150 protein-coding genes, 4 tRNA genes and 2 riboswitches (1 of these 156 cut by a window edge) are annotated in these 165,027 nt (G+C 60.0%); of the genes, 47 read left to right on the forward strand and 107 right to left on the reverse strand.

Annotated features, from left to right (window positions below; all coding sequences use genetic code 11):
* Nucleotides 1-1,161: the 5' portion of a methyl-accepting chemotaxis protein gene (locus MLD24_RS03660; RefSeq protein WP_248164165.1), read on the reverse strand. 450 nt of this gene lie to the left of the window's left edge; only the first 1,161 of its 1,611 coding nucleotides appear in the window; it begins with the start codon at nt 1,159-1,161; its stop codon lies off the left edge, out of view.
* 154 nt (nt 1,162-1,315) lie between these two features.
* Here MLD24_RS03660 and MLD24_RS03665 point away from each other — a divergent pair, with 154 nt between their 5' ends.
* The 4 genes from MLD24_RS03665 (at nt 1,316) to MLD24_RS03680 (ending at nt 2,893) form a co-directional block, all read left to right on the forward strand.
* On the forward strand, nt 1,316-2,020 hold the full coding sequence (locus MLD24_RS03665) for an AzlC family ABC transporter permease (RefSeq protein ID WP_227171335.1): 705 nt from the start codon (nt 1,316-1,318) through the stop codon (nt 2,018-2,020).
* Entirely contained in the window at nt 2,013-2,336 is a 324-nt protein-coding gene (locus tag MLD24_RS03670) for a branched-chain amino acid transporter permease (protein ID WP_248164168.1), read from the forward strand. The genes MLD24_RS03665 and MLD24_RS03670 overlap by 8 nt, the downstream gene beginning before the upstream one ends.
* A 74-nt stretch (nt 2,337-2,410) precedes the next feature.
* Nucleotides 2,411-2,689 carry an acylphosphatase gene (gene yccX, locus MLD24_RS03675; RefSeq protein WP_248164171.1) on the forward strand — a complete coding sequence of 93 codons (279 nt, stop codon included), beginning with the start codon at nt 2,411-2,413 and terminating at the stop codon, nt 2,687-2,689.
* Between the two features lie 113 nt (nt 2,690-2,802).
* Nucleotides 2,803-2,893: transfer RNA gene (locus tag MLD24_RS03680), tRNA-Ser, on the forward strand.
* A gap of 144 nt (nt 2,894-3,037) precedes the next feature.
* Here the strand turns inward: MLD24_RS03680 and MLD24_RS03685 are convergent.
* From MLD24_RS03685 to MLD24_RS03710, 6 genes are all read right to left on the reverse strand, one after another.
* Complete coding sequence (locus tag MLD24_RS03685; protein WP_248164174.1) at nt 3,038-3,547, reverse strand: hypothetical protein; 510 nt, start codon at nt 3,545-3,547, stop codon at nt 3,038-3,040.
* 377 nt (nt 3,548-3,924) lie between these two features.
* Entirely contained in the window at nt 3,925-4,692 is a 768-nt protein-coding gene (locus tag MLD24_RS03690; RefSeq protein ID WP_248164177.1) for a hypothetical protein, read from the reverse strand.
* Nucleotides 4,693-4,778: 86 nt separating this feature from the next.
* Nucleotides 4,779-4,997: a hypothetical protein gene (locus tag MLD24_RS03695; RefSeq protein WP_248164180.1), complete on the reverse strand. Its 219-nt coding sequence runs from the start codon at nt 4,995-4,997 to the stop codon at nt 4,779-4,781.
* 137 nt (nt 4,998-5,134) lie between these two features.
* Entirely contained in the window at nt 5,135-5,806 is a 672-nt protein-coding gene (locus tag MLD24_RS03700; protein ID WP_425562369.1) for an RES family NAD+ phosphorylase, read from the reverse strand.
* Nucleotides 5,807-5,829: 23 nt separating this feature from the next.
* A complete protein-coding gene (locus tag MLD24_RS03705; RefSeq protein WP_248164197.1) occupies nt 5,830-6,225 on the reverse strand; it encodes an antitoxin Xre-like helix-turn-helix domain-containing protein in 396 nt (131 codons plus the stop codon).
* 66 nt (nt 6,226-6,291) lie between these two features.
* A complete protein-coding gene (locus MLD24_RS03710) occupies nt 6,292-7,242 on the reverse strand; it encodes an ROK family protein (RefSeq protein ID WP_248164200.1) in 951 nt (316 codons plus the stop codon).
* An 85-nt stretch (nt 7,243-7,327) separates the two neighbouring features.
* On the opposite strand from MLD24_RS03710, the gene MLD24_RS03715 reads away from it, so the two are divergent.
* Nucleotides 7,328-8,275 carry an AEC family transporter gene (locus MLD24_RS03715; RefSeq protein WP_248164203.1) on the forward strand — a complete coding sequence of 316 codons (948 nt, stop codon included), beginning with the start codon at nt 7,328-7,330 and terminating at the stop codon, nt 8,273-8,275.
* Between the two features lie 3 nt (nt 8,276-8,278).
* Here MLD24_RS03715 and MLD24_RS03720 read toward each other — a convergent pair whose 3' ends face one another.
* The 3 genes from MLD24_RS03720 to MLD24_RS03730 all read right to left on the reverse strand — a co-directional run bounded on the left by MLD24_RS03720 (nt 8,279) and on the right by MLD24_RS03730 (nt 10,779).
* On the reverse strand, nt 8,279-8,893 hold the full coding sequence (locus MLD24_RS03720; protein ID WP_227171343.1) for a flavin reductase family protein: 615 nt from the start codon (nt 8,891-8,893) through the stop codon (nt 8,279-8,281).
* A 90-nt stretch (nt 8,894-8,983) separates the two neighbouring features.
* On the reverse strand, nt 8,984-9,811 hold the full coding sequence (locus tag MLD24_RS03725; protein WP_248164206.1) for a CheR family methyltransferase: 828 nt from the start codon (nt 9,809-9,811) through the stop codon (nt 8,984-8,986).
* Between the two features lie 38 nt (nt 9,812-9,849).
* Nucleotides 9,850-10,779 (reverse strand): chemotaxis protein CheV, encoded by a 930-nt coding sequence (locus MLD24_RS03730; RefSeq protein WP_227171345.1) that lies wholly within the window; start codon nt 10,777-10,779, stop codon nt 9,850-9,852.
* A gap of 187 nt (nt 10,780-10,966) precedes the next feature.
* Between MLD24_RS03730 and flgA the strand changes: the two genes are divergently transcribed.
* The 3 genes from flgA (at nt 10,967) to MLD24_RS03745 (ending at nt 12,714) form a co-directional block, all read left to right on the forward strand.
* Nucleotides 10,967-11,665 carry a flagellar basal body P-ring formation chaperone FlgA gene (gene flgA, locus MLD24_RS03735; RefSeq protein ID WP_248164209.1) on the forward strand — a complete coding sequence of 233 codons (699 nt, stop codon included), beginning with the start codon at nt 10,967-10,969 and terminating at the stop codon, nt 11,663-11,665.
* A 248-nt stretch (nt 11,666-11,913) separates the two neighbouring features.
* On the forward strand, nt 11,914-12,237 hold the full coding sequence (gene flgM / locus MLD24_RS03740) for a flagellar biosynthesis anti-sigma factor FlgM (protein ID WP_227171347.1): 324 nt from the start codon (nt 11,914-11,916) through the stop codon (nt 12,235-12,237).
* A 6-nt stretch (nt 12,238-12,243) separates the two neighbouring features.
* Nucleotides 12,244-12,714: a flagella synthesis protein FlgN gene (locus MLD24_RS03745; protein WP_248164212.1), complete on the forward strand. Its 471-nt coding sequence runs from the start codon at nt 12,244-12,246 to the stop codon at nt 12,712-12,714.
* A 76-nt stretch (nt 12,715-12,790) separates the two neighbouring features.
* On the opposite strand, the gene MLD24_RS03750 is transcribed toward MLD24_RS03745, so the two are convergent.
* Entirely contained in the window at nt 12,791-13,540 is a 750-nt protein-coding gene (locus tag MLD24_RS03750; RefSeq protein WP_248164214.1) for a cyclic di-GMP-binding domain-containing protein, MshE-related, read from the reverse strand.
* Between the two features lie 303 nt (nt 13,541-13,843).
* On the opposite strand from MLD24_RS03750, the gene MLD24_RS03755 reads away from it, so the two are divergent.
* From MLD24_RS03755 to MLD24_RS03765, 3 genes are all read left to right on the forward strand, one after another.
* Nucleotides 13,844-14,473, forward strand: coding sequence for a peptidylprolyl isomerase (locus MLD24_RS03755; protein WP_282450432.1), 630 nt, complete (start codon nt 13,844-13,846; stop codon nt 14,471-14,473).
* Entirely contained in the window at nt 14,470-16,365 is a 1,896-nt protein-coding gene (gene mnmC / locus MLD24_RS03760; RefSeq protein WP_248164225.1) for a bifunctional tRNA (5-methylaminomethyl-2-thiouridine)(34)-methyltransferase MnmC2/FAD-dependent 5-carboxymethylaminomethyl-2-thiouridine(34) oxidoreductase MnmC1, read from the forward strand. Before MLD24_RS03755 ends, mnmC begins: the two co-directional genes overlap by 4 nt.
* A gap of 133 nt (nt 16,366-16,498) precedes the next feature.
* Nucleotides 16,499-17,131: a CBS domain-containing protein gene (locus MLD24_RS03765; protein ID WP_248164228.1), complete on the forward strand. Its 633-nt coding sequence runs from the start codon at nt 16,499-16,501 to the stop codon at nt 17,129-17,131.
* 79 nt (nt 17,132-17,210) lie between these two features.
* On the opposite strand, the gene MLD24_RS03770 is transcribed toward MLD24_RS03765, so the two are convergent.
* From MLD24_RS03770 to MLD24_RS03790, 5 genes are all read right to left on the reverse strand, one after another.
* The gene (locus tag MLD24_RS03770; RefSeq protein ID WP_248164232.1) at nt 17,211-20,105 is read right to left on the reverse strand and encodes a hypothetical protein; all 2,895 of its coding nucleotides are present in this window, start codon (nt 20,103-20,105) and stop codon (nt 17,211-17,213) included.
* A 138-nt stretch (nt 20,106-20,243) separates the two neighbouring features.
* On the reverse strand, nt 20,244-22,283 hold the full coding sequence (gene ligA, locus MLD24_RS03775; protein ID WP_248164235.1) for an NAD-dependent DNA ligase LigA: 2,040 nt from the start codon (nt 22,281-22,283) through the stop codon (nt 20,244-20,246).
* Between the two features lie 65 nt (nt 22,284-22,348).
* Nucleotides 22,349-23,377: a cell division protein ZipA gene (gene zipA / locus MLD24_RS03780; RefSeq protein WP_248164249.1), complete on the reverse strand. Its 1,029-nt coding sequence runs from the start codon at nt 23,375-23,377 to the stop codon at nt 22,349-22,351.
* 114 nt (nt 23,378-23,491) lie between these two features.
* Entirely contained in the window at nt 23,492-26,986 is a 3,495-nt protein-coding gene (gene smc, locus MLD24_RS03785; RefSeq protein ID WP_248164252.1) for a chromosome segregation protein SMC, read from the reverse strand.
* Between the two features lie 62 nt (nt 26,987-27,048).
* Complete coding sequence (locus tag MLD24_RS03790; protein ID WP_248164256.1) at nt 27,049-27,735, reverse strand: GntR family transcriptional regulator; 687 nt, start codon at nt 27,733-27,735, stop codon at nt 27,049-27,051.
* A 344-nt stretch (nt 27,736-28,079) separates the two neighbouring features.
* Between MLD24_RS03790 and MLD24_RS03795 the strand changes: the two genes are divergently transcribed.
* On the forward strand, nt 28,080-29,012 hold the full coding sequence (locus MLD24_RS03795; protein WP_248164259.1) for a GGDEF domain-containing protein: 933 nt from the start codon (nt 28,080-28,082) through the stop codon (nt 29,010-29,012).
* A gap of 1 nt (nt 29,013) precedes the next feature.
* Here MLD24_RS03795 and rluB read toward each other — a convergent pair whose 3' ends face one another.
* From rluB to sdhC, 13 genes are all read right to left on the reverse strand, one after another.
* Nucleotides 29,014-29,976 carry a 23S rRNA pseudouridine(2605) synthase RluB gene (gene rluB, locus MLD24_RS03800; protein WP_248164270.1) on the reverse strand — a complete coding sequence of 321 codons (963 nt, stop codon included), beginning with the start codon at nt 29,974-29,976 and terminating at the stop codon, nt 29,014-29,016.
* A gap of 75 nt (nt 29,977-30,051) precedes the next feature.
* Entirely contained in the window at nt 30,052-30,720 is a 669-nt protein-coding gene (gene scpB / locus MLD24_RS03805) for an SMC-Scp complex subunit ScpB (protein WP_248164285.1), read from the reverse strand.
* A 25-nt stretch (nt 30,721-30,745) separates the two neighbouring features.
* Nucleotides 30,746-31,588, reverse strand: a complete 843-nt coding sequence (locus tag MLD24_RS03810; protein WP_248164287.1) for a segregation and condensation protein A — start codon at nt 31,586-31,588, stop codon at nt 30,746-30,748.
* A gap of 24 nt (nt 31,589-31,612) precedes the next feature.
* Nucleotides 31,613-32,827 (reverse strand): tryptophan--tRNA ligase, encoded by a 1,215-nt coding sequence (locus MLD24_RS03815; RefSeq protein WP_227171362.1) that lies wholly within the window; start codon nt 32,825-32,827, stop codon nt 31,613-31,615.
* A gap of 231 nt (nt 32,828-33,058) precedes the next feature.
* On the reverse strand, nt 33,059-33,931 hold the full coding sequence (gene sucD, locus MLD24_RS03820; RefSeq protein WP_227171363.1) for a succinate--CoA ligase subunit alpha: 873 nt from the start codon (nt 33,929-33,931) through the stop codon (nt 33,059-33,061).
* Nucleotides 33,931-35,097, reverse strand: coding sequence for an ADP-forming succinate--CoA ligase subunit beta (sucC, locus tag MLD24_RS03825; RefSeq protein ID WP_248164290.1), 1,167 nt, complete (start codon nt 35,095-35,097; stop codon nt 33,931-33,933). The genes sucD and sucC overlap by 1 nt, the downstream gene beginning before the upstream one ends.
* A gap of 219 nt (nt 35,098-35,316) precedes the next feature.
* Nucleotides 35,317-36,756, reverse strand: a complete 1,440-nt coding sequence (gene lpdA, locus MLD24_RS03830) for a dihydrolipoyl dehydrogenase (RefSeq protein WP_248164292.1) — start codon at nt 36,754-36,756, stop codon at nt 35,317-35,319.
* Nucleotides 36,757-36,811: 55 nt separating this feature from the next.
* A complete protein-coding gene (odhB, locus tag MLD24_RS03835) occupies nt 36,812-38,029 on the reverse strand; it encodes a 2-oxoglutarate dehydrogenase complex dihydrolipoyllysine-residue succinyltransferase (protein WP_227171366.1) in 1,218 nt (405 codons plus the stop codon).
* Nucleotides 38,030-38,054: 25 nt separating this feature from the next.
* Nucleotides 38,055-40,892, reverse strand: coding sequence for a 2-oxoglutarate dehydrogenase E1 component (locus MLD24_RS03840; RefSeq protein ID WP_248164295.1), 2,838 nt, complete (start codon nt 40,890-40,892; stop codon nt 38,055-38,057).
* 319 nt (nt 40,893-41,211) lie between these two features.
* Entirely contained in the window at nt 41,212-41,916 is a 705-nt protein-coding gene (locus MLD24_RS03845; RefSeq protein ID WP_227171368.1) for a succinate dehydrogenase iron-sulfur subunit, read from the reverse strand.
* Between the two features lie 14 nt (nt 41,917-41,930).
* Nucleotides 41,931-43,703, reverse strand: coding sequence for a succinate dehydrogenase flavoprotein subunit (gene sdhA, locus MLD24_RS03850; RefSeq protein ID WP_227171369.1), 1,773 nt, complete (start codon nt 43,701-43,703; stop codon nt 41,931-41,933).
* Nucleotides 43,704-43,706: 3 nt separating this feature from the next.
* Nucleotides 43,707-44,051 carry a succinate dehydrogenase, hydrophobic membrane anchor protein gene (gene sdhD / locus MLD24_RS03855; protein ID WP_248164297.1) on the reverse strand — a complete coding sequence of 115 codons (345 nt, stop codon included), beginning with the start codon at nt 44,049-44,051 and terminating at the stop codon, nt 43,707-43,709.
* Nucleotides 44,045-44,419 (reverse strand): succinate dehydrogenase, cytochrome b556 subunit, encoded by a 375-nt coding sequence (gene sdhC / locus MLD24_RS03860; RefSeq protein ID WP_227171371.1) that lies wholly within the window; start codon nt 44,417-44,419, stop codon nt 44,045-44,047. The genes sdhD and sdhC overlap by 7 nt, the downstream gene beginning before the upstream one ends.
* A gap of 474 nt (nt 44,420-44,893) precedes the next feature.
* Between sdhC and gltA the strand changes: the two genes are divergently transcribed.
* Nucleotides 44,894-46,168: a citrate synthase gene (gene gltA, locus MLD24_RS03865; RefSeq protein WP_227171372.1), complete on the forward strand. Its 1,275-nt coding sequence runs from the start codon at nt 44,894-44,896 to the stop codon at nt 46,166-46,168.
* A 113-nt stretch (nt 46,169-46,281) separates the two neighbouring features.
* Nucleotides 46,282-47,157, forward strand: coding sequence for an NAD(P)-dependent oxidoreductase (locus MLD24_RS03870; protein ID WP_248164299.1), 876 nt, complete (start codon nt 46,282-46,284; stop codon nt 47,155-47,157).
* A 123-nt stretch (nt 47,158-47,280) separates the two neighbouring features.
* Here MLD24_RS03870 and topA read toward each other — a convergent pair whose 3' ends face one another.
* The 3 genes from topA to fadB all read right to left on the reverse strand — a co-directional run bounded on the left by topA (nt 47,281) and on the right by fadB (nt 53,597).
* Nucleotides 47,281-49,917, reverse strand: a complete 2,637-nt coding sequence (gene topA / locus MLD24_RS03875) for a type I DNA topoisomerase (RefSeq protein WP_248164302.1) — start codon at nt 49,915-49,917, stop codon at nt 47,281-47,283.
* 323 nt (nt 49,918-50,240) lie between these two features.
* On the reverse strand, nt 50,241-51,416 hold the full coding sequence (fadA, locus tag MLD24_RS03880) for an acetyl-CoA C-acyltransferase FadA (RefSeq protein WP_227171375.1): 1,176 nt from the start codon (nt 51,414-51,416) through the stop codon (nt 50,241-50,243).
* Between the two features lie 33 nt (nt 51,417-51,449).
* Complete coding sequence (fadB, locus tag MLD24_RS03885; RefSeq protein WP_248164306.1) at nt 51,450-53,597, reverse strand: fatty acid oxidation complex subunit alpha FadB; 2,148 nt, start codon at nt 53,595-53,597, stop codon at nt 51,450-51,452.
* Between the two features lie 633 nt (nt 53,598-54,230).
* On the opposite strand from fadB, the gene MLD24_RS03890 reads away from it, so the two are divergent.
* Nucleotides 54,231-55,046 (forward strand): hypothetical protein, encoded by an 816-nt coding sequence (locus MLD24_RS03890; protein WP_227171377.1) that lies wholly within the window; start codon nt 54,231-54,233, stop codon nt 55,044-55,046.
* A gap of 137 nt (nt 55,047-55,183) precedes the next feature.
* Nucleotides 55,184-55,615: a universal stress protein gene (locus MLD24_RS03895; RefSeq protein ID WP_227171378.1), complete on the forward strand. Its 432-nt coding sequence runs from the start codon at nt 55,184-55,186 to the stop codon at nt 55,613-55,615.
* A gap of 49 nt (nt 55,616-55,664) precedes the next feature.
* Here MLD24_RS03895 and MLD24_RS03900 read toward each other — a convergent pair whose 3' ends face one another.
* The 15 genes from MLD24_RS03900 to MLD24_RS03970 all read right to left on the reverse strand — a co-directional run bounded on the left by MLD24_RS03900 (nt 55,665) and on the right by MLD24_RS03970 (nt 68,424).
* Entirely contained in the window at nt 55,665-56,339 is a 675-nt protein-coding gene (locus MLD24_RS03900) for a DUF6901 family protein (protein WP_227171379.1), read from the reverse strand.
* Nucleotides 56,336-58,246, reverse strand: coding sequence for an ATP-binding cassette domain-containing protein (locus MLD24_RS03905; RefSeq protein ID WP_227171380.1), 1,911 nt, complete (start codon nt 58,244-58,246; stop codon nt 56,336-56,338). Before MLD24_RS03905 ends, MLD24_RS03900 begins: the two co-directional genes overlap by 4 nt.
* A gap of 4 nt (nt 58,247-58,250) precedes the next feature.
* Nucleotides 58,251-59,051, reverse strand: coding sequence for an MOSC domain-containing protein (locus MLD24_RS03910; protein WP_248164309.1), 801 nt, complete (start codon nt 59,049-59,051; stop codon nt 58,251-58,253).
* A 171-nt stretch (nt 59,052-59,222) separates the two neighbouring features.
* Nucleotides 59,223-60,128 (reverse strand): metal ABC transporter solute-binding protein, Zn/Mn family, encoded by a 906-nt coding sequence (locus MLD24_RS03915; RefSeq protein ID WP_248164312.1) that lies wholly within the window; start codon nt 60,126-60,128, stop codon nt 59,223-59,225.
* Nucleotides 60,125-61,021, reverse strand: coding sequence for a metal ABC transporter permease (locus MLD24_RS03920; protein WP_248164482.1), 897 nt, complete (start codon nt 61,019-61,021; stop codon nt 60,125-60,127). The genes MLD24_RS03915 and MLD24_RS03920 overlap by 4 nt, the downstream gene beginning before the upstream one ends.
* 2 nt (nt 61,022-61,023) lie before the next feature.
* Nucleotides 61,024-61,779, reverse strand: coding sequence for a metal ABC transporter ATP-binding protein (locus MLD24_RS03925; protein WP_248164484.1), 756 nt, complete (start codon nt 61,777-61,779; stop codon nt 61,024-61,026).
* A 2-nt stretch (nt 61,780-61,781) separates the two neighbouring features.
* Nucleotides 61,782-62,666 (reverse strand): metal ABC transporter solute-binding protein, Zn/Mn family, encoded by an 885-nt coding sequence (locus MLD24_RS03930; protein WP_248164487.1) that lies wholly within the window; start codon nt 62,664-62,666, stop codon nt 61,782-61,784.
* A 64-nt stretch (nt 62,667-62,730) separates the two neighbouring features.
* Nucleotides 62,731-63,324 (reverse strand): DUF6162 family protein, encoded by a 594-nt coding sequence (locus tag MLD24_RS03935; protein ID WP_248164315.1) that lies wholly within the window; start codon nt 63,322-63,324, stop codon nt 62,731-62,733.
* A complete protein-coding gene (locus tag MLD24_RS03940; RefSeq protein ID WP_248164490.1) occupies nt 63,321-63,653 on the reverse strand; it encodes a hypothetical protein in 333 nt (110 codons plus the stop codon). Before MLD24_RS03940 ends, MLD24_RS03935 begins: the two co-directional genes overlap by 4 nt.
* A gap of 10 nt (nt 63,654-63,663) precedes the next feature.
* Nucleotides 63,664-64,476 carry a DUF3325 domain-containing protein gene (locus tag MLD24_RS03945; protein ID WP_248164317.1) on the reverse strand — a complete coding sequence of 271 codons (813 nt, stop codon included), beginning with the start codon at nt 64,474-64,476 and terminating at the stop codon, nt 63,664-63,666.
* Nucleotides 64,473-64,769: a DUF3649 domain-containing protein gene (locus MLD24_RS03950; protein WP_248164321.1), complete on the reverse strand. Its 297-nt coding sequence runs from the start codon at nt 64,767-64,769 to the stop codon at nt 64,473-64,475. Before MLD24_RS03950 ends, MLD24_RS03945 begins: the two co-directional genes overlap by 4 nt.
* Nucleotides 64,766-66,409 (reverse strand): PepSY-associated TM helix domain-containing protein, encoded by a 1,644-nt coding sequence (locus MLD24_RS03955; protein ID WP_248164323.1) that lies wholly within the window; start codon nt 66,407-66,409, stop codon nt 64,766-64,768. Before MLD24_RS03955 ends, MLD24_RS03950 begins: the two co-directional genes overlap by 4 nt.
* Before the next feature lie 353 nt (nt 66,410-66,762).
* Nucleotides 66,763-66,838 (reverse strand) — tRNA-Gly (locus tag MLD24_RS03960).
* Between the two features lie 108 nt (nt 66,839-66,946).
* Nucleotides 66,947-67,717, reverse strand: a complete 771-nt coding sequence (locus tag MLD24_RS03965; protein WP_248164326.1) for a TetR/AcrR family transcriptional regulator — start codon at nt 67,715-67,717, stop codon at nt 66,947-66,949.
* A 101-nt stretch (nt 67,718-67,818) separates the two neighbouring features.
* Complete coding sequence (locus tag MLD24_RS03970; protein WP_248164327.1) at nt 67,819-68,424, reverse strand: DUF924 family protein; 606 nt, start codon at nt 68,422-68,424, stop codon at nt 67,819-67,821.
* A 193-nt stretch (nt 68,425-68,617) separates the two neighbouring features.
* Between MLD24_RS03970 and MLD24_RS03975 the strand changes: the two genes are divergently transcribed.
* From MLD24_RS03975 to MLD24_RS03990, 4 genes are all read left to right on the forward strand, one after another.
* Complete coding sequence (locus MLD24_RS03975) at nt 68,618-68,995, forward strand: sirohydrochlorin chelatase (RefSeq protein ID WP_248164330.1); 378 nt, start codon at nt 68,618-68,620, stop codon at nt 68,993-68,995.
* Entirely contained in the window at nt 68,988-69,896 is a 909-nt protein-coding gene (locus MLD24_RS03980) for a TIGR01777 family oxidoreductase (RefSeq protein ID WP_227171393.1), read from the forward strand. Before MLD24_RS03975 ends, MLD24_RS03980 begins: the two co-directional genes overlap by 8 nt.
* A gap of 94 nt (nt 69,897-69,990) precedes the next feature.
* Nucleotides 69,991-70,566 carry a hypothetical protein gene (locus tag MLD24_RS03985; RefSeq protein ID WP_248164333.1) on the forward strand — a complete coding sequence of 192 codons (576 nt, stop codon included), beginning with the start codon at nt 69,991-69,993 and terminating at the stop codon, nt 70,564-70,566.
* 209 nt (nt 70,567-70,775) lie between these two features.
* A tRNA-Glu gene (locus MLD24_RS03990) sits at nt 70,776-70,851 on the forward strand.
* Nucleotides 70,852-70,867: 16 nt separating this feature from the next.
* Here MLD24_RS03990 and ccoM read toward each other — a convergent pair.
* Entirely contained in the window at nt 70,868-71,023 is a 156-nt protein-coding gene (gene ccoM, locus MLD24_RS21720) for a cytochrome c oxidase subunit CcoM (protein ID WP_227171395.1), read from the reverse strand.
* A 294-nt stretch (nt 71,024-71,317) separates the two neighbouring features.
* Between ccoM and MLD24_RS04000 the strand changes: the two genes are divergently transcribed.
* The 3 genes from MLD24_RS04000 to pta all read left to right on the forward strand — a co-directional run bounded on the left by MLD24_RS04000 (nt 71,318) and on the right by pta (nt 77,158).
* The gene (locus MLD24_RS04000) at nt 71,318-73,735 is read left to right on the forward strand and encodes a bifunctional diguanylate cyclase/phosphodiesterase (protein WP_248164336.1); all 2,418 of its coding nucleotides are present in this window, start codon (nt 71,318-71,320) and stop codon (nt 73,733-73,735) included.
* Between the two features lie 78 nt (nt 73,736-73,813).
* Entirely contained in the window at nt 73,814-74,998 is a 1,185-nt protein-coding gene (locus MLD24_RS04005; RefSeq protein ID WP_248164338.1) for an acetate/propionate family kinase, read from the forward strand.
* A gap of 9 nt (nt 74,999-75,007) precedes the next feature.
* Nucleotides 75,008-77,158 (forward strand): phosphate acetyltransferase, encoded by a 2,151-nt coding sequence (pta, locus tag MLD24_RS04010; protein WP_248164341.1) that lies wholly within the window; start codon nt 75,008-75,010, stop codon nt 77,156-77,158.
* Between the two features lie 63 nt (nt 77,159-77,221).
* Here pta and der read toward each other — a convergent pair whose 3' ends face one another.
* The 13 genes from der to trmJ form a co-directional block, all read right to left on the reverse strand.
* On the reverse strand, nt 77,222-78,643 hold the full coding sequence (der, locus tag MLD24_RS04015; protein WP_248164344.1) for a ribosome biogenesis GTPase Der: 1,422 nt from the start codon (nt 78,641-78,643) through the stop codon (nt 77,222-77,224).
* 52 nt (nt 78,644-78,695) lie between these two features.
* The gene (gene bamB, locus MLD24_RS04020; RefSeq protein ID WP_248164347.1) at nt 78,696-79,862 is read right to left on the reverse strand and encodes an outer membrane protein assembly factor BamB; all 1,167 of its coding nucleotides are present in this window, start codon (nt 79,860-79,862) and stop codon (nt 78,696-78,698) included.
* On the reverse strand, nt 79,862-80,518 hold the full coding sequence (locus MLD24_RS04025) for a YfgM family protein (protein WP_248164350.1): 657 nt from the start codon (nt 80,516-80,518) through the stop codon (nt 79,862-79,864). Before MLD24_RS04025 ends, bamB begins: the two co-directional genes overlap by 1 nt.
* Before the next feature lie 65 nt (nt 80,519-80,583).
* Nucleotides 80,584-81,861, reverse strand: coding sequence for a histidine--tRNA ligase (hisS, locus tag MLD24_RS04030; protein ID WP_248164352.1), 1,278 nt, complete (start codon nt 81,859-81,861; stop codon nt 80,584-80,586).
* A 56-nt stretch (nt 81,862-81,917) separates the two neighbouring features.
* The gene (gene ispG, locus MLD24_RS04035; RefSeq protein ID WP_248164355.1) at nt 81,918-83,036 is read right to left on the reverse strand and encodes a flavodoxin-dependent (E)-4-hydroxy-3-methylbut-2-enyl-diphosphate synthase; all 1,119 of its coding nucleotides are present in this window, start codon (nt 83,034-83,036) and stop codon (nt 81,918-81,920) included.
* A 44-nt stretch (nt 83,037-83,080) separates the two neighbouring features.
* Nucleotides 83,081-84,121: a RodZ domain-containing protein gene (locus MLD24_RS04040; RefSeq protein ID WP_248164359.1), complete on the reverse strand. Its 1,041-nt coding sequence runs from the start codon at nt 84,119-84,121 to the stop codon at nt 83,081-83,083.
* Nucleotides 84,111-84,914: a type IV pilus biogenesis/stability protein PilW gene (gene pilW, locus MLD24_RS04045; protein ID WP_227171405.1), complete on the reverse strand. Its 804-nt coding sequence runs from the start codon at nt 84,912-84,914 to the stop codon at nt 84,111-84,113. The genes MLD24_RS04040 and pilW overlap by 11 nt, the downstream gene beginning before the upstream one ends.
* Before the next feature lie 49 nt (nt 84,915-84,963).
* Complete coding sequence (gene rlmN, locus MLD24_RS04050) at nt 84,964-86,076, reverse strand: dual-specificity RNA methyltransferase RlmN (protein ID WP_248164361.1); 1,113 nt, start codon at nt 86,074-86,076, stop codon at nt 84,964-84,966.
* Nucleotides 86,077-86,137: 61 nt separating this feature from the next.
* Complete coding sequence (gene ndk / locus MLD24_RS04055; protein ID WP_227171407.1) at nt 86,138-86,566, reverse strand: nucleoside-diphosphate kinase; 429 nt, start codon at nt 86,564-86,566, stop codon at nt 86,138-86,140.
* Between the two features lie 72 nt (nt 86,567-86,638).
* Nucleotides 86,639-87,787 (reverse strand): IscS subfamily cysteine desulfurase, encoded by a 1,149-nt coding sequence (locus MLD24_RS04060; protein ID WP_248164363.1) that lies wholly within the window; start codon nt 87,785-87,787, stop codon nt 86,639-86,641.
* Between the two features lie 20 nt (nt 87,788-87,807).
* Nucleotides 87,808-88,302 (reverse strand): Fe-S cluster assembly transcriptional regulator IscR, encoded by a 495-nt coding sequence (gene iscR, locus MLD24_RS04065; protein WP_227171409.1) that lies wholly within the window; start codon nt 88,300-88,302, stop codon nt 87,808-87,810.
* A 91-nt stretch (nt 88,303-88,393) separates the two neighbouring features.
* A complete protein-coding gene (gene cysE, locus MLD24_RS04070; RefSeq protein WP_248164366.1) occupies nt 88,394-89,173 on the reverse strand; it encodes a serine O-acetyltransferase in 780 nt (259 codons plus the stop codon).
* Nucleotides 89,166-90,020: a tRNA (cytosine(32)/uridine(32)-2'-O)-methyltransferase TrmJ gene (gene trmJ, locus MLD24_RS04075; protein ID WP_248164368.1), complete on the reverse strand. Its 855-nt coding sequence runs from the start codon at nt 90,018-90,020 to the stop codon at nt 89,166-89,168. The genes cysE and trmJ overlap by 8 nt, the downstream gene beginning before the upstream one ends.
* 208 nt (nt 90,021-90,228) lie before the next feature.
* Here trmJ and MLD24_RS04080 point away from each other — a divergent pair, with 208 nt between their 5' ends.
* Nucleotides 90,229-91,029 (forward strand): inositol monophosphatase family protein, encoded by an 801-nt coding sequence (locus MLD24_RS04080; protein ID WP_282450433.1) that lies wholly within the window; start codon nt 90,229-90,231, stop codon nt 91,027-91,029.
* A gap of 108 nt (nt 91,030-91,137) precedes the next feature.
* On the opposite strand, the gene secF is transcribed toward MLD24_RS04080, so the two are convergent.
* From secF to MLD24_RS04170, 18 genes are all read right to left on the reverse strand, one after another.
* On the reverse strand, nt 91,138-92,091 hold the full coding sequence (gene secF / locus MLD24_RS04085) for a protein translocase subunit SecF (RefSeq protein ID WP_248164373.1): 954 nt from the start codon (nt 92,089-92,091) through the stop codon (nt 91,138-91,140).
* Nucleotides 92,084-93,958 (reverse strand): protein translocase subunit SecD, encoded by a 1,875-nt coding sequence (secD, locus tag MLD24_RS04090; protein ID WP_248164376.1) that lies wholly within the window; start codon nt 93,956-93,958, stop codon nt 92,084-92,086. The genes secF and secD overlap by 8 nt, the downstream gene beginning before the upstream one ends.
* A 52-nt stretch (nt 93,959-94,010) precedes the next feature.
* Nucleotides 94,011-94,373 carry a preprotein translocase subunit YajC gene (gene yajC / locus MLD24_RS04095; RefSeq protein ID WP_228752813.1) on the reverse strand — a complete coding sequence of 121 codons (363 nt, stop codon included), beginning with the start codon at nt 94,371-94,373 and terminating at the stop codon, nt 94,011-94,013.
* Between the two features lie 156 nt (nt 94,374-94,529).
* Entirely contained in the window at nt 94,530-95,651 is a 1,122-nt protein-coding gene (gene tgt / locus MLD24_RS04100) for a tRNA guanosine(34) transglycosylase Tgt (protein WP_227176113.1), read from the reverse strand.
* Nucleotides 95,652-95,665: 14 nt separating this feature from the next.
* Entirely contained in the window at nt 95,666-96,742 is a 1,077-nt protein-coding gene (gene queA / locus MLD24_RS04105; RefSeq protein WP_248164379.1) for a tRNA preQ1(34) S-adenosylmethionine ribosyltransferase-isomerase QueA, read from the reverse strand.
* A 114-nt stretch (nt 96,743-96,856) separates the two neighbouring features.
* Nucleotides 96,857-96,943, reverse strand: a tRNA-Leu gene (locus MLD24_RS04110).
* Nucleotides 96,944-97,016: 73 nt separating this feature from the next.
* Complete coding sequence (gene flgL / locus MLD24_RS04115; RefSeq protein WP_248164381.1) at nt 97,017-98,615, reverse strand: flagellar hook-associated protein FlgL; 1,599 nt, start codon at nt 98,613-98,615, stop codon at nt 97,017-97,019.
* A 19-nt stretch (nt 98,616-98,634) separates the two neighbouring features.
* Nucleotides 98,635-100,680 carry a flagellar hook-associated protein FlgK gene (gene flgK, locus MLD24_RS04120; protein WP_227171417.1) on the reverse strand — a complete coding sequence of 682 codons (2,046 nt, stop codon included), beginning with the start codon at nt 100,678-100,680 and terminating at the stop codon, nt 98,635-98,637.
* Nucleotides 100,681-100,699: 19 nt separating this feature from the next.
* Entirely contained in the window at nt 100,700-101,686 is a 987-nt protein-coding gene (flgJ, locus tag MLD24_RS04125) for a flagellar assembly peptidoglycan hydrolase FlgJ (protein WP_227171418.1), read from the reverse strand.
* 9 nt (nt 101,687-101,695) lie between these two features.
* Nucleotides 101,696-102,793, reverse strand: coding sequence for a flagellar basal body P-ring protein FlgI (locus MLD24_RS04130; protein ID WP_248164384.1), 1,098 nt, complete (start codon nt 102,791-102,793; stop codon nt 101,696-101,698).
* Nucleotides 102,790-103,494: a flagellar basal body L-ring protein FlgH gene (gene flgH / locus MLD24_RS04135; protein WP_248164386.1), complete on the reverse strand. Its 705-nt coding sequence runs from the start codon at nt 103,492-103,494 to the stop codon at nt 102,790-102,792. Before flgH ends, MLD24_RS04130 begins: the two co-directional genes overlap by 4 nt.
* Before the next feature lie 32 nt (nt 103,495-103,526).
* Entirely contained in the window at nt 103,527-104,315 is a 789-nt protein-coding gene (gene flgG / locus MLD24_RS04140) for a flagellar basal-body rod protein FlgG (RefSeq protein WP_227171420.1), read from the reverse strand.
* Nucleotides 104,316-104,392: 77 nt separating this feature from the next.
* A complete protein-coding gene (locus MLD24_RS04145; protein WP_227171421.1) occupies nt 104,393-105,145 on the reverse strand; it encodes a flagellar basal body rod protein FlgF in 753 nt (250 codons plus the stop codon).
* 174 nt (nt 105,146-105,319) lie between these two features.
* The gene (locus tag MLD24_RS04150; protein WP_248164388.1) at nt 105,320-107,224 is read right to left on the reverse strand and encodes a flagellar hook-basal body complex protein; all 1,905 of its coding nucleotides are present in this window, start codon (nt 107,222-107,224) and stop codon (nt 105,320-105,322) included.
* A gap of 27 nt (nt 107,225-107,251) precedes the next feature.
* Complete coding sequence (locus tag MLD24_RS04155; RefSeq protein ID WP_227171423.1) at nt 107,252-107,929, reverse strand: flagellar hook assembly protein FlgD; 678 nt, start codon at nt 107,927-107,929, stop codon at nt 107,252-107,254.
* A 17-nt stretch (nt 107,930-107,946) separates the two neighbouring features.
* Nucleotides 107,947-108,402 (reverse strand): flagellar basal body rod protein FlgC, encoded by a 456-nt coding sequence (gene flgC, locus MLD24_RS04160; RefSeq protein WP_227171424.1) that lies wholly within the window; start codon nt 108,400-108,402, stop codon nt 107,947-107,949.
* A gap of 33 nt (nt 108,403-108,435) precedes the next feature.
* On the reverse strand, nt 108,436-108,834 hold the full coding sequence (gene flgB, locus MLD24_RS04165) for a flagellar basal body rod protein FlgB (RefSeq protein ID WP_227171425.1): 399 nt from the start codon (nt 108,832-108,834) through the stop codon (nt 108,436-108,438).
* 204 nt (nt 108,835-109,038) lie between these two features.
* Nucleotides 109,039-109,590 carry a nitroreductase family protein gene (locus tag MLD24_RS04170; RefSeq protein WP_248164391.1) on the reverse strand — a complete coding sequence of 184 codons (552 nt, stop codon included), beginning with the start codon at nt 109,588-109,590 and terminating at the stop codon, nt 109,039-109,041.
* Between the two features lie 206 nt (nt 109,591-109,796).
* Between MLD24_RS04170 and MLD24_RS04175 the strand changes: the two genes are divergently transcribed.
* Nucleotides 109,797-110,108 (forward strand): Mpo1-like protein, encoded by a 312-nt coding sequence (locus MLD24_RS04175; protein ID WP_248164394.1) that lies wholly within the window; start codon nt 109,797-109,799, stop codon nt 110,106-110,108.
* 1 nt (nt 110,109) lies between these two features.
* The gene (locus MLD24_RS04180; RefSeq protein WP_248164396.1) at nt 110,110-111,522 is read left to right on the forward strand and encodes an adenylate/guanylate cyclase domain-containing protein; all 1,413 of its coding nucleotides are present in this window, start codon (nt 110,110-110,112) and stop codon (nt 111,520-111,522) included.
* A 47-nt stretch (nt 111,523-111,569) separates the two neighbouring features.
* Here the strand turns inward: MLD24_RS04180 and queF are convergent, their stop codons facing one another.
* Genes queF through MLD24_RS04195 form a run of 3 tightly spaced genes read right to left on the reverse strand, consistent with a single transcriptional unit; the run spans nt 111,570 to nt 114,122 of the window.
* A complete protein-coding gene (gene queF / locus MLD24_RS04185; protein ID WP_248164397.1) occupies nt 111,570-112,388 on the reverse strand; it encodes an NADPH-dependent 7-cyano-7-deazaguanine reductase QueF in 819 nt (272 codons plus the stop codon).
* Nucleotides 112,389-112,410: 22 nt separating this feature from the next.
* A complete protein-coding gene (locus MLD24_RS04190; RefSeq protein ID WP_227171430.1) occupies nt 112,411-113,184 on the reverse strand; it encodes an ABC transporter permease in 774 nt (257 codons plus the stop codon).
* Nucleotides 113,181-114,122, reverse strand: a complete 942-nt coding sequence (locus MLD24_RS04195) for an ABC transporter ATP-binding protein (RefSeq protein ID WP_227171431.1) — start codon at nt 114,120-114,122, stop codon at nt 113,181-113,183. The genes MLD24_RS04190 and MLD24_RS04195 overlap by 4 nt, the downstream gene beginning before the upstream one ends.
* Before the next feature lie 270 nt (nt 114,123-114,392).
* Here MLD24_RS04195 and MLD24_RS04200 point away from each other — a divergent pair, with 270 nt between their 5' ends.
* Complete coding sequence (locus MLD24_RS04200) at nt 114,393-115,511, forward strand: organic solvent ABC transporter permease (RefSeq protein ID WP_248164400.1); 1,119 nt, start codon at nt 114,393-114,395, stop codon at nt 115,509-115,511.
* Nucleotides 115,512-115,539: 28 nt separating this feature from the next.
* Here the strand turns inward: MLD24_RS04200 and MLD24_RS04205 are convergent, their stop codons facing one another.
* From MLD24_RS04205 to MLD24_RS04215, 3 genes are all read right to left on the reverse strand, one after another.
* Nucleotides 115,540-116,883: a cyclic di-GMP phosphodiesterase gene (locus MLD24_RS04205; RefSeq protein ID WP_282450434.1), complete on the reverse strand. Its 1,344-nt coding sequence runs from the start codon at nt 116,881-116,883 to the stop codon at nt 115,540-115,542.
* Nucleotides 116,884-117,048: 165 nt separating this feature from the next.
* On the reverse strand, nt 117,049-117,654 hold the full coding sequence (locus tag MLD24_RS04210; protein ID WP_248164405.1) for a hypothetical protein: 606 nt from the start codon (nt 117,652-117,654) through the stop codon (nt 117,049-117,051).
* Nucleotides 117,655-117,705: 51 nt separating this feature from the next.
* A complete protein-coding gene (locus tag MLD24_RS04215) occupies nt 117,706-117,975 on the reverse strand; it encodes a PilZ domain-containing protein (protein ID WP_282450448.1) in 270 nt (89 codons plus the stop codon).
* Nucleotides 117,976-118,245: 270 nt separating this feature from the next.
* On the opposite strand from MLD24_RS04215, the gene MLD24_RS04220 reads away from it, so the two are divergent.
* Both MLD24_RS04220 and MLD24_RS04225 read left to right on the forward strand, forming a co-directional pair.
* Entirely contained in the window at nt 118,246-119,259 is a 1,014-nt protein-coding gene (locus MLD24_RS04220) for a Fe(3+) ABC transporter substrate-binding protein (RefSeq protein ID WP_248164410.1), read from the forward strand.
* 135 nt (nt 119,260-119,394) lie between these two features.
* A complete protein-coding gene (locus MLD24_RS04225; RefSeq protein WP_248164413.1) occupies nt 119,395-121,083 on the forward strand; it encodes an ABC transporter permease in 1,689 nt (562 codons plus the stop codon).
* Nucleotides 121,084-121,137: 54 nt separating this feature from the next.
* Here the strand turns inward: MLD24_RS04225 and MLD24_RS04230 are convergent, their stop codons facing one another.
* The 12 genes from MLD24_RS04230 to purU form a co-directional block, all read right to left on the reverse strand.
* Entirely contained in the window at nt 121,138-121,620 is a 483-nt protein-coding gene (locus tag MLD24_RS04230) for a YiiD C-terminal domain-containing protein (protein ID WP_227171437.1), read from the reverse strand.
* Between the two features lie 69 nt (nt 121,621-121,689).
* Nucleotides 121,690-122,391: an orotidine-5'-phosphate decarboxylase gene (pyrF, locus tag MLD24_RS04235; protein WP_248164416.1), complete on the reverse strand. Its 702-nt coding sequence runs from the start codon at nt 122,389-122,391 to the stop codon at nt 121,690-121,692.
* Between the two features lie 60 nt (nt 122,392-122,451).
* Nucleotides 122,452-123,621, reverse strand: a complete 1,170-nt coding sequence (gene lapB / locus MLD24_RS04240) for a lipopolysaccharide assembly protein LapB (protein ID WP_248164420.1) — start codon at nt 123,619-123,621, stop codon at nt 122,452-122,454.
* Complete coding sequence (locus tag MLD24_RS04245; protein ID WP_227171440.1) at nt 123,621-123,923, reverse strand: LapA family protein; 303 nt, start codon at nt 123,921-123,923, stop codon at nt 123,621-123,623. The genes lapB and MLD24_RS04245 overlap by 1 nt, the downstream gene beginning before the upstream one ends.
* 60 nt (nt 123,924-123,983) lie before the next feature.
* Nucleotides 123,984-124,280: an integration host factor subunit beta gene (locus MLD24_RS04250; RefSeq protein ID WP_227171441.1), complete on the reverse strand. Its 297-nt coding sequence runs from the start codon at nt 124,278-124,280 to the stop codon at nt 123,984-123,986.
* A 130-nt stretch (nt 124,281-124,410) separates the two neighbouring features.
* A complete protein-coding gene (rpsA, locus tag MLD24_RS04255; protein WP_227171442.1) occupies nt 124,411-126,102 on the reverse strand; it encodes a 30S ribosomal protein S1 in 1,692 nt (563 codons plus the stop codon).
* A gap of 129 nt (nt 126,103-126,231) precedes the next feature.
* Nucleotides 126,232-126,912 carry a (d)CMP kinase gene (gene cmk / locus MLD24_RS04260; RefSeq protein WP_227171443.1) on the reverse strand — a complete coding sequence of 227 codons (681 nt, stop codon included), beginning with the start codon at nt 126,910-126,912 and terminating at the stop codon, nt 126,232-126,234.
* Nucleotides 126,913-126,915: 3 nt separating this feature from the next.
* Complete coding sequence (locus tag MLD24_RS04265) at nt 126,916-129,183, reverse strand: bifunctional prephenate dehydrogenase/3-phosphoshikimate 1-carboxyvinyltransferase (protein ID WP_425562368.1); 2,268 nt, start codon at nt 129,181-129,183, stop codon at nt 126,916-126,918.
* A gap of 26 nt (nt 129,184-129,209) precedes the next feature.
* A complete protein-coding gene (pheA, locus tag MLD24_RS04270) occupies nt 129,210-130,307 on the reverse strand; it encodes a prephenate dehydratase (protein ID WP_227171445.1) in 1,098 nt (365 codons plus the stop codon).
* Between the two features lies 1 nt (nt 130,308).
* Nucleotides 130,309-131,391 carry a 3-phosphoserine/phosphohydroxythreonine transaminase gene (serC, locus tag MLD24_RS04275; RefSeq protein ID WP_227171446.1) on the reverse strand — a complete coding sequence of 361 codons (1,083 nt, stop codon included), beginning with the start codon at nt 131,389-131,391 and terminating at the stop codon, nt 130,309-130,311.
* Between the two features lie 85 nt (nt 131,392-131,476).
* Nucleotides 131,477-134,119 carry a DNA gyrase subunit A gene (gene gyrA, locus MLD24_RS04280; protein ID WP_248164425.1) on the reverse strand — a complete coding sequence of 881 codons (2,643 nt, stop codon included), beginning with the start codon at nt 134,117-134,119 and terminating at the stop codon, nt 131,477-131,479.
* Between the two features lie 84 nt (nt 134,120-134,203).
* Nucleotides 134,204-135,058 carry a formyltetrahydrofolate deformylase gene (gene purU, locus MLD24_RS04285; RefSeq protein ID WP_227171448.1) on the reverse strand — a complete coding sequence of 285 codons (855 nt, stop codon included), beginning with the start codon at nt 135,056-135,058 and terminating at the stop codon, nt 134,204-134,206.
* Between the two features lie 290 nt (nt 135,059-135,348).
* On the opposite strand from purU, the gene ggt reads away from it, so the two are divergent.
* Nucleotides 135,349-137,040: a gamma-glutamyltransferase gene (gene ggt / locus MLD24_RS04290; protein WP_248164495.1), complete on the forward strand. Its 1,692-nt coding sequence runs from the start codon at nt 135,349-135,351 to the stop codon at nt 137,038-137,040.
* Between the two features lie 91 nt (nt 137,041-137,131).
* Here the strand turns inward: ggt and MLD24_RS04295 are convergent, their stop codons facing one another.
* Together MLD24_RS04295 and MLD24_RS04300 are read right to left on the reverse strand one after the other, a co-directional pair.
* Complete coding sequence (locus MLD24_RS04295; RefSeq protein ID WP_227171449.1) at nt 137,132-137,464, reverse strand: SMR family transporter; 333 nt, start codon at nt 137,462-137,464, stop codon at nt 137,132-137,134.
* Nucleotides 137,461-137,796, reverse strand: coding sequence for an antibiotic biosynthesis monooxygenase family protein (locus tag MLD24_RS04300; protein ID WP_248164427.1), 336 nt, complete (start codon nt 137,794-137,796; stop codon nt 137,461-137,463). The genes MLD24_RS04295 and MLD24_RS04300 overlap by 4 nt, the downstream gene beginning before the upstream one ends.
* Before the next feature lie 272 nt (nt 137,797-138,068).
* Between MLD24_RS04300 and MLD24_RS04305 the strand changes: the two genes are divergently transcribed.
* Nucleotides 138,069-139,748 carry an AMP-binding protein gene (locus MLD24_RS04305; RefSeq protein WP_248164430.1) on the forward strand — a complete coding sequence of 560 codons (1,680 nt, stop codon included), beginning with the start codon at nt 138,069-138,071 and terminating at the stop codon, nt 139,746-139,748.
* A gap of 105 nt (nt 139,749-139,853) precedes the next feature.
* Here the strand turns inward: MLD24_RS04305 and MLD24_RS04310 are convergent, their stop codons facing one another.
* The 3 genes from MLD24_RS04310 to edd form a co-directional block, all read right to left on the reverse strand.
* Nucleotides 139,854-140,474, reverse strand: coding sequence for a trimeric intracellular cation channel family protein (locus MLD24_RS04310; RefSeq protein ID WP_227171452.1), 621 nt, complete (start codon nt 140,472-140,474; stop codon nt 139,854-139,856).
* A 22-nt stretch (nt 140,475-140,496) separates the two neighbouring features.
* A riboswitch (glycine riboswitch) is annotated at nt 140,497-140,597 on the reverse strand.
* A gap of 1 nt (nt 140,598) precedes the next feature.
* Nucleotides 140,599-140,691: riboswitch (glycine riboswitch) on the reverse strand.
* Between the two features lie 41 nt (nt 140,692-140,732).
* Nucleotides 140,733-141,302 carry a GNAT family N-acetyltransferase gene (locus tag MLD24_RS04315; protein WP_248164432.1) on the reverse strand — a complete coding sequence of 190 codons (570 nt, stop codon included), beginning with the start codon at nt 141,300-141,302 and terminating at the stop codon, nt 140,733-140,735.
* Nucleotides 141,303-141,465: 163 nt separating this feature from the next.
* Nucleotides 141,466-143,301 (reverse strand): phosphogluconate dehydratase, encoded by a 1,836-nt coding sequence (gene edd, locus MLD24_RS04320; RefSeq protein ID WP_248164500.1) that lies wholly within the window; start codon nt 143,299-143,301, stop codon nt 141,466-141,468.
* Nucleotides 143,302-143,565: 264 nt separating this feature from the next.
* Here edd and gap point away from each other — a divergent pair, with 264 nt between their 5' ends.
* Together gap and pyk are read left to right on the forward strand one after the other, a co-directional pair.
* On the forward strand, nt 143,566-144,570 hold the full coding sequence (gap, locus tag MLD24_RS04325; protein ID WP_248164435.1) for a type I glyceraldehyde-3-phosphate dehydrogenase: 1,005 nt from the start codon (nt 143,566-143,568) through the stop codon (nt 144,568-144,570).
* Nucleotides 144,571-144,653: 83 nt separating this feature from the next.
* Nucleotides 144,654-146,102 (forward strand): pyruvate kinase, encoded by a 1,449-nt coding sequence (pyk, locus tag MLD24_RS04330; RefSeq protein ID WP_248164437.1) that lies wholly within the window; start codon nt 144,654-144,656, stop codon nt 146,100-146,102.
* A gap of 44 nt (nt 146,103-146,146) precedes the next feature.
* Here pyk and MLD24_RS04335 read toward each other — a convergent pair whose 3' ends face one another.
* The 3 genes from MLD24_RS04335 to zwf are packed head-to-tail and all read right to left on the reverse strand — an operon-like array spanning nt 146,147 to nt 149,003.
* Nucleotides 146,147-146,803 (reverse strand): bifunctional 4-hydroxy-2-oxoglutarate aldolase/2-dehydro-3-deoxy-phosphogluconate aldolase, encoded by a 657-nt coding sequence (locus MLD24_RS04335; protein WP_248164439.1) that lies wholly within the window; start codon nt 146,801-146,803, stop codon nt 146,147-146,149.
* Nucleotides 146,804-146,821: 18 nt separating this feature from the next.
* Nucleotides 146,822-147,541: a 6-phosphogluconolactonase gene (gene pgl, locus MLD24_RS04340; RefSeq protein WP_344817098.1), complete on the reverse strand. Its 720-nt coding sequence runs from the start codon at nt 147,539-147,541 to the stop codon at nt 146,822-146,824.
* The gene (gene zwf, locus MLD24_RS04345; protein WP_248164519.1) at nt 147,528-149,003 is read right to left on the reverse strand and encodes a glucose-6-phosphate dehydrogenase; all 1,476 of its coding nucleotides are present in this window, start codon (nt 149,001-149,003) and stop codon (nt 147,528-147,530) included. The genes pgl and zwf overlap by 14 nt, the downstream gene beginning before the upstream one ends.
* A gap of 237 nt (nt 149,004-149,240) precedes the next feature.
* Between zwf and hexR the strand changes: the two genes are divergently transcribed.
* On the forward strand, nt 149,241-150,107 hold the full coding sequence (gene hexR / locus MLD24_RS04350) for a transcriptional regulator HexR (protein ID WP_227171458.1): 867 nt from the start codon (nt 149,241-149,243) through the stop codon (nt 150,105-150,107).
* A gap of 54 nt (nt 150,108-150,161) precedes the next feature.
* On the opposite strand, the gene MLD24_RS04355 is transcribed toward hexR, so the two are convergent.
* Nucleotides 150,162-151,829 carry an AMP-binding protein gene (locus tag MLD24_RS04355; protein WP_248164442.1) on the reverse strand — a complete coding sequence of 556 codons (1,668 nt, stop codon included), beginning with the start codon at nt 151,827-151,829 and terminating at the stop codon, nt 150,162-150,164.
* A 433-nt stretch (nt 151,830-152,262) separates the two neighbouring features.
* Here MLD24_RS04355 and MLD24_RS04360 point away from each other — a divergent pair, with 433 nt between their 5' ends.
* The 13 genes from MLD24_RS04360 (at nt 152,263) to MLD24_RS04420 (ending at nt 164,699) form a co-directional block, all read left to right on the forward strand.
* On the forward strand, nt 152,263-153,237 hold the full coding sequence (locus MLD24_RS04360; RefSeq protein WP_227171460.1) for an ABC transporter substrate-binding protein: 975 nt from the start codon (nt 152,263-152,265) through the stop codon (nt 153,235-153,237).
* Nucleotides 153,238-153,311: 74 nt separating this feature from the next.
* Entirely contained in the window at nt 153,312-154,220 is a 909-nt protein-coding gene (locus MLD24_RS04365) for an ABC transporter permease (RefSeq protein WP_227171461.1), read from the forward strand.
* Between the two features lie 10 nt (nt 154,221-154,230).
* Nucleotides 154,231-155,025: an ABC transporter ATP-binding protein gene (locus MLD24_RS04370; RefSeq protein WP_227171462.1), complete on the forward strand. Its 795-nt coding sequence runs from the start codon at nt 154,231-154,233 to the stop codon at nt 155,023-155,025.
* A 560-nt stretch (nt 155,026-155,585) separates the two neighbouring features.
* Nucleotides 155,586-157,724: an adenosylcobalamin-dependent ribonucleoside-diphosphate reductase gene (locus MLD24_RS04375; RefSeq protein ID WP_248164444.1), complete on the forward strand. Its 2,139-nt coding sequence runs from the start codon at nt 155,586-155,588 to the stop codon at nt 157,722-157,724.
* 30 nt (nt 157,725-157,754) lie between these two features.
* Complete coding sequence (locus MLD24_RS04380) at nt 157,755-158,450, forward strand: TSCPD domain-containing protein (protein ID WP_227171464.1); 696 nt, start codon at nt 157,755-157,757, stop codon at nt 158,448-158,450.
* Between the two features lie 765 nt (nt 158,451-159,215).
* A complete protein-coding gene (locus tag MLD24_RS04385) occupies nt 159,216-159,755 on the forward strand; it encodes a Pycsar system effector family protein (protein ID WP_248164446.1) in 540 nt (179 codons plus the stop codon).
* Nucleotides 159,756-159,757: 2 nt separating this feature from the next.
* Nucleotides 159,758-161,110: an adenylate/guanylate cyclase domain-containing protein gene (locus MLD24_RS04390; RefSeq protein WP_248164450.1), complete on the forward strand. Its 1,353-nt coding sequence runs from the start codon at nt 159,758-159,760 to the stop codon at nt 161,108-161,110.
* Between the two features lie 94 nt (nt 161,111-161,204).
* Nucleotides 161,205-161,753: a hypothetical protein gene (locus MLD24_RS04395; RefSeq protein WP_248164452.1), complete on the forward strand. Its 549-nt coding sequence runs from the start codon at nt 161,205-161,207 to the stop codon at nt 161,751-161,753.
* A 105-nt stretch (nt 161,754-161,858) separates the two neighbouring features.
* Nucleotides 161,859-162,215, forward strand: coding sequence for a hypothetical protein (locus tag MLD24_RS04400; RefSeq protein ID WP_248164454.1), 357 nt, complete (start codon nt 161,859-161,861; stop codon nt 162,213-162,215).
* Nucleotides 162,216-162,257: 42 nt separating this feature from the next.
* Nucleotides 162,258-162,719: a hypothetical protein gene (locus MLD24_RS04405; RefSeq protein WP_248164457.1), complete on the forward strand. Its 462-nt coding sequence runs from the start codon at nt 162,258-162,260 to the stop codon at nt 162,717-162,719.
* 91 nt (nt 162,720-162,810) lie between these two features.
* Nucleotides 162,811-163,272 (forward strand): hypothetical protein, encoded by a 462-nt coding sequence (locus MLD24_RS04410; protein ID WP_248164460.1) that lies wholly within the window; start codon nt 162,811-162,813, stop codon nt 163,270-163,272.
* A 514-nt stretch (nt 163,273-163,786) separates the two neighbouring features.
* Nucleotides 163,787-164,200: a hypothetical protein gene (locus tag MLD24_RS04415; RefSeq protein ID WP_248164462.1), complete on the forward strand. Its 414-nt coding sequence runs from the start codon at nt 163,787-163,789 to the stop codon at nt 164,198-164,200.
* Between the two features lie 193 nt (nt 164,201-164,393).
* Nucleotides 164,394-164,699 (forward strand): NIPSNAP family protein, encoded by a 306-nt coding sequence (locus MLD24_RS04420; RefSeq protein WP_248164464.1) that lies wholly within the window; start codon nt 164,394-164,396, stop codon nt 164,697-164,699.
* Between the two features lie 90 nt (nt 164,700-164,789).
* Here MLD24_RS04420 and MLD24_RS04425 read toward each other — a convergent pair.
* Nucleotides 164,790-165,027: hypothetical protein (locus MLD24_RS04425; protein WP_248164467.1), on the reverse strand; the 238-nt coding region annotated here is incomplete at its 5' end.

Here is a 165,027-nt window from a genome sequence, read left to right on the forward strand (position 1 = left end):
AATGGCGGCATTCAGGGCCAGCAGGTTGGTTTGCTCGGCAATGTCGGCAATAACACCAATCACCTGCTCGATCTTACCGGAGGAGTCGTTCAACACTGAGATGGAGGTAGCGACCCGGTCGATCACCGTCATCGCATGTTCGGCGGCCTCCTCACTCTGGCGCAACCCGTCCTGCACTTCCCGGTTGCTCTCCACCGCGGTCCTGACGGTGGCGTCGGAAGCCTGGGTGGCCTGTTCGATGGCCGAAGCCTGATCGGCAATGGCAGCCATCGACTGGTTCACATCGCTGATTTGCTGACGGGTGCGGCCGGTCGAGGCCTGAACCTCTTCAGCCTGTGCCTCCAGGGTCTCGGATCGGTCACTGACGCTGAGGGCGGTGTGGCGGATATCGTGAATAAACTGTTCAAACCGGCCGACCAGCCCGGACAGGGCTGATCCAACGCCCGCCACCTCGTCGCGGCCTGAAACCACCGGCAGGCAGGTAAGGTCGGAACTGGCCTCCATGGCCCGCAAGTCCCTTTCCATCCGCTGCAGCCGGACGATCACCAGCGCCCGCAACCACAATGTCATCGCCACTATGGCAATCAGAAAGGCCACGGAACCCACCACCAGAATGCGCTGTTGTTGCACCAGGAACGCCAGCAGGTCCGAAGATTCCTGCTCAACATCGGCGCGACTGGCCGCTCGCCGCTCGGCAATGGCTTTAAGCATTGGGTCAAGCGACGGGAACAGCTGGAAGTCCACCACCTTGCCGGCCTGGTAGTAGCTGCGCTCCTCGATCCCCTCCTGCAACGCTGCCAGCAACGCCTCCACTTTCTGGTAAGCGCCTCGGTGTTCGTCAGCCCATTCCGCCAGCGAAGCCGAGCGCTGCACCCGCTGCCAATGCCGGGGAACCTCGGCCTGGATGCGCCCAAACTCGGTGTCAATCTCATCCCACAGCAGCAACTGGGCCTTGATCCGGTAGGCCAGGTCCTGCAGGTGGCGGTGTTCCGCTTCCAGATCACTGAGCGCCCAGGAATCCGTCAGGCTCTCCTGCACCAGCTTATGGGTGGCCTGCTCCGCGGTCGTCATGATTGTCCATGCCAGCGCCGCCAAAGCGGCCAGCGCCAAGATCGACAGACTGGAAAAGAACAGGATGCGGCTGCGGACGGTTCTGAGCATGGGATAACCCCAGGAAAACGACATGTAAACGCAGGGTATGACTTTTTTATGACGGTATAATTGCAGAACCAGCGCCCGGTTTCTGACAACGTGACCGCCGCCCTTGGCAGCTCAACTGGAATAATCTAATATCATTCGGTTTTAAGAGCCCTCCATGATCCCCAACATCTTTCGTCTGACCCTGCCGATCCTCTTCGGCTATGTGCCGCTGGGCACTGCTTTTGGCGTTCTGTTCGCCACCCAACTCGATTACGCCTGGTGGCTGGCGCCGCTGATGGGGGTGGTGATCTATGCCGGTGCGGGGCAAATTCTGGCCGTCAGCCTGCTGGCAGCCCACGCCGGGTTGCTGGAAGTGTTTGTCGCCATGCTCGTGCTCAATGCCCGCCATGTCTTCTATGGCCTGTCGCTGCTGCGGCAGTTCCGTGGTGCCGGCCTCAAGAAGCTCTATCTGATCTTCGGGCTCACCGATGAAACCTATTCCCTGCTGACCACCCGACCGCGCGGAGGCTCGCCTCAGGAAGAGCACCGTACTGACGTCGCCATCACCTTTGCCAACCAGATTTACTGGGTCCTTGGCTGCGCCATTGGCGCGCTGCTCGGCCGTTCGGTGGAGTTCGACAGCACCGGCATCGAGTTTGCGCTGGTTGCGCTGTTTATCGTGCTCGCCATTGAACAGTTCAAGGCCCTGGGCAGCCAGAAGCCCCTGTGGATGGGGGCGGCGGCGGCCGGTCTCGCCCTGGCGCTGCTGCCGCCGGCACAGCAGTTGATTGGCGCCATCGTGATGGTGACCGCCGCCCTGTTGCTGCAATACAACCTGCAGCGGAATACCACGTTGACCCGGGAGGCCAACCATGACTGAACCGATGTACCTGGCCGCCTTTATCGCCGTTACCGCCCTGGCCACCTTTCTGACCCGGGTTACGCCATTCGTGTTTCTGTCACGGCACAGCGAACACCCGCTGCTTCAGCATCTGGGCCAGTTTCTCCCCGCAGCGGTGATGACTCTGCTGGTGATCATCTTCCTGCACCGGTCCGCCCACTGGTCAGCCCCAACCTTCGGACTGGATGCCATTGGGCCGGCATTGGTGGTGGTTGTGCTGCATCTGTGGAAGCGACACGCCCTGCTCTCAATTGCGGCAGGTACGGTCTGTTATATGCTGGTACAGCAGTTCTAGGTACCTTCTCTAGACTAGAACCCTCTGCCCCACACCTAAGGAGCCTCTGATTAGCTCTAACAGGGAGAATCACCATGAACAACGAACGCTGGACACTTCTCATCCACGGCCGGGTCCAGGGCGTGTACTATCGCGCCAGCACGGTTGAAACCGCCGGCGAGCTTGGGCTCACCGGCTACGCCCGAAACCTGCCTGACGGCTCGGTGGAAGTGGTTGCCGAGGGCGACAGGGAAGCACTGGAGCAACTCCACCGCTGGTGCGAGCAGGGACCACCGGCAGCCCGGGTGGATCGAACCGAGGTGGCACGCTCGGAAGCCACCGGTGAGTTCGGCACTTTCGACGTCCGCCGGTAACCTGCAAATTTTTTTCATCAATTTCAGAATTCGGTGTTGCCAAATCCGGATAAAACCATTAAAGTTTGCGCCCTCAAATGAGCGAGGACATCGCTGATTTGAAACAGTTTATTGGAGAGGTGGCCGAGTGGCTGAAGGCGCACGCCTGGAAAGTGTGTATACGTTAATAGCGTATCGAGGGTTCGAATCCCTCCCTCTCCGCCAATTAAAAAGCCCAGCTAAACCGCTGGGCTTTTTTTATGCCTGAAATTCCGGATGACAACCAAGTCCGAACATAGCTGCCCAGCTGCACATCCCTGAACCACCAACCCTCAGCCTACTCCCAATGGCACTGGCCCGATCATGGCACTACCGCGCCAGCCGCAACATCGCGCGAGATATCGACCTGGCGCGAGAAAGCAGACCAAACGCCATCAACAGCTCAACCCCCGTCGAAACCATCGCCGCCTTGCTGTCAGCATCAAAGTGAAGCCGAGCGCCTGAATAAGACTCTCCGGCAGCCATCTGCCAATACGTAAGCCAGTACACCGCATCTGCAATCGCGAAATACAGCAGGTACAGACCAATTGCCAGCACCAGAACAACCAGAGAGCCCTGAACATCCAATGGCTTCAGCGACTGATCCATATCCTCGCGTATCACAAATGCAGTCACCGCCAGCGGGAAATACCAAAGCAGAACCGAGACCAGCAGCGGGCAAAGCACCAGCATGCCCGCAAACACAGCGGATACGTCATACCCACTAATCGCCCCGGTTGCCATCACCTCAAACAGCAGCAAAAGCTGCCTTACCGCATAGATTGCAAGCCCAATTGCAAAAAGCCGAACCAGAACCGCAAAAAAGTGGGAAATTTTCATTGCTAATACCTGTCGTCATCCTGACTTTGCTTACTCCACCACACGAACTTCTCATGAGCCGCAGCAGACACTACCACACTCCTTTCACGAACCCAGCCCGGAACTCTTTGCCGGCTCAAGATCGAGATCTTCAGCACCCCGCCACATTCAGAGCAACAAACGTCACCGGCCAAAGGCCTCACATCGCGACGCCATCGCTTCCCGTGAAAATGATAGGAAAGACCATTACGGGTCAGGCGGACCAACTCAATAGTGATACGGCCATCTTCCCAGCCCACATAGGCTAATCGCTCGCGATATAGGTGCATCCCCACCTCGAATCCCTGACCTTCCCGACAACCCGCCCCATCGACTGTCCCTATTGAATCCGGAGAAACTCAACACGGGCTCACGGAGATGGCAGATCCCAACCACTCAAGCACACTATTGATTATCTCGGCCGTAATCCTGGCTTTGTTCATTGCTATATCAATCAGGAAGGCAAAGATCACCAACACATAGACCAGATACCCCAAACCCATATAATCGTTGTACAAGATGGTAAAAAACCAATCCTGACCGAAAACATAGATAGCCGATGAAATCAGAGTGGCCACAAGCAAAAGAAGGCCCGGTATGCACAGATGTGCCGCCGCCTGCCGCTTGAGAACAGAAACCCCAAGCAAAATCGCGAACAAGGCAAGATTTGAACCCAGAAATACCCTCAAGTCGGCCTTCAGGCCGCTAACGATCTCCCTGTACTTACGCTTTACGAGATCGCCAACCGTATCTTCGGTAAGGCGGACAGCCTGGATACGATCCAGCAACTCAAGCGCCGCCGTTTGGGCAAACACTTTCTGCTTCTCGCAGCCAGAGCGACACATTTCGTCAATAACGCCGGCAATCTTCTCGGGCAGATCATTCGCCAATGCCTCTGTGAGCGGCGCGCTCTCAACCCCAAGATCTCCAGCGATTCTCAACGCCCGCCCCGTTAGCGTGGATTCGGCTACCGACTGGAGCTTCTCGCGAACCTCGACTTCAACACGATCTTTTACGAACTCGAGGGCGGCCTCTTCGACCGTCGCTGGCGACAGAAAGGTGACCGTAAACAGGGCGCCGAACAACAGCACCCCAAGCACTCCCATGACCCTTAATATGATAATCACTGCTTCCCTGCTCCTTGCTGCATCTACCCATCATCCCTGAGACCAGTCAGTCGTTACAATGCGATAAGAGCCCGGCGAGAGTCCGATCACCCATCATCACCGTCATCGCCCCCAAACAAATAGCCAATCCCAGCCGGCAGGTATTCCCGACCGACATACATAAAAAACACGCCCACAATCGTCAGCAGGATGGATTCAGGCACGTCGAGCAGATTGTCTTCCGGCGGTATCTGATCCTGAAGGCCAATAGACAGGACTCCCAAAACAGCGAAACAGATACCAAGCCAACCCAGAATCAACTTCATTGGCAGCCTCCCCCCAAAAAAATCAGACACTATCGCCAGAAACTCTGCATAGATCTTTGAATGATTGCCAATCAGAATCCGTTGAGATATTAAGCCTTACCCGGTCCGATTGGTCGCCGCTCTCTCGCACATCCACACTACGGCAAGGTAATCCGGTTGATGGAACCGATCGCCTCCCCCGTCCAGATAAATTCGTAATGGCAGCTCTGGTGTATTCGCCGCACCGACCTGGGCGTGAACAGACCCCAGCAATGCGCACCCGGTCGTCGGACGGCGTGGTATCGGAGGCCGTTTACATCGGACTGCTGCCGGAGGGATCGGCCTGCCGCCTGGGAGGCCTGGTAGCTGTCAGGGTCATAGATTGGGTCGTCCGGCGGCAGGCTGGTTGCGTCGCAGATGCCGGTGGTCTGGAAGGCACATACCAGGCCGCGAAACACCAGGCGGTCAAAGGCAAGGTTGTGCACGCCCTGCCAGTAACGCTGCTGGTGATAGGCCACTTCGGCGATGGCGGTCTCCATCGCATCGGCGATGTAGAGCACACCAAACTGGCCGTCGTTGAATCGACCGCCATCCGGATTGACGTGGGTAAACGGCGCCGTAGCATACGAGCAGCCATCGATACCGAACGGGATCTCATCCAGCCGCACCAGGTTGAGGTCGCCCACCTCGGCACGCAGGCGGGGGTTGGTCAGTGCCTGAAGCTGATAGAGCGCCTCAAAGTCGTCAGCATCGGCAACATCTTCAAACAGGTCGATGGGCGGGAACTTGGAGTTGACCAGGCGGTAGCCGCTGGCCTCTCCGTCCGCCATCCGTGGCAGCGTCGTGTAGTCCGTCACCATAGCCCTCCGCGCAAGGCGTCAATACGTTTGAAGGTCTCGTAGAGATCGGCGAACTGGCCGGAGCCGATCACCGCCAGCGGCGTGCGACCGTTGAAATAAGGGTTGTCATTGGGCAACGACATGAACCCGTAAACGTTCTTCGGGTTGTCAAACAGAGTCCGCAGGCTGGCGTGGATATTGAGCACATAGCTGAGCCGCTCAAGCTGATCCCGTGAAAGGCTGGCACTTTGGGGATTCTGGCGATAGCGGTAGAGGGCCGCCCGGGAGATACCGAGGATGTGCTGAACCTGAGTGGTGGAGCAGCCCCATTTATCCAGGATGTTGAAGACAACCTTCAGACCGGTGACAGCCTGGCTGTCCCGGGGTTGTTGATTGGCAGCGGAATGCATGGTTCACCTCACGAGGCATTTGTCTCATTATGGACATAATGATTACACAATGTCTATCTGAGACATCTATGATGTCGCCCCCAACCAGGCGGCACCACGGACACCAGACGAATCCCCGTGCGTCGCCACCACAACTGGAGTCTCACACTCTCCGCCAAAAACATACTGCGCCAGTTGCCCCGGCACAGCACGGACCACACCGGAGATGTTGGAGAGCCCACCTCCCAGCACAATCACATCGGGGTCCAACAGGTTGATGACGCCCGCCAGCCCCCGGGCCAGATGATCCACGTAGGTTGCCATGGTCGCCTGAGCGCGGGCATCGCCATCTGTCGCGGCGGAAACGATGGCGCGACTGTCACAAACTTCGCCGTGGACCAGGCGATGGCTTGCCGCCAGCCCGGGGCCAGAGAGGAAGGTTTCGGTGCAACCGAAGCGGCCACAGAAACAGGGGCGCTCCCGGAGGGTGCTCTCCGGCGTCCATGGCAGCGGGTTATGCCCCCACTCCCCCGCCACGCCGTTGGGGCCGGTCAGCACCCGGCCATCCACACTGACACCGGCACCACAACCGGTGCCCAGAATAGCCGCAAACACCACCGCAAAACCCCGCCCGGCACCGTCGGTGGCCTCAGACAGCGCCAGGCAGTTGGCGTCGTTGGTAACCGCGACAGGTCTCTTGAGCAGAGCCCGCAGGTCGTCCGCCAGAGGCTGGCCGTTGAGCCAGGTGGAGTTGCCGTTCTTCACCAGCCCCGTCAGGCGGGACACCGAACCGGGAATACCGACCCCCACCGGCAAACCGGAAACCCCCGCCTGCCGCTCGGCGTCCGCCACCAGTTCGGCAATCAACGACAGGGTAGCGCCGTAATCACCGGCAGGTGTCGGGCGACGATGGCGAAACCAGGTCTGACTGTGCTGATCCATCAGGATGACTTCGGTCTTGGTCCCACCCAGATCCACCCCCACCAGCCAGCCGGATTCGCGTTGCGGGTGAGCGCGTGCAGCCGAACGATTTGACACAGACATACTCTTAGACCTTGGTTTTCTTTCTAACTCTGCGGAAATTGGCGACAATTACCACCCAATATCTCACCACCGCCGCACTATGAACCTGACCAGCCTGTTCTTCCATACTCTGGAAACCACCCTGCCCGTCTTTGCCATGGTATTCATGGGTCTGGGACTACGCCGGGCCGGCTGGATCGACGCCGCCTTTATCAACACCGCCTCTGCCCTGGTGTTCAAGGCAACCCTGCCCACCCTGGTGTTCCTCAGCATTGTGCAGGCGGACCTCGAAAGCGCATTCAACCCGGCTCTGCTGGGCTATTACCTGGTGGCAACGCTGGGGTCGTTCCTGCTTGCCTGGCAGTGGGCCCGCTGGCGTGTCGCCCGGGAGGATCGGGGGGTCTACGTTCAGGGCGCCTTCCGCGGCAACTGCGGCATCGTCGGCCTGGCACTGGCAGCCAATCTCTACGGCGATTACGGGCTGTCGGCCGGTGGCATCCTGCTTGGGGCGGTGATCATTTCCTACAACGCCCTGTCGGTGGTGGTGCTGACCACCTATCAGCCAGGCAAACAGGCGAACTGGCGCAGCATCCTCCACGATATCCTGCGCAACCCGCTGATTCTGGCGGTGCTGGCAGCCATTCCGGTGGCCTGGTCCGGCGTTACCCTGCCGAACTGGATTGAAATCAGTGGCCAGTATTTCGCGTCGCTGACCATGCCACTGGCCCTGCTGTGCATTGGCGGCACGCTCTCCCTTCACGCCATCCGCAGTGACAGCCGGGTTGCCTTCAGCGCCAGCGTCATGAAAATGGCGGTGCTGCCCGCGCTGGCAACCACCGGCGCCTGGCTGGCCGGGTTTGAAGGTCAGGAACTGGGGCTGATGTTCCTGTTCTTTGCCAGCCCGACCGCCGCCGCCAGCTTTGTCATGGTCAAGGCACTTGGCGGCAACGACCGACTGGCCGCCAACATTGTTGCCCTCACCACACTGCTGGCCAGCATCACCGTCACCGCCGGCATCTTTATCCTCCGGGTGACGGTGGGCGCCTGAACGCTATTCCGGCCGCGGAATAGTCAACACCTCACCAAAGGTGACGTACTCGCTGCCGCCCAGCCGGCCAATGGGGTCCACCGTGGCGGCATCCACGGTAAAGCGGCCGTCTTCGGCGAGCTTGGCGGCGGTATCATCAACGTACAGCTGGCGAATGCGCCCGAACACCAGCGTCTGCGGCGCGGCGCCAATTTCCTGAATGTCATAGAGTTCGCAGGCCATGGCAATGCGGCAATCTGCCAGCCGGGGTACCGCAAAGCCGTCGAAGTCCACCAGCTCCAGACCAATTCGGTCCAGCTCCGACTCTCCGTGGGGCAGCCCGCGCGAGGTTTCCGTCATTGCCTGCGCCAGCTCCCGATGGGCAATGTGCACGGTGAACTGTTTGCGGGCCTCGATGTTGGTGCGGGTATCCTTGAACTCCCCTTCGGGCTTGCGTCCCACAGACAGCATCAGCAGTGGCGGATTGCTGGTAATGGCCGTGAAGAACGAAAATGGCGCCAGGTTATAGTCGCCATCCGGGTTTTCGCTGAGCACCCAGGCCACCGGGCGGGGAATGAGCGTCTGCGTGATGGCGTGATAGATCTGGCGGGAAGGCATGCCCTCAAAATCCATAATCATGGATACACTCCTCAGTACAGGTGAGGCAAGAGGGTAACAGGCGGCCGGGCGCCCTGTCCGCAGACACTCGCCCGGCGCCACTGGCAGGCACTATTTCTTGCGGTAGATGATACCGGGCTGGCACTGCACCATTTCGTACAGGTCCGGCAACCCGTTGAGGGACTCCGACGACCCCAGAATCAGGTAACCGCCAGGGTTCAGGGTGGCGTGGATACGGGTCAGAATGTCCCGCTTGAGCTCCGCCGAGAAGTAGATCAGAACGTTGCGACAGAACACCACATCAAACTTGCCAAACATGTAGCGCTCCAGCAGGTTGAGCTCCTTGAACTCCACCATGCTCTTGATCTGCGGTTTGATCTGCCAGCCACCGTTGGGCGAGGCTGCAAAAAACGCTTTCTGCCGCTCAGGGGACAGCCCGCGACCAATCGCCAGCATCTCGTACTCCCCCCGCCGGGCCACGTCCAGCACACTCTTGGAGATATCCGTTGCCGTAATGCGAACATCCCGCAACTTGCCTGGCCGCATGCGCCGGTACTCATCCACCACCATGGCAATGGAATAAGGCTCCTGGCCGGTGGAACAGGCCGCCGACCAGATCCGCAACGACCCCGCCGCTTTGCGTTCGGCAAACTCCGGCAGCAGCTTCTCATTGAGAATGCGGAATGGGTGGTTGTCGCGGAACCAGAGGGTTTCGTTGGTGGTCATCGCATCGATGACGGTTTCCCTCAGCGAGCTGCGCCCCGGCCTCTGCATGCGATTAAGCAGATCAGTAATACCAGAGACCTCATGTTCCTCCAGGATGCGACGCAGCCGGCTCTTCACCAGGTATTGCTTGTTGTCGCCCAGAAGGATGCCGCACGCGTCCTGCAGGAACTTCTTGAAGGCCTCATATTCCTGTGGCGTGATGTCTGCTTTCATTGGTTCTCTTTGCAGTTGGTTCGGTAAATTCACGGTCATCAAAGGTTATCGATGATGTGCATGACCCGCTCAGCAAGCTCGTCGGGGCTGAACTTCGCCATGAAGTCATCAGCACCCACCTTCTCTACCATGGCGCGATTGAACACGCCGCTTAGGGACGTATGGAGCATGATGTACAGGCCGCTCAGTGACGGATCGGCTTTGCAGTTGGTCACCAAGGTGTAGCCGTCCATCTCGGGCATTTCAACGTCAGATATCATCATCGCCAGGTGATCGGTGACGTTGGAGCCGTCCGCGGTGATCTCCTTGAGGAATTCCAGCGCTTTCTTGCCATCGTTCTTGGTGATGACTTCCAGACCTACCGCCGTCACGCATCGTTCGATCTGACGCCGGGCGACGGAGGAGTCATCCACCACCAGCACCGGGCGCAGGCCACCGCGGTCCCGCTCGTTCCGACTCAGGACGTCCTCGGTGACATCTTCTTCCATTGGAGAAACCTCTGAAAGTATCTTTTCTACATCGATGATTTCAATAAGCTTATCGTCGAGTTTTGTTACTGCTGTGAGGTAAACCTCGCGCCCTGCCCCTTTTGGCGGTGGCAGGATATCCTCCCAGTTCATGTTGATGATCCGATCCACGCCGGCCACCAGGAAGCCCTGGGTCTTGCGATTGTACTCGGTGATGATCACGAAACTGGTGGGCAGATTTTCTTCCGGTACGCCGGGCAGCCCGATGGACATGCCCAGGTCGATGATCGGGATGGTTTCACCGCGGATATGCGCCACCCCCCGAACCACACTGCGACTGTTGGGGATCGCCGTCATCCGGGGACACTGCAGCACCTCTTTTACCTTGAAGACGTTAATGCCATAGACCTGCCGACCCCGCAGACGGAACAGCAGCAACTCCAGCCTGTTCTGTCCAACCAGCTGGGTTCGTTGATTCACACTATCCAATACACCTGCCATTACCTAGATCTCCCGCGTCTGCTTACCAATCAACCGGCACGGATATTGCCTGATTACTGTTAACGCCATCATACCGCCAGGAATTTGACCTGGTCTCTGGAAATAACGGCCAAGGGCCGAAAAAGCTGAGCAGTTTCATCCGTAAAACCGGTAATCGCGCACGATACTTAGAGCATAGGACAATCTGATGCATATGCGCACCATCATTTTGCTGACCCTGGTTCTGGCTGCCACCCCAACGGTGGCGGCGACCACCGCCGAGCAGATCCGTCAGGCCGCCAACCGCTTTCTGGGCGAGTTCGCCGAAGAGCTGTCGGCATCGGGCTATGAGGTCCGCTCAGAGGTTGGCCGGCTCGACCCGCGCCTGGCGCTGGCGCCCTGTGCCGAGCCGCTGGCCGCCAGCTTTACCGGCGACCCCTGGGAGAGCAATCAGCCCACCCTGCAGATGCAGTGTGAGGGTCAGCGCCCCTGGCGCATGTTCCTGCCGGTGTCGGTGACCATTGAAGGTGAACTGTACAGCGCCACCCAGCCCATCGGCCGTGGCGAGCGTTTGACCGAATCGATGATCGAGCGCGTCAGCGGCGTGATGAACGCCAGTCGGCGACGCCCGATCACCCAGCTCGAGGATCTTCTCGGCAAAGAAATGACCCGCTCGATCAACCGTGGCACCGTGCTGACCCCCAATCTGGTGGTTGAGCCGGACGCGGTGCAGCGGGGCGACCATGTTATTATCACCGCCCGCTCCGGCAACTTCACGGTCAATTCCCGCGGCAAGGCTCTGGCCAATGGACGCCCGGGCGAGCAGGTCATGGTGGAAAATCTGTCTTCCTCCCGCCGAATTCGGGGACGGGTTGTCGCCCCGGGTCGGGTGGAAATTCCGATGTAGCGACGACCAGCCGAAGCGGCAAACAATCGCCGCCCGGCAAATAAGAAGCGGCACCCTGTTGCCCAGACTGAGAGCGATAAGGAGTACAGGCTGGCAGTCGCATTGGCACGTGGAACCTGCGAACATTGCGTGAGATCAAAACATGAAAAAGTTCGCTAAAGATTCATTCCACCCTGCCGATAGACGAGTAACAGGTAAATTCAGCAGGGCCACGCACTGTGGCCAGACACCGTTAAGCAGGTAACGCCATGTCAGTTGACTTCAATGGAATTGGCCCCGGCCAGGTCAACACCCAGAAAACCACGGCCGACAAGACCGGTTCCGCCCCCAAGCAGCCGGCAACTCCCACCGAGCAGGCGCAACAGACCCAGAATGCGCGCGGCGAGAGTGTGAAACTCAGCAGTCAGGCAAAAGACCTGAAGCAGGTAGAACAGCGCCTCAGTGACTATCCCGAGGTGGACGACGAACGCATCGAACAGATCCGTAACGCCCTGGCGGACGGCTCCTACAAAGTCGATGCTCAAAAGCTGGCCCAGAAAATGCTTGATATGGATAAAAGCATTTTCGGATGATGAATCATGGCCGCAGTCAACACGCTGAAGAACCTTCTGAACGATGATATCCGCCAGCTGAACGAACTGGCGGATCTCCTCAAAACCGAGAAAGAAAAGCTGGCGGAATCGGACATTGCCGCCCTCGAACCCCTGACCCAGCAAAAGAATGACCTGCTGGGACAGATCCGGGAACGGGCCAAACGCAAAATTCACGTACTGGTGGAAATGGGTTACCGCCCCAACAGCGGCAGCCCTTCCCGCTTTATCCAGAGCAGTGGCGTGGAAGACCTGATCAAGCCCTGGCAAGCCGCCGAGAATGCCATGACGGCCTGCCACGAACTGAACAGCGTCAATCATCGGGTGGTCACCCATGTGCAGAAGCGACTGGCGCGTCTCAGCGATATCTTCCGTGGCACCAGCGGCCAGCAGAAGCTGTATGGCGCCACCGGTGAACAGACCTCGATGAACCATCGCACCATTCTGGCCAGCGCCTGAGCGAGCCGTTCAGTCCACCTCAGGCAACCAAAAAAGCCTCCTGGATCAGGAGGCTTTTTTATGCCCATTCAACCGGTTAGCGTGGCGTGATGGTAATACTTGAATTGGCGCTGAAGCGGATGTCACTGATGATGATATTGCCCATCGAAGGCCCTGTGCCGCCGGCAACGCGAATATTGTCCATGCGAATCTGCTCGATACGCTCCGGCAAAGCCAACTGTAACGAGCCGTCGCTGCCCAGATGGAAGCGCGACTCGCCCTCACGATAGTGCACACCGGAAATCGACATATCGGAATCCAGGAAATGGGTAATTGGCACAAAGGCGCCGGCCACCATCTTCAACCCGTCAAGGGCATCTTCAGGCGCATCGCCGAGCGAGTCGCCACCGGTTTCCTGGGCGGTGACGGTGCGATCACGCAAGGTCTCAAGACGTTGCATGAAATCGTCCGCGGCGCGGCCAACCGACTCTGACATTTCAACATCAGTCAGCGGTTCAAACCCCGACTGATCGTAGAACTCCCCGGCTTCCTGGTTGCTGTACTGGCTGGAACCGTTATTGGAGGCAAAGCTGACCAGCGGCTGAAACGGCAGCACCACCATGGTGACAATCGCCGCAGCATTGCGATAACGGGACTGATGCTTGAGAACCCGGTGCAGCTCCTTCTCGGTGATCCAGCCAGACTGGACAAAGACTTCACCCAGGCGCTGACCGGTCTCGCGTTGGACTTTGAGGCCCGATTCCAGCTGGGCTTCGGTCAGGTATCCCCGGCCAACCAACAATCGTCCGAGTCGTGATTTTTCCTCATGACCGTGACTGATGTTCACAAGATCCTCCACTGAGTAACTGACGCGTACCGTACAGCCCGGCCCGGTTGTTGAGACAATGATGTTCGCAATGGCAACTGTGAGTACAGAAACGATTCACTCCGTTGTGTTACCGGAAGTTAATCGTTGCTCAGCGGTTACTTACCCGGCTGGCCGACATTGCTGTGACTGGTTCTGTAAGCGTAGCTGAAGGATGGCCCCGGGGCCTCCAAATGGCACGGATTCAGCGTATTTCTGATAGACTTCGGCCTCTTATAGGCTCTTTCTTGTTTTACACAACCCGAGTTAACCACGAGGTCTGGTATGGTGACGACAGTGAAAAGGCAAAATCTGGTAAAATCACGGACAAATGCCCTCAAATCCCTGACATTTTCCACCGTTTGCCTGTTTTTGGCCGCAACCGCGCCGTCGCTTGCGAGTGCGGACACCTTGCCCAAAGTAAGCATCCAGACATCCGAAGGTGCCATGCAGCTGACGCTGCGCCCTGACGTGGCGCCGGAAACCGTGGAGAACTTCCTCGCCTATGTCGACAGTGGCTTCTACGAAGGCACCATCTTCCATCGGGTGATTCCCGGCTTCATGATCCAGGGCGGCGGCTTTGACGCCTCCATGAACCGCAAACAGACTCGCGATCCGGTGCGCAACGAAGCGGTCGCCACGCTCAAGAACCTGCGGGGCACCATCGCCATGGCGCGCACCAACGATCCCGATTCCGCCACGTCCCAGTTCTTCATCAACGTGGTGGACAACCCCTTCCTCAATGCTGGTGTCCGTGGTGCCGGCTACACCGTGTTTGGCCGTGTAACCGAGGGCATGGGCGTTGTTGATGCCATCGCCGCCAAGCAGACCGGCCGTCGCAACGGCATGTCGGATGTACCGATGCAGGCGGTCACCATTGAGCGCATCAGCCGGGTCGACGCCGACCAGCAATGAACAATCCTTCCCTGTTGCCGCCGGCCATTGAGCCGGCGGATCTGGTCTGGCGTGACGGCGTCCCCGAATCGCAACAGTTTGGCGACGTCTATTTCAGTCGTGACGACGGCCTCGAAGAAACCCGCTACGTCTTCCTGCAACACAACCGACTGGCCGAGCGGTTCGCCAATGTCGAGCCTGGCCAGGCCTTCGTGGTGGCAGAGTCCGGATTCGGTACCGGGCTGAACTTCCTGGCCACCTGGCAGCAATGGCGCGCCAGCAATCCCCCCAGGGGGGCGGTGCTGCACTTTGTCTCGGTCGAACGCTTTCCGCTGACCGCCAGCGATCTGGTGAAAGCGCACCAGTTGTGGCCGGAACTGGCAGACCTGGCCAGCACTCTCCAGGCCCACTACCCGGCCCTGGTCCAGGGTTGTCACCGTCTGGTGCTGGACGGCGGCCAGGTGCGGCTGACGCTGTTCTTTGGTGATGCCCTGGACGGCTGGCAACAGCTGAACTTCCAGGCCGATGCCTGGTTCCTCGACGGTTTTGCCCCCGCTCTGAACCCCGATCTCTGGGTCGATGACGTAGTGGAAGCCGTACGTCGTCACAGCCGGCCCGGCACCACTGTGGCCACCTTTACCGCAGTGGGCCGGGTTCGGCGGGCGTTGATTGCGGCCGGTTTTGCCATGAAGAAGGTGCCGGGTTTCGGTCGCAAACGCGACATGCTCGCCGGCCACTTCCAGCCTGACTCAGCCAAATCGACGGCGCCTGACAGTCACCCGGCGGCGGTCACCATTATTGGTGCGGGCATTGCTGGCTGCCTGCTGGCCAGAAACCTCGCTGAACGCGGCATCAACGTCACGGTGGTCGACGCCGGCAACGGACCGGCATCGGCCGCTTCAGGTAATCGTCAGGGTGCGCTTTACGTCAAACTGGGCGTGGAGCACAACGATCAGACCCGGCTGGCGCTCAGCGCACTGCAGTTCGCCCAGCGCTGTTATCGACCCTACAAGGACCAGGGCTGGCACCCCTGTGGCGTGTTGCAACTGGCCGACAATGAGCGCGAGCAAGAGCGTCAGGCCAAGTTTCTGCAGCGTAACCACTACCCCGAAAGCCTCACCCGCCCGGTGAGCGCCGCGGAGGCCAGCCAGTTGGCCGGCATTCCACTGCAATCCCCGGGACTGTGGTTTCCGGCAAGCGGCTGGCTGTACCCGGCGGAGGTATGTCGCCAGGCCCTTGAGCATCCGGCGATCCAGTGTCGCTTTGACGTTGCGGTCAAACGCATAGAGCGCCAGGCCGACCAGTGGAGCCTGGTCACCGCCGAGGGCTGGCAACACCAGACCCAGGCGCTGGTGCTGTGTGGCGGCCATCTCAGCGGCCAGTTACTCCCGGAGGGCCTGCGCTCCCGCTTCAAGACCATTCGCGGTCAGGTCACGCTGCTGGAGGAAAACACGCTCAACGCCCCCAATACGGTGATCTGCGGCAGTCGCTATCTCAATCCGGCCTGCCAGGGACAGAGCCTGACCGGTGCGACCTTTGATCTGCACGACGACACCCCGTCGCTGTCGGCCAGCAGCCAACAGGAGAACCTGGAGGCCCTGGAAACCATGCTGCCCGGTGTCCTCAATCAACCGGTCGACCGCTTTGACGCATTGTCCGGGCGAGTAGGATTCCGCTGCACCACTCATGATTACCAGCCCGTCGCAGGCAAGGTGGTAACCGGCCAGGCGGCAACCGATGACACCGCCGGCGGGCTGTATCTGCTGACCGGCCTCGGCAGCAAGGGCCTTGCCTACGCACCGTTGCTGGCGGAGTATCTGGCGGATTGCCTTAGCAACCAGCCGCAGGCTCTGCCCGCACCATTACAGTTCCGTGTTCGGCCCGAACGCTGTGTGACTCCTGCTGACCACTGACAGCCCTTAGCCGCCCCGGGCACCACGGGCTGGCCCGGGGCTTCCCCACCCTCAACTTCCGTGTAAACTGGCCGTTAGAGTCAGTAAGGACGTCCGTCTCCCGGAGTGGAGGTTAATCGCGGGAGTCATTGCCATGTCGATACACGTCAGTGAACCGGGCCGCCCGGTGGGAACCCGGCTGCCAGAAGTTTTCCGAAACCGGCCGGTGGGCAACGTCACCGAACTGGAACCGGAACACGCCATCAATCCCCGGCGCAGCGATGCGACCGATGCCGAAGTCATCAATGCACAATGGTCCACCCGCCGACGGGCTCTGGAAGAGTACGGCCAGGTGACCGGTCAGGATACCGATACCGAGGGCAGCTACCTGCCGGCGTCGCGTCTGGCGTCCACCTCACTGATCTCCCTGCCGGCCTCAGCCAGCCTGGAAGAAGGGCTGGCCGCCATGAACCGTCACGACATTGATCACCTGGCCGTCACCGCGGACCAGAGTGTTGCCGGGCTGGTGGATCGCCAGTGGATTCTGAACTGGGGCCACGACCATCCGGATCAGGGGCTGGCAGAGAGCTTCAGCCATATTGAACTGCCGGCCTTCCTCACCGCCACACCGGAAACGGATGCCCATCAGCTCGCCCGCCTGATGCTGGCGCACCATCTGGATGCCGCCCTGCTGATTGATCGCGATGGCACGGCTATCGGCATCGTCACCGGCACGGATTTCCTTCGTCTCTATGCCGAGGCCAGCCGCCACGAGGGCAGCGTCTAGTGTCCCGTCTGGTTAATTCGTTGACTTACTGAGCACTGACAACCCGAAGAACTAGGCGTACTGGTGACGGTTTGGTGGCTCAGGGCCCCGCGTTGAGCTGCCGACCGTCGCCGCTGAACAACACCAGATGCCAGCGGCGATTGCCTGGGTTGCCGCTTTCCACCAGCGCAGTAATTTCCTCGTTGCGGTACTCGCCCAGACGCACAACGGTGGCATTATCGATGACTGCCTGACTGCGCCAGACCACCTCACCGATCTCTTCGTTCTGACCACCATCGCCATCGCCATCGCCGTTTCCGTCATCCCCGTCGCCGTCATCTCCGTCGTCACCATCATCCCCGTCACCGCTATCGTCATCCTGGGTACGGGAAAGGGTAATGCGGGCCAGCACTGGCTGAGGCTGTCCCTGAGGATTGCTGGCATCTTCGGCAAAAACGCCGTCGCTACTGCCGGCAACAATGACGTCGCCATCCAGCAGCGCCGCAACCCGGAACGCCTCCGTTGCAACATCGTCGGCATCGTTGAGGGCAATCGCGCCGTTGAGCAACCCGGAGGGCGAGTAGCGCAACAGGAAGCCGGCCTGGCTGTTGGTTGCCGTGCGCATCAGGGTCAACTCGCCGTTACCATTGCCGTCATCATCACCGGCCTCCTCCGCTGCATACAGTCCGCGGGAATTGCCTAATAGCCACAGCAGGTTGTCGTCCAGCACCATGGCCGTGCCGTTGTCATCCGCATCGGTGCCCACCTGAGTCACATCCAGCGGTTGACTGGCGTCGAGTACGTCGTAGAAATACAGGTCCTGACCGCCCAGCTGAGATTCACCGGCCACGGCGCCAGCGGAGCTGCCCGCCAGTAGCACACCGTTCTGGAACAGGCTGCCACCCACCACCTGGTCATCCAGACCGGAACCGCCCTGCTCGGTCCACGCCACCTCAGGAACCAGCGTGTCGCCTTCCAGGTTGCTGTCGATCCGCTGGGCAAAGCTGTCAACGCCACCCGCCGCACTCTGCTCCGGCCAGGCTCCGGTGGTCTCACCGGTAATCATCACGGTGTTCTCTTCGGTCAGCCCTACCCAGCGGGGAATATCGTCGCCGCCACTGCCACTCTGAATACGCCACGTCTCCACATACGCCGGTGGCTGCGCCGCCGTGTCGAAACGGAACAGCACGGTCACCAGGTCGATGCCACCAGCATTGGTTTGTCCCGCCAGGGCATCGCGGGTGCCCCAGGTCACCAGCAGTGAACGCAGGGAGTCCTCCCCCACCCGCTCTTCCTGATAGCTCAGCAGCGGGGGCGCTTCGGCTGCAACTGCCGCGTTCGGGAAAACGGTTTCGCCCAGGGAAGGCTGTCCCAGCCGGTCAAAGATCCGCACCATCGGAGCGCCATCACTGCGCCGATACCCTGCGACAAAGCTGCGGCCGTCGTGAGCAACCAGCAGGTCAGAAGCGACAAAGTCCGACTCCTCTGCCACCGGCGCTACCCCGGTCAGCTCATTCAGGGACACTCGCAGAGCGGTGTCCGGCGCGGCACCGGCAAAATTCTCCCGGCCGGCCTGGTAGACCTGATCGATCACCAGGTTGGCGAATTTGTCGTTCGCCAGCAGGTTGGTGTAGTTCGCCGGCACCACCAGGCGGAATCGGCGCTCCAGCTCCCCGGCGGGGAAATCCAGCCGGCGGCTGTTCTGCCACTGGCCGTTGCCGTCACGAACCTGGATGCGGTAGTCATTTTCAATCAGGGCAGTGGAAGCCTCGCCACCGTTGAGCTGAACAGAAAAGGTGGTGTCCCGCTTGCCGTCCAGTGTGACCCGGTACTCCGGGCTGACGAACTCAGCACCGCCTCCGGCATTGATCACGTCACGACTGTTGCCCTGCAGGGTCTCCAGGATCGCCCGTGGCTCATCGTCCTCGATACTCAGGCCAAGATCGAGATCGGTATCGTTGCCGAAGCTGGCCAGCCCCTCACGAACCTCGGTCATGCTGACCCGGAAAGTCTCATTCTGCTCTGCGACGGTGTCGTTGATCACCTCAAGACGGATGTAACACTCGGTGATTCCCGGCGCCAGGGTGATAAGCCCCTGAGTGTAGTGGCCGTCGTCATCGGTCAGATACTGCAGGTATTCCGGTACTGGCAGGTCATCCGCGCTGTTGCTGCCCCACAACACCACATCACGTCCGATGATGGCATGGTTGCGATTGTCCTGGCCGTATTCGCACTGCTGATGGGGGGCCGACACGCCGTTATCGCAGCGCTCGGGCTGGAACCCGCTGTCGAGTTCAAAGGCGATGGTCACCGGAATGACGGACGGCTGCTCCAGGGTCACCTTGACCGCCAGCGGTTCAGTGACTTCGGTCCGTTCTTCACTGCCAATCAGGCTGCCATCCTCGCCGTACAGGTTCCGGGTATAGGTATGACGGCCGGAAGCCATCACCGGCGGCTCGCAGTACGTGCTCGGGGTGTCGTCATCGCTGCTATCGGCGTCATCATCACTGTCAGCATCCGGATCGCCCAGATCGCTGCCATCCGCCGTGCCTTCCACCACACTGGCCGCAGTCATGGTGATCTCGTTCTCCCGCACCTCAACGGAGAACGGCTGCAGTCCGACCCGGTTGCCATCGGTCGTCAGCAGGGTGATGTTCTCGGTCTTGCCCAGATCCTCCGGGCCGCGTTCGCCACCGGTGATGCCCGGCACACCGCGCATGATGATGCCCTGACGCGCCTTGTTGCTGGTGTCTTCCAGCCCCAGCCAGGTGGGCGCATTGCTCAGCGAGTAATCCAGGATGCGATCACCACCATCGGCGCCAAAGTTGTAGGCGTATTCCACCCCGAGATAGGCCGTGGGTGGCGGCACACCAATCACCTTGGGATCATCGGAGGACTGTTCGGTCTTACACCCGGCGAGACTCGCCAGGGCGACGATGGTCAGAAGCGGGACCGCACGACGACGGCCAGGGCAGGAAGGGAAATCGGCACGCATGCATACATCCGTTTGGCAGATTATTGTTATCGGACGGCGTGTTACACACCGTTACAGATAGCCACCATGGTAATGAATAAACCCCGATGGCTATCTGCGCGAGTTCTCAGATTCTAATCAGCAGCACTGCTGGCCCGATCAGCCGTTCTGGCCGTGACTGGCCAGGAACGCAACAAAACCGGCCTCGTCAAGCACCTCAAGCCCCAGTGACTCGGCCTTGGTGAGCTTCGAGCCTGCCGCTTCACCGGCAACGACGCAAGCGGTTTTCTTGGACACGCTGCCAGCCACCTTGGCACCCAGTGCCTCCAGCTTTTCCTTGGCTTCACTGCGGGTCATCTCGGTCAGGGTGCCGGTCAGCACCCAGGTCTGTCCATCCAGCGGTCTTGCGTCGGCATCAGCGGCCACCTCTTCTTCCTGCCACTGCACACCGTTGGCCTCCAAGGCAGCGATGGTCTCCTGGTTATGAGGCTGATCAAAGAAGCTGCGTACATGTCCGGCCACGATGGGGCCAACATCAGGCACCGCCTGCAAAGCCTCTTCATCGGCCTCGGCCAGGGCCTCCAGGGTACCGAAGTGCCTGGCCAGCCCCTTGGCGGTGGCCTCACCCACTTCACGAATACCCAGTGCGTAGATGAACCGCCACAGCTCCGGCGTCTTGCTGGCATCGATGGCGGCGATCAGGTTGCTGGCGGACTTGTCCCCCATGCGCTCCAGCCCCAACAGGTCGGCCTTGCGCAGGGTGTAGATGTCCGCCACGGTCTTCAGCAACTCCCGATCCACCAGAATGTCGATCCACTTGTCGCCCAGCCCTTCGATGTCCAGCGCCTTGCGGGAGGCGTAATGGCGGATCGCCTCCTTGCGCTGGGCCGGACAGAACAGGCCACCGGAACAGCGGGCCACGGCCTCGCCCTCCACCTGGATCACGTCGGAGTCACACACCGGGCACTGGTCCGGCAGCTCAATCTCCGCGGCATTGTCAGGGCGCTTGTCGGCCACCACTTTAACCACCTGGGGAATGACATCACCCGCACGCCGAACGAACACCGTATCGCCGATGCGCACATCCAGACGGCGGATCTCGTCCATGTTGTGCAGGGTCGCATTGCTCACCGTTACACCGCCGACAAACACCGGCTTCAGGCGGGCAACCGGCGTCACCGCGCCGGTCCGCCCCACCTGGAACTCGACATCCTCGAGCACCGTCAGCGCCTCCTCGGCGGGAAACTTGTGGGCGATGGCCCAGCGTGGGGCACGGGAGACGAAACCAAGCCGACCCTGAAGGTCCAGGCGATTGACCTTGAACACAATGCCGTCGATTTCATAGCTCAGGTCCGCCCGCTTGGCGAGCAGGTCCTCATAGGCTTGCAGACAGGCTTCGACACCGTCGGCAAGCCGCATTTCCGGGTTGGTGCGAAAGCCCCACTCCCGCACCTGGTGCAGGCAATCCCATTGGGTCTCCGGCAACACCCCGTCATCCGGCACCGCCACACTGTAGGCGCACATCTCCAGTGGCCGGCGGGCAGTAACCTTAGGGTTCTTCTGGCGCAGACTGCCTGCGGCGGCGTTGCGGGGGTTCACGAAGGTCTTCTCGCCCTGCTCCGCCAGACTCTTGTTGAGCCGCTCGAAGCCGGCCTTGGGCATGTACACCTCACCACGCACTTCAAGCTGGTCCGGCACCTGCTCCCCTCTCAGTTTCAGCGGCACCGAGGGGATGGTACGCACATTGCCGGTGATGTCCTCGCCAACGTAGCCGTCGCCCCGGGTGGCCGCCCGGGTCAACACGCCATTCTGGTAGTGCAGGCTGACCGCCAGACCATCCAGCTTGGGCTCACACACGTACTCGACCGCCTCGTCCGTCTCCAGGCGATCGTGGATGCGGCGATCAAACTCGCGCATTTCGTCTTCATCAAAGGCGTTGTCCAGCGACAGCATGGGGATGCGGTGGGTGACCGACTCAAACGTGGTGTCACCGCCGGCACCAACCCGCTGGGTGGGAGAATCGGAGGTAACAAGTTCGGGATGCTCCGCCTCCAGTGCCTGCAACTGACGGAACAGCCGGTCGTACTCCACGTCGGGTATGCCGGGATCATCCAGCACGTAGTAGCGGTAGTTGTGATCATCAATCTGCCGTCGCAGTTCATCCATCTGCTCGGCTACGCTGGGTTCGCCTTGGGTCATGGTGTATTCCTGAAACTGAATCAAAAACGCCCGGGGGTCCCGGGCGTTGTTTGGCCATCGCGCGCTCAGTGCGGTCGCGACCGCCGCTTGCGTTCGTATTCGCGGATGCGCTGCCGACAGTGTTCGATGGTCTGGCCGGTCATGACGCTGCGACGTTCATCCTTGAGCTCCCCGCCCAGATTGTGCACCACACACTGGGCGGTCTCCAGCATGAAATCGAACGCCTGCAGGGCATTGGATGGTCCAGGCAGACTCATGAAGAAGCTGATGCCCGGCGTGGACTGTTGCGCCATGTCCGCCGGGCTGAAGGTGCCGGGTTCCACGGCGTTGGCGACACTGAACTGCACCGGGCTGCGGGTATCCGAAGACTCATGACGATGGTAGATCCCCATATCGCCGTGCAACAGGCCGCAGGCATCAAACAGCTTGCGCAGTGCGCCACCCTGAAAATCGCTGTCGGCCTTGGCCAGCACATTGATCACAATGACTTCCTGAGCCTCGGGACGGTTGGCGCCGGCCGGCGGCTGGTCCGGATCGGCCGCCGGCCGGCGGGCGGTATCCTCCTCCACATCGCTCAGCTCCCCGGCTGCGGGTGCCGTCTGTGGCTCTGGCTGCACGTCGTCCGTCTGCATCGGCTCGGGTTCGGACTCAGGCTGGGGTTCGGCTGTCGACTCATCGTCGAGCGCGCTCCAGCCGCTCTCCAGTGCCTCGTGCTCTTCTTCCCGGGGCCAGGGCTCCTGCGGAATCTCCTGCTCCTGCTCCGGCTCGCTGGCTGGCGGGGCTTGGGAGTCACTCTCTGCGGTATAAACCGGGCGAGTCGGCTTTGGCGTGGGTTTGCCGAACCGGCTCTTCGTCGATTTCTTGACGTAGCCACGCTCTTCCAGGGTATCCCGGGAGATGGTTCTGGCCCCACCGTTGGGCAGCTCCGGATTGAACTCCTCGTCCAGTGGCGACTCCTCAAGCTCGTTGGCGCCCATGCCGGATGAAATGGCCATGGACTCCTTACGGGCACGGCGCATGCGACGGAGACCGTCGATAACAATACCAAGAATAACCAGGGTACCTATGGCTATTAACCATTCCCTAAGTGACATAATGACGCTGTCCTGTCTGCAATCCGCTGATCGTCGATACTCTATGAAAAGCCCGCAATGAATACAACGCGCCACCGGGCCAGATGGCGTGATTGTCATAATATTGGCGTTTGCTCAGGCCTCTGCCAGCGCGGCCGCCTCTTCCACATCCACCGACACCAACCGGGAGCATCCCGGCTCATGCATGGTCACCCCCATCAACTGGTCCGCCATCTCCATGGCGATCTTGTTGTGGGAGATGTAGATAAACTGTACATGCTGAGACATCTCTTTGACCATATTGGCGTAACGACCCACGTTGGCATCGTCCAGCGGCGCATCCACCTCATCCAGCATACAGAACGGTGCCGGATTGAGCTGGAAGATGGAAAACACCAGGGCGATGGCGGTCAGCGCCTTCTCACCACCGGACAGCAGATGGATGGTGCTGTTTTTCTTGCCGGGAGGGCGGGCCATGATGGCCACACCGGTTTCCAGCAGGTCCTCACCGGTCAGTTCCAGATAGGCGTTGCCTCCCCCAAAGACCTTGGGAAACAAGGCCTGCAAACCACCATTGACCTGATCGAAGGTCTCCTTGAAACGCTGGCGGGTCTCCCGGTCGATCTTGCGGATGGCATTGTCGAGGGTTTCCAGCGCTTCCATCAGGTCTTCATGCTGGCTGTCGAGGTAGGTCTTGCGCTCACTCTGAACCTGGTACTCCTCAATCGCGGCGAGGTTGATGGCACCCAGGCGCTGGATGCGGGCGGCAATTTTCTCCAGCTCCTCGGCCCAGTCCTTTTCAGTGGCCTCCTCCGGCATCGCCTCAAGCACATCCCGCAGCCGGACATTGAGCTCCTGCAGCTGTTCCACATGGTTGCCGGCACGGATTTCCAGCGCCTGGCTTTCCATCTTCAGTTTTTCCAGCTGCCCGCGAACGTCCTGGATTCGGTGCTCCGCTCCACCACGGCCCTGCTCTTTCTCCCGCACTTCCCGGTCGATGTCTTCCAGCGCATCCCGGGCCCGGGAAAGCTTTTCTTCCTCTGCCAGGCGCCGCTCCAACAGGCCTTCCAGCTGCATCTGCAGGTCTTCCAGCGGCTCTTCGGCGCTCTCCCGGGTTTCCCGCAGCACGTCCACCCGCTCTTCCAGGCGCTCCTTCTGCATCTGCATCCGCTCGATGGTCTGCTTCAGGCCGTCCCGCTGGCTGTGCAGGGACTGCAACTGCAGTTGCAACTGGTGGGCGTGATCCCGGTCGTGACGGGCATCCTGACGTAACCGGTCGAGGTTTTCCCGCAGCCGGTCGCGCTGTTCCAGCAGGCGCTCTTTTTCCTCGTCACTGTCTTCGCTCTCGGCCAGGGCCAGTTGCCATTCCTCGCGCTGCTCATCAAGCTGTTCGCGCTGTAGCACCTGCTGCTCGGCGACGTCTTCGATGTCGTCCCGGATGCGCTGCAGGCGGGCATCGATCTGTTCACTGCGGGCCCGCAGGGCGCTGATCTGTGATGCCAGACCGGAGCGCTCCCGGTCGGCGTCCGCCAGACTGGCCTGAGCCTCCTCGCGTTCGGCTTCCATCCGCTCCTGGGCTTCCTGGGCCTGCAGCAGGCGCTCTTCGCCATCCGCCAGAGCGGTCTCGGCCAGATCAAAGTCCGACTGCAGCTGCTCCAGTTTGTTCTGGCGCTCCAGTACCCCCATCTGGCCGGCATCGGAGTCCGGCATGCGCAGCCAGTGGCGAGCCAGCCAGATGCCCTCCCGGGTGACGATGGACTCTCCCGGCGGCAGTTGATCACGCTGTTGCAGTGCCTGCTCCAGGGAGTCGGCAGTGCGGATCGCCGCCAGCATGGTGGTCAGGCCACCGGCCTGGCCAACCTGATCCAGCAGGGAGCCTGGCCTGGCACCGGCGTCTGCGTCGGTGGTGACCAGGGCCACGCCTTTGGGCGCACCGGCTAACGCCTGCTCCAGGGCGCTCATATCAGCCACGCTGACCGCCTGGCTGAACTGCCCCAGAACCTGCTCAACGGCAAATTCCCACCCTGGTGTGATGGACAGCTGTTGCGCCATCCGCGGCAGATCAATCAGCCCATGCTCGGTCAGCCACTGCTGGAGTGGCTCATCGCCGCTGCCAAGCTGCTCATCCAACAGCGCCTGCTGGGAATCCAGCGTGGCCCGAAGGGTCTGGGCACGCTGGCGCTGCTCCACCACCACCTGGTCGGCGTCCCGCAACTGCTGACGGACCTGCTGGTAGCGATCGTTGATGCTTTCGATCCGTTCGGCGGCCTCTTCCCGCTGCATCAGCAGGGTCTCTTCCTGTTCCTGCAGCAACTCCAGCTCTTCCCGGTCAAGCTGACCTTCCAGCAGTGTCTGCTCTTCGCTCAGGCGTTGCTGTCGCTGGCGCAGCTGCTCGATGGCATCTTCCAGTGAGCGAATGCGCGACTGCGCCAGCTCCGCCTGCCGCCGGGCATCGGAGGACCGGGCACTGAACGCCTCCCACCCCTGCTGCCACTCGGCCATGGCCTCTTCCGCCTGCTGCAACTGCTCGCCGGATTCCTCGGAGCGCATCGACAAGGCTTCCTGCTCCGGCTCCAGCATGTCAATTTCTTCCTGAATGCCGGTCAGCTTGGCTTCGTCCTGTTCCAGTTCACGGGTCAGCTCGCGCTGGTTGGCGAGCGCCTGATCCAGTTCGGTTGCCGCCTGGCGACCGCGTTCGCGCTGATGCTCCAGGCTCTGTTCAATGCGGGCAATGTCGGCGCCGGCCTCATAGTAGCGGGCCTGGGCCTTGTTGAAGTGTTCGGTGCGCTCGTGATGACTCTCCCGCAACGATTCCAGGGAGGACTCCAGGCTCACCCGCTCCGTCAACAGCCGTTCCAGTTCCAGTTCGGTTTCGCTGATCTTGCCGCGCCAGGTCTGCAGGTCGCTATCCAGTGACTGCCATCGCAACGCCGTCAGTTCGGCTTTCTTCTGCCGCTCTTCCTGTTTGTAGGCTTTGTACTTTTCCGCTGACTGGGCCTGGCGCTTGAGGTGCTGAAGCTGACGATCCAGCTCCTCCCGCAGGTCCGTCAGACGCTCAAGGTTCTCCTGGGTGCGGCGGATACGGTTCTCGGTTTCACGACGACGCTCCTTGTACTTGGAGATACCGGCCGCTTCCTCGATGTAAACCCGCAGCTCCTCAGGCTTGGCCTCTATCAGGCGCGAGATCATGCCCTGCTCGATAATGGCGTAACTGCGAGGCCCCAGCCCGGTGCCCAGGAACAGATCGGTGATATCGCGACGCCGGCATTTGGAGCCGTTGAGGAAATACTCGGACTGGCCCTCCCGGGAGACCCGGCGTTTGACGGAGATTTCAGCGAACTGCGCAAACTCCCCCGGTGCCGAACCATCGCCGTTGTCGAACACCAGTTCGATCGACGCCTGACCCACGGGTTTGCGGGCACTGGAGCCGTTGAAGATCACGTCTGTCATGGATTCGCCGCGGAGGTACTTGGCGGAACTCTCGCCCATAACCCAGCGCACGGCGTCGATGATGTTGGACTTGCCACAGCCGTTTGGCCCGACCACGGCGGTCATGTTGGTCGGGAACGGTACCGTGGTCGGGTCCACGAAGGATTTGAAACCAGCCAGTTTGATCGATTTGAGGCGCATGTCGGTAGTCTTCGTTCTCTAGGCGAGTCAGGCAACCGGTGGCAGGCCGGTCGTGGGCCGGTTCAGGCGGTCGTTTCCTGTTCCAGAATGGCCAGTACCTGGCGGCGCTGGTGCTCACCAAAACGGCGAATGGCCGCATCCAGCGCATCGGCATCGCCCTGCTGCACAGCAACCGTCAGTTCCTGCAGGAACTGCTGGGTATTGTCGGTGCCCCCCTGGTATCCCTCCATGGCCACGTAGTAGGTGCGGCTGATGGCAGGACGGAAGTTCTCCAGGGTTTCCTCCAGAAAGGGGTTGTCCACCAGGCCATAGGCATAGCGCATCAGCCCGAAGCCGGCGTCCACCACGCGGCGGATACCGTCATCATCCGACGGCCCGGCAGTCTGTTTCAGGGTGCGCTGAAGCTCATCCATGGCCGCAAACAGGCCGGCCAGGTCTTCCGCCGACCACTGCTCCAGCACCTTGCGGCCCAGCATGCACAGCAACTCGATATAGATGTCATACAGACTGTTGACCAGAGAGGGTGTCAGCCGGGACACCACCGCTCCCCGACGCGGAAAGATCTCCACCAGGTAGCGACGTTCAAGAATCAGCAGCGCCTCACGCACCGAGCCGCGACTGACATCCAGCTCACCGGCAACCTTGAGTTCCTGAACCCGCTCACCCGGCGCCAGCACACCGGTAATAATGCGCTGGCCAAGATGTTGGGCGATCTGTTCGGAAAGACTTTCCGGTGCCTGGAACTGCATGGGTCTGAACGCTGTCCTTTGAATAATTGGCCAACCCGGTTGGCGGGCGTCATGTTTTTGCCGGATGCCGGCGAAACCAGCTCCGATAGTGGGCGGCAAGTGTACCACAGCCAGGTTTCGGCCCCAGTGCCTGGGGCAATTTTTCCGCCGGCAAGACTGGCGTCGGTTTTCTGCCACCCTGCTCCGGCAATGTGCCGCCGGTTTTGCGTCAAATAACCGTCAACCGCCCCTGAAAATCCTTGGAAGCCTATCAATACCCGGACTTACCAGGCTGATAATAATGCCTTATTTGGTACTGGCACAAAGTCTGCTTTAACAGGAGCAGATCACTTCGAGGATGTACCATGTCGAGCAAACACACCCCCAGCATTGCCCGTATCAGCAAGGCCACGGACCAATTGGCCAACTTGCGGCAAGCCACCACGGAATGGCAGCAGAGCGACAACCCCCTGCTCCGTTTGAGTCGGCGCCTGGGGACCACCCTGATCCTGGATCAGCAGGTGGCGATGTTTGCCGACAGCCTCAAGGAGCTGGTCGAGTATGACCAACTGACTTACCGGCACCGCATCGGCCGTCAGGAGATGGTGTTCAGCATCGGTCTCGGTGGCCAGCACCACTGCGAGTACCGCCTCAACCTGGAAGGCGAAAGCTACGGTCTGATCACCATCAACCGCCGCCGTCGTTTTGCCGAAGAGGAGCTGGCCGCCATCGAGCAGCTGCTGTCGGTGGCAATCTGCCCGATCCGCAACGCCTGCCAGTTTGCCGCCATGCAGCAAACCGCCCTGACCGACGCCCTGACCCGCGTACCCAACAAGCGGGCGCTGGACGAGTCACTGCTGAAGGCCTGCTCCAGCGGCGACCGCCACGGCGAAGAGTACAGCCTGATTCTGTGCGATCTGGACCACTTCAAACGGGTGAACGACACCCACGGCCACATCATTGGCGATCACCTGTTGCAGGAAGCCGCCGCGCAGATTGAACAGGCCATCCGCGGCTCTGACGGCCTCTTCCGCTTCGGCGGCGAGGAATTCGCCATCCTGCTGCCCCACACCACCGAGAACGATGCCCGTCTGGTCGCCGAGCGCATCCGCGCCCGGGTATCGAGTTTCTCACTCAATTGCGGCGAACAGAACGTTGCCATTACCTGCAGCCTGGGGGTCGCCACCCGCCAGAAAGGCGAAGACACGGAACAGTGGCAGGCACGGGCCGACGAGGCGCTCTATCGCGCCAAATCCCGCGGCCGCAACCAGACCCGGGTGTCGGACCGCATTATCTGAGCTAGCGCGGCTTGCGACTGGGCTTGCCCCGACCCTTGCCGCCCTCTTTAGCGGACGACGGCCGGGTACCGCTGACCTGCCACTTAGCGCCGCTACGACGGGCAGACTTGGGCGGCTGCTTCCGGCGCTGGCGATCCTGGGCGGCCTTCTCCCCCGGCGTTTTGGCCGGAATCGCCACCGACTCCAGACCCACCGAGCGACTGAGGTCGTCTACCGCCTTCTGACCGGCTTCTTCCCAACGCCCCACGGACAACCGGCTGGGCAGGAAGATCGGTCCATAGCGCACCCGCTTCAGGCGACTGACTCTCACCCCCTGGGATTCCCACAGGCGTCGCACCTCCCGGTTACGCCCTTCCATCAGGGTGACGTGGAACCAGCGATTCAGCCCGCTGCCACCGGCTTCGGCAATGTCGCTGAAGCGGGCCATACCGTCTTCCAGCAACACCCCCTCCTTGAGTCGCGCAATCATCGCTTCATCCACTTCCCCGAAAATACGTACGGCGTATTCCCGGTCGATTTCGTGGGATGGGTGCATCAGGCGATTGGCCAGCTCACCATCGGTGGTGAACAGCATCAGCCCGGTAGTGTTGATGTCGAGCCGGCCTACCGCGATCCAGCGCTGGTCCTTCAGTCTCGGCAACCGGTCAAACACCGTCGGCCGGCCTTCCGGGTCCTGACGCGAGGTGACTTCGCCCTCGGGCTTGTTGTAGACCAGCACCCGGCGGGTCACTTCCGCGGCGGAACTGAGATCCACCCGCCGACCGTCAAGCTCGACCCGGTCTTCGGTGGTGGCCTTCTGGCCGGTGATGGCCGCCTCGCCGTTGACCTTGATGCGGCCCTCGGCGATCCAGGACTCGATTTCCCGACGGGAACCCAGGCCGGCTCGGGCCAACAGTTTCTGCAGCCGCTCCGGGCCGGTAGTGGCCGGTTCAGCAGCCTTGGGCCGGGAATGTTGTGATGACATGAATCGTTACCTTCGTCGATCGGGCCGGGGCGACATTGCCCCGGCGGTGGTAGTCAGTATGATTGCGGCGGGCGATCAGTGCAGCGTCGGGTCTGGCTCTGCGGTGCCGGCACCCGGTTCATTGGCCGCCTGATCCGGAGCGTCCCCGGCGGCGGCATCAAACTGGATCTCGCCCTGCATGTTGCGTTCGATCTCCCGACCGATGTCTTCCAGATCCCGCACCTCGGACAGGGGCGGTAACTGATCCAGACTGCGGAGATTGAAATAGTCCAGAAACTGGCGGGTGGTGGCGTACATCGCCGGTCGACCGGGCACATCCCGATGACCCACCACGCGAACCCATTCCCGCTCCATCAGCGTTCGCACAATGTTGCTGCTGACGGTAACCCCCCGGATTTCCTCTATCTCGCCCCGGGTGATGGGCTGGCGGTAGGCAATCAACGCCAGGGTTTCCAGCAGGGCCCGGGTATAGCGCTGCGGTTTTTCCTCAAACAGCCGTGCAACCCACGGCGCGTACTCTTCCCGCACCTGCAGACGGTAGCCACTGGCCACCCTGCGCAGCTCGAAGCCGCGGCCCTCACAGGCCTCTTCCAGCCGCGCCAGTGCATGCTCCAGGGCCTGCCGCGTGGGACGGTCGTTCTCGGGGAACAACGCCACCAGCTGATCCATGGACAGCGGCTTGCCGGCTGCCAGCAGGGCCGCTTCGACAATGGCCTGCAGCCGTTGGATGATTTCTTCAGTCATAGCTCTTGGATCGTCTGTCGGGCGGCTAGTCCACCGCCCTCGCCCGTACATGAATGGGGCCCAGCACCTCGGCCTGGACCACCTCGATCAGCTGCTCCTTGACCAGCTCCAGCGTCGCCAGGAAGGTCACCACCACTCCAAGCCGGCCTTCTTCCGGGGTAAACAGCGCCTCGAAGCTGACAAAGCGCTCGCCACTGAGCGCCGAGAGGATTGCCGACATGCGCTCCCGGGTGGACAGCTTCTCCCGTTCGACCTGGTGGCTGGTGAACAGGTCCGCCCGTTTCAGCACACCCTGCAACGCCAGCAGCATCTCCCTCATCTCCACATCGGGATGAGGCTGGCTGCTGGGCAGCTTGGGCAGCGCCGCCGAGCCGGAAAAGGTATCCCGCTCCTGCCTGGGAAGCTGGTCAATGTCTTCCGCTGCCTTCTTGAAACGCTCGTACTGCTGCAGGCGGCGGATCAGCTCGGCACGGGGGTCCAGCTCTTCCTCGTCTTCACTCTCCTGGCGAGGCAACAGCATCCGTGACTTGATCTCCGCCAGGGTCGCCGCCATGACCAGGTATTCCGCCGCCAGCTCAAAGCGCATGGCCTCCACCACCTCGATGTATTCCATGTACTGGCGGGTGATTTCGCTGACATCGATATCGAGGATGTCCATGTTCTGCCGCCGAATCAGGTACAGCAGCAGATCCAGAGGCCCTTCGAACGCCTCCAGGAACACCGCCAGCGCATCCGGCGGAATGTAGAGATCCTTGGGAAGGTCGACCAGCGGTTTGCCGGCCACCAGTGCCACGGCATCTGACGCCTCCGCCGCTTCCGGCTCGGCGCCTGCCGCTGCACTGTGCTCACTGGCCAGCTCTTCAGTCATGGGGTATCCAGGTTGAAAAATCGGTTAGCGGTAACTCAGGCCCATGGCCGTGCGCACCTCTTCAAGGGTATCGCGGGCGGCGTCCCGCGCCTGCTCGCAGCCTTCCTCAATGATTGAGCGCACCAGATCCGGACTGTCTTCGTACTCACGCGCCCGCTCATGCAGCGGCCGCTGCTCCTCGACAATGGCGTCGATCAGTGGCTTCTTGCAATCGAGACAGCCGATACCGGCACTGCGACAGCCCTGCTGTACCCACGCCTGGGTGGATTCATCGGAGTAGACACCGTGCAATCCCCACACCGGGCATTTCTCCGGCTCCCCCGGATCGGTGCGCCGCACCCGCTGCGGGTCGGTCTGCATGGTGCGGATCTTCTGCGCAACGGCGTCGGGCTCTTCTCTCAGACCGATGGTGTTGCCGTAGGACTTGGACATCTTCTGGCCGTCCAGCCCCGGCATTTTGGATTCCGGCGTCAGCAATGGCTGAGGTTCCGGCAAAATCACCTTCCCGCCACCCTCAATATAGCCATACAGGCGCTCCCGGTCGCCCAGGGATATGTTCTGTTGCTCTTTAAGCAGCGCACGGGCGGTGTCCAGCGCCTCCAGATCGCCCTCTTCCTGATAGCGTTTCTTGAGATTCCGGTAGAGCTTGGCGTTTTTCTTGCCCATCTTGACGATGGCACTCTCCGCCTGCTCCTCAAACCCCGGCTCACGGCCGTACAGGTGATTGAACCGTCGGGCGACTTCCCGGGTAATCTCAACGTGGGACACCTGATCCGCGCCAACCGGCACTCTGCCGGCCCGGTACATCAGGATGTCGGCGCTCTGCAGCAGCGGGTAGCCCAGGAAACCGTAGGTGGCCAAATCCTTCTCACGAAGCTTTTCCTGCTGGTCCTTGTAGGTGGGCACCCGTTCCAGCCAACCCAGCGGGGTGATCATCGACAGCAACAGGTGCAGTTCGGCGTGTTCAGGCACTTTCGACTGGATAAACAGGGTGGACGAGCCAGGATTGACGCCGGCCGCCAACCAGTCGATCACCATATCCCAGACGCTGTTCTCGATCGATTCGGGGTTGTCGTAATTGGTCGTCAGCGCGTGCCAGTCCGCAACAAAGAAAAAGCACTCATACTCATGCTGGAGCTTGACCCAGTTCTTCAGCACACCATGGTAATGACCAAGGTGCAGTTTGCCGGTCGGACGCATTCCTGACAGCACACGTTGCTGGGAATCAACAGAACTCAATGCATGGACTCCTTACATTTCGGGATCTTGGCGAAACAGCGGACGAACAGTCAGCACTTCTTGCTGCCATCTTACTGGATCGGGCCTGGAAAAAGGCAGACCGACCATTATAGACGGTTGTATGCGCGAGGTTAACGCCGGCACGCCCATGAAGGAACCCCAGAAAGCAGAAAACCCCCGCAGTCCGGGCCAGCCGGGCTGCGGGGGTTTCTGGTCAGTGCACCGACGCTGTTACCAGCCGGTCACTTCCTTCAGTGCGTCACCGATGTCAGCCAGGCTGCGTACGGTCTTAACACCAGCGTCTTCCAGAGCAGCGAACTTCTCGTCCGCAGTACCCTTACCACCGGCAATGATGGCACCGGCGTGGCCCATGCGCTTGCCAGGAGGCGCAGTCACACCGGCGATGTAGGATACCACCGGCTTGGTGACGTTGGCCTTGATGAAGGCCGCGGCTTCTTCCTCGGCGGTACCGCCGATCTCACCGATCATCACGATTGCCTCGGTCTGCGGATCTTCCTGCAGCAGCTTGAGGATGTCGATGAAGTTGGAGCCCGGAATCGGGTCGCCACCGATACCGATACAGGTAGACTGGCCGAAACCGTGGTCAGTGGTCTGCTTGACCGCTTCGTAGGTCAGAGTACCAGAGCGGGACACGATACCAACCTTGCCCGGCTTGTGGATGTGACCCGGCATGATGCCGATCTTGCACTCGCCCGGCGTGATCACGCCCGGGCAGTTCGGCCCGATCATGCGAACGCCCTTCTGATCGACGTACTCTTTGGCGTACAGCATGTCGATGGTCGGGATGCCTTCGGTGATGCAGACAATCAGCTCGATGCCAGCGTCTGCCGCTTCGACGATCGCGTCTTTACAGAACGGCGCCGGTACGTAGATCACAGTTGCGGTTGCGCCAGTCTTTTCAACGGCTTCGCGAACGGTGTTGAACACCGGCAGGCCCAGGTGCTCGGTTCCGCCTTTACCGGGGCTGACACCACCAACCATCTGGGTGCCGTACTCGATGGCCTGCTCAGAGTGGAAGGTGCCCTGGGCACCGGTGAAACCCTGGCAGATGACTTTGGTGTCTTTGTTGATCAGGACGCTCATTACTTACCTCCCGCAGCTTTAACGACTTGCTCTGCAGCATCCGTCAGGCTGGTTGCAGCGATGATGTTCAGGCCGCTCTCTGCGAGCACTTTGGAGCCCAGTTCGGCGTTGTTACCTTCGAGACGGACAACCACGGGAACCTTCACGCCCACTTCCTTGACCGCACCGATGATGCCTTCAGCAATCATGTCGCAACGAACGATGCCGCCGAAGATGTTTACCAGAACCGCCTGAACCGCGTCGTCAGACAGGATGATCTTGAACGCCTCGGTGACACGCTCTTTGGTCGCGCCGCCACCTACGTCGAGGAAGTTGGCCGGCTGGCCACCGTGCAGCTTGACGATGTCCATGGTGCCCATGGCCAGGCCTGCGCCGTTAACCATGCAACCGATGTTGCCTTCCAGTGCCACGTAGTTCAGTTCCCACTTGGCCGCATCGGCCTCACGCTGATCTTCCTGGGAGGGATCGTGCATCTCGTGGACTTTCTTCTGACGGTACAGGGCGTTGCTGTCGACGTTGATCTTGGCGTCGAGGCAGTGCAGATCGCCTTCGTCAGTCACGACCAGCGGGTTCACTTCCAGCAGTGCCAGGTCGTGGTCTTCAAACAGTTTCGCCAGACCCATGAAGATCTTGGTGAACTGACCAATCTGCTTGCCCTGCAGGCCCAGTTTGAAGGCCAGCTCGCGACCCTGGTACGGCAGTGCGCCAACCAGCGGATCGACTTCGGCCTTGAGGATCTTCTCCGGGGTTTCTTCGGCCACTTTCTCGATCTCGACACCACCTTCAGTGGATGCCATGAACACGATACGACGGGTGCCACGGTCTACAACCGCACCCAGGTACAGTTCCTGATCGATATCGGTAAGGGACTCAACAAGAATCTTGCTGACCGGCTGACCGTTCTCGTCGGTCTGGTAGGTGACCAGGTTCTTGCCCAGCCAGTTCTCGGCGAAGGCACGGATTTCGTCCTTGCTCTTGACCAGCTTCACACCACCAGCCTTGCCGCGACCACCGGCGTGAACCTGGGCTTTCACAACCCAGCCGTCGCCACCGATTTCGTCCGCCGCAGCTGCCGCGTCTTTGGGGGTATCGCAGGCAATGCCCTTGGATACTGGCAGGCCGTACTCAGCAAACAGCTGCTTGGCCTGATATTCGTGCAAATTCATAGTTTTTGTCCCGCTTATTGATGGAGGATAACCATATACGGAATTTGAATCCGCCAGATCCTGTCGGCATCACACCCAGGGGTCTGATCACGACAGGTACCTGTACGCGAATCCGGTATGGCCCACGGGGGATCACCCCTGCCGGCCGGAACACGCTCGAGAACGCCACCTTAATGACAACGGGGCGCCGACTTTGGCGCCCCTGTTCTGCGAACTGCGTTACTTCTTCTTGCGACGGTTGGCGACGTGAATCGCCCCACCGTTGACCCCGAGGGCCGCCTCGTGGACGGATTCGGACAGGGTCGGGTGGGCAAAACAGGTCAGCGCCAGGTCTTCGGCGGTTGAGCCGAATTCCATCGCAATCACACCCTGGGCCACGATCTCGGAGGCCTGCGGCCCGACCACGTGGAAGCCCAGAATCCGGTCGGTCTTCTCATCGGCGATGATCTTGACCAGACCGGACGCTGCGTTGGCCGCCATGGCACGACCGTTGGCCGCGAACGGGAAGGTACCCACTTTGTAGGCCTCGCCCTCGGACTTGAGCTGCTCTTCTGTCTTACCGACCCAGGCCACTTCCGGCGCGGTGTAGATCACGTTCGGAATGCAGTCGTAGTTGACCTGCGGCTTGTGACCGGCGATGCGCTCGGCAACCATGACACCTTCTTCAGAGGCCTTGTGAGCCAGCATCGGTCCGCGTACCACGTCACCGATCGCCCACACGCCCGGAGCGTCGGTGCTGCAGGTTTCATCGACGAAGATGAAGCCACGCTCGTCCAGGTTAACGCCGGAGTCAGCCGCCAGCAGGTTGTCGGTGTTGGGGCGACGGCCCACAGCAACGATCAGCTTGTCGACCTTCAGCTCCTGCTCACCCTTGGTGTCTTCGTAGTTGACGTACACCAGGTTGCGCTTGACCGAGGTGCCAGTAACCCGCGCTTTCAGGTTGATGTTCAGGCCCTGCTTCTTGAACTGCTTAAGGGCGTCCTTGGCGACCTGCTGGTCAACCGCCGGCAGGAAAGTGTCCTGCGCTTCCAGCACAGTAACCTCGGAACCCAGACGCGCCCAGACGCTGCCGAGTTCGAGACCGATAACACCGGCCCCGATCACACCCAGGCGCTTGGGCACTTCGTCAAACTCCAGGGCACCCTCGGAGTCAACAATGAAGCCGTCTTTCAGCGGCGCCGGCGGGATCTCAATCGGGTTGGAACCGGTGGCGATGATGACGTTCTCGGCTTCGTAGGTCTTGGCCTTGCCATCATTATCTGTCACTTCCACCTGACGGTTCGCCAGCAGACGGCCACGGCCGTGCAGAGGGGTGACGCCGTTGGCCTTGAACAGCTGGGCAATACCGCCGGTCAGCTGTTTAACGATGCCGTCTTTGCGCTCCATCATCTTGCCAACATTGATATCGACGCCAGTGGCCTCAATACCCTGCTCGGCGTAATGGTCGCGGGTTTCCTCAAACTTGTGGGAAATCTCCAGCAGTGCCTTGGAGGGGATACAGCCCACGTTCAGGCAGGTACCGCCCAGTACCTGCTTGCCATCGTCTGAGGTCCAGTTTTCCACACAGGCGGTTTTCAGACCCAGCTGGGCCGCCTTGATCGCTGCCACGTAGCCGCCCGGGCCGGCACCAATGACGATAACGTCGTACTTGTCAGACATGTCTTATCCTGTTTTCCGATTCGTTGAGTAACGGTGGTGTAGACGCCCGCAGGCGTCAAACGTCCAGCAGAATCCGCGCCGGATCTTCCACCATCTCCTTGATAGCCACCAGGAACTGAACTGCTTCTTTTCCGTCGATCATACGGTGATCGTATGACAATGCCAGATACATCATCGGCAGAATCACCACTTCACCGTTCACCGCCATCGGACGCTCCTGGATCTTGTGCATACCCAGGATTGCCGTCTGCGGCGGGTTGAGGATCGGCGTGGACATCAGGGAACCGAACACACCACCATTGGAAATGGTAAAGGTGCCGCCGGTCATTTCTTCGATGCCGAGCTTACCATCACGGGCTTTGGTGCCATATTCGACGATTTTCTTCTCGATATCGGACAGACCCATGGCATCGGTGTCACGCAGAACCGGTACCACCAGGCCACGGTCGCTGGACACGGCAACGCCAATGTCCTGGTAACCGTGGTAGACCATGTCATTACCGTCGATGGAGGCATTCACCATCGGGAAACGCTTCAGCGCTTCGGTGGCCGCCTTGACGAACAGGGACATGAAACCGAGCTTGATGCCATGACGCTTCTCGAAGCCGTCCTTGTACTGCTTGCGCAGATCCATCAGCGGCTTCATGTTGACTTCGTTGAAGGTGGTCAGCATGGCGGCGTTCTGCTGGGCACTAACCAGACGCTTGGCAATGCTGGAGCGCAGACGGGTCATCGGTACCCGCTTCTCCGGACGCTCGCCGGCAGCAACCGGGGCGGCTGGTGCAGCGGCAGCTGCCGGCGCAGCGGCAGGGGCAGACTTGGCGCCGTCAACGTGCTTCTGAACGTCTTCCTTGGTCACCAGGCCATTCTTGCCGGTGCCCTGGATAGCGGACGGGTCAACGCCCTTCTCTTCCGCCAGCTTGCGGGCCGCCGGACTCAGCACTGCATCACCGCTGGCCGCTGCAGGCGCCTGTTCGGCTTCCGCCTTCTCGGCCGGCGCGTCTTTGGACTCGGCAGCCGGAGCGGAGCCAGCTGCACCTTCCTTGAACTTGGCAATGACTTCGCCGCTCTCGACGGTATCGCCTTCACCCTTGATCACTTCCTCGATTACACCGTCAGCCGGAGCAACCACTTCGAGGACGACTTTGTCGGTTTCGATATCGACGATCAGCTCGTCCCGGGAACAGGCCTCACCAGGCTGCTTGTGCCAGGTCGCGACGGTGCCTTCAGCAACCGACTCGGGAAAAACAGGGGCTTTTATTTCAGTTGACATCTCGGATCCTTAGTTCGGTAGCTCGTCAGATTTCAAACGCGTCGTTAACCAACTGCTTCTGCTCCTCGATATGAACCGAGGTGTAACCACAGGCAGGGGCAGCTGACGCCTCACGACCGGCATACTGGAGGTACAGCTTGGGATTCAGGCGCTGGAGCGCATTGCGCATATGGTGCTGACTGCAATACCAGGCGCCCTGGTTCATCGGCTCTTCCTGACACCAGACCACGTGCCTGAGCTTGGTGTAGGAGGCCAGAAGTTCATCCAGATCGTCCGCAGGGAACGGGTACAGCTGCTCGATACGAACAATGGCCACGTCCTCGCGCTCATCTGCTTTCTTCTTCTCGAGAAGATCAAAATAGACCTTGCCACTGCACAGGATCAGGCGCTTCACCTTCTTCGGATCAGTCGGCTCTTTTTCCGGCAGTACAGTTTGGAAGGTGCCTTCGGTCAGGTCGTCCAGACCGGAGGTGGCTTCCTTGTGGCGCAGCAGACTCTTCGGCGTGATCGCCACCAGCGGCTTGCGCAGCGGACGCTTCACCTGGCGACGGAGCATGTGGAATACCTGCGCCGGCGTGGTCGGCACACACACCTGGATGTTGTGCTCGGCACACAGCTGCAGGAAGCGCTCCAGACGGGCCGAGCTGTGCTCTGGACCCTGACCTTCGTAGCCATGGGGCAACAGCAGGGTCAGGCCGCAGAGGCGTCCCCACTTGTGCTCACCACTGGTCAGGAACTGGTCAATCACCACCTGGGCACCGTTGGCGAAATCACCAAACTGCGCCTCCCAGACGATCAGGGCGTCCGGCGTGGTGGTAGCGTAACCGTATTCGAACGCCATGACTGCTTCTTCAGACAGCAGCGAGTCGTAGATATCGAAATCCGGCTGGTTCTCTTTGAGTTGCTGCAACGCAATGTGAGTCGAACCGTCTTTCTGGTTATGCAGCACGGCGTGACGGTGGGAGAAGGTACCACGCCCCACGTCCTGACCAGTCAAACGAATCGGGTGGCCTTCGTTCAGCAGGGTGGCGTAGGCCATCACTTCGCCATAACCCCAGTTGATCGGCAGAGCACCCGCCGTCATCTTGCTGCGGTCATCGACAATCTTGGAGACCTGACGCTGTACCGAAAACCCTTCCGGTACCCGGGAGATCTTCTTGCCCAGACGCTGGATGGTTTTGAGCGCCACACTGGTTTTGCACTTGGCGGTCCACTCATGACCCAGGTACGGCGACCAGTTCACATAGAGCTCGGTGTTGGGCTCTTTCACCAATGACTTGACCACGTGCTCGCCGTTATCCAGCGCATCGCGGTAATCCAGCTCCATCTGCTTGGATTCATCGGCGCTGATCACGCCCTTCTCCTGCAGCTGAGTGGCGTAGAGATCACGAGTGGTTTTCAGTTTGCGGATCTTGTCGTACATGATCGGCTGGGTTGCCGATGGCTCGTCAGCCTCGTTATGGCCACGACGGCGGTAGCAAACCAGATCGATAACTACGTCATGCTTGAACTCATGACGGAAGTCCATCGCAATCTGGGACGCGAACAGCACGGCTTCCGGATCGTCGGCATTAACGTGCAGGATCGGCGCCTGAACCATCTTGGCGACGTCGGTGCAATATTCCGTCGAACGGGCATCTTCCTGCTTGCTGGTGGTGAAGCCGACCTGGTTGTTAATGACGATGTGGATGGTGCCGCCGACACCGTAACCACGGGTCTGGGACATCTGGAAGGTTTCCATCACCACGCCCTGACCGGCAAACGCCGCGTCACCGTGCATGATGATCGGCAGTACCTGGGTGCCATCCTGGTCGTCACGGCGGGTCTGACGGGCACGCACGGAGCCCTCAACCACCGGCGACACGATCTCCAGGTGAGACGGGTTGAACGCCAGCGCCAGATGCACTTCGCCACCCTCGGTCATCACGTTGGACGAGAACCCCTGGTGGTACTTGACGTCACCAGAGCCGGAGGCCGCCATCTTCTTGCCTTCGAACTCGTCGAACAGCTCCTTGGGATTCTTGCCCAGAGTGTTGACCAGCACGTTCAGACGGCCACGGTGCGCCATGCCCAAGACAATTTCCTTGGCGCCGTAACTGCCCGCACGCTGGATCAGCTCGTCCAGGCACGGAATCAGGCTTTCGCCCCCTTCCAGCCCGAAGCGCTTGACGCCGGGGTAACGGGAACCCAGATACTTCTCCAGGCCTTCCGCAGCGGTCAGTCGTTCCAGCAGGTGGCGTCGGGTGGTGACCTCGTAGTCCGGTTTGGAGCGAACCGGTTCCATGCGGCGCTGGAACCAGCGCTTGATGCGGGTATCCACCACATGCATGTATTCCGCGCCGATGTTGCCGCAGTAGGTTTCCTGCAGGCCATCGACGATATCGCCGAGCTTCATGGTTTCGGCGCCGAAATTCAGGGACCCGGTCTGGAATTCCAGATCACGGTCGGCGTCGGAAAGCTCATGGAACGACAGACTCAGATCTTCAACAGGCGGACGGACCATAACCCCGAGAGGGTCAAGCGTGGCCTGTTGATGGCCGCGGAAGCGGAATGCGTTGATCAGCTGGAGGACACGGATCTGCTTCTTGTCGGCGTCGGAGGTGGCGCTGGCCGGAACACCGTTGGCAGACAGGGCACGCTGGTTGCGTGAGATGTGTTCAAACTGTTCACGAATGGAAGAATGGTTGATGTCGGGACCCTGATGGCCGTCGACACTGGGCAGCTTGTCGAAATAGCTGCGCCATTCTTCGGGAACCGAATTGGGATCGGTCAGGTAGGTTTCAAAAAGCTCTTCAACATAGGCCAGATTTCCTCCCTGCAGGTGGGAAGTCTGCCATAACTGCTCCATTATGCTTTCATGCATTTTGAATAGCTCACCTTGGGCTGGTGCGAGGGAGCTAACTATGGTCGGCCAGGGGTATTGCACAGTCAATACGGGTTTTTACGGGATCGACTGTAGCCACCACAGCAAGCTCGGGCGATGCCCGGTCCTCGTGGTTTCTTATACTAAGTAAAGCCGCGACGAAACCTGTCAGGTCCACGTCACGGCTTTCGTAGTCTGAACCCCCTTACTACCTTTGACCATAAGCCTTTGGTTGAAGACCGCGCCCCGTTGCGCGGTCTTCGAGAGGGTCGCCAGCGAAATACCAGATCAGTATAGCCGGTCTTTGGCAGGCTGCAGCTTAGGTGGCGCGCTGCAGGAGCAGATTGCGGATGTGACCGATGGCACGGGTCGGGTTAAGACCCTTCGGACACACGCTGACACAGTTCATGATGCCACGGCAACGGAATACGCTGAACGGATCATCAAGACCGGCCAGACGCTCAGCCTGAGCCGTGTCACGGCTGTCCGCCAGGAAGCGGTATGCCTGCAACAGACCCGCCGGGCCCACAAACTTGTCCGGATTCCACCAGAAGGACGGGCACGAGGTGGAACAGCAGGCACACAGAATGCACTCGTACAGACCGTCAAGCTTCTCACGATCCTCCGGCGTCTGCAGGCGCTCGATGGCCGGCGGCGGCGTATCGTTGACCAGGTAAGGCTGAATCTTCTCGTACTGCTTGTAGAACAGACTCATATCCACCACCAGATCACGAATGACCGGCAGCCCCGGCAGCGGGCGCAGAACCAGCTTGTCGTTCTTGACCACCTGGGAGAGCGGCGTGATACAGGCCAGACCGTTCTTGCCATTCATGTTCATGCCGTCGGAACCGCACACCCCTTCGCGGCAGGAGCGACGATAGGCAACGGTGGAGTCACCTTCCTTCAACAGTGCCAGCACGTCCAGCACCATCAGGTCCTTGCCTTCAGGAATCTCCAGCTCCACGTCCTGCATGTAGGGCGCGTTGTCGGTTTCCGGGTTGTAACGATAGATGCTTACCAACATAACTGAATCCCCCCTTAGTACGTCCGAATCTTCGGCTCGAACGTGTCGACCGTCTTCGGTGCGAAGTTCACGTCGCGCTTGCCAACCCGCTGATCCAGCGGGAAGTACAGCGAGTGCTTCAGCCAGTTCTCATCATCACGCTCGGTAAAGTCGTTACGGGCGTGCGCCCCGCGACTTTCCTTGCGCTCGATGGCGGAAACGGCTGTCGCGTAGGCGACTTCGTAAAGGTTATCCAGCTCCAGCGCTTCAATACGTGCGGTATTGAACGCCTTGCTCTGGTCAGTCAGCTTGGTCTTGCGGACACGCTCGCCAATCTGCTTGAGCAGGTCCAGACCTTTCTCCATGCTCTCCCCGTCACGGAATACACCGAAGTAGAGCTGCATGCAGTTCTGAAGGTCCTTACGAACCTCAGCCACATCCTCACCTTCAGACGCACTCTCAAGACGATCCAGGCGAGCCATCGCGCGCTTGATCTCTTCCTCGGTGGCGTCGTCGGTTTCAAAGCCTTCGCTGAGCATCTGCTCAATGTGCAGACCCGCGGCCCGGCCAAACACCACCAGGTCCAGCAGCGAGTTGCCACCCAGACGGTTGGCGCCGTGGACCGACACACAGGCAGCCTCGCCGCAGGCAAACAACCCTTCGACGACTTCGTCTTCGCCGTTGTCGTTCTGGCCCAGAACCTGACCACCAACGTTAGTCGGCAGACCACCCATCATGTAGTGACAGGTCGGCACAACCGGCACCGGCGCCTTCACAGGGTCGACGTGAGCGAAGGTCTTGGACAGCTCACAGATGCCAGGCAGACGCAGGTTCAGAGTCTCTTCACCCAAGTGATCCAGCTTCAGCAGGACGTGATCCTTGTCCGGACCGCAACCACGGCCTTCAAGGATCTCCAGAACCATGGAGCGTGCAACAACGTCACGGCCAGCCAGGTCTTTGGCGTTTGGCGCGTAACGCTCCATGAAGCGCTCACCTTCGGAGTTGATCAGGTAACCACCCTCACCCCGACAGCCTTCGGTCACCAGTACGCCAGCGCCGTGGATGCCGGTCGGGTGGAACTGCCACATCTCCATATCCTGCACCGCGAAGCCGGCGCGCAGCGCCATGCCGATACCGTCACCGGTATTGATCAGGGCGTTGGTGGTGGAGGAGTAGATACGACCCGCGCCACCGGTGGCCAGAACGGTCGCCTTGGCCTTGATATAGGCCACTTCGCCGGACTCGATGTCGATAGCAACAACACCGACCACCTGGTTCTTGGCATTCTTGACCAGATCAACGGCGTACCACTCGTTCAGGAAGGTGGTACCGCCCTTCAGGTTTGCCTGGTACAGGGTGTGCAGCAGAGCATGACCGGTACGGTCGGCAGCTGCACAGGTACGAGCGGCCTGACCGCCCTTACCGAAGTCCTTGGACTGACCACCGAAAGGACGCTGATAGATACGGCCCTGCTCGGTGCGAGAGAAAGGCAGGCCCATGTGCTCAAGCTCGAACACAGCCTGGGGACCAACCGAACACATGTACTCAATGGCGTCCTGGTCACCGATGTAGTCGGAGCCCTTGACGGTGTCGTACATGTGCCAGCGCCAATCGTCATTGGGGTCAGCACTGGCGATCGCACAGGTGATACCGCCCTGGGCGGACACGGTGTGCGAACGGGTCGGGAATACCTTGGTGATACACGCGGTATTAACGCCAGACTCGGTCAGCTGCAGTGCGGCGCGCATACCTGCACCACCACCGCCGATCACAATGGCGTCGTAGGAAATAGTTTTGATATTAGCCATCGATTAAAGCCCCCAAAGAATCTGAACACCCCAGACGATGTAGACGAACATCGCGAGTCCGCACACCGCCTGAATCAGGAAACGCGGCGCCATGGCCTTGACATAGTCAGTGGTCACGGTCCAAAGGCCAACCCAGGCGTGAGCGCCCAGGGAGATCAGCGCCAGCAGACTGAAGATGCGGAACCAGGTCTGACCGAACAGGGCGGACCAGGACTCGAAGTTCACATCGGTGGTCAGAGCGAAACCGAGCATAAAGATTGTATAGAGGGCCAATACGTAGGCTGTCACACGCTGGATCAGCCAGTCATAGACACCGCTGCGACCGAGGTTCGTTACGCTGCTTACCATACCCAGACTCCTGCAAGAACGATGAGAATGACGGAGATGACGACCGTGGCCTTGGCGGCGAGTCGACCACTCTCCAGCTCTTCACCAATACCCATATCCATCAACAGGTGCTTGATTCCGGCTACCAGGTGGTACAGCAAGGCGGACAGGATGCCCCAGGCGATCAGCTTCGCAAGGAAGCCGTCCAGCAGTTCACTAACACGGGCGAAGCCTTCTTCCCCAGAAAGGGACACATCCAGACCGTACAGCATGAACGCAACACCAATAAAAATGATGATGCCGCTGATGCGGTGCAGTATTGACGTGATGGCTGGCAGTGGAAAATGAAACTTGCCGAGATCGAGATTAACTGGTCGTTTGCTATTCACAGCGCTCTCACACTCTCTCTTTACTCCGCGTTCCCGGGAACCCGGCGCGGATGGTTGGTATGTAAGGATTGTCGTGCCAATTCGTCGCGGATATACGACGTCAAAACACGGTTGGTTCAGGAGGGAGAAACCACCGCACACAGACGTCGTTGCAGGCGAAGTGGATTGGTATATCCCCGATTCCGGGCTACGGATTATAAGGAGTGGGCTCTGGAATTACAAACCGGCAACGTCGCCAGGGCCCGGTAGACAAGGGGATAGAGGACCGACGAAAGCCTAATTGCGAAATGCTGCGCTGCCGATGCCAGGGAGCGGACAAAACGGCGATCCGGACCGGCGGGCTGCCTTTGATTTTACTGGAATTCCGCGCACGTGCATTGACAAAAAAAGCCAACAGCCTATATTTTGCCGCCAGTTTTGCCATAATACGCGCCTTCCCGCGCATCAAAAAATGCTGATAAATAGGAGAGCACCATGACCGACAAGAAAGCAACGCTTTCGGTGGGTGACAAGTCCATTGAGCTACCGGTTTATTCAGGCACCGTGGGCCCGGATGTGATCGACGTACGCGCCCTTGTTCAGGAAGGCGTCTTTACTTACGACCCGGGCTTCGTGTCCACCGCAGCCTGTGAATCCCAGATCACCTACATTGACGGCGCCAACGGTGTTCTCCTGCACCGCGGCTATCCCATCGAACAACTGGCTGAGTGCTCCGATTATCTGGAAGTCTGCTACCTGCTGCTTCACGGTGAACTGCCCTCCCCCGAGGAGAACAAGCGCTTCCACGATACCGTGAAGAACCACACCATGCTGCACGACCAGATGCGCAACTTCTTCCACGGCTTCCGTCGCGACGCCCACCCGATGGCCATCATGTGCGGCGTTGTCGGCGCCCTGTCGGCGTTCTACCACGACCAGATGGACGTCAAGAGCGCCCAGCAGCGTGAGATTACCGCTCACCGCCTGGTCGCCAAGATGCCGACCATTGCCGCCTGGTGTTACAAGTACGCCAACGGCCAGCCCTTCATGTACCCGCGTAACGACCTGTCTTACGCCGAGAACTTCCTGTACATGATGTTCGGCACCCCATGCGAGGACTACAAGCCGAATCCGGTACTGGCCAAGGCGATGGACAAGATCTTCATCCTCCACGCCGACCACGAGCAGAATGCCTCCACCTCAACCGTTCGCCTGGCCGGTTCCACCGGTGCCAACCCGTATGCCTGTATTGCCTCCGGCATTGCAGCACTGTGGGGCCCCGCACACGGCGGCGCCAACGAGGCGGTGCTGGACATGCTGGCGGAAATCGGCGACGAGTCCAATATCGAAGAGTTCATCGCCAAGGCCAAAGACAAGGACGATCCGTTCCGTCTGATGGGCTTCGGCCACCGGGTCTACAAGAACTTCGACCCGCGCGCCAAGGTCATGCGCGAAACCGCTCACGAGGTACTGTCCGAGCTGGGTCTGGAAAACGATCCGCTGCTGAAGATCGCTCAGCGCCTGGAGAAAATCGCCCTGGAAGACGACTACTTCGTTCAGCGCAAGCTCTACCCGAACGTCGACTTCTACTCCGGCATCATCCTCAAGGCCATGGGCATCCCGACCTCCATGTTCACGGTGATTTTTGCCATGTCCCGCACCATCGGCTGGTTCTCTCACTGGAACGAGATGGTCAGCGGCGACTATCGCATCGGCCGCCCGCGCCAGCTCTACACCGGTTCCACCAGCCGCGATTACCCCAAAGGCTGAGCCTGGACCACCCCGACAAAGGCCGCATGATTGCGGCCTTTTTTATTGCCAAAAGCTCTGCAATGATAGCCAGTTACACCCTCCAATTCGTTACCGGCAGCGGGAGACACGCAATGACAAAAACAGCAGCTTTCATCGGCCTCGGTGTCATGGGCTACCCCATGGCAGGCCACATCGCCAATCAGGGGTATCAGGTCCGGGTGTGGAACCGCACCGCCGCCAAAGCCCAGCAATGGGCCGAGCAATATGGCGGCCAGGCCTGCGACTCCATCGCAGACGCCGTACACGGCGCGGATTTGGTGATGACCTGCGTGGGCGCTGACAAAGACCTGATCGAGGTCTACGAAGCGGCCGATGGCATCATCGCCAACGCCGCCGACGGCGCCATTCTGATCGACCACACCACCGCCTCTGCCGCCGTTGCCGAACGCCTGGCCCAAGCAGCGGCAGCAAAAAGCCTTGGCTTTCTCGACGCGCCAGTCTCCGGCGGCCAGCAGGGCGCCGAGAATGGCCAGTTGACGGTCATGTGTGGGGGCAGCCAGGCCAGCTTCGACAAGGCCCTTCCCGCCATGGAGTGCTACGCTCGCGCAGTCAACCTGATGGGCGATGCCGGTGCCGGCCAGAAGACCAAGATGGTGAACCAGATCGCCATCGCCGGACTGGTCCAGGGCCTGTCCGAGGCCCTACACTTCGCTGAGAATGCCGGTCTCGACGCCAGCCGCGTGGTCGACGTGATTTCCAAGGGTGCCGCTCAATCCTGGCAGATGGAGAACCGCTCCGGCACCATGATCGAGGGCGAGTTCGAGCATGGCTTCGCTGTTGACTGGATGCGCAAGGACCTGGGCATCTGCCTGGACGAGGCCCGCAAGAACCACAGCACCCTGCCCGTCACCGCCCTGGTGGATCAGTTCTACGCCGACATCCAGGCCATGGGTGGCAACCGCTGGGATACATCGTCACTGATCGAGCGCTTGCGTCGCCGCTCCTGAGCCCTCCCGCCAACAAAAAAAGCCCGGCGCATTCCTGCGCCGGGCTTTTTTTGTTGGCCTGCGATCCGGAGACCGCCGGCAACCTGCGTCCAGAGCCAACTCAGGCGGACGCTGTTTCCCCAACTACTTTTCCTTGGGCTGCCACTTGCCGTCCTTGTACCAGGCGGACCAGCCCGTTGCCTTGCCCTCTTTCTCGGACATGACGTACTGCTCCTTGGTCTTGCGGCTGTAGCGCACCACCGTCGGATTCCCTTCGGGGTCGGCCGTCGGCGCCTTCATCAGGAAGGCGTACTTGGGATCGATCTCATTCTTGTGCGGCAACAGCTCCTGAACCTGAGGCGCTCGCGTCTCCCGGTTCTTGGGGAACTTGCTGGCCGCCAGGAACAACCCGGAAGCACCGTCACGAAGCACGTAGGTGTCCTCGACCTTCTGGCACTGCAGCTCCGGCATCGGCACCGGGTCCATCTTGGGCGGTGCCGGCTCGCCACTCTTGAGCAGCTTACGGGTGTTCTTGCATTCGGTGTTGGTACAGCCAAAATATTTGCCGAAACGGCCGGTCTTCAGCTGCATCTCGGAACCACACTTGTCACACTCCAGTGTCGGGCCATCATACCCCTTGATGCGGAACGTCCCCTTCTCGACCTCAAACCCGGAACAGTCCGGATTGTTGCCGCAGACATGGAGCTTGCGCTGCTCGTCGATCAGGTAGCTGTCCATTGCCGTGCCACACTTGGGACAACGCCGCTTCTTGCGCAGCAGACGGGTTTCCCCTTCCCCTTCGACATCGTCATCGGCGCTGACCACTTCGTCGCCGGACACCAGGTTGATGGTGGTCTTGCAACGCTCCTTGGGCGGCAGGGCGTAACCGGAGCAACCCAGGAACACCCCGGTGCTAGCCACCCGGATCTGCATCGGCCGCTCACAGGTCGGACAAGGGATGTCGGTTTCCGTGGGCGTATTGCCCCGCATTCCACCTTCGCTGTCGCCACCGGCAGTCTCAAGCTGCTGCTGGAAGTTGCCGTAGAACTCATTCAGCACCTTTTTCCAGTCGATCTCGCCTTCCGCGATCTCGTCCAGCTCTTCTTCAAGGCGAGCGGTAAAATCGTAATCCATCAGGTTGGCGAAGGACTCGGACAAGCGGTCCGTGACCACATCACCCATCTTCTCGGAATAGAAACGCCGGTTCTGCAACCGCACATAGCCCCGATCCTGAATGGTGGAAATGATCGACGCGTAGGTGGACGGCCGACCGATACCCTTCTTCTCCAGTTCCTTGACCAGGCTGGCTTCGGTGTAACGCGGGGCCGGCTTGGTGAAGTGCTGGGTCGGATCGAGCTTGACCAGCGACAGCGGGTCCTCGACCTGAATATCCGGCAACGCCACATCCTCGTCCTTTTTGGACGACTGCGGCGCAACCTTGAGAAAACCTTCAAACTTGATAATCCGGCCACGGGTTCGCAGCTCGTAGTCGCCATTGGCCACCACAATGGACGTGCTGAGGAACTCGGCATCTGCCATCTGACAGGCAATGAACTGGCGCCAGATCAGGTCATAGAGCTTCTCAGCGTCCTTCTCCAGGCCACTGATGTCGGCAGGACGACGACTGACCTCGGTGGGACGAATCGCTTCGTGAGCCTCCTGTGCCCCTTCCTTGCTGCCATAGACCCGCGGGTTGCCCGGCAGGTAGCGATCACCGAACTGCTTGCTGACAAACTCGCGACAGCTCGCAACCGCGTCCTGGCTCAGGTTGGTGGAGTCAGTACGCATGTAAGTGATGTAACCCGCCTCATACAGGCGCTGGGCCAGCATCATGGTTTTCTTGACACTGAACCCCATGCGGTTGCTGGCCGCCTGCTGCAGCGTAGACGTAATAAACGGCGCGCCCGGACGGGACCGGGTAGGCTTGTCTTCGCGCTTGGCAACCTTGAAACCGCCCTGCTCCAGACGCTGGACATGAGCCTGGCTCTGCTGTTCATTCTCCGGACGGTAAGGCTTGCCATCGTACCGGGTTACTTCGAAACGAACGGGCTTCTCCGCCCCCTTCGGCCCCAGGTCGGCGTGTAACTGCCAGAACTCCTCCGGCACGAACGCCCGAATTTCCCGTTCCCGCTCGACGATCAGGCGCACCGCAACGGACTGTACCCGACCAGCAGACAGACCCCGGGCAAGTTTGGCCCAAAGTAACGGCGACACCATGTAGCCGACCACCCGGTCAAGGAAGCGGCGGGCCTGCTGGGCATTGACGCGATTGGTATCGAGCGCACCCGGGTCTTCAAACGCGGCCTGAATCGCCCGCTTGGTGATTTCGTTGAACACCACGCGACGGTACTTGTCGGCCTCGCCGCCGATGGTTTGCTGAAGGTGCCAGGCAATCGCCTCCCCTTCGCGGTCCAAATCCGTTGCCAGATAGATGTGGTCAGCAGACTTGGCCAGACGCTTCAGTTCGTTGACCACCTTTTCTTTGCCGGGAAGTACTTCGTAGCGGGCTTCCCAGTTCTTGTCCGGGTCCACACCCATACGGGCAACCAACTGTTCCCGGGCTTTGCGCTTCTTGTACGCCGCCTTTTCTTCCGGCTCCATCTTGCGGGTCAGCGCTGCCTGACGAGCCCGCTCCTTCGGATCACTCTGGGACCCGCTGCCGCTGACCGGAAGGTCACGAATGTGCCCGACGCTGGACTTGACGATGTAGTCGGAGCCCAGGTACTTGTTGATGGTCTTCGCTTTGGCTGGCGACTCGACGATGACGAGACTCTTACCCATAACGGAGTTCGGTTTCCTTGACGATGTTCGTACAAATAATCAGCAGACTGTAAACCTGTTGAAAAATCAGTCGGCTAGGTGAAACAAAGGGAGGCAGTACGTCCCGGGAACCTGTTTTACAGGGTCCGTAAATGCAAGACAACCCATTCTTTGTATTCCCGTCGTGTTTTTTAACCCGGTTTAGTTTCATTTTCCCGATCTGGCAAGAAACCCGACGCAATTACCTGAGGTCCACCCAGACAACAAAAACCCCGGACAAGCCGGGGTTTCTGCTAGCCGGGTCCGGCTTGCGCCGAACCCGCATGGAGATGTCCGATCACAGATCAGACACGCTCCCAGACCGTTGCAATGCCCTGACCAAGACCGATACACATGGTGGAGACACCATACTTACCGCCTTTGGCTTCCATGACATTCAACAAGGTGGTGGAGATACGGGCACCGGAACAGCCCAGCGGATGGCCCAGGGCAATCGCACCGCCGTTCAGGTTTACTTTCTCTTCCATCACACCCAGCAGTTTCAGGTCTTTCAGCACCGGCAGGGACTGGCCGGCAAACGCTTCATTCAGCTCCCAGAAGTCGATGTCTTCAACTTTCAGGCCTGCGCGCTTGAGGGCTTTCTTGGTCGCCGGTACCGGGCCGTATCCCATGATCGCGGGATCACAGCCGGCCACTGCCATGCTGACAATCCGGGCACGGGGCTTCAGGCCCAGCGCTTCGGCACGTTCAGCAGACATCAGCACCATGGCCGCAGCACCGTCAGTCAGCTGCGAAGAGGTACCCGCCGTTACGGTGCCGTTCTTCGGATCGAATGCCGGACGCAGCTGGCCCAGGGACTCAGCGGTGGTTTCCGGACGAATGGTTTCGTCTTCTTCGATCAGCACCTTGAAGCCGTTCTCGTCGTGACCTTCGATGGGAACGATTTCGTTCTTGAAGCGGCCTTCGAGGGTCGCTTCGTGGGCCAGACGGTGAGAACGGGCGCCAAACTCGTCCTGCTGCTCACGGGTGATGCCGTGCATCTTGGCCAGCATTTCCGCAGTCAGGCCCATCATGTTGGACGCTTTCGCGGAGTACTTGGAGGCGGCCGGGTTGTGGTCGAAGCCTTCGGTCATCGGAACGTGACCCATGTGCTCAACACCACCAACCACAAACACGTCACCATTGCCGGTCATGATGGCCTGGGCCGCTGTGTGAATCGCGGACATCGCGGAACCACACAGACGGTTTACGGTTTGCGCCGCAGACTCGTGCGGGATGTCAGTCAGCAGGGAAATCTGCCGTGCAACGTTGAAGCCCTGCTCTTTGGTCTGGTTTACACAGCCCCAGATCACGTCTTCAACTTCTTTCGGGTTGAGCTCGGGATTACGCTCAAACAGTGCGTCGATCAGCGCAGCCGACAGTGTTTCCGCACGTACGTTGCGGAAACAACCGTTCTTGGCACGACCCATCGGAGTCCGCACGCAATCGACGACGACAACGTCTCTCGGATTCAGGCTCATAGATCTTTCTCCGTTCGGAAATCTCGTTCAGGGTTAGCCAAAGAACTTCTTGCCAGTCTTGGCCATTTCACGCAGCTTCTCGGTCGGGTGGTACAGCGGACCCAGGTCTGCGAACTTGTCTGCCAGCTCGACGAACTTGTCGACACCCATGTCGTCGATGTAACGCAGGGCACCACCACGGAACGGCGGGAAGCCGATACCGAAGATCAGACCCATATCGGCGTCAGCCGGGTCTTCAACAATGCCGTCTTCCAGGCAGCGAACGGTTTCCAGGCACAGCGGAATCATCATCCGGGCGATGATCTCTTCTTCCTCGAAGTCCTTCTTGCCCTGAACCACCGGCTCGATGAGCTTGTAGGTTTCTTCGTCAACCACCTTCTTCTTCTTGCCTTTACGATCCAGCTCGTACTTGTAGAAGCCGATGTCGTTCTTCTGGCCGTAGCGGTTGTTTTCGAACATCACATCGATGGCGCTCTTGTTCTCGTCCTTCATGCGGTCCGGGAACCCTTCGGCCATCACTTCGTTGGCGTGCTTGGCGGTGTCCATGCCGACAACGTCGAGCAGGTACGCTGGGCCCATCGGCCAGCCAAACTTTTCCATAACCTTGTCGACTTTCTGGAAGTCGGCACCGTCGCGAACCAGGCCGGCGAAGCCGCCAAAGTACGGGAACAGAACACGGTTCACCAGGAAGCCCGGGCAGTCGTTGACCACAATCGGGGTCTTGCCCATGGCCTTGGCATACGCCACGGTGGTCGCAATCGCACGATCGCTGGTTTTCTCACCACGGATAACCTCAACCAGCGGCATCATGTGCACCGGGTTGAAGAAATGCATGCCACAGAAGTTCTCCGGACGCTTCAGGTTCTTGGCCAGAAGATCGATGGAGATGGTGGAGGTGTTGGAGGTGAGGATGGCGTCTTCGCGCACCGCGTCTTCGGTTTCGCGCAGTACGGCATCTTTGACCTTCGGGTTCTCAACCACCGCTTCAACCACCAGGTCGACATTCTTGAAGTCGCCGTAGTTGAGTGTCGGTGTGATGCTGTTCAGAACATCCGCCATCTTGTCAGCCTTCATCTTGCCGCGGCTAACGCGCTTGGTCAGCAGAGACTTGGCTTCTTTCAGACCCAGATCGATACCAGCCGGAGCGATGTCCTTCATGATGATCGGAGTGCCTTTCAGGGCAGACTGGTAAGCAACGCCACCACCCATGATGCCCGCACCCAGAACGGCTGCCAGCTTGACTTCGCTCGCTTCCTTCTCCCACGCCTTGGCCTTCTTCTTCAGTTCCTGATCGTTCAGGAACAGACCCACCAGACAGGCAGCAACGTTGGTCTTGGCCATCTTGGCGAAGCCTTTGGCTTCCACTTCGATTGCCTTGTCGCGAGTCAGGTTGGCGTGCTTCTGCATCACCTTGATCGCTTCAACCGGCGCCGGGTAGTTCTTGCCAGCCTTGCCGGCCACGAAACCCTTGGAGATCTCGAACGCCATCATGCTTTCCATGGCGTTGAGCTTGATCTTGCCCTTCTTCTCTTCACGACGGGCCTGGTTGTCCAGCTTGCCTTCGTTGCACTGGTTGATAATGGCAACAGCGGCGTCGACCAGCTTGTCGGACTCAACCACAGCGTCAACTGCACCCACTTTCAGGGCATCGGCAGCACGGTTTTCGGTACCGCCACAGATCCACTCAACAGCGTAATCCACACCCACCAGACGGGACAGGCGTACGGTACCACCAAAGCCCGGGAAGATACCCAGCTTCACTTCCGGCAGGCCAACTTTGGCCTTGCTGTCCATGACCCGGTAGTCGGTGGCGAGACACATCTCAAAACCACCACCCAGAGCCATGCCGTTGATTGCCGTAACGGTGGGGAACGGCAGATCTTCAACCGCATTGAAAACCTCGTTTGCCTTCAGGTTGTTGGCAATCAGGTCTTCTTCGGAACCTGCGAACAGGTCGGTGAATTCGGTGATATCGGCACCAACAATGAAGGAATCCTTGGAACTGGTGACAACCAGCCCTTTCAGGTCTTTCTGTTCCTTAAGCTTGTCGGTCGCGGCGTGGAGCTCTTCAATGGTGAGGCGATTGAACTTGTTGACTGACTCGCCCTGCAAGTCAAAGTTCAACTGAGCGATCCCGCCTTCGATCTCTTTAACCGTGATGGCTTTACCTTCGTAAATCATCAACTGATCTCCAGTCTGTGTTTGGAACTGCTTCCAGCGTGGTGAGTCGGGAGGTCACCCGCTGTCGACGCAGCGAGATTTCGGTCACTACCCGATCAACCGATTCAAAAATTCATACAGTCGTTTGAATCGTGAGCGCACACGATGAAAAAAAACCGCCCGTTTGTCAATTTGTTTCTACGTTGAAACCGAAACATTCAGCCACCATGCTGCCAGACATCGGCACGCCTATGACACCTTTACCCATTAAGATTCATAAAGATAAAGTGTTTTATTAATGTGATGTGTAGAATGGGCGGCACCGGCCGACCATACGATCGGGAGACCTCGTTGCTGGTGCTGAATGGGCGGACGACGCACGGCCACAATGGCGGTATATTTTGTGACCACAATGTCAAAACTTCGTCAGGGCCTTGATTGCCCCACCCAGTTACTTTAATTTCAAAGTCAGACTTTCGTATAGGGAGAGAATGGCGACGGGTGCGATTGGACTACGCACCGGAAGGATTCGCCAGCCAAGGGAACGGCAACCGCCTTCCCCGACCCTCTGCCTGCCAGTCGTCCCTGCCCCGTGCTGCCCTTGGGCCCGGCGGCAAACAATAATAAAAGAGCACAATACGGAGTTTTCATCCGATGAAAGCGAAGCACCCCTTATACCGGTCATTGGCTGCGCTACTGTTGTTTTTTACCATTCTGTCCCCGGCTGCCCGGGCAGATGACAGCGCCAGCTTCCTTGATAACCTGCATCATTTCCGGGTCAGTAATTTTATTGCCCTGGACGCCTACTACCGTTTCTCGGTCGATGGCGATACCGTTGCTCTGAACGAAATCGTCGCGTCCATCAACCTGGCCAACGGCGCCATGAACACCGTCGCCAGCAGTACGGCCGACATGCTGGATAGCGCCGAGATTGCCAGCCTTCAGGAGTCCTTTGACAAGTTCAAGGACCTGATGCGGCTGAACATCAATGACGTTCGCAAGAATGGCTATCCGGACCTGCGCCTGGTGTCCGAGATGGCGGACCAGGCGGCCACCCTGAGCACCCGCTCCACTGAGCTCTACAGCGTCGCTCTGGAAAATGCCCAGGTCAGCGCCAACGAGCGCATAGAGGCCGCCCGCTCAGCTGCCGTTACCATGGCCCAAATGATGGCGAAGTATTCGGTACGCTCAAACATGGCGGTTTCACAAACTTTCCAGGGTACCTCGGAGGATGAGCCGCTGGACGTCAAGGCCCAGAAGTTCGAACAACTGCTGACCCGGCTGTCGGCCGGCCCTGCCCCCGAATCCCTGCGCACCATGCTTGATGAACTCAACTCCAAGTGGCTGTTCATCCGCAATTCCTACATCAATTACAACGAGAACAACGTCTCGTTCGTCATCGACCGCTACTCCAAGGGCATCCTGGAAGGTCTCGACAACACCATCAACCTGCTGAAAGAAAACGCCTGATCCAGATCACGCCTTTCTTGATGCCTGTCAGTGACCTAGCTTTGGTTCTGGCCTATAGTGGAAGCTATAGGCCGGCCCCGAGTTGCACTGCTTTTGGTCAATCCGGGACCATTGGTGATCCCTGAAAGGAGTTCGTGATGTCCCAGTACAACAAGGTACTTGTCGCCATTGATCTGACCGAGGAGGCGCCTCAGGTACTCGATAAAGCCATTGAGATTTGCAAGGCCCATTCCGCCGAGCTGATGCTGGTACATGTGGTGGAACCGGTAGGCTACGCCTACGGCGGCGATATCCCGATGGATCTCACCGAACTGCAGGATCAGCTGGACGCGGCCGCCCGCGAGCAGCTGCAGAAGTATGGCGCCACCTACCAGATTGACGATGGCAACCAGATTGTCACGGTAGGTCGGCCGGAATCGGAGATTCACCGACTGGCGGAAGAGCGCAATGCGGACCTGGTGGTGGTCGGCAGCCACGGCCGCCGCGGTATCCAGCTGCTACTGGGCTCCACCGCCAACGGCGTGCTGCACGGCGCCAAGTGCGACGTGCTGGCGGTGCGGATCAATTGATCCGCTCCGGGTGCCGCCAGTGTCCCGCGCGGCACCCGGAAACACCAATTCAGTGACTGGTCTGGTCGCCCTGGATGCGAGCTTCCAGTTTCCGCAACTGGCTCTCGAGCGAGACGCTGACACTGGAGGCCATGGAGAAGAAGTTCAATAGCGCCTTAAGGTTACTGTCACCCTGGCAGACCGAGTGAATGCGCTGCCACAGCGCCTGGTTCACCAGCTGCAAACGCTTGTTGCGTTCAACCAGCCCTTTCAGCTCCCAGTCCGCATCCTTGCCATGCCGCATCTCGAAGTACTGCTGCAACAGGTAGTGGGACACACTACGCATGATGAATTCATCGCTGGAGGCAAACGGCAGGTGGTGAACAGCCATTGACTTGAGCTCCGACAGCACCGGGCAACCGCTGGTTGCCATCTTCAGCCCCAGCAATGATCGCAGCGCTTCCTCCAGCGTGGTTTCCTTGTCGTAATGGCGATGCTCGTCCACCACACGCACCTCCACCGGCTGATAGGCGTCCTTGTCCTGAAAGGCGTCAACAACGGGCAGCATCTCGACAGCCGCGGGGCAATAGGGTGATGCTTCAGGCTTCAGCGGGCAGTTGGCACACTGGCAGTGTTCCAGACGGGTCCACTTGGGCAGGGGCTCTCGCGCCTGCCTTGGCTGGTCGGTCACCTTGAAATAGACCCGATGACCGTCCTGAAGCTTGAAGGTGTAACCAACGTTCATGAGTTGCCCTGCTCCTCAAGTTCCATCCAGCGCTCGATCATTGCTTCCAGATCGGCCTCCATCTCCGCCAGGCGTTCCAGCTTTTCGGTCACCTCCGCCTGCGGCCGGGCGTAGAAGTCCGGACCGGAGACTTCCTCCTGCATCGCGGCAAGCGCCGTCTCAAGCTCATTGATCTTGCCCGGAAGCTGCTCCAGCTCCAGCTTCAACTTGTAACTGAGTTTTGCCGGTCGCTGCTTGGTTTGAGCCTTGGGTTTAGCGGGGGAAGCCTCCGCGGGCGCGGGCTTGGACTTGACCGGCTCGGAGCGCATTTCAGCGTTGAAACGTCCTCCCTGGCGACGCCAATCACTATAGCCGCCAACGTACTCCTTCACCACACCGCTGCCATCGAGGGCGATGGTATCGGCAACCACATTGTCGAGGAATTCGCGGTCGTGACTGATCACCAGCACGGTGCCGGAAAACGCCACCAACTGGGCCTCCAACAGCTCCAGGGTCTCCACATCGAGGTCGTTGGTGGGTTCATCGAGCACCAGGATATTGGCCGGTTTGCTGAACAGCTTGGCGAGCATCAACCGGGCCCGTTCTCCGCCCGAGAACACCCGGACAGGAGACCGGGCACGCTCGGGGCTGAACAGGAATTCCTGCAGATACCCAAGTACATGTTTCTGCTGGCCATTGATCTCAATGAACTCACGCCCTTCCGCCAGATTGTCCAGGGCATTGCTGTCCGGGTCCAATTCACCGCGCAGCTGGTCGAAATACGCCACCTCCCGATTGGTGCCCAGACGGATACGACCCTCGGTTGGCTCCAGATCCCCCAACAGCAGTCGCACCAGAGTGGTTTTGCCGGTGCCATTCTCACCAACCAGACCAATCTTGTCGCCCCGCATGATGGTCAGGTTCATATCACGGATGATGGACTTGCCGTCGGGATATTTGAAGCCGGCCCCAACCGCCTCCACCACCAGACGACCGGATCGCGCGGCGTCCTCCACCGAGAAGCTGGCATTGCCCACCCGCTCGCGACGCTGCTTGCGCTCCTCGCGCATGGCCTTAAGCGCTCTGACCCGGCCCATGTTGCGGGTCCGGCGGGCCTTGATCCCCTGGCGAATCCAGGCTTCTTCCTGCTTGAGACGCTTATCGAACAGGGCATTCTGGCGCTCTTCTTCTTCCAGCGCCTTCTCTTTCAGCTCCAGATAACGGTCATAGTTGGCAGCGAAGCTCACCAGCTGTCCCCGGTCCAACTCCACAACGCGGGTGGCCACCCGGCGGATGAATGCGCGGTCATGGCTGACAAACAGAATGGCGCCGGTAAACTGTGCCAACGTTTCTTCCAGCCAGGCGATGGCGGGAACATCCAGATGGTTGGTGGGCTCATCCAGCATCAGAATGTCCGGCTCGGCCACCAGAGCCCGGGCCAACAGAACCCGACGCTGCCAGCCACCAGACAGCGTATTCAGCTGCTGGTCAGGATCGATCTGGTACTGCTTGAGGATGGCGGTGACCTTCTGATCCAGGCGCCAGCCGTCCAGCGCTTCAAGCCGCTCCTGAACCTTTGACATCCGCTCCAGGCTGTTTTCATCGGCCTGCTGGGACAGGGTATGGAACTCCGCCAGCAACGCGCCAGCCTCGGGAAACGCGCCCGCCACCACGTCGTAGGCCGTACGGGGATCATCCGCCGGCAGGTTCTGCTGCAACACCGCCAGCGTTGCCCCGGCCTCCAGCTTGACCAGACCACCATCGGGCGTCACCTCGCCGGAAACGATCTTGAGCAGCGTGGATTTACCCTCGCCGTTGCGGCCAATCAGGCACACCCGCTCGCCGGCCTCAATCACCAGGGACGCCTGGTCCAGCAAGGGGTGCAGACCGAACGCCAGGGACACATCATCCAGCATCAATAGGGGCATAAACTCAGGACTCCTGTTGCAAAATCTCTACCGGGTCTCCCCGTCTCACCATCACGCCATCAGGTCGATGCAGCGCATTGATGCCAAACATCACACCGTCCGGGGTACGCCGGAACCTGCCCAGGGTTCGAAGGGGCTGGGCATCCGTCGCCTTGGTGCCGAGATCCGGATCGACGGTGGTCATCACGCAGCGCGAGCAGGGCTTCACCAGATCAAACACCACCTCGCCAATCCGCAACTGGCGCCACTGGTCTTCCTGCCATGCCTGAGCGCCCTCAATCACCAGATTGGGCCGGAACCGACGGATGTCGACCGGGTTGTCCAGACGGCTGTTCAGGTCATCCAGGGAGGCCTGGTTGACGATCAGGAACGGGAAACCGTCGGCAAAACCCACTCGCCGCCGCTCCGTCACCCGACCGCCCTTGACTTCACGGAAGGTGGCGTCAGGCATATGGACCAGTGTCAGCGATTCACCGATGAATCCGGACAACGCCTCGGAGGCAGAGCCTGCGGCATCACAGGCCTTGACCCAATCCTGCCAGACCCGTACCGGCCGGCTAGCGTGGCCAGGTTCCAGAGTGTGGGCGCCGAGGCCAGGCACATCAATAACCACCTCTCCCCGGGCAATGGCGGTATGAATCAGCGCCAATCGGGGATGGCTGCGTTGGGTGACGAACTGACCTTCGGCATCGACAATCATCCAGCGACGATCACCAGCCGGACCGAACTCATCGAGCGCCATCTCGGGAAGCGCAATACCGCGCAGGGATTTAACCGGGTACACGAATTGCGACAGCACCTGCATGATCAGGACCTCCGGGCGTGGTTTGCGAGGGTGCAAGGGGCGGAGGCAGGAGCATTCGACAGGCTGCGGGGCCTGTCGCCGATCCCGCTACCGGAACCCGCGAACGGGGCAGTATAACTGAGATCGGCGGTGTTTAGGGGGATTGCCGGGTGCGGTTGCGCCCAGGCGTCTTTATTTCAGGGCGGCGATGATCGCATTGGCAGCCTGACGCCATTGCGCCACCACCGAATCGCCATCTGGCGCAATGACCACCGGTGACGCACCGGCACCCACAATGGCTGCGTGAACATCGTCCGGCAGGCTGGTATGGTGCAGCACCGCACCGACGCCGGAGTCGCGGATGGTCGACACCAGCGCCGCTATCTGGTCCTCGCTCCAGGACCGGGTCTGCGGCGCCTGAAACGGCACTGACTCAAGGTTCAGACCACTGACCAGGTAGCTGAGCCGGTCGGACAGCGAGATCACGGCCATCTGTTCCAGCTCCAGCAACGCCATTTCAACGTCAACCGATGCCACCAACAAACGGCGACGGAAACTGGCGAGGTTGTCGTCAATCCGCTCGGCAGAGCCCGGTGACAGACGCGCCAGATCCGCCGCTATGATATCTGCCATGCGACCAAGGTTGTCCGGAGACCACCAGGGCCCATGCCCCATGCCGGTGCCGGCGCGCAAAGCAATCCCTGGAAGCGCGTGATCGAGAGGGGCTGCGGCATCAATCTCAAGGATGCGGAAATTGACGCGGCGTGCCAACGGGAACAGCGGGTCCTGGGGCCACAGCGACCGCAGGCCGATAACCGCATCCGCCTCACCGGCCAGTTGCTCCAGCTTGCGACTGCCCCGCCCCTCGAAATAGGACTGCCAGCGGGTGAACGGCAGACGCGCAGATACCGCTGCCTTAACCTGAATATCCGTGCCTTCGGCCAACGCCGAAGCCAACGCAACCACCGCCGGGTGCGCAGCCAGCACGGTATGGTCAGACTTCATTTCCTCGGCTGCAAGCCGGCCACCGGTGACCGTCAGGGCAAACGCCAATATCAACAACGCCAGGATTCGGCCAATACAGGAACTCACAGTCACACCACGTCTCCTTTCATGGCCGGCACCAAGCTGCGGGCCACCGCGGCCAGCAGGAACAGACTGCCTGCCACCAGGATGATCGCGGCTCCTGACGGTACCGGCAGGTTAAATACGATGGGCAGGAGGATGCCTGCCAGGGTGCTGACCACCGAGATCACCACCGACCCCCAGAAAAATCCTCGCAGCGACCTGCTCACCAGACGGGCACAGGCTGCCGGGATCACCAGCAGCGCGCCCACCAGGATGGCACCGATCACCTTCACCGAGGCCACGGTGACCATCGTCACCAGGACCACGAACAGATAGTCCATCAGCTTCACCGAGACCCCGCGAACAGCCGCCAGCTGGGGATTGAAACTCACCAGCATCATGCGATTGTAAAACGGCAGCATCGCCATCAGGGTGAGCAAAGCCACTACCGCCAACACCGTCAGGTCCTGACTGTTGACCGTCAGCACTGAGCCAAAGAGGACATTCTCAAGAATGTGAATGTTGATGCGGCTGGCAAGGATCAGCAACATACTGGCACCCAGCGCCAGGGACAGGGACAGGAATACACCAATCAGGGTGTCCGGTGACAGACCGGTCCGATTGCGCAGGTAGTTCAGCATCAGACCAAACAGCAGGCAGTAACCAAACAGGCTGCCGTAGGGACCGGTGTAGGGCTCACCCAGCAGAATACCGATGGCCACACCAGTCAATGCCGAATGACCAATCGCCTCCGAGAAAAAGGCGAACCGCTTGACCACCACCAGCGTACCAAGACTCCCCAGCACCGGCCCGATGATCAGCCCCGCCATCAACGCGTTGACCACAAACCCATAGGTCAGCAGCTCCGGCAGATAGCCCGCCTGGGCCCAGCTCACGATCAGTGTCCGTAAACCATCGAACAAGCTCACGCCACCTCCCCCGCCGCAAGCGGAACCTCAGTTGCCGAGTGGCTGAACAGGTTGATCAGCCGTTCCGGTGCCAGCGCCTGCTCTGGCGTTTCATGGAACAGCAGTTTGCGGTTCAGGCCGGTGACGGTGTCCGCCAGTCGTCGAACCGCCGCCAGGTCATGCTCAATCCAGACCACAGTGCGACCCTCCGCCTGCCACTGGCCAAGCAGGGTCTCGAACAGGCGGATTCCGGCCTCATCCAGGGCGGCCAGCGGTTCGTCCAGAACCAGCAGGTCGGCCTGGGGCATCAGTGCCTGTGCCAACAGCACCCGCTGACGTTCGCCACCGGACAGCGCCCCCATCCGGCGACGCCGCTTGCCGGAGAGACCGACCCGCGCCAGCGCCGTATCGACCAGCTCACGATGGCGACGGGCCAGACCAAGAAAGCCGGGACGGGTCTGTACCATGGTGGCGAGCACATCCTCCACCGTCATCGGCAGTCCCCGCTCGAATTCCAGCGCCTGGGGCACATACCCGACATTGCCGGCGTCGCCGGGCCAGGTCATGGCGATCTGTCCCTGGTGCGGCATCTGACCCAACAGCGCCTTCACCAGCGAGCTTTTACCACCGCCGTTTGGCCCAACCAGGGCATGGGTACGGCCGGCCGACAGCTCCAGACAGATATCGCAGAGGATATCGGTGCCACCAAGCGACAGCGACACTGACCCGAACGCAATCGCCGGTCCCGTCCCCGGGACGGGCGTAACGGCCATGTTCACGGCGTCGTCTCCAGAATCGCATCGACCACGGTGTCGAGGTTGTGGGCCATGTCCTTTTCAAACCGGTCCGCGGAGTACTCGCCGTAGGAGATGTGACTGAGGGCGTAGAGCCGCACGCCGGACTCACGGCGGATGGTGTCAACGTAGGTGGATGGAAAATCCATTTCCGAGAAGATGACGTCCACATCCAGTTCGTTGAGCGTGTCAATGGTGGTCTTGAGTTGGGACGGGCTCGGCTCGATACCGTGGGCAGGCTCCACCACCGCAGTCACCTCCACGCCAAACTCCCGCAGCAGGTAGTCGTAGGCACCGTGGATGGTTGCTACCCGCAGATCGGTCGCCGGAGACTCAGCCAGACGCGCCAGCGCCCTTGCACGCATCCCCCGGAGCGTTCGGGCGTACCGCCGGGCATTGGTGCGGAAGTCGTCGGCGTGTTCCGGCGCCAGCTCTGCCAGTTCACGGGCAATGGTGTTGACCTGGGCAATGGCGGCGGTAATGGACAGGAAGGTATGGGGGTTCACCACCGCCCCGGAATCCTCACCACTGCGCAATGCCGACATACCGGACGCGGCCAGCAGGGGGACCCGGGCATTGGCCTCGATAATGGGCAGGTCGGGGCTGTCACTGGCGGCGATCATGCGGTCGACAAAATCGTCGTGGCCAATGCCGTTGATCACCACCGCGTCCAGGGTGGCAATGCGCTGGATATCTTCAGCCCGGGGCTCAAAGGCATGGGGGTTGAAGCCGACAGGAATCAGCGGCACCACCTCGGCATGGTCGCCCACAATGTTGGCAACGTAACTGTAATACGGATGCAGGGTAACGCCGATTCTCAGGCCATCCGCCAGCACCACCGACGGCAGCGCCAACAGGGCAAACATCAGCCAGCGGCCCAGGCCCGTACGCCGGCCACGACGGCCGGTCAGGGAAATCGTCTGTTTCATATCACTGTCTCTCTCGGGTAACGCCGGCATCGAACTGGGCAACCACCAGATGCCAGCCAGACTTGGCCAGATCGGCGGGCATCAGGGAAGCCGGCAGGGTCGCGCCGGCCTCCCGGTTCAGCCAGACCCGTACGTCAGAGGGTTCGGTATCAGCAGCCGGGGCAGCCAGCAGTAACGAGCCGGCAACCTCGGGCTCTGCGGTCTCGCCGTAATACACAACCGCCGTGGCTACCGGACCGTCATCGGTCACACCGGCCAGCGTCAGCCGCTGCCAACGATGATGGCCACGGCGGGCGGCACTGGCGTCAGCGATGAACGGCGGCAGACCGCTGTCGGCCAGCTCTGCAACCGCTGGTGCCTCGGCATAGAACAGCAGCTCATCGTAGGCAACCCGCAGGTCGGCGTAGAGCCCCTGCTCCGCCGCGGTAAGGTCTCGTCTTGCGTCCAACTGGTGTGGTGCCAGCTCAGCGACGTGATAATCACGCCCGTGCCACCCCACGACCAGCGCCGCGGTGGCGAGAATCAGCCCCGCCGCCAGCAGCAGCCACAGGGTCTCGTGGCCGGCACCGGCCGGCTCGACAACAACGGTGGTCACGGCGCGATGCCGGTATAGTCAATCTCAAAGACGTGGCCGGGACCGGCATCAAAGAGGATGTAAAACTCGCCATCGGGCTTCTCGAACACGATTTTGGAGTCGGCATCCAGCTCACCGGGAATCAGGATTTCCTCTTCGTAGGAAATCACATCCATGGTGACACCCGGCGCCAGACTGCCGTCGGAATAGCCGCCCTGACAACGAATGGTATGGTCGTTGACATACTCGCACTGTGCCACCGGGTTATGGGCCAGTGTCACCGGACTGACTGCCGCCAGTCCCAGCACCACCCCTGCTCGAACGCCCCAGTACAGGAGCCCCTGTTTCATCGCCATTGCCTTACTCCTCACGGTTGTTGAACCAGTTGGCAGTGTTGGGAGAGACCTGTGCCAACGGCACCTGCGCCTGATAAACCTTGCCGTCCTTGCCTTCCACCGTCAGCCAGAATTCATCGTCGGCCTTGGCGGTGGGCGGGAACGCCAGCTCCGCCCCCATGGTCCGCCGACCACGTAACTGGGTGCCCACGGTGCGCATCGACCGCGGCTTCTGCAGTCGCAGATACACCTGTCGCATTTGCAGCTGGCAACCATCGCAGAAACGCACCTGATAGGACTTGACCGGCACATCCATCGCCGCCAGTTTGGGAACATCGGGGTTGGCTTCGGCCAGGGTGAAGGTCCAGTCACCAATCTGCCCCCGTACGGCGTCCGAACCCAACAACGGGTTGACCGGATACTGCAGCATCCAGGCCGCAAACACCGCCGGGCTGGCAACCAGCAGCAGCGCCATCACGACCTGCCGCCCGCGGCTTCGCTGAGGTTCTGCCGGCTCTGTTTCCGGTCGCCGACGCTTTGGTGTCGACGCCTTGCCAGTAGAGACCTGGCGCCGCGTTTCCCAGCGCGACATGCCCCATGCCAGCAGCACCCCCACGATGGTCAGCCAACCCAGCAGATGCACCTGGCCCGAGCTGATGCCCCAGAACCCGATGCCCACTGCCAGCGCTAGCACCAGCAACCCCCAACCAGCCACTTTCAGCACCCGCTGGGCACGCGCCGAACACTCCAGACCCAGCTGCCGGGCATGCTTTGGCATGGCCAGCGCCAACGCCACAAATCCCGAGAGTGACAGGACCACCACCACCAACTGTTTCATAGCCAGCCTCCCGGCAAGATCGCCGCGTTCATCAATGCCAGGGCAGCGCAGCTCAGTGCCAGCCCCACCCAGGCCCGGGTCGCCGAGCGCACGCTGAATACCCAGATGATCGCCGCTGTGTAAACGGCAAAGCTGAGCAGCGAGGCCGCCACCACAGCCTCGGCCTGTGGCATCGGCCAAACCAGGGCCAGGAACACCGTCAGCAGCGACGTAAACAGGTAGCCACCGAAGATCGCCGCCAGCACCCGGAACAACACCTGCCAGCGATAACGGGCATCATCAGACAGTGTCATGACGCACCTCCGGCTGCTGCAGCACCCGCGACCATCGCTTGCTGCTCCTTTTTCAGCCACCGCAAACGCAGCTTATGGGCGGTATAGGCCAGCATCGCTGCCAGCAACAGCATGGTGAGGTCGAAGCCTGCCATCACCCAGTCACCCTGTGGGATCGACCAGCCCAGGTGGACGCCGGTGGTGGCGGCATTGACCAACGGAATGCTGGCGTAGGCCAGCGCAGCCAGCGCAAACAGCTCGAGCCAGGCCTGTTTCATCGGACGGAACAGGGCGTAGATCAGCGTCCAGCCCCAGACAAAGAACATGCAATGGGCCTCCCAGTCAGCGCGATCAGCAATGTCCAGGGGCAGCAAACGGTTGGCCAGAAAATAGGCCGCCACAGCCAGCGGCAAACCGGCAATGGTGGCAATGTTCAGCGCCTCCACCAGACGCAGCCCAAACCGGTCCACGGCGGACTGTCGCTCCTTGGCGCGGGCATGCCGCTCACGACGCTTCACCGTCCAGAGCACCAGACCGGTGGCGATCATGCCGCATCCCAGCAGACCGGAGGCAAAGTAAAGCCAGCGCAGCGCCGGACCGGCGAAGTGGCCTTCATGCAGGGAAATCAGCAGACCGTACATGTAGGTGGCGCCATCGCCTTCATCGAGCGGCAATGGCTCACCGGTGCGGGCATCAAACTTCAGCTGCCCTTCGGTATCAGATACCCGTGACACCACCTTGCCCTGGGAAAGACGGCTGAGCTCAATGTAAGCCGGCTCATCATCCGGGTTCGAGAACGTCAGACTGGCAATTTGACCTGCGCCCCACTGTCGCTCGGCCTCGGCAATCACCTCTGATACGTCGGTATCCGGCATGGTCACTGGCTGCCAGCTCTTGTCCACCCGGTCATAGATTTCGTCGAAGAAGGTACGCTGGGGGTCCACTTCATCCGCGTAGATGGTATGGATGCCTGCCGGCATATAGGTTTCGGTGAAGAAAATCAGGCCGCTATAGGTGATCATCAGGAAGAACGGCAGGGCCATGACACTGATGATGTTGTGAGCGTCCAGCCACGACCGCTGGCCTTTGCCGGGCCGGAAGGTGAAGAAATCCTTGAAAATCTTCTTGTGGGTAATCACGCCGGAGACAATGGCCACCAGCATCAGCATGGTGCACACCCCCACCAGCAGGAAGGCAATGTTTCGCGGCATGTAATGGAACGCGTAGTGCATGCGATACAGCAGGTTGCCGCCGCCGGTTTCCCGTGCCTCCGGTTGCTGTACCGGCTGCCCGGTCGCCAGATCCAGGGTCTCACTGCCGCGCTGGCCGAAGAATCGACCTCGTGGCGGCAGGCTTTCCCAGTTCACTTCCAGCTCCCGATACTGGCGGGTCCGCTGGTTGTATTGGGGCATCGAAACACGCCACAGCTTGGCCTCTGGCGCCACCTGCTGCAGTCGCTGCAGCCCCGTCGCCAGAGCGACCTGGGTGTCCACCCCCTCAACCGGCTGTACGGCCGGACGCTCAGGCTCCATCCAGTGAGTAATCTCGAAAGTGAAATAACCGGCTGTGCCGGTCACAAAGATAAAGAAAAGAACCCAGCCGACGACCAATCCGGTCCATGTGTGCAGCCAGGCCATCGATGCACGAAACCCGTTTTTCACGACACTATCCTGTAGGCAGGCCTGGGGAGGTGGAAGGAACAACGGATAGGCGACAACGCCGCCCGACCCCAAGCTTAATGATAATCAATGTTACTTTGTTGACGATTAAGGTTCAATTGCCGAATGACAGAACTAGCGCCTTCCCGACTGATTTCCATGGCATTTCACCCACATCGACCGGCCAGTCAGCAAGCGCAGAACACCGAAGGCCTATACCGTTATGACGAACGAGAAAGAAAAAGGGGTCAAAAAAAAGAGGGAGTAAGAGAAATGAAAACACAATAACGAAAAAGGGGAACCCTATAGGCTCCCCTTCTCGGCTCAGCTCGCCCGAAGGCGCCCTGACTTTAATTTGGAGCGGGAAACGAGATTCGAACTCGCGACCCCAACCTTGGCAAGGTTGTGCTCTACCAACTGAGCTATTCCCGCATATGTTTTCGAGATTTAAATTCAAGAACTTAGCTGTGTTTCGCTGCGTTCATCTCGACAACGGATGCGTATTATACGGAGCAATTTCCGGCGCGCAACCCCTAATTTTCATTTTTTTGAAATTTCTGTGTCAGCAGCAACGCCCAGCAACTCGGGCACCCCCATCACCAGGCCCAGCATGCGCTCAACCGCCCCGCCCAGGTACTGAGCCTGGGGCTCGCCGCGGAACAGCAGCCCATCATACCCCAGCCCGAGCACCACACTCACCAGCAGGGAGGCATCCCGACGCGGGGAACCGACGTCCAGGCGAAGCAGCAGCTCCTCCAGACCGGATACCCAGGCCGCCCGATGCTGGCGCGCCAACTGCCCCAGATCCGGGTCCCGCAGGGCCTCCATCAGGAACACCTGCTCTGCCAGCACCTCCTCCCGGCGCTGGGAAAACTGCTCGCCCAGATAGGCAGTCACAATGGAGGCCAGCCGACGCGCCAACGCCTCCCGGCCCGGGCCACCCCGATTCAGCGACTCCGGCGCGGCGGCATCGAGCACCATATTGACCATGTGGTAGAACTGGTCGAGATTGTCCTGGGCTTTCTCGGCGAACAGCGTAAAGGCGTCACCAATGAGCTCATGAATGTCCCGGAAGTAATAGGTGGTGGACGCCAACGGTACCCCCGCCTCCCGAGCCACCGAACGATGCTTGATACCGCGGATGCCCTCGCTGGCGGCAATTCGCAGGGTCGCTTCCAGAATCTTTACCCGGCGCTGCTCACTCTTGGCGCGGTAGGCTTTTCGACCACTGTACTGGACCGGGTTCTGGGACTGCCCCTCCGGCCTGTCGCATTCGATGCCTGCCACATTCGATTGTTGTACCTGTGTCATCTGGGCGATTCCGTGATCGGAGAGTTATGCTTTCGGACCACAGTATGCCGCCCCAATGCCAGCAAAACCTTGATAGAAGTTGCATTCCCGCAGTTTTGCAATCACTGGCCAAACCGGGCACCACCCTGCCCCAGGTATTCCGCCTCCTCCGGCGTCACCGACCGCTTAAGCACCCCGTTGCGATGGGGAAAGCGACCAAAGCGGCGAATGATGTCACGATGCTCTCCGGCTGATACCCAGAACCCCTCCAGCAGGGCCCGCAAGGGACCATCATGGGACGCCAGCAACTGGTGGTAGAGGTCCACCGCCAGCTCCTGGTCCGCCAACCGCTCGGAATGCTGCAACGGCATGTAGAAAAATGCCCGCTGCACCGCCGGCAACGCCATGTCGCACCCCTCTTTAAGCCCCTCGTGACAAAGACGCCGGGCCAGGTGGTCGGCGGAGAACGCCAGCGCGCCACCACGATGGATGTTGCGGGTGAACTGATCCAGCAGCAACAGCTCCGCCAGGCGCCCTCCGGCGCTAGCGCGCCAGGCCTGCAGGCCGTTCTCGGAGGCCACAACCACCAACGACAGAAAGCGACGACGGATTTCCTGGTCAAACGCCCGGGACGGCCGAAACCAGCGATTGCGATGGAAGGCATCGGGGATGCCGTCGCCATCCAGATCGCCAAACCAGAAATCCAATACATCCTGCCATCCGAACATACTTCCGTTCCCCTGTTTCAAGGTGCAGCCCGGAGGCCGCCTATACTGTGTGGAGAGCCCTGAAGGCACCCTTGGTAATACGCTGAGCCTTGTTACACTGGAGCAAACACACGGCCAGCCCGGATTCGCCCCCAACACCTTGGAGCGGATAACAACGGCTACGCAAATCATGACACAACGGACCCATTTTCCCATGCCAGACAAACGGACCATAATCTTGCTCGCCCACGGCAGCAGCGACGCCAAATGGTGCACCACCTTCGAAAAGCTGGCGGCGCCCACACTAAGCGCCATCCCCGATTCTGTGGTGGCCTACATGGAACTGAGCCAACCATCCCTGGCGGAGGTTGTGGCAGACAAATCTGCAAAGGGGTGTAGTGACTTCGTGGTGTTACCGCTGTTTCTGGCGGCAGGACGCCACCTGCGTCGGGATGTGCCCGCAAAGATCGCGGCCCTCGAGGAGGAGCACCGGGTCAGCATTCAACTGGCACCACCCATCGGTGAAAGTCCGCAACTGGGTGACGCCATCCGCTCAGTGGTGGAAGACACCCTGGAGACTTCTCATGGCTAGGTCCATCCTCATTACTGGCGGCACCGGCTTCATAGGTCAGAAGCTGTGCCATTCACTGAACCACAACGACTTCCAGCTCACGGTGTTAAGCCGGCAGTCACCGGAAAACGTGAAAACCCTGTGCGGCCGGGTTGAGCCAATCGCATCACTGGAAGCCCTGCGCGATCACCCGGGATTTGACGCCATCATCAACCTGGCGGGCGAAGGCATTGCCGATCGCCGCTGGAGTGAACACCGCAAACAACAACTGCGGGACAGCCGAATCGCGCTTACCCGACAGCTGGTGGAGCTGGCGGACACCTGGGGATCGCCGCCAAAGGTCATGGTATCCGGTTCTGCCGTCGGCTTTTACGGCGATCAGGGTCAGCAGGCCGTCACCGAGGAGACAGCGCCCCACGACGAATTCACCCACCAGTTATGCCGCGATTGGGAAACCGAGGCCCGCCGCTTCGAGCCCCTGGGTACCCGGGTGTGCCTGTCTCGCACTGGCGTCGTGGTGGGTCCGGCCGGCGGCTTCCTGCAGCGCATGCTGCCGCCGTTCCGGTTTGGTCTGGGCGGCCGACTGGGTGCCGGCACCCAGTATATGCCCTGGGTGCACCGTAATGATGTGGTGAACGCCCTGCTCTGGATGATGAATACCGAGTCCGCCAGCGGCGCCTACAATGTGGTCAGCCCGTCACCCGTCAGCAACCAGGATTTCACCCGCAGCCTCGGCCGCGTGCTCCATCGACCAACAATACTGCCCGCACCCGCAGCGGCCCTGAAACTGGCGTTGGGAGAGATGTCGAGACTGCTGCTAACCGGACAGAACGCCCGCCCGGCCCGCCTGCTGGACGCAGGATTCAAGTTCGAATACCCGGAACTGGAACCGGCACTGCGGGACGCTATTCGCTCTTGCTGAGATACCGATGCAGCGGAGATCCGGGCAGATCGACGAGCCTACGAGACGCCAGCCACAGAACAGTAGCCGCGGAATCTGCTAGAGTGGCCACACCATGTCGATTCGCACTGTCTTTACCTCCGTCCTTGCCTGCACCCTGCTGTCAGTGACCAGCGGCGCGCTTGCGTCCGAAACCACAGCCGGCAGCCAGCAGAGTTACGAATCCTGCTCTATGATCACCAGCGAGTACGTCACCGTTCTGCAGTTGCTCAGTCGCGGGTTTGATGGCGAGAGTTTGAGCGAGGCGCTGCCGGACATCAGTCCCCAGGCCGGACAGAGGGTCAGGACTCTGACACGCTTGGTGGAAGAACAGGGACTGGTGGACACCTACTCACAGATCAACTCCGAGTACGCCCGCTGCGCCCGCACAGTGTACCAGCGTCAGGGCAAGCCACAGGCAAGCTCGCGGGAAGGCCACTTTCATTTTTGCGCAGGTGAGAACAAGGTCCGGTACGAAGTGTTGATGTCAGCCGTGGTTGGCGCCGACCGAAGGGAGGTGCTGCCCCAGCTCGCCAGTCAGCATCAGGCAGTGGCTAATGCGATCTATGACCTGTATCACCAGGAGGGCGCGCTCACCGTGTTCGACTTGCTGGCCAGCGAACTGAAAGCCTGCCTCAATCGCCAGCGCTGACCGGCGACCAGGCCGTCCGCCCCAACCGGGTTCCAGCGCGAACGCCCTCCAACCAGCACAGCCTCCAACCAGAATCCTTCCCGGCCAAAAGGCGTCCTCATCCGGATACCTTCCAGCCAGAAAACTTTTCTGAAAAAAGGTTTGACAGCTCCAGCCGGCTTACCTAATATACGCGCCACCTCGACGAGGCAAGGTTTTGAAGCCGATGCGTCCCCTTCGTCTAGTGGCCTAGGACTCCGCCCTTTCACGGCGGCAACAGGGGTTCGAACCCCCTAGGGGACGCCACTTCTTTTCCTTCCGATCAGGCTGTTTTCTCCCGACCCCCTGCAGCCTTTTTCCCTGCTTTCTCTTTGTGCTTCTTCATGTCTTTGGCAACGAAGGCACCAACCCCACCGAAGAATGCCAGAATTAGCAACACAGTGCCGATGCCTGCAAACACAACTGTGTCCATGTACATAACTCTCTCCTCAGCCTACGCTCGTTAGTCAGAATCTTTTACCGTGGAACCCCCGTTTCCCGCGCCTGCCTTTTATGCTGACCGGAAGTTCCTGAACTGACTGTAAGGTTACGCCGCGCCAGCCAATGACCCTTTGACCTGGATCAAAGGGGTGAACGGAGTCTCATCCATCTGCCGATACCCGCCTTTTATTGACCCCAAAAAGCCACACAATTACGGCACTTGCGCGCAGCGACTGCTATAGTTCGTGAGGTGCTGATTATTAATCTTCAGAGGCTGGCTGATATCAACGGCATGCAAAAACTGGCGACTCGCCTGCAACAGTTTCGATCCGGGTCCCCCCTGTCGTTCCGGTTGCTGGCCTACATACTGCTTTTCAGTTCCATTTTTACCCTGCTGGCATCCGGTATTCAGATTTACAGCGATTTCCGCAAGGATGTCAGCGTGATCGAAGAGCGCATGCGGGTGGTGGAGACCAGTTACGCCAGCAGTCTGTCCCGCAGTCTGTGGGCGCTGGACCAGAAACTTCTGGAAATCCAGATGGAAGGCATTCTCAGCCTGCCGGACATCGTCCAGCTCAACCTGCAGATAGCCCCCAACTCCGAGATTGTCATGGGCGAAGTGCCCCGGGGAGCGGCAACCCGGCAACACACCTTCACCCTCACCCATCAGGGCGACGAAGTGTTCAAGCTTGGCGAGATGAGCATCACCGCCAGCCTGGACCAGATCTACGCCAACCTGAAACGCAAGGTGCTGGTGATTCTGGCCACCCAGTTTCTCAAAACCTTTTTTATTTCCATCCTGATCGTGTGGATTTTTCAGTACTTTGTCACCCGCCACCTGTCGGCGATGGCCAACTACGCCCGCACCTTTTCATTGACCAACCTGCCCGAACCACTGCAGCTGGACCGTCCGGACACCGAGCTCAACCGTATTGACGAACTGTCCCAGGTCACCGAGGCCATCAACCAGATGCGTCAACGACTGCACCAAGATCTTGAGCAGCAGAGCCTCGATGCGGAAGAGATCCGCAAGCTCTCAAAGGCCATCGAGCAAAGTCCGTCGTCGGTGCTGATCTGTGATCGCCAATGGCGGATCGAGTTCGTGAACCAGAAGTTTACCCAACTGACCGGCTACGAAGCCGAGAGCATGATCGGCAAGCACCCGGGCATGCTCACCGACGATCCTTTTCTGCAACGGGAGAACCGGCAGTTGTGGCAGGCCATCCAGCTGCAGGTACAACGGGTCGGGGTCTGGCAGGGCGAATCCAACAGCATTCGCAAAAATGGCGAACGTTTCTGGGAACAGCTGATTGTCACCCCCATCAAGGACGCCAATGGGCAGGCAACCCATTACCTAATCCTTGGTGAAGACATCAGTATCCGCAAACGCTACGAACAGCAGTTGCTGCGCCAGGCCAACTACGACATTCTCACCGGCCTGCCCAACCGCATGCTCGCCCTTGATCGCCTGAAACTGGCCCTGGCCCAGGCCCAGCGGGAGAACAGCCTGGTCGGCGTGATGTTCCTGGACCTGGACAACTTCAAACATATCAATGACACCATGGGCCACGATGCCGGCGACAACCTGCTGATTGAGGCGGCCCGTCGTATCTCCAGCTCCCTACGGGGCACCAGCACCGTGGCCCGCCTCGGCGGCGATGAGTTCCTGGTGGTGCTGCCCGGCTTGCAGGGCGCGGACTCCACCACCCAGGTGGCGGAGCGGATTCTGCAGACCTTCGCCTCACCGTTTCATATTGGCAATCAGGAAGTCTTCGTCACCACCAGTATCGGCATCGCCATCTACCCCACCGATTCCGACAACAGTGGCACCCTGCTGCAACATGCCGACGCCGCCATGTACCAGGCCAAGAGCAAGGGCAAGAGTGCCTATGAGCGTTTCTCCCCAGAGATGAAAGAGGTCTCCCATGAGCGCCTGCAGCTGGAGTCCCGCATGCGCCGGGCACTGGAGCTGAACGAGTTCGAGCTGTACTTCCAGCCCATCATCCAGACCGCCACCGGCACACTCACCGGGGCCGAAGCCCTGCTGCGCTGGAACAACCCCAGTATGGGCATGGTGATGCCGGACAAGTTCATCCCGCTGGCGGAAGAAACCGGCCTGATCATTCCGATCGGCGAGTGGGTGCTGGAGCAGGCCTGCGCCGCCGCGGTGCGCTGGCAGCAGGCAACGGGCCTGGAGCTTGGCATCTCGGTAAATGTCTCACCCCGCCAGTTCCGCGATCCCGGCTTTGTCGACGCGGTGCTGCGGGCGTTGCGCAACACCGGTCTGGACCCGCGTCGGCTGGAGTTGGAGATCACCGAGCGGCTGATCCTCGACAATACGATTGAAACCTCAGACATCCTGTCTCGCCTCGATGAAGAAGGCGTTCGCTTGTCCGTGGACGACTTCGGCACCGGCTACTCGGCCCTCAGCTACCTCAAGAGCTACCCGTTCGATACTCTCAAGATCGACAAGTCTTTCGTCCGGGATGTCATGCGGGAGCAGGAAGACGCTTCACTGGTGAAAGCCATCATCAACATGGCACACAGCCTGGGCCTCAAGGTGATTGCCGAAGGGGTGGAAGAAGAAGACCAGACCCACTTCCTCAAGGCCCACGGCTGCGATTACTCCCAGGGGTATTTCTACAGCCGTCCGGCCCCGGAAGAAGAGTTCGCCATCTGGCTCAAGACCAACCGGCGCGCCCAGATGTAGTCCGGAGTCCCAGCGAGCTGCAGAGCGAAAGCATTACAGAACGACAGAACCAACCGATTCAAGCAACAGGCAATCTTCATGGAAGACACCCTCCTCGTGGTCAACTGCGGCAGCTCGTCGCTGAAACTTGCCCTCTATGATCGCCAGATGCACTGTCTGGCAAGCGCCCTGGCCGAGCGGCTGGGGTCCTCAGACGCTTTCGGGCGTCTTGATGCCAATGACCAGCGCCATCAGGTCGAGATCCCCGCACCGGGCGATCACGACGCCGCGCTCGCCGCCCTGATCCAGCAACTGCGGACCCTGCAACTGCTGCAGGGACAGCCCCGGGCGGTTGGACACCGGGTGGTCCACGGCGGCGAATCGTTCACTGACGCGGCCCGTATCACCCCGGAAGTGGTTGACGCCATCGAGCGCTGCGCCGCCCTGGCGCCGCTGCATAACCCGGTCAACCTGGTGGGCATTCGAGCCACTCAGGCGCTGTTCCCCGAGGTGCCTCAGGTGGCGGTGTTCGATACCGCGTATCACCAGAGCCTGCCGGAGCATGCCTACCTCTATGCCCTGCCCCAACGCTTCTACCAGGAATGGGGGGTGCGCCGATACGGCTTCCATGGCACCAGCCACCAGTTCATGGCCGGCGAAGCCGCCCGCATTCTCGACAAACCCTTGTCAGAAACCTCGATCATCTCCGCCCACCTCGGCAACGGCTGCAGCATCACGGCCATTCGGGATGGCCTGAGTGTGGATACCTCCATGGGCCTGACCCCGCTGGAAGGTCTGGTGATGGGCACCCGCAGTGGCGATCTTGATCCCGGACTGTTCGAGTTTCTGGGCGGCAAGGGCCTGTCGCCGGCAGAGATCAACCGGCTGCTCAATCAGGACAGCGGTCTGCTGGGGCTCTCCGGCGAGACCAACGACATGCGTACCCTGACCGAACTGGCTGCCAACGGCCACCGCCAGGCAGATCTCGCCATCGAGGTGTTCTGCTTCCGCCTGGCCCGTTACGTCGGCGCCATGACCGCGTCCCTGACCCAACTCGATGCCCTGGTGTTCACCGGCGGTATCGGCGAAAACAGCGCACTGGTGCGGGCCCGCACTGTTGCGCACCTGCAACTGCTGGGGCTCAGCCTCGACAACAACCACAACGACCGCCATGGCCGTGACAACCAGCATCACATCGAACACGCGGACAGCCGTTTCCCGATCCTGGTGATTCCCACCAACGAGGAACGGGTCATCGCCCAGTCCGCACTGAACCACAGCTAAGGATTGACCATGGCCAAGAATCTTTTCATCGCGCCGACGTCCCTGGATGCCGGTCTCACCTCGGTCTGTCTCGGTCTGTACCGGGCACTGGATCGGGTCGGCGTACGGGTCGGTTTCTACAAACCGTTTACCCAACCCCTGTACCGCCAGGATCACCGGCTGAACGAGGGCTGTGATGCCTCGGTGGAATTCATCCGCAGCCGCGGAGAGCTGTCGCCACCAGACCCGATCGACCTGAAACGGGCCCAGAAACTGCTCAACCAGGGCAAGGCCGATCTGCTGATGGAGGAAGTGGTCGGGCACTACCAGCAGGTGGCCGCCAAGTGCGATGTGGTGATTATTGAAGGGCTGGTCCCCGATCGCAGCCAGGCCTACACCGCGCGCCTGAATGTGGATGTCTCCCGTAACCTCGGCGCCGAGGTTATCCTGGTCAGCGCGCCCCAGGAAGCCAGCCCGGGCGAGCTGGATGAACTGCTGGACTTCTCCGCCCGGCTGTTCGCCGCTCCCGGCGATCCGGACGTGATCGGCGTGATCCTCAACAAGGTGGGCGAACCGCAACGCTCCGACTTCACCCCCCGGGTGAACGCCGAACTGCTGACCGACCTGCCGGACTACGCCAGTGAATGCAAGGTGTTCCGCAACCAGCGCTTCCGTCTGCTCGGCTGCATTCCCTGGCAGCCGGAACTGCTGGCACCGCGGGTGGCCGACATCGCCCGGGAGCTGGCAACCCCGGTGCTCCACGCCGGCCAGATGGAAACCCGCCGGGTGCGCAATGTCACGGTTAGCGCCCGGACCGTCCGTAACATGGTGCATACCCTCAAGCCCGGCACCCTGGTGGTCACCCCCGGCGATCGCGAGGACATCATGCTCGCCACCGCCGTGTCCGCCCTCAATGGCGTGCCCCTGGCGGGCCTGCTGCTCACCGGTGGGCTGGCTGCGGACGACAGAGTGATTGAGCTGTGCCGCAAAGCCCTGGATACCGGTCTGCCTGTGCTCAGCGCCGAAACCAATACCTTCGAAACCGCTCACCAGCTCGCCAACCTGTCGCCAGCCATCCCCCTGGACGATGGCGACCGCATTGAGCAGGCCATGGAGTCGGTGGCCACCCAGCTGGATACGGACTGGCTGCAACAGCACCTCAGCATCCAGCGAAAACGACGGCTATCACCGCCGGCCTTTCGCTACCAGCTGTCGGAACGGGCCCGGGCCGCGGACAAACGCATCGTCCTGCCGGAGGGGAACGAACCTCGCACGGTCCAGGCCGCCATCATCTGCCACCAGCGCCAGCTCGCCCGCTGCGTGCTGATCGGCAACCGCGAGGAGATCGCCTCCGTGGCCCAGACCCAGGGCCTGACCCTGCCGGATGACCTGGAAGTGATCGACCCGGGCACCGTCCGCGACCAGTACGTGCCGCCCATGGTGGAGTTGCGTAAACACAAGGGGCTGGCACCGGACATGGCGGAAGCCATGCTGGAGGACAACGTGGTCCTCGGCACCATGATGGTGGCGATGGACGAAGCCGACGGCCTGGTGTCCGGAGCAGTTCACACCACCGCCAACACCGTTCGCCCGGCGCTGCAGCTGATCAAGACCCACGAGCACGCGCGGGTGGTGTCGTCGGTGTTCTTCATGCTGCTGCCGGAACAGGTCCTGGTCTATGGCGACTGTGCCATCAACCCGGACCCCAACGCCGAACAACTGGCGGACATCGCCATCCAGAGCGCGGAATCGGCCCTGGCCTTCGGCATTGATCCGGTGATTGCGATGATCAGCTACAGCACCGGCGAGTCCGGTAGTGGTCAGGATGTCGACAAGGTGCGCGAGGCCACCCGCATTGCGCGGGAGCGTCGCCCCGATCTGCTGATCGATGGCCCGCTACAGTATGATGCCGCCGCCATTGCCAGCGTCGGCCGCAGCAAGGCGCCGGACAGTCCGGTTGCAGGCAAGGCCACGGTGTTTGTGTTCCCGGATCTCAACACCGGCAACACCACCTACAAGGCCGTGCAACGCAGCGCCAATGTGGTCAGTATCGGCCCGATGCTGCAGGGTCTGCGCAAGCCGGTGAACGATCTGTCCCGGGGCGCCCTGGTGGAGGACATCGTGTTCACCATCGCCCTGACGGCGGTCCAGGCCCGCCAGGTGGAAGACGCCAAGGGCTGAGTTTTCAGGGGCCCAGAAACAGCTTACCCCGGCATGGCCGGGGTAAGCTGGGTAACAACGTTACTACTTTTTCTTGCTCTTCATCCGCGGCTTTTTGATGCGCCGCCCTTTCTTGAGATCGTTGTCCTGCTTCACCTTCTGCCGGGGTGTCAGGCGATTGACCCGGTTGGCGTAGGGGTTCTCGCTGCCCTTGAACTCAAACCGGATTGGCGTACCGGTAACCTTGAGCACGCGACGAAAGGTATTCTCCAGATAGCGTTTGTAGGCACCTGGTAAGGCATCCACCTGGTTGCCATGGACCACGATCACCGGCGGATTGGAGCCGCCCTGGTGGGCATAGCGCAGCTTGATGCGACGTCCCTGCACCATTGGCGGCTGATGCTGCGCGGTGGCATCCTGGAGAATCGCCGTCAGACGGTTGGTCTGCCATTTCGCCATGGCCGACTCGTAGCAGTCCGCCACCGAATCGTACATCACACCAACACCGGAACCGTGCAGGGCGGAAATGTAGTGCTTGTCGGCGTAGTCGAGGAAATCCAGACGACGCTGAACCTGCTCCTTCACCCGGGCCCGGTCTTCACCGTCCATGCCGTCCCACTTGTTGACGGCGACGATCAGGGAGCGGCCGGCATCCAGCACGAAGCCGATCAGGTGCAGATCCTGGTCCACCAGCCCTTCCCGCGCATCGATCACCAGAATCACCACATGGGCATCATCAATCGCCTGCAGGGTTTTGATAATGGAGAACTTCTCCACCACTTCACGGACGTTCTTGCGGCGCCGGACACCGGCCGTGTCGATCAGGGTGTACTCCTGCCCCTGACGCTCATAGGGAATGTAGACACTGTCCCGGGTGGTGCCGGGCATGTCGTAGACCACCACCCGGTCTTCCCCGAGCATGCGGTTGACCAGGGTGGATTTGCCCACATTGGGCCGGCCAACGATGCCGATGCGAATGCCCGGGTAGCGGTCCGCCCGATCCTCCGCGTCGGCTTCCTCAATGGCCGGCAACAGCCGGTCCAGCATGGAGCGGATACCACGGTTGTGGGAGGCGGCAATCAGGAACGGCTGATCAAAACCCAGGCTGTAGAAATCGCTAGCGGCGACGTCCGGGTCCTGGCCATCGGTCTTGTTGACCACCAGTTGAGCGGGCTTGCCCAGACGACGCAGGTGGTCGGCAATCATCTCATCACCGGCGGTCAGGCCTGCACGGCCATCCACCAGAAACAGCACGATGGTAGCCTCTTCCACCGCCTGCAGGGACTGCCGGGCCATTTCGGCGTCGATGCCTTCTTCGTCACCGGTCAAACCGCCGGTATCAATGACAATAAAGCGCTGGCCTTCGTAGTTGCCCTCACCGTACTTACGGTCTCGGGTCAGGCCGGGGAAGTCCGCCACCAGGGCGTCCCGGGAGCGGGTCATCTGGTTGAACAGGGTGGATTTGCCGACATTGGGTCGACCAACCAGGGCGATGACAGGGATCATAAATCGTTGCTATCCAGTTGCAGGGCGCCGCCCGAGGGCGGCGCCGGCACGTTCAGTCGCGTGCGTTCAGTTCAAGGAGGGCCAATTTGCCACTGTTGCCGTAGACCAATACCCGGTCTCCCAACCGCTGCATCGGCACACGCAGGCCCTCGTCATCAAATTCCAGCTGTCCCTGCAAGCTGCCGTCCGCCAGTGACAGGGCGTGAATATAGCCCTCAAAATCACCCACCAGCAGGTAATCCCCAACCACCTGGGGCTGGGTTGTCTGACGCCATGAAAGGCGGTCCTGGGCCCAGATAACATCTCGGGACGCACCGTCGTAGGCGAGGATGTCACCATTGGCCTGGGAGACAAAAATGTTGCCCTGACCAATCATCGCCGAATGCAGACTGGAGCTCTTGCGGCTCCAGATTTCCTGGCCGGAACGCAGGTCCACCAGCGCCAATTGGCCCTGATAGCCGGTAATCAGCGCAGCGGATTCCAGAATCAGCGGCTGGGCGGTGACATCCACCAGTCGTTCAAGCTCGGTCCGGCCTTCCGGTTCCCCTACGGTGTATTGCCACAACGGCTGACCGGATTCAGAATCCAGCGCGAACATCCGGCCATTGGCAAAAGACACCAGCGTCATCTCGGCTCCAACCAGCGGAGCGGCCGCAGCACGCAGGGTCAGTACCGGCACCACGCCGTCGTATTGCCAGCGACGCTCGCCGTCTTCTGCAGCAAACGCCAGCACCTTGCCGTCGATGGTCTGAGCCACCACAACGGAACCATTGGACGCCGGACTGGCCAGCACTTCGTTCGGCAATTCAGCCTGCCACAGCAGCTCACCGGTCTCGATGGACAACGCCAGCAATTCGGCGTCCGCAGTGACCAGGTAGAGCTGGCGACGGTCGCCACCAACGCCGGCCATGATGCTCAAGTCCAGCGACTGTTGCCATAGGGTCTTGCCGGTATCCGGCGCCAGCGCCAGCAGTTCACCGTCCGCCGAGGCGGCGTAGATCGCATCCGGCGTTGCCAGCGGTGCCAACTGCAACAGCTGCTCATCGTGACCGTCGCCAATGGAGCGCTCCCAGACTTCGTCCAGCTCCACCTGCTCCACCACTTCCGGCAGTTCCGCCGGCTGTTCAATGGTGTCAGTGGAACTGCAGCCAGAGACCGCCAGAGCCGTAATCAGCCCGGCAAACAGCCGCGTCCACGTCAGCCTGAGCCCTGCCGGCATCAGGATTCCTCCCCGATACCCAGGTCAGCCAGTTTCAGTTCAAGCACCGCATTGCGGCCGGTCTCGCTGGCTTCGCGGGCCACCAGGTAGGCCTCTCCGGCCGCTTCGTTATCGCCTTTCGCCAACAGGATGTCGCCCTCAAGTTCTGCAAACAGGGCCTTGAAACTGCCGGCGTTGCTGGCACCACGAAGGGTGCTCAGCGCCTCGTCCAGATCGCCATTGGTGAACTGGGCCCGCGCCAGTCGGCTGCGCACCACCAGCTCCAGTGCCGGCTGGTCTTTGACCTGCCCGTGCACCCAGCTCAGGGTTTCGACGGCTGCCGCCGGGTCGCTCTGCTCATCCAGCTGCTGTTTGGCAAGCAACAGGTTGCCGTACAGGGCGTAGGCGTTGTCGCTGTACTCATCCCGCAGTTTGCCCGCCAGGTAGCTGACGGTTTCGGTGCGACTGTCGTCGGTCTGATCAGAAAACGCACTGAGCAGATTGTTGAACTCTGCAGCCGCTTCTGAGCGCACCTGGGCCTGATGGTTCTGCCAGGCTTTCCAGCCAAAGACGATTGCCAGCGCGGCACCAATGCCGATCAGCAGGGAACTGCCGTTCTTTTTCCACCAGTCCTTGATCGCCTGGACCTGTTCCTCTTCGGTACGCAACTCGGCCATGTTCTCTCCTGTGAGTATTCGCTTGTCGTGAAGCGGGGCCCTTGGCCCCTTCGCTGACTGGCCTGTCAGCGCAACAGTTCTGCCAATGCCGGCACCAGGTCGGCCTGGGCCACTTCCTTCTGCTCGCCGTCTGATCGCAGCGGTTTGATCGCCACCGTGCCGGCGGCCACCTCGTTCTCACCCAGGATCAACGCCACCTGGGCGCCACTGCGATCGGCTTTCTTCATCTGGCTCTTGAAGCTGCCGCCGCCACAATGGCTGACCACACCCCGACCCGGCAGGCCATTGCGCACCTGCTCGGCCAACACCAGGGCCGGCGCCACAGCGCCCTCACCCATCGCGGTGACGTATACGTCGACATCATTGTTGACGTGCTCCGGCACCAGATTGAGGGTTTCCAGCAGCAGAATCAGCCGCTCAAGCCCCATCGCGAAGCCGACGGCAACGGTGGGCTTGCCCCCCAACTGCTCAACCAGGCCATCGTAACGGCCACCGGCACAGATGGTTCCCTGAGCGCCAAGGCTGTCGGTCACCCACTCGAAGACGGTCTTGCCGTAGTAATCCAGCCCCCGCACCAGGCGATTGTTGATCTGGTACGGCACTCCGGCCGCATCCAGCAACGCTCGCAGCTGGCTGAAGTGCTCAACCGACTCGTCGTCCAGGTAGTCGTCCAGACGCGGCGCTCCAGTGAGGATCTCCAGGGTTTCCGGGCTCTTGCTGTCGAGGATACGCAACGGGTTGGTGTCCAGGCGGCGCTGACTGTCGCCGTCGAGCTGCTCCCGGTAATCGGCCAGGTACGCCACCAGCGCTTCCCGGTACTGGCGACGGGCCTGTGCCGTGCCGATGGAGTTGATCTCCAGTCTGGCATGGTCAGCCAGGCCCAGCTCCCGCCAGAGCCGTGCGGTCAGGATCAGCAGCTCGGCATCGATGTCCGGGCCCGCCATACCAAAGCACTCCACCCCAATCTGGTGGAACTGGCGGTAACGGCCTTTCTGCGGACGTTCGTGCCGGAACATCGGCCCCACATACCAGAGCCGGCGGGTCTGATTGAACAGCAGGCCATGCTCTTCGGCGGCGCGGACACAGCCAGCGGTGCCTTCAGGACGCAGAGTCAGGCTGTCGCCATTGCGATCCTCAAAGGTGTACATCTCTTTTTCAACAATGTCGGTCACTTCACCGATGGAGCGTTTGAACAGATCGGTCTGTTCCACCACCGGCATGCGGATCTCCTGGTAGCCGTAGCTGCCCAGCACCGCCCGGACCTTAGACTCCACGAACTGCCATACCGGAGTCTGCTCGGGCAGGATGTCGTTCATCCCGCGAATTGCCTGAATCTTTGCCAAGGGAAAACCTTACGTTCGATTGGGTATGTCGTGTTGCGACACCAGTCAGGCCCGGCTCAGTCTTCCGAGCGGGCGATGATGGCGTTCTCCTGCTCCTGCCGACGGGCCACTTCCTCGCGAATCAGTCGCTCCAGGTCCTCGGTCAGGGTGTCATTGTCCAGCTTCTGGTCAGGGCGTCCGCCCAGATAGAACAGGTTGCGGGGGCTTCCGCCGGTGAGGCCGATGTCCGCCTCCTTGGCCTCCCCCGGCCCGTTGACCACGCAGCCGATGATGGCGACGTCCATAGCGGTGTTGACGTCCTCCAGCCGGGCCTCCAGATCGTTCATGGTCTGGATAACATCGAAGTTCTGCCGCGAGCAGCTCGGACAGGCGATGAAGTTGATGCCCCGGCTACGCAGGCGCAGGCTCTTGAGAATGTCGTAACCGACCTTGATTTCCTGTACCGGGTCGGCGGCCAGTGACACCCGAATGGTGTCGCCGATGCCGTCCATCAGCAGCATGCCCAGCCCAATGGACGACTTGACGGTGCCTGAACGGAAACCACCTGCCTCGGTGATGCCCAGATGAAGAGGCTGCTCAATCTGGCTGGCAATCTTGCGATAGGCCGCAACCGTCATGAACACTTCCGATGCCTTGAGGCTGACCTTGAAGTCCAGGAAATCATGGCGATCAAGGATGTCGATGTGACGCATGGCGGACTCTACCAACGCGTCCGGCGTTGGCTCGCCGTATTTCTTCTGCAGGTCCTTTTCCAGAGACCCGGCATTGACGCCGATGCGAATGGGGATACCACGGTCACGGGCGGCGCTGATCACCGCGCTTACCCGGTCTTCCCGCCCGATGTTGCCGGGATTGATGCGCAGGCAGTCCACTCCCAGTTCCGCCACTTTCAGGGCGATACGGTAATCAAAGTGGATATCCGCCACCAGCGGCAGTGAAACCTGGGCGCGAATCTTACCGAACGCCTCGGCCGCATCCATGGAAGGCACCGATACCCGCACGATGTCGGCGCCGGCTTCCTGGATCGCGCGAATCTGGTTGACTGTCGCCTCGACATCGCAGGTGTTGGTGTTGGTCATGCTCTGCACCGCAATCGGCGCATCGCCGCCCACCGGCACATCACCCACCATAATCTGTCTCGACTTGCGTCGTTGAATCGGAGATTCCTGCTTCATAGAGAGATAACCAGACTCTTGTCAGTAAATGTGAGGGCGCCAGTTCAGTTCAGCGAAAATTCCGCCCGATTGTTCACCACCCGGTAGCTACCCAGGTCCAGCGTTTGCCCTTCAAAACTCATGCTGTCCACGGCATCAACTGCACCAATCACCACCTTCAGTGGCGGTGTGCCGGTCACGTCCAGAGACTGTCCCGACCGTCTCAGCGCCGATACCAGTAAATCGCCATTGGCGTCGGTCACCCGAATCCAGCAGTCCGCCTTGAAGACCGCCGTCAGGTTACCCGGCGTTGCAGCAACTTCCGTCGTGGAAGGAGATACTGGCGCTGGACTGACATCAGGCGCCTGCTGGACCTCAAGCTCGGGCTCAGGCTCGGTGACGGCCTCTTCGACCGCAGCTTCCACTGTCGGTTCAGCGGGTTCTGGAGAATTGGTTTCGGTCGCCTCTAGCTGGCTTTCAGACTCCGGTTGCACCGATTCCGCCAACGCCTCGGGCTCGGGAGCCGGCTCTACGGGCACGGTGCCGCTGCCATCTTCCTCGTCTGCGGACGGCGCTGGTGGCGCCGAGCCGGCATCGTCAGCTGTCGGACGGTCACCCTCCCCCTCTGCGGCCACCCCGGACTCGCTCTGACCGATACTGGTCAGCGACTCCAGGGTCGCCCCCTGCAGAAACACCCGGTAACCGATGAAGCCTGCCAGCGACAGGAACAGCAGAATCAGGATCATTCGGGCAATACGTTTCTTACGCCGTTTCTTCTGCTCGATCGTCACCAGCGGACTGGCCTGGTGGGCCTGTTCTTTCTCGCGGCGCAGGGGCTCAAGCTCCTGGTCCAGTTGCGACAAAACAACCTTTGGATCAAGCCCCACATGGTTGGCGTAGGCCCGAACGTAACCTTTCAGGAACAGTTCGGTATCGATCTGCTGGTAGTCGCCATTCTCTATCGCCTGAATCACCGACGGTCGCAGGTGCTGGGCCTTGGCAATATCATTGATTGCCAGGCCCCGGCTTTCCCTGGCCGCCTTTAACTGACTGCCGGCACTGGGGCCAGACGCAGCCGACTGCTGGACGGTTTCTTCATTCGACATCTGAATTCAGCACCTTGTATTGTTGGTACTCTTCGGAGTCCGGAAACTTGTTTCTAAGCAACAGCGCCAGACTCGATTCCCGGTCATGATCGCTGAAATGGCGGGCAATGCGAATACCGGTCAACAGACTCTGGGGAGAATGTCGCATGTTGGGGTTGCGTTGCATGGTAACCGTGAGGCGGTTGTAGTAGCGCTCGGCGCCCTGGAAGTCATCCAGTTCGAACAGCACCCGCGACAGCGCCAGCAGGGACTGGGCATCGCCGCGACTCAGCTCCACCGAGCGACGATAGGCCCGGGCCGCGGCCTGGAGATTATCAAGACGCTCTTCAGTAATACCCAGATTGAAGAAGACGGAGGCCCGCTCGCCGAATTCGGTATCCTCGGAGGCCCGCTGAAACTGGTCCCGGGCATCGGCAAACCGGTTCTGGCCAAACAGGAAGGCACCATAGAAAACCCGCCCCCGGGTGTAGTCCGGGTCGGAAGACAACGCGTTCTGGTAGGCTTTCTCGGCCAGCTCAGGCTCCAGCTCGGACTGGTACACCAGCCCCATGGCCGCCTGACCGCCGGCATTGTCCGGGTCCAGCTCCAGCGCCCGGTCGAGATGACCACGGGCCCGATCCATGTTGCCCTGGCCAATGTAGGCCATGGCCAGCTTAACGTACTTCTGGACCGCCTCGTCCCGGTCCGCCTCGCGCTGGAACGGGCTGTCGGAGGTGGTCACGCAGCCGGTCATCAGACCGAGCAGGATCAGGACAGCCAGGCTGCGGATAGTCTCAACTCTGAACCTTGTCACGTATGTCAGTCCTTTTTGTCTGCCGTGCCTGCGGCGGCCCGATCGCCGGTTATGGTGCCACCTGTTGCACGGCAATGTAACGCTGGCTTCGCTTGGTGCGGTCTTCAACCCGCCCAACCAGCTGGCCACAGGCAGCGTCGATATCGTCGCCGCGGGTGGTCCGCACGGTGGTCACGAAGCCGGCCTGATTGAGAATATGCTGGAACTGCCGCGTGGCCGTCATCTTGGGGCGCCGGAAATCACTTTCCGGGAACGGGTTAAAGGGAATCAGGTTGATCTTGCACGGCAGGCCACGCAGCACCTTGGTCAACTGCCGGGCGTGCTCGGGCTGGTCATTGACCCCTTCGATCACGGTGTACTCGATGGTGGCCTTGCGCTTGTCAGGCAAACCGGAGAGATAACGACGAGTAGCCGCCAGCAACTCGGCAATCGGGTACTTTTTGTTCAGCGGAACCAGCTGGTTTCGAAGCTCATCATTGGGGGCGTGCAGGGAAATCGCCAGTGACACATCGGTAACCTCACCCAGACGGTCCAACGCCGGCACCACACCGGAGGTGCTGAGCGTGACCCGACGCTTGGAGATCCCGTAGGCCAGGTCCTCCATCATCAGGTTCATGGCATCGACCACGTTATCGAAGTTCAGCAGCGGCTCGCCCATACCCATCATCACCACGTTGGTGATCGGGCGATCGGCGTTGGGCTCAAAAGGCATGAAGGCCTTCCGGGCCACCCAGACCTGACCAATAATCTCAGCGGCGGTGAGGTTACGATTGAACCCCCGCTTACCGGTGGAACAGAAGGTGCAGTCGAGGCTGCAGCCAATCTGCGACGACACACACAAGGTGCCCCGCTCACCGTCGGGAATCAGCACGGTTTCCACGCTGTTGCCACTGTCCATCCGCATCACCCACTTGCGGGTGCCATCGCGGGAGGTTTCGTCATAGATCACTTCAGGTCCACGAACTTCGGCGACTTTTTGCAGTTTTTCCCGCAGCGCCTTGCTCATGTTGGTCATTTGATCGAAGTCATCAACACCACGTTGATGAATCCACTGCAGCACCTGGGTGGCGCGAAAGCGCTTTTCCCCCAGGGACTCGAAAAAGGCCTCCAGTTTGGCCTTCGGCATCCCGAGGAGATTGGTTTTTTCAGTGGACGTTGTCATGGGGAAAACCTCGATCAAATAACCAACCGGGGCGGCGTACTACGCCACCCCGGGCAACGACTTAGCCGCGCGGGCAGATTTCGTTGTCGTTGAAGAAGTAGGCGATTTCGCGCTCAGCGGAAGCGGCGGAATCGGAGCCGTGAACGGCGTTGGCATCGATGGACGATGCGAAGTCGGCACGGATGGTACCGGCGTCAGCTTCCTTCGGGTTGGTGGCACCCATCAGGTCACGGTTTTTCAGGATGGCGCCTTCGCCTTCCAGAACCTGAACCACAACCGGGCCGGAAGTCATGAAGGCAACCAGATCGCCGAAGAACGGACGCTCTTTGTGCTCAGCGTAGAAGCCTTCGGCTTCTTCCTGGGTCAGGTGCTTCATCTTGGCAGCCACGATGTTCAGGCCGGCTTTTTCGAAACGGCTGTAGATCTCGCCGATAACGTTCTTGGCTACGGCATCCGGCTTGATGATTGAGAGCGTGCGCTCGTTAGACATGGTCTATCTCTCCAGTGTAGGTTCAGGATGAAAATTCAGGTTTGCGATTATACGCAGTCCGGGGGCAACTGCCTACCGGACCGAACGCAGTCGGGTAACCACATCAACCACCTGGGTGGCGGCGAACGCCACTTCCTCGTCGGTGGTGAAGCGCCCGATGGAAAATCTCAGCGCCCGATGGGCCTGCTCGTCAGCCAGCCCAATGCCCCGCAGAACGTACGACGGCTCCAGAGTGGCGGAAGCACAGGCCGAGCCGGAGGAAACCGCCAGCTCCCGCAGCCCCAGCATCAGTGACTCGGCCTCCACGCCATCAAACGACAGGTTAATGATACCGGGCACACAGGCCTCGGGGCAGCCATTGAGGGTTACCCCTTCCAGCGATCTCAGACCATCCAGGAACGCAGCCCGCAACTGCCCAAGCCGGTTCTCTTCGTCCGCCAGTTGCCGGGCCGCCAGCTCAAAGGCCTTGCCCATGCCGACAATCTGGTGGGTCGGCAGAGTGCCTGAGCGCATACCGCGCTCATGGCCGCCGCCGTGCATCTGCGCCTCAATGCGAACGTCCGGCGAGCGGCGCACATAAAGCGCCCCGACCCCTTTGGGACCGTAGACCTTGTGCCCGGACAGCGACAGCAGGTCAACGTTCAGTGCGGCCACGTCAATAGCCATCTTGCCGGCCGCCTGGGCCGCATCCACATGCAGCAGCACACCGCGCTCCCGCAGCAGCTTGCCAATCGCCGCGATGTCAGTGATGGTGCCCAGCTCGTTGTTGACCAGCATCAGGCTGACCACCACGGTGCGCTCGGTCAGCGCCTCCGCTACTTGCTCCGGTGCAATCCGGCCCCGGGCGTCGGGGGACAGCCAGGTCACGTCGCACCCCTGATCCTCCAGCCACTTACAGGTATCCAGCACCGCCTTGTGCTCAATCCGCGAGGTAATGATGTGGGGGTGATCCCGACCAGCAACCGCACCCTTGAGCGCCAGGTTGTCGGACTCGGTGGCACCGGACGTCCATACAATCTCCCGCGGGTCAGCCGCGATCAGGTCGGCAACCTGCCGGCGACCGGTTTCTACCGCCGCCTCAGCCTGCCAGCCAAAGCCATGGGAACGGGACGCCGGATTGCCAAACACGCCATCCGGCGTCAGGTACTTCATCATTTCTTCGGCAACGAGCGGGTCTACGGGCGTCGTTGCCGCATAATCCATATACACAGGCTTTTTCATAACGGGGGATCTGTTGTGATTCAGGCCGGCGCCTGGTCGGACAGACGCTCGGTATTGATGGTTTGTGACTCTTCGTCGTGGAGGCGGTCCTGCCGGGCCGCCACTTCCTGGATCTCATGCTTTTTCATGAGATCCGCGAGGCTGATCTCACTGAGGAACTGATGGATCTGCTGGCTGAGGTCGGACCAGAGATGGTGGGTCAGGCACTTCTCGCCCTTCTGACAGTCACCCTTGTTGCCGCAACGGGTGGTGTCCAGGGATTCGTTCACCGCATCCACCACTTCGGAAATGAAGATGGCGTCGGTGCCACGACTGAGGCGATAGCCACCGCCAGGCCCACGCACGCTGGCAACCAGCTGGTGCCGGCGCAGGCGCGCGAAAAGCTGCTCAAGATAGGACAGCGAAATCTCCTGGCGGGTGGAAATGTCCGCCAGGCTGACAGGGCCTTCCCCACCATGAAGCGCGAGGTCCAGCATGGCGGTGACCGCATACCGGCCTTTGGTGGTCAGTCGCATAGTGTTAGCCTTGACTGCACGGATGTACGGGGTTCACGGTAGTTGAGTATGAATTGACCAACTATTTCAGTCAAGTATTCCCCGACCGCCCTCACCCGTGCTTGTCCGCCTCCTCCCGCACACAATCGAAGTCTTCGTCATCCAGCGGCGGCAGAGCACCGTTGCGATAATCCTTGTTCACCTTCTGCAAGGCCTTGCACATATTCTCGATACGGTCGTCGACCGCATGCATGTGATCCAGCAGCGCCCGCACCGAGCGCGCCACCGGGTCCGGCATCTCGTCGGTCACACCGTAGGCATCAAAGCCCATGCGCTCTTCCATCTCGCGACGGCGGGCATCATCACCTTCCTTGTCCTTATGCTTGACGATGACCCGTCCGGGAATTCCCACCACCGTGGCGCCCTCGGGTACGGCCTTGGTCACCACCGAGTTGGAGCCGACCTTGGCGCCTTCACCAACTTCAAACGGCCCCAGAATCTTGGCACCGGCGCCTACAACCACGCCGTTACCCAGGGTGGGATGGCGCTTGCCCTTGTTCCAGCTGGTACCGCCCAGCGTCACACCCTGATAGAGGGTAACGTCATCGCCGATCACCGTGGTTTCCCCGATCACCACGCCCATGCCATGGTCAATAAAGAACCGCCGGCCAATGGTGGCGCCGGGGTGGATTTCGATCCCGGTAAGCCAGCGGGAAATGGTCGACACGGTTCGCGCCAGCCACTTGAGGCCCAGGTTCCAGAGCCAGTGGGCAAAACGGTGAAGCAGCAGTGCGTGAAGCCCGGGGTAGTTGGTCAACACCTCAAAGGTGTTGCGCGCCGCCGGGTCGCGGTGAAATACGCTCTGCACGTCTTCTTTCAAACGACTAAACATGATCCTTATCCTGCACCTGTGAATCGCTGTCGGGCGCGGCCTGCGGCTGGTCACCCGCTGCTTTCTGAACTGCGCTTAGAACACCACGCAAGATGTTGATTTCCATCTGGTCCATCTGCGCGCGCTGGAACAGTCGCCGCAGCCGGGTCATCAACTGGCGGGGGTTGTCGCGACGGTGGAAGTCGATGGCCTCCAGGGTTCCCTCAAGATGGCCGAAGAAACCCTCTACGTCCTTCACCGATGCCAGCGGCACATCCCAGCCCGGGTCTTCCGGCGAGGTCATCGATCCAAGGTAGGGGCGACTCTCCTGCTCTTCAAGCCCCCGCAGGTAATGCATCCGCAGTTCGTAGCTCACCACCTGAACCGCCATCGCCAGATTCAGTGAGCTGTAATCCGGATTCGATGGAATGTGAATGTGGTAGTGACATCGCTGCAGCTCGTCGTTGCTCAAGCCATTGCTTTCACGCCCAAACACCAGGGCAACCGGCCCCTGGGCGGAGTATTCCGCAGCCTTGCCAACGGCCTCCGCCGGCGGAATGACCGGCCAGGGTACCTTGCGCCCGCGGGCGCTGGTACCCATCACCAGCACGCAGTCCTCAATCGCCTCGTCCAGCGACCCCACGACCCGGGCCTGATCCAGCACATCCGAGGCCCCGGAGGAGCGGGCGTAGGACGCCTCGTCCGGAAACGATGCCGGATTCACCAACCACAGGTTGGCCAACCCCATGTTTTTCATCGCCCGCGCAACGGCGCCGATATTGCCCGAGTGGGACGTTTCCACCAGCACGATACGAATCTGGGGGTAGTTGGCTTGGGTGGCCTCTCCGGGCAGGGCGGGCTTGAGCATGGTGTCGGTTCTCTCAACAGCGAAAGGTCGAATGGGGCGCCATAATACCAGAACCCGGCCCCGCCCTGCCCGTTCGCAGTTGCCGAGACCGTCCGACGGCAATTACTTAGGAACCTTCTGGTTAACTCAAAGCTAAAAAACATACAAGGAAAACCGGGGTTTTGGTATGATACGCGACCTTCCATACACCCAGGTAACGTACAGTCTGATGCAACCAGCAATTAAAATGGCTCTGCGCGTTGCGCGCCAGGGTTCTGACTACCTCAAAGCGCATTTTGAACGCCAGGACCCAGCCGATAAAGACGCCACCGAGCGAAACCAACAGCTCGACCGGGTCGCCCAGTCCATCTATGAGAATTTCTCGGAGCAGCTGCAGAAGGCCTACCGGGACCACGTCATCGCACCCATCAACGATGCCGACGCCGGCGATGCCGAGCGCTCCTGGCACATTTTCCCGATCCTGGGTCGCGAAAACTTCCTGCTTTGCCTGCCGGATTTCGCTCTGGCCCTGGTCCAGAAAAAAGACAACCGCACTGAGAACCTGCTGCTGATCAACCCGATCACCGGCGAGGAATACACCGCCAGTCGCGGTCAGGGCGCAGCCCTCAACAGCCGCCGCGTACGCGCCGGTACGGTTCGCCACCTCGACAAGGCAACCCTGGTCAGCAACCTGCTGTCCCAGGCCAAAGGCCAGGACGACCCGCTGATCTGGAGCGAGATGGCCGTCACCCTGGCCCAGCAGAGCGCCAGCTTCCGCACCGCCAGCTGCGTCGCCCTGGACCTTGCCCGGGTTGCTTCCGGCCGCCAGGACGCCGCCGTCATCTTCCGCCCTCAGGCTGAAGACCTGACCATCGGCCTGACCATCGCCAAGGAGGCCGGCGCGCTGACCAGTGACTTCGCCGGCAACCCCTCCAGCGACGGCGCCCGCCAGCTGGTGGTAGCGAACCCGAAGCTGTTCCGGGAAGTGCTGAAGTCCCTGCACCCGTTTAACGGTCGCCTGCCCCGCTAGGGCCGCAGCGACAGGCTGATCTCCAGTTACGAGAGATCAGCCCGGGGATACAGAAAGACCGCGGTGGGTTGCCCCAGCGCGGTCTTTTTTTGTGCCGACGAAACGGATCTACATCCGATTGAGCCATTCCGGCGGCTGCTCTTCCTCGTCGCCTTCACCGGTTCCCTCTTTCGGCGGGACAATCATATCGTCCCGGGTTACGCCCAGAGACACCAGCAGGTTGGCTGAGACGTAGATGGAGGAATAGGTACCGACAACCACACCGATGATCAGCGCCAGCGCGAAGTTGTTGATTGCTTCGCCGCCCAGGAAATACAGCGCCAGCAGCACCACCAAGGTGGTCCCGGAGGTGTTGATGGTCCGGCTGATGGTCTGGTGGATCGACTCGTTGATGATCTCCTCTGGGTCTTCAATCCGCAGCTTGCGGAAGTTCTCCCGGATTCGATCCGCCACCACGATGGTGTCGTTCAGCGAGTAGCCGATCACCGCCAGCAACGCCGCCAGCACACTCAGGTCGAAGGTCCACTGGAACAGCGCAAACACCCCCAGAATGATGATGACGTCGTGGGCCAGCGGCACCACCGAGGCAATGCCGAACTTGAACTGGAAGCGCATGCCGACATACACCAGCACCACAGCCAGAGCGATCAGCAGCCCCAGGCCACTGTCTTCCTTGAGCTCATCCCCCACCTGGGAGCCAACGAACTCGGAGCTCACCAGCTTCAGCTGATCGCCGTCGGCCATCAGCGCGGCGGTGATCTCTTCCGCCAGCTTGTCGTTGCCGGACTCCGCCAGACGCACCAGCACCAGCGTGTCGGCACCGAAGTTCTGCACCACGAACTGGTCATAGCCGGCGTCAGTGAGAGTCGCCCTGACCTCATCCAGCTGCGGCGGCTGCTGATACTCCAACTCCACCGAGGTGCCCCCGGTAAAGTCGAGGCCCAGGCTCAGGCCACGGGTGGCCAGCAGCACAACGGCCACCACCACCAGAACAATGGACAACAGTGAGGCCGGCTTGCGCAGCCCCATGAAGTCGAACGGTCGCTTCGCTGATTCAGACATTGGCCAGTTTCCCTCCGATCGACAGTTTCTCGACGTTACGGCCGCCGTAGACCACGTTGACAATGCCTCGACTTACCATCAGACCGGTAAACATCGAGGTCAGGATGCCCAGACACAGGGTCACAGCGAAGCCTTTGACCGGACCGGAACCCATGGCGAACAGGATGATCGCCACCAATAACGTGGTGATGTTGGCATCCAGAATCGACACAAACGCCCGCGAGTAGCCGGAATGAATCGCCGACTGGGGCGGCGCCCCGGCCTTGAGCTCTTCACGAATACGCTCGAAGATCAGCACGTTGGCATCCACTGCCATACCCACGGTGAGAACAATACCGGCAATGCCCGGCAGCGTCAGAGTGGCCGACAGGATCGACATGCAGGCCACCAGCAGCATCAGGTTCAGCGTCAACGCGACGTTGGCCACCAGACCGAAACCGCGGTAGTACACCAGCATGTAGATCAGCACCAGCAGGAAGCCGAGGGTAACGGACATCACACCGGCATCGATGTTCTGCTGACCCAGGCTCGGCCCAATGGTGCGCTCCTGAACAAAGTACATCGGCGCTGCCAGGGAGCCGGCACGCAGCAGCAGGGCCAGCTCGGACGCTTCCGGCACCGAATCCAGACCGGTGATCCGGAAACTGCTGCCAAGAGCTGACTGAATGGTCGCCAGACTGATGATGCTGCGCTCTTCCACGCGCCGCTCCACCGACTGCAACTCACCGTCGACCAGATGGTCTTCGGTCTCGGTCTTGAACTCAATGAACAGCACCGCCATGCGGCGCTGAATGGCGTTCTTGGTGGCCCGGTACATCAGATCACCACCCACTGAATCCATGGTGATGTTGACCTGGGGCTGACCGTTCTCATCGAAGGCCTGCTGGGCATTCGCCACATTGTTACCGGTGGCGATGATTTCCCGCTCCAGCCGCGCGGTGCGGCGGGCCTCGTCACGGAAGGGATACACCTCGATCTCGCTGGCTTCGGCATCCGGACGCGCTTCCAGACGGAACTCCAGATTGGCCGTCGCCCCCAGTACCCGCTTAGCCTGGGCGGTATCCTGGACACCCGGCAGCTCAACAATGATGCGCTCAGTCCCCTGGCGCTGCACCAGCGGCTCCGCCACACCCAGCTCGTTGACCCGGTTGCGGATGGTGGTCAGGTTCTGCTCCAGGGCGTAGTCCTGAATCTGTTTGACTTCGGCGTCTGACAGCGTCAGCACCAGCTCGAACTGGTCACCGTTGCGACGCTCTTCCAGCAGGAACTGGGTGTGCTGCTGGCGAATCAGGCTGAACGCCTCATCCCGGTCAGCTTCGTCGCGGAAGGTCATGGCGATCTGACGACCACCCAGAACATCGCCGCCACGGTAACGGATGCGCTCTTCCCGCAGCTCGCGCTTGATCTGGCCGGAGAAGGCTTCCATCCGCTGCTGCAGGGCCGAATCCATATCCACTTCCAGCAGGAAGTGGACACCACCGCGCAGGTCCAGACCCAGCTTCATCGGGCCGGCACCCACACTGCGGAGCCATTCGGGGGTGGATGGCGCCATGTTCAGCGCCACCAGATACTCCTTGCCAAGAGTGGCCTGGACCAGGGGACGCGCCTTGAGCTGGTCGTCCCCGTTGGTCAGGCGGATCAGGCCGTTGCGTTCCTGCAACGACTCTGACTTGATCTCGATTCCGGCGTCCTGCAGTGCCCGGCTCGCCCGCTCCAGCGTACGCTGATCGACCTCCGTGCTACTTCGGGCCCCGGTGATCTGTATCGCGAAATCGTCGGGATACAGGTTGGGCAACGCGTAAATAAACCCGATCGCCAAGGCGAACAGGATGATCAGGTTCTTCCAGAGCGGGTACTTGTTCAGCATGGGGTCCCTTAGTCCTAACCGGTCTTCGGAATCAGTGAGTCAACGGATCGACTCAGATATCCTTGAGGGTTCCTTTCGGCAGGGCCGCCGCAACCGCCACTTTCTGTACCTTGATTTCCACGTTGTCGGCAATCTCGACCACAATAAAATCGTCGGTTACCTTGGTGATCTTGCCGGCAACGCCACCGGAGGTCACTACTTCGTCGCCCTTGTTCAGGCCGGACATCAGTGACTTGTGCTCTTTCGCACGCTTGGACTGGGGACGCCAGATCAGCAGGTAGAAGATCAGGATGAAGCCGGCAAAGAAGATGATCTGCCCCATCACGCCCATCTGGCCAGGCGCCTGCTCCTGAGCCATCGCCACGCCCGGCACGATCGACGCCAGGCCGGCCATCCACAGTTTCAGTGATTTCATTGGTTTCTCCGTTAATCAGATTTGAGGTAAATCGCTTGCAGCCGGCGCACCCTGCCCCTGTCGGGCACCGATCACGCCGGCGGCTCGAATTCTGTAACCGTACTGCCGCCGCTGGCGACATTTTCGCAGGCAACGAGCCCAGAGATGAGGGCGTCGTCAGTCAACTTCAAGGGGCGGTACCGGTTCGCCCCGGCGCTCATAGAAGGCCGCGACGAAGTCGGACAATGTACCCGCTTCAATGGCCCCGCGCAAACCAGCCATCAGGTTCTGATAGAACCGCAGATTGTGGATGGTATTGAGCTGGGAGCCAAGCATTTCTCCACACTTATCAAGATGATGCAGGTAGCTCCGGGAGAAGTTCTTGCAGGTGTAACAATCGCAGGTGTCGTCCAGAGGCCCGGTGTCATGACGGTTGCGGGCGTTGCGGATCTTGACGATGCCGGTGGCGGTAAAGAGGTAGCCGTTACGGGCATTGCGGGTGGGCATGACGCAGTCAAACATGTCGACCCCGCGACGCACCGCCTCAACGATGTCCTCGGGACGGCCAACGCCCATCAGGTAGCGGGGCTTGTCCGCCGGCATCTTGGGCGGCAGATGGTCCAGGATGCGGATCATCTCGTCCTTGGGCTCACCCACCGAGAGACCGCCAATGGCATAACCATCAAAGCCGATCTGCTCCAGACCTTCCAATGAGCGGTCCCGCAGCTCCGGGTACATACCGCCCTGGACAATACCGAACAACGCTGCCGGATTGTCACCGTGGGCCTGACGACTACGGGCCGCCCAGCGCAAGGACAGCTCCATCGATTCACGGGCCTGCTTCTCGGTGGCCGGGTACGGCGTGCACTCGTCAAAGATCATGACGATGTCGGAGCCCAGGTCGCGCTGAACCTGCATCGCGATCTCAGGGTTCAGTTCCACCGGCGAGCCGTCCACCGGCGAGCGGAACGTCACACCCTGTTCGGTGATCTTGCGCATTTCGCCCAGACTGAACACCTGGAAGCCGCCGGAGTCGGTAAGGATCGGACCCTGCCACTGGGTGAAGTCATGCAGATCACCGTGGGCCTTAATCACCTCTGTGCCCGGCCGCAGCATCAGGTGGAAGGTGTTGCCCAGAATGATGTGGGCACCGATCTCCTCGATGTCCCGGGGCAGCATGCCCTTGACGGTGCCGTAGGTGCCAACCGGCATGAAGGCCGGCGTCTCCACCGTACCCCGTGGAAAGGTCAGCCGACCACGACGGGCCTTGCCGTCACTGCCGAGGTGTTCGAAGGACATGAAGCAATCGCTGCTCACGATGATTCTCCCGCTTGTGACTGTCCGGCCAGCGAACCCAGGCTGGGCTCCTGACCAGTAATAAACATACCGTCGCCGTAACTGAAGAAACGATAGCGCTGATCCACCGCTTCGCCATAGGCCGCCATCACATGGTTGTAGCCGGCAAACGCACTCACCAGCATGATCAGGGTGGACTCCGGCAGGTGGAAGTTGGTGACCATGGCATCCACGGTCTGGAACCGGTAGCCGGGACGGATAAAGATATCGGTCTCCCCGCGGAAGGTGCGTAACACCCCGCCACGGCTGGCCGACTCCAGGGAACGGACCGAGGTGGTGCCGACGGCGATCACCCGACCACCCCGCTCACGGGTCTGGCGCACGGCTTCCACCGTCTCTTCCGGCACCTGGGCGACTTCGCTGTGCATGACGTGATCTTCGATGCGATCCACCCGCACCGGCTGAAAGGTGCCGGCTCCCACATGAAGGGTGACAAACGCCGTGCGCACCCCCTGTGCCTGCAGCCGCTCAATCAGGGCTTCGTCGAAATGCAGGCCCGCGGTGGGCGCCGCCACCGCACCGGCCTCGCGGGCATAGACGGTCTGGTAGCGCTCTCTGTCCGCCTGTTCGTCCGGGCGATCAACGTAGGGCGGCAACGGCATGTGCCCGATGCGCTCGAGCACGTCCAGCACCGGCTCCGGAGCTTCGCAGCGAAGCAGGAACAGCGCCTCGCGACGCTCCTCCATCCGCAGCACCGTGCCGTCTTCTAACAGCACCCGCTGCCCCGGTTTGGGCGGTTTGGATGCGCGAACGTGAGCCAGCAACTGATGATCATCCAGCAGACGCTCCACCAGAACTTCCACCTGGCCCCCGGTTTCCTTGCGGCCAAACAGGCGCGCAGGAATGACCCGGGTGTTGTTGAACACCAGGAGATCGTCAGGATGCAACAGGGATGGCAGGTCGGAGAAGGTGTGGTGACCGGTGTGTCCGGTGAGACCGTCCAACGTCAGCAGACGGGACGCGCTTCGCTCGGGCAGTGGGTAACGGGCGATCAACTCGTCCGGCAGATCAAAGTGAAAATCGGAGACATTCATCGACAGGACTGTTCAGTGGTACCGCGAGGGCGGTCGGTATGTGATTGGGGAGAGTGACCATTGCCACTCCCCTCAGCCCGGCCGTCGATGCAGACCGGCCCGGTCTTCAAATACTGGTACCAGCGGGCGGACTCGAACCGCCACGCCCGTGAAGGCGGGGGATTTTGAATCCCCTGTGTCTACCAATTTCACCACGCTGGCATCGGAGAGATTGGCAATTATACCGACGCGCCTTGTGAAATCAACAGGCTATTCAGTCCGTCGTCCGCAATCGCTACAACCGGTCGAATAACGACAACCGTGAGACCTGGGCAAACGACTGCTGGGCCGCCTGCAGCACGAAACTCTGGAAGGTCAGGTTGCTGATGGCCTCGGCGTAGTCCACGTCCTGCAGCTGGGAGCGGATGTCCTTGGTGTACACCGAAGAATCCTCCAGAAACACCGAGGTGGTCTCCACGGAATTGAGCCGGCCACCGATCTCGGTCTGGGTACTGATCAGGCTTTCCTGGATGTTGTCCATGTTTACCAGGGAATCCGCCACCAGGGCATCGTAGGCTTCGTTGCCACCCTGGTAGTTGGCGCTGGTCACCGGCGGTGCCGCCCCCAAATCAAGATCCTCCGCCTTGGCCCCGGTTACCTGTAACGCACCGGTGTAATCCGGCCAGGGCGGAACCTTGGGATCGGGGTCCTGGGCGCTGATGTTCAGGTCCTGACCACCGGAGCGGATCACCACGTTGCCATTCTCGATGCTGGCCGTAATGCCCTGCTCCGCCAGCTCGGTGTGGTTGTTGATCAGGTCCCGCAGGTCGGCGTTGGTCTCGGTCCCGGTGAAGACCGCACCCGCCCCCCCCTGAGGCACACTCAAACCGTTGATGTAGAGCTTGCCGCCGGTGGGCGCGAAGTTGGTGACTGTCGCCCGTGCCCGGCCCTTGGCCTGGTTCTCGAGGCCGTAGATCAGCTTCTCGATGCTGGTGAACATGCCCTGGCGCTCAGAGGTCTTGATATCGAAGGTGTCGTTGACGTCCGGAATGCCATGGATTTCAAACTGGATACCTTCAAACTGGATGCTCTCGCCACTGATGAAGTTCCCGGTGGCCACCGTGGTCGGCGGTTGCTCGCGGGTCACCACCTCGTAGTCCAGGCCGCTCGGGGAACCGCCATTGGCGACAAAGCGCACCTCCAGATCAACACCCCCATTGCTGTCGTAGAACTGGTTGTAAAGATCCTGGTCCACCACCATGCCGGTACTGATGCGGGCGCCGGATACGTTGTCGCCTCCCGCTTCGGCAAAGAAGGTGCGATCAGCGCTGGCAATGTCCACGAACAACCCCTTGCCATGATCACTGATCGGTACCGTAACCCCCTCATCCAGCTCCAGCTTGCGCTGGCCTTCATCCCCCTGGTAGACCCAGTTGCCGGAAATGTTCTTGCCAAACGCCGGCACTTCCCCCTGGAAGCCACTGAAGATGTACTCGCCGGATGCGTCCCGGGCGTTGCCCAGAGTCGCCAGCTGATCCAGCCGCTCCCGCAGTTCCGAGGCGATGGACTGCCGGTCGCTCGGGGTCAGCGCGCCATTACCCGCCTGAACCGTCAGCTCCCGCACCCGCTGGACCACATCCAGCATGCTCGAGATGGCATTCTCTTCCTGCTGCAGACGGTTCTCTGCCAGGCCGGCATTGCGCTGGAACTGCTCGATGCGCGCCACTTCCTGGTCCAGCTTGAGGATTCGCGCCGCCGCCACCGGATCATCTGAGGGCTGGTTTACCCGCTTACCGGTGGACACCTGCTGGCTGGTCTGCTGCAGGCTGGCGTTCAGATCCTGCAGCCGGCTGATACCGCTGGAGAAAATCTGCTGGGATGAGATTCTGATCATAGTCGCTCACCAATTTCCGTTATCGGAAGGTCGACAACAGGGTGTCGAACAGACTCTGGGCCACGCTCATAACCTGGGCCGAGGCGTTGTAAGCGGCCTGATACTGGATCAGCCGCCCGGCTTCTTCGTCCAGGTTGACCCCGGACACGGACTCGCGTTGGTTCACCGATTGCTGCAGCAGCGCCTCACTGGAATCCAGGTCAAGCTGGCTCTGGCGGGTTTGCACCCCAATGGTCTCCACCAGGCCGCCGTAGCCCTCGGTGAGGTTTTGCGAGCCGTTGTTCATGGTGTTCTTGCCGGCCAGCGCCGCCATCAGTTCGGCGTTGCGGTTGTCCGACACACCCTCGGTGTTGTAGCCGATGTTAAAGGTGTCTCCCGCCTGCGGGTTGCCGCTGATCTCGAACTGGAAGCCCTGGTAGTTCGGATCGGTGGGGTCCTCACTGAACAGCTTGTTGGAAATGCCCGGGGTGTAGACGTTCTGTGGCGGCGTGGCACTGCCCGTCACCAGCACGTTGTTGGGGTCGTTGGCATCCACCACGTCGTACACCAGGGTGCCGCCATCATCCCGGAAGCGGATTTCCAGCGGCGGGTCCAGCTCCCCCTGGCTACGGAACCCCGGCAGGATGCCGTTCGACAGCGGGTTGCGGACGTTCAGCATCAACCCCTGATCAATCACCCCGTCGCCGTTGTTGCCGACGTTGGCTTCCGCCCGCACCGGGCTGGCAAAGGCCAGATCCTCTTCCCGCTCCACCTCCAGCGAAATCGATTCCGCAGCGTTACGGGTGGGCTGAATCTGGTAGCTGTCACCCGGGTTGAAGGTGCCGTCGTTGATCTGGATATTGAACCCGGGCATGCCGATCTCAGCCGGCAGCGGGTCCGGCAGACGGCCCTGTTTGACCACTTCACCGGATTGGCTGTCGATCACCTCGTAGTTGCGACCGTCGCCTGAGAACTGCAGGTTCCAGCTGCCCGAGATCAGCGCGTTGCTGTCGCTGATCTCGACGCCAATGTCGGCATCCCCCGGTGGCAGATTGTTGCCGTTGGCAATCACCCTGCTGGACATCGCCTCCGGCGAGTTGATATCAGAGAAGAACAGACCACCCAGGTCGCCCTCCAGGTCCATACCAATCTCGTGCTGGTGATTGATGTTGTCCTGCAGGGCAATGGCCACCCGGCCCAACTCATCAAACGCGGTTTTCAGGGATTCCTGTTCAAAGCGCCGCAGCCCTCCCAGGGACCCGCCGGTGATCTGGCTGTCGATCGGTACCTGACGCCCGGCATCCAGCAGGGTGAACTCCAGGAAAGCCGGGTCTTCCACGCTGGGCCGTGTCGACAGCTGGGAGGCATCCGCCCCCACTACCAGCGCCTGACCATTGCCCAGCATGACGTTGACCTGATTGCCCTCGGTGTGGAGCACCCGAATGCCCACCAGCTCCGACAGCTCACGCAGCTTCTCGTCGCGCTTGTCCAACAGATCGTTAGGCAGCCGACCCTGGGCAATACCCGGGCTGTTGGAGATCGCCAGGTTCAGCTCGGCAATGCTGGACATCAGGGTGTTGGCATCTTCAACGCCCTGGCGCATCTGCAGCTTGACCGACTCCCGCTGCTGGATGAACTCGGCCTGCAGAGACTGGAAGCGATCCGCCACCGCCTTGGCCTCACTCAGCACCGACTGTCGCTGGGGCAGCGACGCCGGGTCTTCCGCCGCACTCTGGAGACTGGCAAAGAAGTTGTTCAGGACATCGTTAAGCCCGGTGGTCGAGGACCCCAGCAGGTTGTCCAGTCGGCTGAGCTCCTGATTCAGCGCTTTCTGTTCGGACTGCAGCGAGGTGTCTGAACGCACCTGCTCCACCAGGTACTCATTCGCCACCCGGCGGATGTTGGAGATGTTGACCCCGGTGCCCACCGTACCGGCACCGGTGCGCAGGCCGCGCTGGCTTTCGAACAGCACTTCCTGACGGCTGTAGCCGGGCGTGTTGGCATTGGTGATGTTGTTACCGGTGGTATTCAGGGCTGACTGATGGCCCAGCACACCGGACAAACCAATTTGAATCAGATTGGCCATAGCGTTTTACCCTCGGAACCTATCCGTCAGCTCCCGGGGACGACTGCCCGGAGGCACCCACCGGCTGGTTCATCGTCTCGCCGGCCATGATCCGGCGAATCTTGTTGGCGTAATGCGGGTCGGTCGCATAACCCGCAGCCTGCAACTGGTCAGCGAACTGCGCCGGGTCTTCGGCGGACGCCAGCACCTCGCGATAGCGGGGATTCGACTTCAGGAAATCAACATAGTCGTGGAAACTGGCCTGGTAATCCGGGTAGGCCCGGAACTGCGCCCGCTCACTCATCCGCACGCCATCCCGGTACTCCGAGGTGGCGATGTTGACGGAATCCCCCTGCCAGCGCCCGTCGGCCTTGATACCGAACAGGTTGAAACTCGGCGCACCCTGCTCCCCTTCGATCATGTGGCGCCCCCAACCAGTCTCCAACGCGGCCTGCGCCACCATCAGCCGGGGATCAATACCGGAATCCGCCGCGGCCGCTTCCGCCAGGGGCAGCAACTGACTGACAAACTGCTGTGGCGACTCGAACCGGGACGGCAAGACGCTGTCGGTCGCCGGCGCCGATGACGCCGCCACCGCCTTCACTTCCGCAAGCCGCTCCGGCAGTTGCCGCGACAGTGACGGCAGACTGCGGTCGTAGGCGGCAATGTCGGCCTTGTGGCCGGCCCGACGCTCACCTTCGGCGGACATCCCCGGAATCTGGCGACTGAGCTGACGCACCAGGGTGTCCGACAGCCCCAGCCCCTGGTCGGACAAGGTCAGACTGAGCTGATTGTCGAACATGTCCTGATAGAACTTGGACTGCTGGCTGTTGAGCAGGTTGCCCTCGGAGAACACCTCGTTGGCTTTGCGCATGGATTTCATGATCTCGGTGAGGAACAGGCCCTCGAACTGCTTCGCCACTTCCTCCAGCGCCGCCTTGCGATCAGAGCGCGCTTCCGCCTTCAGCGCGTTGAGACCGCCGAAGTCGGTGTAGATGCGGGATTGCTGTAGTCGTGGGTCCTGCATGACGCTACCTCAGATCACAATCAGTTCGGCCCGCAGGGCGCCGGCCTGTTTCAGCGCTTCAAGCACCGCCATGACATCACCCGGCGCCGCGCCGACCTGGTTCACTGCCTGCACAATCTCGTTAAGGGTGGTCGCCGGACCAAACTGAAACATCCGCGCCGGGTCTTCGGTCACCGCAATCTGGGTGTTGGGAGTCACCACCGTGTCACCATTGGCAAACGGGTCCGGCTGGTTCACTTCCGGGTTTTCCTGAATGGTGACGGTCAGGTTGCCATGGGTAATGGCCGCCGGGCTGACCCGCACGTTCTGCCCCACCACGATGGTGCCGGTGCGGCTGTTAATGACCACCTTGGCGGCGTCTTCGGCTGGGTCGACCTCCAGGTTCTCCAGGATCGACAGGAAGCTGACCCGCTGGGACGGGTCCCGTGGCGCCTTGACGGAGATCGACGTGGCATCGTGGGCATAGGCCATATCCGGCCCCAACATGCCATTGACTGTCTCCACCACCCGCCGTGCCGTCGTGAAATCCGGCTGCAGCAGGTTGAAGGTGATGGTGTCACCGCGACTGAACGGCGACAGCACCTCGCGCTCGATGGTAGCGCCATTGGGAATGCGACCCACGCTCGGCACGTTCACGGTAATCCGCGAACCGTCAGCGCCGGCGGCACCAAAGCCACCCACCACCAGGCTACCCTGGGCCATGGCATAGACCTGGCCGTCAGCGCCTTTGAGAGAAGTCATCAGCAGACTGCCACCCCTCAGACTGTCAGCATTGCCGATGGAGGAGACCGTCACATCCATTTCCTGCCCCGGCTTGGCAAACGGCGGCAAGGTGGCGTGTACCGTCACCGCCGCCACATTGGCGAGGTTGGGGTTGGTGCCTTCCGGCAGGGTCACACCGAACTGGTTCATCATGTTGCGGAAGGTCTGGTTGGTGAACGGCGCCTTGTCACCGGTGCCGTCCAGCCCCACCACCAGGCCGTAGCCCACCAACTGGTTGTTACGCACGCCCTTGATGCGGGCCAGGTCCTTGAGCCGGTCGGCCAGCACCGGCGCCGCCACGAGAGCCAGAACCAACAGCAGTGCCGTACTTCTCAGCCTGTTCATAACGGCCACCACTCACTATTAAAGAACCGTGCCAGCCAGCCCATCTGATTGGCCTGATCGAAATCGCCGGTGCCACCATAGGCAATGCGGGCGTCGGCGATCCGGGTGGACGCCACAGTATTATTCGGGGCAATGTCCTGAGGCCGGACCATGCCGGTCAGGCGGATAAACTCGTCACCATTGGTCAGAGACAGCCACTTCTCGCCTCGGATGCGCAGCACGCCGTTGGGCAGCACTTCCGTCACTGTAACGGTGATACTGCCGTTCAGACTGTTGCTCTGGTCCGCTTCGGCCTGGCCCTCAAAATCCCGCTCAAAGTTGGCGCTGGTGTTGATGCCCAGGTTGGCCTTGCCCAGCAGAATCGGCTCCGGAATCGACAGTTCGTTGTCCTTGGTGATGCTGCTCTCCGCTGACTTGCTCGCCTGCGTGGACTCCTGCAGCGTCACGGTGAGGATATCCCCGACATTGAGTGCAACGGTGTCGCCATAGAAGTTGTAGTTGCGGGAGGTCTGGTAGATCGACCCGGTGTGGGGATCGCGAGCCATCATTTCCTGGGGCCGCACCGGAGCGTAGGCCGGATCATCCGGTATCGCCCGGGGCCGGGTCATTGCCGTGCAACCTTCCAGCAACACCAAGAGCGCCACCAGAGCCGGCATGCCGACCCGGCGGTACCCGTTGGTCTGGGTGTTGTTCCCATTCATGACAGTCACCTCACTCATTGCCGCTACGCCCATCAGCCGATGTTGTTGGTGATGAACTGCAGCATCTGGTCGGTGGTGGAAACCACCTTGGAATTCATTTCATAGGCCCGCTGGGTGGTGATCATGTTGACCAGTTCCTCGACCACCTCAACGTTGGAAGCCTCGGTCATCTGCTGCTCGATACTGCCGAGTCCGCCAATACCCGCTTCGCCTTCATTGGGGTCACCGCTGGCGTTGGTGGCCCGAAACAGGTTGTTGCCGATGGCCTGCAGGCCCTGGGGATTGACGAAGTCCACCAGCGTAATCTGCCCCAGGTTGACCGGATTGGCCTGGTCATCCACCACCACAGACACGGTGCCATCCTTGCCAATAGTCACTTTGGTGGCGTTGTCGGGAATGGTGATGTTCGGCTCCAGGGTGTAGCCGTCCGGATTCACTACCTCACCGTCGGCATTGAGCTGGAACTGCCCGTCGCGGGTGTAGGCAATGCCACCGTCGGGCAGCAGGATCTGGAAGAAGCCCCGACCGTCCACCGCCATATCCAGCGGCTGCTGGGTGTTCTGCAGGTTGCCCTGAGTAAACTGCTTGGTGGTACCCACCACCCGTACACCGGTACCCAGCTGCAGCCCCGAAGGCAGCTCGGTGTTCTGCGAACTGAGACCGCCGGGCTGGCGGTGAATCTGGTACAGCAGATCCTGGAACACCGCGCGATCGCGCTTGAAACCGGTGGTGTTGACGTTGGCCAGGTTGTTGGAAATGGTGGACATGTTGGTGTCCTGGGCACTCAACCCGGTTTTACTGACCCAAAGTGCTGGATGCATGCTCTACTCCTCGGCCGGTGGCATGGCGGCCAACTGTTGCCGCCTGGCGCCATCAGCGCTGTGAAACAGGTTCGTTATCAGAGGTTCTGCAACAGACGTGCCGCCGCCTCGGAATTGGACTGGGAGGTACTCATGACCTTCACCTGCATTTCGTACTGCCGCGACAGTTGCAGGTTGGAGATCATCTCGGACACCGCATTGACGTTGGAGGCCTCCAGAAACCCGGTGGCCACCCGCAGATTGCCATCCGGCGGCTCCGGGCCGTCCAGCGCCTGGTCAGGCTTGCGACGCAGGTAGCCATCCTCACCTTTCTCCAGGGCATCGGCCGGAGGATTCACCAGCTTCAGCCGGTCGATATCCACCAGCTGATCGGGCGGACCACCGGCTGGCACAATGGAAATGGTGCCGTCGGCACCGATTTCCAGGCTGTCAAACGGCGGCAAGGCCACCGGGCCACCATTGCCCATCACCAGGTCGCCATTGCGATTGCGCAGCAGGCCGTTGACGTCCACCTGCAGGCTGCCGGAACGACCGAACACCTCTTCGCCCTGACCATTCTGGACCGCCAGCCAGCCGTCACCTTCCACCGCCACATCCAGCTTGCGACCGGTATCCATCAGCGCGCCGGCGGACAGATCGGTGCCGGGCCTCTCGGTCATGGCGTAGGCGCGGGTGGGATGATGCTCACCAAACACCGGCATACTCCGGGCCTGGGCGAAATCCCGCTTGAAACCGGTGGTGTTGGCGTTGGCCAGGTTATTGGCGTGGGCCCGCTGGGCCAGCATGTTCTGCTTGGCGCCTGACATGCCGATGTAGAGGGACTTATCCATGCGGAAAACTCCTGCCGGAACTTTGACTGATAGCAGGGTTAATGCAGAACTTGTGCCAACAAGCAAGAATGAGAGCCGGTCACCGGGAATCCGGGCCGCAGAAATAGAAGGGACAGAAGCAACAAGCGACTCCCGGGTCCATCTTACGAACCCGGGAAGCTGCGCTAACGGTTATCAGCGGAGGTTGATGATGGTCTGGGTGACCGCATCAGAGGTTTCAATGGTCTTGGCGTTGGCCTGATAGTTACGCTGGGCGATGATCAGGTTCACCAACTCTTCGGACAGGTCAACGTTGGACTCTTCCACCTGGCTGGCCTCAATCGACCCCAGAGTGCCGGTCTCCGGCTGACCAATCACCGGCTGACCGGACTCAAAGGTCTCCACCCAGGTGGTGTCCCCCACCGGGGTCAAACCATCAGTATTGCTGAAGGCCGCCAATGCTACCTGTCCCAACGCCTGGGACTGGCCGTTGGTGTAGCGGGCAAACAGCACCCCTTCCGAGGATACGTCCAGCCCCGCCAAGCGACCGGTGGTGTAACCGTTCTGATTCTGGTCGTTCACGCCAGATGACGTGCCGTACTGGGTCGTCTCCGACAGCCCGATCACAAAAGCGGAACTGGTGGGGGGATCCGGAATCGGCGTCTCGATGACGGTACCAGGAGGTGGTGGGCCATCAGCACCGTTGGGATCGCCGTTCTCATCTTTCGGCACCCAGTCGCCGATCACCATTTCACCGGCCTGATCGCCGTTGATGGATTGCAACCGACCATCTTCCGTAAAGCGGGCGACAAACGGCGTGGAATCCGTACCTCCGACAAATTCACCGTCAATCTGGACGTAGATGGACCATTGGCTCGCCCCCACACCGTTACCCGGCGCCGGATTTTTGACGAAATACTGGGTCATCTCATGGGAGTTGCCCAGACTGTCATAAATCTTGGTGGACGTGGCGTAGTTGTAGGTCTTCTGATCCAACGGGTTGAACTGGTTGGTCACCTGGGGAGCCCGGGCACCCCAGGCCGTGGCAAAGGCACTGGCGGCATCGTCAGAGGTCAGGTCGGCGACATCCCGATCGGTGGTAATTCGAATCGTGGCCAGCTCTTCCGGCTGATTCACCGTGGTAGCGTTATTGGTGTAGCTGGCCGCCAGTGGATTGCCGCTGTTGTCGATCAGTCGCAACTCGCCGGTGGCATCGTCCACCGACGCGGTGACCGAGTTGGCACTGGAGTTGTTGATGGCGTCAGCCAGGGAGTCGAGATCCGTGACCCCCGAGGTATCCACCGGCACGGCGACGCCATCCACCTGCACTTCGAAGCTGAAACCGCCGGCAGTGATGAAGGCGTTATCCAGGGGCGGCGCCTGGCCGGTCATATTCAGGATGGTCTGGGCCGACGCCCCCACGCCGTCTTCCTGATCCAACAGCGAGACCACGTCAGTCGCGGAGATCGGATCGGGATTGGGCGCCGGGATCACAATGTCCCGAGTGCTGCCATCTTCGTAGGTCAGAGTCAGGGTCTCACCGGCAAACCCGGCTGCCGGCACGGTGACATCTCCCAGTATGTTGACCTGCCGCTCCAGCACCGACTGGCGGGAATCCAGGTTCAGATCGAAATCGATCTGGGTGGTACGGCGGGGCGCCAGGTTGTCGGTGTCGATACGCAGGTCACCGCGAACGCCGGACAGGTTGCCGTCGTCGTCGGCCTCGTAGCCCTGAACCCGCATGTTCTGGTTGTTGACCACGTAGCCGTCTTTATCAACGCCGAACTGACCGGCGCGGGAATAGCGGGTCTCACCGCCATTGTTGAGGATAAAGAAGCCGTCCCCGTCGATGGCCATATCCAGAGCATTGTCGGTAAAGCTGATGTTGCCCTGACCGAAGCTCTGGCGGACATCCTGCACCCGCACGCCGTCACCAACGGAGTTACTGCCAGCACTCAGAAAACCACTGGAGTACAGGTCTCCAAACTGCACTCGGCTGGATTTGAAGCCCACGGTGCTGGCGTTGGCAATGTTGTTGCCGGTGACATCCAGATCAACCGAAGCTGCCCGCAATCCACTAAGACCCGTATTGAAAGCCATGTTACACCTCGAATTTCAGATTCTGGATCAATTGATCTGGTAGACGTCGGCAAGGGCCACCGAGCCCTGCCCCGCCAGGTTAAGCGTGATTTCACCCGCGCCACCCAGTGAAACACTGTCCACGTTGGCGCTGATGAGGGTGCCAAGCTGTTCGGTGCCGGAAGGGTAACTACCCTCCGCAACGAACTCGTACTTGCCGGGCGGCAACGGATCGCCGTTGGCGTCATTGCCGTCCCAGGTGAATTTCTCGTAGCCCTTGGCCGCCTGACCCAGATCAATCTGCCGCACCAGCTCACCGGCGCTGTTCTTGATGGAGATCTTCAGGTTGGAGGTGGAAGCCTGTACCGCCACCGCGCCTTCAATCTCGCCTTCGCTCACCAGCTTGGCGGCCGTACCCGGCACCAGCACCGTCCGCCCCACCATGGCGGAAGCCTGCAGGGCCTGGGTAGAGCGGAATTCGCCCACCACGTTGTCCACCGCACTGGAGACTTTCTGCATTTCTTCCAGGGAACTGAACTGCGCCAGCTGGGCAATGAACTCGCCGTTGTCCTGTGGCTCCAGTGGGTTCTGGTTCTTCAGCTGCGCGAGCATCAGCTCCATGAACTCGCCCTGGCCCAGCTCATCACTGCCCTTGGCCTTGTCGTCCTGTTTGATGCCGTACTGACTCAGGAACTCACTGCTGGTTGTGCTGTTAACCGCACTCATGGCTTATTCCTCGCGTCTTATTGCTGTCCCAGGGTCAGAATCCGCTGCATCATCGACTTGGCGGTGTTCATCACGTCCACGTTCATCTGGAAGCTGCGGGATGAGGACATCATGTCCGCCATTTCTTCCACCACGTTGACGTTGGGGTAATACACATAGCCGTCTTCGTTGGCGGCGGGATGATCCGGCTCATACCGCATCTGCAGCTCGGCCTGACTCTCTACAATACCTTCCACCCGCACACCGGCGCCCAGGGCATCGTCACCGGCAGCGGCAACGCCTTGCCACCCCTGGTCGGGGTTGAGCATCTGCTGCTGGATGGCGGCGAACACCGGCTTGCGGGCACGGTAGGTGGTATCGGTACTGGAACTGGCGGTCTCGGCGTTGGCAATGTTCGAGGCGGTGGTGTTCAGTCGCAGCGACTGCGCAGTCATACCGGAGCCGGCAATGTCAAAGATGCTGCCTAGGGACATGATGAATCTCCTGATTAATCCTGGGTCGCTGTGTTACTGGCCTTTCAGGGCCTTGTTCAAACCACTGAACTTGGCGTTCAGGAACTGGAAGCTGGCCTGGTAATCCATGGCATTACGCATGAAGCGGCTCTGCTCCTGTTGGCTGTCGACCGTATTGCCGTCAATTGAGGGCTGATGGGGGTTGCGGTACATCAACTCGCCATTGCCGCCGCCAGTGCCATCATCCAGGTGGCCAGCGTGGGTTCGCGCCATTTCGAAGCCGCTCATCGACTCCTGAGCCCGGGCCATCATCGCCTGGAAGTCCACGTCCCGGGCCTTGTAGCCGGGGGTATCCGCGTTGGCCAGGTTGTTGGCCAGCACCTCGGCGCGTTTTACCCGCGCCTGCAAAGCGTGTTCGTGAATGCCCAGTGCCTTGTCAAAGGTGATTGCCATACTGCCTCCGGAACAGCCGTTCTGAGCCCGTCAAGTTGGGCGATAGGTCGTCTTTCCAGAGTCAAAGCAATTGCGATGCCAGTTTCTTGGCAGGATACGGAAGGTCAGGAATGGCGGGGGATGCGGTCAAACGGGAGAGGAATAGGAGATGTGGGTGGCGCAGCCGCTGGCGGCAACCACCCGGAAAAGCGGCAAGGTCTTTCCCTATGGCGTGTCCGGCCAGGAGCGGACAAACTCGGCCACCGACAAACGCGGCACCGACGGTTTGCTGTCCGCTACGGAGCCGACGTACAGGAAGCCGGCGATACTCTCTTCCGCCTGCAACCCGAGCCCCTGTTTCACCCGCTCGTCATAGGCCAGCGCCCCGGTCCGCCACATACCACCAAAACCCGCGGACTGCAGCGCCAGCAGCATATACGCCAACCCCGCCCCGGTGGACAGCACCTGCTCCACCTCCGGCACCTTGGGATGCTCGGTTGGGCTGGTGATCGCCACCACCAGCATGGGCGCCCGCATCGGCATGCGTCGAAGCTTGTCTTTCTCAGCCTCGGTGTCGGCCGTGCTGGCGAACAGCTCGCCCAAACGCACCAGCCCCTCGCCTTCAATCACCAGATACCGCCAGGGGCGCAAAAGCGCATGATCCGGCGCCCGTGCGGCACATTCGAAGACCTGCTCCAGCAGCGCCTGATCCGGCGCGGGGGCGATCAGTCGGGGTTCCGATGAACGGTTGAGAATGGCGTCAATTACCTCGGTCATAATCCTTCCGGCTAACGGGTTAAGGTGCCGCAATCAAGCGGCACAATGGCTGCAGATCAGGCCACAAACTGCCAGAATTGTGCAGTTCAGGCAATGCTGTTAGTCTTTAGTCGTAGTTTCGTGGCGAATGCCGCCGTGGCAATTGCCAGGTTATCGAAACACGACAATCTACCTCCTATAACATTCAATAAACAGGTAGTGGCAACATGAGCGACGATCGCCGATTCAACAGCTTCAGCGAGTTCTATCCGTTTTATCTGGAAGAACACCGGCACCCGACCTGCCGTCGCCTCCATTACCTTGGCAGCCTGCTGGTTCTGGCTGTCGCCGCTTACGCCCTGGTCAGCGGCCGTTTCGCACTACTTTGGCTTCTGCCCGTGATCGGCTATGGATTTGCCTGGGTTGGTCATTTCAAATTCGAGAAGAACCGGCCAGCCACCTTCAAGCATCCTCTCTACAGCCTGTTGGGTGATTGGGTGATGCTCAAGGACATGCTGGTAGGACGGATCAGGTTCTAGGATGATGAACGCTCCTCTCAATATGGGGAAAGCGCTGGTGCTGGATGGAAACAGCACGCCGGTCGCGGTCCCACCCATGCCCGACTATAACGGTCGGGTGGTCGCCTATACCGCCACCGCACTGATTATCGCCCTCGGTATGTTCGAGGGCCTGTTCGGCGCCAACATGTACGGTCTGCTTGCCGGCTGCCTGATCTGGCCCCACATTGCCTGCTACCTCAGTCGCCGCACCCTGCTCCGCAAGTCCAACCGCATACGCCAGAAAATGCTGATGCTGGACTGCATCTTTGGTGGCGCCTGCATCGGCACCTGGGGACTGATTCTGGTTCCCTCCGCCGCCGTGGCGCTGATGATCATGTTCAGTTGCCTGATCGTGGGCGGGATTCGCCAGTGGTTGCTGGGCATGGTGCTGCTCGTTGTCAGCACCTCCGCCGCGGTGGCGCTCAATGGTGTGCCTGCATCGCTCCAGGCGCCGATCTGGACCACGCTGGTATCCCTGCTGGCCACCGGCACCTACATCTGCGTCACCGCCTATTACGCCCACCAGCAGGCGCGCTCGCTGATGCTGGCCAAGACCCAGATCCAGAATCAGCGCGAGCAGTCCATCGCCCTGTCCCACAAACTGTCGAAGTACCTGTCACCGCAGGTCTGGCAATCCATCTTTACCGGCGAGCGGGACGTCCGACTGGAAACCCAGCGCAAGAAGTTGGCCATTTTCTTCTCCGACATCAAGGGATTCACCGACCTGTCCGAGGAGATGGAACCGGAAGCGCTGACCGAACTGCTGAACCACTACTTCAACGAAATGTCGGAGGTGGCCCTCAAGTACGGCGGCACCATCGACAAGTTCGTTGGCGACTCGATCATGGTGTTCTTCGGCGACCCCACCAGTCGCGGCCAGCGCGAAGACGCGTTTGCCTGCGTTTCCATGGCCATCGAGATGCGCAAGCACATGAAGATCATGCGCCAGAAGTGGCGCAGCCAGGGCATCAAGACGCCACTGGAGATCCGCATGGGCATCAGCACGGGCTACACCACCGTCGGCAACTTCGGCGCTGAGAACCGCATGGACTACACCATCATCGGCAAGGAAGTGAACCTGGCCAGCCGCCTGGAATCCCTTGCCGAGCCTGGCGAAATTCTGGTGTCCTACGAAACCTTCTCCCTCATCAAGGACCGGATCATGTGCCGGGACAAGGGCGAGATTACGGTGAAGGGCTTTGGTCGCCCGGTGCCCATCTACGAGGTGGTGGACTTCCGTCGTGACATGGGGCCAAACCGCAGTTTCCTGGAACACGAACACAGCGGCTTCGCCATGTACCTGGATTCGGAGAAGGTCACCGAGAAAGAGCGGCAGTCGATTCTGAGCGCACTCGAGGATGCCGCCGACCGGCTCCGCCAGGAGGATGTCTGAAACAGGAGCGGTGACAGCCGGGACAGCTGGCCGCTCCCGCGGAATGACTACTGGCGCACCAATCGCAGTGACGGCACCGCGCCCGGCTCGGTACTGCGCCAGGGATTGATGTCGAGCCCGCCGCGTCGGGTGTAGCGGGCACAAACCGTCAGTTTCTCCGGCTGGCAGCGCTCCATCAGGTCCATGAACACCGTCTCCACGCAATGCTCGTGGAAGTCCTGTTTCTGCCGAAACCCCACCACGTACTGCAACAGCGACGGGCGATCAATGGCCGGACCGGTGTACTCGATGGTCAGGGTGCCCCAGTCAGGCTGGCCGGTCACCGGGCAGTTGCTCTTCAACAGATGGGAACAGAGCTTTTCGGTCACCACGTCGCCACCGGCATGCAGCAGCTCCGGCTGGTATTCATAGGCCGCCACTTCCACCGCTTCGTCGTCGATCGACTCGAATCCCGCTGGACGACCAATCGCCTCACCGTCATCGTCCACGCTGTGCAGGGTCATATGAACCGTGGCGCCGCAGGCGCTGGAAAGATCCTTTTCCACCACTGCCTTGACCCGTTCCGGAGACGAAAACACGGTCTGATTGAGGGAGTTGAGGTACAGCTTCCAGGATTTCGATTCAATCAGCGAGGGCGATGCCGCCGGTACACGGAACTCTGCCCAGGCCACCGCCGGCACACCGGATGGACGCAGCCAGGAGATTTCCCAGGCCTGCCAAAGATCTTCCCCGAACCAGGGCCAGCGGCCGTCGTCCAGCCCCAGCCGACGCCGGTTGTCATCCCGGGGCACCGGGAAAAGCAGGTCCGGGGTGTATTGGTCGGGGTACTCACTGCTTTTGCCCAGTGGGGCGTTGTGCAGGCTCATAGCAGTCCTCAAACAGATCGCATTAGTGACGGATGCCCTTGCCACGCTTGAGCATCTGCAGGGCAACGGTAAACAGGATGGCAATAAACACCAGGATCATCGACAACGCAAATACCACGTTGACGTCAGATACGCCAAGAATGCCGTAACGGAATGCATTCACCATGTACAGGATCGGATTGACCATCGAAACCGCCTGCCAGAACTCCGGCAACAGCTGGATCGAATAGAACACCCCACCCAGGTAGGTCAGCGGTGTCAGCACAAACGTCGGCACAATGGAAATGTCATCAAACTTGGTGGCCAGCATGGCGTTGATGAAACCACCGAGCGCAAACAGCGCGGATGTCAGTACCACCGTCAGCATGGTGACCGCCACATGGTGGATTTCAAGCTGGGTGAATGCCAGCGACAACATCGTCACGATCACCCCGATGCTGAGGCCGCGTGCCATCCCGCCAGCAACGTAGCCGGTCAGGATCACCCAGTTCGGTACCGGCGAGACCAGCAACTCCTCAATGCTGCGCTGGAACTTCATCGAGAAGAACGACGACACCACGTTGGAATAGGAGTTGGTGATCACCGCCATCATGATCAGCCCGGGCACGATGTAGGCCATGTAATCGAAACCGCCCATCTCGCCGATGCGGGAGCCAATCAGGTTGCCGAAGATGATGAAGTACAGGGTCATAGTGACTGCTGGCGGCAGCAGGGTCTGCGCCCAGATACGGGTAAACCGGCGGATTTCGCGAACCAGGATGGTATTGAACGCAACCAGGATGGCGGATGGGCTCATTGTGTGGACTCCTGCTGTTCCCGGGCATTGTCCTGGACCATGGTCAGGAACAGTTCTTCCAGGCGGTTGGATTTGGTACGCATGCTCATCACTTCCAGCCCTTGGGCCTTCAGGGCATCAAACACCTCATTCAGACTTCGCCCTTTCTCGACCTCCACTTCCAGGGCTCCGTCATCAGCCAGCCGCGCCTCGAAGCCGGCCAGTTCCGGCGCGCCTTCAAGGGGTGCCTTCAGGTCCATGATGAAGGTTTCCCGATGCAGCTGCTTCAGCAGATCACGCTTGCTGGTGTTCTGGAGAATGCTGCCATGGTCAATGATGGCAATGTTGCGGCACAGCGCTTCCGCCTCTTCCAGATAATGGGTGGTCAGGATGATCGTGGTGCCCTGGCGGTTCATTTCCTCCAGGAAGGCCCACATTGAGCGCCGCAGCTCAATATCCACACCAGCGGTCGGCTCATCGAGGATCAGCAGGCCGGGTTCGTGCACTAGAGCCCGGGCGATCATCAGCCGCCGCTTCATGCCGCCGGAGAGCATCCGTGCCGGCGTATCCCGCTTGTCCCAGAGCCCCAGCTCCTTGAGGTACTTCTCGGTTGAGCGCCTGGCCCGGCGCAATGGCAGACCGTAGTAGCCCGCTTGGGTGGTGACGATGTCAAAGACCTTCTCAAACTGGTTGAAATTGAACTCCTGGGGTACCACCCCCAAACCCAGCTTGGCGGCCGCCAGATCGGTGTCAATATCATGCCCGAACACCTTGACCTTACCCGCGGACTTGTTGACCAGAGAACTGACGATTCCCAGGGTTGTGGACTTGCCAGCGCCGTTGGGGCCCAACAGCGCGAAAAAGTCGCCCTGCTCCACCCTCAGGTCAATTCCCTTCAGGGCTTCGAAACCATCACCATAGGTCTTGGTCAGGCCTTCGATTTCCAGTGCGTAGGTCATAGTGAATCCCGATACTTGCAGTGACGCCGCCGCAGCCAGGGCGGATTGGCTTGAAGAGCCTCACTAGATGGCATCACCGGATGCCGATTTCAAGCCCCGGTCCGACGGCCAGGCGATATCCGGTCCCGTCGGGCCAATCCGCCAAACTGCGACGGGTTTCCTGATATGCTGACAGGCCGGCCCATATAATGCCGGATACAATAACTTACAATACGTCTGCGGTGCCGCGCCCAGGCTACCCGGACAAGCAACAGGACCCTGCTGCACACCATGAAACCGGTACACTCCACCCTGTTATTCACCTGCCTGATTCCAATGATGCTGTCCGGCTGCTCCGGTGGCAGCTCCGACAGTGACGACCGGCTGCGGGGACAGGTGACCCCCAACGGTATCCGGGGGCTGAGCTACCAGACCGCCAGCCAGACCGGGGTGACCGACAACGACGGATCGTTCCGCTACTACCCGGGCGAGTCCCTGCAGATCAGCGTTGGCGACCTGCAGCTGGTGTCCGGCGTACCGGCCAGCGACATCGTGACGCCGCTGGAATTCCTGCCGGAGGTCCGCGCCCAGCTCGCCAGTCCCGCCCTCAACGACGAAGGCCTGCTGGACCACCGCCTCACCGAGCAGGCGTTGCTTGAAGACACCACTCTGATGAACATGACCCGCTTCCTGCTGTCGCTGAACTGGGAGGTCACGGTACAGGACGACGAAACGCTCGAAATCCGCGACCGGGTGCTGGAACAGCTCAATGACGCGTTACCGGAACTGGATGCCGCCATTGACTTCGCAGTCAGCGCCAGTGAGTTCGAGGCCAGCAGCGAGGCTGGCCGTTCCCCGGCCAATCAGCTGCTGGAGAAAATCTGTTTCTTCGAGGAAGACGACGATCGCTGCGACGAACCACCCACCCAGGCAGAGATCGACGCGGCGCCAGAACGCCCGGACGATGACGACGACATTGATCCGGACATCGAGTATCGCGAAGACCTCGTCAGCAAACGCAATCGCATTCTCGGTGGCCAGCGCCAGCTCGACGATGTCGACGTGGATGCCGCCAAAGCCTACCTTACCCGGGAGCTGGATGCCGCGACCCGCATTCATGCCAACCGCTACACCCTGACCCCGGAAACCGCCGCCTACCCCGCCACGGATACGGGGATCAAACAGGTACGGGTTCGCAAGATCGGTGGCGGGCTTGCCCTGGGCGCACTGGAGGCAGTCAGTCTGCGGGACGCAGACGTGGCCATTCACAGCTACGACTGGCAGAGCGGCACGGTGGAGTATTTCATCAATGGCGAGGCCGGCGGCGAGTCAGACGTACTGGTGAACTTCCAGCCGGAAGACGACTATCGCTGGATCCGGAAACAGCTGCGGGTCATCATTGAAGAGTAAGGTCGACGGCTAGCAGGCAGCAACGGCTTCAGCCGAACAGGTTGCGGATACGAAAACGCAGTTCTGCGCCACTGATGTCGTAGCGATTGGGGTCAAGGCCGTCGGTTCCGTTCGGCAGACAACCCTCAATTCGCAACTGTTTACCCCGGGCGCGACCGGTATTGTGCTCGGCCAGATTGATGACTTTGGCCGTCTTCAGCGGACGCTGGGCGTGATCGGTCATCACCATCACCTTCGGCAGCAGGCGACGATCCGGCGAGTGGGACAGAATCACCCCACGCTGACCATCCGACAGCTCCACCAGAGTGCCAATGGGGTATACCCCGATAGCCTGGATAAAGCGCTCCACCAGGTCTTCCTGAAATTCAATGTTGCGGGTTTCATAGAGATGCCCGACAGCCTGGGCAGGCGTCATCGGAACACACCCTTCCCGCGGCTCCACCAGCGTCTCGTAGTAGTCCACCAGCCCGGCGATTTTCGCCAGCAGCGGAATCCGGTCGCCACGCACACCCTCCGGAAAACCGGTGCCGTTATGACGCTCACGGTGGTTCTGGACGATGTTGATCACTGCCCGTGACAGCCCCGCGCTGGCCAGTTGCGCCACCCCGCGTTCGACATAGGTTTTGTATTCGGCATATTGCTCGGCCGAGAGCGCATGCTCGTTGGCCAGAATTTCTTCCGGCAGATCCGCCTTACCGATGTGCGCCAGCAGACACCCCATGGCCAGGTGATTCAGCAGCCCGGACTCCAGCCCCAGATGACGCCCGCACACCAGGGCCCAGACCGCCGAGTTCATCGCATGGCGGTAGCTGTAATCGTCGTGTTCCCGCACTCGACTGAGCCACAGCAGCGCATCCGGGTTGCGGATAACGCTGGCGGTCATCTTCTGTACCGCCCCAGCCAGGGGTTTGAGATCCGGCTGACCGTGCTGACGAATGGTGGCGCCGACGCGCACCAGCGCCTCATCGACATCCTGCGCCAAGGCCGTCACACCCTTCACTTCCTTGCGCAAGGGGCGGCTTTCAACATAGCGGACCGGATTCTTGATATTGATCGGCGGAAGCTTGATCACTTCCTGGGCGTGGGTTCGGCGCTGACGGCGGAAATACACCGGTGCGTCGGCATGATTGTATTCGCTGGTGTCACGGGTTTCCGCCACATCCACCATGACCCAGCTGCAATGGGACATCAGCGAGCGGATGTCATCCTGAGTGCGGATGAAGAAGCCCTGGATCGGGAAAGGGGTCTGATGCCACGGCCGATCCAGATCGGACACGAACATGCCAATCTCTAGATTGTGAACAGTCACTTTTTTCTGGCTTACGCCCACGGTACACCCCACAACGGCCCGACCTACTTCGATGCTTTCCATTTTGACCCGTCCCGGGCCAGAGTCCATTACAGTTTGGTTGTCATCCTTTACTGGAATACAACAAAGCATTACAGACCGTTGCCAAGCGCAACGAATTGTAGCCTTGAGAGCTGCATCACATTCCGTCAGCAGCTTCGCCTAAAGCAGTATTTACCGCTTCGGCGATCAATCCTGTTCACATACGGAATCGTCCAGATCCGGCATGCGATCCGCCAGTGAGCCCCGTCGCACTTTACGGATATCCACCCGATAAGGCACGGACGAAGCGCGGATATAGTCCATATTCACAGTCTCGCCGTCAATCTCATGCTGCGTTCGCTCCGGCCGACAGTAGACGTGCAACTCAACCTGACGTCCCAGCTCGGTGATCACCAGCGATGATTGCGCCGGGAATACCGCCAGGCAAACGGTGCCCGGCTCCACCGGTTGACCACTACGGACATCCAGGTCCAGCGCGGTGTCGCCACAGGCACGGATACCATCGCCACACCCGTTCGACGACGACCGCTCCTCCCGGCCACCAGCATCGCTCAGTCGCCAGATACGGTCGCTGCACTGGGTTTCAATGGTAATGGGCGTAGCCCGATCGCTGGCCAGCCACCAATCGGGGTAGTCCGCAGATCGCCAGCTCACCCTCACCTCACGGGGCTCACCAGCGGAGTTGGTTGCAGGAAACACACCGAAATGGGAGTAGTAGGAAGCACAGCCAGGGAGCAGCAAAACCACGATCAGCAGGGGCGCGACGGACAGGGTGCGAAAGGTATTGATCATCGACTTACCGGTTATGGAGACATCGGATTGAGGGAAATGGTTGGGCGGAGACTAGTCGGCAAACTGCAACCCGTAGCCTTCGTGGGTCTGGCGCACCACCTTCATATCCAGTACCGGCGCCTCCACCGGCAAGCCCTGGACCTGAACCGTAACCCGGTCGCCTATCTCCAACTCCACTTCGTCGTTTTCCACAGCTATGAACACGCCACCATCCGAGATATCACGGGTGGAGAGGATCACGCTGCCGATGCGGTCGCTCTCCACTTTAACCCGGGTGTTCATCGAGGTTCTGATGTGCTCTCTGCGATCAGACGCCGCCATAAGATCTACTACCCATACCATTCGTGTCTGGTGGACGATTGGCCCCATCGGAGATGCACCCAGGCACCTGCAGGCCACGCCACCTGCCCAACCGATTCCGCTTATTCTTGTTTCGGAAGCATAGCATTGTTTTCACGGAAAATACCGGTCAAACATTGACAGCTTTAGCAACTATAATGAGAATGGTTGACGTTTATTTTTGATTCAGGCCTGCAACCATTATGCTCCCTGATTCGCCAAACCCATGCACCACCAGAAAGGTACACCATTATGCCCTTCAAGTACGCTGCTACTGCTGCCCTGGTCGCGGTCACTGCCATGCCACTGGCCGCCAGCGCCGACGAGGTCAATATCTATTCCTACCGTCAGGCCAACCTGCTTGAGCCTCTGCTGGATGCCTTCACGGAAGAAACCGGCATCGAAACCAACGTTGTTTTCGCCAAGAAAGGCTTGGCCGAGCGCCTGGAACGGGAAGGCCGCAACAGCCCTGCCGATGTGGTGATGACGGTCGACATCTCCCGCCTGAACGAACTGGTGGAACGGGGACTGACCCAGGCTGTCGATAACGAGGTAATGGAAGCCAACATTCCTGAGAACCTGCGTCATCCGGACGGCAAGTGGTTTGCACTGACCACCCGTGGCCGGATGATCTACGCCTCCGTGGACCGTGTGGAAGAAGGTGAGATCACCACCTACGAAGAGCTGGCTGATCCCAAGTGGGAAGGTCGCATCTGCACCCGCAGTGGCAAGCATCCGTACAACATTGCCCTGTTCTCTTCGATGATTGCCCACCACGGCGAGGAAGAGGCCGAAGCCTGGCTCACCGGCCTGAAGAACAACCTGGCCCGTAAGCCACAGGGTGGCGATCGTGACCAGATCAAGGCCATCGCCGAAGGTGTCTGCGACCTGTCCATCGGTAACAGCTACTACTACGGCAAGATGCTGAACGACGATAATCAGCGCGCCGCCGCCGAAGCGGTCCGCATTGTCTTCCCCAACAGCGACGGTCGCGGCACTCACATCAACATCAGCGGCATCGCGCTGACCAACAGTGCCCCGAACCAGGAGAACGCCATCCGCCTGATGGAATTCCTGTCCCAGGAGAAGGCCCAGCAGATCTACGCCGAAGCCAACACCGAGTACCCCGCCAACCCGAGCGTGGAACCGTCAGGCATGGTCGCAGGCTGGGGTGAACTGCACCCGGACTCACTGTCCCTGCAGGAAATCGCCGAACGTCGCAACGCCGCCGTTCGCATGGTTGACCGGGTGGATTACGACAACTGATCGACGCCTGAACCGGTCTGTCAGCGTGATTCGGGCCGTCGCCCGGTCACGCCGACAGCCTCCTGAATCCGTCGCATCATTGCCCCCGGGACTGTCGCTGCACTAAACTCCAGCCTTTTGCGTGACGGAACCCCCATGACCCAGCCGGCCTCCAGTGCAATCCAGCCCACTCACCAGCCCCTCCTGGCAAGGCGAACCTCCAAGCGCTGGCTGATATCCGCAATTCTGACCACCGCCATCGTGGCTCTGCCGATTCTGTCGGCGCTTTACCTGGCCTTTTTCCCGGAAGAGAACATCTGGCCACACCTGATCGACACCACCCTGCCCCGCTACCTGACGACCACCTTCCAACTGATGCTCGGGGTGATGGCGCTGACGCTGATCATTGGTGTCGCCTCCGCCTGGGTGGTGACCATGTGCGAATTCCCGGGCCGGCGATTCTTCGAATGGGCGATGCTCCTGCCTTTTGCATTCCCGGCGTACGTCATTGCCTATGTCTACACCACGCTGCTGGACTACGCCGGACCGGTGCAGATTCTGTTACGCGACACCTTCGGCTGGAGCACGGCACAGGACTACTGGTTTCCGGAAATCCGCACCCTGACCGGCGCAACCCTGATGATCGGCCTGGTGCTGTACCCCTACGTCTACCTGCTGGCCCGGGCGGCGTTTCTGGAGCAGTCGCCCTCCCTGTTCGCCGTTAGCCGGAGCCTTGGCCACTCCGCACTCAGCACCTTCTTCCGCGTGGTTCTGCCTATTGCCCGACCGGCCATTGCAGTGGGACTGTCGCTGGTGCTGATGGAAACCCTGAACGATTTTGGCACCGTGGACTTCTTTGCCGTTCAAACCCTCACAGCGGGTTTGTTCGATACCTGGATGAACCTGGGCAATCTCGGTGGCGCCGCCCAGATTGCCACCATCATGCTCACGTTTGTGGTGATCCTGGTCACTCTGGAACGCTATTCCCGCCGCAAACAGGCCCAGTTTGCCACCCGCGACAACCGCAACCCGATCCAGCGCTTTCGCATCAGTCGCCGTCAGCAGACGCTCTGCCTGGCGATCTGCCTGCTGCCGTTCCTGTTCGGATTCGTAATCCCGGCGATCGCACTGGTGCATTACGCGATCGACTACTTTGACGAAAGCTGGAACAGCACCTTCTTCGAAAACACCCTCAACAGCCTGTTCCTATCGGGCACCGCAGCCCTGACCACATTGCTGATCGGCGTTACCCTGGCCTACAGCCGGCGTCTGCACGATACCCGCGGTATGCAGATCCTGCTGAGGCTCTCCAGTCTTGGCTACGCCATGCCTGGGGCGGTACTTGCTGTTGGGGTGATTATTCCATTGGCGGGCTTTGATAACTGGCTGGACAGCCTGATGCGGAATCAGTTCGGTGTCAGCACCGGACTGCTGCTGAGTGGCTCCACCTTTGCCCTGGTGTTTGCCTACACCGTGCGGTTCCTGGCGGTCTCTGCCGGCAGCGTGGAAAGCGCACTGCAGAAGGTAACCCCAAGCATGGACATGGCTTCACGCTCGCTGGGTCAGAGCCCTGGAGGTACCCTGCGCAGGGTCCATTTGCCGATGCTCCGCGGCACCCTGCTGACCGCAGCACTGGTGGTGTTTGTTGACTGCATGAAGGAATTGCCGGCGACACTCATTCTACGCCCATTCAACTTCGATACTCTGGCAACCTACGTCTACCAGTTCGCCTCGGACGAGCAGCTGGCCCATAGCGCCCTGCCATCGCTGATCATTGTCATCGCCGGCATCATTCCCATCATCCTGATGAGCCGCTCCATCGGCAACAGCCGGGATATCGGCTGAGAAGACCGCGGCCTTGCCATCCGGTCCAGCGTTAGGCCAGGTTCGTACGTTAACCTACTGCGTCAACGACCGGGCGTCCCGAACCACAAACTGCCCCTGCAACACTGCCTTGGCCAATCCGGCCGGTTGCCGGCCTGGCATTCCGGTATACAATTGGGCAGTCACCGTCAGGCGGCCCTTGCCGTGACGAGCAACCGTTGCCAGAAACCGCTCCAGCTCCTTATCTGTGGCTGCACGGGCCACCGCGAAAAAGTCCTCATCCACCGGCGCGGTGTACTCGATGCTGGCCTGTTGGACCACCACATTGCCGACCAGACCGGCGTTCTCCAGCCACAGATCCACCAGACCCCAGGCCGCTACGACGCCGACAGAATAAAGACTGCCGCCAAACCCGGTACCCTGATGATTGACGTTACTTGCCAGTGGCGCGGTGACCACCAGGGCGTCGCCGTCAAACTCGGTCAAACGGACGCCCAGATGACGACTGAGTGGAATCTCGGTGTGAATGCGGTGCTCAAGCTGACTTAACTGGGACATGACTCCTCCTTTGCCCTCGAGTCTAAGAGCACCTGCACCGCAAACCAATTCGACCAACGGCGCGCCAGCTCAGAGCGCCCGACACTCGCGGTGGATCGCCTGCAGCGCTTCCAGAGGATCTTTAGCCTGGGTAATGGGACGACCAATCACCAGATAGTCACTGCCCGCCTGCAACGCGGCTGTGGGCGTCATTACCCGCTGCTGATCGCCTTTGGCGGCGGATTGCGGCCGGATTCCCGGCGTCACCAGGGTAAAGTCGCTGCCCTGATCACGCTTGAGCTGGGGAGCTTCCTGAGCCGAACAGACCACCCCGTCCAGACCACAATCGGCCGTCAGTTGCGCCAGTCGCACCACCTGCTGCTCGGGAGTCACCGCTATGCCAATGCCCTGCAGATCCTCCGCCGCCATACTGGTCAGCACCGTAACCGCAATCAGCAGTGGCCGCTTCTCGCCGTAGGCATCCAGGCGGGTACGGCAGGCTTCCATCATACGGGCGCCACCAGAGGCGTGGACGTTGACCATCCAGACCCCCAGATCCGCTGCCGCCGCTACCGCCGCCGAGGTGGTATTGGGAATATCGTGAAACTTCAGGTCGAGAAACACCTCGAAGCCTCGATCCTGAAGCGACCGAACCAGCGCCGGGCCACTGCGGGTAAACAGCTCTTTACCCACCTTCAACCGGCACAGCGCCGGGTCCAGAGTGTCTACCAGGGCGAGCGCGGGCGCCTCAGAGGGAAAGTCCAGGGCGACAATAATCTTGGGGTCGTTCATCTTGATATCTACCTAAAGGAAATGCTGTTTTTCAGTTCGGTCAGTGCAGCCAGCAAAGCGTTACTCTGCTTCCACACCCTGGATCGGTCGCACGGACTCCCAGGTCTTGCAACTGGGGCACAGCCAGTGCAGCTGCTGGCCGGAGAAACCGCAGCTGACGCAGCGATAGATGGGGCGATTGGCGAGCAGCAGGTGGCCGATACGGCTCACCAGGCGGCCCTCATCGGTGGTCATGCCCTTCTCATGTCCGGCCAGTTCCACCAGCCGCAGCAAGCCCCGCACACTCGGTCGCAGTTCCAGCTCGCAGCGCAACAGCTCAATCGCAGCCAGTCGCCCGGAGCCCCGTTCCACTGACTCCACCAGCGCCAACAGCAAGCTGGTGCTGGGCCAGGTCTCGTAAAGCCGGCGGAACTTCCGTACCAGCCGCTTTACGTCACCATGCTCACGCTCAAGCTTCATCAGTCGATCAACGGCTTCCGGACCAAACTCCGGGTTCTGGTCGAACACCTTCAGACACTGGTTGGCGGCGTCCTTGTAATTGCCCTGACGTTGCTGAATGCGCACCTGAATGAAGGTCGCCCGCACGCAGGTGCGATCATGCTCCAGCGCTTCCTTGACCAGTTTGCCAGCCCCCCAGCAATCGTCCCGGGTCATCGCCTGCTCCGCCAGCTCGCAGGTCAGATAGGCCAGCACCCGGTCCAGCTCCGGATCGAGACGATCGGCCCGCAGCGTACGCGCCACCTGCCCGGCCTTGCTCCATTCCCGCTCCTGCTGATAGAGCTCAATCAGCTGGCTGGCGGCCTTGGGGCCATACTCCCGATCCCCCATCAACTGATGGAACAGAGCTTCGGCGCGATCCAGCAGACCGGCCGCGAGATAATCCAGCGACAGCTCGAAAGTTACCTGGGGAGAATAGCGGGTGGGTAACTCCGGACGAGCCAGCAGATTCTGGTGAATCACGATGGCCCGATCGGTTTCGCCCTTATTGCGGAAATGGGCGCCAATGGACAGGTGCAATCCCACGGTCTCGGGATTAACCGCCAGGGACTGTACAAAGTTCTCAACGGCCTGGTCGGAGTAATTGGTGAACAGGAACTGGAGGCGATCACGAACGGTCGCCTCATCTGAAAGCGAACGACCGGCACGGCGCGGCGTTCGCCCAAACCGTCCCATAAACCAGCCGGCAGCAACTGCCGCGGTTAACAGCAGCCACTGAAAAACGATATCCATTAAAGCGTCCGGCTATTCTGAGCCTTGGAGTCCTCCAATGCCTGCTCGGCACGAGTCAGGCGCTTCTTCAGCTGTCGACGGGCAATGGAGTGCTTTGCCGTCGCCAGCATGGTCACCAGAATACCGGTCACCGTGCCCAGGATAAAGGCCAGCAGAACCCAGACCGCAACACCATGGGACGGCGTCTTGAACAGCAGGAAATCCAGTGATACCGAGGTCTGGTTGTTCATCGAGAACACCAGGGCAACCACGATCAGGAACAACACCACCAGAACAATCAGAATCCTGCGCAATCCGGCCATAGAGTAGCTTCCTCCGATTCAACGATACACATCGTGCACCAACACCAGCTCCCGCAACAATCAGAAGCCTTGCTTCATGCTGTCGTTGACCTGCTCTCTGAGCTCTTTACCGGGTTTGAAATGGGGCACGTACTTGGCGGGAAGTTGCACTGCCTCGCCAGTCTTGGGATTACGGCCGGTGCGGGCGGCACGATAATGCAGGGAAAAGCTGCCGAATCCCCGAATTTCGATCCGCTGACCATCCGCAAGCGACTGGGACATGTGCTCAATAATCGTTTTGACTGCCAGCTCCACGTCCTTGACGGACAACTGGGTCTGTTTGGACGCAATCAGTTCAACCAGTTCGGACTTCGTCATGAGGCGTATCCCTCTGTCATTCTTATGGGGAGCCAGAGCCCCGACTCCATGCCTCTAGTTTAGCCAAACCTAAAAAAAACACAAAAAAAACGGGCTGTTACAGCCCGTTTTTTTATTACCAAAAGGAGACTTAGTCCTTGTTGGCGTTCTGCTGCTGCATCTGCTCCTTGATGAGATCACCGATGGTGGTCGCACCAGAAGTTTCAGCGGCCTTGCTGCGAACGTTCTCAAGCGCCTGCTTGTCGTCCTCAACATCTTTGGACTTAACAGACAGGTTGATCACGCGGTTCTTGCGATCGATGCTGATGATCTTCGCTTCAACCTCGTCACCTTCGTTGAGGGCGTTACGAGCGTCTTCAACGCGGTCACGGCTGATTTCGGAAGCTTTCAGTACCGCTTCAACTTCGTCGTTCAGCGCGATGGTCGCTGCCTTGGCGTCAACCGCAGAGACAGTACCCTTAACGATGGAGCCCTTGTCGTTCAGCTGCACAAACTCGGCAAACGGATCGCTTTCCAGCTGCTTGATGCCCAGGGAGATACGCTCACGCTCAGGGTCAACAGACAGGATGACGGTTTCAACTTCGTCGCCTTTCTTGTACTCGCGAACCGCTTCTTCGCCAGTCTCGTTCCAGCTGATGTCAGACAGGTGAACCAGACCGTCGATGCCGCCGTCCAGGCCGATGAAGATACCGAAGTCCGTGATGGACTTGATCTTACCGGAGATGCGGTCACCTTTGTTGAAGTTGCCGGAGAACTCTTCCCACGGGTTAGCAACACACTGTTTGATACCCAGGGAGATACGACGACGCTCTTCGTCGATGTCCAGGATCATCACGTCAACTTCGTCGCCTACCTGAACAACCTTGGACGGATGGATGTTTTTGTTGGTCCAGTCCATTTCGGACACGTGAACCAGACCTTCAACACCCTCTTCCAGCTCGGCGAAGCAGCCGTAGTCAGTCAGGTTGGTAACGCGAGCTTTAACCTTCGCGTTCTCAGGGTAACGACCCTTGATATCAACCCAGGGATCTTCGCCCAGCTGCTTCAGACCCAGGGAAACACGGTTACGCTCACGATCGAACTTCAGAACCTTGACGTTGATCTCATCACCAACGTTTACGATCTCGCTCGGATGCTTGATGCGCTTCCAGGCCATGTCGGTGATGTGCAGCAGGCCGTCAACGCCGCCCAGATCAACAAACGCACCGTAGTCGGTCAGGTTCTTGACGATACCCTTGATTTCCAGACCTTCGGTCAGGGTTTCCAGCAGCGCATCACGCTCTGCACTGTTCTCGGCTTCGAGAACGGCACGACGGGAAACAACCACGTTGTTACGCTTCTGGTCGAGCTTGATAACCTTGAATTCCAGCTCTTTGTTCTCCAGGTGCGCGGTGTCGCGAACCGGACGAACGTCTACCAGGGAGCCTGGCAGGAAGGCACGGATACCGGACAGGTCGACTGTGAAGCCGCCCTTAACCTTGCCGTTGATCACGCCCTTAACGACTTCTTCCGCTTCGAAGGACTTCTCGAGTACCTTCCAGGCTTCAGCGCGCTTGGCTTTTTCGCGGGACAGACGGGTTTCACCGAAGCCGTCTTCAACAGCGTCGAGAGCTACGTCGACAACGTCACCGATCTGGATGTCCAGTTCACCCTTTTCGTTCAGGAACTGGGAGGCAGGGATTACACCCTCTGACTTCAGACCAGCGTTAACAGTAACCCAGTCGTTGTCGATATCAACCACGGTCCCCTGGACGATGGAACCCGGCTGCATGTCAATTTCTTTCAGGCTTTCTTCAAAAAGATCCGCAAAGCTCTCGCTCATTATGTGTCCTATGATCAACGCAAGTTAACTCCGTGCTACCAGCAACACGGTCTGTTCGTAAATTGCCGACAATGGCCTGAGGCTGGCGAATGACACCACGGCCGGCATTCCAACGACAAAGAGGTGTAGTCAGGCCTGACCCGCAAAGGCCATTACCTTGTCCAACACCTCTTCGATGCTTAAACCAGTCGAGTCAATGACTTGCGCATCCTCTGCGGGTTTAAGCGGGGCTGCTGAACGGTTCATATCCCGTTCATCACGAGCCCGAATCTCGTCTAAAAGGGCATCAATGGTAACACTGAGCCCAGAGTCCTTCAACTGGCGGTAACGTCGGCGAGCCCGCTCCTCCGCACTCGCAGTCAGGAAAATCTTGGTGGGCGCGTCGGGGAACACCACCGTTCCCATATCACGGCCGTCGGCCACCAGGCCAGGGGCTTGCTGGAAATCCCGCTGGCGCTGCAATAGCGCGTCCCGAACCGGCTGCATCACCGCTACCCGGGAGGCGTTGTCGCCACAGCGTTCAGTCCGCAGTTCCGCCGTCACATCGTCGCCGTCCAGGATGACCCGTACCGGCTCCCCCGGCTCAGACGGTTCAAAGCGCACATCAAGGCCGGAGGCCACCGACACCAGGGCTGCCTCATCCTCAAGCGACACCCCCTGACGGGTCGCCGCCAGGGCCGTGAGGCGATACAACGCACCACTGTCGAGCAGGTGCCAGCCCAGTCGCTGGGCCAGCAACTGGGTGACCGTGCCCTTGCCCGCGCCTCCGGGGCCATCGATGGTAATTACCGGAACGGCGTTTGCGGACATGACTTACTCGCCCTCCGCCGCGATCTGGATACCGGTCTCCCGGGCGAGTTCGACAAATCCCGGGAAGGACGTGGCCACATTGGCGCAATCGTTCACCACGATCTCACCCTCCGCCCGCAGCGAGGCAACTGCGAAGGACATCGCAATGCGATGGTCGCCATGACTGTCGACGGTACCACCACCAAGGCGCTGACCACCGGGGATGACAATGCCATCTGCGGTCACCGTGGACTCAACCCCCAAAGCCGTCAGACCATCGGCCATCACCTGGATACGATCACTCTCCTTGACCCGCAGTTCCTCAGCACCCCGCAGAACGGTTTCACCCTCGGCACAGGCCGCAGCCACAAACAGTACCGGAAACTCGTCAATCGCCAGCGGCACCTGATCCTCGGGAATGTCGATGCCCCGAAGCGTCGCTGACCGCACCCGCAGATCCGCGACCGGCTCGCCACCAATCTCACGCTCGTTCAGGACTTCAATGCTGGCACCCATCAGACGCAGGATGTTGATCACCCCCACACGGGTGGGATTCATGCCAACGTGGCGCAGGGTCAGGTCGGACTCCGGCGCGATAGAGGCCGCCACCAGGAAGAACGCTGCCGAGGAAATATCCGCCGGCACATCGATCTCCGACGCAGTCAGCCTGCCTCCGCCGGACACGCTGGAGGTGGCGCCTTTGCGGTGAACATGGTAACCAAAACCTTCCAGCATCCGCTCGGTGTGATCCCGGGTCGGTGCCGGCTCAGTAACCGAGGTTGCGCCTTCGGCATAAAGGCCCGCCAGCAACAGACAGGACTTCACCTGGGCACTGGCAACCGGCATTTCATAGTGAATGCCGGTCAGCGCCTGGCTGCCATGAATTTTCAGCGGCGGCCGGCCACCTTCTGCGGTGTCAATCACCGCCCCCATGGCCCGCAGCGGGTCAGCGACCCGTCCCATTGGGCGCCGGGACAGGCTTTCATCACCCGTCAGTTCGGTATCGAATGGCTGCGCCGCCAGCAGGCCGGCGAACAGCCGCATCGCAGTGCCGGAATTACCCAGGTAGAGCGGCCCGCGCGGCGCCTGCAGGCCGTCAATACCAACGCCGTGAATGCGTACGTGACCGTTATCCGGCCCCTCAATGGTTACTCCCATGTCGCGGAAGGCCTGCAGCGTCGCCAGGCTATCTTCCCCTTCGAGAAATCCGCGAACTTCGGTAACACCGTCCGCCAGCGCGCCCAACATGATGGAGCGATGAGAAATCGACTTGTCCCCGGGGACCCGAATGTCGCCATTCATCGACCCGCCGGGTTGCATCCGGAAAGTAACCTGCTTCTGGTTCATGTCTGTCACGTACGCCTGTCCTGATAGCATTTTTGTAAAGTGTTCCCGCGCCGCCTTGGCCCGACTGAATACCCGCAGCAGCATGGCGCCATCCTGGTGTTCAATGGCATCACGCAGCTGATCCAGGTCACGGGAGAAATGATCAATCACCCGCAGCACGGCGTCACGGTTGGATAGGAAGATATCATGCCACATCACCGGATCGCTGGCGGCGATGCGGGTAAAATCCCGGAAACCGCCGGCAGCGTAGCGGAAGATGTCCATGTTCTGGTCTTCGCCGGCCAGGGTATCCACCAGCGAAAAGGCGATCAGGTGCGGCAGGTGGCTGGTGGCCGCCAGCACTTCATCATGGTAGCCCACCGACATCGCCAGTACCCGGGCACCACAGCCCTCCCAGAGCGACTTCAGACGCTCGAAGCTGGCACCGTCGACTCCCTCGGCGGGGGTCAGGATCACCTTATGGTTGGCAAACAGCTCCGGATTGGCAGCGTGTACGCCACTCTTCTCGGAGCCGGCAATCGGGTGTCCTGGAATGACCCGGGGGCCGAGCTGGCCGAACACCGCCTCAACTGCTGCCACGAAACTGGCCTTGGTGCTGCCGACATCGGTCAGAATGGCCTGGTGGGACAGGGCCGGCCGAATCTCTGCCAGCACGGCCTCGGTCGCCCGCACGGGGACCGCCACCACCACCAGGTCCGCGCCCTGTACGGCCGCCGCCACCGAGGATTCCGCGGTATCGATCACCCCCAACGCCACGCCGGCCCTGAGGTCATCGGCCTCGCGGTCATAGGCCACCACCTCCACGGCCAGCTGCTGCTGGCGGATCGCCGCTGCCAGTGAGCCACCAATCAGCCCCAGGCCGATCACTGCGACCCGCTGGAACAGTGGGGTATTCAAACCTGCGTCAGACTCCACAGGGGACTGGCTGGATAGGGGCGCCGCCATGACAAAGACACCTGATCGTTGAGTGATTACAGAACGCCGATGGGATAGGAACCCAAGCGCTTGAGCTCGACCGCTTCGGCTTCCACTTCGGATAACACCTTGCTGATCAGGTCATCGTCCATGTGGCCTTCAAAATCGATATAGAACACGTAGGCCCAGGTTCCACTGGGGGACGGCCGGGTCTCGATCCGGGTCAGGCTCAAGCCATTGCGGTGGAACGGTTCCAGCAGCTGGTAGAGCGCGCCCGGCTTGTTGCGCATCGACACCAGGATGGACGACTTGTCCTGACCGCTGGGCCCGACTTCTTCCCGACCGACAATCAGGAACCGGGTGGTGTTGTCCGGGCGGTCCTCGATCTTGGCAGCCACCACGTCCAGGCCGTACAGCTCGCCGGCCATATCACCGGCGATGGCCGCAGTACCCGGCTCCTCTGCCGCCCGACGGGCAGCCTCGGCATTACTGCTGACCGCGACCCGCTCAATGCCATAGCGATGGGCGTCCAGCCACTGGCGACACTGGGCAAAAGACTGCTGGTGGGAGTAGATCCGGGTAATTTCCTGGTCCCGGTTCTCCGGCGAGCACAACAGGTGGTGGTGAATGCGGAGCTGCACTTCACCACAGATTTTCAACGGCGACGACATGAACATGTCGAGGGTGTGGTTGATCATGCCCTCGGTGGAGTTTTCCACCGGCACTACCCCATAGTGAGCAGAACCGGACTCCACCTCACGGAACACCGCATCAATGGCAGGCAGTGGCACGCTGACCACGGAGTGACCAAAATGCTTGAGCGCTGCGGCCTGGGTGAAGGTGCCCACCGGCCCCAGGAAGGCGATGTGCATCGGCTTCTCCAGCGCCAGGCAGGCCGACATGATTTCCCGGAACAGCCGTGCCATCTCTTCGTCAGACAACGGGCCCGGGTTGGTTTCTTTGATCCGTCGCAACACCTGGGCTTCGCGCTCCGGACGGTAGAAAAACACGTCCTGCCCCGGGTTGTGAGCCATTTTGACCTCAGCCACTTCCTGGGCGCAGCGGGCGCGAGCGCTTACCAGGTCCATGATCTGCTGGTCGAGACTGTCGATCTGGTCCCGCAGCTCACCCAACCGGATCTGCTCGTCGCTCATATCAGCCTCGCTCCCTGGCGAAGCTCGCCATGTAGTCGATCAGGGCGTCCACACCGGCTTCCGGCATGGCGTTGTAGAGGCTCGCGCGCATGCCGCCAACCGAGCGGTGGCCCTTCAGATTGAGCAGACCGCGCTCGTCAGCCCCTTTGAGGAAATCGGCATTCAGCGCGTCATCCGCCAGAGTGAACGGCACGTTCATCCAGGAACGGTAACGGGGATCGACCGGGTTGGCATAGAACTCGTTGGCGTCAATAAAGTCGTACAGCTTGCGGGCCTTGCGTTCATTCAGCTCACCCATTGCAGCCACACCGCCCTGCTCTTTCAGCCACTTGAACACCAGGCCGGCCAGGTACCAGGAATAGGTCGCCGGGGTGTTGTACATCGAGCCGTTATCCGCAATCACCTGATAGTTAAGCATGGTGGGCGTTTCCGGACGGGCCTTGCCCAACAGGTCCTTACGCACGATGATCACCACCAGGCCGGATGGCCCGATGTTCTTCTGGGCGCCAGCGTAGATCAGGCCAAAGCGGGATACATCCAGCGGACGGGACAGGATGGTGGACGACAGGTCGGCAACCAGCGGTACATCGCCACACTCCGGAATGAAATCGTACTCCACGCCGCCGATGGTCTCATTGGGGGTGTAATGCAGGTAAGCCGCATCCGCACGAGTGTTCCAGGTGGACGGGTCGGGCACGGTACTGAAACCCTGGTCTGACGAGCTGGCGGCAACATTAACGTCGGCATAACGGGCGGCTTCGGCAATCGCCTTCTTGGACCAGATGCCGGTGTTGATGTAGTCAGCACTGGTGCGATCGCCCAGCAGGTTCAACGGGATCGCCGAGAACTGACTGCTGGCACCGCCCTGCATGAACAGAACCGCATAGTCATCAGAGATGCCAGCAAGCTCGCGCAGATCCTGCTCCGCGGTCTCGGCGATCTCGATAAAGGCCTCACTGCGGTGACTCATTTCCATCACCGACATGCCGCTACCGCGCCAATCCAGCATCTCGTCCTGTGCCTGCTTCAGCACCGCTTCCGGCAAGGTTGCCGGACCCGCACAAAAGTTAAACGCCCTGCTCATGCTCTGTGGATCTCTCAATGGTGTCTGTTCGGTTATTCGGACCCCGGCCAGACCCTTTCAGGGCCCGCCGGGGCTAAGCGACGGCTTACTCGTCGCCGCCATCCTCTTGGTCTCCGGCCTCTGGCGCTGCTGCCTCACCAGGTTCAACTGGCGCCGACTCCGCCCCGTCTTCGCCATCTGCGACCGCTTCGTCGTCGCCCTCGGCAATGCGCTCAACGCCCACCAGGCGCTCATCTTCCTGAGACAACTTGATCAGACGAACCCCTTGGGTGTTACGGCTGAGGATCGAGACTTCGTCTGTCCGCGTGCGCACCAGGGTGCCCTTGTCGGAGATCAGCATCATCTCGTCACCGTCAAACAGTTGCAGTGCGGTCACCAGGTTGCCGTTCCGCTCCGAACACTGCATGGCAATCACGCCCTGACTGCCACGACTGTAGGTCGGGAACTCGTCAATGGTGGTGCGCTTGCCGTAGCCGTTTTCACTGGCGGTCAGAATCACCCCGTCATCCGACTGAGGGATGATCAGTGACACCACCTGGTGGCCTTCCGGCAGTTTGATACCGCGGACGCCGCGGGCGGTCCGGCTCATTGGGCGCACCGCTTCCTCATTGAAGCGCACCGCCTTGCCGGCGCTGGAGAACAGCATGACCTCGGCATCGCCTTCGGTAATGGCGGCGCCAATCAGGGTATCCCCTTCGTCCAGGTTCAGGGCAATCAGGCCGCTGCTGCGAGGACGGGAGAAGTTCGGCAATGGCGTTTTCTTGACCACACCATGGGAGGTGGCCATCAGCACATAGTGCTCTTCCGGATAGTCACGCACTGGCAGGAAGGTGGTGATCCGCTCCCCCTCATCCAGCGGCAGGATATTGACCATTGGACGTCCACGGGAGGCGCGGCTGGCCCGGGGAATCTCAAACACCCGCAGCCAGTAAACCTTACCCCGGTTGGAGAAACACAGAATGGTGTCGTGGGAGTTGGCTACCAGCAGCTTCTCGACGAAATCCTCTTCCTTCATCGACGTCGCGGCCTTGCCACGACCACCGCGGCGCTGGGCCTGATAATCGGTCACGGCCTGGGTCTTGGCGTAACCACCGTGAGAGATGGTCACCACCAGGTCTTCCTCGTCAATCAGGTCAGCAATGGTCAGGTCACGACGGGAGCTGGTGATCTCGGTGCGACGGTCGTCGCCGTACTCGTCCACCACCGCCGTCAGTTCGTCGCGAATCACCTGCAGCAGGCGCTCAGGATTGCCCAGGATGTCCAGCAGGTCGGCAATCTTGTCGAGAATGTCGCGGTACTCGTTCTGAAGTTTCTCGGTCTCCAGACCGGTCAGGCGATGCAGGCGCAGATCCAGGATCGCCTGGGCCTGCTCCGGAGACAGGTGATACAGCCCATCGCGGATGCCATAGATTTCCGGCAGATCGTCGGGGCGGCAGGCGTCTTCACCGGCACGCTCCAGCATCGCCATAACGTCGCCCGGCACCCACCCCTGGTTCATCAGCTTCTCTTTGGCCTCGGCGGCAGACGGCGACGCCTTGATCAGCTCGATGATCTCATCGATGTTGGCCAGTGCTACGGCCAGGCCTTCCAGGATGTGGCCACGTTCACGGGCCTTGCGCAGCTCGTAGATGGTTCTGCGGGTCACCACTTCACGACGGTGACGCAGGAACGCATCCAGCAGCTCTTTCAGGTTCAAAACCTTGGGCTCGCCGTTCACCAGTGCCACGGTATTGATCCCGAACACGGTTTCCAGCTGGGTCTGGGCGAACAGGTTGTTGATCACCACGTCCGGGTTCTCGTTGCGGCGCAACTCAATTACCACCCGGATACCTTCCTTGTTGGACTCATCCCGCAGTTCGGAGATGCCCTCGATCTTCTTCTCTTTCACCAGCTCGGCGATCTTTTCAATCAGCCGCGCCTTGTTCAGCTGGTAAGGCAGCTCGGTGATGATGATGGCGTCACGGCCGGTCTTCTTGTCGTGCTCGATCTCATGGCGGGCACGGATGTAGATACGGCCACGACCGGTGCGGTAGGCCTCAACAATGCCGGCACGACCGTTGATGATGCCCTGGGTGGGGAAGTCCGGGCCTGGGATGTACTCCATCAGGTCGTCGACAGTCAGGTCCGGGTCATCAATCAGCGCCAGACAGCCGTTGACCACTTCGGTCAGGTTGTGCGGCGGGATGTTGGTGGCCATGCCCACCGCAATACCGGAGGAGCCGTTGACCAGCAGGTTGGGTACCCGCGTTGGCAGTACCTCGGGAATCTGCTCGGTGCCGTCGTAGTTGGGCACGTAGTCGACGGTTTCCTTGTCCAGATCCGCCAGCAGCGAGTGGGCGATCTTCTCCATGCGGATTTCGGTGTAACGCATGGCAGCGGCGTTGTCGCCGTCAATGGAACCGAAGTTGCCCTGACCATCCACCAGCGGGTAACGCAGCGAGAAGGGCTGAGCCATACGCACGATGGTGTCGTAAACCGCAGAGTCACCGTGGGGGTGGTACTTACCGATCACGTCACCCACCACACGGGCGGATTTCTTGTAGGCCTTGTTCCAGTCGTTGCCCAGTTCCGACATGGCGAACAGCACACGCCGGTGCACAGGCTTGAGACCGTCTCGAACATCCGGCAGCGCCCGACCGACGATGACGCTCATGGCGTAATCAAGGTAGGACTGCTTCAGTTCGTCTTCTATGTTGACCGGCAGGATCTCTTTGGCTAATTCACCCATCGAGAAAGGTTCCTTTGCGTTTACTGGAAGTCGTGAGAATCGTTTTCAACAAGCGGCCGATATTACCACATTCGGCCCCTGGACTCAGTCGAAAACCACCGTCTTGTTTTCATAGGTAATCACCCGGTCCTCAATGTGGGAACGCAGGCCTCGGGCCAGTACGTTCTTCTCCACATCCCGACCCAGGCGCACCATGTCGTCGATGGAATCGCTGTGGGTAATGCGAATCACGTCCTGTTCGATGATCGGACCTTCGTCCAGATCCTGGGTGACGTAATGGCAGGTTGCACCGATCAGTTTCACCCCCCGACTGTAGGCCTGGTGATAGGGGCGGGCCCCGGCGAACGACGGCAGGAAGCTGTGGTGAATGTTGATCACCTTGCCGGCGTAACGCTCGCACAGGTCCGGCGGCAGGATCTGCATGTAACGCGCCAGCACCACCACGTCAGTCTGGTAGCTGTCGATCAACTCACCGATCTGGGCAAAGGCTTCGGCCTTGTTGTCCCGGGATACCGGCACGTGGTGATAGGGAATGTCGTACCACTCCACCATCCGGCGCAGATCTTCGTGGTTGGAGATCACCCCCACCACTTCGCAGTTCAGCTCTTTGCTGTGCCAGCGATGCAGCAGGTCCGCCAGGCAATGGGACTCCTTGCTGCACATCAACACCACCCGCTTGGGCTGGGCGGAGTCCGCCACCTGCCAGCGCATGTCAAATTCGCGGGCGATCGGCTCAAACGCAGCCCGGAACTGGTCCAGCCCGAAGGGAATGGAGCTGGCCTTGATTTCGTGGCGCATGAAGAACCAGCCGGTCTGGATGTCAGAGTGATGGCTGGCCTCGGTAATCCAGCCGTTGTAGGTCGACAGGAAGTTACTGACCTTGGCAACAATGCCTACCCGATCGGGGCAGGAAATCACAAGACGATAGGTATGCTCCATGAGGGCCTTTCCTTTAAAAACCTGGGAAAGCGGGTTCGCCAGACAGGCCAACCCGGAAAAGTGACCGGCTATCATAGCGTATCTGGCGGCAAGAAACGAAGGCAGCGCCAAATCCGGGGCAATCTATCCAACCTTCCGACAGTTGCGCCACCCGATAGCCTGGGCCATCTTAATGAGCCGGCCGCCCCGCAAAGCAACGCCAGCCGGGGAAACTGGCTTCAACCAAGAAAAGCAACAAGGACGACACCATGCTCAGACACTTTCGACGCCCGCTGTTCCTGCTCTGCCTGATGCCGGCAGTGCTGGCCCAGCCCTGGCAATCCGCCACTGCTGCCGCCATTCTGGAGGGCGAGCGCCATCACCCCAGCGAAGGTCGCAACGGAATGGTAGCCACCAGCCATACCCTGGCAACCGACGTCGCCCTGCAGGTTCTCAAGGACGGCGGCAACGCCATCGACGCCGCGGTCACCGCTGGCTTCGCCCTGGCGGTCACCCAACCCCGCTCCGGTAACATCGGAGGCGGCGGTTTCATGCTGATTGCCCCTGGCGACCAGAGCCCGGTAACGGCCATCGACTACCGCGAAACCGCACCGGCGGCCGCCACCGAAACCATGTATCAGGACAGCGACGGCAACGTCGTCCAGAACCGCAGCCGCTTCACCCACAAGGCCGCTGGCGTGCCCGGCACAGTCGCCGGCCTGGCCATGGCCCTGGAGCGCCACGGCACCCTCAGCCTGAAACAGGCACTGGCACCGGCCATACAGCTCGCACGGGAAGGTTTCGTTGTGCCGCCCCGCTTCAGCCACGGCCTGGAAAGCGCCCGCGACCGCCTGGAGCCCTGGCCCGCCAGCAAGGCCAAGTTCTACAAGGAGGATGGCAGCGCCTACCAGCCTGGTGAACGCTTCCGCCAACCCGATCTCGCCGCCACCCTGCAACGCATCGCCGATCAGGGCATCAAGGGCTTCTACGAGGGTGAAACCGCGCAGCTGATCGTAGACGAGATGGAGCAGAATGATGGCCTCATTACCCTGGAAGACCTGAAAAACTACCAGCCGGCCATCCGCCAGCCCATCCACGGCAACTACCGGGGCTACGACGTCTACTCCATGTCACCACCCTCATCCGGCGGCACCCACATCGTCCAGATCCTCAACATCCTTGAGGGTTACCCGATTGGCGAGTATGGCCACAACTCCGCCCAGACCATCCACCTGATGGCCGAGGCGATGAAACTGGCCTATGCCGATCGCTCCGAGTACCTGGGCGACACCGACTTTGTTGAGGTCCCACTGGCGGGCCTCACCGACAAAGCCTACGCCGAACACCTCCGCGACGGCATCGATCCGGACCAGGCCCGCCCCTCGGTGGACATCCGCGCCGGTGATCCAGCCGGATACGAGAGCAACGAAACAACCCACTTCTCCATTGTTGATCGCTGGGGTAACGCCGTTTCCAACACCTACACCATCAACTTCAGTTATGGCTCAGGCATCACCGTGACCGGTGCCGGCTTCCTGCTCAACAACGAGATGGACGACTTCAGCGCCAAACCCGGCGTACCCAATGCCTACGGCCTGATTGGCGGCGAAGCCAACAAGATCGAGCCCGGCAAGCGCATGCTCAGCTCGATGTCGCCAACCATTGTCCGCAAAGACGGCCGTAATGTGCTGGTCACCGGCAGCCCCGGAGGCTCCCGCATCATCACCACCACACTGCAGGTACTGATGAACGTGATCGACCATGGCATGAACATCCAGTCTGCGGTGGCAGCGCCTCGCATCCATCACCAGTGGCTGCCGGATGAGATCCGCATTGAGAACGGCATCAGCCCGGACACCATTCGTTTACTGGAAGGTATGGGCCACACCGTGGAAACCCGCAGCGCCATGGGGGCAATCCAGAGCATTGCCGTGGGTGAGGATGGCATGCTGTATGGTGGCGCCGATCCGCGCCGCAGTACGTCCTCAGCCCAGGGATTCTAGGACTTTAAAACACACAAACAGAAAGGCGGGCACCACGCCCGCCTTTCTTATAAAACTTCCAAAATTTCTTTCCCAGACAAGAGTCGGCAGACTAGTGTCCGACCGTCCGGGACATGCCATTCATCACCAGCACCCCGGCAACGATCAACCCCATACCAATCACCGCCGGCGCGTCCAGTTTCTGGCCAAACACCAGCCAGCCAATCAGCGCAATCGCCACCACACCGACGCCGGACCAGATGGCATAGGCCACACCGACGGGAATGGAGCGCAGGGTCAGCGCCAGCAGGTAAAAGGCCAGACCATAGCCCACCACCACCAGCACCGACGGCCACAGCCGGGAAAAACCATCGCTGGCCTTGAGGGCCGAAGTCGCCACCACCTCAGCACCAATGGCGGCAATCAGCAACACCCAGTTATTCACGCCACGCCTCCGGATTCAGGACCATAATCGCGCTCGACCCGGGCAACCCGGACCCGATAATCGGCATACCACTGACTTCGCCCCAGCCGCTGAGCCTCGCGATGTTCAACCTGGGCCTTCCAGCGCCGAATCGATTCCAGATCTCGCCAGTAGGAAACCGTGATACCGACCTCCTCGCGGGCCGACTCGATACCGAGAAAGCCTTCCTGCTGCTGCGCCAACTCAACCATCCTGACCGCCATTTCACCATAGCCGTCATCGTCGGACGTACGCAGGGAGGTGAAGATGACCGTGTAATAGGGAGGCACGGGTGTTGTTGCAATCTCTGCCATTGTCAGACTCCAATACCTTCGATCAGAAAACCGCACCTCAACAGGCGACGGGATTCCAGGTGGGGAGCGTGAGAGTATAGAGATCAGACCGGCGACAGGGAATCGGGGTAAGTACCGCCGGCGCTGGCGAGCCCCGCCGGCGTGTCATAAACGGCCAATTGCCCGGAGCGCCAAGGCTATCGCCCCAGGATACCGCAACGGCTATGATAGCTTTGGCGAGCGAACAACTTTTGGCCGATACCGCCTTGAACAATAATAAAGGAGTCCACTCCATGAACGCCGCAACACACCCCAGCACGTCTCTCCACTGTCTGAGTTACTGGGCCCAGAAAACGCCCGACCGGGTCTACCTGACCCAGCCGTTCCCGGACGGCAGTACCCAGGACATCACCTGGGGCGAAGCCGCCGACCAGGTCGCCAGAATGGCAGCCCACCTGCGCAGTCTGAACATTCCGGAGCACAGCAACGTTGCCCTTCTGGGCCGCAACAGCGCCCACTGGGTGCTGGCCGATCTGGCCATCTGGGCCGCCGGACACGTCTCCGTTCCCCTGTACCCCACCCTCAATGGCGACACCGCCGCCTACATTCTGGAGCACAGCGAAGCTCGCCTGCTGTTCCTCGGCAAAATGGACGGCACCGTGGATGGCTGGAACGATATCAAGGACATTCTGCCGGTCGATCTGCCACTGATCTCCCTGCCCATGTCTCCTCGCCGGGATACACCGCAGTGGACCGACATCGTGGCCAATACCGCACCGCAGCCCATGCACTCTCCGTCACCAACGGACCTGGCCACCATTGTCTACACCTCGGGCAGCACCGGCCGGCCCAAAGGCGTGATGCACAGTTTCCAGTCTCTGATCTCCGTGGCGGATGGTCTCAAGCAGCTGTTCCCGGTCAACCAGGACGACCGCATGCTGTCTTACCTGCCACTAGCCCACGTCGCCGAGCGGGCCGCGGTGGAGAACCTGTCGCTGTTCTATGGCTTCCACCTGTACTTCGCCAATTCCCTGGAGAGCTTCCAGGAAGACCTGCAACGGGCACGCCCCACCCTGTTCTTCTCGGTGCCACGACTGTGGATGAAGTTCTATCTGGCGATCAATGAAAAGCTCTCACCCGGCAAACAGAAACTGCTGTTCAACCTGCCCCTGGTCAACCGCCTGGTAAAGAAGAAGGTGCTGACCCAGCTCGGCCTGAATCACTGCCGGGCCGCCCTGACCGGCGCTGCACCGCTGTCGCCGGAAATTATTGCCTGGTACCGCAACCTGGGGCTGGAGCTGCTGGAGGTGTACGGCATGTCTGAGAACTTCGGCTACTCCCACAGCAACCGTCCTGGCCAGACCCGCGTGGGCACTGTTGGTGTAGCGAATCCCGGCGTCGAACACCGTATTGGCGACAATGGTGAGGTTCAGGTAAAAAGCCCCGGACAGATGCTGGGCTACTATCGGAATGAAGAGAAAACCCGCGAAGACCTGACGGAGGACGGCTTCCTCAAGACCGGCGACATGGGCGAAATCGACAGCGACGGCTACCTGCGCATCACCGGCCGGGTGAAGGACCTGTTCAAAACCGCCAAGGGCAAGTACGTGGTGCCGGTGCCACTGGAAAGCCGCTTCAACCACCCCAAGCTGGAGGCCGTCTGCGTCGCCGGCGCCAACCAGCCCCAACCCTGCGCCCTGATCCTGCTGTCAGAAGAAACCCGGGAAGAGCTGGCGGCCCACAGCAATCACGATGAACTGGAATGTGAGCTGACGGAGGTTCTCACCCGGGTCAACGCCGAGGCAGAGCCCCATGAAAAACTGGCGTTCGCCGTGGTGGTCAACGAACCCTGGCGCATCGAGAACGGCATGCTCACCCCCACCCTGAAGATCAAGCGCAACGTCATCGAAAGCCACTACGCCGACCGCATGGCTGGCTGGTATGACCAGAATCGCAGGATTGTCTGGGAGTAAGACCAGACGCCCCGGCCACCCTGGCCGGGGCAGTTTTCCAGCGATTCTCATCCTTTCACAGAGCCCTGCCATGTCGTACGCGTACCGGCTGACCGACACCCGCCATCAGTCCTGCCATTTTTCCGGGGCATAGGAAAACACCGGCAGGGAACACTGCCAGCGAATGGCCGCCAGCCGAAGGGCCAGACCGACGCTGAACGAGGCCAGCAGGTTGATATCATGATCGACCTGACGATCCAGCAGGAACAGATACAGCAACGCCACCAGCAGCGAGACACTGGCATACAGCTCATGCTGCAGTACCTGAGGGGTGCGATTGCACATCAGATCCCGCAGGATACCGCCGAAAATGCCCGTGGTGATCCCCGCCATCACCACAACCGGCGTGTTGTAGTTGAGACTGAGGGCAACATTGCAGCCGATGATGGTAAAGGCCACCAGCCCCATCGCATCGAGAATCAGGAACAGCTGGTGAAGGTGACGCATAAAGCGGGCGATCACAATGGTGAACAAACCAGCGGAGATGGTGAGGTAGATGTAGGACGGGTGCTGGGTCCAGTTGACCGGGTAGTTACCCAGCAGGATATCCCGCACGGTACCGCCGCCAAGAGCGGTAAGAAAAGCGATCAGGGCCACGCCGAACATGTCCATGTTCCGACGTCCGGCCGCCAGGGCACCGGACATGGCTTCCGCTGTGATGGCAATCACATAGATATAGGTGAGCACGCAGGACTCCTGCTGTCGTCGTGCCTCTCCCCCTGTCCTGTGTACCTGAGAGTTTGGGCGGCGTGGTGGCCGCTTGCCCCTTCGGTGGACTGCTCTTGGCAGTCGCTCTCCAGTCGGCGTGTCTGGTTGTGTCGCAGTACCGGTGCCTGAGCGTTTATGGGAGTTTGCGCCTTCGGCGGGGGCTGCTGGTACAACCCCTCTCTCCTGCGAGGCCGCCATTATACGGATTCGGGCGGCGATGAAAAGATCAGATTTTGATCAACTTGACGATCCACGACGCCAGTCGTCGCGACCCAGGCGATAGAGACAGTGGGGCCGCAGCGGATTTCCCACGGCAACCGCCGGGTGCTCAAAATTCTCATCCGCGGAACTGCGCATCCCCAGACGCTCCATCACTGCGCGGGAACGGCGATTCTCCAGGGTGGTGAAGGACACCACCTCTGCCAGACCAAGCTGATCAAAGGCAAAGTCCAGAGCTGCACCGGCGGCTTCGGTGGCATAACCCCTGCCCCAGGCTTCGCGGGCCAGGCGCCAGCCAATCTCGACACAGGGCGAGAACGGCAACTCCGCTGCCGGCTCATGGAGCCCCACGAAACCCAAAAATTCACCGCCATCGCGGGCTTCGAGCGCCCAGAACCCCCAGCCACGCAGCTCGATCAGGGCCTGGCACCGGTCCGCCATGGCATCGCTGTCTTCCCGCGACAGCAGCGATGGAAAATACGCCATCACCTCCGGGTCCGAACTCATGCGCGCGAAAGGCTCCCGATCTCCGGAGCACCACTGACGCAACCGTAAACGCTCCGTCTGCAACTCAACAGGTGTTGCCATATTGATTCCTTATCCGTATTGCCTGAGGCCCGACAGGCACCCTGGCCAGTTCGTTGAGGGCCGGGCATCATACCGAGTCCGGTCCCTGACGCAAGAAGAGCAAACGGGCGGAGAACGGCGTCTACCATCAGCAGTACCGGTTCGAACGCGAGCGTTTTGTCCATTACCTGTAATCGGCGCCCGCCCCGGGCGACCAGAACACGCTGGCCCCCTGCTCCGGATTGCTGGCATCGCGGCGCATCCAGCCGAACAGATCCCGGCCAACGCCATGATGGTGAGCGGCCAGGTCCGCCGTTGCCGGCTGGCGCGAGGACAGCTCGGCCTCACTGAGACTTACGGACAATTGCCCAGTGCCGGCATCAACGCGGATCAGATCGCCCTCATGCAGCAGCGCCAAGGGGCCACCCTCAGCCGCCTCGGGATAGACGTGAATCGCCGCCGGCACCTTGCCGGAAGCTCCGGACATCCGGCCGTCGGTGACCAGAGCTACCCGATAGCCGCGATCCTGAAGCACGCCCAGGTAGGGCGTCAGACGATGCAGCTCCGGCATGCCGTTGGCCCGCGGCCCCTGGAAACGCACCACCACCACACAGTCCCGGTCCAACTCGCCGGCCTTGAACGCCCGCTCAAGGTCGTCCTGGTCGTGGAAAATGACAGCCGGCGCTTCCACGCAGTGATGGTCCGGCGCCACCGCCGACACCTTGATCACGCCGCGTCCCAGGTTGCCCGCCAGCAGTCGCAAGCCCCCGTCCAGCGCAAACGGGTTGTCGCAGCCCCGCAAAACACCGTCGTTCCCCGTTGCCCGGGCAACGGGCTGCCAGACCAGGCGCTCCCCTTCCAGATGGGGGGCCCGGGTATAGCGCTCCAGCCCCGGCCCCGCGACTGTTTGAACGTCCTCATGCAACAGCCCTGCGGACAGCAGTTCGCGGATCAGGAATGGGGTGCCGCCGGCTTCATGGAACGCGTTCACATCTTCCTGGCCATTGGGATAGATCCGGGTCAGCGTCGGCACGGCCGCCGAGAGGTCAGCGAAATCCTGCCAGTCAATCAGAATGCCAGCCGCGCGGGCGATAGCCACCCAGTGCATGGTGTGATTGGTCGAGCCTCCGGTGACCAGTAGCGCCACCAACGCATTGACGATGCTTTTCTCATCCACCATGTCCGCCAGCCCCAGCTCGCCGCCATTAGGGCGCGACAGTCGTATCACCTGCTCGGTCGCTGCCCGGGTCAGGGCGTCCCGCAACGGCGTGTTTGGCGGACAGAAGGCCGCGCCCGGCAGGTGCAGCCCCATCACCTCCACCAGCAACTGGTTGCTGTTGGCGGTGCCATAGAAGGTGCAGGTTCCGGGGCTGTGGTAGGAACGGCTCTCCACCTCCAGCAGCTCCTCCCGGCTCGCCTTACCCTCGGCATACAGCTGACGTACCCGCTGCTTCTCCTTGTTCGGCAACCCCGATGGCATCGGGCCGGAGGGAATCAGCACCGTGGGCAGATGACCAAAACTGAGGGCACCGATCAACAATCCGGGCACGATCTTGTCGCAGATGCCCAACAGGACCGTGGCATCAAACATGTTGTGACTGAGCGCCACAGCGGTGCTCATGGCAATCACGTCGCGGGAGAACAGGCTCAGCTCCATTCCCGGCCGGCCCTGGGTTACCCCGTCACACATCGCTGGCGTACCGCCGGCGAACTGGGCCACCGATCCCATCGCTTCCGCGGCGTCACGGATCAGTGGCGGAAACCGTTGATAGGGCTGGTGCGCGGAAAGCATGTCGTTATAGGCTGACACGATCGCGACGTTGGCCCGGTTCATCAGCCGCAGTACGTCCTTCTCAGCCGGCTGGCACGCCGCAAAGCCGTGAGCCAGGTTGCCACAGGACAGGGTCTGACGCTGGGGAGACTCCGCCTTCTGGGCCTCCATTCGTGCCAGATAGTCAGTCCGCAGGTCGCGACTGCGTTCGGTAATGCGTTGGGTCACCTGTTCCACGGTCCGGTGCATCATCTCTCTCCGCTTCTTTCCGTTATTGCCGTTTTCCGCTTTTCTCGGTCTATGTGCTTCCATGCCTGGCCGGGTCCGTCCAATCACCGGCACATGCCGGAACTCAGCGCTCTGCGAACGGTCTCAACGGCATGATTCCACTGTAAACTTACCTTGCATTTACAAAATCCAGTGCTGACATAACCTGCCACAAGGCAAAAATATTGTTATAATTACTACATCTTTCCACTGTACTGAGTCCCCTGGCAACCGTGGAGATGCACCATGACCATTCGCATAGCGATTAACGGCTTTGGACGTATCGGCCGCAATGTACTGCGGGCGCTGTACGAAAACGGTTACCGCGACCGCCTTCAGGTCGTCGCCATCAACGATCTGGCACCGCCAGAGGGGTTGGCCCACCTGCTCCGGCATGACAGCATCCATGGCCACCTCAGCGGTACGGTCGACCAAGATGCCGAATCGCTGACCGTCAACGGCGACCGCATCGCCACCACCGCCCGAACAGACCCCGCCAGCCTGCCATGGCACAGCCTCAATATAGACGTTGTGCTGGAGTGTACCGGCCGTTTTACCGCCCGCGACCAGGCCGCAGCCCACCTGCAGGCCGGCGCTGACCGGGTACTGATCTCAGCACCGTCAAAGGATGCCGACGCCATGGTGGTCTACGGCGTCAACCATCAGCAACTGCGTCAGCATCATCGCATCGTTTCGTGCGCCTCATGCACCACCAACTGCCTGGCGCCAGTGGTGCAGGCCCTACACCACAGTGTCGGCATTGAGAGCGGCCTGATGACCACCATCCATGCCTTTACCCACGATCAGCCGGTCACCGATGCCTGGGGCGGCGATGCCTACCGCGCCCGCGCCGCCACCGCGTCGATGATCCCCACCCGCACTGGCGCGGCCGGCGCTATCGGGCGCATCATCCCAGAACTGGCCGGCCGTCTGGATGGCCTGGCGGTGCGGGTGCCCACCAACAATGTCTCCATGGTGGACCTAAGCCTGATTGCCCTGAAAGACACTAACGTCGATGATATTAACCAGTTACTTGAGCGAGCCGCGGATGCCAGCCCGATTATGGGCTTTAACCATGAGCCTCTGGTCAGCATTGATTTCAACCACAACGCTCTGTCGAGCATTGTCGACGGCAACCACACCCGGGTGCTCGGCCGTCACGTAAAAGTCATGGCCTGGTATGACAATGAATGGGGCTTCTCCAACCGAATGCTGGACAACACCCTGGCGCTGATCCATGCCGAACAATGACAGACAGCCTTTTTACCCGTAGCACTCCATACACCTGTGATACCAATACAACATTCATACCACCCCACCGAAAGGAACACACTATGCTGAGGCGCACCAAGATTGTCGCCACCCTGGGTCCCGCTACCGACTCCGCGGAATCGCTGCAGGCCATCATTGCAGCCGGTGTCGACGTCACCCGCCTGAACTTCTCCCACGGCAGCGCCGAAGATCACATCCAGCGGGCCCGCCAGGTTCGCGAAGCCTCTGAAGCGCTGGGGCGCTATACCGCCATCCTGGCGGATCTGCAGGGCCCCAAACTGCGCATCGCACGCTTTACCGACAACAAGGTCACCCTGAAAGCCGGACAGAGCTTTGTATTGGATGCCGCCATGGACAAGGAGAGCGGCGACAGCGAGCGGGTCGGCATTGACTACGAGCAATTGATCCAGGATGTGGCAGCCGGCGATATCCTGGTGCTGGATGACGGTCGTATCGAGATGGAAGTGGAAGCCGTGGATGACCACAGCATTCGCTCCCGGGTATTGATTGGCGGCCCGCTTTCCAACAACAAGGGGCTCAACAAGCGGGGCGGTGGCCTTTCCGCCGACGCCCTTACCGACAAGGACAAAGAGGACATCCGCACCGCCGCGCAACTGGGGGCCGACTACGTCGCGGTGTCGTTCGTACGCACCGCTGACGATCTTCACACCGCCCGCGCGCTGCTGAAAGAGGCGGGCTCCAGCGCCGGCCTGGTGGCCAAGATCGAGCGCGCCGAACTGGCCCACGACGATGACGCCCTGGACGACGTCATCCGCGCATCGGATGCGGTCATGGTGGCTCGCGGCGACCTGGCGGTGGAAATCGGCGACGCTGAACTGGTGGCGGTGCAGAAGCACATCATCGGTCGCGCCCGCGCCCTCAACAAAGTGGTGATCACCGCCACCCAGATGATGGAGTCGATGATCGAGAACCCCATGCCCACCCGGGCCGAGGTGTCCGACGTCGCCAACGCGGTCATGGACTACACCGATGCGGTGATGCTGTCGGCGGAGACTGCTGTCGGCGACTACCCCCGGGAAGCCGTGGAAGCCATGGTGCGGATCTGCATGGGCGCCGAAAAGCATCCCTCGATGCGTCAGTCGAAGCACCGCATCCACGAAACCATGGATCGGATTGACGAAGCCATTGCGCTGTCCGCCATGTACGCCGCCAACCATCTGGAAGGCATTGCGGCCATCATCTGCCTGACCGAAACCGGCGCGACGCCGCTACTGATGTCCCGCATCAAATCAAACCTGCCGATCTTCGCATTCTCCCGCCACCACAGCACCCAGCACCGGGTATCGCTGTACCGCGGCGTGCAGACCGTGCCGTTCAACTCCACCGACATGCCGCACGAGGAAACCAATGCCCGCGCGGTGGCGGAACTGACCTCACGGGGGGTGGTGAAGGAAGGTGATCTGGTCATCATCACCAAGGGCGACTATGCCGACGCCCAGGGCGGCACCAACTCGCTGAAGATTGTCAGGGTTGGCCCGGACGTTCGCTAGGCAACCTCTGCCAGGCATGGCAACCCAGCGCTCGCCGACGCCATTCACGGCGTCGGCAGTGCCGCCAGGCTGTTCCGCGCCAGCTCGGTGATAACACCCCAGTCGCCGGCGGCCACCGCCTCCCGCGGCGTCAGCCAACTGCCTCCCACCGTCAGCACGTTCGCCAACGCCAGATAATCCGCCGCATTCTCCAGATCGATGCCGCCGGTCGGACAGAAACGCACATCCGGAAACGGGCCCGCAAAAGCGTTCAGTGCCGCCGTCCCACCGGCCACTTCGGCAGGAAAAAACTTGAACTCGCGATAGCCCAGGGCATAACCCAGCATCAGCTCCGATGCCGTGGCAATACCGGGGATCAACGGCACGTTGGAGGTTAGACCACAGGCCAGAACCGCCTCAGTCGAACCCGGTGTCACCACAAACTGGGCACCAGCCGCCTCCACCTCGCGATACTGCGCTGGCGTAGTGACCGTCCCCGCTCCCACCCAGACTTCTGGCAACGACTGCCGCAACTGACGGATCGCCGGCAGGCCGTGCTCGGTACGCAGGGTGATCTCCAATGCCCGGATGCCACCGTTCACCAACGCCTTGCACAACGGGTAAGCCTGCTCCGGATCGCGAATGGTCAGGACGGGGATCACCGGCGCTGCATTCAATACTGCATGTACCCGGTTACGGTAGACCTCAGACAGTTGCGTCATCGATACCTCCAATGGATGTCAGGCGCTCCAGAACACCCGCAGCCCCAGTTTCAGGAATACCCGGATCGGCATATCCGCCACGTCATCCAGGTTCTCGCAGGCCTGTCGCAACGCCTCCGCCTTGCTTCCGCCCTGAATGTGCAACGCCCGGAAACCGGCCGCCGCCAACGCCCGCAACGTCAGTGTCACTCTCGCCTGGGTCTGGGATGGCGGTGTCATCGCACACACCCGCTCGGGTCGCGCGGTGTCCAGAGCCCGGTAAAGCTCTGGCGCATCCGGGAACAGCGACGCGGTATGGCCATCGGTCCCCAGCCCCAGCACGACCGCTGTCAGAGGCCAGGCCAGGGACGCCAGCGCCCGGTCCGCCAGTGCCGCCCCCTGCTGTGGGCTCACCCCGTCCCGCCGCAACGGCCAGAAAGTCGCGGAGGCCGCAGGCCCCTGCAACAGGTAACGCCGAACGGTGGCGGCATTGCTCGCAGGATCGCTCTCCGGCACCCACCGCTCATCCACCAGCACCACATCCACCCGGGACCAGTCGAGAGGCTTTTCCGCCAGCAGCTCAAAAAACGCAATGGGGGTCGTGCCGCCAGACACCGCCAGGCTCGCCCGACCGGGCTCTCGCAAGCGGTCGGCGAGCACACCAGCGATCTTTTCGGCCAGAATGCTGGCCACCGAATGGGCGTCAACGGCGGACACCAGATCCACGCCATCCGGCAATGCAATATCAGGCATCTTCATACCAGCTCCTGCCATCCCGGGTAATCAGCGCAATGGCCGCCACCGGCCCCCAGGTACCGGCGGCGTAGCGTTTGGGGAGATCATCATGGGCCTGCCAGTTGGCCACCACACCATCGACCCAGCGCCAGGCATACTCGACTTCGTCGCGACGCACGAACAGGTACTGATTGCCTTTCATAACTTCCCACAACAGCCGCTCATAGGCCTCCGGGATACGATCGGTCTGAAAAGCCTCCGAGAAGGTCAGCTCAAGCGGGCCCCGGCGTAACCGCATGCCCTTATCCAGCCCCTGGTCTTTGGTCAGAATCTGCAGAGTCATGCCCTCGTCCGGCTGCAGCCGGATGACCAGCTTGTTGCTGGCCAGATGGCGCTGGTCCGGATCGAAGATATAGTGCGGTGCCGGCTTGAAGTGGATGATGATCTGGGACAGTTTCTCCGGCAGTCGCTTGCCGGTGCGGATGTAGAACGGCACACCTGCCCAGCGCCAGTTCTCGATCTCCACCTTGAGGGCAACGAAGGTTTCGGTGGTGCTGTTGCGATCCGCGCCCTCTTCCTCCAGGTACCCCGGCACCACCTTGCCCTGGCTGGAACCGGCGGTGTACTGCCCTCGTACCAGGTGGCTCTCGATCAGATCCGGCGTGATCGGCCTGAGGGCTTTTAGCACTTTCACCTTCTCGTCGCGGATGCTATCGGCGGAGAGGTCCGCTGGCGGGTCCATGGCGATCAGGCACAGTAACTGGAGCAGGTGATTCTGGATCATGTCACGGACCTGCCCGGCCTGGTCGAAATAGCCCCAGCGGCCTTCAATCCCGACGCTCTCGGCGACGGTGATCTCCACATGGGAAATATGATTCTGATTCCATTGGGAGGCGAACAGGTTGTTGGCAAAACGCAGTGCAATCAGGTTCTGCACCGTTTCCTTGCCCAGGTAGTGATCAATACGGAACAACTGGTCCTCATTGAACACTTCGCCCAGCTGCTGATTGATGGTGCGGGACGTCTCCAGATCGTGACCGATGGGTTTCTCCACCACCACCCGGGTCTTGCGGGTGCAACAATCGGCATCCCGCAACTGGCGGGCGATCACGCCGTACAGCGATGGCGGCGTTGCCATGTAGACAATAAGCGCGTTCTCGCAGTCACCGCGCCAGCGCACCAACGGCTGGTAATCATCAAGCCGGTTGATGTCCAGGCACAGGTAGTCGACCCGCGCCAGCAGACGCGAGAGCACGCCGTCATCCCAGTTGCTGTCCGGGACCCGGCGCCTGATATCCGATGCCAGCTGTTCCCGCACATCGTCCACCGAGTGGGCACGGCGAGCCAACACCAGCACCCGGCTGTCGGCGGCCAGTAGTCCGGTTCGCTCGAGCTGATACAGCGCCGGAAACAGCTTGCGGCGGGCCAGGTCGCCCAGACCGCCAAAGATCATCAGATCGCTACGGGTGTCGATCCGCTCCTCCATGAATGCCTCGCACTGGCTGGGTGAGGTTTCGGAAGGCCCCACATGTAGTAACTTTACCCAAATGTAGTGGTATCGTTACTCAAATAATGGCACTTGCATCGGTTTTTGCCAATGCAATAAGCATTCCGTGATATCTTTACTACGGCAATACAGCGGGAATACCGCTATAATGCCGGGCCACCATTCGCCAGACCCACTGGCCGCCGGACGGCCCGAGGATCAATGGAGAACACGCCCATGTCAGCCAAGCACGACAACCTGCTGGAGGAAATCCAGAACCGTCTGGAGAACCTGAACAAATCCGAACGCAAGGTTGCCGAAGCCATCCTCCGCGACCCCTCCGCAGCCACCCGCTACAGCATTGCCGCCCTGGCCCGCACTGCAGACGTCAGCGAGCCGACGGTCAACCGCTTCTGCCGCGGCTTCTCCGCCTCCGGCTTTCCGGACTTCAAGATCCGGCTGGCACAGAGCATCGCCACCGGCACGCCTTACGTAGGTCAGAACATCAAGCCTGACGACTCAGTGGAGGAGTTTGCCGACAAGGTCATGCTGACCACCATGGCCAACCTGGACAAGGCCCGCCAGGCCCTGAACCCCAAGGATCTGGCCACCGCCATCGACTATCTGATTCAGGCCAAGCAGATCAACTTCTTCGGCATGGGTGGCTCGGCTCCGGTAGCGCTGGATGCCCAGCACAAGTTCTTCCGCTTCAACATCCCGGTGATGCACTACGACGATGCACTGATGCAACGGATGGTGGCAGCCGGCAGCAGTACCGGGGATGTCATCGTGATCATTTCCTACACCGGCCGTACCAAGGAAATGATCGAAATTGCCCAGGACGCCCTGGCCAATGACGCCACCGTGATCGGCATCACCACACCGGGCTCGCCGTTGGCAGAGGTATGCACCGTCGTGCTGGGGGTAACCGCAGCGGAGGACACCGAGGTCTATATGCCGATGTCATCCCGCATCATTCACCTGGCGGTGATTGATATCCTGGCCACGGGCGTGACGCTGAAGCGGGGCGAGGGTTTTCGCAATCACCTCAAGAAGATCAAGGACAGCCTCAAGGCCACCCGCCTGCCCCCGGCCAGCTCCTGACCAGGGGAGAAAGGTGTGGACCGGGCCGGCCATGCAGCGCCGGCCCGGGAAGAGTTACTGCCAGATCACCGGCTGGCGGCTGGAGTACCACTGCTCCAGATCCGGACGGTAAGCGCCCTCCACCACATTACGCTTGAGCTTCATGGTGGGGGTCAGGAAGTCGTTCTCCATGCTCCACTCATCCTGCACCACCGCGATGAACTGCAACTGCTCGTGCGGATCGACGGTCTGGTTCACCTCTTTCAGCAGGTCTGAGAAACTCTGCTCAAGCTCACGGCGATAGCCCTCGTCCAGGCGGCGACGCTGGGCCTCTTCCGACAGCATCACCAGGCAGTGTGGCTGAGGGTAGTTCTCGCCGGACACGCACACCATCTCGATGTCCGGATGGCTCATCAGGCGATTCTCAATCGGAGCCGGTGCAACGTACTTGCCCTTGCTGGTCTTGAAGATCTCCTTGATCCGCCCGGTCAGACGCAGCCGTCCCAGTTCATCGATCTCGCCCTTGTCGCCGGTCTTGAGGAAGCCATCCTCCGTCATGGTTTCGCGGGTTTTCTCCTCATCCCTGTAGTAACCCATCATGGTCGCCGGGCTCTTCACCAGCACCTCACCCTGCTCACTGATCTTGACCTCAACGCCGGGCAGCCCCTCGCCGACATAGCCGGTACGGGCTCGGCCGGGTTTGGTCATGTGGGAGTAGGCAAAGTTCTCAGACATGCCGTAGCCTTCCAGCAGTTCCAGCCCAAGGCCGCGATACCATTCCAGAATATCGTGCGACAGCGGCGCCGAACCACTGCCGGCAAACTTGACGTGCTGCAACCCCAGGTTGGCAAGGATCTTCTTCTTGACGACCCGGCGCAGCAGCGGAACCCGCATCAAACGCTCCAGCTTCTCTTTCGGCATCTTCTCGAACACGCCATGCTGGAACTTGGTCCAGATCCGCGGCACCGCCAGGAACAGCGTTGGCTGGGCGCGCCGGAGATCTTCAACAAAGGTATCCAGAGACTCGGCGAAGTAGAGATGGAAGCCCTTGTGCATGGAGCCCAGCTCCACCACAAAACGCTCAAACACGTGGGACAGCGGCAGGTAGGACAGCATGCGTTCACTGCCACTGACATCGAGGGCATCGACCCCGCCGGCCGCAGCATAGGCCATGTTCTCAAAGCTCAGCATCACCCCCTTGGGCTTGCCGGTACTGCCCGAGGTGTAGACGATCGAAGCCAGCTCCTTGGCATCGCGATGGACCTTGCCCTCCAGCGGCGGGAATGTGGCGATGATGTCGTCCCAGCTCTTGAAATCGTTGGGCGGGCTCAGCGGGTAGGACAGACAACGCACGGATTCCGGTACGCCGGACTTCATGCTGTCCCAGTCGTCCAGCTTGCCGACAAACAGCACTTCACAGCCGCTGTGATCAAGGATGTAGCGCACGGTATCGGCGTTCAGGGTCGGGTACAGCGGCACCGAGACATGGCCCGCCATCCAGATCGCCCAGTCCGACATGATCCAGTGCGCGCAGTTCTTCGACACAATACCGATTCGGCTGCCTTCCGGCAGGTTCAGTGACTTGAGGTAGGACGCCATACGCCGGGCCTCGCCCACAGCGCGGCGCCAGGTGTAATCAATGACCTGGCCACCACCCATGGGCTGAGTCAGATAAACAGCTTCGGCTTTGGCGGCCTCCCAGTGGTAGACCATTTCCAGGGGGAGTTTGTGATTATTGTCCATGGACCTTCCTTGTTGTGTATCGGGAGTCTTGAGGTGCTCCCTTGGTTGGTTTTTGAGGTTGAGGTGTGTGGTATCGTTGTTATGAATAGCCCCTTGCCGGGGTTGTCGTTCTCGTTGTTGGACAGCCTTGGATGACACTGCATTGACTGTTACGACTTTGGTCTTACATTTCACCACACCCTGTCACCACAAAATGTGATGCAACCAAAACTATTTCTTTCCTGATACGCCCGTTGGCGAATGAAACGCGCCTGCAGCCGCCATCACCCTCAGGTCGTGAGCACGGCGGCAACAAATATCCGTAACTTGCCAAAGCGCGAGCCTGAATGCTGTGCTAAACTGCCGCCTTTTTTGGGAGGGCCTGCCCGGAGGACCGCATCCCGCGGGAGCCCGCAGCCACGACCACCGACAACAAACCTGGGAGACACGGCACATGGCCAAGAGGACTCTGCGCACCCTGCTGGGCGCCATGCTGATGGCAACAACCAGCCTGGCACAGGCAAACGACCCGAAATCCGTGGCAATCACACAGATCGTCGAACACCCTGCCCTGGATGCGGTATACGAAGGCGTTAAAGATGAACTGGCAGACCGCGGCTACCGCGAGGGTGAAAACCTCACCGTCAGCCACGAAAGCGCCCAGGGCAACTCTGCCATCGCCGCCCAGATCGCCCGCAAGTTTATTGGCGAGAGCCCGGACGTGATTGTCGCCATCGCCACTCCGTCGGCCCAGACCATGGCCGCCGCCGCCCGCGGTCTGCCGGTGGTGTTTGCCGCCGTGACCGATCCGGTTGGCGCCAAGCTGGTATCCAACCTGGAAGCACCGGGCGCCAACATTACCGGCGTTACCGACATGCTTCCCATCGACCGTCATCTCGACATGCTCCAGCGCATCATGCCGGACGCCAAGCGCATCGGCACCGTCTACAACCCGGGTGAGGCCAACGCCGTTGCCCTTGTAGAGCTGCTGGAAGAGCGCCTGGCGGCGCGTGGTCTGGAGCTGGTGAAAGCCGCCGCCACCAAGACCTCGGAAGTACTGGGTGCGTCCCGTTCCCTGGTTGGCAAGGCCGACGCCATCTACCTGACCACCGACAACACCGTCGTCAGTGCGGCTGAAGCCGTGGTGTCTGTGGGTGAGCGCGCCAAGATCCCGGTGTTCGCCGCCGACACAGCCACCGTCAGCCGTGGCGCCGTTGCCGCCCTGGGCTTTGACTACTACGACCACGGCCGTCAGGCCGGCTCCATGGTTGCCCGCATTCTGGAAGGCCAGAAGCCGGGTGACATGGCGGTCGAGTCCGTTGATACCCTGAACCTGTTCGTCAACCCGGCCGCCGCCGAGCGGATGGGCATCACCCTGAGCGAGGAGGTCATCAGCTCCGCTCAGGAAGTGGTCAGCAGCGACGACTAACATCATCCCCGTAAGCCCCGGAACGGCGCCCATAAGGCGCCGTTCCCCGATCCAGTCACAGCGAATACCTACCCATGCTCAGTGAAATCGCATTCTACGGCGCCCTGGAAACCGGCCTTATCTACGGCCTGGTGGCGTTCGGCATCTATCTGTCTTTCCGTGTTCTCGACTTTCCCGACCTGACGGTCGATGGCAGCTTCCCGCTGGGTGCGGCCGTTGCCGCCATCCTGATCCTCCAGGGCGTCAACCCCTGGCTGGCCACCGGCGCCGCCGTGCTGGCCGGTATGGCAGCGGGTGCCGTGACCGCACTGCTGAACGTCAAACTGAACATCCTGAACCTGCTGGCGTCGATCCTCACCATGATCGCGCTGTACTCCGTCAACCTGCGCATCATGGGACGCCCAAACGTTGCCCTGCTGGGCGAGGAGACCGTGCTGGAATGGTGGTATGACACCTTCGACTACCTGCCCTACCACACGGTGCCAGTGCTGCTGTTCGCCATCGTGGTGGTGATCGGCATGATTCTGCTGTGGCGCTTCATGAAATCCGAGACCGGCCTGGCCATGCGCGCCACCGGCGCCAATGCCCGCATGGCGCGGGCCCAGGGCATTGCCACCGGCGCCATGATCGTACTCGGCGTGGCTCTCTCCAACGGCCTGGTTGGCCTGGCAGGGGCGCTGTTTGCCCAGAGCCAGGGCGCAGCGGACGTCACCATGGGCGTGGGCGTCATCGTCATCGGCCTGGCGTCGTTGATTGGTGGTGAAGCCGTGATCACCCCATCAACGGTGATCAAGGCGCTGCTGGCCTGCGTGGTTGGCGCCATCATGTACCGCCTGGCCATCGCGCTGGCGCTCAACGCCAATTTCATGGGCCTGCAGGCGCAGGACCTGAACCTGATCACCGCCGTGCTGGTCACTCTGGCCATCGTACTGCCGGGCGTGCGCACCTCCATCCGCTCACGACTGACCCGCAACAAGGCCTGAGGGGGAACCGATGATTAGTGCAAGCAACCTGAAACTGACCTTCGGCAAAGGCACCCCGCTGGAGAACCCGGCCCTGCGCGGCATGAGCCTGACCGTCAACCAGGGCGAGTTCGTGACGGTGATCGGCAGTAACGGCGCCGGCAAGTCCACCTTCCTCAACTCCCTCGCCGGCGAAGTGATGGTGGACAGCGGCCAGATTGTGGTGGACAACCAGGACGTAACCCGCCTGCCCACCCACAAACGGGCGCGCAATGTCGCCCGGGTATTCCAGGACCCGCTGGCGGGCACCTGCGAATCCCTGAGCATTGAGGAAAACCTGGCCCTGGCCATCAAGCGCGGCCAGCGCCGGGGCCTGACCGCAGCGGTGAAGGCGCGCTATATGGACCAGTTCCGCAGCAGCCTGTCCACACTCAAGCTGGGTCTGGAAAATCGTCTCGGCGACAAGATGGGCCTGCTGTCCGGCGGACAACGTCAGGCCGTAAGCCTGCTGATGGCGAGCCTGACACCGTCCAGCATCCTGCTGCTGGACGAGCATACCGCCGCTCTTGATCCCAAGACCGCCAATTTCGTGCTGGAGCTGACCCAACAGATCATCGAGGAGCAGAAACTCACCGCCCTGATGGTCACCCACAGCATGAAGCAGGCGCTGGAAGTGGGCAGCCGTACAGTGATGCTGCACCAGGGCCAGGTGGTGTTCGACATCGCCGGTCCCGAACGCGACGGCCTGGAAGTCAAAGATCTGCTCGGACTGTTCGAGCAACAGCGCGGCCTGCAGATCGACGACGACAGCCTGCTGCTGGACTGATCGCCCCACCCTGCCCGATGCCCGGCGCAACCCGCGCCGGGCAATTCGCCCCCCCCCCATCAGCAGCCAGCTCCGCCAGGAGCACCCGAAAATGGCCGTGTCGGTACGCACATTCCGGCACTATATCTAGTGTTTTCGGCTTGACGCCCTCAAGTCCCTATCAAGCCTGATTTTTTCGCCTTGCAAGGGGATTTCCATTGATTTTGTCGCGATCACCCGCCCCGGCTCATAGTTCCCGTCTTATTCACAGACCACTATATCCTGTTATACTTCCCTGAAATCGCCCCACATATTGGGCTTTTATTGAACAATACAGTCAATCTGTAACCAGCCGGTTCGCAAACCAGGCCTGGTTACCCGGCCGACGCGCTGGCGCGGGCCGTCGACCCTGAAGCAACCACCAGATGTAGTGGTGTACGCACCACATATAGTGGTTGCTGGCAATTCAGCGCATACACGTATTTCAGGAACCGGACAGCGGTGTGGTCGCCCGGCCCCAGGCCAGGCTCACTTCATGTCGATTGTCCGGACCGGCATGACTCAGCACACAGAGGGTGGCAATGAACGCTAAGGCACAGGCAGTGATCACGACGATTCCCATGCAGGACGCCTCACTGGATATCTGGAGCAGCAAGTACCAGCTCAAGACCAAGACCGGCGAGCCGGTGGACAAGGACATCGAAGCGACCTACCAGCGGGTGGCCACTGCCTTGGCCGAGGTTGAGAACAAGTCCGCGCGTGCCAAGCACATGAAGGACTTTGTCTGGGCCCTGCAGAACGGCGCCATTCCGGCCGGCCGCATCACCTCCAATGCCGGTGCCGAGGCTCACAAGCCGGCCACCTCCACCATCAACTGCACGGTGTCAGGCACCATCGACGACTCGATGAACGACATCCTGGAGAAAAACCACGAAGCCGGCCTCACCCTCAAGGCGGGCTGCGGTATCGGCTACGAGTTCTCCACCCTGCGCCCGAAAGGCGCCTACGTCGCCGGCGCCGGCGCCACCACCTCCGGCCCGCTGTCGTTCATGGATATCTTCGACCGCATGTGCTTCACCGTGTCTTCTGCCGGTGGCCGCCGTGGCGCCCAGATGGCTACCTTTGACGTTCACCACCCGGACATCATCGACTTCATCCAGGCCAAGCGTGAAGATGGCCGCCTGCGTCAGTTCAACCTGTCGCTGCTGATCACCGAAGATTTCATCGAAGCGGTCAAGAACGGCGACGACTGGCACCTCTCCTTCCCCGTCACCCAGAAAGAAGTGGACGAGGAAGGTCTGGACCTGAACGACAGCTCCCGCTTCCTGTATCGGGACTTCCCGGTGACCGAGAGCTACGTGGTCAATGACGAGGGCAAGGTCGCCTGCCGCATCTACCGCACCCTCAAGGCCCAGCTGATCTGGGACACCATCATGACCTCCACCTACGACTACGCCGAGCCAGGGTTCATCCTGATCGACAAGGTCAACCAGATGAACAACAACTGGTTCTGCGAGGAGATCCGTGCCACCAACCCGTGCGGCGAACAGCCTCTGCCCCCGTATGGCAGCTGCCTGCTGGGTTCGGTGAACCTGACCAAGTTTGTCGACTACCCGTTCACCGACAAGGCCAGCTTCAACTACGAGCGCTACCGCAAGGTGGTGGGTATCTTCACCCGCATGCTGGACAACGTGGTTGAAATCAACGGCCTGCCGCTGGCTGAACAGCGCCATGAAATCACCTACAAGCGCCGCCATGGCATGGGCATCCTGGGCCTGGGTTCCACCCTGGCCATGCTGCGCATGCCCTACGGTTCTGACGATTCCGTCAAGTTTACCGAGGAAGTGGTCCGGGAAATGGCCGTGGAAGGCTGGCGCCAGTCGCTGTCCCTGGCGGAAGAGAAAGGCGTCGCGCCGATCATGGACGACGAGTTTGAAGTGACCGCCAAGATGCTGGTGCACCGCCCCGAACTGAAAGCCGATGGCTACCAGCTCGGCGACAAGATCAAGGGCCGGGTACTGCACGCCAAGTACAGCCGCTACATGCAGCGCATTGCCGAAGTGGAGCCGAAGCTGGTTGAGCAGCTGGCGGAGAAAGGTGGCCGCTTTACCCACCACACCTCCATCGCGCCGACCGGCACCATCAGCCTGTCACTGGCCAACAACGCCAGTAACGGCATTGAGCCGAGCTTCTCGCACCACTACTCGCGCAACATCATCCGCGAGGGACGCAAGACCAAAGAGAAGGTCGACGTGTTCTCCTTCGAGCTGCTGGCCTACCGCCATCTGGTGAACCCGGGCGCCATGCCGTTCTCCGACGACGCCGACAAGAAGCTGCCGGAGTATTTCACCACCTCCGACGACGTCACCCCGGACCAGCACGTCGACATTCAGGCAGCAGCCCAGAAGTGGGTGGATTCCTCTATTTCCAAGACCGCGAACGTTCCGACAGACTTCGCCTACCAGGAATTCAAGGACATCTACATGTACGCCTACGACAAGGGCCTGAAGGGATGCACCACCTTCCGCTTCAACCCCGAGGCGTTCCAGGGCGTGCTGGTCAAGGAGAAAGACCTGGAGAACACCCTGTACGAATTCACCCTGGATGATGGCAGCAAGGTGACCCTGAAGGGTAACGAAGAGGTAGAATACGACGGTGAAACCCACACCGCCGCCAACCTCTTTGACGCCCTCAAAGAAGGCACCTACGGCAAATACTGATCCGGAACGACCGACACAGGAATAATGAGCATGACAGTCAAGATCACCAAGAACATCGTCGGTTACCGGGTGACCAAGGCCGACAACCAGCAAGAAGCGGAAACCACCGCCCCGGAGACCGCAGTCAAGCCGGTCGAGATGAACGAGTACATCGAACGCCCGGACTTCCTGCTGGGTACCACCTACAAGATCAAGCCGCCGGTGGCCGAGCACGCGATGTACATCACCATCAATGACATCCTGCTGAACGAAGGCACCGACCACGAGAGTCGCCAGCCCTACGAGGTGTTCATCAACTCCAAGGCGATGGAGCACTTCCAGTGGGTTATCGCCCTCACCCGCGTAATCTCCGCGGTCTTCCGTAAGGGTGGCGATGTCACCTTCCTGGTGGAAGAGCTGCGCTCGGTATACGACCCCAACGGCGGCTACTTCAAGAAGGGTGGCGTGTTCATGCCATCGCTGGTGGCCGAGATTGGCGCCGTGATCGAGAAGCATCTCAAGGCCATTGGCCTGCTGGAAAGCGAAGAGATGAGCGAAACCACAAAGCGCATCCTCGCCGAGAAGCGTGCCGAGTTCGAATCCGACGGCCAGTCCGCCCAGAACGACGCCGCGGCCAGCGACTACCCCGCCAACGCCACGGTCTGCAACAAATGCAGCACCAAGGCTGTCATCGTTATGGACGGCTGCGCCACCTGCCTGTCCTGCGGCGACAGCAAGTGCGGCTAAGGTGGTAAACCTGACACGCTGAATAAAAAGCCCGGAAGCGAAAAGCTCCCGGGCTTTTTTGTTTGGAAATGAATGTCATCAGCTTGCCCGCGTCGTTACTACGCAGTGATATTACGACCAGCAGAAGATCATGAATCGCAACGCATTGAAGTTTTTGGCCTTTTTAATTTTTGATTCTATATTTTTACGTAATATCGAAGCGTAATGATGCAGAAGCCACGTTTTTGCAATAATGAAGCGTTCGGTCTAATACGCTGTTAAAAGGAAAGTTGATCTGAAGTGCTGCGGTAAGTTTCTCGAGCCCAGTATATTGTTTAGGGCTAGCTTCGTCGACCTCCTGGGTATTCTTTTCCTGGGTGGTTTTTTTGGCGGCATCTACCTTTTGATTGGCTGGGCAGTTTCAGCAGGTTTGTGGGCATCGATAGAATCCGGAGAGATTGGCAGTAGAACTTACTTCGGTGCGCGAGAGGGAACGGGGCTATTGGTTGCTCTGATTTTGTTGGTCAAAGGTATGCCAATCTTTCTAAAAATTTTGAGCTACTTCGTGAACTATCAGCTCAGAATTCATGGCACATGCAGGGTCTGCGGGGACAAGCGCTTGTTAGTAGACGCTCCGGATAAGTCAGACCCTTTTTAACAAGTGCGTCAAATACGTTCCGGGCCTGACGGCCCTCCACCGGACGGCTTTTGCTCCGCTTCGCTGCGCAAAAACCGCCGTTTTCGCAGGCGTTATATCCTCGCTCACCATAGATTAGGGAGAATGGTTTGAAAGAAGATGATTTTGGGGACAAGTGCGCGTTTTTATTCGACGTCATAAAAAGGTATGACCATTATATCGGGACCACCAACTTTAAGGTCGGCCTGCTGATGTCGTTCATTGCTGCGATCATACTTGGTTTATCGATACGAATAATTCTCACAGAGCCCTCAGGGTCTGGTTGTGATTATTTGTATTACCTCGCCTCTGCGTCTTCTTTATTCACAATACTTTTATCAATATTAACGGCAGTAAACCTGCTCCGGGTGGTTTTCCCAAACACCAAAACAGATAAAAACTATAAATCTATGATCTTCTTTGGTGATGTCTGCGCGACTGATAACGGCGCTGACGGATATGTTAATAAAATTAAAGAGGCAACCCCTGATGAGATTATAGAGGATTTATCTAAGCAGACATTTATGGTGGCAGAAATTGTAAGTGAGAAATTTAGAGTATTGAGAATCGCAGTGAATATCTCTATTTATGGCGTTGTGCCAATGCTCGCTGTTTCTTTGTTTTTATTGATATTGAATGGAGCGGGCTAAACATGGATAGCTTTGAGAATACGTTTGACCAAATGTTCGAGGCAGTTAGAAAACGTTCCACCACAGCTGTTGCTAAATCAGAGTCTATGGAGGCATTAGACTCTAAGCAAATAAGTGAAGAGTTCTCTGGTTTACCTTCTGGGCCGCAGGAGGAATTTCTGATTCAATCGAAAATTAGACCGATTTTTGACAAACCCGGTGTAAATAATTCTGCCATTGGAACTCATCCAGATTTTATATCACTTGAGGGCACAAAGACTACCCAGAAACATTATACCTGTACGATATTTGTTGATATTAAAGGCTCAACAAGGCTGTCGCTTCTGTATCCGTTGGAGTTTGTCTACGAATTTAAAAATGCTGTAATTCAAACATGCGTTGAAACCATTAGGTCATTTGATGGACATATACATAGATTGATGGGCGACGCCGTTATGGCATTTTTTGGCGGCAGATCTACACAAAAAGAAGATGCTGTAGCAGATGCAATTAACTGTTCAGTAACTTTACGGGCAATCTTGGAAGGCAGCATTAAACCTTGGATGGAAAGGCGAGGCTTGGAAGCGAAGGATTTCGGGTTTAGGGTAGGTTGTGATTTTGGAAATGATGAAGAAGTTTTATGGGGAAGTTTTGGATATAGGAATGTAGGTGAGGTTTCGGCGACTGGACTTGCGGTCGATATGGCGTCCAAGCTCCAAGGGTTGGCAGGAAAGAATCAAACAATGCTTGGTCAGGGCTTGTTGGATTTTGTCTACTGGCCAGAGAAATATTCTACGATAAAAACTCGTGATCGTGGAGATGGGAAAGAGAGTTTGCCAGTAGTAAGTCCAAACATTACGGATGCCGACGGTAATCCGCTGAATTACAAAATGAGGCAGTTGTCTTACGATAAGAGTTTAGAGTTCTCTGCTCTTCCTAGAAGCTTTAGGGAGAAAATTTGTAGTGGCTCCGTAAAGGATCATACCGAGATAGAGTACAAATGTTATTCGACAGAGAATGGAAGTAAGCAGGAATATATATCTGCTTCTAGGTTCTTAGGGCCAGATATTTCTTTATCTTTCGTGGTTCGTTCAAGAACAAACAACAGACTGAAGTTTCCACTTAAAGTAGTATTTAGAAAAACTAACCACGGCCCGATAACCCCTGAGGATGAGAGGGATGTTGAGCAAGAGGGTGTTGTTAGATATCTCCGAAAGGAGAAAGTAAGCAAATATGATCGGTCTTTTCACCCCGTATCCACGGTCGAAATACCGGAGTCGACACTATACCGAGGTCTCCATACGATGAAATGTCAAGTATATGACTCTGATGGGATATTGCTCTTTCGTGACTGGATTGGAGTAATGATTAAGTGATTGATATAACAATCGCAAGCATGCGGAACAATTTTCCGCTGCGCTACAAATTGTCCGGTGTTGCGAGGCGTTAGATTTTCATGGAGGACTTACTTTGACCCCGGCGGAGACGATCACCCAACTCAAAGCAGCCCGTGATGGTTTTTGGTTTAGTCTTGGAGCGTATGCGCTTTTAACCAAAGAACCAGCAAAATCTGAGCTGAGCAGGTATGACATAAAAGTTTATGAAGATGGAGATATCGTTGTTTCTGAAGGCAATGTGAATGAGCGTCGTGGTACAAATTACACTATCGGATTCAATGGCGCCCTGAGCAACAGCGCTGCAAGAGGCGTCGTTGATAATTCCTTCAAGCAAATGATCATCGATTCAAATCACGCTATTCGTGCATACGCTAAATTTAACGATCTCGATGTCTCAGAGTCATCCGCTATTCAATTTATCCGACATTACCGAAATGCAATCGCGCATAACGGCCTATGGGATCTGCGCTCACCCAAAGGGCTGCCACTCACTTGGCGAAATAAAACTCTGACAATTGAAATGAACAATCAGCCGATTGATGGCTTTCTAACTTGGTTTGAGGGGCTGCAATTATGTGCGCAGCTGAACATTTTTGTTACAGAGCATGCTAAGCAAATCTAACAATCGGCTGTTGCCGCCCCCCCCTTTGGGGCTGGGACGGCCTTTCCGCCGCTGTGCGGCTAAAAGTCCGCCCCAAAGCCGGGCGTTATGTGTAAGAAGATCATCATGGACCAAGATTTCGAAGTTGAAATATATGCATCAGAAGGATTGTCTTTATTGAAAGACTTTCTTCCTCAATGTCCCATCGAATTAGCTCTTGAGGAAAATGAGGTTGGTGAGTTGGTCCTGCGTCAAAAGGTTGGGTCACAAATAGCCGGATTTGAGTTTGAGGCTCACGAAGGCTACGTCTACGTGTTCCTCTTATATGTTACGCATAAATCTATAAAGCCAGCGTCATACATAATTCCCGCATTTTCAGCATTTCTAAAAACTGCTAATTTTCCGCATAAAATTACTGAAATATTGCATGAAGTAGATTTTGACGAATTATGGGTAGAGTACGAGTGGCCGAAAAACACATAACAATCACAACCACGCATTCTGAGCATGCGTTAAAGGGGGAAGATGAGCTCGTACAACTACTCTGAACTCACACTGCAAAAGACCGCGGATCTTCCCAAGATCGTGGGGTTGTCTCTGGAAAAAGTGTTGGTTAACTACGTTGCCGATGAGATCAACGTGCTTTATTTGAAAGCTGGTGGTCGCTGGTTCGCTGCTCAGCCAGAAATCGGTGGCGAGATTCTGGGGTTTCGAGAACTGGGGGTATCACCCATAGAAGGAGCAACCTCCGACGTCAGTGGGATCATGAATTGTGCTCTGTTCGAGCGGTTTACGGGAGCCAAGGTAACTGCTGTTCGGCAAATGGGTGAAGCGTGGAACGGGCACGGTTTTGAAGTGAGCTTCTATGGCATCGTGGACCACACTCTGCTAGTGCAATCCATACATACAGGGTCCGAAGCAGAAGACTATTCAGACTGCTTGCGGCTCGGGGTCGGGAGTTATGTGCATGTCGCGAACTCCATTTAACCAAACCCGTCACACTGATGCCCGTTACTCCGCTCTGTAAAGAGCACCGGTGCGTTCATCGTTGGAACTTAACTTCAGTGGCTAGTGGAACATGACAAGTAAAATTCTAGTCGCATTAAATTCCGACAACCATGAAATTATTGAATCAGAGATTTCAGATCGAGGTACACTGAAGTACTGTAGGTTCGACTTACAAGATTCCAGTACTTTTGAGTTTTTCTCAAAAAATGCTAATGAAAAAGACCTAAACATTTTTTTCTGTATTGGCGAGTCTAAAAACACCAATTTTGCCGATACGTTCCTAGACGCACTTGATTACTACAACCTAGAGATGGATCTTCCTTTAAAATTTGAACAAAGGTATCTTGAACTATCAAAGTTTATTCAGTCTCTAATTGATCTTGACAGCGTCAAAGTTCTTATGGTCGCCCTACAAGATGGTGGCCCGCATCAATTTCTAAACATATCATCTGGAGCCGAAATAATTGAGCCATCGATAACTGAAAGTAAAAGGCATGGATGCCCTAATATTATATTTTTTTATCGCAGATAAGTAGGTTATTACAAGCCGCCGTTGACGAATATTTCCCTCCGCTTCGCGGCTCCAAAATTGTGGCGAAGCTTCAGCCTTGAGGCTGTAAAGAAAGTTCAGGAAGTTATTTCCTAGCCTGAATAGGTCAATAAACGAGCTAAAAATGATATTTGCTTTTAGCAATCTGTAGCAACCAATCGAAAGCGCACCCAGATTTCATGCAAGAGCACCATTAGATAAACGGGAAAGGCTTTTCTACAGCCTTGTCAGAAAATTATGAAAATCAAGCTTCTGTATTTGATAACAGCCATGTTGCCAATATTCGCTTGGGCAGATGGCAGTACCTGCTTTGGCACAACGTCCAATGGCCATTTGGAATCCGGTGTGCAACTCCCATCCGAAGGTGAAAATTATGTTGGATACAGCACGATCGCGAGACTGGTTGGTAGAACTTACGTTCACTCAGAAGTGAGAGAAATTATCGTTTCGGCATACGAGTTACTCGAAACCGAGCAGCCTAAGAAGGTATACAAGTATGCTGAAACGGGGTTCGAAGAAGGCGGTGACTTTAAGCCCCACAAGACACAGAAATGGTCTGTCAGTAGACTTCATGACGTCGGTGATCGATAAAAATGGTAAATCGGTTCACCTACCCACCCATCCATTCAATAAGTTTGGCTATGACATCGAATTTAACGATAACAGCTCTTATGAGGACATGCACATTGATTACGAAGCTATGGCCGCACATGTGGTTGCTCTGCATGAAGAAGCTATGAGCCGTGGCTATGATTTATGGCGTGTGATATTCGATCCCGAGCTGCAGCCAAACTTGTATGAGACGAAGTATTCAGATTACCTTCAAGAAAATGTTCAATTTTCAGAGAGGCGATCTTGGGTAAGGCACGACGAGCATTATCATGTTGATTTCGAGATACCCTGTAAATAAGGGTGACAGCAGCGGTCAACGGCTCGGCCCTTGCCATTCGCCAGTGGTTAGCGTTCAATCGGGCAAAATCCATTGAGCGACGATCTTCCCACAGGGGACTTTCACCCTTTTGGTTCCTGCCCAAGCTTGGCATACACATGTATCGGCAACGAACATGAGCGCTGAAAGTTGCCGCCTAACACAAGGAAAGCCCATGATAACCTGCTATCTTCGATATGTGATTGATCCCTACAAGCTGAAAGAATTTGAGCACTACTCAAAGCTTTGGATACCCTTGGTCAACAAGTTCGGTGGCCAGCATCACGGATATTTCTTGCCGTCGGAAGGTGCCAGTGACGTTGCCCTGGCTCTGTTCACCTTCCCAAGCCTCGCCGCGTACGAACAGTACCGGAGGGACTCGTTCAGTGACCCTGACTGCATTGCCGCCTTCCAATACGCCGAAGAAACTCGCTGTATCCTCAGCTATGAACGCAGCTTTATGAGGCCGGTGTTTGAGTAACCCGGGTGAGCGCCTAGGTGAGCTACTATGGCCGGATCGCCCTTATCATTCAGGCTAGCAGCGCGACCTTGCTCACACTCGGGCGAATCATTAGAACCAGAGCACGATATAACCCCAGCCCACTATGCTGGGGTTTTCCATTAGGTATTTGGTATCGAGCCTGGTACTCCCTTGATTGATGCCGCCTTTCCAGATACCGGAAAACAATGTTTCAACAGCTCTGGAAAGCCCTGTTTGGGCCGAACTTCCGATCCTGAAGTCAAACAATAAGTGCAGCACCACTCGTTGGTAGTGCCCCGGAATATTCTCCCCAGAACACCTCCGCCGG

The organism is Marinobacter xestospongiae, from assembly GCF_023156385.1.
GTDB classification, from domain to species: Bacteria; Pseudomonadota; Gammaproteobacteria; order Pseudomonadales; family Oleiphilaceae; genus Marinobacter; species Marinobacter xestospongiae.

Bases quoted from the DNA above. Each gene is read 5' to 3' on its own strand.
- rpsA (WP_227171442.1), bottom strand. From the start codon at position 126,102: ATGAGCGAGAGCTTTGCGGATCTTTTTGAAGAAAGCCTGAAAGAAATT.
- flgJ (WP_227171418.1), bottom strand. From the start codon at position 101,686: ATGCAGGACCCACGACTACAGCAATCCCGCATCTACACCGACTTCGGC.
- bamB (WP_248164347.1), bottom strand. From the start codon at position 79,862: ATGCCGGCAGGGCTCAGGCTGACGTGGACGCGGCTGTTTGCCGGGCTG.
- MLD24_RS04195 (WP_227171431.1), bottom strand. From the start codon at position 114,122: ATGACCTACGCACTGGAAATCGAAGGCCTGACCAAGACCTATGGTGAT.
- MLD24_RS04060 (WP_248164363.1), bottom strand. From the start codon at position 87,787: ATGAAAAAGCCTGTGTATATGGATTATGCGGCAACGACGCCCGTAGAC.
- MLD24_RS03685 (WP_248164174.1), bottom strand. From the start codon at position 3,547: ATGAAAATTTCCCACTTTTTTGCGGTTCTGGTTCGGCTTTTTGCAATT.
- zipA (WP_248164249.1), bottom strand. From the start codon at position 23,377: ATGTCACTTAGGGAATGGTTAATAGCCATAGGTACCCTGGTTATTCTT.
- sucC (WP_248164290.1), bottom strand. From the start codon at position 35,097: ATGAATTTGCACGAATATCAGGCCAAGCAGCTGTTTGCTGAGTACGGC.
- MLD24_RS04155 (WP_227171423.1), bottom strand. From the start codon at position 107,929: ATGAGTGCGGTTAACAGCACAACCAGCAGTGAGTTCCTGAGTCAGTAC.
- lpdA (WP_248164292.1), bottom strand. From the start codon at position 36,756: ATGTCTGACAAGTACGACGTTATCGTCATTGGTGCCGGCCCGGGCGGC.
- MLD24_RS04305 (WP_248164430.1), top strand. From the start codon at position 138,069: ATGAACGCCGCAACACACCCCAGCACGTCTCTCCACTGTCTGAGTTAC.
- serC (WP_227171446.1), bottom strand. From the start codon at position 131,391: ATGAGCAGGGCGTTTAACTTTTGTGCGGGTCCGGCAACCTTGCCGGAA.
- MLD24_RS03950 (WP_248164321.1), bottom strand. From the start codon at position 64,769: ATGACACTGTCTGATGATGCCCGTTATCGCTGGCAGGTGTTGTTCCGG.
- MLD24_RS03905 (WP_227171380.1), bottom strand. From the start codon at position 58,246: ATGCCCCTATTGATGCTGGATGATGTGTCCCTGGCGTTCGGTCTGCAC.
- secD (WP_248164376.1), bottom strand. From the start codon at position 93,958: ATGCTGAACAAGTACCCGCTCTGGAAGAACCTGATCATCCTGTTCGCC.
- MLD24_RS04410 (WP_248164460.1), top strand. From the start codon at position 162,811: ATGACAAGTAAAATTCTAGTCGCATTAAATTCCGACAACCATGAAATT.
- MLD24_RS04210 (WP_248164405.1), bottom strand. From the start codon at position 117,654: ATGATCAATACCTTTCGCACCCTGTCCGTCGCGCCCCTGCTGATCGTG.
- MLD24_RS03720 (WP_227171343.1), bottom strand. From the start codon at position 8,893: ATGATTATGGATTTTGAGGGCATGCCTTCCCGCCAGATCTATCACGCC.
- flgC (WP_227171424.1), bottom strand. From the start codon at position 108,402: ATGTCCCTAGGCAGCATCTTTGACATTGCCGGCTCCGGTATGACTGCG.
- pgl (WP_344817098.1), bottom strand. From the start codon at position 147,541: ATGAAGATGCCTGATATTGCATTGCCGGATGGCGTGGATCTGGTGTCC.
- purU (WP_227171448.1), bottom strand. From the start codon at position 135,058: ATGGAGCATACCTATCGTCTTGTGATTTCCTGCCCCGATCGGGTAGGC.
- gltA (WP_227171372.1), top strand. From the start codon at position 44,894: ATGACCGACAAGAAAGCAACGCTTTCGGTGGGTGACAAGTCCATTGAG.
- MLD24_RS04190 (WP_227171430.1), bottom strand. From the start codon at position 113,184: ATGAGCCCATCCGCCATCCTGGTTGCGTTCAATACCATCCTGGTTCGC.
- MLD24_RS03840 (WP_248164295.1), bottom strand. From the start codon at position 40,892: ATGCATGAAAGCATAATGGAGCAGTTATGGCAGACTTCCCACCTGCAG.
- pyk (WP_248164437.1), top strand. From the start codon at position 144,654: ATGCTGAGGCGCACCAAGATTGTCGCCACCCTGGGTCCCGCTACCGAC.
- hexR (WP_227171458.1), top strand. From the start codon at position 149,241: ATGTCAGCCAAGCACGACAACCTGCTGGAGGAAATCCAGAACCGTCTG.
- MLD24_RS04390 (WP_248164450.1), top strand. From the start codon at position 159,758: ATGGATAGCTTTGAGAATACGTTTGACCAAATGTTCGAGGCAGTTAGA.
- MLD24_RS03705 (WP_248164197.1), bottom strand. From the start codon at position 6,225: ATGCATTCCGCTGCCAATCAACAACCCCGGGACAGCCAGGCTGTCACC.
- MLD24_RS03945 (WP_248164317.1), bottom strand. From the start codon at position 64,476: ATGAAACAGTTGGTGGTGGTGGTCCTGTCACTCTCGGGATTTGTGGCG.
- MLD24_RS04130 (WP_248164384.1), bottom strand. From the start codon at position 102,793: ATGAACAGGCTGAGAAGTACGGCACTGCTGTTGGTTCTGGCTCTCGTG.
- MLD24_RS03695 (WP_248164180.1), bottom strand. From the start codon at position 4,997: ATGAAGTTGATTCTGGGTTGGCTTGGTATCTGTTTCGCTGTTTTGGGA.
- MLD24_RS03870 (WP_248164299.1), top strand. From the start codon at position 46,282: ATGACAAAAACAGCAGCTTTCATCGGCCTCGGTGTCATGGGCTACCCC.
- MLD24_RS04380 (WP_227171464.1), top strand. From the start codon at position 157,755: ATGACAGTCAAGATCACCAAGAACATCGTCGGTTACCGGGTGACCAAG.
- MLD24_RS03665 (WP_227171335.1), top strand. From the start codon at position 1,316: ATGATCCCCAACATCTTTCGTCTGACCCTGCCGATCCTCTTCGGCTAT.
- MLD24_RS04355 (WP_248164442.1), bottom strand. From the start codon at position 151,829: ATGGACAATAATCACAAACTCCCCCTGGAAATGGTCTACCACTGGGAG.
- ccoM (WP_227171395.1), bottom strand. From the start codon at position 71,023: ATGTACATGGACACAGTTGTGTTTGCAGGCATCGGCACTGTGTTGCTA.
- MLD24_RS04215 (WP_282450448.1), bottom strand. From the start codon at position 117,975: ATGGCGGCGTCTGATCGCAGAGAGCACATCAGAACCTCGATGAACACC.
- MLD24_RS03810 (WP_248164287.1), bottom strand. From the start codon at position 31,588: ATGACTGAAGAGCTGGCCAGTGAGCACAGTGCAGCGGCAGGCGCCGAG.
- MLD24_RS04040 (WP_248164359.1), bottom strand. From the start codon at position 84,121: ATGTCGAATGAAGAAACCGTCCAGCAGTCGGCTGCGTCTGGCCCCAGT.
- MLD24_RS03890 (WP_227171377.1), top strand. From the start codon at position 54,231: ATGAAAGCGAAGCACCCCTTATACCGGTCATTGGCTGCGCTACTGTTG.
- MLD24_RS03670 (WP_248164168.1), top strand. From the start codon at position 2,013: ATGACTGAACCGATGTACCTGGCCGCCTTTATCGCCGTTACCGCCCTG.
- MLD24_RS03795 (WP_248164259.1), top strand. From the start codon at position 28,080: ATGTCGAGCAAACACACCCCCAGCATTGCCCGTATCAGCAAGGCCACG.
- MLD24_RS03910 (WP_248164309.1), bottom strand. From the start codon at position 59,051: ATGCAGGTGCTGTCGCAATTCGTGTACCCGGTTAAATCCCTGCGCGGT.
- MLD24_RS03725 (WP_248164206.1), bottom strand. From the start codon at position 9,811: ATGAAAGCAGACATCACGCCACAGGAATATGAGGCCTTCAAGAAGTTC.
- MLD24_RS04415 (WP_248164462.1), top strand. From the start codon at position 163,787: ATGCTGAAACGGGGTTCGAAGAAGGCGGTGACTTTAAGCCCCACAAGA.
- MLD24_RS04400 (WP_248164454.1), top strand. From the start codon at position 161,859: ATGGACCAAGATTTCGAAGTTGAAATATATGCATCAGAAGGATTGTCT.
- sdhA (WP_227171369.1), bottom strand. From the start codon at position 43,703: ATGGCTAATATCAAAACTATTTCCTACGACGCCATTGTGATCGGCGGT.
- MLD24_RS03925 (WP_248164484.1), bottom strand. From the start codon at position 61,779: ATGGCCGTTACGCCCGTCCCGGGGACGGGACCGGCGATTGCGTTCGGG.
- flgB (WP_227171425.1), bottom strand. From the start codon at position 108,834: ATGGCAATCACCTTTGACAAGGCACTGGGCATTCACGAACACGCTTTG.
- flgG (WP_227171420.1), bottom strand. From the start codon at position 104,315: ATGCATCCAGCACTTTGGGTCAGTAAAACCGGGTTGAGTGCCCAGGAC.
- scpB (WP_248164285.1), bottom strand. From the start codon at position 30,720: ATGACTGAAGAAATCATCCAACGGCTGCAGGCCATTGTCGAAGCGGCC.
- MLD24_RS03930 (WP_248164487.1), bottom strand. From the start codon at position 62,666: ATGTTTGCCCTGTTGGCGCTGCCGTCGGTGGTGCTGGCGGATGGCCTG.
- MLD24_RS04370 (WP_227171462.1), top strand. From the start codon at position 154,231: ATGATTAGTGCAAGCAACCTGAAACTGACCTTCGGCAAAGGCACCCCG.
- MLD24_RS03765 (WP_248164228.1), top strand. From the start codon at position 16,499: ATGTCGATACACGTCAGTGAACCGGGCCGCCCGGTGGGAACCCGGCTG.
- rlmN (WP_248164361.1), bottom strand. From the start codon at position 86,076: ATGACAACGTCCACTGAAAAAACCAATCTCCTCGGGATGCCGAAGGCC.
- MLD24_RS04080 (WP_282450433.1), top strand. From the start codon at position 90,229: ATGCAACCAGCAATTAAAATGGCTCTGCGCGTTGCGCGCCAGGGTTCT.
- fadB (WP_248164306.1), bottom strand. From the start codon at position 53,597: ATGATTTACGAAGGTAAAGCCATCACGGTTAAAGAGATCGAAGGCGGG.
- trmJ (WP_248164368.1), bottom strand. From the start codon at position 90,020: ATGCTCAAGCCCGCCCTGCCCGGAGAGGCCACCCAAGCCAACTACCCC.
- MLD24_RS04335 (WP_248164439.1), bottom strand. From the start codon at position 146,803: ATGACGCAACTGTCTGAGGTCTACCGTAACCGGGTACATGCAGTATTG.
- pyrF (WP_248164416.1), bottom strand. From the start codon at position 122,391: ATGAACGACCCCAAGATTATTGTCGCCCTGGACTTTCCCTCTGAGGCG.
- MLD24_RS04405 (WP_248164457.1), top strand. From the start codon at position 162,258: ATGAGCTCGTACAACTACTCTGAACTCACACTGCAAAAGACCGCGGAT.
- MLD24_RS04245 (WP_227171440.1), bottom strand. From the start codon at position 123,923: ATGGCCGGATTGCGCAGGATTCTGATTGTTCTGGTGGTGTTGTTCCTG.
- edd (WP_248164500.1), bottom strand. From the start codon at position 143,301: ATGCACCGGACCGTGGAACAGGTGACCCAACGCATTACCGAACGCAGT.
- MLD24_RS04225 (WP_248164413.1), top strand. From the start codon at position 119,395: ATGACCCAGCCGGCCTCCAGTGCAATCCAGCCCACTCACCAGCCCCTC.
- cysE (WP_248164366.1), bottom strand. From the start codon at position 89,173: ATGTTTAGTCGTTTGAAAGAAGACGTGCAGAGCGTATTTCACCGCGAC.
- MLD24_RS03730 (WP_227171345.1), bottom strand. From the start codon at position 10,779: ATGGCAGGTGTATTGGATAGTGTGAATCAACGAACCCAGCTGGTTGGA.
- ggt (WP_248164495.1), top strand. From the start codon at position 135,349: ATGCCGGCAGTGCTGGCCCAGCCCTGGCAATCCGCCACTGCTGCCGCC.
- MLD24_RS04145 (WP_227171421.1), bottom strand. From the start codon at position 105,145: ATGGATAAGTCCCTCTACATCGGCATGTCAGGCGCCAAGCAGAACATG.
- flgL (WP_248164381.1), bottom strand. From the start codon at position 98,615: ATGATCAGAATCTCATCCCAGCAGATTTTCTCCAGCGGTATCAGCCGG.
- MLD24_RS03975 (WP_248164330.1), top strand. From the start codon at position 68,618: ATGCCAGACAAACGGACCATAATCTTGCTCGCCCACGGCAGCAGCGAC.
- MLD24_RS04000 (WP_248164336.1), top strand. From the start codon at position 71,318: ATGCAAAAACTGGCGACTCGCCTGCAACAGTTTCGATCCGGGTCCCCC.
- MLD24_RS03970 (WP_248164327.1), bottom strand. From the start codon at position 68,424: ATGTTCGGATGGCAGGATGTATTGGATTTCTGGTTTGGCGATCTGGAT.
- MLD24_RS04250 (WP_227171441.1), bottom strand. From the start codon at position 124,280: ATGACGAAGTCCGAACTGGTTGAACTGATTGCGTCCAAACAGACCCAG.
- odhB (WP_227171366.1), bottom strand. From the start codon at position 38,029: ATGTCAACTGAAATAAAAGCCCCTGTTTTTCCCGAGTCGGTTGCTGAA.
- ligA (WP_248164235.1), bottom strand. From the start codon at position 22,283: ATGACCCAAGGCGAACCCAGCGTAGCCGAGCAGATGGATGAACTGCGA.
- MLD24_RS03790 (WP_248164256.1), bottom strand. From the start codon at position 27,735: ATGCAGTTCCAGGCACCGGAAAGTCTTTCCGAACAGATCGCCCAACAT.
- der (WP_248164344.1), bottom strand. From the start codon at position 78,643: ATGATCCCTGTCATCGCCCTGGTTGGTCGACCCAATGTCGGCAAATCC.
- MLD24_RS04230 (WP_227171437.1), bottom strand. From the start codon at position 121,620: ATGTCCCAGTTAAGTCAGCTTGAGCACCGCATTCACACCGAGATTCCA.
- MLD24_RS04205 (WP_282450434.1), bottom strand. From the start codon at position 116,883: ATGGAAAGCATCGAAGTAGGTCGGGCCGTTGTGGGGTGTACCGTGGGC.
- MLD24_RS03985 (WP_248164333.1), top strand. From the start codon at position 69,991: ATGTCGATTCGCACTGTCTTTACCTCCGTCCTTGCCTGCACCCTGCTG.
- flgH (WP_248164386.1), bottom strand. From the start codon at position 103,494: ATGAATGGGAACAACACCCAGACCAACGGGTACCGCCGGGTCGGCATG.
- rluB (WP_248164270.1), bottom strand. From the start codon at position 29,976: ATGTCATCACAACATTCCCGGCCCAAGGCTGCTGAACCGGCCACTACC.
- flgM (WP_227171347.1), top strand. From the start codon at position 11,914: ATGTCAGTTGACTTCAATGGAATTGGCCCCGGCCAGGTCAACACCCAG.
- lapB (WP_248164420.1), bottom strand. From the start codon at position 123,621: ATGGATATCGTTTTTCAGTGGCTGCTGTTAACCGCGGCAGTTGCTGCC.
- queF (WP_248164397.1), bottom strand. From the start codon at position 112,388: ATGAGCCTGCACAACGCCCCACTGGGCAAAAGCAGTGAGTACCCCGAC.
- topA (WP_248164302.1), bottom strand. From the start codon at position 49,917: ATGGGTAAGAGTCTCGTCATCGTCGAGTCGCCAGCCAAAGCGAAGACC.
- MLD24_RS04365 (WP_227171461.1), top strand. From the start codon at position 153,312: ATGCTCAGTGAAATCGCATTCTACGGCGCCCTGGAAACCGGCCTTATC.
- tgt (WP_227176113.1), bottom strand. From the start codon at position 95,651: ATGTCCTTCGAACACCTCGGCAGTGACGGCAAGGCCCGTCGTGGTCGG.
- MLD24_RS03700 (WP_425562369.1), bottom strand. From the start codon at position 5,806: ATGGCGGACGGAGAGGCCAGCGGCTACCGCCTGGTCAACTCCAAGTTC.
- fadA (WP_227171375.1), bottom strand. From the start codon at position 51,416: ATGAGCCTGAATCCGAGAGACGTTGTCGTCGTCGATTGCGTGCGGACT.
- pta (WP_248164341.1), top strand. From the start codon at position 75,008: ATGGCCAAGAATCTTTTCATCGCGCCGACGTCCCTGGATGCCGGTCTC.
- ndk (WP_227171407.1), bottom strand. From the start codon at position 86,566: ATGTCTAACGAGCGCACGCTCTCAATCATCAAGCCGGATGCCGTAGCC.
- cmk (WP_227171443.1), bottom strand. From the start codon at position 126,912: ATGTCCGCAAACGCCGTTCCGGTAATTACCATCGATGGCCCCGGAGGC.
- MLD24_RS04180 (WP_248164396.1), top strand. From the start codon at position 110,110: ATGATGAACGCTCCTCTCAATATGGGGAAAGCGCTGGTGCTGGATGGA.
- gyrA (WP_248164425.1), bottom strand. From the start codon at position 134,119: ATGGGTGAATTAGCCAAAGAGATCCTGCCGGTCAACATAGAAGACGAA.
- smc (WP_248164252.1), bottom strand. From the start codon at position 26,986: ATGCGCCTCAAATCGATCAAACTGGCTGGTTTCAAATCCTTCGTGGAC.
- secF (WP_248164373.1), bottom strand. From the start codon at position 92,091: ATGTCTGAATCAGCGAAGCGACCGTTCGACTTCATGGGGCTGCGCAAG.
- MLD24_RS03980 (WP_227171393.1), top strand. From the start codon at position 68,988: ATGGCTAGGTCCATCCTCATTACTGGCGGCACCGGCTTCATAGGTCAG.
- MLD24_RS04025 (WP_248164350.1), bottom strand. From the start codon at position 80,518: ATGGCCGAGTTGCGTACCGAAGAGGAACAGGTCCAGGCGATCAAGGAC.
- MLD24_RS04150 (WP_248164388.1), bottom strand. From the start codon at position 107,224: ATGGCTTTCAATACGGGTCTTAGTGGATTGCGGGCAGCTTCGGTTGAT.
- gap (WP_248164435.1), top strand. From the start codon at position 143,566: ATGACCATTCGCATAGCGATTAACGGCTTTGGACGTATCGGCCGCAAT.
- ispG (WP_248164355.1), bottom strand. From the start codon at position 83,036: ATGAAGCAGGAATCTCCGATTCAACGACGCAAGTCGAGACAGATTATG.
- MLD24_RS03770 (WP_248164232.1), bottom strand. From the start codon at position 20,105: ATGCGTGCCGATTTCCCTTCCTGCCCTGGCCGTCGTCGTGCGGTCCCG.
- MLD24_RS04200 (WP_248164400.1), top strand. From the start codon at position 114,393: ATGAAACCGGTACACTCCACCCTGTTATTCACCTGCCTGATTCCAATG.
- sdhD (WP_248164297.1), bottom strand. From the start codon at position 44,051: ATGGTAAGCAGCGTAACGAACCTCGGTCGCAGCGGTGTCTATGACTGG.
- MLD24_RS03900 (WP_227171379.1), bottom strand. From the start codon at position 56,339: ATGAACGTTGGTTACACCTTCAAGCTTCAGGACGGTCATCGGGTCTAT.
- MLD24_RS04005 (WP_248164338.1), top strand. From the start codon at position 73,814: ATGGAAGACACCCTCCTCGTGGTCAACTGCGGCAGCTCGTCGCTGAAA.
- MLD24_RS04300 (WP_248164427.1), bottom strand. From the start codon at position 137,796: ATGGCAGAGATTGCAACAACACCCGTGCCTCCCTATTACACGGTCATC.
- MLD24_RS03940 (WP_248164490.1), bottom strand. From the start codon at position 63,653: ATGAAACAGGGGCTCCTGTACTGGGGCGTTCGAGCAGGGGTGGTGCTG.
- yccX (WP_248164171.1), top strand. From the start codon at position 2,411: ATGAACAACGAACGCTGGACACTTCTCATCCACGGCCGGGTCCAGGGC.
- iscR (WP_227171409.1), bottom strand. From the start codon at position 88,302: ATGCGACTGACCACCAAAGGCCGGTATGCGGTCACCGCCATGCTGGAC.
- mnmC (WP_248164225.1), top strand. From the start codon at position 14,470: ATGAACAATCCTTCCCTGTTGCCGCCGGCCATTGAGCCGGCGGATCTG.
- MLD24_RS04375 (WP_248164444.1), top strand. From the start codon at position 155,586: ATGAACGCTAAGGCACAGGCAGTGATCACGACGATTCCCATGCAGGAC.
- yajC (WP_228752813.1), bottom strand. From the start codon at position 94,373: ATGAAATCACTGAAACTGTGGATGGCCGGCCTGGCGTCGATCGTGCCG.
- MLD24_RS04170 (WP_248164391.1), bottom strand. From the start codon at position 109,590: ATGACCGAGGTAATTGACGCCATTCTCAACCGTTCATCGGAACCCCGA.
- MLD24_RS03715 (WP_248164203.1), top strand. From the start codon at position 7,328: ATGAACCTGACCAGCCTGTTCTTCCATACTCTGGAAACCACCCTGCCC.
- flgA (WP_248164209.1), top strand. From the start codon at position 10,967: ATGCATATGCGCACCATCATTTTGCTGACCCTGGTTCTGGCTGCCACC.
- MLD24_RS03755 (WP_282450432.1), top strand. From the start codon at position 13,844: ATGGTGACGACAGTGAAAAGGCAAAATCTGGTAAAATCACGGACAAAT.
- MLD24_RS03895 (WP_227171378.1), top strand. From the start codon at position 55,184: ATGTCCCAGTACAACAAGGTACTTGTCGCCATTGATCTGACCGAGGAG.
- MLD24_RS03965 (WP_248164326.1), bottom strand. From the start codon at position 67,717: ATGACACAGGTACAACAATCGAATGTGGCAGGCATCGAATGCGACAGG.
- MLD24_RS04315 (WP_248164432.1), bottom strand. From the start codon at position 141,302: ATGGCAACACCTGTTGAGTTGCAGACGGAGCGTTTACGGTTGCGTCAG.
- sucD (WP_227171363.1), bottom strand. From the start codon at position 33,931: ATGAGCGTCCTGATCAACAAAGACACCAAAGTCATCTGCCAGGGTTTC.
- MLD24_RS03745 (WP_248164212.1), top strand. From the start codon at position 12,244: ATGGCCGCAGTCAACACGCTGAAGAACCTTCTGAACGATGATATCCGC.
- MLD24_RS04360 (WP_227171460.1), top strand. From the start codon at position 152,263: ATGGCCAAGAGGACTCTGCGCACCCTGCTGGGCGCCATGCTGATGGCA.
- zwf (WP_248164519.1), bottom strand. From the start codon at position 149,003: ATGGAGGAGCGGATCGACACCCGTAGCGATCTGATGATCTTTGGCGGT.
- MLD24_RS03845 (WP_227171368.1), bottom strand. From the start codon at position 41,916: ATGTTGGTAAGCATCTATCGTTACAACCCGGAAACCGACAACGCGCCC.
- MLD24_RS04220 (WP_248164410.1), top strand. From the start codon at position 118,246: ATGCCCTTCAAGTACGCTGCTACTGCTGCCCTGGTCGCGGTCACTGCC.
- pheA (WP_227171445.1), bottom strand. From the start codon at position 130,307: ATGAGCGACGAGCAGATCCGGTTGGGTGAGCTGCGGGACCAGATCGAC.
- queA (WP_248164379.1), bottom strand. From the start codon at position 96,742: ATGAATGTCTCCGATTTTCACTTTGATCTGCCGGACGAGTTGATCGCC.
- MLD24_RS04420 (WP_248164464.1), top strand. From the start codon at position 164,394: ATGATAACCTGCTATCTTCGATATGTGATTGATCCCTACAAGCTGAAA.
- MLD24_RS04175 (WP_248164394.1), top strand. From the start codon at position 109,797: ATGAGCGACGATCGCCGATTCAACAGCTTCAGCGAGTTCTATCCGTTT.
- flgK (WP_227171417.1), bottom strand. From the start codon at position 100,680: ATGGCCAATCTGATTCAAATTGGTTTGTCCGGTGTGCTGGGCCATCAG.
- MLD24_RS04265 (WP_425562368.1), bottom strand. From the start codon at position 129,183: ATGGCGGCGCCCCTATCCAGCCAGTCCCCTGTGGAGTCTGACGCAGGT.